182 protein-coding genes, 9 tRNA genes, 4 rRNA genes and 1 other annotated feature (2 of these 196 only partly in view) are annotated in these 209,999 nt (G+C 47.9%); of the genes, 25 read left to right on the top strand and 170 right to left on the bottom strand.

All coding sequences use genetic code 11. From position 1 onward, the window contains the following. Positions 1–1,507: ribosomal RNA gene (locus DHAF_RS01265) — 16S ribosomal RNA — on the bottom strand; it reaches 59 nt to the left of the window's first position. 545 nt (positions 1,508–2,052) lie between these two features. After that, a complete protein-coding gene (gene tyrS / locus DHAF_RS01260; protein WP_015942640.1) occupies positions 2,053–3,315 on the bottom strand; it encodes a tyrosine--tRNA ligase in 1,263 nt (420 codons plus the stop codon). A gap of 321 nt (positions 3,316–3,636) precedes the next feature. Between tyrS and DHAF_RS01255 the strand changes: the two genes are divergently transcribed. Next, on the top strand, positions 3,637–5,427 hold the full coding sequence (locus tag DHAF_RS01255) for an IS1634 family transposase (protein ID WP_015942639.1): 1,791 nt from the start codon (positions 3,637–3,639) through the stop codon (positions 5,425–5,427). Between the two features lie 310 nt (positions 5,428–5,737). Beyond that, positions 5,738–8,380 carry a transglycosylase domain-containing protein gene (locus tag DHAF_RS01250; RefSeq protein WP_005808242.1) on the top strand — a complete coding sequence of 881 codons (2,643 nt, stop codon included), beginning with the start codon at positions 5,738–5,740 and terminating at the stop codon, positions 8,378–8,380. A 129-nt stretch (positions 8,381–8,509) separates the two neighbouring features. On the opposite strand, the gene DHAF_RS01245 is transcribed toward DHAF_RS01250, so the two are convergent. The 10 genes from DHAF_RS01245 to DHAF_RS01200 all read right to left on the bottom strand — a co-directional run bounded on the left by DHAF_RS01245 (position 8,510) and on the right by DHAF_RS01200 (position 22,955). After that, entirely contained in the window at positions 8,510–8,896 is a 387-nt protein-coding gene (locus DHAF_RS01245) for a hypothetical protein (RefSeq protein ID WP_005808240.1), read from the bottom strand. Between the two features lie 108 nt (positions 8,897–9,004). Further along, a complete protein-coding gene (locus DHAF_RS01240) occupies positions 9,005–10,996 on the bottom strand; it encodes a sigma-54 interaction domain-containing protein (RefSeq protein ID WP_015942638.1) in 1,992 nt (663 codons plus the stop codon). Between the two features lie 236 nt (positions 10,997–11,232). Further along, positions 11,233–12,804: an FAD-dependent oxidoreductase gene (locus DHAF_RS01235; RefSeq protein ID WP_011458992.1), complete on the bottom strand. Its 1,572-nt coding sequence runs from the start codon at positions 12,802–12,804 to the stop codon at positions 11,233–11,235. Positions 12,805–13,255: 451 nt separating this feature from the next. After that, a complete protein-coding gene (gene tatA / locus DHAF_RS01230) occupies positions 13,256–13,501 on the bottom strand; it encodes a twin-arginine translocase TatA/TatE family subunit (protein WP_005808234.1) in 246 nt (81 codons plus the stop codon). A 76-nt stretch (positions 13,502–13,577) separates the two neighbouring features. Continuing rightward, positions 13,578–15,947 (bottom strand): endonuclease MutS2, encoded by a 2,370-nt coding sequence (locus DHAF_RS01225; protein ID WP_011458990.1) that lies wholly within the window; start codon positions 15,945–15,947, stop codon positions 13,578–13,580. Positions 15,948–15,984: 37 nt separating this feature from the next. Beyond that, positions 15,985–18,603, bottom strand: a complete 2,619-nt coding sequence (locus DHAF_RS01220) for a U32 family peptidase (protein ID WP_011458989.1) — start codon at positions 18,601–18,603, stop codon at positions 15,985–15,987. A gap of 1 nt (position 18,604) precedes the next feature. Next, the gene (locus DHAF_RS01215) at positions 18,605–19,519 is read right to left on the bottom strand and encodes an alkaline phosphatase family protein (RefSeq protein ID WP_015942637.1); all 915 of its coding nucleotides are present in this window, start codon (positions 19,517–19,519) and stop codon (positions 18,605–18,607) included. A 241-nt stretch (positions 19,520–19,760) separates the two neighbouring features. After that, entirely contained in the window at positions 19,761–20,933 is a 1,173-nt protein-coding gene (norA, locus tag DHAF_RS01210; RefSeq protein ID WP_011458987.1) for a multidrug efflux MFS transporter NorA, read from the bottom strand. Positions 20,934–21,051: 118 nt separating this feature from the next. Further along, positions 21,052–21,882, bottom strand: a complete 831-nt coding sequence (locus DHAF_RS01205) for a MerR family transcriptional regulator (protein WP_011458986.1) — start codon at positions 21,880–21,882, stop codon at positions 21,052–21,054. A gap of 131 nt (positions 21,883–22,013) precedes the next feature. Continuing rightward, positions 22,014–22,955 (bottom strand): LysR family transcriptional regulator, encoded by a 942-nt coding sequence (locus tag DHAF_RS01200; protein ID WP_011458985.1) that lies wholly within the window; start codon positions 22,953–22,955, stop codon positions 22,014–22,016. 154 nt (positions 22,956–23,109) lie between these two features. Between DHAF_RS01200 and DHAF_RS01195 the strand changes: the two genes are divergently transcribed. Together DHAF_RS01195 and DHAF_RS01190 are read left to right on the top strand one after the other, a co-directional pair. Then, a complete protein-coding gene (locus DHAF_RS01195; RefSeq protein WP_011458983.1) occupies positions 23,110–24,729 on the top strand; it encodes an FAD-dependent oxidoreductase in 1,620 nt (539 codons plus the stop codon). Between the two features lie 35 nt (positions 24,730–24,764). Then, a complete protein-coding gene (locus DHAF_RS01190; protein ID WP_011458982.1) occupies positions 24,765–25,145 on the top strand; it encodes a hypothetical protein in 381 nt (126 codons plus the stop codon). Between the two features lie 143 nt (positions 25,146–25,288). On the opposite strand, the gene DHAF_RS01185 is transcribed toward DHAF_RS01190, so the two are convergent. The 23 genes from DHAF_RS01185 to DHAF_RS01075 form a co-directional block, all read right to left on the bottom strand. Beyond that, positions 25,289–25,651, bottom strand: coding sequence for a NifB/NifX family molybdenum-iron cluster-binding protein (locus DHAF_RS01185; protein WP_011458981.1), 363 nt, complete (start codon positions 25,649–25,651; stop codon positions 25,289–25,291). A gap of 171 nt (positions 25,652–25,822) precedes the next feature. Further along, positions 25,823–26,080 (bottom strand): cell division protein ZapA, encoded by a 258-nt coding sequence (locus DHAF_RS01180; RefSeq protein ID WP_005808223.1) that lies wholly within the window; start codon positions 26,078–26,080, stop codon positions 25,823–25,825. A 22-nt stretch (positions 26,081–26,102) separates the two neighbouring features. Further along, the gene (gene pheT / locus DHAF_RS01175; protein WP_015942636.1) at positions 26,103–28,508 is read right to left on the bottom strand and encodes a phenylalanine--tRNA ligase subunit beta; all 2,406 of its coding nucleotides are present in this window, start codon (positions 28,506–28,508) and stop codon (positions 26,103–26,105) included. Positions 28,509–28,520: 12 nt separating this feature from the next. Further along, positions 28,521–29,543 (bottom strand): phenylalanine--tRNA ligase subunit alpha, encoded by a 1,023-nt coding sequence (pheS, locus tag DHAF_RS01170; RefSeq protein ID WP_015942635.1) that lies wholly within the window; start codon positions 29,541–29,543, stop codon positions 28,521–28,523. Positions 29,544–30,073: 530 nt separating this feature from the next. Beyond that, positions 30,074–30,889, bottom strand: a complete 816-nt coding sequence (locus tag DHAF_RS01165) for a TrmH family RNA methyltransferase (RefSeq protein WP_015942634.1) — start codon at positions 30,887–30,889, stop codon at positions 30,074–30,076. Positions 30,890–30,946: 57 nt separating this feature from the next. Then, positions 30,947–31,309 carry a 50S ribosomal protein L20 gene (gene rplT, locus DHAF_RS01160; protein WP_005808209.1) on the bottom strand — a complete coding sequence of 121 codons (363 nt, stop codon included), beginning with the start codon at positions 31,307–31,309 and terminating at the stop codon, positions 30,947–30,949. Positions 31,310–31,415: 106 nt separating this feature from the next. Continuing rightward, on the bottom strand, positions 31,416–31,613 hold the full coding sequence (gene rpmI / locus DHAF_RS01155) for a 50S ribosomal protein L35 (RefSeq protein WP_005808207.1): 198 nt from the start codon (positions 31,611–31,613) through the stop codon (positions 31,416–31,418). A 20-nt stretch (positions 31,614–31,633) separates the two neighbouring features. Beyond that, positions 31,634–32,149, bottom strand: coding sequence for a translation initiation factor IF-3 (gene infC / locus DHAF_RS01150; protein WP_026198832.1), 516 nt, complete (start codon positions 32,147–32,149; stop codon positions 31,634–31,636). A gap of 195 nt (positions 32,150–32,344) precedes the next feature. Continuing rightward, positions 32,345–33,256 (bottom strand): ABC transporter ATP-binding protein, encoded by a 912-nt coding sequence (locus DHAF_RS01145; RefSeq protein ID WP_015942632.1) that lies wholly within the window; start codon positions 33,254–33,256, stop codon positions 32,345–32,347. Between the two features lie 11 nt (positions 33,257–33,267). Further along, positions 33,268–34,104: an ABC transporter permease gene (locus DHAF_RS01140; protein WP_005808202.1), complete on the bottom strand. Its 837-nt coding sequence runs from the start codon at positions 34,102–34,104 to the stop codon at positions 33,268–33,270. Continuing rightward, on the bottom strand, positions 34,105–34,647 hold the full coding sequence (locus DHAF_RS01135; RefSeq protein WP_015942631.1) for a nitrous oxide reductase accessory protein NosL: 543 nt from the start codon (positions 34,645–34,647) through the stop codon (positions 34,105–34,107). Next, on the bottom strand, positions 34,644–36,149 hold the full coding sequence (locus DHAF_RS01130; RefSeq protein ID WP_015942630.1) for a NosD domain-containing protein: 1,506 nt from the start codon (positions 36,147–36,149) through the stop codon (positions 34,644–34,646). Before DHAF_RS01130 ends, DHAF_RS01135 begins: the two co-directional genes overlap by 4 nt. Further along, positions 36,130–36,729 carry a hypothetical protein gene (locus tag DHAF_RS01125; RefSeq protein ID WP_015942629.1) on the bottom strand — a complete coding sequence of 200 codons (600 nt, stop codon included), beginning with the start codon at positions 36,727–36,729 and terminating at the stop codon, positions 36,130–36,132. Before DHAF_RS01125 ends, DHAF_RS01130 begins: the two co-directional genes overlap by 20 nt. Positions 36,730–36,815: 86 nt before the next feature. After that, complete coding sequence (gene nosZ / locus DHAF_RS01120; RefSeq protein WP_011458974.1) at positions 36,816–38,714, bottom strand: Sec-dependent nitrous-oxide reductase; 1,899 nt, start codon at positions 38,712–38,714, stop codon at positions 36,816–36,818. A 52-nt stretch (positions 38,715–38,766) separates the two neighbouring features. Next, a complete protein-coding gene (locus DHAF_RS01115) occupies positions 38,767–39,306 on the bottom strand; it encodes a hypothetical protein (RefSeq protein ID WP_015942628.1) in 540 nt (179 codons plus the stop codon). A 57-nt stretch (positions 39,307–39,363) separates the two neighbouring features. Beyond that, entirely contained in the window at positions 39,364–39,759 is a 396-nt protein-coding gene (locus DHAF_RS01110; protein ID WP_015942627.1) for a cytochrome b family protein, read from the bottom strand. 12 nt (positions 39,760–39,771) lie between these two features. After that, complete coding sequence (locus DHAF_RS01105; protein ID WP_172625442.1) at positions 39,772–40,440, bottom strand: cytochrome b N-terminal domain-containing protein; 669 nt, start codon at positions 40,438–40,440, stop codon at positions 39,772–39,774. After that, a complete protein-coding gene (locus DHAF_RS01100; RefSeq protein WP_005808186.1) occupies positions 40,412–40,858 on the bottom strand; it encodes a QcrA and Rieske domain-containing protein in 447 nt (148 codons plus the stop codon). The genes DHAF_RS01105 and DHAF_RS01100 overlap by 29 nt, the downstream gene beginning before the upstream one ends. After that, positions 40,842–41,075, bottom strand: a complete 234-nt coding sequence (locus DHAF_RS01095) for a hypothetical protein (RefSeq protein WP_005808185.1) — start codon at positions 41,073–41,075, stop codon at positions 40,842–40,844. Before DHAF_RS01095 ends, DHAF_RS01100 begins: the two co-directional genes overlap by 17 nt. A 34-nt stretch (positions 41,076–41,109) precedes the next feature. Continuing rightward, positions 41,110–41,427 carry a c-type cytochrome gene (locus DHAF_RS01090; protein ID WP_015942625.1) on the bottom strand — a complete coding sequence of 106 codons (318 nt, stop codon included), beginning with the start codon at positions 41,425–41,427 and terminating at the stop codon, positions 41,110–41,112. Positions 41,428–41,476: 49 nt separating this feature from the next. Next, positions 41,477–41,932, bottom strand: a complete 456-nt coding sequence (locus DHAF_RS01085) for a DUF4418 family protein (protein WP_015942624.1) — start codon at positions 41,930–41,932, stop codon at positions 41,477–41,479. A 31-nt stretch (positions 41,933–41,963) separates the two neighbouring features. Beyond that, positions 41,964–42,677 (bottom strand): ABC transporter ATP-binding protein, encoded by a 714-nt coding sequence (locus tag DHAF_RS01080; RefSeq protein WP_011458970.1) that lies wholly within the window; start codon positions 42,675–42,677, stop codon positions 41,964–41,966. Positions 42,678–42,685: 8 nt separating this feature from the next. Next, positions 42,686–43,888, bottom strand: coding sequence for an ABC transporter permease (locus tag DHAF_RS01075; protein WP_015942623.1), 1,203 nt, complete (start codon positions 43,886–43,888; stop codon positions 42,686–42,688). A 388-nt stretch (positions 43,889–44,276) separates the two neighbouring features. Here DHAF_RS01075 and DHAF_RS01070 point away from each other — a divergent pair, with 388 nt between their 5' ends. After that, a complete protein-coding gene (locus tag DHAF_RS01070; protein ID WP_005808176.1) occupies positions 44,277–44,828 on the top strand; it encodes a hypothetical protein in 552 nt (183 codons plus the stop codon). Here the strand turns inward: DHAF_RS01070 and DHAF_RS01065 are convergent, their stop codons facing one another. The 10 genes from DHAF_RS01065 to xsc form a co-directional block, all read right to left on the bottom strand. Continuing rightward, positions 44,829–46,214 carry a sigma-54-dependent transcriptional regulator gene (locus DHAF_RS01065; protein ID WP_005808174.1) on the bottom strand — a complete coding sequence of 462 codons (1,386 nt, stop codon included), beginning with the start codon at positions 46,212–46,214 and terminating at the stop codon, positions 44,829–44,831. It abuts the gene before it with no gap. After that, on the bottom strand, positions 46,207–47,517 hold the full coding sequence (locus DHAF_RS01060) for a sensor histidine kinase (protein WP_005808172.1): 1,311 nt from the start codon (positions 47,515–47,517) through the stop codon (positions 46,207–46,209). Before DHAF_RS01060 ends, DHAF_RS01065 begins: the two co-directional genes overlap by 8 nt. After that, complete coding sequence (locus tag DHAF_RS01055; protein ID WP_015942622.1) at positions 47,510–48,517, bottom strand: uroporphyrinogen decarboxylase family protein; 1,008 nt, start codon at positions 48,515–48,517, stop codon at positions 47,510–47,512. The genes DHAF_RS01060 and DHAF_RS01055 overlap by 8 nt, the downstream gene beginning before the upstream one ends. Next, positions 48,514–49,170, bottom strand: coding sequence for a cobalamin B12-binding domain-containing protein (locus DHAF_RS01050; protein ID WP_005808169.1), 657 nt, complete (start codon positions 49,168–49,170; stop codon positions 48,514–48,516). The genes DHAF_RS01055 and DHAF_RS01050 overlap by 4 nt, the downstream gene beginning before the upstream one ends. 166 nt (positions 49,171–49,336) lie before the next feature. Beyond that, positions 49,337–50,053 carry a GntR family transcriptional regulator gene (locus tag DHAF_RS01045; RefSeq protein WP_005808165.1) on the bottom strand — a complete coding sequence of 239 codons (717 nt, stop codon included), beginning with the start codon at positions 50,051–50,053 and terminating at the stop codon, positions 49,337–49,339. A gap of 200 nt (positions 50,054–50,253) precedes the next feature. Then, positions 50,254–51,750 carry an SLC13 family permease gene (locus tag DHAF_RS01040; protein ID WP_005808163.1) on the bottom strand — a complete coding sequence of 499 codons (1,497 nt, stop codon included), beginning with the start codon at positions 51,748–51,750 and terminating at the stop codon, positions 50,254–50,256. A gap of 152 nt (positions 51,751–51,902) precedes the next feature. Further along, positions 51,903–52,781 carry a succinate--CoA ligase subunit alpha gene (locus DHAF_RS01035; RefSeq protein WP_005808161.1) on the bottom strand — a complete coding sequence of 293 codons (879 nt, stop codon included), beginning with the start codon at positions 52,779–52,781 and terminating at the stop codon, positions 51,903–51,905. Beyond that, on the bottom strand, positions 52,778–53,896 hold the full coding sequence (locus DHAF_RS01030; RefSeq protein WP_015942621.1) for a succinate--CoA ligase subunit beta: 1,119 nt from the start codon (positions 53,894–53,896) through the stop codon (positions 52,778–52,780). The genes DHAF_RS01035 and DHAF_RS01030 overlap by 4 nt, the downstream gene beginning before the upstream one ends. A gap of 14 nt (positions 53,897–53,910) precedes the next feature. After that, on the bottom strand, positions 53,911–55,362 hold the full coding sequence (gene sauS / locus DHAF_RS01025) for an acylating sulfoacetaldehyde dehydrogenase (RefSeq protein WP_041271908.1): 1,452 nt from the start codon (positions 55,360–55,362) through the stop codon (positions 53,911–53,913). 181 nt (positions 55,363–55,543) lie between these two features. Then, entirely contained in the window at positions 55,544–57,280 is a 1,737-nt protein-coding gene (gene xsc, locus DHAF_RS01020) for a sulfoacetaldehyde acetyltransferase (protein WP_005808155.1), read from the bottom strand. 371 nt (positions 57,281–57,651) lie between these two features. Between xsc and DHAF_RS01015 the strand changes: the two genes are divergently transcribed. Further along, positions 57,652–59,010: an IS1182-like element ISDha11 family transposase gene (locus DHAF_RS01015; RefSeq protein WP_015942619.1), complete on the top strand. Its 1,359-nt coding sequence runs from the start codon at positions 57,652–57,654 to the stop codon at positions 59,008–59,010. A 142-nt stretch (positions 59,011–59,152) separates the two neighbouring features. After that, positions 59,153–60,142, top strand: a complete 990-nt coding sequence (locus DHAF_RS01010; RefSeq protein ID WP_005808153.1) for a diaminopimelate dehydrogenase — start codon at positions 59,153–59,155, stop codon at positions 60,140–60,142. Positions 60,143–60,189: 47 nt separating this feature from the next. Here the strand turns inward: DHAF_RS01010 and DHAF_RS01005 are convergent, their stop codons facing one another. The 19 genes from DHAF_RS01005 to DHAF_RS00915 all read right to left on the bottom strand — a co-directional run bounded on the left by DHAF_RS01005 (position 60,190) and on the right by DHAF_RS00915 (position 74,918). After that, positions 60,190–61,053 carry an EamA family transporter gene (locus DHAF_RS01005; protein ID WP_015942618.1) on the bottom strand — a complete coding sequence of 288 codons (864 nt, stop codon included), beginning with the start codon at positions 61,051–61,053 and terminating at the stop codon, positions 60,190–60,192. 426 nt (positions 61,054–61,479) lie between these two features. Beyond that, positions 61,480–63,396: a threonine--tRNA ligase gene (thrS, locus tag DHAF_RS01000; protein ID WP_035213295.1), complete on the bottom strand. Its 1,917-nt coding sequence runs from the start codon at positions 63,394–63,396 to the stop codon at positions 61,480–61,482. Between the two features lie 69 nt (positions 63,397–63,465). Continuing rightward, positions 63,466–63,689, bottom strand: a binding site (T-box leader). A 46-nt stretch (positions 63,690–63,735) separates the two neighbouring features. Continuing rightward, positions 63,736–64,611, bottom strand: coding sequence for a putative sporulation protein YtxC (ytxC, locus tag DHAF_RS00995; RefSeq protein ID WP_005808149.1), 876 nt, complete (start codon positions 64,609–64,611; stop codon positions 63,736–63,738). A gap of 254 nt (positions 64,612–64,865) precedes the next feature. Then, positions 64,866–65,273 carry a bacteriohemerythrin gene (locus tag DHAF_RS00990; protein ID WP_005808146.1) on the bottom strand — a complete coding sequence of 136 codons (408 nt, stop codon included), beginning with the start codon at positions 65,271–65,273 and terminating at the stop codon, positions 64,866–64,868. Positions 65,274–65,511: 238 nt separating this feature from the next. Next, entirely contained in the window at positions 65,512–66,366 is an 855-nt protein-coding gene (speE, locus tag DHAF_RS00985; RefSeq protein WP_005808145.1) for a polyamine aminopropyltransferase, read from the bottom strand. Between the two features lie 2 nt (positions 66,367–66,368). Continuing rightward, entirely contained in the window at positions 66,369–67,820 is a 1,452-nt protein-coding gene (locus DHAF_RS00980) for an aminotransferase class I/II-fold pyridoxal phosphate-dependent enzyme (RefSeq protein WP_015942617.1), read from the bottom strand. Between the two features lie 200 nt (positions 67,821–68,020). Further along, a complete protein-coding gene (locus tag DHAF_RS00975) occupies positions 68,021–69,322 on the bottom strand; it encodes a type II restriction enzyme (protein WP_420794928.1) in 1,302 nt (433 codons plus the stop codon). Continuing rightward, complete coding sequence (locus tag DHAF_RS00970; RefSeq protein WP_015942615.1) at positions 69,315–70,151, bottom strand: DNA adenine methylase; 837 nt, start codon at positions 70,149–70,151, stop codon at positions 69,315–69,317. Before DHAF_RS00970 ends, DHAF_RS00975 begins: the two co-directional genes overlap by 8 nt. A 161-nt stretch (positions 70,152–70,312) precedes the next feature. Further along, positions 70,313–70,389, bottom strand: a tRNA-Val gene (locus DHAF_RS00965). Between the two features lie 5 nt (positions 70,390–70,394). Next, positions 70,395–70,483 (bottom strand) — tRNA-Leu (locus tag DHAF_RS00960). A 17-nt stretch (positions 70,484–70,500) separates the two neighbouring features. After that, a tRNA-Cys gene (locus DHAF_RS00955) sits at positions 70,501–70,574 on the bottom strand. A 7-nt stretch (positions 70,575–70,581) separates the two neighbouring features. Then, positions 70,582–70,656, bottom strand: a tRNA-Gly gene (locus DHAF_RS00950). A 1-nt stretch (position 70,657) separates the two neighbouring features. Then, a tRNA-Phe gene (locus DHAF_RS00945) sits at positions 70,658–70,733 on the bottom strand. Between the two features lie 7 nt (positions 70,734–70,740). Next, positions 70,741–70,816 (bottom strand) — tRNA-Asp (locus tag DHAF_RS00940). Between the two features lie 6 nt (positions 70,817–70,822). Next, positions 70,823–70,898 (bottom strand) — tRNA-Val (locus DHAF_RS00935). 80 nt (positions 70,899–70,978) lie between these two features. Further along, positions 70,979–71,854, bottom strand: coding sequence for an agmatinase (gene speB, locus DHAF_RS00930; RefSeq protein WP_005808139.1), 876 nt, complete (start codon positions 71,852–71,854; stop codon positions 70,979–70,981). A 193-nt stretch (positions 71,855–72,047) separates the two neighbouring features. Further along, a complete protein-coding gene (locus DHAF_RS00925; RefSeq protein WP_005808136.1) occupies positions 72,048–73,325 on the bottom strand; it encodes a glycosyltransferase family 2 protein in 1,278 nt (425 codons plus the stop codon). Between the two features lie 146 nt (positions 73,326–73,471). After that, the gene (locus tag DHAF_RS00920; protein WP_005808134.1) at positions 73,472–73,789 is read right to left on the bottom strand and encodes a hypothetical protein; all 318 of its coding nucleotides are present in this window, start codon (positions 73,787–73,789) and stop codon (positions 73,472–73,474) included. A gap of 313 nt (positions 73,790–74,102) precedes the next feature. Then, positions 74,103–74,918, bottom strand: coding sequence for an HD-GYP domain-containing protein (locus DHAF_RS00915; protein WP_015942613.1), 816 nt, complete (start codon positions 74,916–74,918; stop codon positions 74,103–74,105). Between the two features lie 254 nt (positions 74,919–75,172). Between DHAF_RS00915 and DHAF_RS00910 the strand changes: the two genes are divergently transcribed. Next, positions 75,173–75,733, top strand: a complete 561-nt coding sequence (locus DHAF_RS00910) for a tyrosine-type recombinase/integrase (RefSeq protein WP_015942612.1) — start codon at positions 75,173–75,175, stop codon at positions 75,731–75,733. 279 nt (positions 75,734–76,012) lie between these two features. Here DHAF_RS00910 and DHAF_RS00905 read toward each other — a convergent pair whose 3' ends face one another. From DHAF_RS00905 to DHAF_RS00895, 3 genes are all read right to left on the bottom strand, one after another. Further along, the gene (locus tag DHAF_RS00905; protein ID WP_005808981.1) at positions 76,013–77,692 is read right to left on the bottom strand and encodes a Na/Pi cotransporter family protein; all 1,680 of its coding nucleotides are present in this window, start codon (positions 77,690–77,692) and stop codon (positions 76,013–76,015) included. Between the two features lie 98 nt (positions 77,693–77,790). Continuing rightward, complete coding sequence (locus tag DHAF_RS00900) at positions 77,791–79,332, bottom strand: FAD-dependent oxidoreductase (protein WP_015942611.1); 1,542 nt, start codon at positions 79,330–79,332, stop codon at positions 77,791–77,793. Positions 79,333–79,528: 196 nt separating this feature from the next. Continuing rightward, positions 79,529–81,409, bottom strand: coding sequence for an aryl-sulfate sulfotransferase (locus DHAF_RS00895; protein ID WP_015942610.1), 1,881 nt, complete (start codon positions 81,407–81,409; stop codon positions 79,529–79,531). Positions 81,410–81,806: 397 nt separating this feature from the next. Between DHAF_RS00895 and DHAF_RS00890 the strand changes: the two genes are divergently transcribed. Next, on the top strand, positions 81,807–83,330 hold the full coding sequence (locus tag DHAF_RS00890) for an SLC13 family permease (protein ID WP_015942609.1): 1,524 nt from the start codon (positions 81,807–81,809) through the stop codon (positions 83,328–83,330). A 109-nt stretch (positions 83,331–83,439) separates the two neighbouring features. Here DHAF_RS00890 and DHAF_RS26525 read toward each other — a convergent pair whose 3' ends face one another. The 5 genes from DHAF_RS26525 to dltA are packed head-to-tail and all read right to left on the bottom strand — an operon-like array spanning position 83,440 to position 87,660. Then, positions 83,440–83,562 carry a hypothetical protein gene (locus DHAF_RS26525; protein WP_005808970.1) on the bottom strand — a complete coding sequence of 41 codons (123 nt, stop codon included), beginning with the start codon at positions 83,560–83,562 and terminating at the stop codon, positions 83,440–83,442. Beyond that, positions 83,534–84,733, bottom strand: a complete 1,200-nt coding sequence (gene dltD, locus DHAF_RS00885; RefSeq protein ID WP_015942608.1) for a D-alanyl-lipoteichoic acid biosynthesis protein DltD — start codon at positions 84,731–84,733, stop codon at positions 83,534–83,536. The genes DHAF_RS26525 and dltD overlap by 29 nt, the downstream gene beginning before the upstream one ends. After that, entirely contained in the window at positions 84,730–84,963 is a 234-nt protein-coding gene (gene dltC, locus DHAF_RS00880) for a D-alanine--poly(phosphoribitol) ligase subunit DltC (protein ID WP_005808968.1), read from the bottom strand. Before dltC ends, dltD begins: the two co-directional genes overlap by 4 nt. A gap of 31 nt (positions 84,964–84,994) precedes the next feature. Beyond that, positions 84,995–86,143 carry a D-alanyl-lipoteichoic acid biosynthesis protein DltB gene (gene dltB / locus DHAF_RS00875; RefSeq protein ID WP_015942607.1) on the bottom strand — a complete coding sequence of 383 codons (1,149 nt, stop codon included), beginning with the start codon at positions 86,141–86,143 and terminating at the stop codon, positions 84,995–84,997. Continuing rightward, positions 86,140–87,660, bottom strand: coding sequence for a D-alanine--poly(phosphoribitol) ligase subunit DltA (gene dltA, locus DHAF_RS00870; RefSeq protein WP_015942606.1), 1,521 nt, complete (start codon positions 87,658–87,660; stop codon positions 86,140–86,142). The genes dltB and dltA overlap by 4 nt, the downstream gene beginning before the upstream one ends. Positions 87,661–88,227: 567 nt before the next feature. On the opposite strand from dltA, the gene DHAF_RS00865 reads away from it, so the two are divergent. Beyond that, positions 88,228–89,853: a methyl-accepting chemotaxis protein gene (locus DHAF_RS00865; RefSeq protein ID WP_015942605.1), complete on the top strand. Its 1,626-nt coding sequence runs from the start codon at positions 88,228–88,230 to the stop codon at positions 89,851–89,853. Between the two features lie 399 nt (positions 89,854–90,252). Here the strand turns inward: DHAF_RS00865 and rrf are convergent. From rrf to yabP, 31 genes are all read right to left on the bottom strand, one after another. Further along, positions 90,253–90,369: ribosomal RNA gene (gene rrf, locus DHAF_RS00860) — 5S ribosomal RNA — on the bottom strand. A gap of 138 nt (positions 90,370–90,507) precedes the next feature. Further along, positions 90,508–93,421: ribosomal RNA gene (locus tag DHAF_RS00855) — 23S ribosomal RNA — on the bottom strand. Positions 93,422–93,522: 101 nt separating this feature from the next. Next, positions 93,523–93,598 (bottom strand) — tRNA-Ala (locus DHAF_RS00850). Between the two features lie 106 nt (positions 93,599–93,704). Further along, a tRNA-Ile gene (locus DHAF_RS00845) sits at positions 93,705–93,781 on the bottom strand. A 234-nt stretch (positions 93,782–94,015) separates the two neighbouring features. After that, positions 94,016–95,581, bottom strand: a 16S ribosomal RNA gene (locus DHAF_RS00840). The 16S, 23S and 5S rRNA genes sit together here with 2 tRNA genes alongside, the layout of an rRNA operon. 486 nt (positions 95,582–96,067) lie before the next feature. Then, a complete protein-coding gene (lysS, locus tag DHAF_RS00835; RefSeq protein WP_005809769.1) occupies positions 96,068–97,534 on the bottom strand; it encodes a lysine--tRNA ligase in 1,467 nt (488 codons plus the stop codon). 192 nt (positions 97,535–97,726) lie between these two features. Then, on the bottom strand, positions 97,727–98,197 hold the full coding sequence (gene greA / locus DHAF_RS00830) for a transcription elongation factor GreA (protein ID WP_005809765.1): 471 nt from the start codon (positions 98,195–98,197) through the stop codon (positions 97,727–97,729). Positions 98,198–98,395: 198 nt separating this feature from the next. Then, positions 98,396–99,361, bottom strand: a complete 966-nt coding sequence (dusB, locus tag DHAF_RS00825) for a tRNA dihydrouridine synthase DusB (protein ID WP_015942604.1) — start codon at positions 99,359–99,361, stop codon at positions 98,396–98,398. A gap of 18 nt (positions 99,362–99,379) precedes the next feature. After that, the gene (locus DHAF_RS00820; protein ID WP_005809761.1) at positions 99,380–100,156 is read right to left on the bottom strand and encodes a type III pantothenate kinase; all 777 of its coding nucleotides are present in this window, start codon (positions 100,154–100,156) and stop codon (positions 99,380–99,382) included. Between the two features lie 55 nt (positions 100,157–100,211). Further along, entirely contained in the window at positions 100,212–101,192 is a 981-nt protein-coding gene (locus DHAF_RS00815; RefSeq protein WP_011458952.1) for a biotin--[acetyl-CoA-carboxylase] ligase, read from the bottom strand. Next, positions 101,182–102,066: a carboxylating nicotinate-nucleotide diphosphorylase gene (gene nadC, locus DHAF_RS00810; RefSeq protein ID WP_015942603.1), complete on the bottom strand. Its 885-nt coding sequence runs from the start codon at positions 102,064–102,066 to the stop codon at positions 101,182–101,184. The genes DHAF_RS00815 and nadC overlap by 11 nt, the downstream gene beginning before the upstream one ends. Then, a complete protein-coding gene (gene nadB / locus DHAF_RS00805; protein ID WP_015942602.1) occupies positions 102,032–103,657 on the bottom strand; it encodes an L-aspartate oxidase in 1,626 nt (541 codons plus the stop codon). The genes nadC and nadB overlap by 35 nt, the downstream gene beginning before the upstream one ends. A gap of 158 nt (positions 103,658–103,815) precedes the next feature. Beyond that, on the bottom strand, positions 103,816–104,199 hold the full coding sequence (gene panD, locus DHAF_RS00800) for an aspartate 1-decarboxylase (protein ID WP_011458949.1): 384 nt from the start codon (positions 104,197–104,199) through the stop codon (positions 103,816–103,818). Further along, positions 104,200–105,048 (bottom strand): pantoate--beta-alanine ligase, encoded by an 849-nt coding sequence (gene panC, locus DHAF_RS00795; RefSeq protein ID WP_011458948.1) that lies wholly within the window; start codon positions 105,046–105,048, stop codon positions 104,200–104,202. It lies immediately after the preceding gene. Next, positions 105,045–106,043, bottom strand: a complete 999-nt coding sequence (locus tag DHAF_RS00790; protein WP_005809751.1) for a Rossmann-like and DUF2520 domain-containing protein — start codon at positions 106,041–106,043, stop codon at positions 105,045–105,047. The genes panC and DHAF_RS00790 overlap by 4 nt, the downstream gene beginning before the upstream one ends. Before the next feature lie 110 nt (positions 106,044–106,153). Further along, entirely contained in the window at positions 106,154–106,627 is a 474-nt protein-coding gene (gene folK / locus DHAF_RS00785; protein WP_005809749.1) for a 2-amino-4-hydroxy-6-hydroxymethyldihydropteridine diphosphokinase, read from the bottom strand. After that, on the bottom strand, positions 106,624–106,992 hold the full coding sequence (gene folB, locus DHAF_RS00780; RefSeq protein WP_005809748.1) for a dihydroneopterin aldolase: 369 nt from the start codon (positions 106,990–106,992) through the stop codon (positions 106,624–106,626). Before folB ends, folK begins: the two co-directional genes overlap by 4 nt. Continuing rightward, positions 106,982–108,205 carry a dihydropteroate synthase gene (folP, locus tag DHAF_RS00775; protein WP_005809746.1) on the bottom strand — a complete coding sequence of 408 codons (1,224 nt, stop codon included), beginning with the start codon at positions 108,203–108,205 and terminating at the stop codon, positions 106,982–106,984. Before folP ends, folB begins: the two co-directional genes overlap by 11 nt. A gap of 31 nt (positions 108,206–108,236) precedes the next feature. Next, positions 108,237–108,791, bottom strand: a complete 555-nt coding sequence (locus tag DHAF_RS00770) for an HD domain-containing protein (protein WP_005809745.1) — start codon at positions 108,789–108,791, stop codon at positions 108,237–108,239. A 156-nt stretch (positions 108,792–108,947) separates the two neighbouring features. Continuing rightward, positions 108,948–110,618: a formate--tetrahydrofolate ligase gene (locus DHAF_RS00765; protein ID WP_005809743.1), complete on the bottom strand. Its 1,671-nt coding sequence runs from the start codon at positions 110,616–110,618 to the stop codon at positions 108,948–108,950. A 182-nt stretch (positions 110,619–110,800) separates the two neighbouring features. Then, positions 110,801–111,493: a DUF881 domain-containing protein gene (locus DHAF_RS00760; RefSeq protein ID WP_005809742.1), complete on the bottom strand. Its 693-nt coding sequence runs from the start codon at positions 111,491–111,493 to the stop codon at positions 110,801–110,803. After that, positions 111,493–112,203, bottom strand: coding sequence for a DUF881 domain-containing protein (locus tag DHAF_RS00755; protein ID WP_015942600.1), 711 nt, complete (start codon positions 112,201–112,203; stop codon positions 111,493–111,495). The genes DHAF_RS00760 and DHAF_RS00755 overlap by 1 nt, the downstream gene beginning before the upstream one ends. Before the next feature lie 86 nt (positions 112,204–112,289). Further along, complete coding sequence (ndk, locus tag DHAF_RS00750) at positions 112,290–112,739, bottom strand: nucleoside-diphosphate kinase (protein WP_015942599.1); 450 nt, start codon at positions 112,737–112,739, stop codon at positions 112,290–112,292. Positions 112,740–112,750: 11 nt separating this feature from the next. After that, positions 112,751–114,724 carry an ATP-dependent zinc metalloprotease FtsH gene (gene ftsH, locus DHAF_RS00745; protein ID WP_015942598.1) on the bottom strand — a complete coding sequence of 658 codons (1,974 nt, stop codon included), beginning with the start codon at positions 114,722–114,724 and terminating at the stop codon, positions 112,751–112,753. A gap of 142 nt (positions 114,725–114,866) precedes the next feature. Continuing rightward, a complete protein-coding gene (gene tilS, locus DHAF_RS00740) occupies positions 114,867–116,285 on the bottom strand; it encodes a tRNA lysidine(34) synthetase TilS (protein ID WP_015942597.1) in 1,419 nt (472 codons plus the stop codon). A 22-nt stretch (positions 116,286–116,307) separates the two neighbouring features. Beyond that, the gene (locus DHAF_RS00735) at positions 116,308–118,419 is read right to left on the bottom strand and encodes a SpoIIE family protein phosphatase (RefSeq protein ID WP_172625443.1); all 2,112 of its coding nucleotides are present in this window, start codon (positions 118,417–118,419) and stop codon (positions 116,308–116,310) included. A 252-nt stretch (positions 118,420–118,671) separates the two neighbouring features. Then, positions 118,672–119,058: a S1 RNA-binding domain-containing protein gene (locus tag DHAF_RS00730; RefSeq protein WP_005809726.1), complete on the bottom strand. Its 387-nt coding sequence runs from the start codon at positions 119,056–119,058 to the stop codon at positions 118,672–118,674. Between the two features lie 122 nt (positions 119,059–119,180). Continuing rightward, positions 119,181–119,507, bottom strand: coding sequence for an FtsB family cell division protein (locus tag DHAF_RS00725; protein WP_011458941.1), 327 nt, complete (start codon positions 119,505–119,507; stop codon positions 119,181–119,183). Further along, entirely contained in the window at positions 119,476–119,715 is a 240-nt protein-coding gene (locus DHAF_RS00720) for a sigma factor-like helix-turn-helix DNA-binding protein (RefSeq protein ID WP_015942594.1), read from the bottom strand. The genes DHAF_RS00725 and DHAF_RS00720 overlap by 32 nt, the downstream gene beginning before the upstream one ends. 208 nt (positions 119,716–119,923) lie before the next feature. Further along, on the bottom strand, positions 119,924–120,412 hold the full coding sequence (gene yabQ / locus DHAF_RS00715; RefSeq protein WP_041271907.1) for a spore cortex biosynthesis protein YabQ: 489 nt from the start codon (positions 120,410–120,412) through the stop codon (positions 119,924–119,926). 76 nt (positions 120,413–120,488) lie between these two features. Beyond that, positions 120,489–120,758 (bottom strand): sporulation protein YabP, encoded by a 270-nt coding sequence (gene yabP, locus DHAF_RS00710; RefSeq protein WP_015942592.1) that lies wholly within the window; start codon positions 120,756–120,758, stop codon positions 120,489–120,491. A 1,029-nt stretch (positions 120,759–121,787) separates the two neighbouring features. Between yabP and DHAF_RS00705 the strand changes: the two genes are divergently transcribed. Both DHAF_RS00705 and DHAF_RS26290 read left to right on the top strand, forming a co-directional pair. Next, positions 121,788–122,738: an IS110 family RNA-guided transposase gene (locus DHAF_RS00705; RefSeq protein ID WP_041271906.1), complete on the top strand. Its 951-nt coding sequence runs from the start codon at positions 121,788–121,790 to the stop codon at positions 122,736–122,738. An 86-nt stretch (positions 122,739–122,824) separates the two neighbouring features. Continuing rightward, entirely contained in the window at positions 122,825–123,013 is a 189-nt protein-coding gene (locus tag DHAF_RS26290; RefSeq protein ID WP_242659917.1) for a hypothetical protein, read from the top strand. 199 nt (positions 123,014–123,212) lie between these two features. On the opposite strand, the gene DHAF_RS00695 is transcribed toward DHAF_RS26290, so the two are convergent. The 10 genes from DHAF_RS00695 to DHAF_RS00655 all read right to left on the bottom strand — a co-directional run bounded on the left by DHAF_RS00695 (position 123,213) and on the right by DHAF_RS00655 (position 135,159). Further along, positions 123,213–123,485, bottom strand: coding sequence for an RNA-binding S4 domain-containing protein (locus tag DHAF_RS00695; RefSeq protein WP_011458940.1), 273 nt, complete (start codon positions 123,483–123,485; stop codon positions 123,213–123,215). A gap of 87 nt (positions 123,486–123,572) precedes the next feature. Continuing rightward, the gene (locus DHAF_RS00690; protein WP_005814866.1) at positions 123,573–123,848 is read right to left on the bottom strand and encodes an HU family DNA-binding protein; all 276 of its coding nucleotides are present in this window, start codon (positions 123,846–123,848) and stop codon (positions 123,573–123,575) included. Between the two features lie 57 nt (positions 123,849–123,905). Beyond that, the gene (yabN, locus tag DHAF_RS00685) at positions 123,906–125,387 is read right to left on the bottom strand and encodes a bifunctional methyltransferase/pyrophosphohydrolase YabN (RefSeq protein WP_011458939.1); all 1,482 of its coding nucleotides are present in this window, start codon (positions 125,385–125,387) and stop codon (positions 123,906–123,908) included. Between the two features lie 126 nt (positions 125,388–125,513). Further along, a complete protein-coding gene (gene spoVT / locus DHAF_RS00680; RefSeq protein WP_011458938.1) occupies positions 125,514–126,056 on the bottom strand; it encodes a stage V sporulation protein T in 543 nt (180 codons plus the stop codon). A gap of 324 nt (positions 126,057–126,380) precedes the next feature. Continuing rightward, positions 126,381–127,328, bottom strand: coding sequence for a peptidylprolyl isomerase (locus tag DHAF_RS00675; RefSeq protein ID WP_005814873.1), 948 nt, complete (start codon positions 127,326–127,328; stop codon positions 126,381–126,383). 38 nt (positions 127,329–127,366) lie between these two features. Continuing rightward, entirely contained in the window at positions 127,367–130,960 is a 3,594-nt protein-coding gene (gene mfd / locus DHAF_RS00670; protein ID WP_015942591.1) for a transcription-repair coupling factor, read from the bottom strand. A gap of 134 nt (positions 130,961–131,094) precedes the next feature. Continuing rightward, positions 131,095–131,271: a hypothetical protein gene (locus DHAF_RS25980; RefSeq protein WP_015942590.1), complete on the bottom strand. Its 177-nt coding sequence runs from the start codon at positions 131,269–131,271 to the stop codon at positions 131,095–131,097. A 69-nt stretch (positions 131,272–131,340) separates the two neighbouring features. After that, positions 131,341–132,159: a dimethyl sulfoxide reductase anchor subunit family protein gene (locus DHAF_RS00665; protein WP_015942589.1), complete on the bottom strand. Its 819-nt coding sequence runs from the start codon at positions 132,157–132,159 to the stop codon at positions 131,341–131,343. A 14-nt stretch (positions 132,160–132,173) separates the two neighbouring features. Continuing rightward, a complete protein-coding gene (locus DHAF_RS00660; RefSeq protein WP_015942588.1) occupies positions 132,174–132,746 on the bottom strand; it encodes a DMSO/selenate family reductase complex B subunit in 573 nt (190 codons plus the stop codon). Positions 132,747–132,759: 13 nt separating this feature from the next. Next, entirely contained in the window at positions 132,760–135,159 is a 2,400-nt protein-coding gene (locus tag DHAF_RS00655) for a dimethyl sulfoxide reductase subunit A (protein WP_015942587.1), read from the bottom strand. 225 nt (positions 135,160–135,384) lie between these two features. On the opposite strand from DHAF_RS00655, the gene DHAF_RS00650 reads away from it, so the two are divergent. Beyond that, complete coding sequence (locus tag DHAF_RS00650; protein WP_005814882.1) at positions 135,385–136,062, top strand: TorD/DmsD family molecular chaperone; 678 nt, start codon at positions 135,385–135,387, stop codon at positions 136,060–136,062. Between the two features lie 89 nt (positions 136,063–136,151). Here DHAF_RS00650 and DHAF_RS00645 read toward each other — a convergent pair whose 3' ends face one another. After that, complete coding sequence (locus DHAF_RS00645) at positions 136,152–137,453, bottom strand: ATP-binding protein (protein ID WP_005814884.1); 1,302 nt, start codon at positions 137,451–137,453, stop codon at positions 136,152–136,154. Positions 137,454–137,823: 370 nt separating this feature from the next. Between DHAF_RS00645 and DHAF_RS00640 the strand changes: the two genes are divergently transcribed. After that, a complete protein-coding gene (locus DHAF_RS00640) occupies positions 137,824–139,050 on the top strand; it encodes an ATP-binding protein (protein WP_005814885.1) in 1,227 nt (408 codons plus the stop codon). A gap of 98 nt (positions 139,051–139,148) precedes the next feature. Here DHAF_RS00640 and DHAF_RS00635 read toward each other — a convergent pair whose 3' ends face one another. The 5 genes from DHAF_RS00635 to pth form a co-directional block, all read right to left on the bottom strand. Beyond that, complete coding sequence (locus DHAF_RS00635) at positions 139,149–139,574, bottom strand: type II toxin-antitoxin system VapC family toxin (RefSeq protein WP_015942586.1); 426 nt, start codon at positions 139,572–139,574, stop codon at positions 139,149–139,151. After that, positions 139,558–139,785: a type II toxin-antitoxin system Phd/YefM family antitoxin gene (locus tag DHAF_RS00630; RefSeq protein ID WP_005814889.1), complete on the bottom strand. Its 228-nt coding sequence runs from the start codon at positions 139,783–139,785 to the stop codon at positions 139,558–139,560. The genes DHAF_RS00635 and DHAF_RS00630 overlap by 17 nt, the downstream gene beginning before the upstream one ends. Before the next feature lie 66 nt (positions 139,786–139,851). After that, positions 139,852–140,862 carry a substrate-binding domain-containing protein gene (locus DHAF_RS00625; RefSeq protein ID WP_015942585.1) on the bottom strand — a complete coding sequence of 337 codons (1,011 nt, stop codon included), beginning with the start codon at positions 140,860–140,862 and terminating at the stop codon, positions 139,852–139,854. Positions 140,863–141,092: 230 nt separating this feature from the next. After that, the gene (locus DHAF_RS00620) at positions 141,093–141,668 is read right to left on the bottom strand and encodes a Uma2 family endonuclease (protein WP_005814895.1); all 576 of its coding nucleotides are present in this window, start codon (positions 141,666–141,668) and stop codon (positions 141,093–141,095) included. 62 nt (positions 141,669–141,730) lie between these two features. Beyond that, positions 141,731–142,288, bottom strand: coding sequence for an aminoacyl-tRNA hydrolase (gene pth, locus DHAF_RS00615; RefSeq protein WP_005814896.1), 558 nt, complete (start codon positions 142,286–142,288; stop codon positions 141,731–141,733). Positions 142,289–142,386: 98 nt separating this feature from the next. Here pth and DHAF_RS00610 point away from each other — a divergent pair, with 98 nt between their 5' ends. The 3 genes from DHAF_RS00610 to DHAF_RS00600 all read left to right on the top strand — a co-directional run bounded on the left by DHAF_RS00610 (position 142,387) and on the right by DHAF_RS00600 (position 144,650). Further along, positions 142,387–143,292 carry a PRC-barrel domain-containing protein gene (locus tag DHAF_RS00610; protein ID WP_005814898.1) on the top strand — a complete coding sequence of 302 codons (906 nt, stop codon included), beginning with the start codon at positions 142,387–142,389 and terminating at the stop codon, positions 143,290–143,292. Between the two features lie 208 nt (positions 143,293–143,500). Then, positions 143,501–144,340: a DUF3102 domain-containing protein gene (locus DHAF_RS00605; RefSeq protein ID WP_015942584.1), complete on the top strand. Its 840-nt coding sequence runs from the start codon at positions 143,501–143,503 to the stop codon at positions 144,338–144,340. 82 nt (positions 144,341–144,422) lie between these two features. Next, positions 144,423–144,650 carry a DUF1659 domain-containing protein gene (locus DHAF_RS00600; protein WP_015942583.1) on the top strand — a complete coding sequence of 76 codons (228 nt, stop codon included), beginning with the start codon at positions 144,423–144,425 and terminating at the stop codon, positions 144,648–144,650. Between the two features lie 73 nt (positions 144,651–144,723). Here the strand turns inward: DHAF_RS00600 and DHAF_RS00595 are convergent, their stop codons facing one another. The 6 genes from DHAF_RS00595 to DHAF_RS00570 form a co-directional block, all read right to left on the bottom strand. Beyond that, positions 144,724–145,548, bottom strand: coding sequence for a nitroreductase family protein (locus DHAF_RS00595; protein WP_015942582.1), 825 nt, complete (start codon positions 145,546–145,548; stop codon positions 144,724–144,726). 10 nt (positions 145,549–145,558) lie between these two features. Beyond that, positions 145,559–146,548: an effector binding domain-containing protein gene (locus DHAF_RS00590; RefSeq protein WP_015942581.1), complete on the bottom strand. Its 990-nt coding sequence runs from the start codon at positions 146,546–146,548 to the stop codon at positions 145,559–145,561. 165 nt (positions 146,549–146,713) lie between these two features. Next, on the bottom strand, positions 146,714–149,473 hold the full coding sequence (locus DHAF_RS00585) for an NHLP bacteriocin export ABC transporter permease/ATPase subunit (protein WP_015942580.1): 2,760 nt from the start codon (positions 149,471–149,473) through the stop codon (positions 146,714–146,716). A 37-nt stretch (positions 149,474–149,510) separates the two neighbouring features. Then, positions 149,511–151,694, bottom strand: coding sequence for an NHLP family bacteriocin export ABC transporter peptidase/permease/ATPase subunit (locus DHAF_RS00580; RefSeq protein WP_015942579.1), 2,184 nt, complete (start codon positions 151,692–151,694; stop codon positions 149,511–149,513). Positions 151,695–151,719: 25 nt separating this feature from the next. Then, entirely contained in the window at positions 151,720–152,658 is a 939-nt protein-coding gene (locus DHAF_RS00575; protein WP_015942578.1) for an NHLP bacteriocin system secretion protein, read from the bottom strand. 15 nt (positions 152,659–152,673) lie between these two features. Next, positions 152,674–153,816, bottom strand: coding sequence for an ABC transporter substrate-binding protein (locus DHAF_RS00570; protein ID WP_015942577.1), 1,143 nt, complete (start codon positions 153,814–153,816; stop codon positions 152,674–152,676). Positions 153,817–154,022: 206 nt separating this feature from the next. Between DHAF_RS00570 and nlpM the strand changes: the two genes are divergently transcribed. Then, the gene (nlpM, locus tag DHAF_RS00565) at positions 154,023–155,420 is read left to right on the top strand and encodes a nif11-like peptide radical SAM maturase (protein ID WP_015942576.1); all 1,398 of its coding nucleotides are present in this window, start codon (positions 154,023–154,025) and stop codon (positions 155,418–155,420) included. A gap of 68 nt (positions 155,421–155,488) precedes the next feature. Here nlpM and DHAF_RS00560 read toward each other — a convergent pair whose 3' ends face one another. The 7 genes from DHAF_RS00560 to DHAF_RS00530 form a co-directional block, all read right to left on the bottom strand. Beyond that, a complete protein-coding gene (locus DHAF_RS00560; RefSeq protein ID WP_015942575.1) occupies positions 155,489–155,731 on the bottom strand; it encodes a Nif11-like leader peptide family natural product precursor in 243 nt (80 codons plus the stop codon). 119 nt (positions 155,732–155,850) lie between these two features. Then, on the bottom strand, positions 155,851–156,225 hold the full coding sequence (locus DHAF_RS00555) for a hypothetical protein (protein ID WP_015942574.1): 375 nt from the start codon (positions 156,223–156,225) through the stop codon (positions 155,851–155,853). Further along, positions 156,218–156,820 carry a sigma-70 family RNA polymerase sigma factor gene (locus DHAF_RS00550; protein WP_015942573.1) on the bottom strand — a complete coding sequence of 201 codons (603 nt, stop codon included), beginning with the start codon at positions 156,818–156,820 and terminating at the stop codon, positions 156,218–156,220. Before DHAF_RS00550 ends, DHAF_RS00555 begins: the two co-directional genes overlap by 8 nt. A gap of 138 nt (positions 156,821–156,958) precedes the next feature. Next, positions 156,959–159,874 carry an AfsR/SARP family transcriptional regulator gene (locus DHAF_RS00545; RefSeq protein WP_041271905.1) on the bottom strand — a complete coding sequence of 972 codons (2,916 nt, stop codon included), beginning with the start codon at positions 159,872–159,874 and terminating at the stop codon, positions 156,959–156,961. Positions 159,875–160,063: 189 nt separating this feature from the next. Beyond that, a complete protein-coding gene (locus DHAF_RS00540; RefSeq protein ID WP_015942571.1) occupies positions 160,064–160,693 on the bottom strand; it encodes a DUF4276 family protein in 630 nt (209 codons plus the stop codon). Beyond that, positions 160,687–161,877: an AAA family ATPase gene (locus DHAF_RS00535; protein ID WP_005814928.1), complete on the bottom strand. Its 1,191-nt coding sequence runs from the start codon at positions 161,875–161,877 to the stop codon at positions 160,687–160,689. Before DHAF_RS00535 ends, DHAF_RS00540 begins: the two co-directional genes overlap by 7 nt. 158 nt (positions 161,878–162,035) lie before the next feature. Next, positions 162,036–163,046, bottom strand: a complete 1,011-nt coding sequence (locus DHAF_RS00530) for a DUF7309 domain-containing protein (protein WP_005814930.1) — start codon at positions 163,044–163,046, stop codon at positions 162,036–162,038. Between the two features lie 288 nt (positions 163,047–163,334). Between DHAF_RS00530 and DHAF_RS00525 the strand changes: the two genes are divergently transcribed. After that, on the top strand, positions 163,335–163,610 hold the full coding sequence (locus tag DHAF_RS00525; protein ID WP_011458924.1) for a metal-sensing transcriptional repressor: 276 nt from the start codon (positions 163,335–163,337) through the stop codon (positions 163,608–163,610). A gap of 123 nt (positions 163,611–163,733) precedes the next feature. Here DHAF_RS00525 and DHAF_RS00520 read toward each other — a convergent pair whose 3' ends face one another. From DHAF_RS00520 to DHAF_RS00490, 7 genes are all read right to left on the bottom strand, one after another. Then, on the bottom strand, positions 163,734–164,420 hold the full coding sequence (locus tag DHAF_RS00520; RefSeq protein WP_015942569.1) for a response regulator: 687 nt from the start codon (positions 164,418–164,420) through the stop codon (positions 163,734–163,736). 53 nt (positions 164,421–164,473) lie between these two features. Next, a complete protein-coding gene (locus DHAF_RS00515) occupies positions 164,474–166,831 on the bottom strand; it encodes a sensor histidine kinase (RefSeq protein WP_015942568.1) in 2,358 nt (785 codons plus the stop codon). Then, positions 166,812–167,768 carry a polyprenyl synthetase family protein gene (locus tag DHAF_RS00510; protein ID WP_005814937.1) on the bottom strand — a complete coding sequence of 319 codons (957 nt, stop codon included), beginning with the start codon at positions 167,766–167,768 and terminating at the stop codon, positions 166,812–166,814. The genes DHAF_RS00515 and DHAF_RS00510 overlap by 20 nt, the downstream gene beginning before the upstream one ends. Before the next feature lie 6 nt (positions 167,769–167,774). Beyond that, entirely contained in the window at positions 167,775–167,972 is a 198-nt protein-coding gene (locus DHAF_RS00505; protein WP_015942567.1) for a hypothetical protein, read from the bottom strand. A gap of 381 nt (positions 167,973–168,353) precedes the next feature. Continuing rightward, positions 168,354–168,971, bottom strand: coding sequence for a lactate utilization protein (locus DHAF_RS00500; protein ID WP_005814942.1), 618 nt, complete (start codon positions 168,969–168,971; stop codon positions 168,354–168,356). Positions 168,972–168,974: 3 nt separating this feature from the next. Beyond that, positions 168,975–169,412, bottom strand: coding sequence for a hypothetical protein (locus DHAF_RS00495; RefSeq protein ID WP_005814944.1), 438 nt, complete (start codon positions 169,410–169,412; stop codon positions 168,975–168,977). Continuing rightward, on the bottom strand, positions 169,402–169,614 hold the full coding sequence (locus DHAF_RS00490; RefSeq protein WP_005814946.1) for a helix-turn-helix transcriptional regulator: 213 nt from the start codon (positions 169,612–169,614) through the stop codon (positions 169,402–169,404). Before DHAF_RS00490 ends, DHAF_RS00495 begins: the two co-directional genes overlap by 11 nt. 205 nt (positions 169,615–169,819) lie before the next feature. Here DHAF_RS00490 and DHAF_RS00485 point away from each other — a divergent pair, with 205 nt between their 5' ends. Continuing rightward, positions 169,820–171,679 carry a heavy metal translocating P-type ATPase gene (locus tag DHAF_RS00485; RefSeq protein ID WP_015942566.1) on the top strand — a complete coding sequence of 620 codons (1,860 nt, stop codon included), beginning with the start codon at positions 169,820–169,822 and terminating at the stop codon, positions 171,677–171,679. Positions 171,680–171,841: 162 nt separating this feature from the next. On the opposite strand, the gene DHAF_RS00480 is transcribed toward DHAF_RS00485, so the two are convergent. From DHAF_RS00480 to DHAF_RS00440, 9 genes are all read right to left on the bottom strand, one after another. Next, a complete protein-coding gene (locus tag DHAF_RS00480; protein ID WP_005814952.1) occupies positions 171,842–172,783 on the bottom strand; it encodes a ribose-phosphate diphosphokinase in 942 nt (313 codons plus the stop codon). A 14-nt stretch (positions 172,784–172,797) separates the two neighbouring features. Next, complete coding sequence (gene glmU, locus DHAF_RS00475) at positions 172,798–174,159, bottom strand: bifunctional UDP-N-acetylglucosamine diphosphorylase/glucosamine-1-phosphate N-acetyltransferase GlmU (RefSeq protein WP_015942565.1); 1,362 nt, start codon at positions 174,157–174,159, stop codon at positions 172,798–172,800. A gap of 187 nt (positions 174,160–174,346) precedes the next feature. After that, a complete protein-coding gene (gene spoVG, locus DHAF_RS00470) occupies positions 174,347–174,601 on the bottom strand; it encodes a septation regulator SpoVG (protein WP_005814955.1) in 255 nt (84 codons plus the stop codon). Positions 174,602–174,848: 247 nt separating this feature from the next. Continuing rightward, positions 174,849–175,685: a pur operon repressor gene (gene purR / locus DHAF_RS00465; RefSeq protein WP_011458918.1), complete on the bottom strand. Its 837-nt coding sequence runs from the start codon at positions 175,683–175,685 to the stop codon at positions 174,849–174,851. An 11-nt stretch (positions 175,686–175,696) separates the two neighbouring features. Further along, a complete protein-coding gene (locus DHAF_RS00460) occupies positions 175,697–176,416 on the bottom strand; it encodes a GntR family transcriptional regulator (RefSeq protein ID WP_005814961.1) in 720 nt (239 codons plus the stop codon). Then, on the bottom strand, positions 176,409–177,281 hold the full coding sequence (ispE, locus tag DHAF_RS00455; protein WP_015942564.1) for a 4-(cytidine 5'-diphospho)-2-C-methyl-D-erythritol kinase: 873 nt from the start codon (positions 177,279–177,281) through the stop codon (positions 176,409–176,411). Before ispE ends, DHAF_RS00460 begins: the two co-directional genes overlap by 8 nt. 200 nt (positions 177,282–177,481) lie before the next feature. Next, the gene (locus DHAF_RS00450) at positions 177,482–178,396 is read right to left on the bottom strand and encodes a Fic family protein (RefSeq protein WP_015942563.1); all 915 of its coding nucleotides are present in this window, start codon (positions 178,394–178,396) and stop codon (positions 177,482–177,484) included. A 228-nt stretch (positions 178,397–178,624) separates the two neighbouring features. Continuing rightward, positions 178,625–181,282, bottom strand: coding sequence for a cyanophycin synthetase (gene cphA / locus DHAF_RS00445; protein ID WP_015942562.1), 2,658 nt, complete (start codon positions 181,280–181,282; stop codon positions 178,625–178,627). A gap of 119 nt (positions 181,283–181,401) precedes the next feature. Beyond that, positions 181,402–182,223: a cyanophycinase gene (locus tag DHAF_RS00440; RefSeq protein WP_015942561.1), complete on the bottom strand. Its 822-nt coding sequence runs from the start codon at positions 182,221–182,223 to the stop codon at positions 181,402–181,404. 140 nt (positions 182,224–182,363) lie between these two features. On the opposite strand from DHAF_RS00440, the gene DHAF_RS00435 reads away from it, so the two are divergent. After that, on the top strand, positions 182,364–182,711 hold the full coding sequence (locus DHAF_RS00435; protein WP_011458915.1) for a L,D-transpeptidase: 348 nt from the start codon (positions 182,364–182,366) through the stop codon (positions 182,709–182,711). Positions 182,712–182,764: 53 nt separating this feature from the next. Here DHAF_RS00435 and yabG read toward each other — a convergent pair whose 3' ends face one another. Beyond that, on the bottom strand, positions 182,765–183,598 hold the full coding sequence (gene yabG, locus DHAF_RS00430; protein ID WP_011458914.1) for a sporulation peptidase YabG: 834 nt from the start codon (positions 183,596–183,598) through the stop codon (positions 182,765–182,767). Positions 183,599–183,744: 146 nt separating this feature from the next. On the opposite strand from yabG, the gene DHAF_RS00425 reads away from it, so the two are divergent. Together DHAF_RS00425 and DHAF_RS00420 are read left to right on the top strand one after the other, a co-directional pair. Next, complete coding sequence (locus tag DHAF_RS00425; protein WP_011458913.1) at positions 183,745–184,602, top strand: glycosyltransferase family 2 protein; 858 nt, start codon at positions 183,745–183,747, stop codon at positions 184,600–184,602. An 85-nt stretch (positions 184,603–184,687) separates the two neighbouring features. Then, positions 184,688–185,401, top strand: coding sequence for a heparan-alpha-glucosaminide N-acetyltransferase (locus DHAF_RS00420; RefSeq protein WP_011458912.1), 714 nt, complete (start codon positions 184,688–184,690; stop codon positions 185,399–185,401). Here the strand turns inward: DHAF_RS00420 and DHAF_RS00415 are convergent. After that, positions 185,391–187,157 carry a methyl-accepting chemotaxis protein gene (locus tag DHAF_RS00415; protein ID WP_011458911.1) on the bottom strand — a complete coding sequence of 589 codons (1,767 nt, stop codon included), beginning with the start codon at positions 187,155–187,157 and terminating at the stop codon, positions 185,391–185,393. The genes DHAF_RS00420 and DHAF_RS00415 overlap by 11 nt on opposite strands. A gap of 232 nt (positions 187,158–187,389) precedes the next feature. After that, on the bottom strand, positions 187,390–189,156 hold the full coding sequence (locus DHAF_RS00410) for a methyl-accepting chemotaxis protein (protein WP_015942560.1): 1,767 nt from the start codon (positions 189,154–189,156) through the stop codon (positions 187,390–187,392). Positions 189,157–189,596: 440 nt separating this feature from the next. Between DHAF_RS00410 and DHAF_RS00405 the strand changes: the two genes are divergently transcribed. After that, on the top strand, positions 189,597–191,168 hold the full coding sequence (locus DHAF_RS00405; protein WP_015942559.1) for a methylenetetrahydrofolate reductase C-terminal domain-containing protein: 1,572 nt from the start codon (positions 189,597–189,599) through the stop codon (positions 191,166–191,168). Between the two features lie 81 nt (positions 191,169–191,249). Here the strand turns inward: DHAF_RS00405 and DHAF_RS00400 are convergent, their stop codons facing one another. The 11 genes from DHAF_RS00400 to DHAF_RS26650 form a co-directional block, all read right to left on the bottom strand. After that, positions 191,250–191,651, bottom strand: a complete 402-nt coding sequence (locus DHAF_RS00400) for a hypothetical protein (RefSeq protein ID WP_005814985.1) — start codon at positions 191,649–191,651, stop codon at positions 191,250–191,252. A 74-nt stretch (positions 191,652–191,725) separates the two neighbouring features. Further along, positions 191,726–192,073: a hypothetical protein gene (locus DHAF_RS00395; RefSeq protein ID WP_005814987.1), complete on the bottom strand. Its 348-nt coding sequence runs from the start codon at positions 192,071–192,073 to the stop codon at positions 191,726–191,728. Between the two features lie 115 nt (positions 192,074–192,188). Beyond that, positions 192,189–193,025: a 16S rRNA (adenine(1518)-N(6)/adenine(1519)-N(6))-dimethyltransferase RsmA gene (gene rsmA, locus DHAF_RS00390; protein ID WP_005814989.1), complete on the bottom strand. Its 837-nt coding sequence runs from the start codon at positions 193,023–193,025 to the stop codon at positions 192,189–192,191. Next, complete coding sequence (rnmV, locus tag DHAF_RS00385; protein ID WP_005814991.1) at positions 192,988–193,596, bottom strand: ribonuclease M5; 609 nt, start codon at positions 193,594–193,596, stop codon at positions 192,988–192,990. Before rnmV ends, rsmA begins: the two co-directional genes overlap by 38 nt. Before the next feature lie 144 nt (positions 193,597–193,740). Then, a complete protein-coding gene (locus DHAF_RS00380; protein WP_005814992.1) occupies positions 193,741–194,895 on the bottom strand; it encodes a glycosyl hydrolase family 18 protein in 1,155 nt (384 codons plus the stop codon). A gap of 221 nt (positions 194,896–195,116) precedes the next feature. Further along, the gene (locus DHAF_RS00375) at positions 195,117–195,833 is read right to left on the bottom strand and encodes an N-acetylmuramoyl-L-alanine amidase family protein (protein WP_011458906.1); all 717 of its coding nucleotides are present in this window, start codon (positions 195,831–195,833) and stop codon (positions 195,117–195,119) included. A gap of 211 nt (positions 195,834–196,044) precedes the next feature. Then, complete coding sequence (locus DHAF_RS00370; protein ID WP_005814996.1) at positions 196,045–197,214, bottom strand: 3D domain-containing protein; 1,170 nt, start codon at positions 197,212–197,214, stop codon at positions 196,045–196,047. Positions 197,215–197,307: 93 nt separating this feature from the next. Continuing rightward, on the bottom strand, positions 197,308–198,156 hold the full coding sequence (locus DHAF_RS00365) for a G5 and 3D domain-containing protein (RefSeq protein ID WP_015942557.1): 849 nt from the start codon (positions 198,154–198,156) through the stop codon (positions 197,308–197,310). Positions 198,157–198,373: 217 nt separating this feature from the next. Continuing rightward, the gene (locus DHAF_RS00360; protein ID WP_005815002.1) at positions 198,374–199,135 is read right to left on the bottom strand and encodes a TatD family hydrolase; all 762 of its coding nucleotides are present in this window, start codon (positions 199,133–199,135) and stop codon (positions 198,374–198,376) included. Then, on the bottom strand, positions 199,132–201,075 hold the full coding sequence (gene metG / locus DHAF_RS00355; protein ID WP_015942556.1) for a methionine--tRNA ligase: 1,944 nt from the start codon (positions 201,073–201,075) through the stop codon (positions 199,132–199,134). The genes DHAF_RS00360 and metG overlap by 4 nt, the downstream gene beginning before the upstream one ends. A gap of 131 nt (positions 201,076–201,206) precedes the next feature. Beyond that, a complete protein-coding gene (locus DHAF_RS26650) occupies positions 201,207–201,425 on the bottom strand; it encodes a hypothetical protein (RefSeq protein ID WP_015942555.1) in 219 nt (72 codons plus the stop codon). A 584-nt stretch (positions 201,426–202,009) separates the two neighbouring features. Here DHAF_RS26650 and DHAF_RS00345 point away from each other — a divergent pair. Continuing rightward, a complete protein-coding gene (locus DHAF_RS00345) occupies positions 202,010–202,279 on the top strand; it encodes an AbrB/MazE/SpoVT family DNA-binding domain-containing protein (protein ID WP_005815009.1) in 270 nt (89 codons plus the stop codon). A gap of 132 nt (positions 202,280–202,411) precedes the next feature. Here the strand turns inward: DHAF_RS00345 and rsmI are convergent, their stop codons facing one another. The 8 genes from rsmI to DHAF_RS00305 all read right to left on the bottom strand — a co-directional run. Then, positions 202,412–203,272, bottom strand: a complete 861-nt coding sequence (gene rsmI, locus DHAF_RS00340) for a 16S rRNA (cytidine(1402)-2'-O)-methyltransferase (protein WP_005815011.1) — start codon at positions 203,270–203,272, stop codon at positions 202,412–202,414. Positions 203,273–203,277: 5 nt separating this feature from the next. Then, positions 203,278–203,589, bottom strand: coding sequence for an initiation-control protein YabA (locus DHAF_RS00335; RefSeq protein WP_015942554.1), 312 nt, complete (start codon positions 203,587–203,589; stop codon positions 203,278–203,280). Continuing rightward, complete coding sequence (locus DHAF_RS00330; RefSeq protein WP_005815014.1) at positions 203,586–204,434, bottom strand: PSP1 domain-containing protein; 849 nt, start codon at positions 204,432–204,434, stop codon at positions 203,586–203,588. Before DHAF_RS00330 ends, DHAF_RS00335 begins: the two co-directional genes overlap by 4 nt. A gap of 13 nt (positions 204,435–204,447) precedes the next feature. Then, entirely contained in the window at positions 204,448–205,296 is an 849-nt protein-coding gene (locus DHAF_RS00325; RefSeq protein WP_015942553.1) for a DNA polymerase III subunit, read from the bottom strand. 1 nt (position 205,297) lies between these two features. Beyond that, positions 205,298–206,716 (bottom strand): aminotransferase class I/II-fold pyridoxal phosphate-dependent enzyme, encoded by a 1,419-nt coding sequence (locus tag DHAF_RS00320; RefSeq protein ID WP_015942552.1) that lies wholly within the window; start codon positions 206,714–206,716, stop codon positions 205,298–205,300. Positions 206,717–206,783: 67 nt separating this feature from the next. Beyond that, complete coding sequence (locus tag DHAF_RS00315) at positions 206,784–208,025, bottom strand: Ger(x)C family spore germination protein (protein ID WP_041271903.1); 1,242 nt, start codon at positions 208,023–208,025, stop codon at positions 206,784–206,786. Next, positions 207,992–209,104, bottom strand: coding sequence for a GerAB/ArcD/ProY family transporter (locus DHAF_RS00310; RefSeq protein WP_015942550.1), 1,113 nt, complete (start codon positions 209,102–209,104; stop codon positions 207,992–207,994). Before DHAF_RS00310 ends, DHAF_RS00315 begins: the two co-directional genes overlap by 34 nt. Beyond that, positions 209,105–209,999: the 3' portion of a spore germination protein gene (locus DHAF_RS00305; protein WP_193345593.1), read on the bottom strand. Its footprint extends 656 nt past the window's final position; 895 of the gene's 1,551 nt are visible here — the last part of the coding sequence; the start codon falls outside the window, past its right edge — the gene reads right to left on this strand; the stop codon is at positions 209,105–209,107.

The following is a 209,999-nucleotide window of genomic DNA, read 5'->3' as shown; positions in this document are numbered from 1 at the left end:
TCATCGGCCCCACCTTCGACGGCTAGCTCCCTTTCGGGTTACCTCACCGGCTTCGGGTGTTGCAGACTTTCGTGGTGTGACGGGCGGTGTGTACAAGGCCCGGGAACGTATTCACCGCAGTATGCTGACCTGCGATTACTAGCGATTCCGACTTCATGTTCTCGAGTTGCAGAGAACAATCCGAACTGAGACCAGCTTTCTCGGATTGGCTTCACCTCACGGCTTCGCTTCCGTCTGTACTGGCCATTGTAGCACGTGTGTAGCCCAAGACATAAGGGGCATGATGATTTGACGTCATCCCCACCTTCCTCCGGTTTGTCACCGGCAGTCTGTCTAGAGTGCTCACCATTACGCGTTAGCAACTAAACATAGGGGTTGCGCTCGTTGCGGGACTTAACCCAACATCTCACGACACGAGCTGACGACAACCATGCACCACCTGTCTCATAGCTCCCCGAAGGGCACTCTCTGGTTTCCCAAAGATTCTATGGATGTCAAGCCTTGGTAAGGTTCTTCGCGTTGCGTCGAATTAAACCACATGCTCCACCGCTTGTGCGGGCCCCCGTCAATTCCTTTGAGTTTCAACCTTGCGGCCGTACTCCCCAGGCGGAGTGCTTAGTGTGTTAACTGCGGCACAGAAGGGGTCGATACCCTCTACACCTAGCACTCATCGTTTACGGCGTGGACTACCAGGGTATCTAATCCTGTTTGCTCCCCACGCTTTCGCGCCTCAGCGTCAGTTACAGTCCAGAAAGTCGCCTTCGCCACTGGTGTTCCTCCACATATCTACGCATTTCACCGCTACACGTGGAATTCCACTTTCCTCTCCTGTCCTCAAGATACCCAGTTTCCGATGCAGTCCCAGGGTTGAGCCCTAGGTTTTCACACCAGACTTAAGTATCCGCCTACGCGCCCTTTACGCCCAATGATTCCGGACAACGCTTGCCCCCTACGTATTACCGCGGCTGCTGGCACGTAGTTAGCCGGGGCTTCCTCCTCAGGTACCGTCATGTAAGTACATTCTTTACATACTTACCGTTCGTCCCTGAAGACAGTACTTTACAACCCGAAGGCCTTCGTCGTACACGCGGCGTTGCTCCGTCAGACTTTCGTCCATTGCGGAAGATTCCCCACTGCTGCCTCCCGTAGGAGTCTGGGCCGTGTCTCAGTCCCAGTGTGGCCGTTCACCCTCTCAGGCCGGCTACTGATCGTCGCCTTGGTAGGCCTTTACCCCACCAACTAGCTAATCAGACGCGGATCCATCTACTAACGATAGCATCTTCAGAGGCCATCTTTCCTTAATCAGTGATGCCACCGATTAAGCTTATCCGGTATTAGCCCTCGTTTCCAAGGGTTGTCCCGGTCTACTAGGTAGGTTATCCACGCGTTACTCACCCGTCCGCCACTAAGAACTCTCTAAGCAAGCTTATTGAGCTCTCCGTTCGACTTGCATGTGTTAGGCACGCCGCCAGCGTTCGTCCTGAGCCAGGATCAAACTCTCCATAAAATTTATGAAGAACATTTGATTGCTCAAATTTCTCACTCTCATTTGACGAGTCATTGGCTGTTCCTTGTTGTTTAGTTTTCAAAGACCATTTTTGTTTTGTCACTCATTTGTGACGGAATTACATCTTACCATCTCAGCTTCTCAAAGTCAACAGTTAATTTTTAATCACTTAAGCTCTGAGGGCTTTAGAGACGGTTTTTGCAATTCAGCCCCAGTGGCGACATTTATAGATTCTAGCAAAGTCACTTGGAAAAGTCAACATCTTTTTTTAGAATCTATTTTTTGAGAATTTGGCGTCGCGACTTGTCTCACGGCGCTTAGTCATAATACCATCGCGTCACTCATAATGTCAACACTATTTTTCTAATTTTTATAAGGGCCCTTTCGCTGCCAATAAATACGCCCATGGGCACTTGTTAATGTCTCCATAAATACTATCTTTTATTCAAGATAGATATCTTTAATCTATGCTCAATGCCACCTTAAGTCGAAAACGGCAGCATTATAAATCTATGCTGCCGTTAATTATCTAAAATGTCTTTGACCTAAACCAGCTTCACTAAGTAGTAATTCTTTTTCCCCCGCCGAATGACGATAAACCGACTTTCGATCTTGTCCAGCTGCGCTACCGTAAGTGTTGTATCAGTCTGCCGAATGCCATTTACATATACCGCGCCGCTCTCCATAGACTCCCGGGCTTGTCTTCTGGAGGATACGGCACCTACCTTGATCAGGGCATCCACGAGCAGCATTTCCTGATCCTCCACATCTGCTGAAGGTACGTCACTGAAGCCTTCTTCCACTTCTTTAGCAGTCAGATTGGCTATCCCGCCGGTGAACAAAGCCTGGGAAATCTTCTCCGCCCGCTCACGGGCTTCAACTCCATGAACCAGCTCGGTGACTTCCTTGGCCAGCATCCTCTGGGCATTCCGTTTTTCTGGTTGACTCTCCACTTCCTGAGCTAACCCCTGAATTTCTTCAATGGAAAGGAAGGTGAAGAAGTTAAGGTACTTCACCACATCCCGATCATCGGTATTAATCCAGAATTGATAGAACTTATAGGGTGAGGTCTTGTCCGGATCCAACCAGACCGCTCCGCCTTCTGTCTTGCCGAACTTGGTTCCATCGCTTTTAGTGACCAAGGGTACCGTCAAGCCGTGAACCTGACGATCTTCTCCCACAGACATGCGGCGAATCAAATCCGTCCCGGAGGTGATATTCCCCCACTGGTCACTGCCACCAATTTGCATCTCACAGCCATAAAGTTCATTGAGCTTGAGAAAATCATAGGACTGCAGAATCTGATAGCTAAATTCCGTAAAAGAGATCCCCCGGCTCATTCTTGACTCCACGGATTCTTTAGCAAGCATGCTTCCCAAAGAAAAGTTCTTCCCAATATCCCTCAGAAACTCAATTACATTAATAGTTCCCAGCCATTCATAATTATTGGCCATAATAGCCGGATTCCCAACTCCCTCAAAATCAAGGAAGCAACTCAGTTGCTCTTTAATACGATTAGCCCATTCCTGAACCACTTCCGTAGGATTAAGCGTCCGTTCGCTGGTTTTGCCGCTGGGATCGCCAATTAAGCCGGTACCCCCGCCCACCAGTGCAATGGGGCAATGTCCCGCAAGTTGAAAGCGTCTGAGCATTAAGACGGGCAGCAGGTGTCCAATATGTAAACTGTCCGCAGTCGGATCAAAACCACAATATAAGGTCATCGGTGATTCAAGACGCTTATACAATGCTTCTTCGTCCGTTGTTTGATAGACTAAACCTCTGGCTTTTAAATCATCGAGAATATTCATGACTTTTATTCCCCCCTAATTCTTATTATTATACTGTTTTATGACCTTCATATCAACTTGTAAAGACTGTGTCTCACATCATTTCGTTCCGCCTTTTGTTCATAATTTAAGGCCTTGGAATTGGCCTCTGCATTTGCCCCATAATATAGAGATTTTGTTAATAGCGAAAATATGTTATAACCTGACTTTTACAGATAACATAACATAAGATTCAGAACGAGTGGAATATTATCTTAGAAAAATGCGGATTTCCGCATTTTTTATACATTTATATTGATGTTGTACGATAGATATGCGACAATATACATGAGGTGATGCTTTGTGATAAGAAAAGATTCTAAAATGCGAAGCGGCGTTTTGAAGACGCATGTACGTGTTGTGGAAGGGTATCGCCCTGGGCCGGGGATGCCCACCAAACAACGTACCATCCGAAGTTTTGGTTATCTCGAAGACCAAGACGATCCCGAGGCCTTCATGGCGATGGTAGAGGAGTTCAATGCGAACTTCAAGCAAGAGGTTCCCTTACGCATTGAAGTTGCATCCAATGCGCTGATGTATAGCGAGGAAAACCGGCGACAGAACTACGGATATAAATTCCTTGAAGCTGTCTATAACCTGCTCGAAATCGATTCGTTCATCAAGAGCTATGAAACATCGCATAGGTTCCGGGGGGAGTATTCACTCAACGACATTTTCAAATTTCTGGTGCTCGCAAGAATCCTCCGCCCGGATTCGAAGCGCGCCTCCTGTCAGATGAAGGACAGCTTTTATGGGATGCGTATGAACTTCACATTGCCGGATGTTTACAGGTCACTTGACCACTTTGCCGATTTTGAGATAGAGCTGCAGCGGCATTTAAATGAGCAAGTCAAGGGGAAGATCGGTCGCGATCTTTCCTACGCATTCTATGATGTGACCAACTATTTCTTCGAGATCGACTTCCCCGATGGTGGGGATGACCTGCGCAAGAAGGGTGTGTCGAAGGAGCACCGCACCGACCCGATCGCCGCGATGGGCCTTTTCATGGATTTGAACGGACTTCCGGTCAATATGTCGATTTTCCCTGGCAATACCAGCGATTCCCTCACACTTCAGCCGACGATGAAGGAGGTCAAGGCATCCTATGAGCTGGGCAGGCTGGTGGTGGTCGCCGACAAGGGACTCAATTCTTCGAAGAATATCGACGCGATTGTGAACAATAGTGATGGCTTCGTCTTCTCTCAGATAGTCAAAGGGAAAAAAGGGCAGCGCTATCATGAAAAGCTGTTTGATGAAAGTGGGTGGATATCGAACGAGGGTGGTACATACCGATACAAGCTGTTTAACGAAGACTACGAGGGAAAGGACAAAGACGGGAAAAAAGAACTACGGACAAGGAAAGTGCTTCTCTATTGGAGCAAGCCAGAAGCCGACAGGGCTAGACGCAAGCGGGAGGAAAAGCTTGAAAAGGCGGCGTGCTCCGTCAAGAACAATGCTTATAGCATCAAAAAAGGAGTCGATGAATACACAAAAGAAACTCTCGTTGACTTGGAGAGTGGCGAGATTCTGGAAAACACGAAAAAGTTACGTAGCGTGGATTTGGAAAAGGCAGAGAAGGATGCGATGTATGACGGCTATTTTTGTATCATCACCAGTGAACTTGACTATGATGAGCGGAAAATGCGCCAGGTGTACGGTGGCCTTTGGCGGATAGAGCAGTCGTTTAGGATCATGAAAACGGATCTTTATGCCAGACCCGTCTTCGTGAGCAAGAATGAGCATATCCGTGCCCATTTCCTGATCTGCTTCGTTGCACTACTCATCATCCGAATCCTTCAGCATCGTATGGGAAGAAAGGCACTGTCAGCTGAACGGATTGCAAGAGCGTTGGGTGCCGCGACATGTCAGGTTTTGAAGGGCGGCATCATCCACCTCGATGATGTCGGCGGTGCGATCGCATTTGAAAAGGTGCGAAATAAAAAAGGCGAGCTAGTGGACACGTTGGCATTTTCGGATAAAGATGAGGTTGCTCTAGACTACAAGGTAATACAGGATGTGTTCGGTACGGATTTCTACACTATTTATTCAAGGCAAGAGGTGTTCAACAAGTTCCTGAAGAAGATATCCCTGTAGCATAACAAAATTCATATGCGCTCTGAACGTGAAAAAGCCCATAGTTTCAGTGACTACGGGCTTATCATCTTTTTTAACTGTGAAAGTCAGGACTGTGTCTCACATCATTTCGTTCCGCCTTTTGTTCATAATTTAAGGCCTTGGAATTGGCCTCTGCATTTGCCCCATAATATAGAGATTTTGTTAATAGCGAAAATATGTTATAATTCTGCTGTGACAAAGTACACTTTAAACAGTGTACTTTCATCATGTTCGTTACCCAAGTAACACGAAAGAATAACCAAATTATTTAATTCAGGAGGGACAAGATATGGCATCTCCCCCAAAAAGAACCCCATCGAAAAGGCCTCGAAAGAAGAAACGTGTTTCGAAGTTGCGGGTCTTTTTAGTGAGTTTTGGCTCCGTATTCACATTGGCTTGTATAGCCTTATTGATTTATGTTCTGTACGTTGTCGCTGGAACTCCGGATTGGCATCCCGATACCTTGACCAACCAAAAACAAACATCCTTTGTTTATGATATGGACGGGAATCAAATTGCTGAGCTCCATGCCGCGGAGAATCGCCAGATGGTGGATTCATCAGAGATTCCTCAGCTTGTGAAGGATACCTTTGTAGCTGTGGAAGACAAACGGTTTAACGATCATTTTGGTGTGGATCCCATCCGTATTGTGGGTTCCTTTATTGCTGACTTAAAAAGTCAGTCCTGGAAAGAAGGTGCCAGCACCATCACCATGCAGCTGGCCAACAATGCTTTCATTGAGAACCCCCGGGAAAAAACCCTGGTTCGCAAGCTCCAACAAGCAGCTCTGGCGATCCAATTAGAACGGGAGTACACCAAAGATGAAATCCTCACCTTCTATCTTAACCGTATCTTTTTTGGTGAATCCTCTTTCGGTATTCAAGCTGCCGCCAAGACCTATTTCGGCAAAGATCTTAAGGCCCTAAATCCTGACGAAATCGCCCTTCTTGCCGGATTACCCCAGGCTCCCAGCGGCTATAACCCTTATTATCATCCTGAAGAAGCTAAAAAACGCCGGACCATCGTCCTGGGTGTAATGAAAGACTCAGGCCTCATCACAGCCGATGAGTATGACCAATATAAAGATGCACCTTTTGAGCATGTGGAAAATGTCAAAGCCAACCGAGCCGAATCTGAAAAGCCGGTAGTCGCCGGCACCAATTATCAATATCCTTATTTCGTTGATCATGTGATCGAAGAGCTCATCAATGAGCACGGCCTTACAGAAGACCAAATCTTCAACGGCGGCTTGAGAATCTATACCACGGTGGATACAAAGATTCAGGCAGCAGCAGAGAAGGAATTTGCCAATGCCGCCAACTTCCCACAAAGTGTGGATGAAACCCTTGTTCAAGGTGCTATGACCGTTCTCGATCCCAAGACAGGTGCTATTCGAGCTTTAGTAGGCGGCCGGGATCACAACACAGCCCGGGGATTCAATCGAGCCACTCGAGCCAGCCGCCAACCCGGTTCAACCGTTAAGCCTCTGGTTGTTTATGCCCCAGCTCTTGAAAAAGGCGGCTTTTTCCCAGGCACAGTCCTGGATGATATGCCCGTTAAATATAATGCCGGCAATGGTCAAGTATGGGCTCCCGTCAACTACGATACCGAATATGCGGGCTGGCGCGGTCTCATCACCATGCGTTTTGCTGTGCAGAACTCTGTCAACGTCTACGCGGTCAAACTCATGAACCTGGTAGGTATTGAATACAGTTGGAACTTTGCCAAAAACAGTCTCGGACTTCCCCTAGAAGAAGGCGATAAAGTACTGAGCTTAGCTCTAGGAACCAATCAGATGTCCACCTTAGATATGGCTTCCGCCTATGGCGTGTTTGCCAATAACGGAGTTCGAGTAGCCCCTCATGCGATAGAAAAAGTTCAGGATGCCAACGGCAAAGAAGTCCTCGTTCCGCAAGTTACCAAGGAACGGACCATGAAGGAAACCACCGCTTACCTTATGAACAGCATGCTGCGCAGCGTCGTCACCGGCGGAACAGGAACTCGGGCTCAGATTGGCAATTGGGCTGTTGCCGGTAAGACAGGCACTACCTCTCTGGATCCGGATATTTACGGTTACCGCACCGGGAATCCGGATGCCTGGTTCGCAGGCTATACGCCCGAATATGTAGGTGTGGTCTGGATGGGCTATGACAAAGATGATGAAACCTTAACTCACTATCTTCACAAAGTTTACGGCGGCCAGTACCCTGCCCAAATCTGGAAGAATGTTATGACCGCAGCTCATGAAGGCTTGACCGTACAGACAGAATTCCAGCAGCCTTCCGGCATTGTCGGCGGTGACTTCGATACTAAATCCGGATTAATACCCAGCAGTCTGACTCCCAAGGATTTTATCCGCAGAGAAATTGCCGCTCAAGGTGATTTCCCCACCCGTGTCAGTGATGTTTGGGTAGAAAAAGAAATTGATAAAGATCACCCAGAATATCTCGCAGGCACAGGTACCGTTAATAAAGAGAAAAAAGTATTCCTGAACATCACCGGTCGTGATTCCGAGACTCCTTGGCCAAGCGACGAACAGCCTTACAAAATGCCCGAAAAAGAGTATAACGAAACGCCACCTCCCAATGAGACGACTTCCCCGCCGGCAGGGGATCCCAGTATCCCGATCCCGACCCTGGGAGCTGTGGCTTATGATGCAGCCCAGAGCTCGGTGACCATCCCTGTCGCCTACCCCGAAGGAAGCGAAGGGCTCCACCTTATCGTTTATGTAAAATTCCCTGACCATGATTTTGTTCAGCCTTTCTCCCCCGATGCCCAGCCTGGAGGATCGAATCAGATTCATATTCCATTAAGCATAGAGGGAGAACCTATCTCACCGGGTAACTATAGTTTCTGGGCATGCTTACAAAGCCCTGAAACCGGAGCAACCGGTAACCCTTCCCCAGTGGCTGTCTTAACCATTACAGACTAAAGCCCATAAAAAAGTCCGTGTGAAATTTGGTTTTCACACGGACTTTTTTATGGGCTTTTCTCATTGTTATTTGTTTGGAACTCAAAGCAACTTATGTTTAATAACGCCCATCCCTGGCTTCTGACAAAATTACTTCTTCTTAATCGCCAAGAAGTAGATTACCGCCAGAATAACGATGACTCCACCAACAACAATCCATGGGCTCATAGGCTCATGGGTTTCTGCTGGTTGTTCGGCAGGAGTCTCTGCAGGTTTCTCCGCAGGTGTTTCTGCTGGTTGTTCAGCAGGTGTTTCACCCGGGGTTTCTGCAGGTGTTTCTCCCGGAGTCTCTCCTGGGGTCTCAGCCGGTGTCTCTTCACCACCGTGAGTACCTTCTTCGTGGCATGGAGTACAGGTTTTCCCATCCGGACTCAAGTCAGGATAAGCGTTCGTGTTCGCTGCCGAACTTAAGAACAGTCCAACGGAAAGGCTTAAAAACAGCGCAAACATCAATAGGAACCGACCTTTTTTACTCATTTCTACTCACCCCCCCTAGGTAGTATAATATCATTAACAACTTGCACGAACAAGTACGTTCTTCGAATAATCCAAAAACTTTTTCCAGGCGGGTGGCGATGCCCACAATTATTTAACCACTCTTAAATCAGGATGCTCCTGCAGCTTATTATAAATTGTCTTTCGGGTTACTCCTAATTTTTCTGCTGCTGCAGTGACATTACCACCGACGGATTTGAGCACATGATCGATAATCATAGCCTCAGCCGTGTATAAGAGCCCTTGTTCTTGTTTCTTCAGACCTTTAGCCAAAACATCCTCTACCAAGCCTTTGACTTGATAGTTTTGATAAGATTCTTGGATTCTCTTAGACAAATAATCAACCTTCAGAGTCAAACCGGCTCCCATCAAAATAATAGCTCGCTCAATTGAGTGCTCCAACTCACGAACATTTCCCCGCCAGGAGTAATTCTCCAGAGCTTCCACAAACTCTTGAGCCATCTCAACCGTTTGCTCCAGACCATATTTACGAGAGAATTTGCTGATGAATTCTTTCGTTAAGAGCAAAATATCTTCCCTGCGTTGTCTCAAAGCCGGTAATTCAATGATAAAGGTACTAATGCGGAAATAGAGATCTTCCCTAAATAACCCCTTATCCGACTCTTCCAGAAGGTCCTTCTTCGTAGCCGAGATTAAGCGGATATCCACAGGAATCTCTTTGGTACTCCCCACCTTTTGAACTTTTCCTGTGGAGATAACCCGCAGAAGTTTAATTTGATCCTGGACAGGCATACTTTCTATTTCATCCAGGAACAGGGTTCCTCCAGAGGCGGCTTCGATCTTGCCTATCTTCCCCCCTTTCAAAGCTCCCGTAAAGGAACCTTCCTCATAGCCAAAAAGCTCGCTTTCCACCAGCTCCGCAGGAATAGCCCCGCAATTAATGGCAATAAAAGGCTTCTCCCGACGTGGACTGGCTGCATGAATGGCCTGGGCGAACATTTCTTTCCCTGTTCCATTTTCCCCGAAGATCAAGACCGGAACGGAGGTGCCTGCCACATTCAACCCGATGGACTTTGCTTCATTTAATTCAGCATTATTGCCTACGATATCATCAAAGCTATATAAGCCAACCGTGGTCTTAGAACCCTGAGAATTCTCCTGAAGCCGTTGGGTCAATGACTGTTTTTCTTCTACGATAAATATCTTGCTTGTTTCGAAGTCCTCATAATCTAAGCTGTTGCTGTTTATAATCAAGGTCTTGCCATCTGCTTTAATCTCCTGGCAAGCAAATATAGAAGTCCAGTCCTCCTGAGAAAAAAACTCACTAACCTTTTTTAAAGAATTCTTCCCTTTGCTTAGATTCACCAAAGTTTGAAATTTTTCATTATAGTGTATGGATTTCTTATTATTAATATAAGCTACGCCTTGAGGAAGCAAATCAATAATATCCTTGATCTTCTTTTCATGCTTCTGGGTCATCGGCAAGTAAAGGCGGTCAAAGACTTGGGCAAGATAAGTGACTAACCAAAACGCATCCTGAGTCCTTTTTATATCCTTTAAACCAATATGGATCCCTCCCATAACTTCACCTTGGTGATTGTGTATGGGAGCAGCTGTATTCACCCCGTTTTCAGCAGGCCAGTATTGATAGCTTAAGGAACTAACTAAGGCAACAGGAACATTCTCAGCTAAAGCTATGGCAGTAGCATTTGTCCCCACAGTTCTCTCCGAGCATTCTCCGATAAGATTAGCAAAGGGACTTCCTAGATCATCATAGATATGTTTGGTTAAGCTCTCTTTTGCTGAAAAGGTAAAGGTAAACCCCTGATAATCGATCAGTTCGAGAGCCTGTTTAATAAAAAAGTTGTAGCGCTCCAAACACTCTATAAAACGGCTAAGCTCTTTGCTTTTGGACTTATCTATTGGGTGATGGCAAGGTTTTTCAAAGGGATCCACTCCGTACCGCTGACTCCGTACCCATGAATTATAAACCACTTTGGGAACAATGCCTGGATCCACGGGTTTGCCCTCCATAAAAAGCTCCCGCTGATCTCTGCATTTCTCCAGATAGGCTTTTTCTGTTCCTTGGCTTATCCTTTGCAAAAGTTCATGAACATGCATGGGACTCCCTCCATTCAACATGTACGGTGAAGCAAGCGCATATATTCTTGAGCCAACTTTCACAACTATTAAGGCGGCTCGGATCCCTTTTAAAAATGCTATTCTTTTTTGATTATACTATCTGGGCATTAAGAAAACCATAGAAATATCGTTTGCCGCAAGGGTAGACCCCATGTCTTCAAGCCACACAACATGGGGTATCCCCCTGTCTTCTCTATTGAATCTATAATTAAGTCTTATTTCCCAGCGATATGTTTTCCGGCAATATAACCAAAAGTACCGGCTGAGGCAATTCCGCCTGTATAAACTTCTCTGAAAATACCTGCGCAGGGCGGGCAGGCATAGAGATTGGGAATCGGGGTTCTCTGGACATCAAGAACCTGAGCATTTTCGTTGATGGCAACCCCACCGAAGGTATGGTAGATATTCGCGGTTACAGGTACAGCATAGAAAGGACCTTGGGCGATCTTATTATGATTGAGCACCCTGGGAACTTCAAGACTGTCCGTAGTACCGCTATCAATGGCCTTATTGTATTCGTTGACTGTTTTCAAAAAGGCCCCCTTATGCATACCATGGATTTCCTGGCACTTTGCAGCCAACTCCTCAAGAGTTGCAGCTTCTACAACCTTACCCCCCTGATCCATATACATCTTAAGAATCGCTTCCGACCCCGCCGCCTTGTCATAGATGGCCTTGTCCCCAATCATAAAGGCCATCGCTCTTTTTTGCTTTAACACTTCTTGAGGGAGTCTGGCGTATTTGGCTTCGATGGGAGATGTCTCATCTGCAAAACGTTTACCTTGAAGATTGACCAGAATACCTGTGGTCTCATCAGGGAAAAGAAAGTTGACCCACATGGGAACGGCAGGACGCCCGCCGCCGATGCCCGGCAGGCTTTGTGGATCACCGGCGCGCTTTTCCTCATAGAGCTCCGGCTCATCTTCCACCGCCGGTCCTGGAACAATACCGGAAAAAGTCCCGGAGAAGGTCGAAAAGCTTCCCTGAGTCATAGCTCCAACCCCTTGGGCCATCAGCATTCCGCTGCCCGTATTATAAGGAGTCCCCATGTTTCGGGCCACATCCCCATTAGGTCCAATATACTTAGCCATCAATCCTTTATTGGATTGGAACCCACCCGTAGCTAAAATAACGGAACCAGCCTTAATGAAGATGGCCTTGGATTCACCCTTCTTAATGGCTTGAACACCGCAAACCATACCGGCTTCATCAATGACAAGGCGCAAAACCCGTGTCTGGGTCATGATTGTACCGCCCTTACCTGTGACAAAGTTCGCTAAAGCATCAAAATAGGCTTTATGCCTAAGATATCCCGCTTCACCGGAGCCTAAGCCGTAGTCATTATTGAACCCCTTGCCGCCCGGATGCTTTTTAAGAGGGATACCATTCTTCTCCAGCCAAGGAAGGTATACTTGTCTAAAGGTTTCTACATACTTTTTCGCAAGTACAGGATCATGCAGATCTTCAGTATGCTCTTTGTATTTTTCCCATGTATCTAGACCCCAGGAATGGATGGTACCGCCCGAATATGCGGAGCCACCGCCGAGAAAGGCACTGATTTCGCAGAGGATGACCTTTTTGCCTTCTTCTACGGCAGCCGCGGCTGCACTTAACCCACCATTACCGCCACCGACGACGACGACATCCGTTTCCTGATCCCATGCTTCGGGAGCTGACGCTGGGGCAACCGCCTCGGTATTATTGCAGCCCACTAAAAAACTGGATCCAGCCACAACAGCGGCACCTGCAGCGGCTCGTTTAATAAAATCTCTTCTGTTAATGGTCATTCCGATTCCCTCCTAAAATTTAATAGGATTACTTAATCGTGGTCATTAACTTGTTTTCCTTTTGCGCTCCTTTGGTATCATTGCCATTGTCTTTTCAGGCCTTATCGGTTTATTCCCGATTTCCCTCCCCTCTTGATGTTTTGTCGAAATTTCTAAACTCGGAAGAGCAAGACTGAGCAACTTTTTATAATGCAAAAACCATGCCAACTCTCTTTTTAATACAACTTGTTCAAAATAGTACTTAAACAAAGCTTTGGGGAGCTTTATGTGAATGTCTGACTCATGATCAGCTTGTGAAAAAATTACACAAGCCGATCTATGAGTATTTTGGGAACAGTTACTTGTTGTATTAAGAATTAATGCTTGTCATTTGTCATTCAAATGGTGCACCGGTGCAACATTTGGGTAAAAAAGAAGAACCGGTCTTCCCGGTTCTTCTTCTCTTCTTGCTCTATTCCTTGCTTTCAACTGGCTCTTCTTTCTTGCTCTCAGCCGGCTCTTCTTTTTTACTTTCGGCAATTTCCTTTTTCTTTTTCTTGCCATCATCGTCAGAGAGATCTGTGGCATCTTTAAACTCTTTGATACCTTTGCCTAAGCCCTTGCCCAGTTCAGGGAGCTTCCCAGGTCCAAAAAGAATCAGAGCAATAACCAAGGCAATAACTGCAACAGTAGGAGTAATCATAGCAAATGTTACCATATCGTCACCTCAAGTCAAATTTTCATATACATGCATTATATACATATCCGGCATGAAAAATCCAGAAAAAGTTCTATTATTTTAATTCCACGACAGTTACGCCAAGATCCCCTTCCCCATGCTGTCCTAAGCGGAAAGATTTGACATGGTGATGACCGCGCAGGAATTCATGAATCCCCTGTCTTAAAGCCCCTGTCCCTTTGCCATGAATGACATAGACCTGGCCGACTCCCGTCAGTACGGCGTCATCCAGATATTTATCCAATTCATAGCCGGCCTCTTCCACCATCATCCCCCGTAGATCGATTTCCGTACGGATGGTTTCGGCTTTTTTCATCCCGACTTTCCCCTGTCCGCCTACGGATCGAGTGGGTTTGGCCGCTTTCTCTTCCTGGATCAGCCGAATTTCACTCAGAGGAACATTCAACTTAATCACTCCTGCCTGGACAAAAACCTCTCCAGAATCATTGGGCAGCTTAAGGACCTGCCCTTTTTGCCGGAGCTTAGTCATATATACCATCTGCCCCAGTTTAATCTCTTGAGGCTCCACTCCATGAGGAGTTCTCAGCGGGGTATCCTGATCTCCCACTTTATTGGACAATTTACGAATCCCCTGGCGGGTTTTTTCAATAGCTTGTTGATCTTTTCGCTCCTCTTTAAGAGCAAGCTTCAACTCATCAATAAGCCTCTCCGCTTCTCTCCTTGCCTCCCGGACAATCTCTGTGGCCTGATCCCTAGCCTTGGCCATAAGTTCCTGATAGTCATCCTCCAGCTTTTGAGATTTCTCCTTCAGTCCGAGACTTTCCTTCTCAATGGCCTGCCGTTCCTCACGGGCCCGGCGTTTTTCCAAATCAATCTCCCGTTGAGTATCCTCAAGGTTTTCGATTAAATCGGCCACCTGCATTTCCCGCTCCGTAACAAAGGTTCGCGCCCGATCCAAGACCCCTTCCGGCAGTCCCAGCCGTCCGGCGATATAAAAGGCATTGCTTTTGCCGGGAATACCGATCAGCAGGCGATAGGTAGGTCTTAAGGTCTCCGAATCAAATTCTACAGAAGCATTTTCTACCCGGGTCGTATTGTAGGCAAAATTCTTTAACGCTCCATAATGGGTGGTAGCCACAATTCTCGCTCCCCGTTCATGAAGCTCAGCAATGATCGCCATAGCCAGAGCTGAACCTTCCGTAGGGTCAGTGCCCGCTCCCACTTCATCAAGGAGGATCAGGGAACGCCAATCGGCTTTTTCCACAATCTCCACAATGTTTTTCATATGACCGCTAAAGGTACTTAAGGACTGTTCCACACTCTGCTCATCCCCGATATCAGCAAAGATCTGAGTAAAGACCCCTACCCGGGAGTCCGACTCGGCAGGGATATGCAAACCGCACTGAGCCATAGCCGCCAAAAGTCCAATGGTTTTCAAAGCCACCGTTTTCCCGCCGGTATTGGGGCCAGTGACCACCACCGTATCGAAGCGAGTCCCCAATTGGATGGTTAAGGGCACCACCTTTCCTGTAAGAAGAGGGTGCCGCGCCTGGACAAGGCTTATCTCCTGCTTTTCGGTAAGAATCGGCGCTCCTGCATTCATCTCTTCACTGAGCCGTGCTTTAGCCAGGATGAAATCCACCCGAGCCAGGGCCTCGTGAGCATCGGCTATGGCCTCTGCCTCCCCTTCCACACGGGCTGAGAGGAGTAAAAGGATTCGCTGAACCTCCCTTTGTTCCTTAAGGACCACTTCCCGCAGCTCATTTCCCAAGTTGACCACAGCCATGGGCTCAATATAAAGGGTCGCTCCACTGGCCGATTGATCATGGACGATACCTTGAAATGATTGGCGGTATTCCTGTTTGACCGGGACCACATAGCGTTCCGAGCGCTGAGTAACAATAGGATCCTGAAGAATCTTTTGGTAGGCGGGGTTGCGAATGATGCCATCTAAGGTTTCCCTGATTCTGGTCTGCAGGCGGGAGATGCTCCGACGCAAATCCGCTAAAACAGAGGACGCTTGATCCGCTACCTGACCATCCTCCGTAATACAGCGGGTAATCTCCTCCTCAATACCCTTGGGCAGAATAACCTGTTCCATGATCCCCTTAAGATGAGGAACCTCCGCCTTGCCTTCTTGCAGGCCTTGCTTTACGATGCGGGCTGCTTTTAAAGTGTCCCGAATCTGCAGCAGCTCATCGGTCGTTAAGGTCCCTCCCTTTAAGCACCGCTCCACTAAAGGCCGGATTTCCCGGGCTCCCCGCACCGAAAAAAGCGGATTAATCCTTAGTATATCCTTGCCCTCACCGGTTTCCTCCAAAGCCTCCCGCACCAAATCCAAATGTGAGTGGGGTTCCAATTGCTCTGCCAATTCCCGGGCCCGCGGCATAATGCACTGATTGGCAAGACGTTCTAAGATTTTATCAAAATCGAGTTTCCTGATCACCCGTTCATTGAGTACCATATTCTACGGTATTCCTCCTTCTTTAACAATGCCTGACTTAAAGCACTCCTCTAAAATAATGTCCTTTGGTAAACCCTTCCGGGAAACGCTCTGCCAAGTATCCATTGACCTTTTCGGCCTGCTCCTCTGAGATGCGCTCCCCTGCAAGTGCCCTCTCCCAACCTTCAAGAAAGACTCGTACCGTATCGCGAATCTGGACAGGATTGGCCCGATCCAGCTGCAAACGAATCCGTTGAACACCCATTTTGGCAATGCTCCCCAATTCCTTGTAAAGATTCAAGCGCTTCACATTATAAAGATGCATCCGACAATCCAAATCTGTTTCGATGGGGAAGTCATAGTTGAGCCGATCTCTCAAATAATGGGGTTCCTTCACACAGGGCGCCGTACATTTTGTTCCTTTTTTGCCTCCCAATGTGGCACCTACAGGGCAATACTCACTGACCATCATCTCCAGCTCCCCAAAGGCAAAGACTTCTGTCTTGGGCCAACGGGCCAGAGGCTCAATCTGGCTATGTTCAAGCTCTGTAGACAGGGTCACCCCTTGGGCCCCTAAACGGAATAGATGGGCCACCGCGGCCTCATTAAAGATGTTGACAGGGTAATCCACCTCAAAAGGCCAGTCCGGATCGATATCCTTCACCATTTCCAGCTCTCCCAAGTTCGCGACCATGATCCAGGGACGATCCTCCCAGGCCTTTACCTTAAGCAAAGCCTCATACCACCAAGCACTTTGCTCTTCGTTTAAAATCCGCGGCAGGCGCAAAAGGCAGTTTGCTCCCTGTTCTTTGCAAAGCCTTACACCGGCCCGGATGTCCTCCCAACTCATCCCCTTGCGGGAACGCCAACGCTCCCCACCCAGAGCAATTCGCCTTGCCCCAGCCTTTAAAGCCGCCTTTACTCCCTCCAGATCGCTGACGGCAACAGTCAAGCGCCTTGCTGCTAAAGAAGCAGCTTTGCTATGACTTCCGGGCAGCGGCTCTTTATGTTGCTGAGCTTGCTGAACCTGCTCCTCTTGCTCAAGCTTAAGGCGATTTTGCCATTCCTTCAGGCGCTGCTTATATTCCCCTCTGGTAACTTTTTCTTGCTGGAAAGACTTATGGAGCAAGCCTTCAACTACAAGCCTTCTCATCTCATTGAGTTCACTGACCGGAAGCATAAGTCCTTCCTCCACCTCCAGGTCCAACTCTTCCAACCAAAAAGGTGTTGTACCCAGACGATTTAGCTGTTGGAAGGCGTACTCCTGAGTTAAGGGGCGCTTCATAGCCTGCTGAGCCGGGGTAGCTGAATCTACCCGGACATGTTTGTCCTGATCCCAAGCCTCTAAGGCCATAAGCTCTCCGATGGAGCCGGATAGGCGCATTTTCAAAGGGCGCTTGCGCCGCTCCTTACCCTCCTGGAAACTCTGGCGGGCTTTTTCCATCAATTGCTCATCATGAGTTTTAAATACCCGATCTCCGGGGTGGGATTTGCCCGCAAACTCGATCTGAACGATATCTCCCGGCTTCCCTTCCTCGCTCTCCCTCTTGCCTTGCCAAACCTTCTGGACCGTGATCCCTTCCCGGCCCCGGCTTGTCCAGACCTCAATTCCATCACCGGGTCTGAGATACGCCTCCAGTTTAATCTCCAGCTGATTGCCCCTATTCTGAACAATCCTGCCCAGACGAATCCCTCTATTGTTGGGGCGGGCATAGCTCATCAACTCCGCTCCAGGGTGACTATGGAAATAAGCCCGAGAAAAATCCCGGTTAAAAATCTGTAAAAGTTCGGTCTTTTCTTCCCCTGTCACCGCTGACCCAGCGTTTACGCCATTTTCTTGGGAAAGCACGTGATCCAGAGCACGACGATAAATACGAGTGACCGTAGCCACATACTCCGGCCTTTTCATCCGTCCTTCCACTTTCAAGGAGTAGACCCCACACTCTTTTAAAGTATGAATCTCCTCCACAAAGTTCAAATCCCGCGGACTTAGGAGGTGATTGCCTAGGTTAGCCTCAGCCAGCAGATCTTTTCTCTCTTCATTCATCAGTTGGTAGGTCAGCCGGCAAGGTTGAGCGCATCTTCCCCGGTTGCCGCTTCGGCCCCCGATATAACTGGACATCAAGCATTGCCCCGAGTAGCAAATACACAAGGCCCCATGGACAAACACCTCTATCTCCAGAGCTGTTTTGGCAGAAATGGTTTTCATCTGCTCAACCGACACTTCCCGGGCCAGGACCACTCGTTGAAAGCCCAGTCTTTCTACATGACGAACACCCCAGGTTGTATTGATGGTCATCTGGGTACTGGCATGGCGCTCCATCTCCGGCAAAACGCTCCGGATCATTGACCCTACGCCAATATCCTGAAGGATCAGGGCATCCACCCCAATCTCGTATAAGCTGTAAATATAATCGTAAAGCTCAGGAAACTCCTGATCGGCAATCAAAATATTCACCGTCACATAAACCTTCGTCTCCCGCTCATGGGCATACTGCACCACCTGCCGCAACTCATCCAGGCCAAAATTAGCGGCACTGGCCCGGGCATTAAAGCTCTTTCCCCCCAGATACACCGCATCGGCCCCATTCTCTACAGCAGCTTTAAAAGACTCATAACTCCCCGCCGGAGCTAAGAGCTCCATAGAAGATAACTCCGCATCCTTAATGTGTGACATTCTACAATTCCCTCGTTCCTAATATCATCCTCACGATCCCCGGCGTCACATCCTCCAGCCGCTCCCACTGTGGCCATTCCAACGGCTTGCTGGACCAGCCCAGAGCAGGAACCGGATTCTGAGTATGGCCTTTAACGCGAAAATCCTCAATATTCCCATGATCGCTGGTTAAAAGCCAGGTCACATCCTCATGACGAACTACAGACATAAAACCCCCGATAAACCCATCAATCTGCTCAATTAAAGCCACCGCTTTTTCCCAATCCTGTTTATGGCCGCGCACATCCGTCTGGAAGAATTCATACAGAGTAAAATCATAGTCCAAAGCCAGGCGGCCCAGGTTTTTCCCTGCTTCATAAGAAGTTATTAGCGGTATATCTGCTTCTTGTTCCAGCTCCCTGAGGATCTCATTGGTCATATCCTGATAGACCCCTTTTCCCTGCAATAGATCCTCGATCCGGCGTAAAGGCACCCCACCAGCCAGGGCGGATAAGGTAGAAGCAGTATGCCTCCTCTTCCCGGAAGCTATCATCTCATCATAATGACTGGTAAAAGTATTGGCAAAAGTCACCTTCTTACCTTGATCTGCTAACTGTTTAAAGATAGACTTTTCTTTTATAATCTCCGCCAGTTTTTCATTGGGATAGGCATTCAGATGAAAGCCCAGTGCCTTGGCACCGTTAACCCCCGTCCACAAAGTCGTCTGACCTGTAGCACTTTGAGGAATTCCGGTCACATCCAAGGAGGCATCCAAGGGTATAAGGATTAGCTGCTCAGATTCTATCCGACGCTCCTGTCCCCACAGATAATGTCCTCCCAACAATTCATCTATGTAAGGGGTATGGGCAGCCATAATAGGATTATCCCGGTCTCCGCCTAACCCAAATCCATCAAGAAATATCATCACAAAATGCATCAAGCCACCCTCTCTCTATATCCCTACTTTAACAAGCCTTTTCCAGGTCATATCTCTACTTCATGGCAGTTTTCTCTTGGCTTTAGCTAACAGCCCTTCAGCAAGCTATACCAAGCAAAAATACATCTATAAATTCCTAAAAAATAAACACTATATAAGCATTATACACTCTTTTTAGTGTATCCAAAAATCACTGAAAAAGCCAGATTCCCCTCTGTATTATTGAAGCTAAGCCGCCCCTTCACTGCTGAAGAATGCGGCTGGGTTCTTTCCAGAACAAAGTAATGATCACCCCAAGAATCATAACTGCTACAGAAAAATAAAAGGGATAATCAATGTCTACATCGAACAGCATTCCCCCGATGATCGGACCAAAAATATTCCCCAGGCTGGTGAACATAGAGTTCATGCCCCCAACAAAGCCCTGCTCATTCCCGGCAATTTTTGAGAGGTAAGATGTTACCGCAGGCCGGAACAGATCAAAGCCAATAAAGGCCAGAGTCGTTACCACCAGGATCCATACATAGGAATGAACAGCGGTCAATAAGAAAATAAGGATCCCAGATAGAATCAGGCTATAGCGAATCAACTTGATTTCACCCCAGCGCCGGGCAAGCCGCTCAAAAAGCAGGACCTGGATCAAAGCTCCCAGCAAAGCACCTGCGGTAATAACAAAAGCAATTTCCTTGGGAGTAAAGAAAAACTTGCCATCGACGAAAAGGGCGAAGAAGGACTCAAAAGCCGATAAACCGAAGGAGGCAATCAGGATCAAGGCGAAGGCAATAAAGTACATAGGAGCCAGCATGCGCTTAATGCTCGTCTTAAGCTTTGGAACCTCTTCTTCAGCGGCTTCATTGGAGCGATCCGGCTCCTTCAGGAAAATGATGGACAGTATTGCAGCGACAGCACCGAGGGCTCCGGCAAAGAAAAAAGGGGTACGTGTACCAAAATCCGCCAAAAAACCACCGATACCCGGCCCGATAATAAACCCTGTGTTGATGGCAGCCGACATATATCCCAGTGCCTTAGGCCGTGTTTCCAATGTTGTGATATCCGCAATAAAAGCTGTCACAGCCGGCATGATTAAAGCCGAGCTCACACCCCCCAAGATCCGGGCCAGGAACAGAACTTCGATTTCTTGTCCTAAACCAAAAAGCACTTCAGAGAATCCAAAAAGAAACAACCCTGTCACCAGAACCTTTTTCCGGCCTATTTTATCCGCCGCTTTACCGGCAAAAGGTGAACAGATAAGCTGGGCTATGGCAAAAGCAGCAGTCAAATAGCCCACTACCGTGCCGTTCACCCCTAATTCTCTCATCAGCGTCGGCAGGACAGGGATAACAAGGCCGATCCCTAAAAAGGCAATAAAGATATTCATAAGCAATAATGCTAAAACGGTCTTCTGCTCATTCATGCTGTATCTTTCTCCTCAATAATTACATGCAGAAAATCTCTGCCCATGCTCAATAATATAAACCCTCCAGCAACTAGAGGGTCAATAAGAACTTTTACTATTTTTCAATTGTCTTTCCTTAAAGCAATTGTACCTTTAATTCAACCATGAATTCTTCTTCCTTGTGCTGAGAGTACCTTGTTGGCGTGAACAGATCATAAACATGATCGGCTACAGGAAGTTCCTTACTGCGAATATAATGGTATAGCCGCTGATAATGCTCTATATACCGATCAGGATGATACTGAAAAGCAATGCCTATAAAGCGGCTTTCCGAAATCAGGCGGATATTCCTCCTATAGGCAGGATGACTGTTCAACCGATCGGTCATTAATGGGGTGAATATATGAGTACATCGAACTTCATCCATCGAATTATAGTCGAGAAGAGGGTATATGCAGCCGTAATGGCTGCTTATTCTACTGCCTTCCGCTTCCACCAACTTAATCAGTTCACCGTAACAATCATTAGGAATAGATTGGGGAGCATAATTTTCGACAGGCAATGTGAATATCTGCAGATCTTCGGTTTTCTCAAAAACATCCGTAGCCAAGGCCGTCTTCATTTGCTGTTGGAGCTGCTTCTTCGTTTGCTGCAGATTCTTATGGATTTCCTGCAGCCCTTGTATTTTGCCCTCGATAACATCCTCCTGATGCTCAAGGAAGCAAAAGAGCTCAGCCGGAGTATAATTCAAAACGGTTTTTATGTCTGTCAGTGGGGTGCCGATGTATTTAAGGGATTTAATCATATCCAATATATACAATTGAGATTCCTTGTAATAACGGTAACTAGTCAATGTGTCCACATGAGCCGGTTTGTATAAATCAATCTGATCATAATAGCGCAAGGTTGGGATCGAAATATTCGAGAGTTTGGCTACTTGACCAATGGAATAATACTGCTCTTTCATTGCTCCTCCGCTGTTGGATCGTACCTTATCAGGTGAGATCTAGGCTCTTTCTAATCAATGCATCCTTTTTAGTGTATCCAAAAACCATCCAAAACGCCAGCTCTCCGTGAATATTAAAAGCCGGGATGCCCTCACTGGCTAACTTTTTTAGCAAGCTGAGAGTTCAGTACATCTTTGGCAATCGCCATAAATTCCTCATCCATGACGGAAAACGGCCTGCCTTTCCGGCGAATAAAACCAACATGGAATTGAATCGGCTCTTTGAGCGGAATTCCTGTCAGACTGGACTTATGGAAAAACGACTCCAGATAATCCGTGGTTAAACCGATGGCGATATTTTTATTTACCATATCCCGATACATGTCAACATTGGTTGTCTGAAGAATGACGCTCAGATTTTTGACGGTACGACCAAAGAATAAGTCCTTACCGACTTCCTCACTATTATAATCGGAGGCAAAAAGGCAGATGGGGTATTGGGCTATTTCCTCAAAACTGAGGGCAGGAAGCTTGGCCAGGGGAGAAGTTTCCGAGACGAGGACCTGCAGATGACAACTATGAATCGGTTCAAAATCAAATTTTTGCTTGAACTGCTCCGTAGTATAATGTTCTGTCAAGCCCACCAGCCCAATTCCATCCACTTCCGAAGGATCGGAAAGGGTTTGCAAAAGAAGGGTCAGGTTCTGTTCTTTGGTAGCCAGTTTGATTTTGGATTGCTTGTGCAGTTTTTTCAATATCCTGGGCAGGAACGTGTTGGCCATAAAGGGATCGATATAGAGAAATAATCTTGCTTTATAAGAAGGAGTTTTGTCTTTCTGAAAAGACTGCAATTCTTCCTGCAACTCCTGGTATTGCTTCACGAAATCTCTGGCCCTGACCAGAACGCACTCTCCTGCCGCAGTGAAGGTAACCCGGTTCCTGTGATTGTGGAGTATTTTCACATCCAGTTCCTTTTCCAGCTGCTGAATTGAATAACTGATTCCCTGCTGAGACATAAAGAAATATTTCGCTGTCTGGGTGATGGAACCGGTCTCAGCCAGGCTGATGAGGTATTCCATTTGTTCAAGACGCATTGTACAACGCCCCTATACTTGTAATTTCTATCACAAAATTTTCTTAAAGGCGGCCTAAGGATTCTTTGTTGGAATTTCCGGATTCCCTCCGAGATAATACAAGCATACTCGATTCTTATAATGGCATCAACAAATCAAATGAGGAGGAGAAAACATGGAAAACATGAACCGAAGAAATTTCTTGAAAAAGGCAACCGTTGGTGCGGCTGCTCTAGCCGGAGCAAGTATGCTGACGGCCTGCGGCACCCCTGAAACCGTTAAACCCAACTCCGATGCTTCCCCTGCCGGCAGAAGCTGGGATTATGAAGTGGATGCTGTGGTGGTCGGCGGCGGACACGGCGGCCTCTGCGCAGCAGCTACAGCAGCGGAAAGAGGGAAAAAGGTACTGCTGGTGGAGATCAGCGGCATTGTCGGCGGCGGCTCGGCTTGGTCCGGCGGGATTCTCCATACCTTCGGCACCCAAACCTATGAAGAATATATGGAGTACAGCGAAGGGCTTCATGATCCTGTCCTGGGCAAGCTCTTCTTTGAAACCTTTAAGGGAGAATTCATGCCCTGGGTTCAAAATACGGTAGGCGCGCCTGTCTATATCATGGGCCCCCAGGCCGGGCCCAACGGACGCCCTCAGGATAAGGTACCCAACTCCATTGGTGACAAAGAGTGGAAGATGGGAACAAAGGAAGACAAAGGCTATGCCGGTCTGCGGAATTATTTTAAGGCCATTGAGGACTATGTAAAAGCCAAAGGCGGTACCGTCCTGCTGAAAACAAGAGGTCTTAACCTGATCACGGACGGCGAAAAAGTCGTAGGCTTAAAGATCGTCACCCAAGGGGAAGAACCGAAATATGTCAAAGCAGGCGCAGTTATTCTGGCCACCGGAAACTTCTTCGCCAACAAAGGTTTGCTGACCCAGTTTGTAGGGCCTTATGCCTACAGAACCAAAGTCATGGGCGTCCCTTACGCAACAGGAGACGGTCTAAGGATGGGCCAGGGAGTCGGAGCCATGCTTAGTGAAGGCCTAAGCACCTGGTCGGGAACCCTGGTCTGTGTCACCCATAATAACGCAGTTACGGATGATCCGGCAGCTTATGAAAAAATAATCGAAACCGATCCCAACAGCATGGCCGGTATCAATAAAGGACGGCCTAATCCTCCCTGGTTCGGAACCGGCACAGTCCTGCCGGAATTGGTTCCCGCTATCGTCGTTAATCTCAACGGCAAGCGCTTTAAGGATGAAGCCCATCCTATCGACTCCAAATATCCCCGCCTCACCGATGCGGTTCTCGTTCAGCCTGAAGGGATGGCCTTTGTCATCGGCGACCAGGCCATGTATGACGCCAACCCCAGCACAAGCGCTATGATGAAAATTATTAAGGACGAAGGCGTAAAAGTAATCGAAGGGGCCACTTTGGAGGAATTTGCCGCGAATATGGAAAAGGCCGGTGTCTATAAGGCCAACTTGTTGAAAACCATCCGAGAGTACAATGCAGCTATTGATAAGGGGACGACCATGGAACTGGAAGTACCCAGAGAATATAACCTGAATAAAATCAGCACCCCGCCCTTCTATGGCGTACCGGTCACAGGACAAATCTATTGCAACTTCGGCGGATTGGCTATCAATGAAAACGTACAGGTCCTTGATCACCAGAAGCAGCCTATCCCAGGCCTCTATGCCGTTCCTCCGGCAGCCGGCGGCGTTATGAGAAGCATCTATACCGGAAGTATCGCTCTGGCCGGCACCTTTGGCTGGCTGGCGGGAAAACAAATATAAATTTGGCGCTTAGAGCAATCAGAGGGGTAAGATAAATGAACAAAAAAACAAGCAGATTTCTCTTGCTTATGACCTTATTCTTAGGACTTTCCTTGGGGATTTTCTTCAATGCCGCCACCACCAACGCCTATCCGGATATGAGTGAAGACGGTGTAACCTGTACTCCCTGCCATGAGGAAGGGGAACATGGCGGCTCCGGCGAACCGGCCACTGAGCCGGAGCCAGCGCCACCAGCTCCGGCACCTGTGCAGCCGACTCCGTCACCCCAAGAACCTGCACAGGAATCCCCGCAGGTTGCCAAGGAGCAGCCGGATTCTGCGGATACAACAGGTGCGGTGAGTCCGGCGTTAATCGTCGGTGTTGTTGTTCTTCTATTGCTTGCGGTATATCTCTTCGCCTTTAAGAAACACAAATAAGCGACAGTGATTTGACATGAAGAAGAATCAGCAGGTCTGGTTCTTCTTCTTTTTTGTTCTTCAGGCTCCCTTTTCAGGGCAAAAAAAGCGTAACTCTTTAAAATTACGCTTTCATGAGGTACCAGACCCTTTGCCAGGTCCTTTTAATGCTGACAGCTGTGCTCGTGTTCATGGCAAGAGTCTCCAGAGTCTTCCAATGTCCCTTCAAGCCATTGCTGTGCTACCGATTTAACTTCTCCTGAACATCCCCGTATTACGGAAATGCCCGAGTTGCTCAGTACCCTAACGGCACCCTCACCCATATTGCCGGCTAACATGAGTGTTACACCCATTTCAGCAAGTGTTTGGGCAATGTTGGATTTACAGCCACATCCCACGGGAGAAGAGACTGTTTCTTGATCCACCAGTTCTTTCTTTCCTTCATCGACAGAGAACACTGTGAAATACTCACAATGGCCAAAGTGGTCATCAATCCTGTTCTGGCGAGAGGGCAAGGCTATTTTCATACATTCCTACCTCCATGTACTTCAACTGAGAGCAAGATAAGTCATTATTGACATATGCCCTTTATAGGAAATAATATCTTAGTTTCAGGCATATGTCAATAACCCTTGCCCAGGGTATCTACCCAGCCAAAAAGGGGACTGTCGCGCCAGTCCCCTTTCTCTCTGATCTCCTTATTCTTCTTGCGCTTCAATGAGCTGCATGAGAGTTTCTTGTTCTTCCTTGATTTTTTCCAACTCGTCGGCTAGATTCAGCGCGGCCAGAATGGCGATTTGATGAATGGCTAAGCGCGGTGTCCGTTGGGCAATGAGACGCATCTTTTTATCTACTTCACGGGCAACCTTCAGGATATGCTCCGGGCTTTCCTGTCCGCGAATCACATGTTTTTCCCCAAATATCTCAACAATGACCTTTTCATTTTCTTCAGCCATATGACACCCCCCAGATACTATACTATTTTCTCCAGGCAGCTCCAAATTCCTTTTCAATCCCTTCAAGAACTTGCTGATTTAAGGCATTGACCTCTTCGTCCTTCAGAGTTCGATCCAAGGCTTGATACTTCAGCGCAAAAGCCAGGCTCTTACGATCTTCGGGAATAGGTTTGCCGGTATAGACATCGAAGATATTCACCTGAACCAAAAGCGTTCCTCCCAGCTCCTTAATCCGTTTCATAACATCCTGGGCGGAGACCTCCAGCGGTACCACTACAGCCAAATCCCGCTGCATCGCCGGAAACTTCGGTATGGAGAAAGCTCGAATGGTCCGGTTGCCGGCCTCCAGCATGGGAGCCACAGCCAGTTCAAAAATCAAGGCCCTTTCCAGTTCCCACTCTTTGCCTAAAGCAGGATGAATTTCGCCCATCAGACCGATCTTTACCCCGTTGAGGTAGATATCTGCGGAACGCCCCGGATGGGTGAGCTCCTGATTATTGGGCAGCCGATAGTCGAACTCCAGACCAAACTCACGAGCCACTTCCTCCAGAATCCCTTTCACTGTATAGAAATCATACTCCGTTACCGGGGTCAGCCAATGGCGGGAGGATTTGCCCCAGATCACCCCGGCCAAATGCAGCTCCTCTTGAGGAAGCCTGACCAAGGGGCGCTCCTTGCTCTTATAAATACTGCCCATCTCGAAGAGCCGAATATCCAGGTTCCTGCGGGAGATATTCCGGGCGGCAATCTCCATAATGCTAGGAAGCAAAGCAGTCCGCATCACACTTAACTCTTCCCGCAGCGGATTCAGCAACGGAATAGCCTGATCCATATCCCCAAACTGGCGATCGGCATCGGGGCGGGTGAAGGAATAGGTCATGACCTCATTCAGACCCAAACCAACCAGAAGATGGCGGAGCGTACGCTTAAATTCCTGCTCAGGAGTTCTCCGTCCCTGAGTCTGATCTCCTTGGGGCAAGGTCGTGGGAATCCGATCATAGCCTGTCAAACGGGCCACTTCTTCAATTAAATCTTCTTCAATAGTAATATCGGAACGATAGGTAGGAATCTGAACTTCATATCCCCTATCCTTTTCTTGATAAGGAAAACGCAAGCGTTTGAGAACCCCGGTAATCTCTTCCTCAGTAAGAGCCGTTCCCAGAAGGGAATTGGTCTTTTCCACAGTAAGGGAAACCGCCGCAGGCTCTGGGAGCTGCCCCGCTTGTTCGACAAACCCTACCGGTTTTCCGGCTCCCAGCTGGATAACCAACTCAGCTACACGGCCCAGGGTCGCCGCTACACCATGTGGATTAACCCCTTTTTCAAAACGATTGGATGCCTCTGAGCGCAGTCCCAAACGACGGCTGGTGCGGCGAATGCTGACACTGGAAAAATGAGCCGATTCCACGAAGATCCTTTTGGTGGAGTCGGTGATTTCACTGTTTAAGCCACCCATGACCCCTGCCAAACCAAGGGCTTTCTCGTCATCAGCAATGAGCAGCATTTCCGGATCAAGCTCCCGCTCTATATCATCAAGGGTCACCAGCTTCTCTCCAGCACGGGCCCGGCGAACGTGGACAGCGCCGGCGATGGCATCCCGATCAAACGCATGCAAAGGCTGTCCCATCTCCAGCATAATGTAGTTGGTAATATCCACAATATTGCTGATCGGGCGCACTCCTGCTGCTTTAAGACGTTTCTGCATCCACTCCGGAGAAGGCTCAATGTTGACATCTTCTACGACTAAGCCGGCATAGCGCTGGCACAGACCCGGATCATCCAGAACAATCCTGGCCTTAGGATCCCCTGGGTAATCCGGGCCTTGGGACCCCTCCGCCCATGCAGGCAGATGCAGTGCTTCCCCGGTCAAAGAAGCAACCTCCCGCGCCACATTCACCATACCCAAACAATCGGGACGGTTGGGATAGAGTTCCAGATCCAGGACGCAATCCCCTTCGCCAAGAACGGTATCCATGGTTGCCCCTAAGGGAGTCTCCTTCTCTAAGATAAGAATGCCGCCTTCACTGCGCGGGTCCCCTAAGCCGGAGTCCAAATGAAGCTCCTCAGTGGAACAGAGCATCCCTGAAGATTCCACTCCCCGCAGCTTCGAGACTTCGATATGAACTCCGTTGGGCAGCGTGGTTCCCGGCAAAGCCACCGGAATCCGATCCCCGACCAGCAGATTCTGAGCTCCTGTAACGATGGTCGTGGACCTGTCTCCCAGGTTCACTTCGCAGATCCACAGCTTATCCGCATTAGGATGATGTTCCATGCGGGTGATTTCGCCGACCACGACTGCCTCCAGCCCTTGATTCAGATACTCAACGCCACCGACCTCAATCCCGCCCCGGGTTAAGCTTTCCGCTAAATCCTCAGCAGTCTGAGCGATATCTACATATTCCCGTAACCATTCCAAACTGACCTTCATACCCCTGCCTCCTTAAAACTGCTGCAAAAAGCGCAAGTCGTTATCGAATAAAAGCCGCATATCTTCAATGCCGTACTTCAGCATGGCGATCCGTTCTACACCCATACCAAAAGCAAAGCCTGTTAATTCTTTGGAGTCATAGCCGCCCATTTCCAGAACCCTGGGATGAACCATACCGGAGCCCAGAATCTCAATCCAGCCGGTGCCTTTACAGATCCGGCAGCCGGCTCCGCCGCAAAGCATGCAGGATACATCCACCTCGGCACTGGGTTCAGTGAAGGGGAAGAAACTGGGACGCAAGCGAATCTCCCGGGACTCCCCAAACATCATTCTTGAGAAGCTTAAGAGGATTCCTTTAAGATCCGACATACGAATCCCCCGATCCACCATCAATCCTTCCACTTGATGGAACATCGGCGAGTGGGTGGCATCATCATCATTCCGATAGACTTTACCCGGACAGATGATCTTCACCGGAAGTTGAGGCCGCTGCTTCTCCATCGTTCGTATCTGAACCGGTGAAGTCTGAGTCCGTAAAAGGATCTCTTCCGTTATATAGAAAGAGTCCTGCATTTCCCGGGCAGGATGATCCTTAGGCAGGTTCAATGCCTCAAAATTATAATAATCACTCTCAATCTCCGGACCTTCAGCAATCTGGAAGCCCATCCCTAAAAAAATCTCTTCGATTTCTTCGATGACCTTGGTCAAAGGATGCTGATGTCCCCGGGGCAGACTTACTCCAGGCAGACTAATATCCAGCTTTTCCTCTTCCAGCTGTTTCAGCATAGCCGCTTGGGACAGCTCTTCCTCACGACGAACCCAGGCCGCTTCCAAGATATCCCGCGTTTCATTGACCACCTGACCAAAAATCGGCCGCTCTTCCGGGCTTAAGCCGCCCATCTTCCGCAATTGAGCGGTGAGGGAGCCTTTTTTGCCGAGAACCTTAACCTTCAGCTCCTGCAGTGCTTCCAAAGTCGAGACCTGCTGAAGCTCTGCCAGTGTTTCTTCTTGAATACGATGAACTTCCTGTTTCAACGAAAACCCTCCTAAGTTAAGATTTAACCTTTGACTTAATCCATCCTATATAAAAACAAAAATTCTCATCCCTATAAAAGGGACGAGAAATAACTCCCGCGGTACCACCCTGGTTCAGCTCAATGATGAGCCGCAGCTTCCTTCTCCGCTAACGGTGGAGACCGGGTTTACCTAATTCTTAGTTCAGCAAACCACTCACAGGGGAAATTTAACACCTCCGGCATCAGCCGGAACTGAGGACTCCTCTTGGTTAAGCTTTCAGTCTTAGGCTTAACCTCCCTGAAAAAGAAAAGCTCCTTTTAACCTGATCATTGCATTTTCTTATTCATTGCCAGATTGTTGTTCAGAGTGTACTGCCTATACAGCAAGTAGGCATTTGGGGAACCGGTTGCCTCAAAAATCTTCCATAACCACTCTGCGGGTGACATGGTTAAGCCCACCTTTCGGCCTGGATTCTTAAACCTGTTCATTGAAATTATAGCACCACCCGCGGCCGTTTACAAGAAAACCTGGTCCAAAAGCCGCTATTTTCAAGTTGTTGAGGTCATTCTGCGCCTTACTTCATAAAGAATAATTCCTGTTGCCATCGCCACATTGAGAGATTCCACCTGATGGCTCATCGGGATAGTAATCCGCTTCACCCCAGGGCCCTGAAAGGCGGCGGAAGGTCCGTTTCCCTCATTGCCCACAACCAAAGCCATCGGCTGCGCAAAATGAGTCTCATAAAGATCCGTTCCCTCAACATCGCCGACAAAAACAGGAATCTTATGGCTCCGGCACACCTTAAGAATCTCCTCCGGCTGGCAATGGGTGACTATGTTCAGAGAAAAGATCGCTCCCATGGTGCTCCTCAGCACCTTAAGATTATAGAGATCCACGGTTCCTTCCGTCAGACAGACTTGAGTTACCCCTGCAGCCAAGGCCGTCCTCAGTATCGTTCCGCAGTTGCCGGGATCCTGAACTCCATCCAGGATCAACAGCATGGGTATGGCACTCCTGCCCGCCGGATTAACTATTTCTATAAAATCATCCCAGGTCCACCTGGACTGCTTAACAACGGCCAGAATTCCCTGAGGATTTTCCGTATCGCTCATTTTGCGAAGCACCCGTTCATCCACTTCGATAACCGGTACCCCTTTAACTTTCAGGGCCTCCGCCAGCTGCGGCCATGATTCATTTTTGCATTCAGAGCAAAAGAACACCTTTGTCAAATGAGCACCCCGGGCAAGGCCCTCTTCCACAAAGCGCCAGCCTTCGATCAGAAACTCACCGTTCTCCTCACGGAACTTCCGCTTATGGAGATTGACCACATATTTGACTTGCTCATTCTGCAAGGAGGTCAGCATATCATCACCCCAAACCCCTATGTAAAAAGGGTGCCTCAGCACCCTTTGATGTATTCTTTACTTCGCACTCACTTGAGCTTTCGCTACATTGACTAATTCGGTGAAAGCTGCTGCATCATTGATAGCCAGATCAGCCAACATTTTACGGTTGACGGATACTCCGGCTATTTTCAGGCCGTTCATCATCCGGCTGTAGCTTAATCCGTTCAGACGGGCAGCTGCATTGATACGAGCGATCCATAATTTACGGAAATCACCTTTTTTATCTCTGCGGTGAGCATAGGCATAAGCCAAGGACTTCATGACTTGCTCATTAGCCGGACGGTAGAGCTTGCTCTTTGCTCCACGGAACCCTTTAGCAAGCTTTAATACTTTTTTATGACGTTGATGCTTCGTTACCCCTCTTTTTACACGGGCCATAGCGAAGACCTCCTTACATGTTAATCTCTGTCATCTTCTCATCTCTTATCTGCCCGGCTCATGCCGAACAAAGCTTGTCTCACAATGCGCCCCGACCCTGCCAATCTTATAGATAAGCAACTAAGCGGGCAATGCGTTTAGCATCGGTTTTGTGCATAACAGTACCTTTGCGCAGATTACGCTTACGCTTTGGAGATTTCTTCTCCAGGATATGGCTTGTAAAAGCATGATGACGAACAATTTTACCCGTACCTGTTTTCTTAAAACGTTTCGCAGCTCCGCGGTGAGTTTTCATTTTTGGCATTGGGATATCCCCCTCTCGTGTTAGTCGTGTTTCACAGGCGCTAAAATCATAATCATATTGCGTCCTTCAAGCTTGGGATCACGCTCTATATTAGCCTCAGCTTTACAAAACTCAGCTAGACGCAGGCATAAAGTTCTTCCCAGTTCCGGATGGGTAACCTCCCGACCACGGAACATAATCGTGACCTTAACCTTATCCCCATCATTTAAAAAGCGTTGGGCATTGCGTGCTTTGGTTTCGAAGTCATGGTCCTCAATATTAGGGCGAAGCTTAACTTCTTTGATTTCCATGGTCTTCTGTTTTTTACGGGCCTCTTTATCCCGTTTGGCCTGCTCATACTTGTACTTACCATAATCCATGATCTTACAAACAGGCGGCTTAGCAGTTGGCGCAATTTCCACTAAATCCAGAGATTTCTCAGCAGCAATCCGTTGAGCATCTCTAAGCTGGACAATCCCCAATTGCTCTCCCTCTTCCCCGACAAGACGAACTTCCCGGGCCCGGATTTCGTCGTTAATCCGTAAATCCTTGCTAATAACGAACCACCTCCAAAAAAAATCACACAAAAAAGACGGGCAGAGTTCCACCCGTCTTCCATACAAATCATGAGCAAGCACAGCGGCTCAGGACCCGAAGATACCTCATCGACTCAAGCCATGAGGTGAGAAGCGGATGGCTTCTACTTGAACATTAACATTATATTGGGTTCTGAGGTGATTGTCAAATATAATTTATTCTGCCATGATATTCTGATAAATACTGTTCAGTCCCGGTTCTTCCAAACGCAGATCAAGTACTTTCAGCATCCCATCCATTACAGCTGTTATGACTTGGGTCTTCTTGTCTTTTGGACAATCAATGCTTACAGTTTTTTCTTCAAGCTGAAATGTTTTAATTCGCTTTCCCACGAGTATTTCCTCTAAATCAACCGGAATCACAGCAAGATCTATTTTTATTTTCGTGGGCAGACCCAACCTATCCTGTAATTCTGCCAAGCTGCCTTGAGCAATCATTTCCCCGCGATTCATAATACCAATCCGCTGGGCCAGTTCTTCCACATCATTAAGATTATGTGAGGAAAATAAGATGGTTGTCCCTTCCTTGTTCCAGTTCCGAATCATTGCCTTTAATTCCAGGATGCCGATAGGATCCAACCCGGTTGTGGGTTCATCCAATACAAGCAAATCGGGCTTGTGGATAATAGCCTGGGCCAAGCCTAATCTCTGCTGCATTCCTTTGGAGAAAGTCCCCACTCTCCGGTGTTCTGCTTCCCTTAACCCAACTTGTTCCAACACCTCTTCACATCGTTTCCTGGTGATCCCTTTTAATTTGGCGTAAAACGATATCGTCTCCCATGCCGTTAAATTATCATAAAAATTCATTCTCTCCGGCAAATAACCTACCCTTTTCTTAATCTCCTTATTCTTGGCATCATAATTTAACCCCTCAATTTCGATCATCCCGGCGGAGGCTTTTACTAACCCTAGAATCATTTTTATTAATGTTGATTTTCCGGCCCCATTGTGCCCCAACAAGGCATAGATTTCCCCTTTTTCCACTGTTAAGTTAATATCCTTAACGGCTTGAAACGGACCATAAAACTTCTGGGCATATTTCACTTCTAAAGTATTGATAACTTCCATAGGATCCCCTCCTAATAATCCTGTTTGCGGCCGAACAAAATTGCCGCAATCAGGAGAGGTATGATCATCCAAATCAGAAGGGCTCCATATAATAAAAGTTCCCCCGATCCCTGAGTGAGCATCCTCGTCAAAGCGACCAGCGTAGGTCCAAAGGTTTCTTCACCGCCAAGCTGCAAAATGACCAGTACACGTACCATATCGGCCGGATTAGCCAGCAGAAGCAGCAGCAATAAGGGGATAATAACAGATACATTGGATAAGCCCGCCACCCCTATAGCTAAAAAATCATAAACTAAAATCATTAAAAACCAAATAAAAATCCCCAAACCGATCCCCTGAGCTCTTCGCGAGACGATGACAGAAATGAGTATAGCGATACTGAGGAATACCATGGCTAAAATCATAGATAAGCTTACAAACATCAGATAATCCGTAATATTGATGGACCCTGTTTTCCAGGCGATCACGACTCCCGCCCCACCAAAGCCAACCAGAATAGAAGCAATTAAAGCCAGGGCTAAACCGCCGAACTTGCCGATAATGACTTCAGCTTTATCAATGGGCTGGGTGAGGAGAACGTGAAGGGAGCCGGCTTCCTTTTCACCGGCTACCGTCGCCGAGCCCATCACAAGCGCAATCAAGGGCAGCAAATACAGCACCAGATTCAAAAGGCTGGCCGTGACCCGGTTAAATCCCTGCTGCCCACCAACCCCAAGACTGGACAAACCAAAAAAAGAAACCAGAAGGGCGATTAAAGCAAAAACCACGGTAAATGTACCCAACCATTTACTGCGTATGGATTCCAATAGTTCCTTTTCTGCTATGGTCACTACATTGATCAGCTGCATCTAATTTCCCCTCTCTTCCCGCATTTCTCCTGTATCCAGGTCCTGGACATTAAAATCTTCCTGATTAAATTCTATATCCAAGCCGATGGTTAAGGGCTCTGTCAGAACCTGTTCCCAGGTCAGCTGTTTCCCTCCCACCTCTTGGGCAAATTTCCGGGCCGTCTCCTCGGCTGCAAAGGCTACGATTCCAAAACTCATAGGAGTATCGATCCGGCCTTGTACATAAAAGGCCTCCTGGGCCTGGATCCATTCCATGTTCTGGAAATCTTTGACATAAGTGGCTAAAATACTATCCTGTGCCCCCGCTTCCAATCTTCGCATAAAGATCGACATACATCCTATATCATCAAAAATCTCAACTTGCCCCTGACTGTCAATAATCTGGGCCGCAAAATGCTCATCAATGACACTCATCCTGCAGACGGGGCAAATATCAATAGTAGGGTCAATTTCCCGGGGAGTCCCGGCAGCGTCTCCTGACGAACATCCTGTAAGGAATAAACACCAGAGAGAAAGCAAAACCACCATTATCTTGCGACTCATTTTTGGCCTCCTCTCAAATAATTCTCCACCCGTTTAATGCCCTGGGAACTCACCCCAAAGGCCCGGGCGGTTATCATCCCTGCTATGAGGAGCATAAGCAGGGAATAAGCACCAAAGACCTTATTGGAAACCTGATTCTTCTCGATGTGAAACTGCCCATTAATCTCTATCGCCACCGGCTTGATTAAAGGATATGCATCTTCAGCTTTAGGGATTTCTATAACCGGAAACATGTTTTCGGCAAACTCCAAAGCTTTAGCAGCGGGACTGTTTAAGAAAAGACGCACAGCAGGCGCTTTATTCATTAAATAAGTAAAAATATCTCCTGTCAGATAGGGCGTATCACCTATCCCGTTCTGATCCAGATCGAATCCCCGATAGTCATTCCAATAGTTGCCCGTCCCCTCCTCATAGAACACATTCCCCTCCCCAATCCTCCCTGCCCGGAAAGCGATCTGCTCCATATTGTCCATAAAATTATTTTCTGTAAATGTATTGAATCCCGAACTGGAAATCAGATCGATGCCGATATCGTTGGCGGCTACCAAATTATTGCGGAAGATATTGTGGTAGGACACATCGAAGAGCGCCCCCCTGGTATTGCCGAAAAAAACATTCCCCTCGGCCAGACAGTCGTTGCAATTGGAAAACAGCACTCCGAAAGAGCGGTGACCACGGTTATAGGCGAAAACATTCTCACGGAAGGTTATTCTTTTGGAGTACATGGGGGCCGCTCCGGCCACATTATTGGTCGCAATATTTCCCTCAAAGTAATTATCATCAGAATACATATAGTGAATGGCGTAGCGCACCCCATCAATATGGTTATACAAAAGCCGATTATCGTGAGCATAGTTGAAGTAGATGCCATCCCTGGTATCCGTAATCTCATTATTCTCGATCAAATTATGGGATGCTGCAAAAAGATGAATTCCGTCACCGCTCTCCCCTTCAAAACTAGGCAAAATGTCATAGGTGCCGGCCTCCCCAGCCTCGTCTTTTTTTGATGCTTGCAGCTTATTTTTGGCAGGTCTGCCGATAATCGTATTATTGCGGAGCGTATTATGAGGAGATTTCAGCAGATACATCCCAAAGAGATTATTGGTCAGCTTGTTATCTTCAATGACATTGCCGGCGGAATAGAGCTTGATCCCCGCATCGGAGTCCTGCAATCTTTTGCCGCTGCCCATGACTTGAAACCCTTTAAAGGTCACTCCATCCCCTTTAATGCTGACCACATCTCCTTCACCTCCCCCATCAAGAATCGGCATACCAATTCCGATGAGGGATACCGCCTTATCGATCACAATCTTTCCCACGTAGGTCCCGCTATAAACATGAATAGTATCCCCGGGAGCAGCCCTTGCCAGGGCAGATTGAATACTCTCCGCCGAGCCGCCTCCTTGAACTTCCAGGGTAGCGGCATGAGCTGATAACGGAATGATCCACAGGAAAAGAAACAGACTCAGCCAAAAGCAGCGCCTATTCTTTTTGCTTTTCATGTTCCTTAAACCTCCAAGCAGCCAGCAGCATCAGGATAATGCTCAGTCCCAGCAAATATCCGCCTGAATTAAATCCTGTGTAGGTAATAAAATTGGCAAGCTTATTGGTGCCGATAATCGGCGGGGTGAAGGGATCGATCTTAATTGCCGCCATGGGATCCAGCTGGGTTCCATAATCCCGCAGCCAGCGCCATAGGTCATACACCCCGATCATGCCTCCCACAGCACCCAGACCGGCGGTCAGCCAGGCAAGCCACCTTTTTTTCACCAGGGCGGTAATAAGAGCCAGGCCAATGATCACATAGGCAACTTTAGTAATAACCTGAAATTCCGGGAAATCTTCTTCGCTGATCCACTTCATGCCGATATAGTGATTAATATTATTGATAATATCGATGCGGCCATCCAGTTTGTCCGGATAGACAATCACGGACAAACCCTCCGGATATTGGGGTGCCACCAAGTCTAAATGCCACCAAGGCAAAAAGAGAGAGGCTAAGAGAATTAAGCCGGCAGCACCAAACATGATTCTCCCGATGAGATTAAGGTTTCCCTTGAAAAGCTTTCTTACAAAATCCATGGTTAACCGCCTTTCCTATCGATTAGGGGGGGAGGGATCCCTGAGCAAGGATCCCTCTCGATTCTTCTATAAAGCCCTGGAGAGCTTTATAGGCCTTTTGGTTTGACAATAAACCAGCCCTGCATTTCCTGATGGAGGGCCGAGCAGAAGTTGGTGCAATAGAAAGGATAGACTCCCGCTTTATCGGCGACAAATTCAAATTTTATCGTCTCACCCGGTTGTGCTTCCGCATTAAGGTCATACAGACAAATACCAAAGCCATGGGTGATATCCTCATCGAAATCCGTATTGGTTAAATACCAGGTCACATGATCCCCTTCATTGACCTCCACATGATCCGGGTAATAGCGGCTGCGGAAGCCCATTTGATAGACTGTGACATTGTTGCCATCCCGTTCAATGCGGGCATTTTCTTTCTCATAGACAGCACCCGGCTGACTGGGATCCTTCTCAAAAACTTCCCAGGTCGTAATCTTATCGGCTTTAATCATCTGAGCGAAGTGAGGCTCAGGATCTGTGGGAACATCCATTAAGATTTTCATCTTATCCGTGGTTAAATCAATCAGCTGGGCGCTTTCGGGATGGGATGGCCCAACGGACAAGAACTTATCCTTGGCCAGCTTATTTAAGGAGACCAGATACTTGCCGTCCGGAGAGACAGTGTCTCCCTCAGCAGCACACAGATGACCCGGGCAATAATGTACCGGAGTAACGTCGACAACCTCAAAGGTGTCCAGACTCCATTTGGCAATAGTACTGTCGATGAATAAGGTGGTATAGGCATAACCGTTGCCGTCAAATTGAGTATGCAATGGTCCTAAGCCCACCGGCACTTCCGCCACTCTTACTTTCTCGTAATTGACAACCGGGAAACCTCGTTCCTCGCCCTGGAAGTCTTTGTTGTCAATGCATTCCTTGAATTTCTCAAAGCTGAATACGGTAGCTACCGGAGCCACTTTTCCGTTAGCAATAAAATACTTTCCATCCGGTGTGACATCCACACCATGGGGGCTCTTCATAGCCGGGACCAAGTAGACGGAGCCCGGTACATCCAGGGGATCAATCATTTTGACGCCATCAACTATTTTGTATTTTCCTTCATTGGCCGCCTGTTCAAGCATTTTCCAATTTAAAGCGACCACATAATCCATTTCCCGCTGGGAGGCATTGACCTCCAGCAGCTCATAGGCCTCCTCAGTATTATAGGTCGTCAGAAAGGCCCAGCCCTCACTGTCCAGCTTACCGGCATCCGATAAATCGAAGGACCAGGGGGGCATCAGCACTTCCCACCCCACGCTCATCTCACCATTATTGGGGTCGATAGCTACTGCTGCTAAAACACAATTATAATCTTTTGATAAATTCTCAATGGGAGAATAGGTCCCATAGGGTATCGGTCCGGCAAAGCGGGACCCCAGCATAAAGTATTCGGAGTTAGGTGTCATAAATACAGCGCTGTGGGGTCCATAAATATTAGGAATATCCAAAATTTGACTAGTCCTGAAGGAATCCAGATCGATCCGGGCGGCCCTGCTGTTGGCATTATCATTGACAAAAAGCCAGCGCCCGTCATAATCTCCCTTGGTCTCGCTCAAAGCAGGATGATGGACATCCCCCCAGCTCCATTCGCCAAGCATTTCCTTGGATTCCGTCGTCCAGCCATACCCCACGGCGGACTCGGGGGTAAATACCGGAATTGTTCTAATCCGCCGCATGGATGGCACACCATAGACGAAGACATTACCGGAATGGCCCCCTGAGGCAAACATATAATACTCATCCAGCTGACCGGGTGGCACATAGGTTTTCAGAGCCGCCTGCACCACATCGTCAGGCACTCCGTCCACAGATATATTTTTCCCGCCGAAGGCAGCAGCCGCCTCCGCCTCGGGATTAAGCTGGGCGGATAAGTAAACAGCTATGACCAGGCCAACCAGCAGCCCTGCCAGGGACAATACAATCTTCTTAAACAGTCCTTTTTCCACTTGCTAAAAACCTCCCTATACATTTGCATTATTATATTGCCGATATCGCTCTTTACTCCGGGTTATTGGTATTTTCCGTACTTTCATTCTCCTCACCGGCTGGTTGCTGGGCCGTCTCTCCGCCGGCTGCCGTTAATAATTCGAGAACCTGATTTTTTTCATCATCTGTAATATCCATTCTGACAAACATCTCAGCCATTGTCCCTTCCGGTTCTTGTAAAAACTCAGCGAGGGTCTTTCCAAAACGATCCGGCACATCCCCATACGCCTTGGTAAGATCGGGACCGGTCACACCGCCGGCTATTCCGTAATAACTGACTTCATGACACTGGGTGCAGCCTTTTTTTAGAAAGAGCTCTCCTTCTCTGGCTGTTCCTGAGGCACCGCTGGGCTCGCTGCTTTGAGTCCCTGCAGACTGCTGAGGCTGCAAACCTGATGCATAAACCAGCTTAGCCTCACGATCATCCGGCAGCACATAATGGGGTGCTGCAATTACACTCCCTGTGATCCCTACCAAGAAACCCATCCCCAGCCAGATGCAAAAAATTGAAAGCAAGTGAAACGATGGATTATTCCGCCCGTTTCCCGTCATTGATTCACCCCCAAACGCGTCCAACTCCTAATCCACAATAAAGAAAATCTGACAGTGTCAAAAATGCAAGGCAATATACGTTAAAACCACCATTAGGATCAGTACGATCTCCGCTCCGATAATAACCCATGGCCTTTCTTCAGGCCGGCGGGATGTACTTTTATCCAGCCATGGCAATAAGATGACGCCTACAACCAGAAGGGCCGGAATCAGCAAGCCCAAAAGCTGAGGGACAATCTTTAACAGACCAAAAAGCCACATAAAATACCAATCCGGTTCAATATGGGCAGGGGTCATGACAGGATTGGCCGGCGGCCCCAAGTCCTTGGGGATTACTCCAGCCAGAAAGAAAACAACGCCAAGAATACCAAGGGCTACACTCACTTCAGTGGTTAAATGGTTTGGAAAAAAGGGTACCGTATCCTTATCCAATTCCTTTTTATTGATGTCCATTATCATCACCTCCTACAGTGGACCGGAAATCCCCTGTTTACGAATCATTAAAAAGTGCGCAATCAGCAACACTATGACAACCACCGGCAGTACTACGATATGGATAATAAAGAACCTCATCAGGGTATGGTCCGTAATCTTGGTTCCGGCCTGGCCCAGCAACAAGAGCTGATCACCGACGATAGGAATTGACCCCAATATCTTGGTGCCGATAATTGCCGCCCAGTAACCCACCTGATCCAGCGGCAAAAGATAGCCTGTGAAACAGAATAAAATGACTAAAAGCAGCAGGAGCACACCCACTACCCAATTGAACTGACGAGGCGGCTTGTAGGCGCCGGTAAACACAACCCGCAAGAAATGCAGAACCACCATAATCAGCATCAGGTTAGCCGCAATGTTATGAACCGAACGCAAAGCTTTGCCCATGAAAACTTCATCATTGATAAACATCACGCTCTGATAGGCGCCTTCCATGGTCGGGTTATAGTAAACCGCCAGCACGATACCTGTAACAACCTGAACCAAGAACAACAGAAAGGAGATCCCGCCAAAACAGAATATGAAATTACGGGCATGCCTGGGGACAGGATGTTCAGCGATTTCCTTAAACATGTCTTTTACTCCGACCTCTTTAGGTTCAATCGCCACGCTAAACAACCTCCCTTTGCACCATGACATAACCATCTTCCACCCAGGCCCTTAAACGGGTTAAAGGTTTGGGCGGCGGTCCCTCCAGAACATTCCCGTCTTCATCGAATATGCCGCCATGACAAGGGCATTCAAAGCGTTTCTCCGCCTCATTCCACATTACCGTGCAGCCGAGATGGGTGCAGACCCTGGAAAAGGCCCGATATTCATTGCCTTTTTTGAAGATCATAGCGGGAAGGCCATCATAGATGATTTCTTTGGGCTTCTCCAAAAGTTCATCTTCCTTGAGAATTGCCATTCGCGGAGGAAGGGGCCTTAAGGCCTCGGGGGGACTGATCATCTTTCCTACTGCAACTGCGGGGGTTCCCACACTCAAAACCAAGGGTACCCCGGTCATGATGCCGAGGAATTTGCGTCTTGATATTTCCCCTTTATTGTTGTTCTCCATTTTCCATACCCCCTTTACGGTCCAGAATCAAAACTCTCCATGTATAAACTGAAAAAGCGGCTGCAAAGCAAATTAACCCCATAAAAATGGCTACCCAATAGGCGTTTCCTGCTGCCCAGCTCCTGGCGATCATGAAGACCAGAGTTATGGCCGCCCATATTCCCAGTGCCAAAACCACAAAACCTTCCTTATCCCCTTCTTCATTAAAAAAACTCATACTTTAATCCCCCATTCCTCCTTAGAACCCTACTTTATCTGGGGTAAGCTTCCTCCAAATACTGAAGAATCTCTGCTTCCTCTTCCTCTTGCATGAAAGCCCCATAGCCCTTCATCAAGCCAATAATTTCCGGCCAAGTGGAAGAACCTTGATAATTCTGCACAGTATCCACGGTATGGCAGGCTGTGCAGGTCGACTGAAAGGTAAGATATCCTGCTTGCCCTGCGGCCTCTGCTTTTTCCGGAAGAGGAACAGCATAGGATGCAAAAAGAGCAAATCCCATTACCAAACCAACGACAACCATATTGAGCCCTAAAGCCTTGCTTAATTTTCCGGTGACCAACCCCCGCAAATGATTCAACCTCCTTTGTCCATCCTCTAAGAGGAGCAAATTTCCTTGATCAAGCCTTAATGTCTTTAGAAGGCGAAACAGGGAGCTTTTCCTGGAAGACCGCAACCAACCCATCAATTATTGTCAAACTTCCCAGGACATAGAGAACTCTGGCGGTGGTATGGCACTCCATCGGGTTCATGCAGACGCCAATTCCCAGATTTGTAGGCAGGATAATTACAGCACACCCCAAAATCATCAGCACACCACCCAAGGCTTTTTGAGCGGGAATGGATGTGTTGAACAGATAGATCAAGGAGACCAAAACAACGACTATGCCTAAAAACACCTCCCCTTGGCCTGTATAATGGCAGCGCATATGGGTCATCTTGCCTGAGGTTAGTTCCAACAATCGTTGACAAACCGGGGCAAGCTGGAACGGAGTCAAGGCGGTCAATAGACCCAGCGCCGCCCCCAAACCGCCAATAACCTTAGTTACTTTTCCGTTCAAAAGTTTAACCTCCATTCATTTAACCTCACCATCACTTGGATAGCGCCTATCCTGAGCTATAAACGGCTCCCTTTCCCAAAATCTTTTCCTGTAACTGCCCCTGACTTAAGCTATAAACCCGTCCGGCATAAACCGCTAATTGCGGATCGTGAGTAGCAACCACAACAATCTTCTTTTTTCCGGCCTGCTCCCCCAGCCACTTTCCCACAAAGTCCTTTTTCTCCTCATCAAGTTCCGCCGTGGGTTCATCAGCCAGAATCACCTCCGGGTCATTAGCCAAAGCCCTGGCCATAGCCACCCGGCGCCTCTGGCCGCCGCTTAACTGATAAGGTAAAAAATCAGCCCGTTCCGTCAACTCCAGCTGTTCCAGCAAAAGCTCAACCGTTTTCTTTTCCGTCCTGCCATCCCTTGCTTTCCCTCCCTGAATCCAGAAAGGAAGCATGATATTTTCCTTGACGGTCAAGGTGGGAAGCAGATAGCACGCCTGGAACATGAAGCCCATCTTCCGATTTCTCAATTCGGCTAACTCTTTTTCCCCATAGTGGAGGAGGGAACGCCCGTCTATATCCACCTGTCCTTCCGAGGGTCTTAACAGGCAACCCAGGATAAACAACAGCGTACTCTTGCCACAACCTGACGGCCCATAGAGCACGAGAGAATCCCCGCTCCTCATAGTTAAGTCAATGTTTCTTAGGGGGGTAACCTGATCTCCCGTCCCATCCCGGTAGTAGTGTGTAATGTTTTTTAACGATATTTCCATAGTACCCCCTACCTCAGCTCTCCTTCAGTTAGAGCGGTTACGGGATCCAAGCGTGACGAACTTCTGGCCGGCCAGAAGGCGGCTAAACAGCAGATGAGAAGAACAAAAGCGATAATCCCCAAGCCAGCGGCACAAAGCTGAGCCGCCCCAGGCAGCATGAAGGGGAAGGAGCTGTGCTTGCTCAGGGACTTTGCCAGATAAAGAACCAAGCCATATCCAGCCAGGCATCCCATGACTGCAGCCGCCAGTCCGCTGCAAAGGGTTTCCAGCATGACCAGCTTAAATAGGTTCCCTCTTTCCGTTCCCAGTGCCCGCAACAGAGCCAATTCCTGCTGTCTCTCCAGTACCAGGGAGGAATAGCGTGACGCCAGGGAGGCCATGGTAATGCCGCAAATAATGACCACCAGCAAACGCAGAATTTCTTTAATCACGAGCAATTCTTCTTTAAGTTCGGAAAATAATTTCCCTGCTGCCACGCTTTTAATTCCACTGATCCTATCGATAGCTTTGGCAACTTGATTCGGATCAGCCCCATCTTTTGTTTTAATCAATACCGACGAAACCAACTGTTCCGGGCTCCCGGCCTCCTGCCAATATTCCTGTAAATAGGGACTTTTTCCGGCCAGTCTCCGGGCCGTTGCAATGGGCACAAAGATCGTGTCGTCAATACTTCCTCCCATGGGTTCCAGGTAACCGGCAACATCAAAGGGTTCAGCTAAAACCACCACCCGGTCCCCTAGAAAAGCAGGCACATTCCCGCCCACAATAACCTCCGTGTTCTTTAAATCCCTGCCCACTCCCTTCGCCAATAAGTCCCTGATCAGAAAGTCCGTCTGTGGATCATAGCCAACCAGCCGGTATTCTTCCGGAAGGCTGCAACAGCCCTGATTAAGCGTCTGGCTGAAGAATTGTGCCGATATGGCTTCCACACCGGGCACCTTCTCAATCTCCTTCAATACTTCTGAATTCATATAGATATTGGCAGGAGCCCCGGTAAACAGCACCTGACCTGGTTCAAGGTGGGCATCCGCCGGTATAGCCATAACATCCGCTCCCAGATTATCGACGGCACTTTGGCCCCCTTTCTCAATGCCCCAGACCAACAGTATCCCGGCTGTCAGGGCGGCAGCGCAGGCTACGACGACAAACAGGGTGAGCCCCTGCTGCCAGAGCCGTCTTTTGGCATTCCGCCAAATTAGTTTTGCAAACATCATTTCACCTCCATGCCCAATGTTGCCTAGTGCTAAGACTATACCTTTGTCATCGAGAAGCTTGAGAAGATTGTTACTAAATTCGTTTTTGCAATTATTGTGCCAACAAAACTAAAACTGCTTATCAGCAGCTATGTGAACGTTCTGTGAATGTTTTGGGATATCTTTGTGAAGCGAAGCTATGTCCTGTTGGGGCATCAATGTCCCTCGATTGTCCCAGAAATGTCTCACTATGCTCTCTTATCCTCGGACATAGCGGCAGATTATCTAAAATTAAGTTGGTACGCTATTTGCATTAAAATCTAAGGAGGTCTCTGAGCAATAAAAAAACTCCTGCTCAAAAGCAAGAGTTTTCTTATTTAGGCCTAATCATAAGGAGGTTTTATTTATGGGAAAAGCAACAATTAAAATCATCTTCAGTCTTGCCGCAAGCCTGGTTCTCTTTGTCAGCGGCTGCTCCTCAGGCCAAGAGCCCGGCTCTGCCCCTATCACACCCCAAGAGAAGCCTGAAATTGAGGTTTTCAGCAAAACCATGGAGCTCAATAAGATCGTTGATTTAGATACTATGAAATTGAGAATTATCAATGTCAGTTTGGTAAGAAACACCGATCCCGACCCAGATGCCCCCCTGGGTAAAATCGCTTTAGGTATAGAGATCGGAAACACTTCCGATAAAGATGTCCTATTTTATCCCGAGGATTTCGAAATGACCATCGACGGCAAGGAAATTGCTTCGCCGGATCTCACCTTGACCTCATCTTTAGGCGGGACCTACCCTCCTCAGCGGGTGCAGCAGGGCTTTATCACTTTTCCTATCAAGGAAAAGGAAGTCACCTCTGTGAAAGAATTGCACTTAACTATTCCTCCCACCACAGATCAAGATGGCATAGCTACGGAAGCCAAAGAGTACACCATTCTTATCGACGATCTAGAGGCTTAACTACCTCTGCAAATCATACTTATTGATCAGCCTATGGATTGTTTTGCGATCCATCCCGGCTGATTTGGCCGCTTGAGTAATATTGCCATGATGTTTGTCCAAAAGTTCCTTAAGGTATTCCATCTCAAATCTCTTCAAGCAAATATCCTTAGCCTCGTGAAAAGAAAAGGCTCCCAGATTCTCCTGCTCAGGGAGAATCTTTTTTTGTCCGCCAATGACTTTTTCCGGCAGATCGGAAATTTCAACCATCTCTGATCCCGATAGGGAGATGGCCCTTTCCACAACATTACGCAGTTCGCGGATGTTCCCCGGCCAGGCATAGCTTTTCATGGCCTGCATGGCCTCGGGAGTGAAGCCGCTTACCTTCTTATTCATATCCTGGGAAAACTTCTTACAGAAATGATTGACCAGCAAGGGAATGTCCTGCTGCCGTTCATGCAAGACAGGGAGCTTGAGGGTAATGACGTTGATTCGATAATAGAGATCTTCTCTGAATTCTTTGGCCCGGATTGCTTTTTCCAAATCACGATTGGTAGCGGCCAAAACCCGAATATCGATATTGATCAAGCGATTGCCTCCAACTCTTCGGATCGCCCGTTCTTCCAATGTTCTTAAAAGCTTGGCCTGCATGGCCGGGGTCAGTTCTCCCAATTCATCCAGAAAGAGAGTTCCCCCATGGGCCATTTCCAACAAACCCTGCTTGGTCGTGTTCGCCCCTGTAAAGGCTCCTCTTTCATAACCAAATAATTCACTCTCTAATAAATTTTCCGGTAAGGACGCACAATCCACGGGAATAAAGGGCCCTGTAGAACGCCGGCTGTTTTTGTGAATAGCCCGGGCGATAACTTCTTTCCCTGTACCGCTTTCTCCCAGGATAAGGATGGACGCATCGCTATTGGAAATCTTGCCAATCGTCTCAAAGACATCCTGCAGTCCTCCCCGTGCGCCAATAATATTATCAGTGTTCAAACCTTCCTGTAGCTGAGCCCGCAGCAGTTGATTTTCCTCTGTTAAGGCGATATGTTGAAGGGCCTTATTGATGGTCAGCTGCAGCTGTTCGATGGGGAAGGGCTTGGAGAGATAATCGTAGGCCCCTTCTTTCATGGCCTGTACAGCTGAGTCCACCGAAGCATACCCTGTGATCACAATGACTCTGGCCTTGGGAGTACATACTTTAGCTTTTTCCAGGACTTCAAAGCCATCGCATTGAGGCATTTTGATATCGGTTATGATCAGGTCAGGCTGCAGCCTGTAAATCTCCTCCAAAGCCTCGCAGCTATCTTCATAGGTCGTACATTTATAGCCCATCCGATGGATAACCCTGGCACAGGTTTCCAGCATATCCGGTTCATCGTCGATGATAACGATATGTCGATCCTCACTCATTCAAATCACCCTCCTGGTTCTCCGGTACACAGGGTAAAATCATACTAAAGCAACTGCCCTCATGGGGAGTGCTCTCCATGCGCAGAAAGCCGCCATGCTCTTTCATAATGGTCAAGCTGATCGGCAATCCCAACCCTGTGCCCAGCTCTTTTTCTTTTGTACTAAAAAAGGGGTCAAAAATACTATTCATCATGTCTTCCGGTATTCCCGTGCCATTATCCTCAATATCTATTTGAACATTATTTTTCTCGGTATCATATTTCGTGGTAATCTTGATCTTGCCTCCTTCCGGCAGGGCATCTTTGGCATTGGTCAAGATATTGACAAGTACTTGCTCCAGTTGGTCTTTGTTGCCGATAACGGTTGGCAGGCGGCTAAGGTTGAGGACAATGATGATATCCTTGCGGGAAAACTGTCTTTCCAGCCAAACCACCGTTTCCTTGATCAAATTCTCAAGATCAACTAAAGTTGTTTCATTTTTCGTTCGCCTGGAAAAAGAGAGCAATCCTCGGGTGGTCTGAGCGATCCGTTCTGTATGCTTTTTGATAACCAGCAAATCTTTGACGACCTCTTCAGGCAATTCTGTTTCCGGAGCCTCTAAAAGGAGCCATTCCAACCTGGACAAAATGATTCCAGTGGGATTGTTGATCTCGTGGGTAAGGTTAGCTGCTAATCTACCTGCAGCGGCTAACCGCTCAGAATAAATCAGTTGACGCTGAGTCTTTTCCAGCTCCTTAATGGTGTCGAACAATGACCTATTGAGCTGAGTGATTTCTTGATTAGCCTCTTCAAGATTGTTCTTCTCTTGGGCCAGGCGATTCAATAATTGAGAGCGCTGAAGGGTCGCCGCCACTTGGTTGGCAATGGCTAAGAGCATTTCTAGCGAATCCCGGCTTAATCTTACCTTAAGGAGGCTTTTAAGGGTCATCACTCCAAATACTTCCTTACCTGAAACCAAGGGCACACAAACATGGGAATGAAAAATGCCCCGGCAAGCTTCTCCGGTACAACAGGGACAAGTCTGATCCTGATCAGAAATCATCGGCAACTGATCCCGTATCGCCTTACAGTCCCCTAGCTCCAACCTGTTGCAACCATGTCTTTTGGGAAATATATTGAAATTGCATTGGTAATCAGCAAAAATATCTTCCATCACTTCTTTGATGGCCGGCAGCAGCTCTTCTATTTTTATGGGCAAAAAACCCGTCATATTGTTTATTTTGTGAAGGGCAGCAATCTGTTTTTTTAGTTCTTCTTCAGAAGATAAGGCCGTATTTTGCTTTACATCCATCCTATCACACATCCCTAACCGCCTTAATCAATGCAGCAAGATTCTCCGGCTTGGTATCTAAAGGCACTTCACAGCCTGAGCTTAAAATAAACCTCCTGCCGGCTGCCAGACTTATTAACTCTTTGCCTTCACGGATGATTTCCTGAGGTGTTTGATTGACAAAGCGATATGGTTTAATATTTCCGGATATCAAAAAGTCTCCTTCCCACTTCAGTGCTTCTGCCAACGGCACTTCATAATCTATACCCGCAATATCCACTCCGCATTGGCGATAGTAGGGCAAAAGCCCTTGGCTGTTTCCCGTGATCACCAACCAGGAAGCCATCGCCCCCGCCCCTTTGAATTGGGAGAAGATATCACGGATAGTGGGTAATAAATAGCGGCCAAACATCTCGCTGGGCAGAATGCTTTGGGAAGCGCTGGGATCGATTACTGCCGAGATATGGGCGCCTTGAGCAAGGAGGGCCAAACCGGCTTTTAAGGTGATTCCGGAAGCAAATCTTATTATGTCTGCAAATTCACAAGGCGAATCAAGTAAGAGGTATAAAAGTCTTTCCAGTCCCATCAACTGGCTGGCAATGCTCATCGGTCCCAAGACCACCCCGGCAATAGGCAGGCTATCTCCCAGTTCGGTCTTGAGAAGCGCGACAGCCCTCAGCAACTCCGGCATTCTGCCATCTGTCGAAGGGTTGAAATCCGGTAAGTCTTTTAATTGCCTGGGATCCTCCAGTCGATATTTTTCAATATAGGGATAAGCATTTTCCGGAAAATATACTCTTGATCCCAAAGCCTCTGCTTCAATACAATTATCGCCATAGACAAAAACCGCATCATAGTCGAACTTCTGCTGTGAATCTAATTGACATTGTGCCAAAATTTCTCCGTTTTGCAGATATCTTTTTAATTTTACATCCGTTAAAAAAGCTGCCCCGCCAAATACCAACGGAATACAAAGTGCCTCATCAAAAGCATGGCCTGCCAGAGCAGCCTCTAGCCTTTGTAAACTATTCACTCCGCAACATTCCCTTCATGAGCCTGGAGAAATCTGATCAGTTCAAAGGCATCTTTTGCTATCATGTCCACATCGAGATCCTCTTTTCCTAATTGTTTAACAGCAGCTCCCCCAGCTATCACCATAATATCCGACATCTTCTCTTCCCTTAGCAACCTCTTTATCTCCCTAATAACCGCCGCTGAAGAAAAGATTAGGCTGCTCACTCCGATAAAGTCTGCCTTTTCTGCTTTAGCAGCCATGACGAATTGAGCAGGAGAAACGTCTTTACCTAAGTCGATCACTTTATAGCCTACCGTTCTTAAGAGGGTCGTGACAATGTTTTTCCCTAAGTCATGGATATCTCCTTGAATTGTCCCCATGACGAATACTCCTTTTAACTGGAGAGGGCCAAACTCGGCCGGCAATTTTTCCATCTCCGGGCACACTACCTCATCGACGACTTCTTTCATTGCTCTGGCCGCCAACAAGATTTCCAGCAGATTAAATTGATTCATATTGCATTTGGCGTCAAGGGAGTCCAAAGCCGTTGTCAGTCCTTCGACTAATTGATTTATCCGATAACCCTTGGCTAATAAATCCCTGGCGATCGAAACAGATTCCTTAGCATTCCCTTGTATGACATTTTCGACCAGGTCAGCGACATTGTGCAAGTCTTTACCTCCTTTCTATGGGGTTATCCCTTTCCTTTCTAATCCTTTTATTTCTCCCGGCAACAGCAATATACCTCTATTTTAGCAAATACTGAACAACCTTAGGTGCAAAAAAGACTGTTGACAAAATTCTATCAACAGCCGGGGGCGGATACCTTGCCCTCTCTTAATTCCGAGACATTTTAATGCGAAAAGAATATTTATCTGCCCTAAACATAGTTTGTACAAATTCAATAAGTTTATGGTCGGAATCAAAGCTGGAACGTTCCGTTACTAAAACACTGGATCGCTTGGGAACCTCCAATAGAAGTGCGTCCTCCTTGCTTGGTATCGCACTGGTAACAATTTCATCAGCCTCCCAAAGAACTATGCCCAGGGAGCTTTCCATAATCTTATATATATTGGCGTTAAGATCATAATCCAATAATCTCCGACCTGTTTCCAGATCGAAACATTTGCGCTCAATAGCTATCACTTGATCGTTGGCATACCTGAGGCGTTTGATCATATAGAATTCTTCTCCGCCAAACATCTCGGCAATATATGCAGGCTCTCTCTTAATATTACACGAAAGCAGCTTTGCTCCAGACCTCATACCCGCTCTTTCGATCGTCTCAGTATAGGAGCTGAAGGTACCTATCCACTCTTCTTTAATCGGCCGAACTGCTACAAAGGTGCCCTTGCCATGCTTTTTCTCAAGAATGCCGTCCCGAACCAAGGCCTCAATGGCTTCCCGAACAGTCGACCTGCTCACTGCAAAGTAATCCATCAATTCCCTTTCACTGGGAATCTTTCCCGTTAGATTCTCTTCGAAGATTCTTTTTCGTAAAATATTCGTAATCTGAGCATGTAAGGGCAGCGGATTATGAGGATCTAAAACCATGTGTTTCCCCTCCAAATTAAAAGAAAACTCCCTCAGGATAACTTATTATATACTATCATTCTAACATATTGGAGTCTTTTGTATATTGAATTTTTAAGCTATTTCTATTGATTGCAGATGGACCGATCGGATTCTCCAATCGGCCCATCTGCAATACTACTTTTTGAATACTTAGGTTTATATCGAATACCTATCATCTGCTAGAGCCAAATATTCATGCCTGCAAATCGTCCAAATATAGCTACAGACAGTGTTACCGCAACGATTCCGATGACGGTCATCAGCACACCGCATTTGGCAAAGTCTTTGATACTGAAATATCCTGAAGAATAGGGAATGACGTTGGTTGGACTTGAAGTTACCATGATGAAGGCCATGGAAGTGGCAATTCCTGCCGGACCGGCCACAATCCAAGGGTTCATTCCTAAATCCAAGGCTAAAGCGATAACTAAGGGAATGACCACCGCCCCTGTAACACTGTTACTGGAGAAGAAGATCTTCAATGCCTCCACCAACACCAGCACAGCTGCCACTCTCAGCATGGGATGAAGGGCCCCGATTCCATTAAGTGCTCCCCAGGCAATATAGCGCGCCGTCCCTGTCTCAGCCAGCAACATGCCTGCAGCGATACCACCGGCAATCAGCATGAGTCCGCTCCAGTCGATATGTTCATTAGCTTCTTTCCATGATCCGAATACCTGCAGGCCAGGCAGGAAAAGAAGAAGGAAAGCAAAGAGGGCTGTGAAATCTTCAGGAATACTGATACCTGTCAAGGATTTGATCAAAGGCGCTCCTAACCACATGGTTACAGCTGTGAAAAAAACAATCGTTGTATTGCGTTCCTGGCGGGTTAAAGGCCCTAACTCTTTATTCTGACGTCGGACATCATCAAGTTCGATAGGAACATTCCTGATTTCGGGCGGAAAGACTTTCATAAGCAGGAACCAGCCGGCCGGAAGCATCATCAATGCTCCAGGCACACCCACGATCATCCATTGCAGAAAGGATGCATCCGCTTCGGTAAGCTCCCGCAAGTAACTGATTGCCAAAATATTAGCCCCACACCCTGCCGGAGTGGATGTTCCACCGATAAGAGCACCATAAACGATACCAATCATCAGACAACGTCCAAAGTTACTCTGCAGAGGCTTACATCCGGACTGCCTGAGAATGTTCACGCCCAGAGGAAGCAGCATGGCCGCAACCGCCATATCCGTCACCCACATGGAAAGAAAGGTGCCCAGGGCCATAAAGGTAAAGACAATCCGGTCGGTTCGCGTTCCTACTTTACTGAGAACTCCCAGCATGATTCGATTCGCCAATCCTGAGACGGTGATGGCTGCCGATAAACCCATAGCACCCATCAGGAAAAAGAGCACGCTGCTGCCTAATCCTGTTTTAACTAAAGCTGTAAACGTCGATACACCCATCAGATGGAGAATAATGATCATACTTAAAGCCGTAATAGGAAAGGGAATAGCTTCTGTTAGCCAAAGGATAACCGCATAGACCAATACTGCAAAGACCGCTTTTCCTTCAAAGGTAAGAGGAATTTCCTCGGTTCCCTTATAAAAGGATGGGGGAGAAGGCAGCAGATAGATTATAAGCATTACCGCTATTGCTGCAAAGAAAATCAAAGCATTGCGCTTATTGAAAACATAAGGTCTAGAGGGCACAACTGGCGAATTAATACTCATCTTTATACAACCTCCATCATGCTAATAATTAGCATCTTTTAAAATTGAGTAAAATTACTGTGCAGTTTGATTGCCCCAATCTATAAATGACCCTCAATGTATCGTTCTCCCGAACGGATGCGAGTCTCTTTTCGCTCCGCTCTTCTTTCTAATTACAAAACCTTCTGCAGCAACTGTCCAATCATACTCGGCCGATCTGCCACCAGAGCGCCTGCCTTGGCTAAAGCTTCAACCTTATCTTCTACTGTGCCTTTTCCTGCTGTAATGATGGCTCCCGCGTGACCCATTTTTTGACCTTTAGGCGCTGTCCGGCCTCCCATAAAGCCAATCAAGGGTTTAGTGAAAATCCTTTGTTCAATTGCTTCAGCCACATCTTCTTCCATAGTTCCTCCGATCTCACCGATCATGACCACAGCATCCGTATCCGGATCTTTTTCGAACAACGGCAAGATCTCGGCAAAGCGGGTTAAGGGCACGGGATCTCCGCCAACGCCTACGATTGAGCTCGGCCCAAAGCCCGCTTTGACAATCTCCGCCGTCACCTCATTGGTTAAGGAACCACTGCGGGTCATGACCCCTACTCGTCCAGGTTTATATACTCTATCCAACCAATAAGGGAAAAAACCCATCATAGCCTTTCCTGTAGAAATGATTCCTGTGGTATTGCCGCCAATAACCATGGCTTGCTTCTCTAAAGCAATTTTTCTCAGCTGCATCATCTCATGAAGAGGAATTCCTTCAGCCGTAACCACAATTACTTTTATTCCACTGTCAAGAGCCTCTAAAACAGCTCCTTTGGCAGCTTTAGGGGGTACAACCAATAAAGATGCTTCTATGGGATGCTCTTGCACAGCCCGACGGACGGTATGATAAACTGGAATACCGTCAACATCCTGACCTTCCTTACCCGGTGTGACTCCGGCTACAATGTGGGTGCCATAATTCTTGGCGTGCTTCGCCCAGAAACTTCCTTCCTTTCCGGTTATGCCTTGAATCAAAACAGGGGTAGTATGATCAATGATTATGCTCAATTTTCTGCACCTCCCACTATCTCGACTGCTTTCCTGACCGCTTCTTCTGTATCGCTTAAGGAGGGCAACCCTGCACTGCGCAGCAACTTTTGAGCATCCTCTTCCCCTGTACCGCGAATTACTGCTACAATCGGAATTTCCGGCTTCAACTCCTTGACTGCCTCAACAATTCCCTGAGCCATAACATCAGCACGGGCAATTGTACCGAAAGTCGCGATAAGGATGCATTTGGGCTTTGCTTTCAGCATCATTTTCATACATTGCTGAGCTTTGTGGTAGTTTGGTCCGCCAAATTCCAAGTAGTTGGCCACGGTACCCCCATAATAATGGATTAAATCAAGGACGACATTAGCCAGCCCTGCTCCTGCGACCATCATTCCGATATCCCCTTCGAAGGCAATATAGGGAATTCCATCCAGTGCCGCCTCATACTCGAAATCGCTTTTATAATGATCACGAGTCAGGGAGAAACGATTTTGCTTATATAGAGCATTATCATCCAAATTAAATTTGCCATCAGCAGCTGCCATTGTTCCATCCCTAAGGATCATAAGGGGATTGATCTCCACTAATTCAGCGTTATATTTTACAAAAAGCTGATAAAGCTTGAGCAGAATCTTGCTTCCTTCTTTAGCTGCACTCTGTTCTAATCCTAGACCGTACATGATATTATCCGCTTGATAAGCCATCAGGCCCAGAGACATATCCACTTTTTCCTTGATAATCTTTTCCGGCGTAGTACGGGCGATTTGTTCAATATCCACGCCCCCCTCCAGGCACGCCATAACCATGGCTAAGCCTGAAGCGGCATCTACGGTAATGGAGACATACATTTCTCTTTCATAAGGCACAGCCTCTTCGACCAACAGCTTCTTGCCGGTGGCTTCCAGAATCCGCTCAGCTTCCTTTTGGGCTTCTTCTTTTGTACGCACAAATTTGACTAATCCTGCTTTGCCTCGCCCGCCCTGCAGGACTTGGGCCTTCAAGACACAGGGTAACCCGATCTTTTCCAAGGCACTGTTCAGTTCACTTATATCACCGATTAAGGCATTTTGGGGAATAGGGATACCGCTTTCTGCAAACAGTTCTTTAGCCTGGTATTCAAATAGTTTCATTAAGCTAGGCCTCCTTAACTACGGCCATACTTGGCCCAATATGACCCGAATAATTCCTCTTCCTCAGGAATAACCTCCGGAATCAAGCGGGACACCTTAGTCGTCTGGATAAAGTGTTGATAGGAGAGATTATCTTTAATATTATTGCCGGCCCAAGTTCCTCCCCCCATGGAAAGTGTGAAATTCAGACCGTTGTTGAAGCTGCCTCCATTACCGAAGCACTGTATTTGATTGATTAATAAACGGCATACTTCCATTTCCAAGCCGATGCGTTGAATATGTTCCTCATTGGTTGTATGAAGCCCACAGGAGTGCCCGCGGCCTGCATGATTCAAGATTCGTTTTGTCAACTCCAGTGCTTCATCAAAATCTCCTGCTTTATACAATGTGAGAACCAGAGCAATCTTTTCTCCTGAGAAAGGATACCCCTTCCCCACTCCTGTCTCTTCCACCATGAAAAAGGAGGCTTTCTGAGCTGCCGGGTTTGTCAATCCCGCTTCCTGGGCCATAACGCTGGCATCTTTAGCTGTGGTTTTCCCTCTGCGCTTGCCATTTTCATCCCACATCGCTTTTTGCATTTGTTCCTTTTCGGCAACAGTACACTTATAGCCGCCTTCCTTCTTTAAGGCTTCGATCATTTGCTCATATATTGCAGCTTCAATGACAAGAGCGTTATCACTGGAGCAGCTCGTGGCATTATCAAAGGTTTTGCTTAGCATAATCTTATGGGCCGCATCCTGCAGGTTCGCAGAAGCATCAACTATAGTGACGACATTGCCTGCGCTGACACAGGCGTTTGGTGTACCGCAAGTCTGACCTGCGCGAACATTATTGGCCGATCCTGTCACAGTTACCATATCCGCCTGCTTCATCAGTTCAGTGGTCAGCTCTTTGGATACAGGCATCGGCAAGGATTGAACCAAATCGAGGGGAGCCCCCACCTTTGCCAGCTCGGCATGGATGTATTCCAACAACTTAACTGTGGTGGACGCACCTTTCGGGGAGGGTGCAATAATTACCGCATTGCGTCCTTTTAATCCCATCATCGTCACGTTGGCAGGCGTAGCACCGGGATTGGTTGAGGGTACAGCCGCCGCAATCACCCCTACCGGTTTAGCTATTTCTGTAATACCTATGGCTTCATCCACCTTGATAATTCCGACAGATTTGGCCTCCGGAGCCAATAAGTCCCGCAACGTACCAAAGGTTTTGCGTTTGTTTTTGGTAATTTTATCTTTCACATTGCCAAGCCCTGTATCCTGAACGGAAATCCTTGCCAGCTCTTCAGCGTGATCCTGGCGGTAAATAGCCCACGCCACAGCTTGCACCAAGGTATTGGCCTGATCCTGAGAATAATTCTGAATCTCCGCCATAGCCTTACGTGCTTTTAAAATCAACTCTTCCACAATAATTTTGGCATCGGTTTCGCCGGAAGTATTTTTATTCGCACTCGTACTCGCGCCCATATTCACTTTCCCCTTTCTCTGAATTCGTCGCAACCATTGCGTACATAGTATGCGCTCATTCATCGACACTGGACTATACACACGCTTATCCTGCAGTTGACCTTATATGAAATCTATGGGAAAGGGCGGGCATGACTCCTATGTCCCCTATCACGCCCTTGCCCTTTGCTCCGTTCGACTTCTACCAGTTTCTGACGTCCAGTGACTTATACTTGGGAAGTAGCCGGGTGGGCAGCTTCAGCGCGTCTTTTCTAAAGGGCGGTGCCAGCTGGGTCCCGTCGCAAACGATCTCCAGCACAGTGGGCTTACGGGAGTCAAGGGCTCTTTTGAGTGCCGGTCCGACCTCTTCTGCTTTAGATACTCGGATACCTTCCGCCCCCATGGCAATGGCAACCGGGGCGAAACTTTCAGGAGTCGGAATGTCCACTCCGACAAAGCGGTTATTATAAAAATCAATTTGGTTTTTCTTCTCTGCGCACCAGGCTCCATTGCGGAAGACGATAGCGACAACAGGAAGGTTATGTTCAACAGCTGTACTTACTTCGTGCAAACTCATCCCCCAGGCTCCATCACCGATGATTGCCACCACCGGGCTGTCCGGTTCAGCCAATTGTGCCCCCAAAGCGGCGGGATATGCAAATCCTGTATTGCCAAAGGTAAGGGCTGCAATATGTTTTCCTGCTCCTTTAAATTTCAGGTAACTGTTGGCTGTGGAGGAGACATTGCCAATATCGGTGGCCACAATGGCATTTTCCGGAAGCGCCTTTTGGATTTCATAGAGGGCACGCCGGGGATTGATGGGATAACCATCAACCATTGCTGATTGTACAATTTCCTCTTCCCAGGCATTTTGTTGAGCTTTAATTTGTGTTAAGCGGCTTTGAGAGACTTTCGGTTCGGCAATTCTTTCCTCTAAGCGTTTAAGAATCTCCCTGGCAGCTTCCCTGGCATCTGCGATCAGTCCCACTTCAACAGGATGAGTGCGGGCAATATTACGAGGATTAATGTCTACCTGAATAATTTTGGCACTTTCCGGGAAGTAATCAATATCGTATTGAGGGGTGGTCCCAAAAACGGAAAGTCGCGTTCCTATGGCCAGAATCACATCGGCTTCCGCCACCAGATTCATGGCCGCCTTTGAACCCATATAACCAATCGGTCCTACCCACAAAGGATGATCGTATGGGAAAGCATCATTATGCAGATAGGTGCAGGCTACTGGTGCGGTTAATATTTCTGCAATCTTGGCCACAATATCCTTGGACTGAGTGTCTACAACTCCACGACCGGAAATAATCACAGGTCTTTGAGCGGAAATCAAAAGCTCTGCTGCTTTATCAAGAGAAGCTAAATCCCCGCATCCCCGTTGATCCACCCGATATTGATGGGGTTCAAGAATTTGTTCACTAATTTCTCCATAGAAATAATCACGGGGAATATCATAAAGAACAGGTCCCCGCTCTGCATAGGCAATGCGGAATGCCGTGCGCAAGCAATCGGCTGCACGTGACGGGTGTGGAACCCGAATGGTTTCTTTGGTTATTGCTTCAAAAATCTTTACCGTATCTGCTTCCTGAAAACCGTCCCAGCCCACTGTAGGCGTACCGGCCGACGGACAAATGACGACCATAGGGGTATGTGCTGAATTGGCTGCCGCTACAGAGGTTACCATATTGGTAATACCAGGTCCGTTTTGCCCGATAATTACGCCGGCTCTGCCTGTCACACGGCAAAAGGCATCTTCCATATGTCCTGCTGATTGCTCATGGCGAACAGGGATGAAGCGAATTCCGGCAGTTGGAAATAAATCAAGTAAATCCATGAACGCTGATCCGACGATACCAGTAACGTGATCTATGCCTTCTGCTACAAGGGTTTCACAAATCGCTTCACTGGGTGTCATTGTGATTTTCGGCATCTAATTTTCCCTCCTATAAGTTTAGTAGTAAATCAGTGTTTCTTCCTCTGGTTCGGACATCCGTACCAGTTGAGCTTATCTATAGTATAAAGAATTATTTTCCACCCGTCAATATGTGAAAGATATACTTTTCACAAATAGTTTGTCGATTATTCTGCCAATGCCATAAGAAGAATCCTGCCCTTATGTGGACAGGATTTTAAATGCTATCGAGATAATTTAATCTTTTGGCAAATGAATTAGTTTCATAACTTGAACCCATTGATATTTCTACTTTTTTTGACAACTAAAAAAGGAGTACCTCCCCAACATCTCGAAATTGTAGTCGTCCAAAACACAAACACCGAGAGGTGGGAAAGGAGTACTCCCTGATGTTTAATATTCGCCAAGAACGTCTATTTTCCTTGGAGGAAATTTTAGAAACTTCTCCAAGAGATTCATATTCTCTAATTCTTGGGTCTTTGGACATTATTCCTTTACTCAATGCAGTTTCTAAAAAGGCTATCTTTGGAGCCCCAACTCAACTAAACTATTCTGCTATGATCTACTCATTAATCATTCGAGTAATTGAAAGAATCCCTACAATTAAGGATTTGCGTAAGCGGTTAAAGAACAGCTTAGAGTTTCGATTCGACTGTGGATTCACTCTTGCTGACTCTGTTCCTAGTGAAGCATCCTATTGCCGGATGATTAAGAAAATCCAAGATTCCTCTGCCTTGGCAAATTCTCAGGATGATTTGGTGCTTCAGGCATTCAAAGAAGGGTTTATCGGTCCGAAATGTGCTGTTGCAATCGATGCTACCCATATCGAAGCCAGAGATCGCAAGCCTGAAAAAAAGAAGGAAAAAACAGTGGTTGAGCAAGCTCCCAAAAAGCGTGGTCGAAAGCCCAAAGCAGAACGCGAGGCTTGGCTCAAAGAACAGGAGGAGCTAGAAAAGAATCGCCCCATATTTGAAAAGAAGATTGAAGATCAACTTCCCTACAGCTTTACAGAATTAGTACAACACATCCCACTTGATCCTCAATGGGGTATTAAGAAGAATTCAGAAGGTAAAAACGTGTTCTGGTATGGCTTCAAAGGGCACCTCCTTGTCGATTGTAAGGGCCAATACGTTTTAAGCTCCTTACTCTCTTCGGGGAATATAAATGACGGAAAAATGGCCATTCCTCTAATTAAAGCTCTGAGTGAAAAGCACCCTTATTTGAACCCCTCCCATATCCTTGCGGATGCAGGATATGACTATGCTCCAATTTACGAGCAAGCTAGAAGTATAGGAGCACAAGCGCTGATTGATTACAATCGACGAAATGAGCAACTTCCAGAGGGCAAAGATAAATATTTTCGTCCAATATGCCAGAAGGGTTATTCATACCGCTACGACAGCTATGATCCATGCTATGACACTGTAAAATATACTCAACCCAAGGAATGCAAGGAGTGTTCACTTAGGGAAAGCAATACCTGTCAAAGGGTGTTTAAGATGAAGGTTTCATCAGATCCTAGAAAATACACTGTACCAGCTAGGGGAAGTGACCGTTACTTTGAACTTTACAAACAACGAACTGCTGTAGAGCGAGTCAATGCGTATCTCAAGGAGTATTTCCAGCTCAACAATATCCGTCATCGTGGAAAACGTGCCCAAGTAGATTTTCAGTTTTCAATCTTGGCCTATACCCTATGCAAATTAGCTGTCGATCGCCTAAATAAGTCAACGAGTATGGCCGCTTAGTTTTTTAAAAAACGGAAATTCCGAAATTCTGTTAGTCTGTTTTATTTTCGGACTAACATTATGAAATTAACTCAAATACATATAAAATTATTTGTACGTCTGGAATACTACGGGTTAGAATAGATGCAAGGGGGAATCGTATATGAATAAGATCAGAATTGGCATCGTTGGTTACGGAAATCTTGGCAAAAGCGTGGAGCTGGGAATTCGGCAAAATGAGGATATGGAACTTGTGGGAGTATTTACGAGACGGGATCCTTCATCCATCAAAACCGTTACCCCAGGGGTTAACGTCTTCACCATGGATGAGTCCAAGCAGATGACAGAGCAGATTGATGTGATGGTGCTTTGCGGCGGAAGCATGTCGGACATGCCGGTCCAGGGTCCTGAATTTGCAAGTCTGTTCAATACCGTTGACGGCTATGACACCCATGCCAGGATTCCGGAATATTTTGCCGCCATGGATAAAAATGCTTTAGAGTCCCAAAAAGTCTGCATTATTGCCAGCGGCTGGGATCCGGGAATGTTCTCCATCAATCGTCTCTATGCGGAAGCCATCTTGCCGGCCGGAGATACATACACCTTCTGGGGCAAAGGAATCAGCCAGGGGCATTCCGATGCGCTCAGAAGAATTAAAGGGGTAAAGGATGCTAAACAGTATACCATTCCCAAAGATCAGGCTATTAACGCTGTAAGAAGAGGAGAAATGCCGGAACTTTCAACAAGGGAAAAACATTGGCGGGAGTGCTTTGTCGTCCTTGAAGAAGGAGCCGATAAAGAACGGATTAAGCAAGAGATCAAGACCATGCCCAATTATTTTGCGGATTATGACACAGAGGTACACTTCATTACAGAAGAAGAACTGATCAAGGATCACCCTGGTCTTCCTCACGGCGGCTTAGTGATTCATCATGGCCGGACAGGTCTTGATGAAAAGCATCATCATGTCATTGAATATCGCCTGGCTTTGGATTCCAACCCTGATTTCACCGCCAATGTTCTCGTTGCCTTTGCCAGAGCAGCCTACCGCTTAAATCGCGAAGGGGTATCCGGTGCCAAAACAGTAGTGGATATTGCTCCAGCCTATCTTTCCAGCAAATCGGCTGAAGAGCTCAGAAGGTCCCTGATCTGATAGTTCAATAGGGCTTCCGGATGACTTCTCTTTCTTAATCAACAGCTTTAGATCAACATCGCCAAGGTTCCACTAACAATCAACACCAGCCCAAGGGCGGCTTTCTTTGCTAATTTCTCATGGAACACAACATAGGAAAAGGCAATGGTTACGAGAATACTGAGTTTGTCGATTGGCACAACTACGCTGGCCGGCCCATCCTGAAGGGCCTTATAATAACACAGCCACGAGCCGCCGGTGGCCAGACCTGATAATATAATAAATCCGAGTTCTTTCAGTGGTATCTCCCGGGAGATACCTTTTTTTCTTGTCACAAAAACCACGAGCCAAGCCATAACCAGCACGACTCCCGTGCGAATGGCGGTCCCGAGGTTTGCCTCCACTCCCTCGATGCCGATTTTTCCGAGAATAGCTGTGAGACTGGCAAAGACTGCCGATAAGAGAGCATAAATAAGCCAGGCCTGATTGGCTTTGGGCTGAGCCGCTTCTGTTGCTTTTTTCTGGATCATTAAGTATGTGCCTATCCCAATGCCGACAACCCCTACCCCTTTGCCGATGCTTATCCCTTCATTCAGTAAGATGAAGGCCAGAATGATGGTCAGAACCGTGCTGGATTTGTCGATGGGAACAACCTTGTTGATATCTCCCATCTGCAGAGCCTTGAAGTAACACAGCCATGAGGCGCCGGTAGCCAGGCCGGACAAAATCAAAAATAACAGCGTTTTCCCTGAGATATCGCCGATCGTGGTATGTGACTCAACCATCAATACCATCAGCCAGGAGAATGCCAGCACAACGATTGTCCGGATGGCTGTGGCCATATTCGAATCGGTCTTTTTAATTCCGCATTTTGCCAGGATGGCAGTAATCCCTGCGAAGAATGCAGAGCCAAAGGCGTACACAATCCACATTATCTTTACCTCAGTTTGTATTCGTTTGAGCACGGGCCAAAAGCAGATTCTCCAGGATTTTGATTTACAGCGGTCGCTCCATAAGCTGCGCGGACAAAACTAACGCTCAAGCCCTCCGCTGCGTGCTTTTCCCGAAGTTTTGTTTCCGCTCGCTTAAATTCGCTCTCTTTTGTAAAACAAAATCCTTGGGCAGCTTTCGGGTCTAAAGGACGTGGATGTAAGATAGCTACCCAATCTGAGTATGCCTTTTCATTCTTTGCTGATGCCGCTCCGCAGCATGGCCGTCACTCTATTAATCTAACACCTCATGGATTCTTTTCCAATACCTATCCAATAAAACTAAAAGACAGGCTATCAATTATGGCCATTGACAAAACAAAAGGATTCAAACCACATAAGTCTGAATCCTTTTGCCTGAGTCTTATCTTATACTAATTGCTTCTTGCTGCAGATTTCTTCCTGGATGAGAGCAATGAATTCTGCTACAGAAAGTTTTTCACCGGCGTTAGCCTGACCATAGCGCCGTACAGCGACAGTATCTGTTTCCGCTTCCTGGTCACCGACCACGAGAGCGAAGGGAATTTTGTGAGTCTGGGCTTCCCGGATCTTATAGCTGATCTTCTCGCGGCGTTCATCCACTTCAGCCCGGATGTCCAAGTCGTTTAAGCGGCGGACGATGTCCTGAGCATAGTCCTCGTGGCGTTCGCTGATGGGCAGCACCCGGACCTGAACAGGAGCCAGCCAGGTGGGGAAGGCACCGGCATAATGCTCTGTGAGCAGAGCAATGAAGCGCTCAATGCTGCCGTACACCACCCGGTGAATCATAACCGGGCGATGCTTTTGACCATCTTCACCGATATAGGTGAGGTCAAACTTCTCAGGCATTTGAAAATCCAGTTGTATGGTACCGCACTGCCAGGTTCTGCCTAAGCAGTCCCGGAGATGGAAGTCGATTTTCGGTCCGTAGAAAGCACCGTCTCCTGGGTTGATCTTATAGTTGACTCCCTTGGCTTCCAGGGCTTCCTGCAGGGCATTGGTAGCCATCTCCCACGTCTCATCGGCCCCCATGGAGTTTTCAGGACGAGTGGAAAGCTCCACATGATACTCAAAGCCAAAGACCTTATAGAAACGGTCCACCAGGTCGATGACGCCGCTGATTTCAGCTTTGATTTGGGAGGGAAGCATAAAGATATGGGCGTCATCCTGAGTGAAGTTGCGCACCCGCAAGAGTCCGTTTAAAGCACCGGATAACTCATGGCGATGAACCAAGCCCAGTTCTCCCATTCTCAAAGGAAGATCCCGATAGCTTCTCAGCTTCTGCTTATACATAATCATGCCCCCTGGGCAGTTCATGGGCTTGACGGCGAAGTCCTCATCATCAATCTTGGTAGTGTACATATTGTCTTTATAATGATCCCAGTGACCGGAGTTTTCCCACAGGTTGCGGCTGAGGATGATGGGGGTCTTGATTTCGTGATAGCCTCTCTTGCGATGCTCCTGGCGCCAGAAGTCTTCCAGTTGGTTGCGCAGCACCATGCCTTTGGGATGGAAGAAGGGAAAGCCAGGCCCTTCATCGTGGAGGCTGAACAGATCCAGCTCCACACCCAGTTTACGGTGATCACGGCGCTTGGCTTCTTCCAGCTTAAAGAGGTAGTCATCCAGATCTTCTTTTTTGGCCCAAACAGTTCCGTAGATCCGTTGGAGCATCTTATTCTTTTCACTGCCCCGCCAGTAAGCCCCGGCCAGGTTCATGAGTTTAAACGCTTTAACTACCCCTGTGGAAGGAATATGGGGACCGGCACAGAGATCGGTGAAGCCACCTTGAGTGTACATGGAAATCACTTCATCTTCAGGCAAGTCCTCGATCAGCTCTACCTTATACTTTTCTCCCTCTGCAGAGAAATACTGCAAAGCGTCGCTGCGGGAGATCTCTTTTCGTTCGTAGCGTTTATTTTCTTTGACCAATCGACGCATCTCAGCTTCGATCTTCTCCAGATCCTCCGGTGTAAAGACATGCTCGGAATCAAAATCATAATAGAAGCCATTGTCAATGGCGGGGCCAATCCCTAAGATGGTCCCCGGGAAGAGGTTCCGCACCGCTTCCGCCATCAGGTGAGAAGTGGAATGCCTTAAAATCTTCAGGCCTTCCTCAGAATCCGCCGTGATAATCTCCACCTCAGCATCCTGAGTTAAAGCATAGGACAGGTCCTTAACCTCTCCATTCACTTTCCCGGCCAGAGCAGCTTTAGCCAGACCCCTGGAGATAGAGGCCGCTAATTCCATGAGACTCTTACCCGATTCGATCTCCCGAATGGAGCCGTCTTTTAAAGTAATCTTTACCATCATAGTCAACTCCTTATTCTTTGGTTTTAATCTTTAAACTTTGAAAAAACTAAAAAAGCCCTCATCCCAATATGGGACGAGAACTTTATTCCCGTGGTTCCACCCAAGTTAAAGCACCCTCGGATGCTTTCACTTTGCTCCCTTAACGCGGGCCGACGTCTGAGCTTACTTCTCTTCAACTCAGCACTCCGGGGTGGTCTTCCTCTGCTTCTCTGTGAGAGATGCTTGCAGCCGGTGGCATCTCCTCTCTAACACAAACCAAAACAAATTACTTTCCCCATCATCGTTTTCATTTTATTATATCCACCCTTTTAGCCTTTGTCAATTCTTCTCACTTTGTCAAATCTTCTCACAGATGGGACAGCTTTCAGTACAATAGCTGACACGGCCTTCAAAAACCTTGCAAATGGTCTGCAGAGTATCCTGGTAGCCTTCATAACGAATATGCAGCACAATTTTTCGTGGAGCTACGGCAATCAGGGCGCTGACGAGAAGATCCTCATAGGTGAGTTCCTGAGAGGTATCCATGAAGGATAACTCATCCATATATTTTTTGGTGATTTTTTTGCCTTCTTCATTATAGAGGTTGAACTTGCCGTGTTTGGTTATTCCGACATGCAAGGTATGAATGCGGGGTTTTTGCGAATCCACAAAGCGCTTGAGCAGATTGATAAACTCCTCATATTCTGCTTCAATCACATGTTCATTCACCACATAATTGACGGCTCTATAGATCTCCTCTTTATAGTCTTTGGCACGGAATCGCAAGAAGCCTTCCATATCAAAGAACGGCTGAGCTTCTATACACTTGACGATTTGGTTGACCAAGGACGCTTTACGATGAATACGGTAATTTTTCCATTGCCGGGATTCTTGATTAAGGTATTGGAGAGACTTCTCAAAAACTTGAACGACTTCCTCCCGTTTCAGTTTATACTTGCTTTTGAGCAGCCAGCGGATATGATCCTTCTCCCAATGCTGCAAAATCGTTTCCGCAATAGCATTCGCCAAATAATAGCTGTGAATCTTTTTTGTGGTCTCCCGATCCTCTTCGATCGCTTCAAGCTGGAACTCACAATCTATCAACCAGTGCTTGCCTTGTTGATATTCGTGAAGCACCACAGGAAGCTTTTCTTGCTCTTGGAGCTGCCTAAGGCGCTCATAAATGCTCTCTCGATAATATTGAGTTCCAACCTGAACGGAGTGTTGTTCCACCCTGGCATCCCCTCCATAGTAGAGTATATGAGCAAGGTTTGCTCATATTGCGGTTTACCTCGAAATTACTCAAGCTATTTCGCAAAATCATATATTCCCTACTATTGCCAGGTTGACTCTCCCTTATTCCCCAAACCAGGATAGTGCCGCCTATTTCTGCACAGCAGCAAACTATAGACGGACATACAAAGGGAGTGCCGCCGACTCAGCTCTTTCAAAAAGCCGTTTGGCGACACTCCCTATTTTTCCTTTGACTAGCGTGTTATCTGCATAAAACTCTTAATGCCAAGATCGCTCTTGAGAATATGGTCCAAGACCCACCCAAAGATGAACTCCAAAAGCTTGCGGGTATGTCCATCCTGATCCTGATCAATAGCAGAGAAGTCAACGGACTCCACTTCTTTGATGAAATCGTCATGGGCTACTTTTTGTTTGAAGTAGCCTGGGTACTTGATTTTAAGCATCAGCTCTTCTTCTGTTTGGAAGTGGTGAACAGTATATTCCTTAAGCTCGGCGATGATTTGAATGATCTTATCGTACTTATCCGGCAGCAAGTAGTTTTCCAACAAATCATAGATCTCATTGCCGATTTCGAACAGATGCTTATGCTGTTCATCGATTTCTTCTACTCCGATGGAGTATTCGTCTTTCCACTTTAACATAACAATCACCTCTTTTGAATCTCCGTTTTCAAGTGCCGGGTTTAATATCCCCAGTCCTATTTTACAACACTAACTCCGCCCCGGCCAGTACCCTAAGCTAAACATCGGCATCATCTGCCCTTACACAAACTCATTTCCACCTTTAACAATGAGGCAGAGCTTTATGGAAGTCAGATAATATAAAAAGACAAGGGTCAGCAATCAGCTCACACCCTTGTCTTAAGTCCTCACCGGAGATTTATTCCACCGCATCGGCCAGCTGTTCTTTGACATAATTGGGGAGAGCAAAGCAGCCTTTATGGATCTCCGTGTTATAGTATTGAGTTTTAATCCCTAAGTCGTTCCAGGCCTGCTCGTCTATATCGATCAAGGGGTCATACTTTTTCGAAGCAAAGCCGAAAAGCCAGTGTCCGGAAGGATAGGTGGGAATATGAGCTTGATAGACCCGGCAGACGGGGAAAAATTCTTTGATCCTTTGGTGAGCCCGGCCCATGTTCTGGGCATAGGTTTCATAATAAGGGCTCTCATGCTGATTCACCAGGATGCCATCATCCTTGAGGGCTTTATAGCAGTTGCCATAAAACTCTTTTGTAAACAGACCTTCCCCCGGACCAAAGGGATCCGTCGAGTCTACAATAATCAGATCATAGCTGTTTTCTTTAGTCCGGATAAATCTCAAGCCATCCTCAAAGAACAAACGAACCCGCGGATCCTCCAGCTTGCAAGCCGTCTGGGGCAGATACTCTTTACAGACATCCACCACCAGTTTATCAATTTCCACCATGTCAATGTTGACGATAGAGTCATAGCGGGTCAGTTCGCGGACGGTTCCCCCATCCCCGGCCCCGATGACCAAAACATCTTTAATTTGGGGGTTGGTCGCCATGGGAACATGAACAATCATATCGTGATAAATAAATTCATCCTTTTGGGTCACCATCATCAAGCCATCCAGGGTAAAAAAGGTGCCAAACTCTTTGGATTCAAAGACATCGATCCTTTGAAACTCACTCTGTCCTGAATAAAGCTGCCGATCCACCTTAATCGAAAAGCGAACGTTTTCCGTATGCTCTTCTGTATACCATAATTCCATAGCTATTCCTCCACGACTTTGATATTTTCAATGTCCATATCCTCTGTTCCGGTCAGGAAACAGCCTTTAGCCTTAGAATAAGCGATATAGTCAATAATATCCTCCGTGATTTTTTCCCCTGGAGCCAAGATCGGTATACCCGGAGGATAAGCCATGACGAATTCCCCGCTGACCTTACCTTTGCTTTCCTGGATGGGCAGGGAGCGCTGCTGGGCATAAAAAGCCTGCTGGGGTCCCATGACCACCACAGGGTTAATATACTCATGATCAAACATGCCCGTTTTATCCCGCTGATAGCGCCGTTTAATCTCCGCCAAAGCCGAGACCAGACGCTCCAAAGCAAGAGCCCGATCCCCCACGGATATAATAGCCAGAATGTTGCCGATATCGCCGAATTCGATCTGAATCCCATAGTCATCCCGCAGGATGTCATAGACCTCGATGCCGGCCAGCCCGATATCCCGGGTGTGAATGGAGAGCTTGGTGCAGTCAAAATCGTAGACCGAATCCCCATTGTTCAGCTCTTTGCCAAACGCATAATAGCCCCCCAGCTTATTGACTTCATCACGGCCATAATTAGCCAGATAGAGTGCCTTGTCAAAGATACGCTGGCCGTTTAAGGCTAAGTTGCGCCGCGAAATGTCCAGGGAGGATAACAGCAGATAGGAAGCGCTGGTGGTCTGGGTTAGATTAATCATATGCCGAACCCGTCCCACATTCAAGCGTTTGCCGATCAACAGGAAAGAGCTTTGGGTAAGACTGCCCCCCGTTTTATGCATGCTGACCGCCGCCATATCCGCTCCCGCTGCCATAGCACTGATGGGCATATTTTCGCCAAAATAAAAATGGGTGCCATGGGCCTCATCCACTAAGACCAGCATACTGTGTTCATGGGCCAGCTCAGTGATGGTCTTCAAATCGGAACAAATCCCATAATAGGTTGGATTATTAACCAGAATAGCTTTAGCGTCCGGATTTTCCTTGATGGCTTTTCTGACATCAGCCACAGACATTCCTAAGGGGATACCCAGTTCCTTATTGACACCAGGATTGACATACACCGGAATAGCCCCGCTGATGATGAGAGCGTTAATGGCACTGCGATGAACGTTGCGGGGCATGATGATTTTCTCACCCAGCTTGCAAGCGCTCATGACCATAGCTTGTACCGCTGAGGTGGTTCCATTCACCATAAAAAAAGCATGATGAGCTCCAAAAGCTTCGGCAGCCAATTCTTCCCCTTCCTTGATCACCGAAACGGGGTGGCCAAGGTTATCCAATGGTTTCATGGAGTTGACATCTACGGACAGACATTTCTCACCCAGAAACTCCGTCAATTCAGGGTTTCCTCTCCCCTGTTTATGCCCGGGCACATCAAAAGGCACCACACGCATGGATTTATATTTGAGCAGCGCCTCATAGACAGGAGCCTTGCTTTGTCGTAGTGAAGGCATGATACCACCCCCTTTAGGTTATACAAGATATAATAATACAAAATTTAACTTAAAAAGTCGATAAAAAAGAAAAATAGTTTCATGCCATGCTAAGATACTTCATAAGGTTACAGCCTATAGAATGTGCAGGTTTCTCATTAGACATTCCCAGCGGTAAACCAAAACCGGATGCTTACTTGTCAAGTATCACCCGGCTTGAGTTAATGCTCTTCCCCGATCAACCCCAGTATCCAGTTAAGCCAGCCGCTGACAGTCGTTGACCTTCTTACAAACGTGCTCATACTCCCGATCTGATAAAGGTCGGATTGCTGCATGATGCTCACTATCGTGTTTTGGTCCGGCAGAGAACCATTTTCCATATAAAGCTTAAAGGTTTCCCTGAAGACGCGATGCTGCAGTATAGCCTCGCAAAAGGCCAGCTGCCTTTGCTGATAACTCAGCTGCATGATGCGCTTGCCCCGGGAGCTTAATGAATAAACCGGCTTGCGCCCCTCTTCATAGCGTTTTTCAACTAAGCCCAAATATCTGGCTGCATCAGTATAGTAATTGGTTTGGCGGATATCAAAGGCATATTCTTCGGTCACCTGCTCACGGCTAAGCTCCTGAGTGCTCAGCAGTTCACAGATATTGATAACCCGCTCAAAACTGTTGGCCTGAGGGAAAGGAATCTCCGGTTCCTGCAAAAGTTGTGTCCCCTCAGCGACATCATGTAAATCATCTGCCCCTATGGCTGTATCTTCGATGGAATAATTTTTATGTTTCACCAATACCAAGGAATTATAAGCATTAGGATCCTGAAACTCATATTCATATAAACTGAAAACACCATTTGAGTAGACTAGAAATATGGGTCTGACTTGTTTCGTAACCCGGCTGCTCCAGACTCTGAAGGGATAATAGAGTTGACGGACCAGAAAATCTTCCGCCAGATCTCTTTTGGCCTCCAGCAAAGAGAGACTGTGAACACCCTCAAGAGCCGCATCGATTTCAATTTGAGAATTGCTTACGGCAACCTCTGTCGGGCACTGCGTCCTTAAGTTCCGAATCGTAAAGTCAAACTGTCCCGATCCCATACGTCCTGACACAGTGGCATAAAGCGTCTCTTCCTCTAAAAAATCCGCCAGCATTCCCGAGGCCAGAGCGCAATTAACAGCGATAGCCTCACTGGGGATATGGCTGGCGCTGAGACTTTGCAGATTCGGCGGCAAGGACACGCGGGTCACTGTGGTATCCACGATTTGAAAAGTCTGATAAGCCTCAAAATGAGAGATGATATAGTCGCCGCGGGATATAGGCAGTATCGCTAATTTATTCCTGGCAAATATCCGGGGCAAATTGATATTATGATCAAACTTGGCCATTAACCGTGGTTCACGGTATTCCTTGATCTGTGACGCAGAAATAGTAAATTTCCCTTCGGCTTCGATCCGGGATAATATATCATATTTTTTGAACAAGGATTCCCAGGCCTGATCGTTTTGGCTTTTAGGGTGTTCACTTATAATTCCTCACCACCACTTCGTCTATTTGCCCTCTCTTGGCTGCATTGGAATTGATAGCGCGTTTTGCTTTCACGATGGTTATCTGATAGGCCCCATATTGCTCCTTGATAAATTCCGTCGCCGAATTGGAAAGCATAAACTTGATTCCCCGCCGATCAAGTTCATCACAGCATTCCCGCAGCCTGATCTGCTCAGCCCGGTCAAATCCGCCTTTAGCATAGCCGGTAAAATTGGCTGTGCTGGAAACAGGATCATAGGGTGGGTCCAGATAAACGAAGGTCCCTTTGGCAACACCGGCCAGGACTTCCGCATAATCCGTGCTGCTGAAGGTGATCTGCGCTCTCTGAAAATAGGCGCTGACCGCTCTTAAGGTGTGCTCATTCACAATATTGGGGTTTTTGTAATGACCAAAAGGCGTATTGAATTCCCCGGCATTGTTCACTCTGAACAAGCCATTGTAACAGGTCTTATTCAAATAGATAACCCGGGCCGCTTTCTGCACTTTGCTCAAATTCCCGTATTTTTCTTTATCCCGGTCCCAGTCCCTGACACGATAAAAATGCTCTTCTTCATTGGGATGCTCGCCTAGTGCCCTAATCAGCTCTTCCACATCATCCCGGATCACTTCATACATCCGGATAAGTTCACTATTGATATCATTTACCCAGGCGGTATCCGGCTGTAATTTAAACAGAACCGCTCCACCACCGCAAAAAGGCTCACAATATGACATGACTCTTTTAGGAAATAAAGGAGTCAGATCCTCTAAAAGTTGGCGTTTACCCCCAACCCATTTTACAACAGGCGCAACCAGCCGATCCTTATGCATCATTGTCCTCACTCTCTGAGTATAACTTCACACACATTCTATCACATTGCAGGGTACTATTGCTGAAAAAACCAGCGCCGGAACAGACTTTTTTGGACAGGCATAAAAAAGCCTTGAATCCGCTTTGGCAGCGATTTCAAGGCCTTCCTTCTTTAAGTATATGGTGGGTTTGAGAGGACTCGAACCTCCGACCCCCGCGATGTCAACGCGGTACTCTAACCAGCTGAGCTACAAACCCTTAAATGGTGCCGATGACCGGAATCGAACCGGTACGGGCTTTAAGGCCCGCGGGATTTTAAGTCCCGTGCGTCTGCCAGTTCCGCCACATCGGCAATTATAAACGTATTATTGGAGGCGGCACCCAGATTTGAACTGGGGATAAAGGTTTTGCAGACCTCTGCCTTACCACTTGGCTATGCCGCCGAAGAAATGGAGCGGGTGACGAGATTCGAACTCGCGACTTTCACCTTGGCAAGGTGACACTCTACCACTGAGTTACACCCGCGTGGTGCCTTAGGACGGAATCGAACCGCCGACACGAGGATTTTCAGTCCTCTGCTCTACCGACTGAGCTACCAAGGCATAAAGATGGCGACCCCGATCGGACTTGAACCGACGATCTCCTGCGTGACAGGCAGGCATGTTAACCACTACACCACGGGGCCTTATTTTGGTGGGCGATGACAGGATCGAACTGCCGACATCCTGCTTGTAAGGCAGGCGCTCTCCCAGCTGAGCTAATCGCCCGCGTCAACTGACGAATTTTAGTATACACAAAAAACGGTTTTATGTCAAAGGTTTTTGGATTATTTGTTGTTGGATTATTTTTATTTTACAAAACTCAAAATTGCTTCCCTTACGATCTTCGCTGCTAAAAGAGCCGTACGCTCACTGGTGTCCATAAGAGGGGATACTTCCACCAGATCAAAGCCCACCACATCCAGCTCACTGAGGGCATGAACGGCTTTGATGATTTCCCGGGAAGTACATCCACCGGCTTCCTGAGTCCCAGTGCCTGGGGCAAAGGCCGGATCCACCACATCAATATCTAGCGTCACATAGACCGGCTTCCCTTTAAGCTCCGGCAGGACAGCCTTGAGGGGCTCCAAAACCTCTTCTACCACCAAATGATTGTGTTCCTTAGCAAAAAGGAATTCCTCCCGGGTTCCGGAGCGTATGCCAAACTGGTAGACCCGGTGGGGCCCCAGAGCTTCCGAGATTTTGCGCATCACCGTAGCATGGGAATTAGGCTCACCGGAGTAATCTGTACGCAAATCGGCATGGGCGTCAAAATGCACCACCCGGAGCTCAGGATACTTCTCAATGAAGGGTTTAAGCAAAGGATAGGTAACCAGGTGTTCTCCCCCTAAGAAAATGGGAAATTTCCCGTCTTCTACCACCTGCCGGGCAGCGGCTTCGATCACTTGCAAAGATTTTTCAACATTGCCAAAGGGCAGGCTTAAATCTCCACAATCGCAATAAGCATAATCAGAGAGATCCTTATCCAGATACACACTATATTCCTCAATCCCGATGGAGACATTGCGGATACTCAGGGGGCCCAAACGGGTACCCGGGCGAAAACTCACCGTATAATCCATAGGAATCCCCAAAATTACCGCGTCAGCCTCTTCATAAGGGGTTTCTCCTCCCATAAACACACCGGGGCTTTCTGTCATCTTCATGAGCGTCTCCTTGGACATCGTACTTCACCGCTTTCTTTATTTTTGCCTATTCTCTGAGCCAGCATCTAACCATTTAAATATAAACATTCGCATATCTCCACTCGAATGTAACGGCAAAAGGAGATCTCTCTGCTCAGAGATCCCCTTATCTTGATTGCCGATTCTAGATTAAGTATCGTTCAGCAAGGTAAACATTATACTCATTCAGGTTCTAGCTGGATGAAACCTTCTTCTCTTTCACCACATCATCATATTTGATGGAGCGAGTGTGCTTGGTATGGGACCATGATTTATCCTTGCGGTTGACAAAGCCCAGAAAGACGATAGGAATCCAGCTGTAGATAAATACGGGGTATAGGATCAACCCTGCATAAGCACGCCAAGGCAGGCGTTCCAGAGCCAAGGCAGCCACAGGGAAGACCAGGGAAAATGCGGAAAGAATCTGCCAGCCCGACCAAGGCATAACCACGTTAAAGACTTGAGTATAGGAGGATTGAAGGCCGGAAATCAGATTAACAAACATAAAGAATGTGGCGATCATAACCAAAGCCGGTTGGAACAAATGAACCGCCGCATCAAAGTACATGAGCTTCCGTTCCTTGAACGCCTTATAAATCAGGGGGAAGAAATACCGGCCTGCCACATCCACTTGACCCTGAGCCCAGCGTTTTCGTTGATTCCAGGCTTGGATAAAGGTCAGGGGCTTCTCATCATAGACAATGGCGTCATGTGCCCAAGTCGTCTTGATGCCGCTGATCAGCGCTTTCATAGTAAACTCTAAGTCTTCAGTAAGGGAGGTCGCTCCCCAGCCAAGATCCTTCAACACCTTGGTGGAGATACACATACCGGTTCCGCCCAACACATTATTGAGAAAGCCGGTATTATAGCGGGCCAGCTGCAAAAGCCTGTTGGAAAGCCAGAAGGTAATCGAGAAGGTGTTGGTGACCCAGGTATCATAGGGATTCTTTGAATCCAGATAACACTGAACAATTTGGTGACCCTGACAAAGTTTGCTGTTCATTTCGACTAAAAAGGTCTCATTGACCAGATTATCCGCGTCAAAAATAATGACGGCGTCATAGTGTCGTTCCAGCTTAAACAAACGATGGAACATCCACTCCAGAGCATAGCCCTTTCCCCGTTTTTCATTATTAAAACGTTGATGGACCAAGGCCCCGGCGTTTTTGGCGATTAAGGCCGTTTTGTCGGTGCAGTTATCTGCGACGACAAAAACATCGTAAAGTTCTTTCGGATAGTCCAGATTCAACAAATTATCCACTAAAGGCCCGATGACCGCCTCTTCATTATGAGCAGCCACTACCAGAGCAAAGCTCTTCTCCGGTTCCAAAACCTTTTTGTCCGGTCTGCGAAACAAACCAAACATGGACAACACAAAATAGTAAAATGTCATAAAAATGATGATCAACTGTACTGGAATCATGATCATATTGAACAAGTGAGAACCGGTAACACCAGACATAAAATCCATGTTCCCAACCTCCTTTTAACCTTAACCATAATATCACAGCGCCATTTTCCCCGCAAGGCGAAAGATGTCTAAAAAAAGGACAACTTATGCTTGTCCTAAGCATTTATATGCAAATGTACTCTGGATTATACCTTAAAAAAATTATCTTACCGCCGATTATGAGACTTTAACCAGAATAAAAGCAGCAAGGAAGTGGCAAAAACAAGAAATACAAAACTCACTTTAAGGGCCAAACCAATCGAGGACCAATATACTGTGCTCACCGAATTCCCTGTCACCCAGGGTATGGCCGCCCTGAATATCTTGGCAATGCCTTGACCTATAAGCAAAAAAAGTCCCAACCCGGAAAGAAGAACGATAACGCCAACGATTCCTATCGGGGTATCCAAATGCCAACGGCGGGTTAATTCCTTTTTGACCCAATAGAACTCAATTCGTAACTCCCTAAACAAGCGGTTCAGCATGATAATTCACCTCTTGCTAACAGATTATGTTAGCAAGGTTCCGCAAAGAATTTGACCCCTCAGGTATAAAACTGCTAATTTATGGATAAAATCTCTTCCAAGGAGGTGGCTCATTTGCCTAAGTTCTCAGATGACGGTAAATATGTCCATTGCGCTTTTTGTAACCAAAAATTCCGTTTCGAGTTTGATGCACTTCATCATGAAAAAGAGAAGCACGCCGACAAAATGTGATTGACTTAAAAGAAAGCCGCTCATAATCGCTTGGGATTATGGAGCGGCTTTCTTTGAATCTCCAGGATTGTGAACTTTATGTTTAGGGTCTGACTAAGATGTTCTTTAAAGTCTCCAGATACATCCTCGAAAATGCCCCCTCCTGATCTTCCAAATAGGCTAATGCTTCCTCCACCTCCACTGTCTTTCTATATGGTCTTCCTGCCGTTATCGTATCGAATGCATCAGCAATCATAACGATTTTTACATATTCATTAATTTGGCCCTCTTGCAGCTGATTCGGATATCCGCTTCCATCTAATCTTTCATGATGCTGTGCTATTATGTCCTGACTTAATATCGGAAATGCACAATCCGTGGTGCATTCTACACCTAATTCACAGTGTTGCCGGAGAATGTCCTTTTCTATATCACTTAGTTCTGTCCGCTTTTGTATAATTTTTTTAGGAATAAGCAATTTTCCAACGTCGTGAAGAATCCCCCCCACCCCAAGATCCCAAAGGGATCTTTGAGAAACTCCCGACTCTATAGCCATCATTAGGGAAAGAAGAGCCACATCGATAGAGTGTGTATAGAGCCAATTAATATGGTTGCCTAATGCTGTGAGATACATATACCATGGTTTTCTTTTTGACTCAAATACGATATTGACAAGCAAGGCACTGGCCTGGTCAAGCAATTGGTCGTCGGCTCGTTTATATCGCTCATCTTTTCTACATATTTTTTGTTTAATTTTTTCGTATGATGCCAATGTTCTTTCATTCGCCTCTGTCTCAGATAAAAAATCGTATTTTCTCTGCAGCCTCAAAAATTGACTTAAGGTAATTTTTGTTCCCTTAGCTGATAAAAGAAGTCCTTGCTCATTGTAATAATCCTTTGGGCAAACAATTCTTTTCATATCTGCTGACTCACCTCCATTTGATTTCATTCTTAATTAATATAAAAATCAAAAATTTATGCAACAAAATCACAATTTTGTTGCATAAATAGCGTATTACGAAATAAATAGCTTTCTAAGTTTATCTTTACTCTATTAAACCAAAATACTCTGCGAAAATTTTTAAAGCATGGTGTATTTTATTGATCAAATAGCCTTAATTACTAACATTAAGATTATAATGGATAAGGAAAATGTATGCAGGAGGAAAAGTAATGACGGTTGAACCAATTCGAGATAAAGCACAAATACGAACATTGTATAACCATCTTAATCAATCTCATCCTAAATATGCTATGATCTTTAAATTTGGAATTAATACAGGATTGCGGATCAGCGACATCATCACACTTAAGGTTTCCGATATTTACGGTAGCAAGAAGCAGTTTAAAGATTACTTGGTTTTAACAGAACAAAAAACTGGGAAATTAAAAAAAATTAAATTGAATGATACTTTGCGAAAAGCATTGAATATTTATATCCATAAGCAAAACTTGGAACTAATGGACTATTTATTTCCGAGTCAAAAAGGGGGCTATATAGGCAGAATTCAGACATACCGGGTATTAAAACATTCCGCCCTTGCATTAGGCATAGAGAATTTCGGAACACATAGTCTTAGAAAAACATGGGGTTATTGGACATATAAACTATCTCAGTATAATATAGGTCTAGTCATGGATATTTTTAATCATAGTTCACAGAGTGTTACTTTGCGTTATATTGGTATTAATCAAGACCAGAGAGATCAATTGTACGATATAGTTCAACTTTAAAAATCACTTGCTTTGTTTCAATATCTGGAGCTTTGGGCTCAGCCCATTATAATTGACATGCATAACCCCAGTAAGGTATATTAAAATAAAAAATGCAACAAAATTGTGATTTTGTTGCATTTTTATTTTTACCTATCATTCCGGACTTTATACAACACTTTGGGTCTATCCTAGATTTTCCAATGGCTTTAAGATTGGCCCTTCAATGGGAGAAAACCGCCACCCATATTATGAGGTGACGGTCATCATAATTCTTTAATATTCCTCAGAGCCCCTTTCTCAAGTCAATTTATGCTTAGGCTCTGCCATAGCATATTTTGCGATATTCACGGAATGATCGCCGATACGCTCTAAATTGCTGATGATATTTAAAAAGACTGCCCCATAGCTGCCGTTACATGTTCCTTCATTGAGGCGATGAATATGACCATCCCGCAATTTGGCTTCCATTTCATCAATGACATCATCATATTCCAGAACCTTTTTCGCCAGTTCCACATCATTTTTTTGAAGAGCATCTAAAGAAGCCTGATAAATATCCTGGACATTTGCAAACATCTCCATGAGATCCTTTTGAGCCTCTTCCGAAAATTTAACTTTATTCTCCAAGGCATAGTCTGTAAGTTCGATGAGGTTTACTGAGTGGTCTCCTACCCGTTCCATATCCCCGATAACCTGCAGCACCCGATATCGCTGATCCGACTGTTCCTTGGTCAGGTTCGTTCCGGAGGTGGCTTTCAGAACATACTCGGTGATCTGGTTCTCTAAACGGTCTGTGGCACTTTCCATTTGAATCACATATTGCCGGTTTGCACTCTGCCGCTTAAAGAAATAGTTCATAGCGTTGTCCACAGCTTGTCCGGCCACCTTGCCCATGTGCATGACCTCCCGGCTGGCATTGGCCAAAGCTACAGAAGGATTGCCGAAGAAGCGCCGGTCCAGATATTGAGCATTGGCATCCACAACCACTTCATCCTTCTCCGGGATAAGCTTAGTCACGATAGCCGCTAATACTCCTACAAAGGGCAGTTGCATCAGGGTATTGGTCATATTGAATAAACCATGGGTCTGAGCTATTTTCATTTTGATCGCCAAGGTTTCCCACCCTCCCCCACCGGGAATCAGGAAGGCGATGAAATTCGTAAACTGTTCAACCATTAAGGGAAAAATACCCAAAATCGTGAGGGGCAGGAAGATAAACGTCCCTATAAAATTAAACAAAAAATGAGTGGCAGCCGCCCGACGAGCGGATACGGAAGCACCGATTCCTGCCAGAAGAGCTGTGATGGTGGTTCCGATATTATCCCCAAAGAGGATGGGAACCGCTTGTTGATAAGTCACTACCCCTTGATTGGCCAATTCCTGCAGCACTCCGATGGTAGCGGAGCTGCTTTGGACGATGCAGGTGAATACGGTGCCGATGAGCACACCTAAAAGGGGATTATTATCCACATTGCTCATCAAACCAATAAAGTACGCAGACTCTTTGAGCGGGCCCAGTCCGTCTCCCATAATACTCATACCATAAAAGAGTAAACCAAAGCCTAATAAGACTTGCCCAAAATAGGTAAGTCTTTTGTTCTTAATAAAGAAAAGGATAAGTACACCTACAGCAATAATAGGAAGGGCATAGTCTTCCAACTTGATACCGATGAGATAGGCCGTCACAGTGGTACCAATATTGGCCCCCATAATGATGCCAATGGCTTGCCGCAGGTTTAATAAGCCCGCATTAACAAGGCCTACGGTGAGAACCGTCGTACCGCTGCTGCTTTGAATAAGCCCGGTGACAATAAGTCCGGTAAGCACTCCTCGAAGCGGTGTTTTTGTTCCTTTTTCCAATATGACACGGAGTCTGTCGCCAGCCACTGCCTGCAGCCCATCGGACATAGACTTGATACCGTACAAAAAAAGACCTAAGCCACCAAGGAAGTGAAATAGCATGGTTTGTACATCCATAAACTCAACCTTTCTTAGACAAGCTGTCACGGGTATTATACATGAGTAATTTGGACAAAACCATTAAGGGAATGTTAAATTGTATCCACAGAGAGATCTCAATATTTCGCCAACGGCTTTAAGGTTGGTCCTTCGATGGGATTGCCATCCACATCGTAGCGGGAGCCGTGGCAAGGGCAATCCCAGGACAGCTCTGCATCATTCCACTGGACCTCACAACCCAAATGGGGACAGGTGGTATCCACCCGATGCAGATTCGCCTCAGAATCCATATAAAGCCCCACACGACGGCCATCCATATTGGCAATCACTGCCTCACCGGGTCTTAAGCTATAGATTTCTTTCCCTCTCATGAGCTTTCCCGCAACGAGATCAAAGGCCAGCAAAGAACTATTGGCCATAAAACTTGCTGCGAAATTCAAAGATATTGACCGGGAGGGAGCATAAACCTCTTGCCAGGGGGAAGCTCCTCTTACGATCCGATCCCGGATAATTAAAGCGGCTACCGTACCATGGGTCATTCCCCATTTCCGAAATCCCGTGGCAATCAATAGATTCGGCTTGCTCCTGCTGATTGGCCCAATGTAAGGCAGGTCATCCAAGGTGGTGCAGTCCTGTGTGGACCAATAATAGGGAAATTCCTCTACAGTAAAAAGCCCTTGGGCAAACTCCATGAGATTTTTATAGTGTTCAGTCAGATTTTTCCCATGTCCTGTTCTATGCTTTTCACCAACGATAAGAATTCTCTCTCCATCAGGAGTCGGCAATCCCCTCAAGGAACGGGCCGGCTCTTCCGCATTAATGTACATTCCGCCGGGAAATGCCTCCTTTGCTTTAACGACTACAGCATATTCCCTTTCCTGATAAATTCTGGACACGTAAAGGCCAGGTAAAATATTAAATGGATAATGACAAGCCATCACCACATAATCGGCCTTTACCCTGCTGCCTTGCTGGGTTAGCACTATAAAGGGACCATCTCCGCGGATATCCACAGCTTTAGTCTGTTCAAAAATATGCCCCCCCTTTTCCGCGATCTTGCCGGCGAGGGCGAGAAGATATTTGCGAGGATGGAACTGGGCCTGCTGATCAAAGCGCAAAGCTCCCTTGACGGCAAGAGGCAGGTCCAGCTCAGTGACATAATGAGCATCAATCCCGCATTGTTGAGCTGCTTTCATTTCCTTTTCCAGCTTCTCTTTGCTTTTATTCTGTTGAGTGTAGATATAAGCCGGCTGCCGGGTAAAGTCACAGTCAATAGCCTCCCGTTCCACCAGCTTTGCCACGAACTCTATGGCGGATTCATTAGCTTCGGCATATTGTTTTGCTTTTTCCGCTCCCATCTGCCCCAGGAGCTTATCGTAGATAAGCCCGTGCTGGGAGGTGAGCTTGGCAGTGGTATAGGCTGTCGTACCCTGGAGGATGCGGTCTGTTTCCAGTACGGCCACCTTAAGCCCTTCCTGGGTGAGAAGATAAGCTGAGCTGATTCCGGCCATCCCCCCACCGATTACCACAGCATCAACGGAGATATCACCTGTTAAAGAAGGGTAGTTGGTCTTGGGTGTGGAATCCAGCCAAAAAGAGGGTGGCGTGCCCTGGCTTTTATCCAGATAATACTTGCCCTTTGTATGATCAATCTTCATGAATTTAACACTCCCTAAAACCAGAAATTTTAGTATTGACTGCCTTATTTAGGTTACCCCCTTTTTCCGTTATCACTCCTTATTTATTGCCGGTTCTTTGCTCAACCTTCCTCCTCCGGACCTCCGGCATCCACAAGGAAACCCTCAACATCCGTTCCTATGAACAGTTGCTGAGGGTTTTAACTTTGCCTGATTTTTAGAGTTTCACTGATAAATGGGTATCGTATCTCTTGCTATCGATATTCAGATAGATTCCGAACTCACCGGACAATCCTTCTCTGCTGACATAGAACTGGAAATCGTTGTCGTTCTGCTCTTCGAAGGAGACACAAGCCGCTGTGACATCATGAACTTCCGTAGGAATGTTATAGAATTTGGATTGCTCCGCACCCTTTAGTTCAAGGAATACCTGGGAGCCTTCTCTAAAGCTTGCACGAATTGCCAGCCGGTCTTCTTCAAGGATGACATTAAGATTATGCTTCTCCGAAAGCTCTGTTTCGGCATCTTTAAAGTTAACTTTCATGAATTCAGGAGTTACGCCAAAACCACCGAGGAGCTCACCTTTGCCAAGGACGAGGTTGGTCTTTTCATCGTATGGGCTGACCCTTCTCGCTCTGTAATAATTGCCGCCTTGAACTTTCAGCTCGTATTTTAACTGATCATTTTGTACTTCCACGGTGATGGATTCCAAGGTTAAATGGATATGCTCATCTTTGTATTTGTTCAGAAGCATTGCTCCTAAGCCATCGGTGTGCTTGCCTCTGTAAGTAGCGATACCGCCGGAGTGAACCATATAGTGACCTTCGCCGTAATAGTCTACATTGCAGATATAAGGAGAGTAGAATTCGGCCCCTCTTTCCTTACCATACTGCCATACTTGTTCGATCTCCATTTTATCGGTATCGATTCTATAAATTACACCGCGCGAGAAGTTCTGCTCAGGGTCCACACGGGTGGCCTCATTTTTAGAACGGTAGGTTCCGTTATCGAAGAGGAAGACATCGCCGTTGGGCAGGATTCTGGCGGCATGCTGCTCATATTGCCAGTCAAAATCTCCCTTGGTTACATTTTTGAAGAAGTATTTTTGCCATTCTTCCGACCAACCTTCCGGGTCGCCGAGGATCCAGTTCAGTGCTCCGCTATCATAGTCAAAGTTGATGACGGCATCCATATGACGGCCTGACATGGTGATGGAGTTGGTGGGTTTATCATACCACACCGCATTATTGTGGAACCAGTCATGATGATTCCAGTCTCCTGCTTTCCCTTGACCCCTGGGGAGGATTTTCTGCAGATCCCAGGACTTAATAACTGCTCCTGTAGCACGCTCGATTTCGACCACAAAGTCTTCCACGGAATCGTTGAAGTCGTTGTCAGAGGCAGCCAGGATATTGCCGTTTTCCAATTCTACCGCATCATGGTGGTAGCCGCCGGGGAGACGATATTCTTTATAAATCTTTCCACAGAAATCCATTTCCATAACGCCGACGTTATAGTAAGGTTTTTGAACCGTTCTATGAGAGGTATAGAGCAATCTTCCGTTTTCTAATTTCTTAATATCCCAGCTCTGCAAATTGGTAATGCACCATCTCAGATCTCCGGCATAGTCAAAACCAGCTGTTCGTGCTGATTCAATAAGAGGCGTTGTGGTAGAAATGAGCATGAAGTCTTTGCCGAAATACTCTGGTGTGGTCCGGCAATACAAAGCTTTGTTGACATTGAGCTCTTCCACTTCAATTTTAACTTCAGAGGTTTTACCGTTGCTAAGTTTGATCACCACCGTGTTTACATAATCGTCATACAACCCGTAGACCGGTAAAACATGCTCTTTAGCCGCCGCAAAGGTATGGCTGAGATCTCCTTCTATGGCTTTCCCTTTAACTGTGATTTCCGCGGTTGTTTCCTCATCTGTGTTAAAGCAGATGACCGCTGCAAGAGGGTTGATGATATAGGGATTTTTTACTACCAAGGGACTCTCTGCAGTATAGTTCCCCGCTCTGAGTTCTGCTAAAAATCTTTCCTCAGACTCAGCCTGCAAGGTAATAAGGTGTTTTTCGGTATTCAAGTATGTTCTCAAAACTTCCACTCCTTACTAATGAAAAATTCAAACAAATTAAACTTAAATTTAAACTTCCTTAGGAATTGAATAGTTAGGCTTATGGCACTTGCACTCTCTGGCACAATTATATAATAATTATTTTCTTTTTCTATCAATACTTTTTTGTTCTCTTCAACAACAATTAATTGTACTTGTATTTTCCTTATAAAACCTATAACGGCTTTTTATGATGACTATAACCAATATAAAATTTACAGCGGTATGTTATTCTGTTATTCTCAAAGAGAAAGTTAGGATTTTCACTTGCTCTCTTAAGTTCTCTTACTATTTATATGGGATACGCTTGCCTAAGCAATTTCAGAGATTTTATGGGCTCTTGCTTATGCGGCGATTTACTGAGAGGAGTTTATTCTTTATGGCAAATGCAGAAACCCAAACAATGAATTTGGATCCCAGAACACCTCTGTTTACAAAAGCCGATAGGATGATGTATATACACAGCGCCATCGGTTTTGCTATTATGGCAATCTTTTGGCTGGCACCGGCCGCTGCTCCCCTCACTCCTATAGGAATGAAATTAGTCGGTATCTTTCTGGGCATGGTCTATCTATGGTCAACCGTCAGCTGTTTATGGCCCAGTGTTCTCGGTCTCTTCCTTATTGGCTTAAGCGGCTTTGCCGGTCAAGGATTTGCCGGTATGAAAGCCGTTGTGTTAACCGGCTTTGGTAATGACACCGTTGTCATGATGCTTTTCATTATGGTTCTGTTTGGAGCTATGGATGAAGTAGGGTGCACTCAATACATTGCTCGCTGGTTTTTGACTCGAAAGATCATCACCGGCCGGCCTTTTGCCTTTTTAGCTGTATTCTACCTTGGATGTTATGTACTTTCCACCTTGGTTTCACCTATTACATCCTTGTTGCTGCTCTGGCCGGTTTCACTGAAAATCATGAAAACCTTAGGTGTCGAGCGCACAGATAAGATCTGGCCTATATTCTTTGTGGGAATGTTCTTCATTTCTGCTATAGGTATGCCTTTCTTCCCCTTCCTAAGCGCTCAGCTCGTAGTTTTAAGCGCTTTCGATGCCATGACCAAAGGAACCATGCCTGTTCCTTATCTCCCCTATATGGCCTTAAACTTTATCATGTCCATGCTCCTGATCGTCACCTTTCTTGGGGCGGTAAAGTTCATCTTCAGACCTGATATAAGTAAGCTGAAGGCTATTGACGCGGAAAGAATCGCCGAACAGGAAAAGCTCCCTCCCATGAATATCCAGCAAAAAATTATGATGGCTGTTTTACCTACCTTCATTCTCATGCTGCTGGCTCCCAGCTTTTTGCCCAAATCTCTGGCAATTGTGAAATTCCTGGGCAGCTTGGGTACTATTGGTGTGGCAATGTTCTGGATTGCTATCCTCTGCTTTATCAGGATCGGCGGCAAGCCGATTATTAACTTTAAAGAAGTGGCTTACAGACAATTGTCATGGGACGTCTTCTTCCTCGTTGCCGCAGCGGTCTATGCTGCTAATGCCATTTCCCATGAGTCTACAGGCGTTAACGCTTTTGTCATCCAGCTCCTTAACCCCATTCTAGGGGATGCTTCCGAAATGGTTTTTGTGGCTATTTTATTCACTGCTGCCATCGTATTGACGAATTTCGCCAACAATGCCGCTATGGCTATCATCTTAATGCCGATTATTCTCGCCTTCTGCGGCCAGTTAGGCCTGCCTCCTATCCCCATCGCTATGGGCGTTACACAATTGGTTTTCCTCGCCATGCTTACTCCTGCTGCTTGCCCTCATGCCAGTATGATGTTTGGGCGTAAAGACATTTATGAGGTCAAAGATATTATGAAATATGGATTCCCCATGGTCACTATCGGTTTATTATATTTCATTTTTATCGGTTATCCTTTAGCTAAATTCCTCTTCGGTGCTTAAACCTAACAGAGATCTAAAAAGCCCTAAGCAAAGCATTTTAATATGCTGCCTTAGGGCTTTTTCTTTTCAAATAGAATTTTGGAGATAATTTCTTTTATATTTTGAGGTTTTAAAATTGATTATAGATGAAATTTACCTCATTGGCTTCCGCCAAGACATACACCACTATGATACCCAGGATGATCGCAGTATAAAGCAGGCTTTCACCGAGCATAGGCAAGAATCGCTTCATTGACTTCCACCCACCCTTTCCACCCCAGATGCATGGTATCCCGCAGAAAATAGGGATCATATTCGTGATCGGAAAAATCCGCAAACTCATATCCGGCCTTGGTAACGAGCTGCTTCACTTTTTCATAGTATTGAGCTCTGTCCTGCCGAGGGAATCCGCAATAATCATACCAGAGTCCGTTGACCGGAATACTGACGAATAAGGGTTCAATCTCCAATTCCTGACACAGTGAAAGCAACAACTCTAAATCCCCATACTCAGGGGACTCCAGATAAGACTGGTCGTGCATAGAGTCTTTATAGTTGGGAAGCTTTTCCTTCAAATAGTCATTAAAATAGCCGTTGTCGATTCCAAATTGATTGTTATCTGAACGGGCTTTCCCCACCTCCTGGGCACGTTTCTTTTCCGCTTCCCAATCGATCTTTACGGTGGACCGCTCTATGGCCGGTTTCATATTACTTTTATCCTTCCCCTTAAGAGGAGGCTCTTCCACAAGGGTTCGGTAGCCCTGGACATGGTCCTTGGTTGATAACAGAGCCTCTTTTAATCTATAGTAGGGTTGCAGCGCGCCAAGGGAGATCTGAGCTTGCTCAGCATCATTGGCTGAGAGATAAGATAGAATCCGCATATCCATGCTTTCATCCTGGGCTAATAAGGAATCCACCCGTTGAGCAGTTAAACGTTTTAACTGGGGACTGATCTCTTCATTGTTTAAAAAAGTCAGATACTGCTGTTGGGAAAAATTCTTCTGGAAATCGTCAGAAGTTATCCCTGTTTTGCTGAACCACTGAGGAGAGAGAAAGAACACAATCTTCTCTCCTTTTAGAGAATCACCTAAAGCACCGAAATTAATCAGATGAATCAAGCTTTGGCAATATCCTCTGCCAATTAGGTTATAGTAGACTCCTTCGTATTGTCCCGCAAAGAAGTTTACCGGCTGAAAGGGATCGGTTGACCCGCTCAATTCTGAAGACCCATAAACCGGGATGCTGCCGCCCTTTTCCAGCCCGACCCTTTGCAGAATCAGACCTTGGTTCTTCTGAATGTTTAATTTGTAACCAAAAGACGGATCGTAATTATCAGCAATTTTGGAGACCAGAATTTCGTTGCCGCCCCAAACAACAAGACATGAAATAACTAAAGCTAAAACTATGGGGAGAAACCTTTTCATCCAGCAACCCTCTTGCTGAAGGCGGCGATGATTTTAGCCGGTGTGTCAATATCTGTTCTTTCGATCTCTGTAGGTTCAATTTTGATCCCCAGCTCTTCTGCACCCACTAAAAGTTCAATCACTCCTAAAGAGTCTAAGATTCCAGCTTCAAAAAGATTCATATCCCGTTCATTTCGCACCTCGTCGGTGCCGCATACCCGTTCCAACAGACTTAAAATCTTTTCTTCCATCGTTAAGCTACTCCTTTAAAATTTTATTAAATTATTTAAATAAATACCCCGAGAAGATCAAGAAGCCAAAGCAAACCAGATGAAATGTAACCAAAGTAGATGCCCCAATCCACAGGGGAGTGTTCTTATATTTCTTATAGAGAGCACTATGCCTCTGAAAGTAGTCCGTACCCACAATCAAGCCCCCGTGGTAAAGTCCATAGAGAAGGTAATGTATTTCTGTACCATGCCAAATTCCCATAGTTCCCATGGTTAATAGATAGCCAAGATAGGAAGCAGTGTATCGGTTCTTAAAGCGTTTTTTCTTCATGGAGGCCATGACAAAGCGTGTGTAAAGGTAGTCTCTGAACCAAAAAGACAGGGTCATATGCCAGCGGTTCCAAAAATCTTTAATATCCTTGCTTATAAAGGGCTTGTCGAAATTCTCCGGGGTTTTGACTCCCAGGATATAGCTTATCCCGATGGCCATCAGGCTATATCCCGCAAAATCAAAGAACAAATAGAAGCTGTACCCATACATATAATTTACGGTTTCCGCCAGTCCATGGGCTTCTGTGGGGATTTTACTCAACCAGTAGGTGTAGATACTATTCCCCAGAATAAACTTATAACCCGCGCCAAGGAGCAGCTTACGCAGTCCCTGATAGACCCTATGGAGATATTCATGGCGAGGAATGATCTGATTGACTTCAGACAGGAATCTTCTCGAGCGATCAATCGGCCCGGAACTCAGGGTTGGAAAAAACAAGAGAAAATACGTGAAGTCCACTAGTTTTACTTCCTTAATAAGGCCATCGCTTATTTCCAGAAGCATCTGAATGACTTTAAAGGTAAGATAAGAGATTCCCAAAAAACCCAGAAGCCGATCTGTAAAGAGGTGACCCCATTTGGATAAAGCCAGCGGAACTAAGGCTAAGAGGATGGTCAGCCATAAAACCCATCTCTGAGGGTACTTTTGCTTCAGAAGACTATATCCTTTAACAAGAAAGAGTTCCCCCAGGTAAAATAATACCAGCAAAAAAAGCTGAAGCTTAGAATCTGAGAAAAGCAGGCCGATGATGAGCAAAGAGGCTGCCAGCCCATAAAGTTTAAGAGGTTTTTCCATAACCCCTAAGCAGGTGCCGGGAAGCAAAATCAGCCCGATGATATAAAAGAAAAAAAGATTACTATACGGAATCACTGAAATTCCTCCATAAGTGCAGCCCGGTTCACTTTGCCATTGACCGTCATCGGCAAAGAATCCCTAAACATGATTTTCCTTGGAATCATATAGTCCGGCAGATAGTTTTTTAATTCAGCTTTGATCATCTGCCCTATCTCAAACTCCCTTTTATCGAGCTTTTTGTTCGGAACGACTACTCCTGCCAGATAGTGAACCCGCCCGTCTTTTTTAATGGGCAGGACGATGGCATTGGCAACCCCTTCCACCTTGCGCAGGTTATTTTCAATATCCTCTAGCTCAATGCGATAGCCATTCAGCTTGATCTGAAAGTCGATTCTCCCTCCATAATGAAGAAGACCTTCTTTCAGATAGCCCTCATCCCCCGTCCGGTAGCACCGTTTCACATCCCCGTCCCAGGATCGGGCGAAAAATGCCTTATCTGTCATTTCTTCATTGCGATAGTAGCCCGGGCTTACACTAGCCCCCAGGATGACGATTTCACCCTGGCTCCCTTCCTCCTGAGGAACCCCTTCCGAATCCACGATGAGAAGGCGACAATCCTCCTTAACCCTTCCTACCGGCAGAGGCTCCTTCCTGGCGCACATCTCCAAATCCACTATAAGAGCTGTCACCGCTACGGTCGCTTCCGTGGGGCCGTATGAATTGATAACCTTCCCTTGAGGAAATCGCCGGTATAATTTTTCCGCACATTGATTGCTCAAGGTCTCTCCACAAAACATAAACACTTTCAGGTCAGGAAGAAGTTCGTCATTGAAGCTGGAGTCTCCCAGGCACATCTCGGCAAAGGATGGCGTAGAGACCCATACCGTTAGCCCAGATTGCTTGAAATAGGCGAAGAGCTCCTTAGGTTCAGCGATCATGGCCTTATCAATACTATAGAGGGTAGAACCGGAAGTGAGGGCCAGATAGAGATCCATCACCGACAGATCAAAGGAAAAGGGAGCCTGGTTCAGGAACACCTCAGCCTCAGGAAACCGCCCTACTCCCACACCCCAATGTACAAAACTCTCCAGATTTGCCAGGGTTATCTGAACCCCTTTGGGTTTTCCTGTGCTTCCTGAAGTGTAGATAATATAATAGGTTTCATGATCTTTTACTTGATAATCTTTAGATGGAGACTTGCCTAAATAGGACCGGATCAACCGGCTAATCGCATCTGATCGGATCGTCCTGATCCCTTCCCGCTCCGGGCTCTCGCCAGGGGAGAGAATCAATCGGGTCCGGGAGCTCTGAATAATGTCTTCTATTCGTTGGCTGGGCAGAGAAAAATCCACAGGAATATAGGCATGTCCGGATTTTACACAAGCCAAAAAACAAATGAGCATTTCATGCTGCTTATGACCGTAAACAACAATGGGCGTTCTGTCGTCTTTCAATGTTTCAATCAAGTAACAGGCCAAAGCATCGGACGCTTCTTTTAATTGTCTATAGGTAAGCCTGCTCTCCCTATAATGATGCGCCACTCGATCAGGACAGCTTTCAGCATAGCTGTCTATTCTGGATATGAGATTCACTTCTAATCCTCCACTCAATGCAAAGGTGTACCTTCCTATCCTACCACGAATTTGCTCATTTGCAACTACCGGTTTTAAGTCACCTTATCCCTTAGCCCAGGCGGTTTTAGGAATACTTCAACTGCTCATCAGGAATGGCTTTCAGCCCTTCTGTTTGCTATACTTATCTTATTGTTTACTACTTTATCCAGTTGCGCCGACCTTTAAAAGATTAAAGGCACCCAAATGTAATTTTCCTGAGTGTTCTATATCCGCAGAAAGGAATGACCGGCAAATGAATTAAGCCAAATTCGACACTGGTGTCGAATTTGAACCAATTAGTATGACGGGATGCGCCAAGCATAGTTCATTTTGCGAACAAGGTCAGGAGTGTAATGCTCTTGACCTTTCTCTTTTGCTCGTTGGGTTACCTTTGCTTTCTTTTCTTTAGCTTTTCGGGTTGTGTATTGGAATGGAGACATTGACAACAGCAATTGCTGTGGATTAGCAAATAAGGATAATGAAACCAGGCTATCTTCCTTATATCATATATATTAGACAAGCTGTATCATTAAAGGAGGTTTAGTTATGCAGAGAAACAAGGACGTTTATGTAAGCAATTCGAAAAGAAATCAGGCGCTCCGGTTAATTTCTCATATTGCCAGGGAGATGGAAAATGTTCTGAATCAGTCGCCCCATGGAGATTGGGCACAAGTGATTGGCCCTTTACGTCAAGTCATCGATGCTAATATAGGGGATAACGAGTTTCTCGTCATCAATAGCTTAGAGGGGCAAGCTTTAGTCCATTCCAACCGCTTTCGCGAAGGTAACTTTGTTACAAAAGGAGAATTGGGGATCTTAGGCACAACGAAACCTGTATCACAAATTTATCATCGTGACACTGGTGAAATCCTGCTTGATGTTATCTGTCCAATCTACATAAAAGGCGAACATCGTTACGTGGCTCGCATGGGCATCCCCCTTCAAAAAAACAAACTCTCCTATAACTTTGCACTTAGCTCAATTCCTCTATTCGTTCTAGGGTTAGGTTGGTCATGGAGTTCCCCCTCCCTAATATCCATCGGAGTTACCCTGGGTGCCTTCACCTTATGGGCTGCTTATTCCTATATCTTTCACCATAAAATTATCTCAACCCTCAATGAGATCTTCAGAGTTACCAAGTCCATTACCCGAGGTAATCTAACAAATTCTGCAGCAATAAAAACAACCAATGAACTCTCTACCCTGTCCTACGAAGTAAACAAGGTGAATAATGGCATCAAGTCGATTATTGCAAACATCACTACTATCTCCCAAAAATCCCATGAAATCAGTAACTCCCAAGCTGCTCACACCAAAACTCTTGCCGAGAGTTATGAACAATTAGCCGCTCTTTTCCAAGAATTCAGTGCCGGGTCAGTTGAACAAATCGATGGAATGAAAAGAGCCTCTGAACAAGTTCTAGAGATCCAGGCTGCTTCGGAACGAATTCGCTATAGCACCCAAGAGGTTCAAATATCCTCCAATTCCGCACGACAAGTAAGTCAAGATGGACTACGTGCTGTTGAAGATATTATCCAGGAGATGGAAGTCATTTCGTCATCAACTTATAAAGCCAATACCTCTATTCAAAGCCTTGAGGAGCAAGCCCTGAAGATTGGCGAAATTGTTTCCATCATCAACAGTATTTCTGGTCAGACAAACCTTTTGGCTCTTAATGCGGCTATTGAAGCTGCCCGTGCAGGTGAGCACGGGCGTGGTTTCTCTGTGGTAGCTGATGAGATCAGAAAATTAGCTAGTGATTCCGCAGAATCCGCTCATCAAATTATGGAGCTTATACATAGTGTTCAGGACATGATTGGCTCTGCTTCTAACGATATGAGCAGAGGGTTGGTAGAAGTCGAAAATGGCAAAATCATTATCAGACAAGCCGGAGATGCTATCCATTCACTGGATCAAGTTATTCAAGGTACCGGGGAAAAAATTCAAGCTAATACTAATAACGTCGATCAACTCCTGCTTCAAAGCAAAAACTTAGCCGAAGTCCAAAGCAACGCTGTTTCCATAGCTTCCCAATTTTCCCTGGCTGCTCAACAAGCGGCCACCACGATGGATGGGCAAATGCAGTCCACTCAACAAGTTGCTTCTATGGCAAAAGATTTAGCCGAGACGTCAGAACAATTAGACAACTTTATCAAGCGTTTTACTTTATAGTATGGCCTTACATGGGGACTGTTCTCTTGTCCAATGTAACAGTGCATTTTCTTGTTCACCAAATCCATATGAGGATGTGTTCCCAGAACCACTGACCAATTCAGGCGAAATTCCTACTTGCATAGCTCCCAGCCCCCGATCACCGGGGAGATCATCAAAATCCGGTTCCAAACAAGCTTCCTAAAGTGCGGCAACTTCTGACACCATTCCCGCAGCTGACATGACCTGGGTAATATAATAAAGCAGTAGTCGAAACTGCAAACAGATGCTACCCCTCTGGTATGTTTTTTCCACAAGGAAAAAAGCTAACACCCCTACCTATGAGGATCCAAATTACGCACTGGTGCGTAATTTGCCCCAAAGCAAAGAGACCATCGTAATCGATGGTCTCTTTGCACTACCTGGCAACGACTTACTTTCCCAGGACCCTGCGGTCCAAGTATCATCAGCCCTGGAGGTCTTAACTTCCGTGTTCGGGATGGGAACGGGTGGGACCCCTCCGGTATAGTCACCAGATCCTTTGAAGTTTCAGTGTTCCTCTCGGAACTCTGTTCCCTCAAAACTGCACAGATCCTCTTCCACTGTAATTTAGTCTTTCATCGTCCTCACTGCAGATTTGAGCCCTTCAGTGAGTTCCTTTTCGTTGCGGCTCGTTAGGTCAAGCCCTCGACCGATTAGTACCCGTCAGCTCCATACCTCACGGCACTTCCACTCCGGGCCTATCTACCTGATCATCTTTCAGGGGTCTTACCAGATTACTCTGTGGGAAATCTCATCTTGAGGCCGGTTTCGCGCTTAGATGCTTTCAGCGCTTATCCGCTCCGGATATAGCTACCCAGCACTGCCTCTGGCGAGACAACTGGTACACCAGTGATCCGTCCAACCCGGTCCTCTCGTACTAGGGTCAGTTCCTCTCAAATTTCCTGCGCCTGCGACGGATAGGGACCGAACTGTCTCACGACGTTCTGAACCCAGCTCACGTACCGCTTTAATGGGCGAACAGCCCAACCCTTGGGACCTACTACAGCCCCAGGATGCGATGAGCCGACATCGAGGTGCCAAACCTCCCCGTCGATATGGACTCTTGGGGGAGATAAGCCTGTTATCCCCAGGGTAGCTTTTATCCGTTGAGCGATGGCCCTTCCACTCGGTACCACCGGATCACTAAGCCCGACTTTCGTCCCTGCTCGACTTGTTGGTCTCGCAGTCAAGCTCCCTTCTGCCTTTACACTCTTCGCGCGATTTCCATCCGCGCTGAGGGAACCTTTGGGCGCCTCCGTTACTCTTTAGGAGGCGACCGCCCCAGTCAAACTGCCCACCTGACACGGTCCTCAACCCCGATTCAGGGGCCTAAGTTAGAACTTCAGTACAAAAAGAGTGGTATCCCACCATTGACTCCACCAAGGCTGGCGCCCTAGCTTCTCAGTCTCCCACCTATCCTGTACATTTTATACCAAAGTCCAATGTCAAGCTACAGTAAAGCTCCATGGGGTCTTTCTGTCCTGTCGCAGGTAACCCGCATCTTCACGGGTATTACAATTTCGCCGAGTCCCTCGTTGAGACAGTGTCCAGATCGTTACGCCTTTCGTGCGGGTCAGAACTTACCTGACAAGGAATTTCGCTACCTTAGGACCGTTATAGTTACGGCCGCCGTTTACTGGGGCTTCAATTCAAAGCTTCGCCTTACGGCTAACCTCTCCTCTTAACCTTCCAGCACCGGGCAGGCGTCAGCTCCTATACTTCTCTTTTCAGATTGGCAGGAACCTGTGTTTTTGATAAACAGTCGCCTGGACCTCTTCTCTGCGGCTCTACTTGCATAGAGCACCCCTTCTCCCGAAGTTACGGGGTCATTTTGCCGAGTTCCTTAACGAGGGTTTTCTCGCGCGCCTTAGGATTCTCTCCTTACCTACCTGTGTCGGTTTGCGGTACGGGCACTCATTGGCTCACTAGAGGCTTTTCTTGACAGCTTGGAGTCAGTTACTTCGCTACTCATTTCGCTCCCCATCACCCTTCAGAAACCCGCGAGACGGATTTGCCTGTCTCACTTCCTATGGGCTTGGGCGTGCTCGACCAACGGCACGCTTAACCTATCCTTCTGTGTCACCCCATCGCTCAAACGCTCCTGAGTGGTACTGGAATTTCAACCAGTTGTCCATCGCCTACGCTTTTCGCCTCGGCTTAGGTCCCGACTTACCCTGGGCGGACGAGCCTTCCCCAGGAATCCTTAGGTTTTCGGCGGGTGAGATTCTCACTCACCTTTTCGCATACTCATACCGGCATTCTCACTTCTATTCACTCCACCCAACCTCACAGTTGAACTTCTCAGTAAATAGAACGCTCCCCTACCCCTGCACACATCGTGTGCAAGCCATAGCTTCGGTGATACGCTTGAGCCCCGTTACATTTTCGGCGCAGAACCACTCGACCAGTGAGCTATTACGCACTCTTTAAATGGTGGCTGCTTCTAAGCCAACATCCTGGTTGTCTATGCAATTCCACATCCTTTTCCACTTAGCGTATACTTGGGGACCTTAGCTGATGGTCTGGGCTGTTTCCCTTTTGACTATGAAGCTTATCCCCCACAGTCTGACTCCCAATCTAAAATTCTTGGCATTCTGAGTTTGATAAGGTTCGGTAACCCGGTAAGGCCCCTAGCCTATTCAGTGCTTTACCGCCAAGAATCATCCATTGAGGCTAGCCCTAAAGCTATTTCGGGGAGAACCAGCTATCTCCGTGTTCGATTGGAATTTCTCCCCTACCCACAGCTCATCCCCTGCCTTTTCAACGACAGTGAGTTCGGGCCTCCAGTGGGTTTTACCCCACCTTCACCCTGTCCATGGGTAGATCACACGGTTTCGGGTCTACAGCATGTAACTTATTCGCCCTTTTCAGACTCGCTTTCGCTCCGGCTCCGACTTCTCGTCTTAACCTCGCTACATACCGTAACTCGCCGGTTCATTCTACAAAAGGCACGCCATCACACCTCATGGGTGCTTTGACTGCTTGTAAGCGTACGGTTTCAGGTTCTCTTTCACTCCCCTCCCGGGGTGCTTTTCACCTTTCCCTCACGGTACTGGTTCGCTATCGGTCGCTAAGGAGTATTTAGCCTTGGGAGGTGGTCCTCCCTGCTTCCCACGGGGTTTCACGTGTCCCGCGGTACTCAGGATCCCTTCACAGTCTGTCTCTCTTTCGCCTACAGGGGTGTTACCTGCTTTGCCCGGCCTTTCCAGACCTCTTCGACTAGAGATTCAGACCTAACAGAAGGTCCTACAACCCCAACCCCCGAAGGGATTGGTTTGGGCTGTTCCCGTTTCGCTCGCCGCTACTCAGGGAATCGATGATTCTTTCTCTTCCTCCGGGTACTTAGATGTTTCAGTTCCCCGGGTTGTCTTCGTTAACCTATGAATTCAGTTAACGATATCCAGATATGACTCTGGATGGGTTGCCCCATTCGGATATCCACGGATCAAGGCATGCTTACTGCTCCCCGTGGCGTTTCGCCGCTCGCCGCGTCCTTCTTCGACTCTTAGCGCCTAGGCATCCACCGTACGCCCTTAGTAGCTTGACCAAACGTCTCCGCCACATTCAGGTTTTTCAGATGTTATCCTAAATTACAGTTTTTTCTTCTCTGTGCAGTTTTCAAAGAACATTAGAGAAACCAGTATATGATGGTGGAGGTAAGCGGGATCGAACCGCTGACCCCCTGCTTGCAAGGCAGGTGCTCTCCCAGCTGAGCTATACCCCCATGTCGTTGAGAGGGGAGCCGCTCCCCTCTCAATACTCACCCCTGTTAGGTATGTTCTGGCGTGAAGTATTGTTTGGAGGTTCGGGTCTCTATCCTCTTTGAATAATGGTGGGCCTAGGTGGACTCGAACCACCGACCTCACGCTTATCAGGCGTGCGCTCTAACCAGCTGAGCTATAAGCCCATAGAAGACTTTATGGTCTCTCAAAACTAAACAACAAGTAAGCTTGCGCTTGAACAGGTTTGACTCGACTTCAGGGTCATCTTATGCAGATTTCCCCTGCTTTGCCTCTTCGGCACTTCGAAGTCTCTATAGACTTCTCCAGCTTTGAACCGTTTCACTTCATCTCTTCCGTGACGTCCTTCAAAGCATCGACCTTAGGATATGCTCACTTCCAGAGTGAACATGGCTCCTTAGAAAGGAGGTGATCCAGCCGCACCTTCCGATACGGCTACCTTGTTACGACTTCACCCCAATCATCGGCCCCACCTTCGACGGCTAGCTCCCTTTCGGGTTACCTCACCGGCTTCGGGTGTTGCAGACTTTCGTGGTGTGACGGGCGGTGTGTACAAGGCCCGGGAACGTATTCACCGCAGTATGCTGACCTGCGATTACTAGCGATTCCGACTTCATGTTCTCGAGTTGCAGAGAACAATCCGAACTGAGACCAGCTTTCTCGGATTGGCTTCACCTCACGGCTTCGCTTCCGTCTGTACTGGCCATTGTAGCACGTGTGTAGCCCAAGACATAAGGGGCATGATGATTTGACGTCATCCCCACCTTCCTCCGGTTTGTCACCGGCAGTCTGTCTAGAGTGCTCACCATTACGCGTTAGCAACTAAACATAGGGGTTGCGCTCGTTGCGGGACTTAACCCAACATCTCACGACACGAGCTGACGACAACCATGCACCACCTGTCTCATAGCTCCCCGAAGGGCACTCCCATGTTTCCACAGGATTCTATGGATGTCAAGCCTTGGTAAGGTTCTTCGCGTTGCGTCGAATTAAACCACATGCTCCACCGCTTGTGCGGGCCCCCGTCAATTCCTTTGAGTTTCAACCTTGCGGCCGTACTCCCCAGGCGGAGTGCTTAGTGTGTTAACTGCGGCACAGAAGGGGTCGATACCCTCTACACCTAGCACTCATCGTTTACGGCGTGGACTACCAGGGTATCTAATCCTGTTTGCTCCCCACGCTTTCGCGCCTCAGCGTCAGTTACAGTCCAGAAAGTCGCCTTCGCCACTGGTGTTCCTCCACATATCTACGCATTTCACCGCTACACGTGGAATTCCACTTTCCTCTCCTGTCCTCAAGATACCCAGTTTCCGATGCAGTCCCAGGGTTGAGCCCTAGGTTTTCACACCAGACTTAAGTATCCGCCTACGCGCCCTTTACGCCCAATGATTCCGGACAACGCTTGCCCCCTACGTATTACCGCGGCTGCTGGCACGTAGTTAGCCGGGGCTTCCTCCTCAGGTACCGTCATGTAAGTACATTCTTTACATACTTACCGTTCGTCCCTGAAGACAGTACTTTACAACCCGAAGGCCTTCGTCGTACACGCGGCGTTGCTCCGTCAGACTTTCGTCCATTGCGGAAGATTCCCCACTGCTGCCTCCCGTAGGAGTCTGGGCCGTGTCTCAGTCCCAGTGTGGCCGTTCACCCTCTCAGGCCGGCTACTGATCGTCGCCTTGGTAGGCCTTTACCCCACCAACTAGCTAATCAGACGCGGATCCATCTACTAACGATAGCATCTTCAGAGGCCATCTTTCCTTAATCAGTGATGCCACTAATTAAGCTTATCCGGTATTAGCCCTCGTTTCCAAGGGTTGTCCCGGTCTACTAGGTAGGTTATCCACGCGTTACTCACCCGTCCGCCACTAAGAACTCTCTAAGCAAGCTTATTGAGCTCTCCGTTCGACTTGCATGTGTTAGGCACGCCGCCAGCGTTCGTCCTGAGCCAGGATCAAACTCTCCATAAAATTTATGAAGAACTTTGATTGCTCAAATTTCTTTACTCATTTGACGAGTCATTGGCTGTTCCTTGTTGTTTAGTTTTCAAAGACCAGGGACCTTTTTTTGCTTTTGTGGCTGAGCCACATTTATAAATGATACCAGCAAACTCTCGATTTGTCAACTATCATTTATTCATTTTGTTCCTTGCAAAGCGTTGTTGTCTTGCGGAACATTTGATACTATATCACAGTCAACTTGCTCTTCTCAATCATTAAAATCGACCTTATTCTTACGTATTCTCTGTTCACACCATCTTTATCTCGCAATACCTCCCTATATTGCCTGATTTCGTAAAGTTCAATTGTCTTTATTCATTATTTAGTCAAGGTCTTATCTTGGCAAGCTTTCATTAATTCATAGGGCGCAGAATAGCAGAATAAAGGAAAGGGAGACGATGCTCGTTATACATTCGTCTCCCTAGTGTAGACCAAGCAAATTCATATCCTTATTTATTAATCGTCTTCTCTGGGCCGCATCGTGGGGAAAAGGATGACGTCCCGGATGGACGCTGAATCGGTCAAAAGCATCACCAAGCGGTCGATACCGATTCCTAATCCCCCTGTAGGCGGAAGACCGTACTCCAAAGCCTGGACGAAGTCTTCATCCATCATATGGGCTTCATCGTCACCTTTATCCCGCTCAGCCACTTGAGCTTCGAAACGCTGTCTTTGATCGATAGGATCATTTAATTCCGAAAAAGCATTCCCTAATTCTCTACCATAAGCAAAAGCTTCAAAACGATCCGTATATTCAGGATGTTCAGCATTTCTCTTAGCTAGAGGAGAAATCTCTACCGGATGACCGATAACAAACGTCGGTTGGATGAGATTGGGCTCGACAAACTCTTCAAAAAATTCGTTAATGATCTTGCCACGAGAGCTTCCCGGTTCGACCTTAAGGCCCTTTTCCTTAGCGGCCTGTTGTGCTTCTTCATCTGTATGAATCTGACTGAAATCCACTCCACCATATTCTAAGATGCCTTCGAGCATGGGCAGGCGGCGCCAAGGTGTTTTAAAATCAATCATTTGACCTTGATAGGTTACTTCGGTGGTTCCATGAACTTCTTTGGCGATGGCGGAGATCATGTTCTCGGTGAGTTCCATGATATCCTCAAAGTTTGCGTAGGCCTGATAGAGCTCCATCATCGTGAACTCCGGATTATGCTTAATGGAAATCCCTTCATTGCGGAAGTTTCTTCCTATCTCAAATACTTTATCAAAGCCTCCGACAATTAATCGCTTTAAAGGAAGCTCCAGGGCAATGCGCAAATAAAGATCCATATCTAAAGTGTTGTGATGGGTGATAAAGGGGCGGGCAGCAGCCCCACCCGGAATCGTATGGAGAGTAGGCGTCTCCACTTCCAGGAAGCCTTGACCTTCCAGGAAGTTCCTCATGGAGCGGATAATCTTACTTCTCATAACAAAGACATTGCGGACTTCCGGGTTCATAATCAGATCCACGTACCGTTGACGATAGCGGAGTTCAACATTAGTTAAGCCATGAAATTTCTCCGGCAAAGGGCGCATTGATTTGGATAAAATCTGAACCTCATTGGCATGCACGGAGATTTCTCCCCGCCGTGTCCGGAACACGGTACCTTTAATGCCAACGATGTCACCAATATCAAACTTAGAAATCAGTTCAAACCAGTCTTCGCCCACATCATCCTTACGGATATAAGCTTGGATCTGGCCGCTGAAATCCTGTATATGGGTAAATACCACTTTACCCTGGTCCCTTTTGGACATCATACGACCGGCAATCTTGACCTCTTGACCCTCAAGGGTATCAAATCCATCCAGAATCTCTTGGGCCATATGAGTTCTCTGATAGCGATCCGCATAAGGCTCTACCCCATTTTCTCTTAACTGAGCCAGCTTGTCCAGGCGAACCCGCCAGAGATCATTCATTTCATCCATTAATCATACCTCCAACCGTAATTCCTTTAACAATTTTACCAAAACTCTATGACATTAAACAACAGCCTTAGTCAAAAAGTTCTAGATAATAGAGATCTAAAGGTACTTTATTACACTTTCATCGTTAAACAAAGTGTCGGCAAGAATTTCTTGCCGACCTTTTGTCAGGATACCTGAGTCATTTTAATTTAATTATCGAATATCCACAATCTCATAGTACAGAATACCCGCGGGAACATTGATTTCTACCACGGTGCCTTTAGGCTGTCCCAGGACCGCTTTTCCTACAGGAGATTCATTGGAAATCTTGTTGGAGCCTGGATCCGCTTCGGCAGAGCCGACGATTGTATATTCCTCTTCCTCACCAAACTCTTTGTCTTTCAGAATAACTGTGGTCCCGAGAGCGACGACTTCGCTGCCCTCTAAATCATCAATAACCCGGGCATTCCTTAACATCTTTTCCAACGTAATAATACGGCCTTCAATAAAAGCTTGCTCATTTTTGGCGTCATCATACTCTGAGTTTTCGCTGATATCTCCAAACTCAATGGCCTGTTTGATGCGTTCAGCCACTTCCCGACGCTTTACCGTCTTCAGAGTTTCTAATTCATCTTCTAATCTCTTCAATCCTTCGATGGTCAGAATTACTTCCTTTTCGGCCATTCAATATCGCTCCCTTTTCTCATCCTACGCATGGCGCTTTTTCCGCGCTTCATTTAAATTAGGGCTTTACTGCCATAATATGTAAACCCCGCTATTTGCATTACTCGTATTATATGTTCACTTCAAAATAATGTCAAGGATTCCGTGATGTACCTATCATACGAATACGCTCTAATATTCTTCCTGAAACATTTAAGGTTATGCATTTTCCTGCAAAATCCTTCGGAATAGATTCTTCATTTCCAGGGGGGTTTTTGTCTGCATAATATAATCCCGCATCTGCGCAGCATTGCGAATCCCTTTAATATACCAGACGGCATGCTTACGCATTTCGTTAAGGCCGATGCGTTCTCCTTTATAATTCAGCACTCGCTCAAAATGTTCTGTGGCCACTTTGAGCTTCTGCTCTAAAGAGGGTTCCTCAAGCAGCACGCCCTTATTCAAAAAAACATTAATTTGTGGAATCAGCCAGGGGTTGCCAAGGCTTCCCCGGCCTACCATAACTCCATCGCAGCCTGTTGCTTCGAGAACTGTTTTGGCTTCTTGAGGGGAAAAAATATCCCCATTGGCTATTACCGGGATGCTTACCCCCCCTTTAACCTTTTTTATCCCATCCCGATTGGCAGTACCTGCGTAAAATTGCTCCCGGGTCCGCCCATGGACACTGACCATCTGGACGCCTACAGCTTCCACCCGCTTGGCCAGCTCAGGAGCAACGATCCTTTCTGCAGTCCAGCCAAGGCGCATTTTGACCGTCACCGGAACCTCCACTGCCTTCACAACAGCTTCAGCAATGCGCTGCGCTAAGGGAAGGTCCTGCAGCAATGCCGAACCTTCCCCGTTTTTGACAATTTTAGGTGTTGGACACCCCATATTGATATCAATGATCTCGGCATCCCGCTCCACAGCCAAAGCTGCTGCCTTGGCCATGACTTCAGGCTCTGAGCCAAAGAGCTGAACAATGCGCGGGGAAGCTTCCCCGGAAAGATCCAACATCTCCAAAGTTCTTGAGTTCATATAGGTCAATGCCTTATCGCTGATCATCTCGGTCCAGACATGGAGCCCCCCTACGGAACGGACCGTCTCCCGAAAGGCCTTGTCCGTAACACCGGCCATAGGGGCGAGAAAAGCAGGGATGCCCAGCTCAAATTTTCCTAAACGCATAGCTCTCCTATCCACCCATCAGGGCTGCTGGTTGGAATTTCTTTCATAAATCAATAATAAACCTTCTAAGGTCAAAAAGGGATCGACTGTTTCAATCTCCTGAGAATCCTCTTGGATCAATTCCGCCAAACCACCTGTGGCAATGACGCGAGTGTCCCGCCCTAACTCCTGCTTCATCAAGGTCACAATCCGATCCACCTGTCCGGTATAGCCATAGTATATCCCGGATTGCATCCCCGCTACCGTATTTTTGGCGATGATGCTTTTCGGTTTAACGATTTCAATGCGGGGCAGCTTAGAGGCTCGTTGGAACAAAGCTTCCGTAGAAATCCCGACTCCCGGAGCAATGGCTCCGCCCAGATACTCCCCCCGCTTGGATATAGCGCAGAAGGTGGTGGCCGTGCCGAAATCGACAATGACTAAGGGGCCGCCATATTTATGATAAGCTGCCACCGCATTGACAATGCGATCCGCTCCCACCTCACGGGGATTATCATAGACGATGGGCATCCCGGTCTTTACCCCCGGTCCGATGACTAAAGGCTCCACATCAAAATACTTGCGAGCCAGTGATTCAAGGGTAGGCATGACCGGAGGAACTACGGAGGACATTACTACGGCTTTAATCCGGGACATATCGAGGCCATTAAGATCAAAAAGGTTTTTAATAATCACTGCATACTCATCCACTGTACGGGATTTATCCGTAGAAATCCGCCAATGGTAAATCAAATCTTTTTGCTCATATACACCAAGGACAATGTTGGTGTTTCCCACATCAAATACAAGAATCATGGTTATTTCTCCTTAGTTAAACAATTCCGTCTTGCGGCGATTGTTGCTGGATATATTACTCCGGACTATACTGATCCCCCGCTCTGAGGCTTACTTCTCCTGAAGAAAAGGTCATCTCCTGCCCCTCCAGATCAAGGATAAGTTCCCCGTCTTCCCGGATTCCCTTAAAAATTCCTGCATAGACCGTCCCTGCTCTTTCTATCCGCACAGGCTGGTTGATCCCTACCGCAAAAGAGGTCCAGCGTTGGATAAGGCCCTGGACATCACCTTGCTCTAAAGACTGGACTTCCTTTTCCAGATTAAAAAGCAATTGGGCTGCCAGGTGATTCAAATTGACCTCATAACCCAGGATGTCCTGCAAGGTTGTCGCCGGCAGCTTAGAGCTAAAGGTCTGGCCGGAGAAGTTAGCATTGACCCCAATGCCCAGGATAAGCGTTTGCACCGTAGTCCACTCCCCGGCTACTTCGCCAAGGATTCCGGCAATCTTTCTTCCTTGAACCACTACATCATTAGGCCATTTAATCCCGGCTGCCAGTCCATAAAGATCCTGCAGGGTTTGAGCTAAAGCCACCCCTGTGCTCAGAGTGAGCTTCGCCGCATCCCCCAGGCTCAGCCTGGGTTTAAGCAACAGACTCAGCCAAAGCCCTCCCTCCGGAGACTCCCAAGCCCTCTGCATCCGCCCATGGCCTGTCGTCTGACGCCTGGCGATAACTACCGTCCCATGCTCTCGCCCTTGACGCACCATATCCTTGAGGAGATCGTTGGTGGAGGACAATTCTGCAAAGAAAAAAAGCTGCCTGCCCAGGGCCTGGGTCCTGAGCTCCTGCTGCAGAGCCCATAGGTCTAAGGCACAAGGTGTCCCGACCAGGCGATACCCTTTCCTGGTCTGGCCCTCTATCTCATAGCCCGCTTCCTTCAGCCCCTGAATCTGCTTCCAGACCGCCGCCCGGGTAATGCTAAGGGCTTGGCTGAGGCTCTCACCTGAGACAAATTCTCCTTGTTGGTTCTTTAACACATCCAGAATCTTATTTCGCACAGTTCTCTCCCTTTTCCCAGCGCTCTTTGGTTAAAGCTTTAATATCTCCGATATCCAGGGAAAAGTCCATAGCCTGCACAGAATGGGTAATGGCTCCCATGGAGATAACATCCACCCCGGTTTCGGCCACGGCACGCAGGTCGCCTTTCCTGATACCGCCGGAGGCTTCCACCACAGCCCTGCCCTGAACAATCTCCACGGCTTTGCCCATGGTTTCTAAATTCATATTATCCAACATAATAACTTCAGCACCGGCTGCGACTGCTTCCTGCACCTGCTCAAGGTTCTCACATTCCACTTCGATCTTAACCATATGCCCGATCCTGCTGCGGGCAGCTGCCACTGCAGGGCGGATGCCTCCGGCAGCCGCAATATGATTATCCTTTAACATGACGGCATCATACAAGCCAAAGCGATGGTTCTGCCCGCCACCCATAGCTACGGCATATTTTTGCAGCATTCTTAAGCCCGGTATGGTTTTGCGGGTATCTGTAATGCGTGTGGGCAGTCCATAGCATTCCGTTACCGCCTCAAAGGTCGCCGTAGCCACCCCGGAAAGGTGCTGCAAAAAGTTCAAAGCAGTACGCTCCGCACTCAAAATGGAGCAAATTGCACCGGTGATCTCCATAACCACAGTTCCCCGCTCAACCAGCTCGCCGTCTGCTTTGCTGATGGAAACTTCAAGTTCAGGATCCACTGTCTTAAAGACCTGCTTCGTTATCTCCAAGCCGCAAGCGATGCCCTTTTGCTTGGCATAGATTTTAGCATGAGTCTTGGCTGTTTTGGGGAAAATAGCAGAACTTAAATCCCCTGTTCCCAAATCTTCCTGTAAAGCTCGTTCAATCAACTCTTGATACTGGAATGGTGCAAACATCACCGGTCCCCCTTGCTTGAATGGAATGTTTCAAATCCCTGGTATTGATTTCAGGATAGTCCGAACGGTAATGCCCTCCGCGGCTCTCTTCACGGGCCAAGGCCGCCCGGGCTACGCAATAGCCGGCGGTCAGAAGGTTTTTCAATTCTAACTGTGGGATTTCCTTTTCGGGTATAAAAGCACTATCCCAGCTCCTTATAAGCTTAATGGCCTTCTTCAGGCCTTCTTCTTCCCGGATGATTCCCACATACTCCCACATTAATTCCTGCAGCTCCTCACGTTTAAGGGGGATCTGCTCCTGACCGGCCTCCGGAAGCTTTTCATCCTTTTCGGCATAAATATCACGGGGCTGAGGATTAGAAGAGCCTTTAGCGCGGGCCGTGTTCACAATATCTTCCACGATACGCCCCCCAAAGACGAGCCCATCCAGCAGAGAGTTGCTGGCCAATCGGTTCGCTCCATGAACACCATTGCAGGCGCATTCCCCATTGGCGTAAAGATTGGGGAGGCTTGTCCTTCCCCTTTCATCCGTGCGGACTCCGCCCATCATATAATGAGCAGCGGGAGCTACAGGAAGCCGCTCCTCCAGGACATTGATCCCATAGTCCAGGCAGGTCTGATAAATCATCGGGAAACGCCGGGGCACTTTTGCTACACCGATGGGCCGGAAATCCAAGGTTACCTCACCCTTAGCCTGCTCCCGCCAAATCCCCCGTGCTACCACATCCCGGGGTGCCAGCTCTTTGCCGGGAACATCCTGCATAAACCGTTCTCCCTGAGCATTGAGAAGCTGAGCTCCCTCCCCCCGGACAGCTTCTGAGATTAAAAACCGCGGTGCTCCCGGAATAAACAGAGCGGTGGGGTGAAATTGGACAAACTCCATATCCATCAATTGGGCTCCTGCCCGATATGCCGCCGCTATACCATCCCCTGTGGCCACTTCAGGGTTAGTCGTATAACAGTAGAGCTGACCTAATCCTCCTGTAGCCAAAACGACGGCTTGGGCCAGATAAATCTCCAGCTCATGAGTCAGCTCATTGAGGCTGAGCGCCCCGATGACCTCTCCCTTTGAGTTTTTTAAGAGATCCAGCAGGAATTGCTCTTCTTTGACAAGGATTCGCTCTTCCCCAAGGGCTTGAGCGATCAGGGTCCGTTCTATTTCCTCCCCTGTGGCATCTCCATTGGCGTGGAGAACTCTTCTGCGGCTGTGGGCGGCCTCCTGAGTAAAAGCCAGTTTCCCGTTCTTCCGATCAAAATGGGCTCCCATCCGAATCAGCTCCTCGACCCGCAGGGGACCATCTTCAACTAAAGCCCGGACAGAATCGGATTCACATAAACCTGCACCTGCATAGAGAGTATCCTCGTAATGCAAAGAGGGAGAATCCTCTTGATCCAAGGCTACAGCGATACCCCCTTGAGCATGTTTCGTGTTGCTCTCCGGAATTCCTTTCTTGGTCAGTACAGTGACCTCAAAATACTCGCTGGCCTTAAGAGCCGTGTACAAACCTGCTATTCCGCTCCCCAGAACCAACACGCCTGTCGAATAAATACGACATTCCTCAAAGCGCCAAGGCACCAAATATCTTCTCACTGTTATCCTCCTACCCCTATCCTACCCGTACTATTTTTTTCTTTATTCTATTGCTCCCTGAGCCCTCTGTCCATTCTTTTAATTCAATCATCCCATACTACCGTTGTTCGCTCTTCTGCGTCCCAGCCGTTAAGCTTTTTAACCAAGTCTTAGGGATGCTAAGACTGCTGCCCGTGTATCTCCTCATGGGCTATCTTCACCGGGTTATTCCCTTCATCAACAAAGATGACCTTTGGTTCATAGGTTCGGGCTGCCTCATCGGTGAAAATTCCATAGGCAATAATAATCACTTCATCCCCCACTTGAACTAAGCGGGCCGCAGCTCCATTGAGACATACAGTACGCTCCCCCCGCTTTCCAGGAATAACGTAAGTCTCCAAACGGGCTCCGTTATTGTTATTAACGACCTGTACTTTTTCATTAGGAAGGATATCCGCCACCTCTAAGAGTTCTTCATCAATGGTAATGCTTCCTACATATTTAAGGTTGGCTTCAGTAACTGTGGCCCGGTGAATCTTGGACTTCATCATCGTTCGGAACATTTACATCCCCTCCAAAACTTTATTGTCAATCAGACGGGTGGAACCAAAGCGCACAGCTAAGGCGATGAAAATCTTGCCTTCAATCTGTTCCACCCTGTGCAGGTTCTCCGCCGAACGGATCTCAACATAATCAATTTCTCCGGAGCTTTCGTTTCTAATCAATTCCTTGATTCGTTCTTCGATACTCAGAGCAGAACGTTCTCCCTGGCGAAACCAATTCTCCGCCTCCCCAAGGCTCCTTTGCAGCACCAGCGCCTCTGCCCGTTGCTCAGGGCTTAAGTAAATGTTTCGCGAACTCAAGGCCAGTCCATCTTCCTCTCTGACAATCGGCACCCCGATGACTTCAATAGGGAAGTTCAGATCCTTCACCATTTGGCAGATGATTAAATACTGCTGATAATCTTTTTGACCGAAATAGGCACGATCCGGCTGTACAATATGGAAAAGCTTGCTGACCACCGTCGTCACACCCCGGAAATGCCCCGGCCGGGAAGCCCCGCACAGACTGTCACCCAGCTCATCCACCTCCACATGAGTGAGGTTCTTGGCTGGATACATTTCCTCCACTTCAGGATTAAAAATCAAGTCTACCCCGGCCCCTTCGGCTTTCTTAGCATCCCGCTCCAAATCCCGGGGATAACGGGCAAAATCTTCATTAGGGCCAAATTGCAGCGGATTAACAAAAATGCTCATCACCACAAAGGCACCGCTCTTCCGGGCCTCTTCCACCAAAGTCAAATGCCCTTCATGGAGATACCCCATGGTGGGTACTAAGGCTATGCTTCTTCCCTGACCTCGTTGTTCTTTGACGATGTCCCGAACTGCAGAGATTTTTTTACAGATAATCATAATTCATTCGTCCCTTTCACCATCAGACTATTCATTTCTTCCCACACTTCTTTTGCATAAGCTCCCCCGTTTAACTCCATCTTTTTTTGCCCGATGTCCAGGGTATATAGGCCTAAAGCCCGGTATACGGGATCGATCTTTGCCGGCATGTGCTCCAGGTGCCCCCGAATCACATCCACATCCCCGCGGGCTATGGGGCCGGTAAGTGCCTGAGGAAGCCCCACATTTTCCAGATTCTGCAGAGCGCCTTTCATGAGTGGCAGCAAGCTTTCCAGCGCTTCCTGATTAGTAATGCCCGCTTCTTCAAATAATTGAACGGCCAAACCCACCAGGGTCACCAGGTAATTGGAAGCCACCACGGCCCCGGCATGGTAAAGGGGCTTTTGCTGAGGATCCAGCTGGTGCGGGATGCCTCCTAACTGAGTGACAATTGCTAAACCAATGTCTTCCCTATCCCCTTCAATACCGAAGTGAGTTCCCGGAATAAGCTCCACGGCCTGGTCAATCCCTGCAAAAGCTTGTAAAGGGTGAAGGGATAGATAATTTATCGGTAAATCCTTATCCACTTGCATAACCCGGGAGCTTACCGAACCTGAGCAATGAATCCAGGTTTGCCCTTCTTTATAGAGACCTCTCCGGGTCAATTCTTCAGCAGCTGCACGAATCATGCAGTCCTGTGTCGTAATAAACAAAAGATCTGCTTCAGGGAGCCACTCCTCCAGCGGGCGTCTCTCCCCATGATGAAGATAGGTACAAAACCGCTCATAAGATCGCCGGCTGCGTGAATGTACCCCCACCAAATGGTGTCCCGCCTGTCTCAGCCGAATAGCGATAGCCGTCCCAACGATTCCTGCTCCGATGATTCCGAAATTCATGTTAACCTCTCCTAACCCGCAAAGCTCCTGCCCCCTGATCATGTAAAAAAGCACCCCACAAACGTGAAGGTGCTCTGCTATGCTCTGCTTTCCTTCTCCGTCTCGGTCATAATGATCCAAGCGGTACTCTCAAAAGCCAATTCAATTTTGTTTTTCTATAATTTTAAACCAAGGTTCCTTATGGCCTGAACGATCTTTCTCCAGTACAACTCCTTTAGATATTGTCTGGTTTATTTAGATTCCAGTCGCCATACCTCTCCATCTCCACAAACTTCTGTAACCTTTTTTCCTGAAGGAAGGATATAGTGTGGAGCTATTTCCCGTAAGGGTGCCAGAACAAACTCCCGCTCTTCCATGCGGGGATGAGGGAGAATAAGCCGTTCGTCCTCCCATACCTTATTATCATAATTTAGGAGGTCAATGTCAATGGTTCTTGGCCCCCAACGAATAAGTCTTTCTCTCCCGAGGGATTTTTCAACCTCTTGACACAGATTCAACAGGTCCAGAGGCGCTAATGAGGTCTCAATCTCCAGCACTTGATTCCAGAAATCCGGTTGATCCACATTGCCCCAGGGCTTTGTTTCATACGTGCCGGACTTTTTGATGATCTTAACATCCGGGTGTTCCGCCAGCCTTTGACAGCTCTGCTGCAAATAATGCCCCCGGTCCCCCAGATTGCTGCCAATACTCAAATACGCTTTCACCGTTTTTTCTCCCGATAGATCTCGACAAAGGCTTCATCAAAAATCCCCGGAATGGGGGCTTGAGGCTTATGAATGACAACACGCACTCCTTCACAGGGAAATTCACCAAGAACATCTTCGGCAATCCGCTCCGCCAATCGTTCAATAAGCTGGTATTTTTCCCTCTTGACAATGGTTTTGATCCGAGCATACACCTCAGCATAATTGATAGTATCCTCCACCTGATCGGATTTCCCAGCTTTGCTTAAATCGGCATAGAGATCAATATCGACGATAAAGGTTTGTCCGAGGATTTTTTCCTCACGGAGCATTCCATGATAAGCAAAAAATTTTAACCCCCGTAAGGCGATTCGATCACGATCCACTAAAGTTCTCCCCTCTCTTGCGGCGATAGATGGCATCAGCCATCTGAACCGCTCTCTTATTGGCTTGGACATCATGAACCCGAAGAATATCCACCCCGGCGGCCACGCCTACCACGCTGGTAGCCAGGGTTCCTTCCAACCGTTCCTCCGTGGGGAGGTTCAGGGTTTGACCGATCATGGATTTCCGTGAGGTCCCCAAAAGGATAGGACGGCCTAAAGAGCGGAATTCTTCCAGACGGCTCATGATTTCCAGATCGATATCCAGACTTTTGCCGAAGGCTGTTCCGCCAATGCCCGGATCGATGATGATCTGATCACCTGCTAATCCCTGTTCCTCGGCAAGATGAATGCTCTTTTTCAGGTAAGCCATTATATCCCCCATGAGGTGATGGTAGTTGCTTCCCTCTTGATTATGCATGACAATCACCGGTGCCTGAGCTCTCCCCACGACCTCTGCCATTCTGGGGTCTTTTTGCAATCCCCAGACATCATTAATCATATGTACCCCGGCAGCCAATGCCCTCTCTGCCACATCTGCTTTATAAGTATCCACCGAAATGGGAACAGCAATCCGTGGCAACAAAGCCTTAAGGACAGCCTCCAGACGCTCCCATTCCTCTTCGGCACTGACCGGCTCGTGATTGATGCGGGTGGACTCTGCTCCGATGTCCAAAATATCCGCCCCTTGTTCAACCAAGGCCTCCGCTTGCTTTAGGGCACGCTCCAAAGTATTGAATTTTCCGCCATCGGAAAAGGAATCCGGAGTAAGGTTGAGTATCCCCATGATCAGGGTGCGTTCACCCAACACAATATCCTTCCCACGACAGGGGAGAACTCTTTGCTTAGGAGGTTCCAGAGCGTCCAGAAGACCCTTTAAGCTTTTACCCAAATCCTTTAAACCAAAGGGTTGAGCCGCCAGCTTTTGACTGAGCCGGCGAAAATGTTTTGCTGTTCCCACCAGCAAAATATCCGAGGCTTCAATCTTATTGACAATAACATTGCGATGAACCGCCGCGTCCCCTCCCAGAGATAGCATTTCCTGCTTAATGATATGAGCGGCAGGCAAAGGCACATTCTCCAGCTTGAGAGCTCTGCCGATGGGTTTGCCAACCATATGAGCAATTCCTCCCGGGTCGGAGCCAATTTGCTGCATCGCTTTTTTTGCTTCTGTTTCGTTATTGAGGCTGATCCAGCGCGGGGAATAATCTTTCATACTTATCTGACCTCCTTGTGGAACCTTAACTTTAGATTAGAATGTCCTCCATTGCTTTTGTATATTTATAACAGGTAGCCTTACTGGAGCAGCTTTGGCAATCCCTCGCCCAATCATCAGCTAAAGCTAAGGCTTGCCCAAGGATACTGCTTGTCTGGTCCGGAGGGAGACGATGTTCTGAAATCCCGAGGACGATCTTCTCCATCTCCGCCTCTGTGAATCCGCAATCCTTGAGAATCGGTCTTGCCAACCGGGCTCCTGCCAGGGCATGATCCTCTTGGTTCTCATACTCTACCCACCGGCCAATATCGTGCAAAATTCCCGCCGCATAGATGCTTTCTTTCCCTAGGCCATAGCTCTCTTCCAACCTGACGCTTGCCTTATTTGTCCCGGTACCAGGAAGGCTGTCTCTGTCTTCTATGTATTTCTCCAAAAGATAGAGATAAGCAATTCTCGCTACTGCGAGGCCATGATCAGAGCCATGGCGGCAGTATATCCGTTTTTGTTCAGCTTGCTTATTTTTCTCAGTAAATTCTTCATAATTGCGATGTTGAAGAATCCGATTCACCCGAGGCATAGGTATCATCCCGGCTGCTCCTCCTGTCCCAGACTATTTTCTCTGACCTTAGCTCATTTTCTAATCTGATTATACCTTTCCCGCTTCCACTGTAAAACATTAAAAGGTCCTAACGAAAATAAGCCCCAGAAAATTTCTTTCTGGGGCAAAGCCAGACGACCTGTTTTAGAAGAGGCCGGTAATGCGCCCTGCAGCGTCAATATCCATTCTTAAAGCAGCCGGGCGTTTGGGAAGTCCGGGCATGGTCATAATAGCACCGGTGATGGCTACCAGGAATCCGGCGCCGGCAGATAAGCGGAGTTCACGGACCGTAATGGTAAAGCCCGATGGGCGGCCCAGAACATTCTGATCATCGGTTAAGGAGTACTGAGTTTTAGCCATACAAATGGGCAATTGGCCATAGCCTAATTCTTCATATTTCTTCATCGAGGTTAGGGCTTCTTTGGTAAAGTTCACACCATCGGCACCATAAACCTCTTTACAAATGGTCTCGATCTTCTTGGCAATAGGCAGATCCAATTCATAAAGAACATGGAAATTGGATTCTTTATTATCAACAATATTGAGAACAGCCTTGGCCAGCTCAATACCGCCTTCGCCACCTTTAGTGAAGACTTCCGATAAGGCGAACTCGGCTCCCAGCTGACGGCAGCGTTCTGCCACAAACTCTAATTCAGCATCGGTATCGGTGGGGAAACGATTGATAGCCACCACCGCAGGAACACCAAACTTGCCGATGTTCTCGATATGCTTTTCCAGGTTAACGATACCTTTAGCCAAAGCTTCCAGGTTCTCCGGTCCCAGATCTTCCTTAGCGACTCCGCCATTCATCTTCAGAGCGCGGACAGTCGCTACAATGACCGTAGCCGCCGGCTTCAGCTCTGCGAAGCGGCATTTCAGATCGTAGAATTTCTCAGCGCCGAGATCAGCGCCGAATCCGGCTTCGGTAATGACATAGTCAGCAAGCTTCATGGCCATTCTGGTAGCCACGACGCTGTTACAACCGTGAGCAATATTAGCAAAAGGACCGCCATGAATAAATACAGGAGTGTTCTCCAGGGTTTGAACTAAATTGGGCTTAATGGCATCCTTCATGAGCAGAGCCATGGCACCTTCAGCTTCCAGATCATGAGCGGTAATCGCCTTACCGTCATAAGTGTAAGCCACCACAATCCGACCGAAGCGTTCTTTCAGATCCATAAGATCCTTGGCTAAGCAGAGAATCGCCATAATTTCGGAAGCCACTGTGATATCAAAACCGTTTTCCCGGGGAATTCCTTCTGTGCGGCCGCCTAAACCAATCACAATTTTGCGTAAAGCCCGGTCATTCATATCCATGACCCGACGGAATACGATTTGGCGAGGGTCGATATTCAAAAGATTGCCTTGTTGTATATGATTATCTAAAAGTGCTGCCAATAAATTATGAGTCGAAGTAATAGCGTGGAAATCACCGGTAAAGTGGAGATTGATATCCTCCATCGGCACAACTTGAGCATATCCGCCCCCGGCTGCTCCACCCTTAACACCAAAGCAAGGACCCAGGGAAGGTTCACGCAAGGCAATCATGGCGTTTTTGCCAATCTTGGACATAGCTTGTCCTAAGCCAACGGTCGTCGTGGTTTTTCCTTCACCGGCAGGGGTAGGATTAATTGCAGTCACCAGGATGAGTTTAGCATCGGGTTTATCCTTGAGGCGTTCCCAAGCACTGAAGTTGACCTTGGCTTTGTATTTGCCATAAAGCTCAATCTCATCCTCCAGCAGATCTAACCCCTGAGCAATCTCCGTAATTGGTTTCATCGTTGCCTCTTGTGCAATTTCGATATCGGTTTTCAATTAAAATTCACTCCTTTTTCCACTCTTTCGTCTCGGACTATGAAAGTCCCTTTTCCAGATCCTTGAAAACTCCAGTCCAATTATACTAATTCGGCGAGAAGAGAAGATTCCCTGCTTGGATTAACAATAAATTTTTTGAAAATTATAAAATCTCGTTTAGAGAAAAAAATGCCAGGATAGACCTAAGATTCAGGGCTTTTTACAGGTGATACTCCTTTATAGGATGGAATTTGCACGGTTTTTCTGGACACGCTGACACTCATCCCTAATTGCTTTAACCGCTGGGCTTTCAATTGCGTAAAATAGTCCAGGAGCTGGTCCTGATTACCGATGGCGAGAATTTCATAAGGAACTCCTTCCGTACGGGTAATGGGGACCTGATTAATCAGCTTCGTGGAAGTCCCGCTCAGAACAATAGCTGAGGAGGCCACAACCCGCTGTCCGTTGACGCTAATTGCTTCCGCTCCGGCAAATTTTAAGGTATTGATTATTTCGAGCAAGTCCTCATTGCTCATCGGAAGCACGACTTTATGCTCCTGTTGCCGGTCATCAATGGTAATCACGATTCCCGGGCCTTGGACATTCACCGTACCTTCCATCATCCGATAGCGGTCCAACTCGGCGAGAAGAGCCGGGCTGGTTCCCCCTTGTGTTCGCGCTTCTTCCAACTGGGCTGTTAAAGCTGTGTGCTGCTCTTTGAGAAGCTTGTTTTCCTCTTGAGCTTCGGCCAGAAAATCTCTGGCGGAAGCGGCCCTTTGGGCCTGAATTTTCTCCAGTTCCAACACGCTTTTTTGAGTCTGCATCTGCAGCGTGAGTAAAAATCCTAAGACTAGGGCCACCAAAGTCAAGGGTATGGCCAGGGTACGCTTCTTCATTATTTCGCCTCCTTCATAGGTTCAGAGTAGCGAAATTGCTGAGCCTTGCCTGCCGGTATGACCAGGGGCTCCGTGGGCACCTCAAGTTTTCTTGTGATTCCATATTGTTCCTGATACTCACCTAAGCGATCCCAAAAATAAAAATTCAAAGAAGACTGCAAATAGTTGACATCCCCTACGGCTTCAATCACATAAGGAGGCATTTGGCGGGTCTGGCCAATCTGAATAAAGGCTCCGCTGCAGAAAATTTCTGTGTTGCCCGTAATCCGCTGCCCATTGACCGCGACGGCTTCAGCCCCTCCATGCCAGAGCAAATTGACAATTGTACGGATATATTCTTCGTGAATCACATAGTATTGGATATCCTCGTTGTTAATATCCCGATCCTGTGCATCGTCAAGCGTAATTCGAAGACCGGGTCCGGTGACCTTGGTCAGTCCGGCATTGCGTTTCGCTGTGTCCAGTTGTTCGAGTACGACTTTCGAGGCATTCTGGCCCGCTTGAAATTTAGACAAGTCTTCTTTAAGTTTGCTAATATCATTTTTCAATTGCTCGTTTTCCTGGCCGATTTGAATAAGTGAAGCTAGGGTTGTATCTGTTCTCGCAGTGGATCCTGCCGCCCCTGTAGTTTTCAATAAGGATATGAAGAGAATGCCTAAAATCAGGCTGGCCACCGTAAGCATCATTTTGCCGTTTTTCGGCAAGTTCATGGCTAATACACCTCTAACTCTTATCAAGAATTATTTTTTGAAAAAGGACACCGAAGTCGGTGCCCTTTTTCAATTTACTCTCTATTTTACTCGCTAAGCCACTCTTCTCCAGCTTTGCGATAATCACAAAGCTCTTCGGGTCTAAAATAGAGGGCAATCTCCCGTTCTGCACTGGCTACAGAATCTGAGCCATGAATCACATTGCGGCTGATATCCATGCCAAAGCTGCCGCGGATCGAGCCGGGATTGGCATTGGCAGGGTTGGTGGCTCCCATCAGTTCCCGAGCCAGAGCCACGACATTTTTGCCTTCCCAAACCATAGCCACCACCGGAGAAGACATAATATATTGAACCGTGGGCTCAAAAAAGCTTTTCCCTTTGTGCTCGGCATAATGTTGCTCGGCCAAAGCCTGATCAACACTCATAAGCTTCATTCCTACCAGTTTGCACCCTTTTGCTTCAAAGCGTGCGATAATTTGCCCAACCAACCCCCGCTGTACAGCATCAGGCTTGAGCATGATGAAGGTCTTTTCCATAACATCCTCCCCTAGTCAATCTTATTTTTTTCTTCTTCTAAGGTTGACCCGCTCAATCCCTCGGCTTCCGTCCTGTCTTCTCCCTCCACGGAGGTCTCCCCTGTGGCGGGAAGAAGATCATCATGTTCCGTTGTATTATTTTCAGTCTCCGACGGCTCCGAGACTTGTGCGGTTTCCACTGGTTGATCAAAGCGGGCCATCAGCTCGGCAAATTCCTTGGCTTCGATGGTTTCTTTCTCCATCAAAGTCTGGGCAATCGCGTTAAGCTTATGCATGTTCTCCTGAATAATGGTCTGCGCCTTCAAATAGCATTCATCGATCATCCGGCGCGCTTCTTTATCGATGGAGTAAGCCACCGCTTCACTATAATTGCGATCCCGGGCAATATCCCGGCCCAGGAACACCTGACCTTCCTTCTGTCCAAAGGTAAGGGGTCCCAGCTCCTCGGACATTCCCAGTTCAGTAATCATCTTGCGGACAAGACCGGTAGCCCGCTCCAAGTCATTGGAGGCTCCGGTGCTGATCTCATGGAGAACCAGGGCTTCTGCCACCCGCCCCCCTAAGAGCATGGTGACCTGATCCAACAAATGAGACTTTGTCATATAGTTGCGATCTTCCTTAGGCAGGAGCAGGGTATACCCGCCGGCCCGTCCCCGGGGAATAATGGACACCTTGTGCAAGGGATCCGTATGGGTCAGCATTTCTCCCACTAAAGCATGACCTGCTTCGTGATAAGAAACCAATTTCTTTTCATAGTCACTGATGACCCGGGCCTTTTTCTCCGGTCCGGCGATAACCCGTTCCACAGAATCCTCCAGAGCATTCATTTTAATCTCTTTTTCATTGCGGCGAGCAGACAGCAGGGCCGCTTCATTGACAAGGTTGGCCAGATCCGCTCCGGTAAATCCCGGCGTGCGGCGGGCTAAGACATCCAGCTCCACATCGTTGTGCATGGGTTTGCCTTTAACATGGACTTTTAAGATTTCCTCGCGGCCTTTGACATCGGGAACATCCACCACTACTTGGCGGTCGAAACGCCCCGGCCGCAACAAGGCGGGGTCGAGAATATCAGGGCGGTTGGTGGCCGCGATAATGATGATGCCTTCATTCCCATTAAAACCATCCATCTCAACGAGCAGCTGGTTCAGGGTTTGCTCCCGCTCATCATGACCGCCCCCCAGACCGGCGCCTCTTTGCCGGCCTACCGCGTCGATCTCGTCGATAAACACGATGCAAGGGGCATTCTTTTTGGCTTGTTCAAATAAATCACGCACCCGGGATGCTCCCACCCCGACGAACATCTCTACAAAGTCCGAGCCGCTGATACTGAAGAAGGGAACCCCCGCTTCTCCTGCCACAGCCCGGGCCAAAAGAGTCTTACCGGTTCCGGGAGGGCCAAAGAGCAGCACTCCTTTGGGAATTTTAGCTCCCAACTCATTAAATTTCTTAGGGAACTTGAGGAATTCCACAACTTCTTCAAGCTCTTCCTTCACCTCGTCGGCTCCCGCCACATCGGCAAAGGTCACCTTTTTCTTTTCATCCGTCACCAGTTTAGCCCGGCTTTTCCCGAACTGCATGACCCGGTTGCCGCCCCCTTGGCTCTGCTGCATCATAAAGAAGATAAAGCCGCCGATTAACAGGAAAGGCAGTACCGTGGTGATCAAACCGGCCCACCAAGGAGTGGTGACCGGCGGATTGACCCGCACGTTAACTTTATGCTCGTTCATTTGCGCAGACAGATCAACATCCTTTGCTTCACCGAGCACTACATATTGCTGACCGTCTTTGGTTTTAACTTCATAGGTATTGACATTATCATCGGTACTGATTACAACTTCTTCAACCTGACCCGTAACCACCGCCTCATAAAATTTGGTGTAATCCATATCCAAGGGCTGAGTCGCCGGTGGGTTGGCAAATCTTATGAGCATAATCGCAATGAGAATAATCAGTAAATAAACAGCAGCGTTTTTGAAAAATTTCAAACGTCTGGTCCTCCCCTCTTCTGGAAAAAAATGTCCCATCATACAAAGACAATATTACATATTATACCACGAAAAAGCCCCTTTTACAACGAACCCAGCCTTTCTTCTTCCTTCCCTTTTCGTGATTCATCCATTGCCGGCTTCAGCATTTGATAAGAACGCCGACAGCTCCCTTTCCCTGTTCAATGGGATAGCGATCTCCCCTCTTCACTCCGGGTATCCAGAGAATTTCATTGCCCATGGCCAGGAGAGGAATCACCGGTCGGTGCTTAGCCGGAACTTTGGCATCCTGGAAGACTTTTTTCAGGGATTTATGCCCTAATCCTGCAATCCACAGGCAGTCTCCCTCCTGCCGATACCGCCATTGCAGCTTTTCACTGTTTCGTATCAAGCCTGGCCCGTCGAAAAAGACTTTATCCACACATTGGCCCGGGTAATCATTGTCTTCTGCTTCTTTCTCCAGGCAGAAAAGACCAACCAGCCAATTCACCCCCGCCTCATCCCGCCAGGGGAGCCACTCACCCCAATGGGCGCCGACAGGCAAAGAGGGCAATAAGATATCCGGGGATTCATTAATAGACTGCCCCCAGTCCGCCCTTTGAAACCATACCCCTTGATAATCTATCCCAATGTTCAGCCCCGGCAGATCCTGGCTCCAGCCTACCTGGCCCTGGGAAGCCATCACCTGCTCCACATACTGAAAAGCTATTCCCCGGGGTTCTCCGGAAACCAGGGTGGCAGCTCTGCGAATCAATCGGGATAAAATAGCTTTGGGAAGTTCAAAGATTGTTCTGCGCAAACCCACCCTTTGCTCTGTGTCTAGGATGGCCCATCTCTTCCAGGCTGACTGGACTTCTTCTTCCAGGTATTCCTCATCCCAACGCAAAACTTCAGCCGTACGCCCTAAAGCCTCGATAATCTTAGGGTTATACTCCCGCTGAAGTTCCGGTAACAGCTGTAAGCGAATTTTATTCCTGACATAGATAGGTTCCTCATTAGAATGATCCAGGGCATAGGGTAACTTCTCATTTCGACAATATTCAAGGATATCCTCCTTGGTGACTGTAAGAAGTGGACGAATCAGCTTACCTTTTTGCGGATAAATTCCTGCCAATCCCGCTGTACCGCTGCCCCGCAGGAGGCGGTACAGTACAGTTTCCGCTTGATCCCCGAGATGGTGGGCTGTGGCCAGCAGGGTGCAATTTTCTTTCCTCATATCTTCCTGCCAACAGGCATAGCGCCATTCCCGGGCAGCCGTCTGAAAGGATTTTCCCACCGACTTAGCATAATTTTTGGAATCGAAACGATGAATAAGACAAGGGATTTCCCAATCCCTTGCCATATTTTGTACCATCTTCTCTTCATCATCCGATTCCTCACGCACCCCATGATGAACATGGGTTATAACGAGAGTAATCTTCTGCTCCTGCTTGTCCTGAATATAGCGCCACAATATATGGGCAAGAGCCACAGAATCCGGCCCTCCCGATACAGCAGCCAGAATCCGGGAGCCAGGCGCAATGAGCTGCGGCAATACCTGCTGCTTTAGTTTTTCATACAATGCCCCTTACCCTCCTTGCGGCTCAATGAAAAATGTTCTTTTTCACCACCAGGACAATTCCGTCGTCCGCCAGGTCGTTGCCGCTCATAGCCCGCGCTTCCTGCACGATAGCCTCGGCCAATTCCTGGGCGGTCTGGGGATGCTGGCGATCCAAGAATTTTTTCAACCAATCCTTCCCATCTTTTAGTATATCCTGAATTCCATCCGTAACAAGCACTAAATACTCATCCGGGCGTAATTTTTCTTCGATAACAGGAATCTCCACATGATTTAAGATCCCTACCGGCAGGCTGGAGGATTGAAACATATGGACTTTATCCTCGCGGACAATATAGGAGGGGCAGGCCCCCACTTTGATCAGCTTGAGATCATCGGACTCACAATCAAGGATACCAATATCCAAAGTAACAAAGCTTTCTTCCGGAGAGCGCAGAACCAAAATGGAATTCAACGCCTGAATGGCACTTTCCGGTTCAAAGCCTGTGGTCAGGAGCTGCTCCAACAGATTCAGGGCTGTGGAGCTCATCTTGGCCGCCCCTTCTCCCACTCCCATGCCATCACTGACGATGAAGGCATGCTGGGTCGGCGCAAAGGCCAAGGAGGCATAATTGTCTCCGGATATACTGTTCCCCTTCTTCGTAAAAGAGGCCACTCCCACATCCAAAAATTGCTTGCGCCGCCGGGCCAGGCTGGCCGGTTTGACCTGCTCCACATTGTGGCGGGCATTAAGTTCCTTGGCCAGATGCCCGATAACTTGGGAAACACTTTGAAATTGACGGGCCAAGGCTTCCTGATTGGCCGTCAGCCGGGAGCGCCAGGATTCTATGCTTTTTTCATGCTCCATAATAAACTGGACCCCCAGCAGCATTTCTTTAAGCTTCCCGCAATGCCGCTTCCATTCCACAGGGAGATTTTGAACATTAACTTTTTCTTCTTCCCGTTCTACCCATTCGAAGAGATTGAACAGCAAATGGTAGGTCCGATAAAACTCCCGGGTCCAGCAGGTGTCCAGGGTGGGGCAATTTTTGCAGACTCTTTCCACTAAAACATTCATCAGCTCCGGAATCTCCGGTTTGGATTTTCCTACTTCAGCCTCAGCCGCCTGAGCACTGTAGGCGATCTGATCAAAAATCTCCGCGACGGTCTTGACCTTGGTCACCGTGGACTCTACTTCCGGCATCGGCTTGTCCTTTAAAAAATCATGTTGGGAAGTGGTGCTGGGGAAAAGTGAAAAAAGCAACAGGCCAATACCTGACGATAATAACTGGGAATAAAGCACCTCCGGCTGGAGGTAGACAGTGAACATCAGGGTAATGCTCATAAAGGCCACACCAAGACCCAGTTTTCCCAGCTTCTGAAAAGCTCCGGTGCCAAAACCGGCCAGACCGTAAATTCCGGCAGCCATCAAATTCTGGGGATTAAACTCCAACTGAGGAAGAAAGCCCAACATAGCCCCCACCCCAGCTGCCGCCCCCGCACCAAAACGCTGGGCAATAAAAAGAATAAAAAAGCTCAGAACCACTACGGAGAAGTTAATCTCTTTAAACATGACGCCATGGAGCCCGCTCAATACCCCGATGAGAATGAGCAACCAGGCCATTCCCTGCTCACGGGTAAAGTTTCCCCGCCAGACCGCATCCTGATAGCGCAAAGCAAACCGGAAAACAACCGCCAGACCGCCATTAAGAATGCCGAGCACTGCGGCTTTCATTCCCAGCGAGACTTCAAATTGTCCAAAACTCAACACCGCCAGGGCAACACACCCCGTCACAAGGGCTGTGGAAATCCCCAGATAAAGGCTCTCCCGTTTGTTGCCGCGCAGCCGGGGCACGAAAAGGCTCAGAATGAGCAGAGTCAGTAGAATCTGCAGCCCGGAGGCCAGGTCCTTCAGGAACAGGGAGCTCACTCCCGCCGTCACCCCCAGCAATCCCATCATGGTCCCTTTGCGTCCATGAAGCATTAGGGCTGCGCCAAAGGCTATCCCAAAGGGGTATAACCCCAGAATACTTCCGCGGGCTATCAGCAAACCTAATAAAAAAGGCCAAAAATGTCCCTCTAAAGTCAATTTTTCCTTGCGCAATCCCTGCTTAGTTTTCAACGTCGCCCATTCCGCCATGACCTCACCTCTTACCATATAATACCAACATTATACCTGATGGCTATGGCAAAGCTTGTCTAGGGAAGGCGGAGATTTGGATTACTTTTCGACTCATTTCCTGAATATTGCCTTAATCGTCCTCTTTTCACCCTCAACCTTCAGGATACTACAACAAAAAACCCTTCCTTCAAGATATAAAGAAAGCCCGGCTTCGCCGAGCTTTATACTTTCTGAGAGTGCTAAAAAGACCGCTTTGCAGCGGTCATTTATCTTAGAGAACGTTAGCTTCTAGTATCGGCTTGATCCTCTTCCCCCGCGCTTGGATTCTGTGGCACGACGGAATTCCAGTTGCCGTTCATCGCTATCCTTAATAAACTTGGCTAATTTATCCTCAAAGGATACGGTTGGCTGGCGACGTTCCCGCGTCGTATTTTTCGGGCTCGGATTAGCCTGTTTAATCGATAGACCAATTTTCCCTTTTTCATCGACATGGATCACTTTGACCTTAACACGGTCTTGTTCCTTCAAGTAGTCCCTAACATCTTTAACATATGCATCTGCAACTTCTGAGATATGCACGAGACCTGTGACTTTCTCGGGTAATTCCACAAAAGCACCGAAATTGGTAATTCCCGTTACTACACCCTCAACTATAGTGCCAACCGCAATGGCCATACGAAGCAAACTCCTCCTTGTGATGATTTAAGTCATTATTTTTATTATATCTGTCTGCTGAGAGGACTGTCAAGATAACAAGTCTTGAGAATCCTGACATTTTGTACTAAATCATAAGTATTTTATTCTGTTTTGGGCGCAATGCGAATTTCACCCTTACGGACTAACCCTAATTGCTCCCTGGCCAGTTGTTCAATATAACTGGGAGTATTCAACTGCAGAATCTCTTCCTCAAGAAGTTTTTGCTGCTGAAGCAAATCCTCCTTCTCTTGGTTGAGCTGAGCAATACTCTGATTTACTTCTTTACGAAGTTCATAAAGCTGATAAGCAGAACTTACTAATGCACAAAAGGCAAACAAGACGACAAGCGTGGATAAAGGCCGAAAAGGTTGCTTTCTGGTCTTGGGGCGGGACTCTTTAGTTGTCGGACTCTTCTTCGTCAAGATCAAACCCTCCTAGACCTAATTCAGCTTCCGGAATAATGCACACAATCTCATAGCCCTTCCCCTTAGCCCGATTAAGCAGGGTTGCCACGGAGCTGGGGCTGAGGTGCAATTTCTTGGCAATCTGTTCCTGTGACTTTCCACTTTCCTTTAAGATAACGGCTTGCCGTTCCCTAAAGCTCAGCTTCTCCAACCCCCGAATTTCTAAATGCACAGCATACACCTGTCTTATGCGGATTTTATGTCATTTGCATCCTCACAGAGGATAAGAAAGGGTCCATTATCCCTCCCCACAAGTTATCCACAACCTGTGCTTAACTTGTGGACAAAATATGGACAACCTGAGGACAGAGACACTACAAATTGTGGACATCTTCTATTATACAGATGCCCACCCCTTTAATCAACCTCTTCTGTTAATTTTACCCATTAGTCCTAGGCGGAAAGAGGCGTTCCCAAAAACTTATCATTGTTTTGCGGGTTTTTGTTAAAGGTTTGCCAAGGAAAGCCTCTGCTATACGAAAAACCAGGAGACTAAACCAACGTAAAACAGCGTAGGGGGGCCTCATGAGAACAGCCAGTACTTTAAAGGGGAACTTCAACACCAGCAGAATAAGTCCCAGGCACGCTTCAATGAAGCGGTAGCATTTAAAGAACAGCCAAAGGGTTATCCTGCTGAGAATTCGCGTATAAAGAAACAGCCCCAACACACTTCCCCACACAATATAAAACCGAAGATCCAAATGATTGGCCTTTAAAAAGAATTTAAAAAGCAGGAACAAGGCCACAGCAGAGAAGATCAAATCTCCGACCACGGTCATTACTTTTCCCCAGCCCAGCCATTTGCGAAGGGAGCGATAAAAATCAAAAACAAAGCCCACTGCCGCACCGGCTGCAACGACCCAAATCAAGGCTTCAAAGTCAGAAATCTTTCTCCCCCCTTTCCTCCCCCGCCCAACCGCTCATGGGGTATTTCTACTTGAGCATCTAACGGAAGATTTTAGCCCAAACATTTTGCCTCGATCCCGAATTGCGGGGATATACTAAAGCATCGATCAGCCCCTCCACCTCTACTTGCCCGGCCTTGAGATCCAGATGCTTGATGCCTAATTTCTCCCCTTTGATGCTCAGTACCCCTTGAATGGTTTCCAACAAAATTTCCTTGGGATCAAAGGACTGCACTTTGGATACCCCTGTCAACGAAAGGAATTGCCGATTATCCATGGCCAGCCGGTGATTGGATGGATTTTTTTCCATTCCTACCAGCCCTCCTTTTTCCATTTTTCTTCTTAAACTTTATTCTTGGCGGGGCTGATTTATGCCAGATCCGGGACAATATAAAGAAACAAGGCTCTGCTTCCGCCTCGTTTGCGAGGGGGAGAGGAGCCTTGTCTGTGGCCGGCTATTTCGCTTATTGGGGCTGTGTTTGGGGGACCTCGTCGAGCGCGCGGGGGCCCTGGGGAGATCTCCAGGATTTTGATTTACACCGGTCGCTCCATAAGCTGCGCGGACAAAACTAACGCGAAAAGCCCTCCGCTCCGAAAGGTGCCCCGCCAAATCGCTCCTGCTCAATGGCGGGTTGGAAACGTCCTGTTTCCAACCTTCTCCGCTGCGTGCTTTTCGCGAAGTTTTGTTTCCGCTCGCTTAAATTCGCTTCCCTTGTGTTAAGCAAAATCCTTGGGCTGCATTCCGGGTCTGCGTGAGCAGGGCTTTATAGGAAATGCTGAGCAAGTTGCCCTACCCAAGCCGCTTTTTCCGTCTTTACCGACGCCGCTTGAGCGGCAGGGTCGGCGACCCTAGGCAAGGCTCTGCAGAAGGCCTGAGTGATCCCAAAAATCCTTCGCAAGAGCCTCACAAAGAGCCCAGCCTTCGGGTCTCGGACTTCCCCAACCTAATCCCCCCAGGGCTCCAAGGAAAAACTGAAAGGAAACCCGCAAGCAGTAGCTTTACGTGCAAAAGCGTACGGATTTAGCGGAGGGGCGGTCAGGTCAACGAGGCTTTCTTAACGTAGCGGAGCCACGGTTCACATGCAGAAACACTTATGAAATTTCATTTCACAGAGGGGAATGAAAATAGGCGAAGGCTTTTCCTAACAGCATTAAACTGAGATAATCATAGTAAGGTGGGTGCTGTTAGCCGTTTGCTTTATGGTGGATGATACCCCGATGCAGAAACTGGTTCCAACAACATTTAAGCACAGAAGATTGTGCCACGAGCACGGGTAAGAAATTTCAAGTAGGCTTGTTGTTGGACGCACTCACCTACGTTATTAGGAGGTGATCTTCAATGGATGCTATTCTGGAATGCTGCGCGGGACTGGATGTTCATCAAGAAACGGTGGTAGCCTGTATCCTCTTTGGTTCCTTGGAATCTAAGCCTAAAAAGACGATCCGGACGTTTAGTACGACCACATCTGACCTTCTGGCGCTTACCGATTGGTTGGAAGAAGAGAAATGCTCGCATGTCGCCATGGAAAGTACCGGAGTGTATTGGAAACCGGTTTGGAATATTCTTGAGGCAGGGTCGTTTCAACTGAGTTTGGCCAATGCTCAACGCATTAAGAACCTACCCGGGCGGAAAACGGACGTCAAAGATGCGGAATGGATTGCCCAACTTCTTCGAAGCGGATTAATTCAAGGAAGCTTTGTACCACCGGCGGAAATCCGTGATTTGAGAGACTTAACCCGATATCGGAAAAAACTCCTTCAGGATGCAACCCAAGAGAAAAACCGCATTCATAAAATTTTGCAGGATGCCAATATCAAGATTACCACCTATATTTCCGATATTTTCGGGGTTTCAGGACGCAATATTATGGAGTCCCTGATGGATGGAGAAGTGATTACCGTAGAAAAGCTTAACCAGATGGTGAAAGGTAAGGTTAAAAGCAAGATACCGGGTTTAGCGGATGCTTTAAATCATCGACTGCGGAGCCATCACCGGGACATGATTCGATATTCATGGAGTCACTTGAAGTTTTTAGAACAGAGCCTGATTAACGTGGAGCAGAAAATAAGTGAATGTATGGCTCCATACCAGCAAGAGGTCGAGCTATTAACCTCAATACCCGGTATAAATCAGACGTCTTCAGCGATCATGATCGCTGAGTTGGGGGCAGATATGTCTGTCTTTCCTACAGATAGTCAGCTGTCTTCCTGGGCTGGAGTATCACCCGGCAATAATGAAAGCGCAGGTAAAAAAAAAGAGGGAGTGTTTCCGCAGGAAACAAAGCGTTAAAAGCGGTATTATGTGAATGCGCATGGGCTGCTTCTAAAGTAAAAAACTCTCGTTTATCCGCAACCTATTGGCGATGGGTTAAACGGATGGGTAAAAAGAAGGCTTTACTGGCTCTGGGACATCTGATTCTTCGGATTGCCTATCGGATTTTAGTGACGAGAGAAACCTATAGGGAACTCGGAACAGAATACATGATGGAGCGTGAGAGACAGAAGGAACAGCGTCTCATCAGACAACTTCAAGCAAAGGGCTATCAGGTTTTACAAGCCAACTGAAGAATAACCCAATGCAAAGTAGGAATCTATTTTCGTAAGAAAGCAGCGGGGTTTGGCGGGAGCTGTTAAGAAAGCGAGTGGACCAGCCCCGGAGCTATGGAGTACGCGTTGTGCGTAAAGCTACGCGACCCGAGCAAAAGCTTTCATCCTTACCCGCATCCCCTGGGCAACATGAGCGACATGAGAAGCACGAGCGGCCTTAGATCTCCTCTTGCCCCCCGCGCTTCTCATCCTTCAGCACCTCATAAAGCAGATGAGCCTCATTAGCCTTGGCACTGTTGGGTGTGGAAAGAACCCGCACTTCCAGAAGGTGGCGGGCCATCTCCAGGGTCACGATATCCCCTGGCTTAACTTCCGCCGACGGCTTGGCAATCCGGCCATTAAGCCGGATCTTCTCTCCTTCACAGATATCTTTAGCCACCGTTCGGCGTTTAATCAAGCGGGAAACTTTCAAATACTTATCAATTCGCATGGTCATCACCTCAAATATGGTGTTATCTCCAAATCGTCTATAGAGAAAAATCAGGCCCTGACGGACCTGATTTATTTCTCAAAAGCTCTATTGTTGAACAGCGTCTTTTAAAGCCTTTCCTGCTTTGAATCCAGGAACCTTGGAAGCCGGAATAACAATAGCTTCTTTGGTTTGAGGATTTCTGCCGGTACGTTCAGCACGATCTTTCACTTCAAAAGTACCGAAACCAACTAATTGAACCTTCTCGTTTTTTGCCAATGCTTCTTCGATTGAAGCAAAAACAGCGTTGACTGCTTTTTCAGCATCCTTCTTAGATACTTCAGCTTTTTCTGCAACAGCAGCCACTAAATCAGCCTTATTCAAAACGATTCCCTCCCAAATATGTATTGAGTTTCAGCGTTATATTTTCGCGATAAATACTCAAACTCCTGCTTTTATTTCTGGATTGTTGCCAATCTCTTTGTTTTTTTCTTTGCTTTTAGCTATTTCCCAATAATAATCCATCTTTTCGAGGTTCAAATCCCCCAGTCCTTCTCCGGCCTGACCCGCTAATTTTGCCATTTCTAAGAAACGCAGCTGAAATTTTCGGATCGTCTGACGCAGGGAATCTTCCGGGTCGCACTTTATGAATCGGGACAAATTAACAAGAGCAAAGAGTATATCTCCGAATTCCTCCTGGATTCCTTTTTGTTCCGCCATGGCCTCTTCTAATTCCTTTAATTCTTCATAGACCTTGGCTAAGGGGCCTTTAAGATCCGGCCAATCAAAGCCGAATTTGGCCACTTTCTTCTGGGTCTTCACCGCCAGCATTAAGGCAGGCAGACCTTTAGGAAAACTGAATAATTCTTCTTCTGCTTTTTCCCCCTTTTCCTCTTTTTTAATCTGGTCCCAATTGCTGAGCACCTCGGCAGAGTTCTGCACCCGGACATCGCCGAAGACATGGGGATGGCGGCGAATCATCTTGTCGATGATTCCCTTGAGAACATCCTGAAACTGGAATTCTCCCGCCTCCTGAGCCACTTGAGCGTGGAATACTACTTGTAATAATAAGTCTCCCAACTCTTCAGCCAAATTATACATATCCTGGGCCTCAATCGCCTCAAGAACCTCGTAGCTTTCCTCAATAAGGTAGGGTTTGAGAGAATCATGAGTCTGTTCCGCGTCCCAGGGGCATCCCCCCCGACCCCGCAAGGTACTCATAACCTCCAAAAGCTTCGTCATGGAAATGCCCTCGCCACAGGGAGGAACAACTACCGTGGTTAAATGATCAAAGGTTTGATGATCCAACTGATACAAGGGACATTGCCAAACCTTCTGCATTTTTGTTCCCAAAGCCTGAACCACATAGAGTTCAACCTCATCCGGATAGATATCCATTAAATCCAGCTTCACCTCGGAAGCAATAAAACCATCATAAACCTGAGGTATAATCAGCCATTCCTTACCGGTAATCCCGCTCCCTTTGAGGGCATCGTAATTGCGCAGCAAAAAACCTTCCACAGGATCCAGGGGTATCGCCGCGAAAAGGGGATCGAGAAAGCTCACGGCCGGATGCACCTTAACCTGAAAGCGCTCCGACAGCTTGTCCACCAGGAGCACCACACTGCGTTCAGCCACCGTGGGATGACCGGGAACCCCATACACCACTTCAGGGTAGAGCTCGCACTCCTTCTCCAAGCGACTGACAATCTCCTCATAGATCCTCTCAAAGGAATTCTCCCGCTCATACAAATAGTCAAAGGATTCCGCTTGGAGCCCCTCAGCAAGCAAATCCTGAGCACAAGGGTGATTGACCGTCCGCAAAAAAACCCGCCCGGCCTCCTTAATCATCCGGTAATCCCCAAGGGTCATCGACTCCAGCCCTGCCGGTCCCAAGCCCACCACATGCAATATATTACTCATCAACATCCCTCCTAGGCTTCCTCTAGTGTATCACACCTTGGTCCCCGATAAAAATTCATTAAAAACGGAGATGATGCTCATAAAAAATTGAAGCGGCTGCCGCCGCTCCAATCTCATTTAAAGGATTTATTGTTCCATTTGTTTGGCTAGAAAACCAGCAGCCGTCTCCACTAATTTTAATTCCAAATCACCCATCTTCACATTCGGATCCTTAGACATAAGAATCACTGCCCCAATCGGATCCCCTTCGGCAATGATTGGAGCTGCCACTTGGCTCGTTAACTTAACATGTTCCTCATCTTCATCCGGCTTACCTTCACCGGCTTTAAGCTGCACGGTCTTCCGTTCAGCCATCGCCTGCTCAATGCTGGACCAGATAGGCTTATTTAAGTATTCCTTCTTGGAAGCCCCCGATACGGCGATAATCACATCCCGATCGGCAATACATGCGATATGACCGGTCGCCTCATAAAGAGAATCCGCATATTCCTTGGCGAAGTCACCCAATTCACCAATGGGGGAGTACTTCTTAAGGATCACTTCCCCTTCTCGATCCACGAAGATCTCTAAGGGATCTCCCTCTCGAATGCGAAGTGTCCGACGTATTTCCTTTGGAATAACAACACGACCAAGATCATCAATTCTTCTCACGATGCCTGTTGCTTTCATGTACGCTCTTCCCTCCTTATAGTCATTACGTGCCGCCTGGTTTGGGGCCGTTACAGACACAGCAAGACCACCTTAAAGCTTAAGTTAATCTGACAACTGTCCTGCCTGTGGAAAATTTTGCGTTGTCTTTAACTTCATAGATAGTATATATCTGGTGATTCTCTATTATTCATTTTTTTCCATGAAGTTACTAAACTGGATAAGGAAAGTTTAGGGATCGAAAAAGATATACTTAAAAAGAATCTCTTTCTAAGTATATCTTCATTGATTTTCAAGCATTCACCTTGGATAAATCCTTGTTCTTTAATTGTTCGTTAAGGTTCGTTAAGCGGCTGGTTTATATTTTTCCGAGTACTCAATATTGGCTTTGGCTTTCTCCCGCAGTTCGTCGAAATAACCTCCGAACTTTTGAGCCTTGGCATCAGCTAAAGCATCTTCCGCCACTTGGCTTTTGACTGCTTCATAATCCGCTTTGGTAGCCGCCTTATGATCTTCGACTAAGATAATATGATAACCGAATTCGGATTTAACCGGTGTTTTCGTATAGGTGCCTACCTCTTGGGCAAAAGCCGCCTCCTCAAACTCCGGAACCATTTTTCCCTTGCCAAAAGACCCTAAATAGCCGCCGGAGCTTTGGGAGCCTGTATCGGTGGACTTTTCCTTAGCCAGCTCGGAAAAATCCGCTCCGCCGTCCAGTTGAGCGATAATGGCTTTCGCTTCATCCTCTGTCTCCACCAGGATGTGGCGGGCTTGAACTTCCTCTCCTTTACCGCCGTAGAGCTCTTGGTTATTCTCGAAGAAGGTCTTCTCCTGTTCCGGGGTTACCGTCACATCTTTGGTTATTTCAGCGGATAGAGCAAAGTAATTTTTCACTTCATCTTCCGTCATGGCCTGCTGTTTAAGCCATTCCTGATATTGACTTTCATCCCCAACCATTTGAATAATGTTCTTTTCCTGCTCCAGAATCGATGGATCATTGACATCCAGCTTCAGTCTTTGCGCTTCCTGTATGACAAGCCGGGAAGCAATCATCGCTTCAAGAACCTGGCTCTTCACTTGATTTAATGCCTCTTTGCCCTGATCGGTGCTGAAGTCCATGCCCATGCCTTCATAGGCCTTTTGTACATTGGAGACCCGAGCGGCAAAATCCTGCTCTGTGATGGTCTCGCCATTCACTTTGGCAGCCCACTGATCCCCGCCGGCGGAAGAACATCCAGTCAAGGCCAAGGTCAAAACTAATGCCGCAATTATTCCTTTACGGAAACTCCTCATTATTACACACCCTTTCGCATCCGTTAAAAGCAATTATATCAGGATGCTGTTTTGGACGCAATACCATTAAATACCATTAACACTTTATGGATCGCTTCTAAAAGCTCCTCTTGGACAACGGAGCGCAAACGGACCTTGATCTCAAGATTGCCGTTGCCGGTGGTTCCAAAGGAAACCGGATAGGGGGATTGGGTCGCCATGGTCATCAGCATTTCCCCGGATATGCCGGGGTCAGCCGCAAAGCGGAACACCATCTGCTGCTTGAGCTGCTGGATCTGTTCAATCTTCATCCCTGAGGCCATCCATTTAATTCGGACAATCTTCAAAAGATTCTCCACTTCCCGGGGCGGAGTGCCGAAACGGTCAATCAATTCATCGATCATCATGCTGAGGTCCTCTTCATTATCGATGGCTACCATCCGCTGATAGAGAGCCGCTTTAAGCTGGCGCTCCCCAATATAGATATCCGGCAGATAGGCATCCACCTGAACCTCGATACTGGTCTCGATCTTTTCCTCCACCTGCTCACCCTTGAGCTCCTGTACCGCTTCCTTAAGCATCTGGCTATAAAGCTCAAATCCCAAGGCAGCTAAATGACCATGCTGTTGGGCTCCAATCAGATTCCCGGCCCCGCGAATCTCCAAGTCCCGCATGGCAATTTTAAGGCCGGAGCCAAACTCGGTAAATTCCCGTATGGCTGCCAGGCGCTTTTCTGCCACTTCTGTAAGCACTTTTTGGGGTTTATATAAAAAGTAAGAATAAGCCCGCCGGTTGGAACGCCCTACCCGGCCCCGCAGCTGATAAAGCTGCCCCAGACCAAGGCGATCCGCCTCATCAATGATCAGGGTGTTGACATTAGGCATATCCAAGCCTGTCTCAATGATGGTGGTGCAGACCAGGACATCGCTTTCATGCTCCAGAAAAGCCAGCATCTCCTGCTCCAATTCTTTTTCGCTCATCTGCCCGTGGGCAATGCCGTAGCGGGCCTCAGGGACCAGCTGGCTGAGGAAATGAACCACCTGCTCCATATCTTCCACACGGTTATGGACAAAGAAGACCTGGCCCCCCCGCTGGATCTCCCGGCGAATGGCTTCTCTCACCACATCCGGCCGGAATTCCGCCACATAGGTCTGGACGGGAAAACGATCCTCCGGCGGGGTCTCAATGATACTGAGGTCCCGCACCCCTACCAGAGACATATGCAAGGTACGGGGAATAGGTGTGGCCGACAGGGTGAGGACATCCACATTGGCTTTAAGGGTTTTCAGCTTCTCTTTATGGGCCACCCCAAACCGCTGCTCTTCATCAACGATTAAAAGTCCCAAATCCTTAAACTTAATCGAATCTGAGACCAGCTTATGGGTCCCCACCACAATATCAATGGAGCCTTCCTTTAATCCCTGCAGAATCAGTTTCTGCTCCTTGGCGGAGCGAAAACGGCTCAGCATCTGGATGCTCACAGGATAGCCCATAAAACGCTCCTGAAAGGTATTAAAATGCTGCTGAGCAAGGATGGTGGTGGGAACCAGGACCGCCACTTGTTTGCTGTCCATAACCGCCTTAAAGGCCGCCCGCAGGGCCACCTCCGTCTTGCCATAGCCCACATCCCCGCAGAGCAGGCGATCCATGGGCCGCTGGCGCATCATATCCTGTTTGACTTCGACGATGCATTGCATTTGATCCGGGGTCTCCTGGTAGGGGAACTTCTCCTCAAATTCCTGCTGCCAGACATTATCGGGAGAAAAGGCATAGCCCTTGGTCGCCTCCCGCTGGGCATAAAGTTTAACCAAATCAAAGGCCATTTCCTTAATGGCGCTTTTCGCCTTGGCCTTGACCTTTTTCCATTCGGAACCCCCCAGCTTATAAAGCTTGGGCAGGGTCTCCGCATCACTTCCTAAATATTTCTGCAAAAAGTTAAGCTGATCCAGGGGAACATAGAGCTTATCCTGGCCGGCATATTTGACCGAAAAATAGTCCTTTTCCACTCCCCCCACGGCAATCCGCTCAATGCCCATAAATTGACCAATGCCATGATGAACATGGACCACAAAGTCTCCCGGCTTAAGATCCGCAAATTGCAGCCTCTGCCCTGTTTTCTCAGGGGCCTTTTTGCGCTTGACGGCCGCTTTGCGCTCCCGTTTATAAATCTCCGCCTCACTCAGGACAATCAGCTTGCTTAAGGGAAGCTCAAACCCCTGATCAAGGGAGGATGAATAGACATAGACTCCGCCCTCCTGAACCGGCTCATGGAGCTCATGCTTTTTGGCCAGAGCTCCCCGATCCCTTAAACCTTGCAGCATCCGCTCTGCGTGCTCTTCATCACCAACGAAAAGATTTACAATATGGCCGGATTTTTGCCAATGCTCAATCTCATCCACCAAAATCCCGGTTTTCCCCATAAAGCCCGTCAAAGGCCGGGCATTTAAATTGAAAATCCGTTTCGGAGCCACCCCGGGAATTTCTCTGGGTAAGGTGGAGATCAAAACAAACGGATGCTTTTCCCCATATCTCAGGAATTGTTCATAGCTTACAAATTGATCCTCAGGGCTATAAAATTCCTCACCCTTGGCCAAAGCCTGGGTATATTCCTCAAGCCTTTCCTTCTGTTGGAACTCCAGCTGTTCTTTCAGCCGCAGTGGCTCATCCAAAATGACATAATGATCTTGAGAAAGCAGTGAGAAAAAAGGCTCCAGGGGCTCCTCAAGAAGGCTCAGATAGGGATAGATGCTTTCATCCACCCGGCCTGTTTTCAACCGTTCTTCAATCCTCTGGGCTTGTTTCATAACCTGCTCGGCCACATCCGAACGACCGCTGCGGTTTAAGCGTCCAGCTTGCTTCCTGGCCTGAGCCCGAACCTCCCAGCCCAGCTTCTCCAATTCCTCAGGGCGAATCACAACCTCCAAGGCCGGAGGGATTTTAACGCTTTTCAGGGTCTCAGTGGATTTTTGGGTCTCCAGATCGAAGACCCGGATGGAGTCCACTTCATCATCAAAAAACTCGACCCGTAAAGGCTCCCCATCCAGTGGAGCAATATCCATGATCCCGCCCCGAATCGCAAATTGACCCTTCCCATCCACCACGTCCAGCCGCTCGTAACCTGCCGTGCTCAGCTTCTGGGCAAGATCTTTCAGATCATAGGATGTCCCTTCCTTTAATTCCAGGATGTACTCCTGCCAACGGCGGCGGGAAAAGCTCCGCTGATTCACTGCCAAAGCCGGCACGACCACCGTACATTGGTTATCCTGTGCCAAACGGTTGAGAACCCGGATTCTCTCGATGGTGGTCTCACGGCTTTTGCCCAGGACCTCAAAGGGCAGCCATTCCGAGGAGGGAAAATAGAGCACATCTTCCCCGGGAAGCCAGGAACGCAAGTCATTGACCCATTTTTGCGCAAGCTCCTCCGAATAAGTAATAATCAGCCCCGGCTTACCCTTTTGGATCAGCTGGGCAGCAAAGGCAGGCTTCTGACTTCCTGTTAAATTATAGATCATTTGCGGCCATTCCTTATAGGATATCGCCTTGTCCACTGCCTCAATATCGAAGCCTAAACGCAAATAATGGCTGAGGGTTTTCAAAAAATCCTTCCTTTCAGGCAACACAAAACCATGGACATCCGCCAAGAGGACCCCCATTGTCGCCTAAGTTTTAAGCATCATTCCATAGGTTATCCAACCACAGGTTATTAAAACAGAAAAAGTGCAAGAATGAACAAGAGGAGGAACAGGCAGATTTCACCCCACGCAGAGCCGTAAGGCTTGTGTACTGCCTAATTTAAACGACGGTACTCCCCGACTTCCAATTCATTCATACAGTCCGGGCAAAGGGCATACGCCACATTCCCAATGATATTTATTATAGAGTCGGGACGCTCAGAGGTCAAGTCATCCAACTCCATCTCTCCTAAGACTTGATCACAAACCTGGCACACCCTCATTACCAGCATGAAAAAGCACCTCCCAGGATAGGTTTGCCTGAGAGGTGCCGGCTTATTCATGGCTGCTGGGAAATCACTTTATAAACCGAGGCCAATCGGGATACCGGAAACATAAAAGAGATAACGGCCGGCGATTTCCCCCACAACGATAACAGCCATGGCTAAATATAAGAAACTCGTTTGCTTAGCCAGTTTGCCCGTCCGGGAAAGAGACAGCAGGAAAACACCTCCCAGGGTGAACAGCCAACTTAAAATCAAGGTCGCCTGGCTTCCTGCCAGCAAGGCCGCAGTTTCTTTGCCTGCTCCGGTGAGCGCTCCCAGACTTGCCACATAGCCAAGGGCGAAAGCCGCCTGAACAAGTACGACAGCCCATAGCATTAAATCAATGCGCGGCAGCTTTTCCCGCTGCTCCCCTGCCGTAACATAAAATACGATACCGCCCAGAACAATGGCTGTGGCATAGAAGCTGATCAGGGTGTTGGCATTTTGCCAGGCGGGCATGATGCTCTCCATATACAGCCGGGCCATGGCATAGATGTCGATCAGACCTACGCCTGCTGTGATAACACCTAAAGCGGTGCGGGCGCCGGGTGCTTTTTCCCTTCTCTCCACCCACCAGAAGATGAGCAGCAAGCCAAAGAAAGCACCACTGAAGAAAATCTCACGGCTTAACCAGGACGTAGCCAGGTTGAACATACTGGTCAAGGCCAACATAGGTTTCCCTAAATGGAGTAAGGAAGCGACGATGCCCACAGCAGCGAGGATCAGTGCAGCAAGAGTATTCCGTTTAAAGAGAGGCGCATCCTGTGCTTTGATCCGAAAGACAACAGCCCATAGAACCGCTCCGACAGCAGCTTGTAAACATAGGGTAAATGTTAATAATGGCAATTCATGCATGCTACCCCTCCTTCCTACTCAATTGCTTTTTTATGAGGGCTGATGACGATACATGGTTTGGTAATTTGGGCTGAAGGCAACCCTTTGACTTCGTCCACATTGCCATATTTGGCGCGCAATTCATCGATTGGCCCAAACTCAATGACCCGCATGATGCAGGCATCGACACAGGCGGGATTCTTGCCTTGTTCCAATAGATCGATACAGAAATTGCATTTGGAAACGGTTTTCCCTGCCAATTTAGGAGCGCCGTAGGGGCAGGACCAGGTGCAGTAGCCACAGCCCAGGCATTTATTTTGGTCCACCAGAACGATTCCGTCTTCTTCCCGTTTATACATGGCTCCAGCCGGGCAGTTTTGCACACATTTAGGTTCCTGGCAGTGGTTGCAGCTCATAGACAGCCAGTAGGCGAAGACATTGCTGCGATACACCCCGCCTTCCAGGATGGTATCGCCCCCTTGGAATTCGTGGACTTCGCGCCAGCATTGTCCCACTTCCAAATCATTTTTATCTTTACAAGCAATCTGACAGGTAAAGCATCCTATACAATTGGATTGATCCATATAAAATCCATACTGTTTTGCCATCCTTCGTCACCTCCTACGCTTTTTCAATTTGAACTAAGTTCGTATGCTGGGGATTGCCTTTGGAAAGGGGATTAGGCGTCCATTTCGTCAGAGTATTGATACATCCTCTTACATCAACACCGCTTTGGTCAGGAGTGTACCATGCTCCCTGAGGAAGTGAGCAAACTCCGGGAATCAGACGGGGAGTCACTTTTACTTTAACCTTCACAGTACCCCGGTCATTGTAAACTTTAATCAGATCATGGTCTTTGATCCCCCGAGCCGCAGCGTCCTGGGGATTCAGCCACAGCATTTGAGCTTCCGCTTCTTCCAGCCAGGGCATATTATCGAAAGTGGAGTGTACGCGGCGTTTGGTATGGTGACCAATGCATTGCAGGGGATACTTTTCCTTCAGGGGATCTTCCGGACCTTCTTCCGCAGGCATATATTTAGGAATGGCCGGAATCTGCGGGTTTTGGATGTCATAGAGATCCTTGGAGAAAATCTCAAATTTCCCGGAAGGAGTGGTCAGAGGATTGGCCTCCGGATCTTTAATGAACTTTTCGTAGGCTACTACTTTCGTTGCTTTGGTCTTATAAATTCCTTTTTCCCTGAATTCTTCATAGGAGGGGAAGTCAGGATGGCTGGCTTGGGATACCCCGACAAATTCCCGCAGATAATCTTCTTCCGACTTGCCGTCGTCGAACTGAGCCAATACACCCAGTCTTTCCGCCAAAGCGCGGCCCACTTCATTGATGGTCTTGCACTCAAACATGGGTTCGACCAGTTTTTGCCCGTAATAAGCCACCCCATGGCCCATGGAACGGGTGATCATGTCATTGACTTCAAACTGGGTAACACCCGGCAGGACAATATCGCAATACCGCATACTGGGAGTCATAAAATTATCCATACCCAGGATAAACTCGCATTTGCTGTCATCTTTAAGCAGCGCAGCGGTCCGTCCAGAATCGGAATGCTGATTGATCAGGGTATTGCCGCCGTAATTGATGATCATTTTGATGGTCGATTTTGTTTTGTCCGCACCTTCAATGCGGTCCTGCTCTTTAGTCAAAATTCTTTCAATGGCGTCGGTCCACATGAAGATGGAGATCTTTGTCTTGATCGGATTCGTTCCAATGGGATAGTTGCCCGTTTTTACGGAAGGGCCGCCTTCATACAAGCCAGGATTGCTGCCCAAAATTCCCACATTGCCGGTCATGAATGACAGTACAGGAACCGCCAAAGACTGAAATTCTCCGTTGCCATGGCGCTGAATTCCCCGTCCTTGCAGGATAAAACCGGGCTTGGTCCCGGCAATGTCCCGGGCAAGCTGTTTGATGGTTTCCACGGGAATCCCGGTGATCTCTGAAGCCCATTCGGGTGTCTTCGGCTTGCCATCACTTTCACCAAGGATGTAGCTCTTGTAGGAGTTACCGGCGGGAATCCCTTCCGGCATGTGTTCTTCGTCAAAGCCAAGGCAATATTTGTCCAGGAAGGCTTGATCATGCAGGCCTTCGCTGATCATAACATAAGCCATACCGGCAACCAGGGCACTGTCCGTAGTGGGCCGGATGGGAATCCACTGATCGGCAAAGGTGCTCACTGTGTCACTATGACGGGGGTCAATAACGATAATGCGTGCTCCGTTTTGTTTGGCTAATTTCAGGTAATAAGTGGAGTTAAAGCCGCCTACCCGGGTACAGGCAGGATTATCCCCGAACATAACAATCAGTTTGGCATCAGGGAAAGTGGTGGGGGAACTGCCGCTATAAGGATTACCGAACATATAGGGAACTGCATACATATAGTTGGCCTGGCTGTAGTTGCCATAGCTTTGCAGATAGCCCCCCATGATATTAAGAAGCCGGCGCAGAGAGTTATTGGAGTTGGTTTGATTCAGTAAGCCGTAAGCTCCGCAGGCATAGTTAAAATAGACCGATTCATTGCCATATTGATCAATAATCCTGCGCAGCTCCTTGGCGGTGGTGTCAAAAGCTTCTTCCCAGCTGATGCGGGCCCATTCGCCGCTGCCCCGCTCTCCTACCCTTTTCATGGGGTATTTAAGCCGGTCGGGATGATAAAGTCGCTGCCGCTGGGTTCTGCCTTTCAAACAGGCCCGGGCCTGCAAGTCCTCCGGGGTATCAGGTCCCACATTATCCGTGCCAAACCTCACGACCACCCCATCCTTGACATAGGCTTTAAGCTGACAACGGCCGCCGCAGTTATGCCAGCAGATCGAAGGTTTCTCCTCGGCACCGGCAAGACGCTGTCCGGCTTGCACTACTGCGGGCTCGCCACTGGCCTGAGTCTGTGTGCTGCAACCCACGAGAGAGGGGGCTATCGCTGCAGTAGCTGTTGCGGCTGCGCTCCATTTCACAAAGGCACGCCGACTGATTTTGGTTTTGTTCTGCAACTCTGGTTGTTTTGACATTCCTTTCCCTCCTTGTTCTATAGTAAAATTAAAGATAAGACCTTTCTTTAATCAAGTTATCACATTCACGTTTGTTCAGGCTTCCAAAATCCCAGCGGTTTTTTTGTATCACTATACTATGAGGCACAAGTTATAGTTATAATAATTGAGAACAGTAAAGAACCCCGCTGGGAGCAATAATCGACCATACAGATTTGACCATACAGATACCGAGGAGGTTGGTAAATGGACACTACTGAGCAAAAGGATCTGCTGGAGATCCGCCAATTTATGTACTCCTTTTTAAGCGCAGTCTTTCTCTATCCACCCCAGGCAGAACAAGTCACCATGATTTTACAGCGCCAGCTATTTAAGGAGTTTCCCCTGGATATCGCCGATGAGCAGTATCAAGAGGCCTTAGCTAACTTAGTTCGTTGGACGAATGAAAACTGTGCCTCCGATCTCGTGAATGTGACCTCAAGCCTGAATAAGGATTATACTGCCTTGTTTATTGGTCCCGGCCATCTTGCGGCCCCACCCTGGGAATCCGTGTACCGCACAGAAGAAAGGCTTACCTTTGGCGAACCTACTTTGGAAGTCAGAGAGTGGTATCAACGCTGCGGTCTGGAGTTCGTTCACAAGAACTCTGAGCCGGATGATCATTTCGGCCTGGAGCTGGAGTTTATGAGCAAGCTTATCGCCAGTGAGCTTGAGGCTTGGGAGGAAGACGATGTCATTAAGGCTGAAGGATTAGCCCGTGAGCAGCCGGCTTTCCTTGACGAACATTTGCTGCGCTGGGCAAAAGAGTTTACTCAGGATGTTCAAGCCAGCGCTCAGACTCTTTATTACCAAGGATTGGCCCAATTAGCTTATAGCTATTTGATTTGGGATGGCAAACAATTAAGAGACGGTAAGAACACTTAATTTTCGTCAGGGAAAGACCCCCCCTAAAAAAGTGCCCTTATCTCACCATACACGGGAGATAAGGGCGCTTTTCTTCACTTCAGACCATTTCAGACACAAAAGGCTCCATAGAGGGGAACCGACCATAGGTTATCCGTCTTGCCAAAATTCTTCTCTGAAAAGCGAATGCAGTAGGCGGAATGATATCTTTGGCTAAAAACATTGATGCTTTTCGACTTTACTTTGGTTCCTTTCTTAACCTCGATACCGATGATATCCCTACCTTTTTGCAAGACAAAATCCAGCTCGGCAGTATGCTCACTGGTCCAGTAATATAAACTGTGTCCATTTGCTGCCAACGCTTGGGCAACATAGTTCTCCGCAACCGAGCCCATAAAAAGATTGGCCTCGCCGGTCAACACAGACTGCTGCGGGAGACCGGACTTCATCACCAACAGACCTACATCACTCATGTAGAGTTTAAAAGAAGATAGATCAACATACACCGCAATCGGATTCATCGCTTGTTCCAGCTTCTGGCACTTCAATACAATACCTGCTTGAGTCAGCCAGTCAATGGACACACCGAACAGGGAAGCACTGCCACCCTTTTGGACTACCTTGTATTGAAACTTTTTATTTTCCTTTGCCAACTGGGCAGGAATGGAATTGAAACAAGCCCGAATCTTAACTGTATCCGCCGCACCGGCATACTTTGCCATATCCGCTACATAGTTGTTGAGAATTTCATTTTGACTGGTTGGTATCAAGACCAGTTTTCCAGTTCTTTTAAAAAGCTCCACACAGGCAGGCATCCCGCCAACAATCAGGTAGTAACGATAAAGCTCAATAGCCTTTTGATGCAAAACTTCAGCCATAGGCTCCAACAGCGAAAAACAACGACGAATCTCCTGGGCCAGACGTTCTTCCCCCATTGCCCACAAAAACTCTTCAAAATCCAAGGGAAAAAGGGTCATGCTCTCTACTTTACCCACCGGAAAAGAATAATGTTCACGGTTTATTGCTACCCCCAACAAGCTTCCCGCTGCTGCCACATGATACTCCGGTGCCGATTCGCAAAAGTATTTGAGAGAAGTCAACGCTCTCTCGCAGGATTGAATCTCGTCAAAAATAATCAAAGTTTTGCCGGGTATGATTTCCTGATTGACTGTGGTCTCCAGAAAACGGATCAGGCGCTCAGGTGTTATATCATCAGCGAAATAACCGGCTACGGCTGGATTGGTCTCCAGGTTAATATAAACTGTATTAGCGAAGTGCTTTTCACCTAATTCAGCCAGCAGATAGGTTTTGCCAACCTGTCTGGCACCATAGAGCAGTAAAGGCATCCGGCCTTCGCTCCTGTCCTTCCACTGCACAAGCTTCTCCTCAAGTTTTCTCCGCAAGCAAATCACCTCTAAAACTATTATACCATTTTTATACAGATATAATAGTTATCTGAGGAAAAATAGTTATACTTATGATTTTTTCTTAGATATCGATAGAAGATGAAAAAAATATTAACTAACTCGGCTCTTCTTTTTGGAGAAGAATCAGGACTTCCGTTTTATTATCGGAAACTCCCCTGCAATATCTCGGATGTGAAGACCGTCAAATAATTAATGCATGAATTCGACATCATAGGTACTTTACCGAAGCAAGGACGTTGTCGGAAGAAAATACAAGGAGATAAGGGCGTTTTACAATTTTATGGAAATAATTGTTGATATTAACTTATATTATTGGCTATAATAATATTGAATATTAAATTTAACGGAGGTTATTATGGCTTATATCAAGCGAACTATCGAAACTACGATCGAAAACGCGGCAAAGATGTTCTCTACCGTCTTAATTACAGGAGCCAGACAGGTAGGTAAAACAACTGTGCTAAAACATATAACCGAAGATATCTCCTATCTGACACTGGATGACCCTATTCTGCTTCTAAATGCTTTTGAAGAAGCAGGGAGCTTTTTCAAATCAACACCACCACCTGTGATCATCGATGAAATACAATACGCACCCAATTTATTTCCTTATATTAAAATGATTGCAGATGAAAACGGTAAAAGAGGACAATTTTATTTGACCGGTTCACAGCAATTCAAGATGATGAAAAATGTTAGCGAAAGCCTTGCCGGGAGAATAGGGATCATTAATTTATTAGGTTTATCCCTTCGCGAAATTAAAGGGGATGCTGATTTTAATAAAGCTTTTATACCTACTGAAAGCTATCTTGAGACGAGAAGACTTTCTGCTAAAGAATTAAACTATAAAGAAATCTGGAAAATTATCTATAAGGGCTCCATGCCGGCTATGTATGCGGATGAACTTGATTGGCAGCTGTTTTATGGTTCTTACACCAAGACATACCTTGAGCGTGATGTCAGAGAGCTTACCCAGGTTGGTGATGAATTAAAATTTATTAAATTCATGACAGCTATGGCAAGTAGAACTTCGCAAATGCTTAATTTAACTTCTATTGCTAATGAAGTAGGCATCAGTGTACCCACAGCGGATCGATGGCTTTCTATTTTAGTTTCTTCCAACATCGTGTATTTACTTAAACCCTATTATAATAACATCATGAAAAGAGCTGTTAAAACTCCTAAACTGTATTTTCTGGATACAGGGCTTGCGGCCTATCTTACCAAATGGAATTCACCCGATGTCATTGAAGCCGGGGCCATGTCCGGCGCATTTTTCGAAACTTTTGTTCTAGCGGAAATACTTAAGGGTTACTACAATGCCGGAATATTAGAACCCGCACTATACTATTACAGGGATAAAGATGCTAAAGAAATCGACATTATTTTAGAGGAAAATGGCACTTTATATCCTATCGAAATTAAGAAGACCGCTAATCCAAGTAAAGAACATATTGCAAACTTTTCAGTGTTGGACCGGCTCAAAGATATGAAGATTGGCACCGGTTGCGTTATTTGCATGTATGACAAAGTCATTCATATCAATGATAACAATGTAAGTATTCCTGTAACCTGGTTGTAAATGACAGCTTCGCTTAATCAAAAGCCTCGCCGAGTATTCAAAAACAGTCGGCGAGGCCCTCTTTTTTACAGGCTATTCGGTTAATCTCTGCAGCTCACTTACCCTTCTTCATCAAAATAATGAGCAATGAATTCATCTGGTGCAATTGCCTTTACCGGTGAATCCTTAAAATAAGGTAAATTGCGAGTAACGATCATGTCAAGTTTTTTCCTTTTTGCACAAGTGGCCAAAAGCGCATCTTCATAATCATTCATAGCCAAGGATAGTGCCCTTTCGCAATCACTTTGAGTAACTTCCAGAACTTCAAATAATACAAATAGCTTAGCCAGCACCTGCTTGGCCTCGCCAGCATCACGGAAGTGTCTATGAAGTAAGTAGTAGATATCTGTTACAGAGCTTGCCGTGATATATGCCTTTAGCCTGTCCTCGGCAATAAGCAGGAAAAGTCTTTCTGCCGGATTATTATAAGGAACGCGCCTGATTACCGCATCAAGAATAACATTCGTATCAATCAGTACTCTCATGCTTCTTTAACCTTTCCTCCCGAGCTAGTTCTAAAGAAGCCTCTTTAGGAAGAATACCGAATAAGGACTTGGCAACTTCGATCTTATTATCCTCCACCTTAGATAGCTTGGCAACCGCTTTTCCATTCCTCATAATGATGATTTCTTCCTTAGAAGCCAGGGTTAGATATTTCCCCATATTCTCTTTTAATTCAGTCGCGGTAATAAACATAGATATCACCCTTCGCAATAACCCATCATTTTCTTCACGATACTATTATAGCAAATTCGTACGAAATTACCAACTCAGCTTCGTCCGGTCTTGTTTTGGAATAAAACCCCGGGCTTTGATGGCGGCGGCTGCTTCGTCCGATTGCAGCCATTTCAGGATACCTCTGGCACTATGCGCTGCAGGCAAATCCTTTCTCACCACTGCATAATACCCATCAGCCAAGGAATAAGAACCTTTGGCAATGTTCTCTTCCGTAGGCTCTACTCCTTCAAAGGAAAGAATTTTAAGGCGGGAGCCGATTTCCGTCACCTCATTCATATTCTGGAGATAGGTATACAAGGTATAGCCTAAAGCATAGCTGTCGGTGGGCTTGCCATCCAGGCCCCCATGATGATAAAAAGCGACCAGCTCCAGCATTCCCTCCATGGTCAGCTCCACATAGTTCTTTTGGATGCCCGGGTGCATAGGCTGATCATGCAGCACTAAGTTATCCAGCTGGGACTGGCTGCCGCTGTCGGCATTCCGGCAAATGGGGATCAGCTCCTTATCCGACCCTCCCAGCTCGGACCAGCTTCTGATGCCATAGTCAAGATAAATGGTTCGCACCTGGTCCCCTGTAATGTTATCCGCAGGGTTTTCCGCCGGTGTGATAAAGATAAGGGCTTCCGCAGCCACAGGGTGGAATTCCAGCTCCACTCCGGATTCTTGAGCTAAAGCAAGAACCGCCGCGGAGGGGTAAGGCACAAGAATCAGCTCCACTTCTCCGGCGATTAAGCGTTTATAGGAAGGTACTGTTTTGGAGACCTCCATGGGTAGATTTTCATTTTCTAAGTAACGATACATGGCCTGATTAATGGCCATGGCGATTCCTTGAGTGGAAGTTGAGCCATCGATGCGGGGGTAATTCTCATGGGTGATGCCATAGTGAGCAGCCGTTTCACTCATGGTGTTATAGACATTGTCGGGTTTCACTTCCTGTGTCGGTGCGGGCGGAGCGGATACGGCTTTTTCCTGATGGGTGCAACCGCTCAGGAGCATAGCCGTTATAACGATAAGGATCAAAAACCGTCTTTTCATACGAACCTCCAATTTCTCACTCCGGCAGGCATCGGCAAAGCTTCGCCCGAAGTCTTGCCCGGTGGTCATACATACCAAATAATTGAGCGCGGAACTCAGCTTTTTCAGTTGAATTCTTCAGCAATGACCTGTTTTCCTCCTCTTTGGAAGATTCCTAATATTAAAAGCTCGTGTCAAAGAACTGCAAGTTCCCTGACACGAGCTTTTACTTGTAAAAATACAGAGCAAACCTAAATCCCCTCGAACACCGGTTTTAAATCAATAAGCAAATCGGGGAAGATAGCTACTTTAATCTTATCATTCTCTGCATAGATTTCCGGACGGCCGTACTTTTGTTCACGCAGTACAAAGACACTAACAAACCTTCCCTCCGGTTCAACGATCCAATATTCTCTAACCCCTGCTTTTTCATACTTATTAAACTTCACAAGCTTATCCATCTCAGTGGATGTAGGCGATATAATTTCAACGATTAAATCCGGAACACCACAACAGCCCTTTTCATCTACTTTAGATTTGTCGCAGACTACTGTAATGTCTGGTTCCACGACCTTTATGATCTCTTCATCGTTTTTCTCATCATTCTCTATTAATCTTACACAGAACGGTGCCGGATAGACTTTGCCGGCTTTCCCTGCAAGATACTGATGAAACTGAACCAATAGACCAGTTAATATCTCTTGATGAACAGAAGATGGTGCCGCCTGCATATATGCTACACCATCAATGATTTCCCAGCGCTCATGTTGAGGCCAGGAAAGATAATCAGCGTAGGTAAAGTTTCCTCTCTCTTGTGGCAGTGGCATTTAATCAGTCCTCTCCTTATTATAATCGCCTACCCATATTATACCAAGTTCTCTTCTGAATTTCACCTGTTATACAAATTCATGGCTTTATCCCCGCCCTCTTTGGCCCACAAGGTTACCGCCTTTATCCCCTTATCCAGAATCTCCTCCAGAACGGGGAGCTCCTCCTTGGTAAAGGAGGCCAGAACATAGCGGGCAGAATCCCAGCCGGCGGTCGGTCTGCCGATACCCACCTTAAGCCTCCAGAAATCCTCCGTTCCCAATTCGGCAATGGTGGATTTAATCCCATTGTGTCCGCCGGCGCTTCCCGAGCTTCTCAGGCGCAGGCGGCCGATGGGCAGATCCATGTCGTCGTAGACTACCATAATATCCTTCGGGGCAATCTTATAGAATTGGGCCAACTCCCGAATAGAACGGCCACTTAAATTCATAAAGGTCTGAGGCTTAAGCAGATAGACCTTCTCTCCCCCCATCATTGTCTCAGCCACCAAGCCTTGGAACTTGGGGCGAAAATCCAGTTTTAATTCTTCAGCTAAGCAATCCAGCAGGAGAAATCCGGCATTATGCCGGGTCTCCGCATATTGTCCGCCTGGATTGCCCAAACCGGCGATAAGCTTCATGAAACTCCACTCCTCTAAGCATATTGAAGACATCCCGTGAATACATTGATGATAGCAGATTTATGTGTTCTTGCACAAGAAATAAGGGGGTATTACGATTGAAACCAAGTAAAGAATTTTTATCCTTACCGATCGTCTCCCTAAGCGAAGGACAGCATATCGGATATGTGAAAAGCCTGGTCATAGACGCTCAGGCCAAAGCTCTGGCCGCCCTGGTCATCGATCCCAAGGGCTTCTTCAGAGACCAGCGTATCATTCCTTATGCTAAGGTCGTCAGCGTCGGTGCTGATGCCATTACCATCGACAAAGGAGCCTATGTAGAAAAGTCCGCCAGCCTGCCCGAAATCTTAAGCCTGATCAAGGAAAAACTGACCATCATCGGCACCCGGGTTATTACTCAGAGCGGCAAAACCCTTGGCGTAGTGGAAGAATATTATGTGGACCCGGATACGGGCAAAATCACCCAGATGGAGATTTCCGGCGGAAAGATCGAGGGGTTCTTCAGCGGCAAGGCCATTCTCGAAGCTGACTATGTGGTCACCATCGGCCAGGATGTTATCGTGGCTCAAAAAGGCTGCGAGACCAGTCTTATGATAGCCGATAAGGGAATCAATGATACCTTTAAATCCGTCCTCCGCTCCACCTCCAACCTGGCTTCGGGAACAGGCCAGGCCTTTGGTAAGATCTTCAGTAAAAAGGATAAGGACAAAACCAAGCATGCCGCTAAGGGAAAAGTCAAGGGCAAGGGAAAAGGCACAGCTGAGGACAGCGCCTCTCCTATCCCGATCATCGAAGGAGAAAATATGGCTCCTCTGCAAGATCCTCCGGCCGCCGAGGATGAGAACATCCTTTCCTCAGCCAACAATCAGCCTATCGAAGCAGTCATCATTAAGGATTCCTCTCCGGAAGTCCCCGAAATTTCTCCTGCCGAGCAGCCGGCCGAAACCGGCCCGGAGCTCAGCCAAGTGGCTGAAGCCCCCTCAACGAAGGAACCCCTGGGGTAAGAAGTGAGTCCATAAAAAGCCAATATAAAAAGCCGAGCATAAGTGAGACAGAACGCCGACAAACGGCTAATGTATTTAAATTTAACCACTCCCCTGCCCTATTAGTGTACTCAAAACACGCTAACAGGCAGGGGAGTGTTGTCTTCACCATCTCCGGCACGTCTACATACCCTATAAGTAGGTCACAAGGAAAGGACGTGCCGATAAAATGCATGATTCAACCGATAAACGCACTCCCCTGGTCATTGCGGCAGAAATCAACGCCATTAACCAGGAGTCCAGACGAATGCTGCTGAAAAATGCCATCGAGGTGGGCCGCCGTCTGAAAGAAGCCAAGGAATTGCTTAACCATGGGGAATGGATGAAATGGCTTAAGGAATCGGTCAGTTATTCCAAAAGCACGGCGGCAAACCTGATGAACCTATATGAAGAGTACGGACACCTGCTCCTCAACCCCTCCGATAACGATTCAAATTTCCAAGCGCTTGGAAATTTGACCTATACCCAGGCTATCCTGCTCCTTGGCCTCCCCGAAGAAGAGCGGGGAGAATTCGTCACCCGGAACGATCTTGACACTATGACTACCCGGCAATTAAATCAAGCCGTCAAAGAGCTGAAGACACCCGTCCCAGCCAAAGAGCAGCCCCAATCTGAACATGAAACTGAGACCGGGGCTGAGGCTGGGGCTGGAGCTATGGCTGAATCTCAGACCCAGGGAGATATCCAAATCAAATATGTCAGCAGAACCGTCAGGCCCCGGCAGCAGAGCATCACCAAAACCGAGCCTGCACCTGCTGCTTCCTCTCTCGTCACGAGCTATGAAGAAAAATGCACCGCCTGCTGCCAAACCATTGCCAACACCTTCCAGGAACTGCTGACCGCCCTGGGCCATCTGGCCAGACTCGACCCCCGGACCAAGGAAAAATGCAGCCAGGATGCCGATCAACTGGCCTCATATATGGTGGATCGGCTCAAAGACTGGCCCCCCGTGGCCGGCACCAATATGAAAGGGGTCCAAACCTACTCCACCTGCGAATGGGGAGGGTGAACTTGTCACCCCTGTCTTCTTGGAAGCATAGACTATAGAGACGGAAAAAACCGTCCCATTATACTGGAGGGAGATGTTAACTATGGCAGTAACACCATTGCCTTTAAAGGCAGCCCTGGTGGTTTTCTTTCAAGCGGGGATCTCTCCGTCCGGAGCCCCCATCATCAAAAAAAAGACCTTGGGTAATATACGCTTTGACGCGGCTGAACAGGACCTCTATGATGTTGCCCATGCACTGTTCAGCTTGACCGATTATCCGGTACTGGATGTGGTCCTGCGCAAAGAGTATGACCTGGTTGATGAAGGGTAGCTTCGGCTGCGGGTACTCTTACAGGCTTGAACAGCGAAGCTGCCGGCAGATTTTGCCGGCAGCTTCGTAAAGCCTACCAACGTTCATAATGAATATGGGACTTCATATCCCACGGGACAGGTGCTTTCTCCTGTTCCGTGGGATAGCCCAACGCAATGACGGCGAGTGGTTCTACCTTTACAGGCAGATACAGGTCGGCCGCAACCTGCCTGCTCCATTCCTTCCCGCGAAGCACACCGCACCACACGCCGCCAAGCCCAAGAGCGTGAATGGCAATCAGCATGTTCTGCGTGGCCGCGGCGCAGCCTCCCACCAAGAAATCACGAGTTCCTTCAACATTGCCGTCACCACATACAACAATGCAACAAGGAGCATGGCTGAGCATCTTTGCGTTCGAATTGCCTGCTGCCCATGCACCAAGGACAGCTTTGTCCTCGACCACAACGAAGTGGAATGGACGCTTATTCTTTGCCGAAGGTGCACTTAGCCCGGCACGGAGAATCACCTCCAGCTTTTGCGGTTCTACTGTTTTATCCATATATTTTCTGACACTTGCTCGTCCCGCTATGGCAGTGATCGCTTCCATATCGGAGTGAAGCCGGGGAATCGCTTCCTTTTCTTCATCAACCATCTCTGCCTGATTCTCACAGGCCATGGCAACGTTAACAGGAAAATCCTGACCGGCATAGCCCAACCCCTTTTGCAAGGTCTTGTCTATGGTCAGTACCTGCTTGCCATTTCCCCTTGACAGCAGTTTTCCCCGATAGGGTATTCCATTGATGGTTCCGCATACAAAAATCGTACCCTTTGGCATTTGAAAAGTTTCTCTTGCGTCAAACGGTATTTCCATTACTGTCAGACGGCCATCTTTGCCTATCCGTGACTGAAATTCCACCATTTTTACTCTCCTAACCCTGCTTGGGTTTGATAGGCACCAACAGATCAAGCTGTGTGCCGAAAGGCGATGCATCTTCAAGATGATGGATGGCATTGAGCTGTTCTTCCAGAGAGGGATCGGCCCTCGGATCAGCGGGGTCTGTCCGGGGCGAAAAGTCCACATCATACTCCCCATTATCCATCACCCATTGCCACAGCCGTCCCCACTCCTGAAACTCTCCGAAAGCAATCATGTGGGCAGCGTACAGCCCACCCAAAAACTGCTTTTTGACAAGGGGCGCGGGCACCTCCATATCGCCAGGGATAGACACCCATGCTTCATATCCCAGGGAACCACCCGACTGTTCGCTGGCCGGATTATTAAACCCGATGCGGCGAAAATCCGGTTTAGACTCCCCAAGTCCGCTCTCTTTGATAAATGTGCTGATGGCCGCACCTACCACTTCTTCCTGATTGTCACCGGTGCTCTGACAAGATGCTACCGTCATCGGGGGCAGGTACAGGATGCGAATGTCTTTGAGGTGTTCCAGTAGTTCACTGGCTCGGTTCAGTTCTTCCATGCTCGTTTCCTCCTTTTGGGAAAGGGTTTTAACAGAAAGAGCCTGTACCAATTCCATGACATGTTCCTGCTCAAAAACATGGGGAGATAGTGGCTCAGGCAGCAGCTTTTCAAGCTCTCTGACAAAGCTGCGCAAAATACCTTCAATGGTTTCCAGCGCCTGCTTTTCGCTTTGCAGGCCGGTGATACTTTGCTCGAATACCTCTATGGCAAGCCTGGCGTCCCGCGTCTCCAAAATCACACCAATCTGCTTCAGCGGAATCCGCAGTTTGCGCAGCACAAGAATCTGCCGCAGGCGGGAAAGGGCTTCCTCGTCATAGGCCCGGTAAGCATAACCCGGCAGCTTGCTGCTCTGCAAAAGTCCCAATTGTTCATAATAGCGAAGGGTTCGAGTGGATACACCATACGCTTTGGAAACTTTGGATATGGGCTGTAGTGTCATGGTTTTCGCTCCTTCTTATTCTAAGCATACAGTACGACACGACGTCAAAGTCAAGCTGTTTCATGAGTGCGGCCTCACCTTTATCATAGAACAAAAGAAGTCGATTGCAAGAGCAACCAACTTCTTTTGATAATAATTGCAGTTGAGATGATGAGATCTGCCAGCTCAGGTCAATTGCCGGTGAACGAGGTTAGCGAAAATACCGCCCTTGCTCATCAGTTCATCATAGGTACCGCTCTCGACGATTCTTCCCTGATCCATAACGATGATCTTGCTGCAGTTAATGATCGTACTCAAACGGTGAGCGATAACGATCCGGGTGACTTTCAGCCGGTCGAGGCTTTGACTGACCATGGCTTGTGTTCGATTATCCAGGGCACTGGTAGCTTCATCAAAGAATAGTATTTTCGGCTGATTGACTATGGCCCGGGCAATCATCAAACGTTGTCTTTGTCCACCTGAGAGGGTCGAGGCGCCTTCGCTGATCATGGTATGCATTCCCATGGGCATGGCCTGGATATCCTCTTCCATCCCGACCATTTTGACCGCTGCCCAGGCGTCATCGATCGTGAGATAAGGATTGGCACCCACAATATTCGTGAAAATATTCCCTGACATGAGCTGACCATTTTGCAGTACAACCCCCAGTTGCTTCCGGATCGCCCGTATATCCACTTTCTCAAGATCCTGACCATCGTAATATATTTTTCCGGTCTCCGGCTTTTCAAAGCCCAGCAAAATCCTTAACAATGTCGATTTTCCACAACCGGAAGTGCCCACTAAAGCGACATAATCCCCCTCCTCAATCCGGCAGGATACATCTTTCAAAACCAAAGGCCCATCCACTTTATAGCGAAAAGAAATATGATCCATTGCGATGGAGCCTCTGAGGGGGGCAGGTGCGATTTTCGTCTCATCATACTCCGGTAGAGTGTCCAGAATCGGTTTCGCCCGTTGATAGAGGGGAATCACACTATATGCACCAATAAGCGCCTCCGTCAAAGAAGTCATGGACATCATAAACGAGATAAACGCTACATTAAAGCCAATGAACTCCCCTGGTGATAATAAGCTATGGCCGGCAATCAAAGTATAAAAAATGATCATGCCGGCAAGGATGGGGAACACATCATGAAAAGTCGTCAGCCAGTTCCCGAGGATCCTCTTTTTAAAGACGAACTGACGTTGTTCACTGAACCTCTCAGCCCACCTGTAAAAAACTCTAACCTCGGCACCGGCTACCCGAAACTTTGTAATACTGCCGATCAGCTGCAGCATCATCCCTGCGATTTGGTTCGAAACTTCTAAGATCTTTCGTTCATAATGCACTTGCAGATAACCCAAAAATCCTATGATCAGCAGTTCGACAGCCACTAACATCGTGGCTGCAGCGGCGAGCCGGCGATCATAATAGAACATTAAGACCAGTGTAAAAACCGAAAAAATGCTGGAGAGAACCGTATTTAACGTCACACCTGAGAGAATTTTGCGAATCTGACTGATCCCCATCGCCCGCATCGCCAATTCACCGGCTGGAAACTGCTTAAAAAATGGTACAGGCAGGCTCAACAAGCGGTCCCAAATAGCTGCTTGTATAGCGCCCTCCATTTTTCCCTCGATCCGCAAGGCAGCCAAGCTGCGCACGAACTGGAAGATCATCGCGGCTAAGGCGCTGGCTCCCAGAAAAAAGGCTATTTGGACTAAGTGTCCCCTCTCCCCTTCGGGAATAATAGTATTAAAGATAATTCCAGTGGCCAGAGGTGTGGCTGTCCCTAAGATACCACCCAAAACACCCATGAGGAGAATCATCAGGAAATCCCTGCGCCAGCTGTTTCCCCAGCCTAAGGCCAGCAAATCCCGGGCAGTGATTTTTCTCTCGGCTAAAGGGCGGTAGAAGACAAAACCAAAGGCATCAATCTCCTGGGCTGTTTCACTGTCAACAGACCTGGTGATCCCCAGGGTATAATCATGGATACAATAGCTTGCCGGCGTAGCAGGGATTAGGGCAATCGGGCGATGATCTTCTTTCATATAGCCCAGGAGAGGGCCGCTATCCTGGGTGTACCAATTGCCGTGCAGGGACACTTCCCTCACCCTTATACGTGAAGCCCGGGCGATCTCATCCAGCAGCATCACTTTTGAACTTCCCAAGACTTCAGGGGGCGCGACGATCCCGATCTGCATAGTCCGACCCACAAGGCGGCAAGCATCCAGCAGGGGATCCCCCGTCTGATCTGCCAAGACCTTGGTTTCCACTTCTTCCGTGATGGCAGCCAGCCTTGCCATGGCGTTGGCCATCAACCGTTGATCGGAGCGGCCCTTCTCTTCCAGTCTTTTCTGCTCTGCCGCTATTTTTTTGTCCCAAAGATCACTCACCCCTTGCAACACTTGGGAATGGTACCTTGCGCGAAGCGAATCGTTGGTCAAATACTCATATTCAGATAGCACCACCTCGGCTGTGGCAGCAACTTCATCTTGGGAGATGTCCCCGTGCCGGCTGATTCTGGCCAAAGTATGAAGCCATTGGCCTACAGCCCCGTAGATCTTCTCTCCATGGGCCGGCACTTGGGGCCCCCTCTGTGCCCCGCCATCGGTTTCTCTTCTATCCCTAAGCAGCTCTGTCAGTTGTCTGATATCAAGCCGCAGAAGACGGGAACCCGGTAGTCCTGAGACCAGCAGACCTTTCTTGTGGGGAGATCCCCCGGGGGTTATCCCGAAAAGCCAATCGCCGGTTCGGCCTTCAAATAAGAAGATTTTGGCCCCCGCCTGCAGCTGATTCTCCATAGTTGCTAAAAAGACGGCCACCTTCCCCTGCTCCACCAACCAAACAGAGCCATCTTCCTGAAGAAACAATGGTTCCTGGCCATCCAGGGGAATACTCACTCCCGCTTGCTTAACAAACTCCCCATAATCTATTTCACTCACCTGCCGATCACGATTGTTTATTTTGCCTGATCCACACTCAACCTGTGGCAATCAGTTTGGCATAAGTTCCCGCACGCTCATACAGGGACCCATGGGTTCCCCGCTCAATAATCTTCCCCTTTTCCAGTACAATGATCTCGTCACAATCCCGTATGGTACTGAGGCGATGGGCAACAATGATGCAGGTACACCCCCGATAACGAATATATTCATCCACATTCTTCTCTGTTATAGGATCAAGTGCACTGGTGGCTTCATCCATAATCAGAATGACCGGGTTTTGGGCTAAAGCTCTGGCGATCTCCAGCCTTTGCCTCTGACCGCCGCTATAATTTTTACCGCCTTCCTCCACCATTTGTTCATAGCCCCCCGGTCGGGCGGTAATCTCATCATGGATACAGGCATCCCTGGCAGCCCGGATCATCCCGAACTCCGAAATGGTTCCGTCCCAGAGGGTAATATTCTCTTTGACCGTCCCTTGAAGCATACATATTTCCTGATCCACCATAGCTAGGGAATTGCTGAGCACTTCCTTGGTGAAAGAGGCGCGGGGTTGCCCATCAAAGAGAATTTCACCTGACCAGGGATGGTGGATGCCGGCGATGATTTTGGCGATGGTAGATTTTCCGCTGCCGGAGCCGCCTACGAGCGCCACCCGTGACCCCGGCCTCAGGCTTAGGCTGAAATCCTCGATCAATGGCGGTTCCAAGATGCTATAGCCAAAGGTAATGTTCCTGAGTTCCACGTAGCCGGATAGCTTCTGCCCTGCCGGGGGTTCGGCTGTCCCCCCTAAACCCTCCTGCTCCCCCCGACCCCCCTGGTCCCCTTGGTCCCGACCGAGTGGATAGTTTAATACATCATCTAAACGATTCATCTCACCTGTCATTTCCTGAAGCTCAGCGCCGAGACCCACCAGTCCGGTGACCGGCGTCATGAAGCTGCTCATCAGGCTTTGGAAAGCTACCAGCATGCCGATGGTCATTTGACCATCGAGAATCAAAAAACCGCCGATCACCAGGACAAGGGCGTTATTGATGCCGGTTAGAAAACTGGGGAATACGGATAAAAACTGTGAAGAAACTCCCAGCTCCTGTTCAGCATTGAGCAATTTCGCCTGATATCCCGACCATTGGGCAAAGAAGTTGGCTTCCGAGCCTGTGGCTTTGAGAGTCTCGATAATTTGGAGACCCGCCATACTCGAGCCAATCAGCTTCCCCTCATCTTGAAGTAATCTGCGATTCAAATCGACTCTCCGGGCCGAAACCGCAATCAAGTAACCTACATTGATGAAAGCGATTGCCAACCCTACCAAGGCTAAAATCCAGCTATAGGTGAGCATTAAAGTAAAGTAAAACATAATCATGAGGACATTCAGTGCCGTAGTGGCCAGTTTACCTGACAAGAGCTTCGCCACCTTATCGTTGCTTTGTATCCTGGACGTAAGCTCACCGGCCGCCCGCTGGGAAAAGAATTCACTGGGCAGCCGAAAAATATGCCACAGAAACTGACCGGAGGTGGCTAAGGCGATTTTCGTCTCCAATCTAAGCAAATAATATTGCTGCATCCAGGTTAAAACTCCCCTGAGCATTGCCGTAATGCCCATCCCCAGCAGCAAGGGCCACACCCAGGAATGGAGACCGCCCAACAGGATATCATCGACAAATACTCTGGAAAACACAGGGATTATCAAGCCGGGAATGACTAAGGCCAGACCCAATAGAATGATATAGATCAGGGCCTGCTCCGAGCCTTTAAGCCTTCTTCTTAAGGCCAGGCTCAAACCAGGCTTTCTGCTGTCCTTTTGAAATTCAGTTGTCGGTGTAAAGGAAAGAACAATACCCGTAAAAGCCAGATTGAATTCTTCCTCCGAAACGGTTCTCCTACCTGCCGCCGGGTCGTTCAGGACTGCTTTTCCTTTATGGAAGCCCTCGAGAACGAGGAAGTGGCTGAAATTCCAGTGAATGACCAGAGGCAGGGGCATCCTGCGCAGGGCTTCCGGTTCTTTTCGGTAACCCTTCGCTTCCAGGCCATAATTCCTGGCGGCTTTCAGAAGATTGCTGGCTTTACTCCCATCCCGGGATACCCCGCAGGCAATTCTTAATTCCTCCAGAGTGATATACTTTCCGTAATAAGCCAGAATCATAGCCAGAGATGCCGCTCCGCACTCTACCGCCTCCATCTGCAGCACGGTGGGAACCTTGACGATTTTCTTTTTTACCACCTAATCCCTCCCGCCCCCTTACCTCTTAAAAGGGGATAACTTTGTGAATGGGTTTCTCCCGCTGGGTGATAATTTCCGTGGTGATAATGGTCCCACTCTGAAAGGACATCGGCGGTCCCAGAGGTGATGACCAGCGATAGCCGCTCTCGGTAGCGCTGTCCGGAACCAGATCGATCTTCACCAGTAAAGGGGCACCCTGTCCGGCTAAAAAGGTGACCAGGCTCTCATTGCCCAGGGTCTGCATCATACTTTGGGCAGTTGCCGGATACTCCGCTACCGTATTCACCCGCCCTAACAAGTAGCCGTACTCCTCTTTATTGACCGTGGTCGGAGAAATCTGACATTCCATGCCGGGACGGAGCAGTCCACCCTGCTCGGCCGGAACATAAACTATAGCCTCCAGCTTGACTGTATCACCATACTGTTCAAGGGTTGCCAAGGTATCCCCTGGTTTGACGATACTTCCCTTGCTAATATTTAACTCCAGGATACGTCCATCAACTTCTGACACAACCTGAGTCTGGTAGACTAATTCACTGCGCAGCTGCCGTATCTGTTCTTCGATACCAGCCAAGGCCGGCTCCCCGCCTTGACCATCCTTATCCATGGCGGCCTGGCTGCCTAAGAGTCCCTTGATTTGAGCGACCAGCTCCGGTTGCTCAATCCTGGCAATGACATCCCCTTGCCTGACCTCCTGCCCAACCTTTACCCGGATATCACTGATCTGACCGGAAGCGTGATGCTGGAGGGAAAACACGCCCCCATTATTCAGGAGTATGCCCTGTCCCTGAATCTTCGTGGGAATGCTCCCTAATAGTCCCCAGACGACCCCGCTCATAAGAATCAGGCCTATAGCCAGCAAGGCCAGCCAAGCCTTAGGTGAAGTTACCTGAATCCGCTGATCGAGCTGCTCAGGAGAGGACAGCCTTGTCAAAGAAACGTCACGAAATAACCCTTGCCTCACCCATCTGCACCTCCCCTAATGCCCAAGATACTCAAACCGTCCGTCCTTCATCTTCTTCAGCACTACCAAATCGCCAATGTCATCCCCCCGTCCGTCGAACCGGTGCATTCCCATCACACCTTCCCATGGTCCCAGGTCCCTTAACCCTTGGGCAAGTGTAGCAGGGTGGGTCAGATCGGACTTTTCCAAAGCCTCTGCCAACAGGATGACCGCATCATAGCCTGCTGCCGCATAGGAGGTGGGTGGTTGCCCATATTCCCTCCGGAAGGCTTCCACAAAATCCTGGGTCCTGGAATCCGGACGCTGGGGGTTAAAAAAAGAACCCACCAGTAATCCCTCCGCCGTCATCCCGATATTCTCAATGTCTTCGGTCAGGGAAAGGGCGTCCCATGAATTACCGGCAATTAAAGGAACCTCAATGCCCACACTTTTAGCATCCACCAAAAATTCAGTTCCTCCTCCAGTCGCGGTCTTAGCAATAAATATCCCATCCATACCAAAGGCTTGCCATTTATCATACAAGCGTTCCAGATCCTTTAGATTGCCATAGTAGTTAAAGCGATCGACGATCGTTATTCCTTGGGCACGGGCATAATCTTCAAAGGCATTGGCCAAACCATTGCCGTATGAATCATCAGTGTAATAAATGACCATCCGCTCATGACCCTGCTCTGCAAGATAAATCGCCAGTTGCCGGGCAATCTCCTGATCAGAGGGAATATTGCGAAAGACATGAATATACCCGTGATCAGTCAGGTCAGGTGAAGTCGAAGCCGGGGATAACATGACCAATCCTGCTTGATCATAAATCGAAGCCGCTGGAATCGAGATAAAAGAATTGCGATGACCAATCACAGCCTGAATCCCTGCATTGTCCGCGAAAGCTTGAGCGATGGCCAGCCCCTTTTCCAGCTCTGCTTCGTCATCAGCCTTGACCAGGCTCAGCTTGCGTCCCTGTACACCACCCTGCTCGTTAATCTCCTGAACGGCCAGCTCAAGACCCTCGGCAAATAAATCATCAAGAGAGGCAAAGGGCCAGGCAACACCGATGAAGATTTCCTCACTTGGGTTGACTTGGGTACATCCCAGAGGCCATAGGCTGAGCCCTAAAATGAAGATCATCGCCAGAGACTTCTTGATCACCCTGCTTTTCAACATATCTACACCTTGCTCTCCAAATTATCTCTTTTGTATCAGCCTAAAAAGTCCGGAAGGATTTAACTTATCTTCATCTACTTAATACGTCAGATCTGATCATCCATTACAGTGTTCTTTGCTATGAAAGCAGTTCGATCCTTGTGTTCTGTAATGCTCCTGCCCTTTTTGCGTATAAACTAATAAATGGACTTTAGGGAGAGAACTGCATGAGCAAAAAAGAAGTTAGTCCCTTTCACCTGTTTGAATATCGGGGCCATCCTTATCTGCTGAATATCGAGAAGATGGCGGCCCATTCAGTGAGCACGGAGCTTTTGCCAATCCTGCATAATATCCGGGAGCCACAAACAAAGCTTCCGGCAGATCAGGAAAAAATCCTCAGGTCGTGGGACCTGATTAGCGAATGCCAGGACAATGATGCACCTGCTGTGCAGATGGAACCTGTGCCCATCACTTATCTGTACCTTTTCCTCACCCAATCCTGTAATCTGCGCTGTATTTACTGCTATGGCGATGGGGGTGAATATGGAGCCGGCGGCAGTATGGACTCCGCCACCGCCAAACAAGCTGTGGATTGGCTGATCGCCTGGTCGGGAAACATGAAAAAAATCCACTTGGGTTTCTTTGGCGGCGAACCTTTTATTAATTTCCCGCTGATGAAAGCCACAGTGGACTATGCCCAAAGCAAAGCCCAGGAAGCCCACAAGGAAGTGGCCTTCTATGTGACGACCAACGCTACCTTATTGGATGACGAAAAAATTGCCTTTATCAAAGAGCATCAATTTTCCGTACAGATCAGCTTTGATGGACCCAAGGAAATCCAGGATGCCCAACGTCCCTATGCCAACGGTCAGGGTTCCTATGACTCGGTTGTGCCGAAGATCAAAAAATTACTGGCCTGCGTTCCTGAAGCTTCCGGACATGGGGTTCTTTGGGGTGATACAAATCCTCAACTTGTCAAAGCGACCCTGCAGGACTTAGGCTTTACCTCCATAACCCTGGCCCCAGCCTCCTCTTCTCTCTTCGCTGATGAGTCTGAAAGAAACCCAAGCAGCCGCAAAACTCAAGCACAGCTTCAGGCTTTAGAGCAGGAAACAGCAGCCTGGCTGCACCATCTGCGGAGCAGGGACAAGGACATCCTCCGCGGTTTAAGAGCAAGCAGCGGGGGATATGGGATTTATCCCGGTATGATCGCCCTGCTGCACAATCGCCGTAAATACCATTTTTGTGGTATCGGCCGCAAGATGGTCGGTGTATCTGTAACCGGAGATATCTATCCCTGTCACCGCTTTGTAGGTAACGATGATTATAAACTGGGACATGTGGGCGATGAGAACTTCAACCGGGATGATTATCTCCAAAGTCCTCCAGCCCTTCGGGCAAACTGTGCCTCCTGCTTTGCCCGCTATTATTGTGCAGGCGGCTGCCTGCATGATAACCTCAGCTCCAGCGGCTCCTCACATGTTCCCTCCGAAGCGATCTGCCGTCTCAGACGCCGTGAATTGGAACTGGCAGCCGTCATCGTGTCAAACCTCAGCTCTGATGACCAGGCTTTTTTGGTCAATGAACGGATTATTGCTCCCAAGCCCTGTCCGCTGGATTTTTAAACATCATACATGAAAGGAAAGTCGTCCAGAGAACGACTTTCCTTTTTAAATTGGGTATTTTCAGAAGGTTACCAGATCAGTTCCTTCATGCCGCAAGTGTCCACAAGGCAAGATCCCCCGGCAACAGCATCCAACTCACTGTCACTCATTTCCTCGCCAAGCTCCTTTAATTCGGCAGCGCTAAAATCGAAGCCTTCCTCTTTGACCAGTGCCCGGCGCTCTTCCGCGTCCTTGGCTGCCATAACTTTCTTGGCAAAGTCCTGATCGGTTTTCATTTTCTCCATGAAAGCTTTTGCGGATTCGATACTCATTTTTCATTCCCTCCTATTAGTTGTGCACCCTGTACACAGATTAGCTTCTTCAACGGTTAATACGTTTTGCTCCGGATAGTATTACAACTGATCATGACATAACTTTTCGTCTTCAGCGATTACAATTTACAGTTCGGACATTCCCGATCCCCGGTACTATTTCCTAACCTTGAACCACATCTGGGACATTTCTGCCACCCCAGCTGCTGAGAAAAACCTGCTGCAACATACTCCAAATCCTCTTCAGCTAATTCTTCATCTCTACTGAATTCCCTTAAGCCAACCGGATTGACCTGGCCTAATTGAGCTAAGATCTTCTCTTTTAAGCTATCGCGCAGCTTGCTGTTTGAGCTTAAATCATGGGTCAGTATAGTTTCGGCTAAGAATAAAAGCTTTCTGATCTCAGGCTCCTCCACCACACCCAGGTCTTTTTCTCCGGCAATCAGCCGCTCCAGATAAGTCAAATAAATCTCTGCCTGTTGTTTTTCATTCATAGATACACATCCCTTGGCTTGCCAGGATTAGGCGCAGCTGCCGCATGGCCCGGAAGAGGATGACACCTGTATTGCTTTCGCTGATGCCAACAAGCTTGGCGATCTCACGATTGCTTAAATCACTCCAGAACTTTAACGCAATGATCTCCTGCTCACGTTGGCTTAAAGAAGCAATGGCCTTGAGGAGATGGTGCTGGAGCTCATTTAATTCCACAATTTCTACCGGTTCCGGCTCACGGGCCACGATATCTCTTGTATAGCCATCAAGGGAAATATTATGTACTCCCTTGCGGCTGCGATAGTAATCGGTAATGGTGTTACGAGCAATGCGAAAAAGCCAGACAGAAAAAGGAGCTTTGTTCTCTTGGTAAGAGTGACTTTTGGTAAACACTTTCTCAAGGATTTGGCTGACCAGATCTTCGGCATCATGATAATCTGCCACCCGATAATGCACATAATTATTAATCCGGGGAAAGTAAACATTGTATAGTTCCGTAAAGGATGTCTCATCCTTTTGAGCAAGTCCAATCAACTCTCTTTTTTCCACTTGAGTGACTATGGTCGCTCCCCCCTTTGCCAGGATACTTTTGTTCATAGCCCGATTATAAAAACCTGACTACCACCAAAAGTGCCACCATATCTTTTGCTTTTCTTTAGTGGAAAAAGCGTTGTCAGGCTGGGACATAAAAAGGAGGAAAACCAAATCTTTGGTCTTCCTCTTCGGGTCACACTTCTAATGTCCCATCTGCGCACACCGCCGTGTCAATTCCCTGGCCTTTGACTTATCTCCTGATTCGGCATAGCCCTCCTGAAGGACCACCGCTGCACTAAGAAAGAGTTCCTCAAGACGGAGCCTCGTGCTTTCCGCCCATAGTGCCTCTAAGTCACCCAGATAGCGGCCGGTGTAGTGTTCCACAACCTTTTGGGCGTTGATAAAGCTTGGCTGCCGCGCAAAGCCAGCCGCCGCCTGCCGGAGGGCATCGAGATCACAACTAATCTCAGCCATCTCCAAACGGTACACACCCCGCTCATACAAGATCGGGTTACCGGCCCCTGCACTCTCAAAAGCCCGCTTGATCTCACCCCGGCGGGTATGAAATAAACTGGTGACATTCGCCTCGCTGTCCCACCACAAGTCATCGAAAATGCGTTCTTTACTCACTCCTTCACGATGCTCCAATAGATAAGCCAAAAGCTCACGGGCTTTCTGGGTGCGTATCTTAATCGGGCTCTTCCGCTCATGGGCAGGGGCTATGTAAAAGGTCCCCAGGGTGTTGATATAAACCCTGACACTGGCATATCCTCCATAGTCGAGCAGCTCACGGGTATAGTCAGGCATAATGCCTGCCTCGGCCGCTTGCTTCAAGACATCTGCAAAAAGCGGCTTAAAACGAATATAGTAGCGGTGGTCATATTGGCAGGAAAGTTCCAGAAAGCGCTGGGTATAGCTCCGGGCCTGCTCTTCGTCACCTTCTTCCAAATAGATGGATGCCAGCTTGCCATACGCAAGGGTCGCGTAAGCATAGCAGCCGATTTCCTCCCCAATGGCGATGGATTTCCGGTAGTATTCTATAGATTGCTCCCTATTCTTTTGATGCACCTGCAGGGCATTCGCCATCCGTCCATAGGCCACAGTCTGAAAAAAGGGTGTGGTATCTTGAATAAGCGTCAGTATCCCTGCCGTAATTTCCTCAGCTTTCTCCGGCTGTTTAAAGATTTCCGCACAATCCTTCCATATCTTCACAAATAGCCAGTGCTCCCGGGTGCTGCGGTTCAATAGAGCATAGTCCTCTGCCATATTCAGATAGCGGTCGGCGGCTGAAAAATCAGCGGCTTTTCCCAGGTAATATTTTAATTGCTCTGCAGTATTAAGGGTTTCGGCATACAACAGATAATTGATGCTGAATTCCTCATGAAGCCCCAATTGGCGCATCCGGTAAAGCTCCGCATCCAGCAAGGGGCGAGCCTTGTCTTCCTGCCCGGCAATCTGATAAGCCTTAGCCGCATAAACCCCCACACCGTGGCGCATCAGCTGATCCTGCTCTTCCTGTGGAATAGCCAGGGATTTTTCATAAGCCTGCAAGCAGTTTTTATAATCTCCTTTGTAAAAATAAACCACCGTGAGATAGCGCTCAAACCAGCCCTTAATTCTTAAATCGCCATTCACTAAGCATTTATTCATCATAGCTATCGTTAAAGCCAAGGCTTCGGTCAGTTGGGAGGTGAGGGTCAGGTTGTGAATCTTTTCAATGACCACACCATACCAAGCTGCCATGGGTGCGCCTTCCAGCAGAGGGAGCAGGCTATCCAAACAGGCAGTGCTTTCAGGGAAGGAAGCCCGGTTGCGCTTCACTCTTGCCAAATGGGTCATGGCCAGTATATAGAGATCCTGCTCATCACTTTTTAACTGGGGCATAACAACCTTCAAATATTTTTCTGCTTGGTAAAAATCACCGCCATCAGAAAGGTAAATTCCTTTGACCAGTTGAACCCTTGGCGTCAGTTCAACGTGGCGAGCCTCGAGAAAATCGAAATATCTTTTCAGGTTTCTGCTGCTCCCCTTAGTGAAGAATTCCCCGGCCATAGCACTGAGGCAGGCGTGAACTATTTTCTCATCTTCTACCAGAAGGGCGTATTCAGCAGCCCGCCCATAATCTCCGCTCCCATAGCAGCTGTCCTTAGCTTTATGCAGGATCTCCCATCCTCTGCCCTCATCATTTTGTTGTAAAAAATTGCGGAATAAGGTGTGGTAGCGATAGGAGGTCGTTGAAGTTCGCAAAATGAAGAGATTCCGATGCATCAGTTCTTCGAGGATCTTTTGTGAATGTTTGATATTCAGCAAATAGTTGCACCCTTGAACTTCCAGCTCCGGAAGCCGGGAAGTAGCTTTCAGGAAATCCCGGGTTTCCTCTGTGATTCCCATGAATATCTCATTAAATAGATAACGGCTGACATCACGATCGGCATCAAGCCTGGCCAGAGAGAACTCTTTGTTCCCCTCTGCAGCCAAACGGTAGGATTGGATGGCTAAGGTCCATCCCTCAGTGGCGGAATAGGCCGCCTCATCAAAAAAACCCCATAGCCTTTCCGCTTCCTCCTGGTTGAAGCACAGATCCTTTTTAGTCAGCTCCACAACCTCACCGGCTATCTTTAAGCGAAAAAGGCTGCTCCACAATTCATGGCGGCTGGCCATAATCAAGGTAAGATTAGGGGGACTGCTCTTTACCCATTCTGTGAGCAGATCTGTCAACTGATGATGGGTAATAACATGAACATCATCGAAAATAATGGTCAGCACGCTGCTGCCAATCGCCTTCAGCAACGCAGAAAGAACAACCGCAGCAAAAGTATCGCTCCCCGCGAAAGGAATATAGTCTGTGGCATGAAATTCAAACTGTATCAGCTTCTCTTTTAGGGAGGATTCCAAATGCTGCAAAAAGAAGATCGGCTCCCGATCCTTACCATCAAGGGCCATCCAGACGACATCGTCACGCCCTTTGGCATATTGCAGCAAAAGGGTCGTCTTACCATAGCCCGCATCGGCATGTATGTAAGTAAGCTGAGTGCCGGGGAGGGCAATCTTATCCAGCAAACGGGGGCGTTGAAGAAGTGCCTCAGTAGCTTTTGGCCTTATGTTCCTCAACCTCATTCCCCCTTCCGATTGTCATACTATTATTAAAACTCTAACCATTAATTAGCGCTCACTTGCTGAAATCCTTCTCACTTATGCTTCACCATACCAAAAATGATAAAGTGCGTTTCCTGAGCTACGGAAACGCACTTTTATTATCTCTATCTTCATTTCAAGCAACACTATCGTTCCGTATTTCAAAAAGATTTACAATACTTTATCTAATTCTTCATGTAACCTATTAACAGAGGGAAAAGCGATCTTAACTTTTTGGGGATCGACTTTCTCCAATAGTTTAAATGAATGAGCAGCTTTTCCGTACTTACCCTTATAACTGCTTCCGCTGGCATTCTTTAGGCCATCTAATATATCAGTTTTACTGATATCCTCGATGTTAGATCCCCTTGGTAAGCTTCCTTCTCTAAATCCATTACCAAAAAATTCTCGGAGAGCATCAATATCGGCTAAAAACCAACTTTCCATGCATTGAATCATTAGATGGATCTGCTCATCCTGAGCATTTCGGGGCATATTCCAACTCTCATGGGTCCTTAAGTATTGTCCAGGCCTATTGCAAAAAGCTGCGTCAACAGGTCCCTCGCTATCAACAAGCAAAAAGGCTAGTTCTCCCGTGCTCTGAGAAGTTTTTAAAGAAAAACAATAATCACGAAAAGCCTCATTTCGTGAACCGCACGCAACAACCCTCGGCATCCGCCCTCGGAATCCTATTTTGTCGAAAAAGCTACTAAAAGCTTTACGGCATTCTCTTTTGAGATGTTCTTGCTCCCCTCCGCCTTCTATATATATCTTGACCGTATTCCTTATACTTCTTACCATCGGGTTCCTCCAATTTCACCTTTGCGCCAAAGTTCACCGAGTGAATACCGCTCAAGCCAGTCTTTAAGTAAATCTTTCTCTAAACGACGAAATCGCGTCATACCTTCATGCTTTTCACAAACCAAAACGGCCTCAGGCATATCAGTCAGCTCATCAACAAGAATTTCAGAATGAGTCGTTACAATCAACTGAGTCATTTTGGAGGCGTCCTTTAATAACTGTCCAATTACCGGAATGATATCTGAATGTATTCCTAATTCCGGCTCCTCTATGCATATCAGAGGCGGTGGGTCAGGATTGCATAAGATTGCTAAAAGGCAAAGAAACCGAAGCGTTCCATCAGAAAGACGAGTGGCTGGAATCATAAATTCCCCTTCCTGTAAGAAGAGCTGAACCGTCCCGCCTTCAACAATAACATCAAAATCATCAATGCCTTCATAAAACTGAGATAATAGATCTAAAACTTTCTTCTTAACCTTATAGTTAGTCCGCAGTTTATTAAGGACGAGGCCTAGATTTGAACAATCTTCCGCTAAGTAATCATTAGGAGCGTCTGCACCTTGGGGTTGCCTCAGTAATGCTTTGCGGCCAAAATTCCATTCCCGATAGATTCTGATAGCTGCAAATTGCTTACCAAGCCAGGTTATTTCCGGATATTGATCAGGATCTTTGCGCTGAGAAAGAATAGATTGTTCAGGATCAATGTCTTCGCGCTTCAGCATTCTTTTTTGATCCTTAATATTATTGATAACTGGATTACCATTTTGATAACGATAATAGAAATAAGGTTCCGAGTGATTTGTATATGGCTCTTTTGTCTCCAGACATTCATCGATAAGTTCAAAACGTTGCTTTAAAGCCGTAAAAGCTAAGTAATACCGTAAATCTTTATTACCATGAGGGGCAGACGGTGTTATCACTTCCATAGAGGCCGTCGGAAGTTCCATGCCTCGCCAAAGCCAGTCGCGAATACCTCCTCCCTTGCGAATCGGAACAGCCAAATCTGATGGTGAAGCCTGAAGAAGACTAATGGCATCAATCAAATTAGATTTGCCTGACCCATTTGGTCCAACCACCACATTTAAACTGTTTAATTGAATATCAGTCGTTTCACTGCCAAAGGATAACAGATTGGCGAGTTTCAATTCTTTAATTAATGGCGAATTAGACTTATCTTTCATCATAGCCCTCCCACTTAAATTCACCTTCAAGCTAACGGGTTATTTCACATCTCGAATGTATGTTTGATTATATTTTATATTATATGGATATCTTTGGCAACGCAAACAAGGGGATCATTAAACTTTTATCCACTCAATGGGCAACGCCTCTGCTTGATGGCTTAAAACGAGAGCAGTTCAAAACTTTCGGCAAAGTCGTCGATGACCTGGAGGCTGCCCTCGATGGCGATAGGAATATCTACTTTCCGGCACAGGTCTGAGAGAAGATGTGCCATTTCCTCATCCCGTACGAATATTTTTTGTGGCCGGCCGGAGTCTTCAATATAATCGATGACCTGACCCAAAACTGCGGCAACCTCATCATCGCCGGGGTCCAAGAATTCCTGGTCAAGGATCATTCCACTGCTGCGGCTGGCCAGTATAAGCAGGATAGGGATTGTGGGCCTGCCGGATTTTGACTCATCGATAAAGGTGTCCAGGAATAGAGTGTCGATCTCCAGTTTCTCCTTCACCTTCTTTTGCCGCTTCAGCCTGGCGGCCATAACTTCATCTTCCAGCACAGGCACCAAATATTGGGGAGAAGGCATAAAGCGCGGCATCGCTGAGGTAAGCCATAACTTCTGCTCCGGATCGAAACAACGGTAAAGGGTCTGCCCTTTTTCGAAGTCTACGGCAATTCCGTGTTCCAAAAAAGCCCTCAGAGCCATAAAAAGCTCCTGGAATACCCGTGTCAATTTCAGAACCTGATCCTCACCTAAGGTATGGGGCGCGTATCCCCGCTCAAAGGCCCGAAAGAAAATCCATTGATTTCTGCCTCGAAATTTTAAGCCCAAGGCTTTGATACGCTCCCGTTCAGCTTTGCTTAATTCGTCCCTGTCGCCGAAGTAGCAGGTCAGATTGTTCTGGTAACGAATCAGTTGTCCGGGCGGGATTTCCCGGTTTTCCGCCAGCCGGTAAAATCCCCTGAGAGCTTCCGGCCCTTCCATTACAGTGATGGCATAACACTCACCGTTACGGCCCATCACGCTGACAAAGAAGGGCTGCTCGTATTCGGGGAGCTCCAGCGTGATCATGTCCATATCCCAAAGATAGTCCCACGGCTGCAAGGAGCCTATCAACCGGGTCACCTCATGTAATTTACGCCACAGTTCCAGGCCGGCTTCTTTTCTCATCGTCGATACCGCTCCTTTTCTATTCTCTATTTTATTCTTTAGCTCTATCCTTTTCTCCTAAAACAACGCTTTCTATCATCATATCATAGGAAATGCCCTTTTTCACTCCGACTTACCTTATCCTGCTGAGCCACTGGCAGGATAAAGTTGAAGCTGATGGTCCCGGAAATTCAATCCATTGCTACGAACTTCCGGGTATCGTGGTACGAGTCACAACCTTGTTGACTATGGCTCCAATGCAGGGTAAAATTATAATTATACCCCTACGGGTATAAAGGAGGCGCTATTATGCGACAGTGTATGGATTTTGATAATCTGCATAGACGATTGAACAAGGTTATAGGACAGATCAAAGCCATTGATAAAATGCTGGAAGAGGATATCCCTTGTGAGGATATTCTAATTCAGATTAATGCAGCTAAAAAGGCTTTGCATAAAGTTGGCCAAGTCGTTTTAGAAGGACATTTAAATCACTGCGTTCGGGAAGGCATCGAGCATGGAGATGCGGATAAAACAATTAATGATTTTGCTAAAGCAGTAGAACATTTTTCAAGATTGACTTAAGATAAATACCACAAGCGTATTGCTGACCGATGACATCCATCATGCCGTAGTACCATCTAAAAAAATCCCCCTGCTTTCACTTTTACCGCAGAGGGATTTTCCTATTATTTTAAATTTAAAAAATTACTCGTCAACATATGCCCAGGATAAGACAGCTTCCAGACGTGTTTTAATCCCAAATTTGAGAAGGATAATCTTCACCTGAAGATGAGCCGCCCGGGCGGTGATTCCTAAGGCTGCGGCAATCTCTCTGTTATGGAGAGGCTTGGTCAGAAGGCTCATAATTTCCTTTTCTCTGGGTGTCAACAGCCTTTTAAGGACTTCGGCAGGCTTCGCGGGGAAATGCAAATCATGGAAATCTATTTCAACCTGGGAAAACGCCAGCGGGCTTGGAGAATAATATACGCCCCCTTTAGACACGCTTAAGACAGCTTGTATCATTTCCTCGACGGCACAGGTTTTCAACAACAGCCCTTCGGCCCCTTTGCGGCTTGCCGCCAGAACATAACCCTCCTGACTTTGTTCCACCATCAGAATAACCTTTAGGGCGGGGTGGGCCGCTTTTATCTTATCCATCAAGTCCAGCCCGCTGATATCCCGAAGATAAAAATCCAATAAAACAACATCCGGCACAGAATGGCGGAGAAAATTCAGACACGAGTCTTCATCCCCGGCAATTCCGATGGTCACTATGCGCGGTTCAGAAGACAGCAACGCCCTGGTCCCTTCTGCAAAGGGCCGGTGGCTGTCCACGATGAGCACATGTATCTGCTCTTCAGTTTCTTGTGATTTTTCCCAATGAACGGACATCCTGCCTCACGCGCCTTTAACCATATTTGGGAGCCCCGATGAGGGTTTCACCATTATGAGAAAACCGGGATAAGCGCTTTGAGCGTTGTTCCGCGGTTTATTCCCGAAATGATCTGAAGTTCCCCGCCCAGGCCCTCAATACGCTCCTTCATTTCAACCAGGCCGAAGTGGGTCCCTGTCAATAGCCAGTTTTCTATCTGGCCGGTGTCAAAGCCCCGGCCGGAATCACTTACGGTCAATTCAAGCCAGGTTTCGTTCAGGGTCATGCGAACCGTTTGCATATTGGAGCGGGAGTGCCGCACTGAGTTCATGATGCCTTCCTGTAAGAAACGATAGGCGGTGACTTCCACATCCTCCTTAAACCGGCTTTGCTGGCCCAGTCTGCTGATTTCCAAGGAAATCAGGGATAATTCTTCAGTCATGATTTCCTGGCACAGCCATTGGACGGCGGGTACCAACCCCAGGTGGGTTAGAATCGGGGGGCCCCAATCATTGGCAATGCAATTGAGCTCATAATTCAGGTCCTCCGCCCGTTCCTGCAGATAAGCAATTACCTTCAGCGTCTTATTGTCGGCGGGGCATTCCTTTTTCAGGTATTTCAGCCACCGGCTCAGGTCCATGCTCCACTGCAAGGGACCGGCGCAGATTTCGTCGGTGAGGCGCTTCCTTTCCCGCTCAACCTTGCGGAACAAAGCGTTGGTGATTCCCTGCAGCTCCATCTTTCTCCGGTACGAACGCCCGGAACTTTTGGTCAGGGCATTTATTTCTTTGGTCAGTTTGCCGATCACCAGCGACATAATGATCTGATACTCCAATTGACCCGCCAACAAGGTAAAAAAAGGCAATTCCGATTGCTCGAATTTGATGCGGGAAGAGCGCCTGCCAAAGAAAATTCCGCAGGTAGAGTCTTGGGCAATAAATGGGACATAAATCCCGGCCGGACAATCATCGGGCAGCATTTTGGCTTCCAGATCAAGCCTTTGATTGTGATAAAAGTAATTCTCCAGCGTCTCCAATTCCCTGGGATGCTCCTTAAAACGTCCTGCTGTTTTTTTCAGACAGCCGATCTGCTCATTCTCCATAATCATAAAAATCCCGTCAATGCCCAGAGTATTAACGATTTCATCCAATATCCGCTCCTCAGCCACAAGCGAGGTCAGATTTTCATTCAGGACGGCCACTTTTTGCTTTAACGTATGCTTGTCTTGAAAAAAGCTGCTTCTTTCCCAAAGCCTAGTGATGCCAATCTGGATTAAATGAAAGCAAAGAATGGACAGCAATGTGAAAAGCAACAAAGCCGTATAGTATTCAAGACGGATGGCGGGTAGGACTTGCAGAAAGAAAAGCGCCAGGAAGACAATAAAGCTCAGGATAGCTGCCGCGCCAATATAAGAGAGGGCAGTTGCATAAAGCCGACGGCTATCCGGCAAATACTTATTAATAATTACATAGTATAGGGAGATCGGGATAGCGGAAATAGATAAAGAACTTACCTGAGAATAAATAAGTTGTTCTAAATTAAAAATTATTGGAAGTGCTGACAATAATACAAAGGGTAAAAAGCCAATCCCCATCCCTAACAAGATAATATAAGCTTCATTTTTTCCCGGTTGATTTTTGGGCAGCTTTATAAGTATCCCTAGATTCCAGAGGGTAAAAAGAATACCAATGACCATATTGGATAATGATAATTTTTTAATCAAGCTTATAAGCTGAACAAAACCCAAGGATTGCAGAATAGTTAAAACCAAAATCAGAATGAATAGAATAGTTGCGATTTTACGACCAAATTTATTTAATTTATTTTGATTGGATACAGGGAAAACTGAAATAAAAATAATAAGAAAAACAGGTGCTAACGAGAACGTGATATGTTCCATTTCTTTAGACAGCAATAAACAACGGCTGGAAGCATGGGCTAAAACGATTGCCAAACCGAACGCCCAGTTCATCCAAAATAAGATGCGTGCCTGTTCCAGAAAAGGACGCTTGTACCAGGTCATAAACCCTAAACACCAAAAAACTAACCCCAGAATAAGCAAAGGAATTTCACTGAGTACTGTCAATAGGACCGGTTGTGGGGTTATTGTCACGGTTTGATCCGTTAACTCACCCGGACTCCGAAATTCAATTGTTGAAGCCCCTTCCGCTGTTTCCCATTTTTGGGCAAAGCGATACTTACCGGCATCTTCTCCGTTTATTTTCAGGATTTCGTCCCCCACCCGGATGCCGGACCGATACCCCTCACCATTAGGATCACTGGTTGCCACCAACCATTGTCCATTGCTGTTCTTGAGGTCAAGGCCGATAAAGGGTTGGGTCAAACAAGCTGCAAAATAGCCCAACCCCAGCACAACAAAAACAAGGCTGGCAATATAATAAATTTGCCGTTTAAACACTTTCTCCAACAAGTTCTTTCATGTTCTCCTTATTTTTTTCGGGAACAGGAATTCCCTCCAAAATTTCCCTCGCTTTTTGGCAATAAATTTCAAACATTACGGTGCAGTAGGGCGCAACTCCTTCTTCAGCTGCCAGTTGTCTGACATATTCCCTTTCTCTATCTCCGAACCCATAGGCTCCTTCGCCATGCCCCTGGGTCAGTTCCTTAAACCGCTCGGCGGCTTCCGCTTTCAGGGTATTTAACAGGTAAACATAAGGCAGGGTCTTTTTGTTGTTCACAAAATCACTTTTTCTGAAAAAATCCAGGAAATCATTTAAATCGTTTCTGATTTGATTCAGGATCCCCAGATTGATCCCAAACTGTTCCAAGCCATGTATTACGGGTTCTTCTGCCCCGCCTAAGATGGCTCCAATTTTACAGGCGCAGGCGGTCAAGCTTCCGGCCTTTTGCCCCGCCATCTCAAAGTATTGCTCAAACGATACCTGCTGTCGGTCGTCATATATAAACTCCCGGAATTGCCCATTGCTGGCGCATATTCCCGTACGGTGCAAAGTAGCCGCAACCTCTCGAAACAGCCTGTTGTCCGGAATAGCAGAAATGGCCTCATCACTGAGCATGAGCAAGCAGATGGCCAGATTGATGGCCTGAGCATCCGGAAGCTGGCGCCAGGGCATATTTTCATTGTCCTGATCCTGCACGTCATCGAAAATATCCAGGGCCAGGGCAAAAAACTCCATTCCAATGGCACCCGGCAACGCGTCTTCCGGATCTCCGCCCGCACATTCACAGCTCATACGCGTTAAGTGGGCCCAGCGGAATAATTCCCCGGTGGGGCTGTCTGCGTTGAGGGAGAGCCGGATCAGCCGTTCCATTTCCGCATCCAGTCGGGCCTTAGCCAATACACTGTCAATTTCTCTGAAGAAAATCTGATCAAGCTGAAGATTCATCAACTTTTATGACCAAAAGCCCATGGGAAGCACACCGATGGCCGCACCATTCCCAGACACTTCATGCCGGGAAAAGACATTTTGAATAACGGAAAACTCATCGGGCTTTATTTTGCTTTCGCCCGACTTTTCCTTTTGTGTCACCAAACACGTAGGATTTTTGACACATTCATGGACCAAATTCGCAATAGCTGCATAATTCATCTTAAAACCCCTTTCTAAATTAAAAAGTAACCTGAAACTTTCCATAGTGCCGCTGAATTACCAAAATATCTTTCAGCTTGATCCTATACTCACTGTATTTCTCTATTTTACTTATTTTTCCTCTATCGAAATTTAGTTTATTATGTCGTAATTTGCTTAGCCACAATTGCCGATTCCCGGAAGCTTTGCTACACCTGAGCTAACAGTATTTTTTTATTGGAAATATTTATCCAAATAATAAAATTTTTTCTTGTACAAATTTTCGCCTATATCCTGCCAATTCCTTCAACTCATACCACGGTCCCAATGGGAGTATTGACTGGCGGGTTGACCATCACCATTTCAGCTTCAGCGAACAAGACATCCGCTAATTCCAAACGGCTAATACCCTATTTCCATATCTATAATAATAACCTTGATTCTGTCTTTGACGAACTGGCCCGTAATCAGGACAAAATCATTGCAAATCCGCTGGGGATGCCGGCAATCCACACACCTGTTCAGTTTGGTACAGGGTGTTTCTTTTTTCAGCCGTTTAGCATCCATTGGAGCGGCAATTTGCCGAACACGCTGAATGGCACTCTCTACATCCTCCGTGATTTTATTGGTCCCTACCACAACAATGACCTGTCGGGGGCCATAAATCATGGGGGCGACCCGGCTACCATTCCCATCGATATTGAATAGCTTTCCATCGGTGGTGACGGCATTGGTTCCTGTGATAAAGGTATCTGCGGCAAAGTTTTGAATATACAACCTTCGCTTATCTTCAGAGGTCAGGCCCGGCACGTATTTATCATAAAAAATATAATCCCCCTTGCGCAGGAAATCAAAGACCCCCAGCTCTTCTAATGTCACCGAATCGCCGCAGCCAACCGTCTGTCCCTTTTCCATCAGACCGGACAAAAGCGCCATTAATTCCTGCCGATTATGGACAAAATACCCTGCCATGTTGTTGCGCTGCAAGCCGGCAATCGTCCGTTCGAGCATTCCAACCATACCTCACATCTCCTTCTGATATTTAGCAAGATAATACACCATGGTAAATACAACTAAGAGATAGGCCCCTACTAAAGCCAATATCACCTGAAGAGCCACCTGCATGAGTGCGAATCCTAAAAGCAGTGCGCTGTATAGCACCAACATCAGGTCGTAAGCTTTGGCCTTGGCTTGGTTGCTGATCGCTATGTTACGCTCGTCCTTTTCTTCGATTTCCACCTGCCTGGCGGTTTCCGGATGTTTTTTGAATTGACGGAGCTTTATCGCCGTCCCCAGATTGCTGCCGAATACACCTGCGCCGACCCCAACACAGATATAGGGCAAGGTGCGCAGCATCCCTTCGGCATCCCCCTGCCATTTTATAAGTCCTAATCCGACAGCCAACAAAACAAGCCCCAGCACCGTCAACCCCATATATTTTTTGACGCTGTCATTTTTCATCGTACTCCTCCTCTTCATAGATAAAAATCTCTTCGATGCTCATCCCGAAAAACCGGGCGATCTTGAAAGCCAGTATAATGGATGGATTGTAGCGCCCATTTTCCAGCGAGCCGATGGTTTGCCTGGATACCGCCAGGGCGGCGGCCAACTCTTCCTGCCGAATCCCGCGCTGCTTGCGTATTTCTTCCAACCGATTCTTCACTGTCGGCCTCTCCCCTTTCTATGGAAAGCACACTTTCCATAAAAAGAATAACATTGCCAAACAAAAATGTCAAGCAAGCTTTCCATTGATTGTGGGGTTTCACCTGCAAAGGTATTTTTATTGACAAACCCATACCCGTAGGGGTACAATACTTTCGTTATATACATATACCCCTATAGGTATATAGGAGAAAGGAGTAAGTGATGTGCTAACATTTTTCAAGAATGAGGAGAAGAGAACGATTCTTTTTCTCGTTCTTTCTCTTCCCGCTTTGATCATGAGCTTTTTTGAAATCGGTTCATTTCCTGTCGACCCTGCCTGGATCGCTATTCTGCTTTGCGGTATTCCCATTATCAAAGGCGCCATTGTCGGACTCGTCACAGAATTCGATATCAAGGCGGATGTTCTTGTCTCCCTTGCCTTGATTGCCGCCATCTTTATCGGCGAGATCTTTGCTGCCGGTGAAGTGGCATTTATTATGGCCATAGGTGCCTATTTGGAGGAACGTACCGTCGCGAAAGCCCGGGCGGGTATAGAAAAGCTGGTACACCTTACCCCGACAACAGCGAGACTCGTCAATAATGGTGAGGAAAGGATTGTTCCCGCCGAGCAGGTTAAGGTCGGTGATGTCCTGCGCGTGCTGGCCGGTGAAACGATTGCCGTTGACGGAATCATCATCAGCGGTCAAACCTCTGTCAATCAGGCGGTCATGACTGGTGAATCCTTACCGGTTGATAAGAGCACCGGAGATGAGGTTTCCAGCGGAACCGTTAATCAGTTCGGTACTTTCGATATGCAGGCCACCAAAGTCGGTGAGGACAGCTCCCTGCAACGGATGATCCGGCTGGTTCAGTCAGCCGATGCGGGAAAGGCAAAGATTGTCGGCATCGCGGACCGATGGGCCACCTGGATTGTGGTCATTGCCTTGTTTTCTGCCGGAGCCACCTGGTTCATCACCGATGAGATCATCCGCGCCGTGACCATTTTGGTCGTCTTCTGCCCCTGTGCTTTGGTGCTGGCCACCCCCACGGCCATTATGGCGGGCATTGGCAATGCTACAAAGTTTGGCATCCTTGTCCGGGAGGGCGATGCCTTGGAAAGACTCTCCATGGTAAAACGAATGGCCTTTGACAAAACAGGGACCCTCACCTTTGGCAAACCTGATGTAGCCGCCGTGGAGAGCTTTGATCCCAGCCTGTCTGCCGACGAGCTCCTGGCCTTGGCTGCTTCTGCAGAACTGCGTTCCGAGCATCCGCTGGGAAAAGCGGTTGTCGCCCATTACAGGACCGCCGCCAAGGCTTCTCTGCCGGAGCCCCATGATTTTCGGATGCTGGCGGGGCGGGGTGTTTACGCAGTCGTGAATAACCGCACGATCTATGCCGGCAATGGAGAGCTGCTGCAGGACAACGGCATTCCTCTTGCCCAAGCCATCATAGAAAAGGCAGCGTCCTACAGAAATGACGGCTGCACCATCATCTTTGTTGCCATAGACGGCCATGCTTCAGGTTTTATCGCTTTATCCGACACTTTACGGCCTGATGCCGTGGATATGGTCAGGAATCTTGAGAAATTAAACGTCACAAGCGTATTGCTGACCGGCGACAACCATCATGCCGCTTCCCATATGGCAAAGATTGCTGGAATTCATGATATCCATACCGATTGCCTGCCCGAAAATAAACTGGCTGTAATCGAGCAATACCAAAGCAAAGGAGATTTGGTCTGCATGGTTGGCGACGGGGTCAACGATGCTCCTGCACTGAAGAAGGCCCATGTCGGCATCGCTATGGGAGGAATCGGCAGTGATATTGCCGTGGATGCTGCCGATATCGCCCTGGTCAGGGATGATATAAAAAATATCCCCCATCTGTTTGCCCTGTCCAAGCGGACGATGAACACTATTAAAATCAATATGGCCCTTTCTATGGTTCTTAACTTTGGCGCTATTCTTCTGGCTATGTTTGGGCATCTCGGGCCTGTCGTAGGTGCCTTAGTACACAATGTGGGATCGGTGGTTGTTATTATCAACTCATCACTGTTATTAAACTGGAGGAAATCAAAATGAGCGAATGGTTGTTCTTTAAATTCGTATTTTGATAGCTATAATCCACGCAAAAAATCAGAAGGAAGGGACCTCATCCCTCACTTCTGATTTTTTTGTCTAAAATATCCACTCTCCCTGACCATCACTATCTTGCGTAGCAAGCAAGCTTCCTGTGTCCGGGAATTAACTGAACAGCTTACTGACAGAAAGGTCCTCATGAATACGCACGATGGCCGCTCCTAATAGGGGAGCAACAGAGAGGACTTTAATCTTGGAGATCATTTTTTCCGGATGAACGGGAATGGTATTGGTGATAACCACTTCCTTGATGACGGAATTCTCCAGGCGCTCAAAGGCTGGGCCGGATAATACGGGATGAGTACAGCAGGCATAGACATCCTGAGCTCCGCGATCCTTCAAGGCTTGAGCTCCTTGAGTAATCGTCCCGGCAGTGTCGATGATATCATCGATCATAATCACCTGTTTGCCTTGAATATCACCGATAACATTCATAATCTCTGATACATTGGGCTCCGGACGGCGCTTGTCGATAATGGCCAAAGGCGCTCCGATCCGCTCCGCCAGGTTGCGGGCCCGTTGTACTCCGCCATGGTCCGGGGAAACAACCACCACGTTCTCTAATTCTTTGCTCTTAAAATACTCCGCCAGGATGGGCACACCGGGGAGATGGTCCACCGGAATATCAAAGAAACCCTGGATGGCCGGAGCATGGAGATCCATGGTTACCACCCGGTCGGCACCGGCAGTGGTGATCAGATTGGCCATGAGCTTGGCTGTGATCGGATCCCGGGCTTTGGATTTGCGTTCTTGACGAGCATATCCGTAATAAGGGATAACTGGAGTGATGCGGCGAGCCGACGCTCTTTTCAGGGCATCAATCATAATCAAGAGTTCCATGATATTATCATTGGTCGGATTACAGGTGGGCTGAACCACAAAGACATCCGCCCCCCGGACGCTTTCATCAATGGCGATGGTAATTTCTCCGTCCTTGAAGCGTTTTACTTTAGCCTCTCCCAGAGGAACCCCCAGATAATCAACAATTTCTTCCGCTAATGCCCGGTTGGCATTGCCGCAAAAGATTTTCAACTCCTTGACAGACATTCCAAAATATCCCCCTACTTTTTCTTATTTCGAACCCAATTTTCGATATGTTTTTGGGTGCTGCGCTCTATAGCCAAGGTATTGGCCGGTACATTCTTGGAGATCGTGGATCCTGCTCCTGTCACTGAGCCTTCACCAATTTCCACCGGGGCGACAAGATTAGTATTGCTTCCCAGAAAAGCCTTATCCCTGATAATTGTTTTATATTTATTGACCCCATCATAATTGCAGGTAATGGTACCTGCACCTATATTCACAGATTTCCCTACTTGGGAATCGCCTACATAGCTAAGATGGGGAATTTTTGACCCTTCGCCAATCTGGCTGTTTTTAATCTCGACGAAGTCCCCCACCTTTACCTTATCCTGGAGAACCGTACCCGGCCGCAGGTAAGCATAGGGGCCGATGGTGCAATGGCCGCCGATCACGGCTTGATTGCCCACCGTATGAGACACTTCTGAGCCTGCTCCCACAGTACAATCCGTTAAGGTTGTATGGGGACCGATGACCGCATCCTCGGCCACCTGGGTTCTGCCTTTCAGAATGGTAAAGGGCTGCAGGACCACATCCGGCTGAAGCACTACCCCGGCTTCGATAAAGGTGGAGCGGGGATCGATGATAGTCACCCCTTCCTCCATCCAATAGGACAGAATCCGTTGGCGAGCCACATCTTCGGCCGCCGCCAGCTGAGCCCGGCTGTTGATTCCCAGCGCTTCATGGACATCCTCAGTACAGTAGGTGCGGATGACTTCGCCCTGAGCATGGAAAACAGCGAAGACATCGGTTAAATAGTATTCCCCTTGAGCGTTCTTGGGGGTTATGTTCTTCAGGGCCTCCCTAAGCTTGGCAACATTGAAGCAATAGGTTCCTGTATTGATCTCTTGAATCAGCCGTTCCTCGGGAGTAGCATCTTTCTCCTCCACCACCCGCAAAAACTGATCTCCCTCTTTGAGAATTCGGCCTAATCCGTGAGGATTTTCAAAACAGGCCGTTAAAAGAGTGGCTGCCGCATTATGTTCGATATGAATTCTGACCAAATTCCGGAGAGTCTCCGGCCGGATCAGGGGCTGGTCTCCACTTAAAACAATAATATGATCAACCTCATGGCAATGAGGAATTGCTTGCATGATCGCATGCCCTGTTCCACATTGTTCTTCTTGAACCACCACTTCCGTCCGGTCGTCCAAAGTGGCCTCGATCTGTTCTCTGCCATGGCCCAGAACAACCATGGAACGGGGGATTTCCACGGAGCGGACACAATCCAAAACATGTTGAAGCATGGGTTTTCCAGCCAGTGTATGCATGACTTTAGGCAACTTGGACTTCATTCGGGTACCTTTGCCCGCCGCCATAATCACCGCAGCCCAATGTGGCATAAACTTCGCCTCCATCAATAGTTTACCCTGATTCGTATTCAATACCCAAAAAACTTTAATTCGTCAAAAAACAGCAAATTCCTCTTTCATAATACATTTTCTCTGTCTGTTTTTAATCTTTCAACCAGATTCTCTATCTATCTCATGAGCAAAAGAGACCCTGGAACAGGGTCTCTTAATGCTTGTCTTACATTGCTTCCTGGTAAGCCTTTAATACTGCGTTTTGAATCACTTCGCGGGCTGCAGAAGAGATAGGGTGTGCTATATCACGGAATTCACCTTCCGGAGTCTTCCGACTGGGCATAGCAACGAAAAGCCCGTTTGTCCCTTCCACTACTTTCACGTCGTGAACGACAAACGAATTGTCAAAAGTGACGGAAACAACGGCCTTCATCTTGCCCTCGACATTCACCTTACGTACCCGTACATCAGTAATGTTCATTATGAATCACCACCCTTCTCATCCCGGTGACCAGCAATATTCTTACCAAATATATTCTCTATATGGTAAAAAACTCCTTCTTTTAAGCGAAAAAATTCTTTTTTTCGCTTATATGCTCCGTTCTTTCCTCTTTAGGGACTTTTCAGAGCGATAAAGGAAACCCGGCTTCGCCGAACCTTAAATCCATACTCACAAATGAGGTGAAGTCGCTGGTTGCACTTATGCTTAGAAAGTATACAGCGCAAGCTTATAATTTCTGATAGTGCAAGAAGCTGTTCTGCGGAATCACCTGGACGACTCCCTTAACGGGATCCAGCTCCCTGAGCTGAAGAAGGGATAAATAATGATCGACAAGTTTAGGTTCTTCTTCCCGGGGTGTCTCCATCAGAACCCCCAGACCGACCACATCGGCATCAAACTCTTTCAAGAGATTAATCATGCCTAAAGCGGTTCCGCCGGCCTTCATAAAATCGTCAATGATCAAGACCTTCCGCCCTGGCTCCAAGGCTCTTCGCCCCAGGGTCATGGACTGAATCCGTTTGGAAGAACCGGAAACATAATTAATACTGACAGCGGTTCCTTCCGTGACCTTATTGCCATGACGAATGATGACCATCGGTACCCCTAAAGCCTCTGCTGTAACCAGGGCCAAGGGTATGCCCTTTGTCTCGATGGTAACCACCACATCGGGCTTTTTCTCCCGAAAAACACCGGCAAAGATCAAGGCTAAAGGACGTAAAACAGCGGGGTCGTAAAGAAGATCCGTCATATAGAGGAAGCCACCGGCCAAAACCCTGTCCTGGCTGCTCAAGCGCTCTGCTAAACTTATGAGAAATCCGCCGGCATCCTCTGCTGAAATCTCCGGAATATAGCGAACTCCCCCGGCAGCACCGGACACAGTCTCCAAACGTCCCTGACCTGTGCAGCGCATGCTTTCTTTAACGGCCAGCAAATCTTCACTGATGGTGGATTTGGCAGCGCCAAACCGCTCAGCCAGCGTGGTCAGAGGGATCAACATATTGGGTTTTGACATAAGTACTTGCATCACAGCAACCATTCGCTCAGCGCGTTTCATCTTTTCCACGGACTAACCCTCTATTCTTTCTCAGAATTGGCTTCACTGTCCTCCTTAGAGTCTCCCTGTTCCTTAGAAAGGCGCAGGGCTTCAAACATCACATTCTCGGCCGTCACAATATGAGCCATAGCTAAAGTTTGCGCCTCTTCCACGTCATGACGGGCCAGGGCCTCCACAATGCTGCGGTGTTCATCAATGGCATTCTTAAGCCGCCCCGGAACGGACAGGGAGGTAGCACGGAACCGTTGGATCTGCTCCCGCAAATTGGCCAGAATCTGAATCAAGCGTTCATTGCGGCTGGCCTTGTAGACCAAAGCATGGAAACCCGTATCTGAGTCCACCATCTGATCCAAGCTCATTTCCTGGCCTTCATAATAAAGGAGAAATCTTTCCATCTCTTCGATTTCCTGATCCGTAGCCCGTTCTGCCGCCAGTCCGGCAGCTAAGCCTTCCAAAGCGGAACGGATTTCAAAAACGTCCGCCACATCCTTATGGGACACTCCCGCCACATAAGCCCCTTTGCGAGGAATCATGACGACGAAGTTTTCCAGCTCCAGCTTACGGATGGCTTCTCTGACCGGGGTGCGGCTTACGCCCATTTCTTCAGCCAATTGGATCTCCATTAAGCGTTCACCGGGTTCAAGGACGCCATTGATAATGGCTTCACGCAAGGACTCAAACACAATCTCTCTTAAGGGTTTATAACTATCGAGTTTAACCGGTACCAGTTTTCTACCCATAAATATTTCCCCTTTCCATAGTATGCGTTACCCAGACATGATAGTTTCTTTCCCGCCATATCGCTGCAATTTTTTCCGCTTGTTCTTCAGTTTGAACGATTCCAAACACTGCGGAGCCGCTGCCGGACATCAAAGCTCCCAGACAGCCGTTCTGCTTCATTAATTCTTCTTTAACCCAGGCTATTTCCGGGAGAAGCTTCATAGAAGCCGGCTCTAAATCATTATAAAGAAGAGGGATAAGGCTTTCTGCTCTCCCGGATGCCAAAGCCTCTTGCCACCCGGCATAATCCAGATGAGAGAATTTTCCTTCCTGATCAAAAGCCCGATAGGCTTCAGCAGTATTTACCCCTTGGTCGGGTTTAATGAGAACAAGGTTGATTTTCGGAGCATGAGGCAGGCCTTTTAATTCTTCACCCACACCGGTTGCCCATTGGGTCCCGCCTTTCAGGCAAAAGGCCACATCCGCACCCAGCTGAGCGGCAAAGCTCTTCAGTTCCTCTTCAGTATAGGGCTCTTTAAAAAGCTTATTCAGAGCCTGCAAGGCCGCAGCGGCATCGGCGCTTCCCCCGCCCAATCCCGCTTGGACAGGGATATTCTTCTCGATGTCAATGTGAATACCCTGGCTGCTTCCCAGTCCGCTTAAAAAAGCTTCCGCCGCCCGGTAAGCCAAATTCTCCGGGCCGCTCCACTCTCCGCAGGAGCACTGAATTCCCCCCTCTGCCAAAGTCACCCGTATCCGATCATAGATTCCTATGGACTGCATAACGCTTTCCAATTCATGATACCCATCGGGACGACGGCCTGTTATGGCCAGAGCAAGATTTATTTTGGCGTAGGCGAACATTTCAACCTGATTCTTAATCATTACCCTATCCCTTCCGAACGTTCGAATCGTATTTCTATACATTATACCCTAAAACAGCTCTGTTCTTCTAGTATCTGCATTATTTTATTATTTCATAATTACAGGGGATTGCCTGCAGTTGCCGCATACACCCATAACATAAATAAGACAGCCACTGAGGGAGATGCCCCTAGTGGCCGTTTGGAATGTCATCGTATCAATCATAAAAGAATATCCAGGTATCGTTTCAATCGTTCCTCTAAATACCCGGCCACCATTTCCACCATCGGTGCGGCAGTCTTGTCCTTATAATAGCTATCGAAGCAGGCATAGTACCGCTTCCTATCTGCAAACTTTACGTCAATAGGCGGATAGCCCTGCTGCATCAGCATAAGATTAAGCAGCAACCGTCCAGTGCGTCCATTACCATCAATAAAAGGGTGAATACCCTCAAACTTTAAATGAAATACAGCGGCATTCTCTAGGGGATGGCGCTTTTCTTCTTTTTGCGCAGCGATAAGCTGTTCCATCTGTACTGGAATCCGATAGGGTTGGGATGGCTCATGGTAGGCGCCCGTGATCGTGACAGGGATTCTGCGGTACACGCCTTTGTCGTCAGGTCTGTCCATCAGCACCAGTGAGTGGATGTCCTTAATAATCTTTTCAGAAACCGGCGCCTTTTCTGTAACGAGCCGTTGGATATATAAAAACGCATCCCGGTGACCCACAGCCTCCAGATGATCTTTGAGCGGCTTTTGGTCTATCGTAACGCCTTCCAACACCAGGGCGGTTTCCCGGAGTGTAAGGGTATTGCCTTCAATAGCGTTGGAGTTGTATGTGAACTCTACAAGGAATTCCTCCTGCAAACGCTTTAATTCTCCTTGGGTGAAAGGACGACGCTTGCTAATCTGTGATTTGAGTGCATCAACCCGTGCGAATAGAGTGGTGTATTCTTGCGGAATAATTTTGCCGCGCAAAATGCGGCCATCAAGCGGCTTGACAGAATCAGCAGGTATTCTGTATGAACGGCCTTCCCGAATAACACCTTCAATTTTTCCCTGTTCGCAGAGCAACCGCACACGTCGATCTGAAAGCCCCCATTGTTCAGCTGCTTGCTGCACACTGATATATTCCACGATAACACCTCGCTTCTATATCCGTATTATACACCATTTTCGGAATAATATAAACAAACACGGTTTATCCTAAGATATTGTTCCGATTTTTCATTGTGGAGCCGGCGTAATGAAACCCGGGCTCATGCTGGACACGATAAAAAAGCTATCGTTGCCAGGCACGCTCTCCCTCTGCTGCACACTTGGTTTAGCAGTAAGGAGAGCAATTTCATGGCGATAGCTTTGAAACTAGATGGCCCCCAGATTTGCCACTTCAAGAAACCCTTCTTCTTCTTTAGCCAATGGACCGCTTTCAAGGCGGAGGGCGATTTCTTCCTCAATGGGCTCCAGATGTTCATAGAACATCACAAAAATCTCTCCCGGTTTGCAGGTGTCCAAGCCGTGGCAGAAGGCTTCCCGTTCCGGCAGAACCACGGAAATTCGCCGGGGATCCATACCCGAGGCAATCGCCTCCTCCATGATCATCCCCGCAATTTCGCCGGGCCGCCTTCCTCTCAGATCTCCATCCTCGCGAATAATCAGGCGATGAAAGCCCCGGGCTGCTACCCGGGCTACTTCCCGGATGGTTTCATCCGGCCGGTCCCCCGGCACGGTCACACACCCCACCACTGCGGGAGCTTTAAACTTCCTCAGGGTCTGGGCAATGGCTTTAATCCCCGCCGCATTATGGCCATAGTCGATGAAGACCTGAACCCCCCCAATCGTATAGGGGTTCAGACGTCCGCGATTGCACTCCGGATCCGAAGTAAATTCCGATAAAGAGGTGCGGATTCCCTCGGCCTTAAGTCCCAGGGACCAGCCTACGGCGATGGCCGCCAAAGCATTCTGCAGATTATGGAGGGCTTTACCGTTCCAGGTCACCGGCAGATCTTTGACTCCGCAGATTTTATGGGATTGATCCCCCTGACAAAGGAGAATATTCCCCCGGCGCACAAAGACGGCGATACCTCCCACAGCCAAATGTTTGCGTATGGTCAGGTTATCCTTTTCGGTACTGAAGAAAATGACTTTGCCTTTGGTTTTCCGGGCAAAGGAAGCAACTAAGGGATCATCAGCGTTGAGAACTACATAGCTGTGAGGACGAACGACCTCGGCGATAAGACTTTTGACATGGGCAATATCTTCCAGGCTTTCCATGCCATACTGACCGAGATGATCGTTGGCCACATTGGTCACCACAGCCACATCGGCATAATCATAGGCCAGACCGGCCCTCAATATCCCACCCCGCGCCGTTTCCAGCACAGCCACCTGAACATCGGGGTGGCGCAGCACGATCTGAGCACTTTCCGGACCGGTGGTGTCTCCTTTAAGCAGCAGCTTACCCCCCACATAGATACCATCTGTAGTGGTCATGCCCACCGCCAGCTCCCGATCCGTCAGCATTTTGCCGATCATCCGCGTGGTTGTGGTCTTGCCATTGGTTCCGGTCACCGAAATGACGGGAATTCTTCCGTTTCCTTTAGGCATAACATGGTCAACGATGATTTTCCCCACATCCAAAGGCCGGCCCACGGTCGGGTATTGGTGCATTCTCAAGCCTGGTGCCGCGTTGACCTCAATGATCGCTCCCCGCTGCTCCTGGTGAGGGCGCTCAATATCCTCCAGGACCATATCGACTCCCGCGATATCCAAGCCCACGATACGTGCCGCATACTCAGCTAATGCAGCATTATCAGGGTGAACCCGCTCTGTCACATCCACGGAAATTCCCCCGGTGCTTAAGTTGGCGCTGTCCCGCAGATAAACGACCTCCCCGTCGGCGGGTACCGTCTCCAGGGCGATCTTTTTTTGGGTCAGGGTCATCAGCACAACAGGATCGATTTTTATCTTGGTTAAGGCCTTCTCATGGTCCTCCCCCCGCTGGGGATCGCTGTTGGCCAGCTGAACAAGCTCTCCCACCGTGGAAACGCCATCCCCGATGACATGAGCTGGAATGCGCTCGGCGGCCGCCGCCATTTTTCCGTCAACCACAAGCAGCCGGTAGTTCTTTCCCTCAATATACTCTTCAACTACGACCTGCTCCTCGTAGGTCTGAGCCACTCGAAAGGCCGCCCTGACTTCAGCCTCGGTCCCGAGCTTGAGGGTTACTCCCTTGCCTTGGTTACCGTTATAGGGCTTGACCACAACAAGTCGATCCAGCTGCCGGAACACCTCCACCGCCTCGTCTTCATTCCGGGTAACCACCCCGTCGGGAACGGGGATGCCCCCCTCATAAAGCAGCTTTTTGGTCAGCCCTTTATCACAGGCGATATCTACACCGATACAGCTGGTCTGATCGCTCATGGCGGCCTGCACCCTCTTCTGGTTGCGTCCATAGCCTAACTGGAGGAGACTGCTGTCATTTAAGCGTATGACGGGAATACCCCGACCCTCGGCAGCTTCGATAATGGCCCGGGTGGAGGCGCCCAGTTCAAACCTTTGGATGACTTCCCTGATGCGCTCAATCCTGTTTGTGACATTAGGTTTTTGTCCCGCCAGCAGCTCCTGCACCAGCGCATAGCCCTGCTTGAAGCCCTCGAGTCCTCCTTCAAGGGAGTCGTAGTTGAAAATGATCTCATAATGGCCTGGATGCTCAGGCAGACATAGGGTTTTCCCATAAGGTATGTTCTGTCCTGCACGAGTCAGCAGTTCGATGGTTACGTGCTCAATAATATGTCCGACCAAGGTTCCTTCCTTCAACCGTTCTACAAATCCTCCCGGTTTGCCCCGGGAGCAAAAATGCTCGTAAAGACTGGGCAAACATTGAACCAGGCGAGTATTAAAGTCTCCAAAGGTATCGCTAGTTCGTTCTGTCCATTCCTGGAGATCCACGACGGCCCGGATGACTGGTCGGTAACTGTAGACATTAGCTCCCGGGATCGCCTGGATTTTCAGTATCTCCATTGTGATATTTGTCCTCCTTCAACCCATGGGAAAAGTACACCTCTAGTATTTTTACCTTTTTCCGGTACAATATTCGCTTTTCGGTTTTTCCAGGTGTCTAAGGGAAATACCCAGGCCAATCACCCACCGGAGGGAGTCTCGTTCAAGCTTGCCGCCCTCCTCTTCAGATCAAAACGATAGCCGTCGGATAAGATATGCATGAGCACAGGGGTGAGAACCAGGGCTTGGCCCGGCGAAATTTCCGAAACATTGCTGGCCATGGTGGGGGAAGCGTCCACCACCGTAACGGTCTGGCTGCCTACCACTGTAAAATGGCCGTCTGAGTAAACAAGGATGGAGGTATCTTCGTCAATTCCTACTCCCAGCACATAAGGATTCTGAGCGATAGCCGTGAGCAGGCGGCCGATGCGGCCCCTTTGGGCAAAATGCTGGTCCACGACAACAGAATGAAGCAGACCCAGACCGGGGGCCATGGTCAGGGTGTCTTTTTTGGGCGTGCCTGCCTCCCCGCCCACGATCATGGTATCGGACATGACTGAAGCCCCGGCACTGGTTCCGGCAATGATCACTCCTCTTTGATAGAGGTTATGCAGGGTTCTTCCTAAGCGGGTTCCTCCCAAAATTCCCGTGATACGCAGCTGGTCTCCTCCTGTGAAAAAAATTCCGGTAGCCTTCTGCAACTCCTGGGATATGGATTCCCGATTGGCTGAAACCCTTTCCGCTATATCCAGAACCTGTACCTCTGCGGCCCCTAAGTTTTCAAAAAGCTCCTTATATTCCGAACCGACCTGCTCCGGCATTTCCGTGGCGGCGGTCAGAACCACTACCCGGCTTTCCCTTCCTCCCGCTTCCTGGATAAACCGCTTCAGTATTTTGCACTCTCCCTTTTTGTCTTCAGCTCCGCCAATAATGAGGAGCTTGCCTTCCACATAATGATTCATGTCATTCCTCCCTTTAATCACTGAAAGAAGTCTCGTTCAATGCCTCTCTTATTTTCCGCTTTAACCCCCCCGGATTATTCAGAATCTAAAAGGATCAAGAAAGCATACACTGATTAAGAAATAGGGAAGGAGGTAACCTGATGAATCCGCTACCCCAACGCAGAATTATCATTCGCCGTTCTTCACGGCAAATAGAACTTTATGATGGCAATCAACTTTTGGCCTGTTATCCCTGTGCCGTAGGCAAAAGTTCAACCCCTACTCCTTTAGGGAACTATGCGGTAGCCACTAAGGTCATGAATCCCGGCGGGGCCTTTGGTACCCGTTGGCTCGGCCTGTCCCTCCCCGACTATGGGATTCATGGGACAAATAAGCCCGCCAGCATCGGTACTCAGGCATCCTTAGGCTGTATTCGTATGCATAATCATCATGTGGAGGCCCTCTACGATCAGGTTGGTGCAGGGACGCCGGTAATTATCACGGAGTAGGCTGCTAAAAATGCATGAGCGCCTGCGTTCATCTGCGCAGGCGCTCATCATCATCAATAAGGACTTCTCGGATATCCCTTGCGGAGCTGACCCCGGGTTTCGATTCCTCCCAGGCCGTCAGTCCCGGTGACTGTATGCTGAATGATTTCCTTCAGGGATACCATCTGATCGATGGGGGTAAAGGCGATTCGCTCGACGATAAAGACCGGATCAAAAGCATGGATCAACGTCCTTTTGGGCGAGGAGGCAAAATTGGCCCCCGCTCTGATAATGGCTTCATAATTGGATTGGCAGGCCCCGGCAAAGATCACCAGGGCATCCCGATTGGGTTGGAAACGGCGGGCCTCCAAGACGGATTGCACGAAAAAGCGTGAACTCCGATAGCTGTCAAGGCTCTTAAAATCCTTTTTTCCCTTGAGAAACCCGTCATGCCCCGTGAGAACCACGATGTCTGTGGGGTTTTCCTGAAGAACCTGCCGTATCTTCTTGGGCTGCTCCGCTTCAGATATACAGATCCCTTTAGCATCCAGTCCCAGCTGCTGATATGTCTTGATGCATTGACTCAGATATTCCTCATCCCCGTCCAGATGCAGCACCCGCCCCGGGATTTCATAGAATTCATCCTGAACCTCCGGAACATACTTACGCTGATTGACCACGATTTTCAGCTTGTTATAAATATCCTGGTAATCCTCCCGTTGGTAATGGGCAACCTCTGACGGCTCTTTTTCCACCAGATCCTGAAGAGGTGCATCGGCTATAAGCCTGAGATTTATGCCCTTTAAGATTGCAATCCGCTCTCCCTTAATCGACATAATCTGCTCGATACGAAAAAATAAATCTTGTTTATGGGATTTTCTAGCCACAATATCGCCAACTTTTAACATGTGTGCCCTCCTTCCGACCTCTCTCTATATCCTATGACCGATGAGAAAAAACGGCATATAAATATAGAGAAAACTCTGCCCGGAAAGCAAGAGCTCTTATTCCTGATCACTGAAATTGAAAATAAGCTTCCCTGAGGAGAGATAGCATGTATGATGTGGTCATTCCTGCCCAAAATGAAGAAAAAAGCATTCTGGCCGTCTTAGCCACGGTCTTGAAATTGCCCATAAAAAGAGTCATTCTGGTCCTCAACGGCTGTACTGATCGGACCCTTGATTTGACCCGCACTATCCTGGATCAGCGCATCCATACCATTTACTTTGCCGAACCCCTGGGCATTGATGTTCCCCGGGCTATTGGGGCCCTTTATGCCCGTTCTCTCCATACTCAGGGCGTGCTCTTTGTGGATGGCGACACCTCGGGGGATATTTATGATGGCTTAGCCAAACTCCTGGCTGCCTTAGCCGATGGTACGGATATAGCCCTGACCAACTGCTATCCCTACATTACTCACCGGGCTAAGCTGGCTAATCTCGTCCTCCGCTTCCGGGGAAGTTTGAATAAAGAATTAGGCTATTTTCAGCTATTAGGCAATGCCACTCCCACCCACGGTCCCCATGCCCTGTCTGCCAAAGCGCTGGAAGTTCTTATGCCTGAAGCCATTGCCATTCCCCCCCTGACCCTGGTCCTGGCCAAGCGCTTCGACCTTAAGGTCAAAGTGGCCACCTCCATACGCCATCAGGACCTTAAATCCCCCCGCAAACACCGCCGCCATGCCCGTCTCATCGCTGAAACCATCATCGGTGACTGTGTGATGGGGCTGACTTTGGCCCGCAACGAGGAGGTCACACGTTCGCTGGGAAAACACAAAATGCTGGGTTATCATCCCGAACGACGCTTCGATATTCTCCAGCTTTGGACGGAATCTTTAATCACCACCCACTCCTATTGCGAAAACCATTTAATCATTCCCAGGGATACACCCTGGTTGGGCGGATATTCTTGAGGCAAGTCCCTTGGTGTTGGGTTTTCAACCTGATATACTATAGGGAGGTCCGTGGCTTTGATTAATTCTGAGAGGATGAAGCCTTTTGACTTCCACCCGCTTTCCCATTATTGATAGTTTGCGCACTCTGGCTCTCGCTTTAATGATTACGTATCACCTCATCTATGATTTAGATCAATGGACCGGTTTGGCTGTTGATGTAGACGCTCTTTTCTGGTTTAGCATCGGTAAAACGGCTGCTCTGCTTTTTATCTTTCTTTCCGGCTTAAGCAGCGGCTTCAGCAAGCATCCCCTTAAAAACGGATTGCGGGTCTTATTTTTTGGGATGATCATTACCCTGGTGACTTATGTGACCTTTCCTGAGCAATATGTCCGCTTTGGGATTCTCCACTTCTTAGGGGTTATGATGGTTCTCTATCCCTTGATTCAAAAACTTCCCAACGGTGCGCTCATTCTGGGCTCCGTTTTGATCATCGCCGGCGGCTTGATCATCAAAGACCAAGCGGTGAACACCCCTCTGCTTCTCCCTCTGGGATTTATGTATCCCGGCTTTGCCACCATGGACTTTTACCCTCTGTTTCCTTATAGCGGCGTCACTTTGCTGGGAGTCCCCTGTTATCGTTATTTCTTTGCTGAGCACAGCAGGACCAATGCCTCTGTCCCTCCGGCGGAAAAGAGCAAAGCGGCCTACCCCATGGTTACATGGGTCAGCCGCCATTCCTTATGGATTTACTTAATACATCAACCCATTTTACTTGGGCTTATTTTTGCCTTAAAGGCCATTGCCATTATATCTTGAATTTGTGAAGTGCCTGCTCCATATCTTCGGTCATTTTGGCCAGCAATTGGCTGGAAGAGGCGATCTCTTCCACAGAAGCCGATTGCTCCTCCGTTGAAGCCGACACATTGAGAGTCTGTTCGGCAATGGATTTGCTGATCTGGTTGACTTCATGGATGGAGGCAACAATCCGTTCATTGCCCTGAGAAATTTCTTCAATCTCATGAGAGATTCCCCGAACCTGCCCGGTAACCTCTTGAATAAGGCCGGCAATCTCTTCGAAAGCGCTGCCTGCTTCATGGACCACCTTGGACCCAATCTCAACCTCTTGTGTCCCGTTCTTCATCGAGTCTACGGCCTTATGGGTATCCTCCTGAATTTCCCCAATAAGATCGGCGATTTGTTTGGCGGCAATCTGAGATTGTTCAGCCAATTTGCGGACCTCTTCGGCCACCACCGCAAATCCTCTTCCCTGTTCACCGGCCCGGGCTGCTTCGATGGCGGCATTGAGAGCCAAAAGATTGGTTTGATCGGCGATCCCGGAGATGGCTTCAACGATCTGTCCGATCTCCTGGGAACGGACTCCCAGGTGCTCCACTAAGGAAGCACTATGGTTGACCGCCTTTTGGATACTCTCCATTTGCTTGACGGTGGTATGGATGGATTGCTGGCCCTTGTCAGTGGCTTTGGCTGTTCCTTCGGCTGAACGAACCACATATTCCGTATTGTTCAGCACTTGACCCATTCCTGCCGCCATTTCTTCCACCACAGCCGCCACGTCATTCACTGCGGTCATCTGCTTTTCCGTCCCCTGAGCCACTTCGGTGATCGCAGAGGCTACTTCATTAGCCGCCTGGGCTGATTGTTCGGCTCCTGCGGACAATTGTTGAGAAGAGGAGGCGATATGTTCCGAAGCCAGGGAAACCTGTTTGACCAATTGGGTAAGGTTCTCTGCCATGTGGTTAAAATCCTGAGCCAGCTGACCCAGCTCATCCCTTGAATCCACTTGGATTTTCTCAATCCTCAGATTGCCTTGGGCCACTTCATTGGCACCCTGGGCAACCTGTTTGACCTGCCTGGTAATACCCTGGCTGATTTTAAAGCCGACGGCGCTTACGATGATTAAACCAAGAATCATGGCGACAGAGATGCTTATAATATCCTTGGACATTTGTTTTTGATAGATCAGCTCTTGGGCAATGACCTCTGTCTCAATATCGTCCACCCAGTTCCCGGTTCCTATAACCCAGCCATAGGGCTCAAAGAGCTGGGTATATCCTCTCTTGGGGGTGGGCTCCGTTTCATTGGGTTTAGCAAATTCATAGTCTGAGTAGCCTCCGCCACTAAGCGCATTTTTTATAAAGCCATCCCGTACATAGGCATAGCCATTAGGGTCCACTGCATCAAGCCGGCTCTTCCCTTCGGTATCCCGCCCCAGGAGAACCACATTAATTCCTTCAGTGGTATCAACCCAGAAATAGTTCTCCCCGTCAAAGCGAAGCTCCCGAACCAGGTCGGCAGCCTTGGTCTTAGCCTCCTCCTCTGAGAGCAGGCCTGCCTGCTGCTCTTTATATACCTTGTCAATGACGCTGATGGCAATCTCTACATCTGTCTTAATCCCCCGATCATATTCGGCAAAGAGGGTTTCCCGGTAGCTCTGGACATTGTTTTTCAAAATGTCGATTTGCCGGTAGATATTATACCCTCCCACAATAATGCTCATCAGCATGGATGTAAAAATAAATGCTAAAATTAGACGCGCTCTGATACTTTTCAATCTTCTTGCTCCTCCCTTGTCTTTATGATTTTTTTCTAAAAAATATATTTAGTTATGTAAAATCAGGCAGCGGTCAGACCCCTAAGCCATTATTAATTAATTCACCATATAATGCAATATAATTTTATTGATTTTGTCTATTTCGAAAACTTTTTATTTTCTAAATAGTATAAAGGTCACAGCTTAGCTGTGACCTTTATACTATTTCCTAGGACTTTAGAACTATTTTCTTTTATACTTTGAATTTTGCCAGAATCTTCTCCAATTCCATGGCCATATTCTCCAATACCTGACAGGAAGAAGCGATTTCTTCGACAGAAGCGGACTGCTCTTCAGTGGAGGCTGAGACACCATAGGTCTGATCCGTAATCTCCCGGCTGATCTGATCCACTTCTTCCACCGCCCGAATGATCCGCTCATTTCCCTGGGATATTTGCTCAATCTCAGCGGATATATCCCGAACTTGCCCGGTCACCTCTTGAATAAGCTCGGCTATCTCTGCAAAAGCGCTTCCGGCTTCGACGACCACTTTTGCCCCTTTTCCTACTTCATGGGTTCCCTCCTGCATAGCCTCCACAGCTTTCACCGTATCCCCCTGGATTTCCAAGATGAGGGCGGAGATCTGCTTGGCCGCCCCTTGGGATTGCTCCGCTAACTTCCTTACCTCTTCAGCAACCACGGCAAACCCTCGTCCTTGTTCACCTGCCCGGGCTGCCTCAATGGCTGCGTTCAGGGCCAGAAGATTGGTCTGGGCTGCGATGCCGGAGATGGTCTCGATGATTTGACCGATCTCCTGGGAGCGAAGACCCAGCCGTTCTACCAATTCTGCGCTATGGTTAACCACCTTTTGGATATGATTCATCTGTTCAATGGTGGTCTCTACAGAACCCTGGCCTTTGGCAGCGGCTTGAGATGTCTCTTCAGCCGAGCGAACCACATAGCCTGTATTGGTCAAAACCTGTTCCATCCCTGCCGCCATTTCCTTCACGACTTCGGAAACTTCACTGACAGATCTTATTTGTCTTTCCGTACCCTGGGCAACGTCGGTGACTGCCGCAGCAACCTCCATAGCCGCTTGGGCAGATTCTTCCGCTCCGGAGGAGAGCTCCTGAGCAGTCAGAGATACTTGCTCGGAGGCGTAGGCCACCTTTTTGACCACTTCCGCCAGGTTATCGGTCATTTGATTAAAATCACCGGCCAATTGACCCAGCTCGTCCTGGGTATCCACCACAATCTTGTCAATGGTCAGATTACCCTGTGCGACTTCCCTGGCTCCTTGGGCGATGCGCTGAACCCTTTGGGCAATGCGCCCGCTGATGACAAAAGCCAGAACAGCCACCACCCCAAGGCCGATCACCATGGCGGCGACTACTTTAATAATATCGTTTAACATGTGTTGGTTATAATACATTTCTTTTTCACTGACTTTGCTCTCGATATCATCAACCCAGTTCCCTGTGCCCACGATCCAGGCATAAGGCTCAAAAAGCTGTGTATAGCTCCGCTTGGGCTTAGGTTCTGATTCATTGGGTTTGGCGAATTCATAATCTGTATACCCGCCGCCCTCCTGCATACCGTTTTTAATCAGTTCTCTTATGTAAAGAAAGCCACTGGGATCTACCGCATCAATCCGGCTTTTTCCCTCTGAGTCTTTACCCAGATAAACCACATTGATTCCTTCAACGGTATCCACCCAGATATAATTGCCCTGATCGAAGAGAATAGTGCGCACCAGAGCCGCCGCTTTTTCCCTGGCTTCCGCTTCAGTCAATAATCCTTCCTGCTGCTCTCGATAGACTCCCTGAATAATGCTTATTGCGATCTCTACATTCATTTTAAGGCCCCGATCATATTCCTCATACAAAGTCTTGCGATATTCATCCACATTGTTTTGCGTCAGCACTGTTTGGTTATAGATATTAAACCCACCGACAATGCCCGCCATCATGATGGATGTGAGAAGGAATACCAAAATCAACCGAGTTCTAATACTTTTCAACCGCCGTTCCTCCCTCTTCCCGTTTACATAATTGACAAAATTTCCATTTTCGAGTAATCTCTTCACTTTTGATGCATTGAAAAGATGTTGCGGGTAGTGTAATATTTGGAGTAGATTGTTAATTCCAAATTTTGTCCCTTGGGAGGATATACCACTCAACAAAATAGGACAAACAATTTAAAATTAAAATAGCTCTATTTTACTTTGTATTATTACTAAAAAGTACACTTTTGGCAAGAATATTCTGAACTTATTTGCACAGAAAATTTCTTTAAAAAAATTTATTTTTCAATTGAAAGAATTGTCCAAATTGTTATACAATTATATTGACATGCTTAGACTGGATTTATCTCTGTGAGGAAGGAGGCAATACGGAATCCCGGAGACTAAATCCAATAGATAAGGTGGAAAAAACATTTAGAGAAGGGAAAGGGATAGAAATGGAGAACCGTTTTAAACAGTCTTTGTTGGACCCTAATACCCTCTCCGTCACTTGGGAGCTGGTCCCAGGGAGAGGAGCACGTGAAAAAGCTCAAGAAAGTGCATTGCTTGCTGCAGAGCAGGCAGCTAAAGGCGGCAAGGTTCATGCCCTGACCATTACCGATAACCCCGGCGGCAACCCTGCTATTCTCGCCGATTATCTTGGTCAGGAGATTCTTAAGCTGGGGATAGAACCCCTTGTCCATTTCACCTGTAAGGATAAAAACCGCAATCAAATGGAAAGCCAGCTTTATGCCCTTGATCGGGCCGAAGTCCGCAGCCTTTTGGTCATGACCGGGGATTATACGGTCTCCGGCTTTAAAGGCCGGCCCAAACCGGTTTTTGACCTTGATCCCACCCATACCTTAGAACTTATCGCCCAGATGAATGAGGGACTTGGCATCCCAGGCCCTAAAGGCATGTCTTATCATCAGCCCAGTGATTTCTTTGCCGGTGCCGCCGTTTCTCCTTTTAAAGGCACCGAAGCCGAGCAAATGGTCCAGTATTATAAACTGAAGAAAAAGGTGACCAGCGGAGCTCAGTTTATTGTCACTCAGCTTGGCTATGATGCACGAAAAATCCATGAAGTTCTCCAGTTCATGAAGCTTAATGACCTTAATGTTCCTCTTGTGGGCAATATCTATATTCTCCCCTTCGGTGCAGCCAAGATTATGAACCAGAATCAACTGCCGGGCTGTGTGGTCACGGATAAGCTCCTGGCTGAAATCGATAAGGAGAGAACCGCTGAAGATAAAGGAGTAAGCGCCCGCTTGTTGAGAGCCGCCAAGATGTATGCTCTCATGAAAGGGATGGGCTTTGCCGGTGTTCATATCGGCGGTCATAATATCAAGTATGAGCAAGTGGAGTATGTGATCGAAAAGGGCGAGGAGCTCAGCAAAGACTGGCTGGCCCTGGTACCTGAGTTTGATTATCCTATGCCCAATGGATTCTATTATTATGAAAAAGATCCCAAAACCGGCCTGAATACCACCACACCCGTCAATCGGAAGAACCTGCCCCTGGATGCCCCTGTAGGAGTGGCTTACAGCGGGATGCGCCTGATGCACAGCATGCTCTTCACCCCCGGCAAAAACTTCTTCCCTGTCATGCGCAAGATTTATAAAGGGCGCAAGGATAACCGCAAGCACGGCTTGGAGCATCTGGCTAAAGTCATCACCAACGACTGTAAAGACTGCGGAGACTGCGCCATGTTTGAACTGGCTTATCTCTGTCCCATGTCCCAATGTCCCAAGAATCAAAGAAACGGGGCCTGCGGCGGCAGCTATCAGGGCTGGTGTGAGGTTTATCCCAACCAGAAGCAATGTATTTATGTCAGAGCCTATGCCCGCCTGAAAAAATACGATGAAGAAGGGGATCTGGATTCCCATCATATCCCTCCCGCCAATTGGGATTTGTACCAAACTTCCTCATGGTCTAATTTCTTCTTAGGGCGGGATCACTCCGGAAAGATTTTAGGCATCCCTACACCTGAAGAAGAGGCTAAAGCCAAAGGTGCCGATCCGGCTAAGTAAGCAGGAGGCATCTAAACACAAAACAGAACTTAGTAATAAAGCAGCAAATCCTTAGCGGTTTGCTGCTTTTTGTATAACATATTATTTTATAAGTTTATCAACTTTTTCTTTCTGAGCTGCCAGACGATTATCAAAGTGCTTGATATCGGTCCAGACATGGCCAAGATCACGCTTAATATCTTTTACGTCTCTCTTGAGATTGCCCACATCATACTGCAGAATACTCAGATCACTTTCCATTCTTTCCTGGCTATCCTTGATTGCCTGCACTTCAGACTTTAAGCCCTGTACATCAGACTTTAAACCCTGTACATCAGACTTTAAACCCTGTACTTCACCTTTTAAACCTTGCATTTCACCTGTTAGGCCCTGCACTTCACCCTTCAAACCCTGCAAATCCTGTATTTCATCTTTTACGCCCTGCACTTCAGAAGTTAAGCCTTGCAACTGGGTCAGAATTTGTCTTAATAATTCTTCTTCCATAGCCGCACCCTCCTTCGTCTCTATTCTATCATAGCGAGTACAGAGATGAATAGACGGAATTCTTGCTCCCCTGGCTATTCTTTGCTGCCTCCAAAACAAGTAAGGCCAACACTGATGAATAACAAGGTCATTAATAAAGCCAGGATATTTCCCACTCCCTCAATGAAGGTAAATACCGTGCCAATGCCGGAGATAACTCCCAGCATTAAACAAAGAGCCGCAAAGTACTTTCCGGCCTTGGTCCCTGAGGCATATTTTAATTGAGGATGTATGTTGCCGCCGAGATAATGTCCCGGATCGTATTGATACCGTTGCCATTCTTCCAAGTCATTCAGATATTCGGATGGATGCCGGTGTTGTACTTTCTTTATTGTTCTGCTCTTTTTCTCCCTACCAGGACGGTAATTATATTTTTTAACCATCTTTTCCTCCCTACAGGGTCGCAATGAAAACAGCCACGACTGTTAAGCTATCCACTCTGATAGACTCCCCATGTCATGGCTGTTCTTCTTTTGCCACTTATTGAGTTCTGGTACTTCAGTCTAAATTTTTCATAACAGCTTCCGTCACCGCTTGAAACTCATCTATGCTTAAAGTTTCCGCTCTTCTCTGTTCATCCACACCGGCTGCGGCCAGAATCTCCCCGATCTGCTGCTTAGGGAGACCAAGTCCTCCGGCCAAGGAATTCCCTAAGGTTTTGCGCCTTTGACTAAAGGCGGCTTTAACCACCCGGAAGAAGTCCTTTTCCTTTACCCTGAATCCCGGATAAGAGCGCAGCTCAAAGCGCACCACGGCTGAAGTGACTTTAGGCGCCGGCCAAAAGGCCTGAGGCGGTACTTCAAAGAGTTTCTCCCCTTGGGCTGAGACCTGGGCCGCTATGGAAAGAATCCCATAATCCTTGCCGCCGGGTTTGGCGACCAAACGATCCGCCACTTCTTTTTGGACCATGACCACCATACTGGCGAGGGAGTCCTTCTGCTCCAAAAAATGCATCAACAGGGGGCTGGTAATGTAATAAGGGAGATTTCCCACCAGCACACCTTTTCCTGTGCCCCAGATATCCTTCAAATCCAGCTTTAGGGCATCCATATTGAGAATATCTACGGGCAGCCCCTGGAGCTCTCTCTGCAATAGATTCACTTTCCCCCGGTCCAGCTCTACCGCCCACACTTTTTGCGCTTTTTGGGCCAAGACCCGGGTCAGGACTCCCAATCCCGGTCCAATCTCGACGACGGGGATTTCCGGGTCTTTAATACTGGCGGCTGCGATAGCCTCGATGACCCGGTCATCCATCAAAAAATTCTGTCCTAAGGATTTGTGGGCTTTGGCACCGCCCTTAAGGATGCGCCGGGTATAATTCGCTGCGTTCTCCATGAATAGCCTCCCTAACCGCCTTATTGAACTCCTCGTGGGTGATGCCAAACCGATTTAAGCGCCGCAAAAATTGCTTGGCGTTAGCATCCCCGATACCTAAGATCTTTCCCACTGCCAGGCGTCGTTCTGCCGAATGACTCAATCCCGCCAGCCCTGCTTCCAGCAAATCCTTCATTGTGAATGAGGTTCCTGCAGTTGGGTATTCATTGTTCTTTGGTTCGGAATAAAGTGTATCCGTCCTGATCTTTTGGAACGCCTTTTGAATGTCTTCAGGACTGGCATTTTCTACACCAATATCATCATCCTTGGGAGAGCGGGCATCCTTTTTGGACAAATAAACATGCTTGGCTTCCGGCACCTGCCGCCGGATCCGTTCCCGGATTTGTTCCCCTACGGAATCCGGATCTGTCAATACGATCACACCGCAGCGCTTGGCTGCCTCAGCAATGTAAGCTAATTTTTCCTGGGTTAACCCATAACCCTCTGTCCACAGTATATCCACATTTCCTAAAGCTCTGCGCACCGCATGAGCATCATTTTTACCTTCCACCACGATTAACTCTTCAATCATCTTTGCCAACAATTCCTCCCTTATCTTTTCTATCTTAACCTACCTGCACTGATTTCACAAATAAGCACACTGCAAAAAAGTAAGGAGCAGAAGAGATTTCTCCTGCTCCTTACCGTGTGTCTTCTTTCAGATCAGCCTGATTGGTTATTTCTTATTTTTATTGGTTCCGTAAGTCTTGACCAAGCTGTCCCAGATGGAGGGATCTTCCATCCCCAATCTCCAGATAGCTACGCCATGAAGCTTATGCTCCCGGGCATATTCCATCTTGGGCTGCAGGCTTTGCTTGTTTTCAAAGTATACTTCATGACGGACACCATTGGCTGTGTAGGTATACCAGGGAACTTTATGCTCTTCATCATAGCCAACTTCCACCCCATGTTTTTTGGCACGGGCCATGCTTTGCTCATAAGAGAGATAGTCGGGCATGGTGGGCTTGTTGGAACCCCAGTCAAAGGAGTAGACAGGAAGTCCTAAGACGATTTTTTCCCTGGGGATTTTGGTCACTGCATAGGAGATGACTTTATTGACCCAGGCGTGGGAGGATATGGGTCCATGGGTGGTTCCCAGTCCATGCTCGTCATAGGTCATCAGCACGATTTGGTCGGCATTTTTACCGATGGAAGCATAATCATAAGCCCCGGACCAAAGGTCGGATGGGTAATCGATAAACTTAGCCGGAATGGAGACGTTGAGCACCTTGTCTTTAGCCTTTAAGGCACCGTGAAGCTCACCTAAGAAGGCTGTGAAGTTGTTGCGGTCAGCGGGTGGTGTCTTTTCAATATCAATGGCCACACCATCCCATTTCTCATTGATAACCAGTTGCACAATATTGTTGATAAACTTAGAGCGGGTCTGAGGATTGGCGAACACACTGTGGGCCAGGTTGGCATCGAAGAGGCCGCCGCGCATATTATGAATTAAAGCGTAGGCTTTAGCTCCATTCTTTTGCGCTGCTTCTTTAATGCTGAGATCTTTTTTCCCTGTGGTGAGAATTTTTCCATTGGCATCAAAACTATACCAGAAGAAGGAAACCTCATCCATCAATTTGATGTTCTTCATCATTGATTCCTTGGAGCCGGGGATCTCTCCTTCAGGGTCCGTATAGAAACCCATGACCACCCGTTTCTCTTCCCCTAGAACATCCTGACGAGTCTCTGCCTCAGCTTTTGGAGGTTCGCCGCTTTCCGTGGCGATCTGATTCGGTGCTTGGGTGTTTTGCTGCTGCGCTGTATTACACCCAACCAAGCTAAAACTCAATACCAAAACAGCTATTAAATTTAAAGTCAGAAACCGCTTCATTCTGAGATCAACTCCTTCATCTTGATTCGGTCACTGACTTTATTGTCCCCTCTTCAATTGTCCTTATGTATAAGTATTGCCGGAATCCCAATCCACTATTTTACATTAGGAAGGGATCCCTTTAGAAATCAACAAAAATCGCTGAAGATTTCTTTTCTTTTATTTTTCCCGGCAAGGAGCCGACTATCCAAGCGTATCAATATCCGAGAAAATTTGTAAACTTAAGGCAAACCGAAATAATTGGCTACACCTTTAGCCACAGCCTGAGCCAACTGATCCTGATACCAGGACTGCCGCAGCCTGGCAAATTCTTTGGGATTGCTGATATAGCCCAGCTCGACAATGACCGCAGGCATAGGAGCATTTTTGATAAGATAAAAATCCCCCGGCTTGGCAATCCTGCGATTCATTCCCGGAACTTTGATAAGCTCCTGCTGAATCGTTTCTGCTAATCGTTTCCCCTCTTCGGAATCAAAATAATAGAAGGTTTCGGCACCGGTATTTCGTCCCGAGGGTGTTGCATTCAGATGCAAGCTGATCAGAGTATCGGCCTCCGCTTCGGCAGCTAAGGAGATTCGATGGTTAAGATCGGCCTGCTTCTTGGACTGCCTGCCCCGAACCCCTTCCGGGACATAATCAATATCCTCTTCCCGGGTCAGAATAACCTCGATACCGGCAGGCTCCAGCAGCTCCTTCACCCGCTTGGCCATTTCCAGATTGATTTCTTTTTCATAAACGCCCTGCTTCGTGATCGCCCCCGGATCATAACCGCCATGACCTGCATCGACCACAACCTTATACTTTGTTTCGAGAGGTCCCAGAACTGCCGCCGAACCTTGATAGAATACGGAAAGAACTAATCCAAACATCACGGTCAGGACGATTATGATCGCCATTCCCTGAGTCTGTCTGCCAGGAATTACTATGGGTCTTCGCAATCCGCTCCCCCCTTGATTTTCTTTGCCACTGCCAGCCGGTTTCCTTTAGATAATATGATGCTGGATATAGAAAAATGAGGCCCTTCGACTTTATTTCGAAGAACCTCATGGTTTGATTGCTTATATCTTAATCTCGAAAGTTGTGTAGGTCACTTTCATATTTGTTTTCCTTAATTATTGAATGGTTTATGAACTGCCTGTCAAGCTTCCCTTATTTCACATAAACCACTACGGAACGAACCCCCCAAGACCAGCAGGACTCTTCCGTATTCATATATAAATCAACCCGGTTTCCTTTAATCGCACCCCCGGTGTCCAGTGCGACTGCCTCACCATATCCATCCACATAAACTTCTGTTCCTAAAGGAATCACTCGCGGATCTACGGCAATAACTCCGTAGCGAACGTTATGTCCTGTTGCTGTCCTTCCGCCGCCCGAATAGGCGGAAGCCCTCATCAAATAAGCGCGTTTAAATTCAATGGTTTTGCCACCACGGGAAATGGTGGTCTGCGATCCTCGTGAAACCACTTGATTCACAGGAGCCCGTAAAACCTCCTGCTGCAAAACCTCTCGTGCGACTTCGATCCCATCTTCCATGGTGATCTTCACCGTCTGCTCATGCTGGCCGTTTACCCCTTTTGTCACAACCTTATCCGGCAATCCTATTGGAAAATCTGCCGGCTGAGCAACCGTCTGATAGGGAATCTCGTTGGTCATGGTCTCGATTTTTTCCTCTACCCGAACCACTTGAATCTCGTCTTCAGCTTCTATCATGTGCTTCATTGGTAGAGATACCTTATCCTTCTCGTTTAAAACAATGTCAAGCTTCTCCAAAGCTTCTTCTACTGTGCGCGGGGCTAAATAAGTATCAATTTCTTTCCCATCGACTTTGACCTTAACAGGAACTGCCCGCCGAACCTCAAGTTTAGCATCGGCTACCAGGACAGCCTCTCGATGGAGATTAACCTCATCCGTTACCTTGAGATCCAATCCCAAACGATTTGATAAATCAACCAGGGCCTCACCCACAGTGGGCGCAGGGGTCCGAGCCGGATACGTTTCCCCGTCCACTGTCAACTCCACAGGGAGGCTACGCGTAATCTTAATCTCTAATCCTTTCGCGATATCCGTCTCGCGATTCGGTTCTACGATATCCTCGGGGTAAATACCAAGCCTTGAGTGTTCAAGAGCTGCACCGACGGTTGAGTAGAGGGTTGTGAGGCTCTGTTTTCCTCCATCAATCTCAACGGTGACCGTCTTGGCTTTTAACAAAAATACTGATGCTACGATGAATGCCACAGTCAGTAATGTAACGGAGATTTGGGCTTTACGGGAGCTACGAACTAGGGAAAAGACCGAAGTTCGTGTCTTCTCTAACATCTCATCCCTCCATAATTTAACTCTGACCTACCCCATTATTTTAACCAAATCTCCCTCATCTGTCAAAGCTTTTTGGTTATATTTTCCATTTTCTTATTTATTATCCAGAATATGGATGACTACCGGCCTTCTTCCCCATTGAATGCAGCGCTGTAAACTGGGAAAAAAGACATCGATAATATTCCCTTTAATCGCCCCCCCTGTATCGGCAGCTATGGCATGCCCATAGCCTTCCACATAAACCTCAGTTCCTAAAGGGATCACCCGCGGATCCACCGCAATCAACCCTTCCCGGGGCCAGACTCCCGTCGCCGTCGGGTTGCCTGTATAGGTATAGGCCGTAGCCTCCACTTCGAAGGTCTTAAGGACAGTGTATTGGCTGAGATCCACATCACTCCGCTCCACAGGCCTGGTATTCTGGATCACCACCCTCTTCTTGGGGGCATTGAGGAAAAATTGATTGACGATCTGTTCATCGCTGAGCTCTCCCCCTATGGTGGTCCTGCGGATGACCTGGCGCTCTATCCCTACCTGGCCCTCCTCCTGAACCTGGCTCGTGCCGGGAAGCACACGGTCCGACTCTATATACTCCGTATTGATGGGAACTTCCACATCTTCGATGCGATAGGTCATGGCTATCTGGCCAATTTCCACCCCACCCCCCTCGGCAGTCCCTATCCCCTCCGTCAAAGGAAGCTCTGTTCCCTCCGGATTCAGGAGAGTTTCCTCCCTCCCCAAAGCTTGGCTGCCGGGAGCAGAAGCTGGGCTTTGGCTGTTCCTTTCAAATACAGGCAGGGTTAGTTCCATTCTTTTGGGAAAGGCATCCGCCGGAGCATAAAGCAATGTGCTTCCTGCCAATACCAAGGTTCCACCCATGGTCAGACTACGGTTTTTCGCTAAGCGCCAATAATCCGTATAGGTAGCTATAGGTAATGAATACATACTATTCCCCCCTGCTAAACGTTATGTAAGCAAGGGAAAAAAAAGAACTTCTCTTGTCCTTCCCGGCTGAAGTCATGGAGCTTTTCACCCATTCATACAAGGCAAAGCCGGTGGGTTTCAACTTAAAAAACATAAAGAAAGCACAAATCCCGGAGACATTCCCCCAGGATTTGTGCCATGATATCCGGCCTATGCCGGCTTATGCTTTGCTTTGATCTTACAGCCCAAATAACCTATTCCCATTCTCAAAAGCCAGCCTCGCCGCTTCCTCAACCTCCAGACCCCGGATGGTCGCGAACCGCTCCACCACCTGCCGCACATAAGCCGGCTCATTGCGCTTGCCGCGGTAAGGCTCCGGAGTAAGATAGGGAGAATCCGTCTCCACCAGGAAACGGTCCAGAGGAACTTTCTCAGCCACCTCCACCGTATGCCGGGCATTTTTAAAGGTAAGGGGTCCGGCAAAGGAGATATAAAACCCTAAGTTAAGGATGAGCTTAGCCATTTCCCAGGATCCCGAATAGCAGTGGAACACCCCGCCTTTTTTCGGAGTATGGGCCTTCACGATCTCTAAAAGATCCTGATGGGCATCCCGATTGTGGATAATGATGGGGAGTCCTGCTTGATCCGCCAACTCAATCTGGCGGATAAACACCTCCTGCTGAATTTTGCGGGGAGAGAGATCCCGATAATAATCCAGCCCGATTTCTCCCCAGGCGATCACCTTATCTTCCCGGGCCAGTTGGGTCAAACTCTCCCAGGTTTCCTCGGCTGCTCCTTGGGCATCATGGGGATGAACCCCTACGGCGGCATAAACGGCGTCATACTGGTGGGCCAAACGAACCGAGCGTTCTGAGGAAGGCAGGTCATAGCCTACATTGGTGACCCTGGTAATGTGAGCCCGGGCCATATTGTCCAGAACCCCCTGGAAATCCCCTTGATAGCGGGGATCATCCAGATGGGCGTGTGTATCCCAGATCATTTGACTCGTGCTCCTGCCGGAAGTTCCTTATCCAGGACCAGGACTTCCAGAACTCCTTCATGAGAAGCCGCCAGGATCATCCCTTCCGAAGTGATTCCCCGCAATTTTGCCGGCTTTAGGTTGGCGACGATGACCACATGCTTGCCCACTAAATCCTCCGGTGCATAATGCTGGGCAATTCCCGAGACGATGGTGCGGGGTTTGCCGGCCACCTCAATTTCCAGTTTTAAAAGTTTATCGGTTTTCTCCACTTTTTCCGCGTGGAGAACCTTGGCCACCCGCAGATCGATTTTGGCGAAATCATCGATGCTGATTTCTTCCTTAATCGGCTCAAATTCCACTTTATTTTCTTCAACTGTTGGAGTTTCCTTGATTTCGTTCACAGATGCTTTCTCCTCTTCAACACTGAATTGTGCCAGATCAATACGGGGGAACAGCGCTTCTCCCCGCTGCACTTGGATTCCTTCTCCCAGAACAGCCCACTCTTTGGCAGCTTCCCAGGCGAGCAGCTCATCACTGATGCCGCATTGCCGGAACATCTTCCCGGTAAGCTTAGGCATAAAGGGGGCGCAAAGGATACCCAGAATGCGGATAGCCTCAGCAAAGGTATGGAGTACCGTGTCCAGACGAGCCTGCTGCCCCTCTTGCTTGGCCAGGGTCCAGGGAGCAGTCTCATCCACATATTTATTCATGCGGGAGACCAGACGCCAAAGGTTTTCCAGAGCCCCTGCCGGATCATGAGCTTCCAGCCGCTCTTCCACTTTGGCAACGACCTCCTGCCCTAAGGCCCTGAGCTCTGCTTCAAGTTCTGTGGGTTCGGCGGCCTTGGGTATCACACCGCCCCGATATTTGACGATCATCGCCAGACTGCGGGACACGAAGTTCCCCAAGTCATTGGCCAAGTCACTGTTTAACCGTTCCACCAAGGAGTCTTCCGAATAAGCCCCGTCGGTTCCCACCTGCATTTCCCTGAGCAGGAAGTAACGAATGGCATCGGAGCCATAACGGCGGATCAACTCAAAGGAATCCTGAACATTGCCCCGGGACTTGGAAATCTTGCCCCCTTCTTTGCTGAGGTACCAGCCATGGCCGTAGACCACTTTAGGCAGGGGAACATCCAAAGCCATTAAAATAATCGGCCAAATCACGGCATGGAAGCGGACAATGTCCTTGCCCATCAGATGAACTTCCGCCGGCCAATAGCGTTGATACAACTCCCCGTCGGGATAGCCCAAAGCAGAAATATAGTTAATCAGGGCATCCAGCCAGACATAGACCACATGCTTGGGATTAAAAGGAACCTGGATTCCCCATTGGAAGGTGGTGCGGGAAACACAGAGATCCTCCAAGCCCCCCTCGATAAACTTAATCATTTCATTGCGGCGGGAAGCAGGCTGAATAAAGTCCGGATGATCCTTGATATGGCGTAAAAGTGCATCCTGATATTTAGAAAGCTTGAAAAAGTAGCTTTCTTCCTTCAGCAATTCCACATCCCGTCCACAATCCGGATTGGGACATTTGCCATCCATGAGCTTATTTTCCGTCCAGAAGGTTTCACAGGGCGTGCAATACCAGCCTTCATACTCTGATTTATAAATATCCCCTTGCTCATAGAGCTTGGTAAAAATCTTTTTGACCACCTCATGGTGACGTTCTTCTGTGGTGCGGATAAAGTCATCATAGGAGATATCCAGTTCCTCCCACAAGGCTTTGAACCGTTCCACCACCCCGTCCACATAAGCTAAAGGCTCCATGCCCTGGCTTTCAGCCGTGCGCACAATCTTCTGGGCGTTCTCATCGGTACCGGTCAGAAAGTACACATCATGGCCTTTCAGCCGGTGATAGCGGGCAAAGGCATCGGCAGCTACCGTAGTGTAAGCCGTCCCAATGTGGGGGCTGGCATTGGGGTAAAAAATCGGTGTCGTAATATAGTATTTCAATGTTAACCTTCCTCTCTTTCAGGAGGGGGCCGCTGCGGTCAGCATTGCTTGCGGCTTGTCCTGGTTATTAATAGTATCATCCGGGAGGGGGTCCTGCAAACGGGGCTGGGTAAAAAGTTTCTGTGCAGGGTCTATTCTGGGCCGAAAGTTAGCTCTCCAGGATTTTGATTTACACCGGTCGCTCCATAAGCTACGCGGACAAAACTACCGCTCAAGCCCTCCGCTCCGTCGGGTCCACCTGCGCCGCCAAGTATTTCTCTGTAGCGCGGCGGCTTGGGCGAAACCCTCGTCCGGGTTTCGTGGCCAAATCGCTCCTGCTCAATGGCCGGTTGGAAACGTCCTGTTTCCAACCCGACTCCGCTGCAGGCTTTTCGCGAAGTTTTGTTCCCGCTCGCTTAAATTCGCTTCCCTGCTGTAAATCAAAATCCTTGGGCTGCTTTTCGGGTTTGAGAAGGCAGGCGTTGTGGGAAATATCGGGAAGCAGCTTGATCCGAGCCGCTTTTCCGGCCTTACCGACGCCGCTTAAGCGGCATGGTCGGCTCCCCTCATGAAAGTCTCTGTAGATGAGCCCCAAAGAAAAACTGAAAGAGAAGCCCGCAAGACGTGGCTTTGCGCACAAAAGCGTACGGATTTAGCGGAGGGGCGGTCGGGTGAACAAAGCTTTCTTAACCTAGCGTAGCCACTGGTTCACATCAGGTATTACCCAGAGGTTTGGCGGAGCTGTTAAGAAAGCGGGTGAACCAGCCCCGGAGCTATGGAGTACGCGTTGTGCGTAAAGCCACGCGACCCGGACGACACTTTTTCATTAGCATGAGAAATATTCCTGAAAAAAATTCCATTTTTCTTACAAAAAACCGTTGACTTTAAATGGTACCATTGGTATCATAAGGGTGTTACATTGTGTCGAAAGATGTAGTTTAGAGGAGGACTCGTGATGAAATCAACTGGTATAGTGAGAAAAGTCGACGAACTGGGTCGGGTGGTATTACCTATCGAATTGCGCAGAACCCTGGGAATCGATGAAAAAGACGCTCTGGAAATTTATGTAGACCAAGAAAAGATCATTCTCAAAAAATATGAACCTGCTTGTGTATTTTGTAATAACGCTACAGATGTTCAAATTTTCCGTGGAAAAAACGTCTGCCGTGAATGCGCCACTGCCATGGGCGAAGCTGCATCAGGCAATCAGCCCGAAGCTGTTTAATTTCACCCTAAGGCCAAAAGAAGCAACCTCATTAGAAATTATAATTCTACATAATAGAAGGCGTAAAGCCTTCTTTCTCTTTTTAGGCAGATTTTTTTATATTTCTTGGAAGCATCTTGCCATTGTCTCTCTTTAATTCTTTTTTTGAGAGAGAACCGCTTGATAAACCTCACGCTTGCTCACTCCGTATTTTTGAGCAACTACTTTCATAGCATCATTGGGTTTCATCCCTTGCTCAGTAAGCTCCTGCACTTCCTGACGCCATTCCTTTTCCCCTCCTGTCGGCGGGACGGGGATATAAGGGGAAGTCAGGACACAGATTTCCCCGCGGGGGGCAGTGTCTTTAAATTCATGGATAAGGGTGCTCAACGTCCCCTTATGGACGCTTTGATGAAGCTTGGTAATCTCCCGGACCACCGCCGTCTCCCGCTCTCCGAAAACTTCCCACAAGTCCTCTAAGGTGGCCACTAAGCGGTGGGGCGCCTCATAGAAAATCTGGGTAAAAGGCAGCTGGGCATAATTCTGCAATTCTTTCTTACGGGCACCGGATTGGGATGGCAAAAAGCCATGAAATAAAAAATGATCATTGGGCATCCCGGAAAGCAGCAAAGCCGTCAGTCCGGCATTGGCTCCCGGCAAGACATCCAAGGGTATGCCTTTTTCCAGGCATAGCTGAATCACTTCCTGACCCGGATCCGATATCCCCGGCATTCCCGCATCGGAGATTAAAGCGATGGCTTCCCCCTGCTCCAATCTTCTGACCAGTTCCAGGGCTTTCCCTTTTTCGTTATGTTCATGATAACTGGTCAGGGGCGTGGCAATGCCAAAGTGATCCAGGAGCTTGCGGGAATGACGGGTATCCTCCGCCGCGATGAGATCCACACCCTTAAGCACTTCCAAGGCCCTCAAGGTGATATCCCCCAGATTGCCGATGGGTGTCCCGCAGATATAGAGGGTACCCCTCTGAACCGTAGCCAAAAGAACCGCTCCCATCTTACTTAATCTTTACGCAAAAAGCCCATACAGAAGAGGCAATCCCCCTCCTCTAAAGGCTGTCCAAAATGAAGATGACAAACATGGAACCCTTCCCGATAGAGTCGTTCCAAATTATCATGGGCAACGCCCTGAAGATGCTCAGCATTGGCAATGACCCTCGACCTTTCCTTCTCAGGCAGGGCACATAGCTCACGCTTCAGCCTGGCATTCTCATCTTCCAGGCTTTTAACATAGGGCAGCAAACGCTGCACTTCTTCGATCAAAGAGTTAAGCTTCTCCTCCACTTCCGTTAAGGCTTGGCTTAATTGACTCATACCTTCTCACTCTTCCCTCTGTTCTTTTCTCCTTTCTTATGGCGTCCCTCTTGACGCCCCTTCCCGGCGGTCGGTACGGCAGAACCCCGTTCTCCCTTAAGCTCTTGCTCTTCCAAAGCCTTGAGTACCGATTCCTCGCTGAGAACCAGGATATCTTCTTCCCGCTGATGGCATTGTTTTCCGCACTGACCTTTGCAGTGAGACTCATCATAAGCCCCATTCTCATATTTCAGGCAGCACATAAGGCGACCGCAAATCCCTGATATTTTCGTTGGATTAAGAGAGAGCTTCTGATCCTTGGCCATGCGAATGGATACAGGTTCAAAATCTCCTAAAAAGCTGGAGCAGCACAGCACTCTGCCACAGGAACCGATCCCGCCCAGCATTTTGGCTTCATCCCGAACCCCAATCTGGCGAAGTTCAATGCGGGTCCGAAAGATCGAGGCCAGATCTTTAACCAGCTCCCGGAAATCCACCCGACCTTCTGCCGTAAAGGAAAAAATAATTTTGTTCCCATCAAAAGTATATTCCACATCCACCAGCTTCATCGGCAGCTGATGATCTCCTATTTTCTTCAGGCAGATGTCAAAAGCTTCCTTCTCCTTGGTGCGATTGACCTCAACAATCCGCTCATCCTCAGGAGTAGCCTTGCGGATCACCGGTTTTAAAGGCATGACCACATCTGCTTCAGGTACCTGACGGGGTGCCAGAACGCACTCTCCATACTCGACTCCCCGGGCGGTTTCCACGATCACTTTATCATTGGCATTCAGGGCAAGATCCCCTGTAGAAAAATAATATATTTTACCGGCCCGCTTAAAACGAACCCCCACGACCTCAACCATTCTGATTCCCTCCTTACTGAAATAATTTTAAAGCTAATCCTTCGATCACCAATCTGGGGTTAGCCTGCATTTGAATCTGCTCGATAGCTTTGCCCACAGCCAGCATAGCCTGGGGATTGACTTGATGTTTTTGAGCTATCCCTAAGGCCAGGATGTGCAAATATAGCTCAGCTTCTTTTTTCTCTACGGGAAAAAGAGGGAAAAGTTTAAGAAAATCCCCCTCCTCCACCGCTTGTTCAAACCCTCGAATCCACTCCTTGACCTTCTCCACTCCCAGAGTCAGAATCTCATAAGCCAGTTCAGGGTTATGGCTGCTCAGGCGAAAAGCCTCCCGGGCTTCCCAGGGATCGAGGGACTCTTCAAGGGATTTCAGCCATTCCTCCTCCCCTCTGAAGGGGAAGTAAACCGCCTGGGCCCTGCTCTGAATAGTGGGCAAAAGAACTTCGGCATTTTGAGCGCTCAGCACGATCAGAGTTCTTTCCGGCGGCTCCTCAATGACCTTGAGCAAGGCATTGGCTGCAGGAATCGTTAACTTATCCGCTTCTTCAAGGATAAAGACTTTATAGTTTCCCTCATAATGCTTGCGATAAACCCGCTCCTGCCAATCCAGAATCTGCTCGATCCCTATGGATGCCTTGGCAGGCTTGACTACCTCCACATCCGGATGGTTCCCGGAAAGAATCTTCTTGCAGGAGGGACAATGCCCACAAGGCGCGTCCTGACCCGAAGTGCAATTGATCCTCCGGGCAATCTCCAGTCCCGCCTTGCGTCTCTCCGGGCCACTCCCGCCGTGAAAGAGCAGCAAATGAGCAAGCCGTCCCTCCTGAGCTGCTTTTTCAATCAGGTGAAGTGCAATATTCACATTAAACCTCCTCGATGATCCAGACTCCTTGGCCTGCATCCTCCCAGCCTTGCCAGCGCCCCTTATGCCGGGTCAGAAGCTCTAAGATCTCAGGAGTCATCTCTTCTCCCATCACAATCCAAGGAATGCCTGGGGGATAGGGGGAAATGCTCTCACCCACGATGTGCCCCACACTCTCCGCAAGGGGGATCTTGCGCTTCCGGGCAAAATAGGCTTGGCGGGGAGTGAGTCTGACCGGCGGCAGAGGAATCTCGAAAACCATCTCCTCGGGAGATGCCACGACATCTTTGTTCAGGCTTGCTAAGCTTAATAAACCCTTGGTAAGGATCTCTACCTCTTCGGGAGTATTGCCAATCCCTAACAGAAATAAAATATTTTTGTCATCCCATAATTCAGGGTCAATTCCATAACTCTTACGCAAATGCTCTACACAACGGGGAGCCGCAACCCCCAGTCTTTGGGTATTGATCATGATCTTCGTCCAATCCAGTCCAGCAATCCCGTAAGTCCCTACATCCTGAGGGTTTAAGATCCGCAAGGATCCGCCCACACGGTGATGCAGTTCCTGCACCGCTTCATGAAGCAGCTCCCAGCGCCTGCTTTCCAAAGCATGTTCGACAGCCCTTTCCAAAGAAGCCATCAGGAGATAACTGGGGCTGGAAGATTGCAGCAGCTCAAGAGCCTCCTTAAGAGCGGACAAGGGAATCCGCGAGCCCTGTACATGAAGCATCGCCGCCTGAGTCAAGGCGCTTAAGGTCTTATGGGTGCTGCACAGCACCAGATCCGCCCCATAAGCCAGGGCTCCTTTGGGGAAGAGCGGGCTCAAATAATGGGAACCATGAGCCTGATCCACCAAAATGCTCACTTGAACTGCCTGGCGATCCCTTTGGGCCGCGATCATTGCCAAATCCGGCAAGGTCCCATAATAGCCGGGATAGGTCAGATGAACCCCCAGAAATTCACCCAAATCCACTTCAGCAATGGATTTCAGTCCCAAGGGCAGCCCGAACTCCGGATGAACCACACTGGGGATATATTCCGGTTCACATCCCGATAACACCAAAGCCGAAAACACAGAACGGTGGGACTGCCTCTCCACCAGAACCTTAGGCAGCTGCAGGTCCTTTCCCCGCTTCCCGGTACCGGCCAAAGCCATGAACATCCCTTGGTTGCCCACCGTTGCCCCATTGATCAGATAAAAGCTGGCATCACTTTGATACACAGCGGCAGCCCGGGCCTGAGCCTGAGCAATCACCCCCGCGGGGGAGTGCAGCATATCCAAGCCCGGCAGTTCTGTAAGATCCTGATCGGGAAAATGCAAATCCGTAAAAAATTCCGCTTTTCCTTTATGTCCTGGAGTATGAAAGGAAATCAGCTTCTGAGCTTCATACTGAAGCAATTTATGACCTAAATTCAACACATTTTCTTCCTCCAGGATTGACAAAGGTAATACACATCATTATATCATAATATTTCCATTGAAGCACCTATTGAAGAGTATGGGAGCCCCCCTTCGCCCCATTTTCCTGAGGACTTACCGGTGAATTGCGGGCCAGCCCTGAATGTTCAATTTTAACGTTGATATCATAGGCCACCGGAATATCTTTTATCCCCTGGGGCCAGTTCTCTTGTATTTCCCGCCAATACTTGGGGTTTTTAATTTCGATTTTCCGCCCAATCCCGATAAAATCCAGCCCCTGCTCCTTGCTTTTGGCCACGGCCGCTTCGCACTCTTCCTGAATTGCCTGTGCCATCAGAGGCTGTAATTCTTTAATAAATTGCTGCCAGCGGTAGATATCCGCCTGTTCACCCTTGCCAAGGATTTCATTGATGGAAACCGCTGTCTTGATGTTGAATTTGATCCCCATCTTGCCGTCGATGTTCTCCACCTTATATTTTGTTTTCGATTTCAGGACCCAGGCGGTTACTGTTACCCCATCTCCGTCTTCCCCCTCAAGAACCCGGCTCTCAATCTCGTTATCCAGCCAGAGATAGCCCTTTGTTTCCTGGTCGTTAAGCTTCGCTACACATTTCCCGCCTTCGAATACCGCCGATTCATGAATCAGAATTTCCTGCCCTTCTTTATCAGAGTAGAATAAGCCATGTTCCCCTGGTTGGACCTTCTCCACCCTGGGGATGATGGGATTCTGGCTTTCTCTCCCTAAAACCGTCAGATAGTGCCCTAAACGTGTGATCGGGAAAACCGACTGCCTTCTTTGACCTTCGATGGTATCGAATAAATTTAAGCTGGGAATCTGCTTTGTGCGCAGTTCAGCCTCCATGATATCCTTGGCTTGCCCTTTAGCCACAAGAAGATAAATCGTCCGTCGAAATTCATAAAAGCGCTGGAAATAATCCAAAGCCTCATTAATCCCCGCGCCGGCAAGATCTTCGCCAAGTACAATAACCCGCACCGTTCCGGCAAAAGGCTGTTTGCTGAACGCTTCCGCCGCCTGTTCCATAATGGTGGAGAGGCTCTTTGTTTCCATACTGATAGTCCAATTCTCAAGCTCTGCGGCACCGCCTCCGCTCGTCTTGGGTTCAGCTATCTGCATCGTCACGAGATAGGTCCCTTCTTCTTTCCCTTGATCAATTCCTATCCCCAGCATATAGGCCAGTTCATCAATTTCACGCTTGCCGCCGCATCCTCCCAGGAGCAACACACCCATAATCAGCAGCAGCACAAGGGTCAGCCTTAATGGGAAAAACTTTTTTTGCGGCGTTTCCATCGCTCCACCCCCCATACCAAGACTACCCACACCATTGTGAAGGGGAGAATCAAATACTGATCCACCAGCTGTATCTCCACAACCACTGTAATGCCTGTTAAAGTATATAAAGGAATCAGCACATATATAATTCCGACAACAACACCCGTTCTAACACCGGCTTTGCGGCTTTTTATGCCGAACACAGTGCGCAGACCCCATATCCCCGCAAACATCAGGGCTGTGACCTTTAAAGCCAAGGCCCCCGTCCAGATCAGAGTAAAAATAACCTCAACCCCGGATATGGTCCGGGAAATCTCAATCATATTCCCCAGTACCAAAAGGGCATAGGTAAGACGGGAGGTTTCAAAAGGGCCAAAGGTCATGATCTGAATGACCACCATCAGGGTGCTTAAGGCAATAACCATAAAAAAAGCTTTCCAGACCCCTTTTTTCAAAACCTTTAAGTCCTTGGCTTTGCGTGGCAAAAAAGGCAGCAGTCCTCCTAAAAAGAGTATATACTCCATTGGCCAAGGCGCCACATTCCTTATACCACTAAGAAGGGGTTTGATTCCATTATCCAACATGGGAAAAAGCTCTCCCCGCTCAAAACGGGGAATGCTGAATAACGCTATAAAAACCAGCGATAAAAAGATAATGGGAAAAACCACTTCTGAAAAGCGGCTTAACACTTCGATCCCACTGAAGTACAGATAGACGACAATCACGAAGAGCCCTAAAACCAGGATATATTGAGGCATCAGGGGGAGAACACTCCGATTATACATATCCACCCCCTGGCCCAATAAGATGGCCCCGAAATAGAGCGTAATCGCACTATATAAAAGCCCCATTCCCTTGCCGAGCCACTTTCCCAGCACTTTTTCCGATATTTCGATCAGATTCATACCGGGGTAGCGAGGCATTAGAGAAAATATCATCAAGGCCAAAGGGATTCCCAAGGCAAACCCAGGCGGAATAGCCATCCAGCCATCCCTTCCAGCCGCTCCTGCCAGCCCTGATCCGGCGACCATATACGTTGTCCCCAATAAGACCGCCGTGCTTAATATTGTGAACTGATGGGTGGATATACGTTCCACTTATTTTTTCCTCCCCGACTTCGTATCATGAACATCCACTAAATCCGGTATTTTTCTGGAAGCCCACCAAGGCGCCCTGACGAAAGTATCCTGAAGAAAGGCACGGATTCTTAACGGGGCAATGGGGCTAAGGTAGGGAGTGCCAAAGGATCGCAAACCCAGCAAATGTATTATGCAAAGGTAGAGTCCAATGGCCAGCCCGAAAAAGCCCATGGTTCCCGCCAGAACCATCAGAGGCAGACGAATCAAACGGATGGCGATGGCCAAATCATAGTAGGGTATCGTATAACTGGAAACCGCCGTAAACCCGATGACAATCACCATAATCGGGCTGATCAAACCGGCGCCGACCGCCGCCTCTCCTATGATCAAAGCTCCCACGATCCCGATGGTCTGTCCGATGGGTTTAGGGAGCCTCAGCCCCCCCTCCTGGAGGATCTCGAGAGCCAGCAGCATTAATAATGCCTCCCCGAGGGCAGAGAAGGGCACCGCCTCCCGACTGGCAGCAAGACTTAAGAGCATAGAGGTGGGCAGCAATTCCTGATGAAACGTGGTTACAGCAATATACAGACTGGGGGCCAAAAGGGCTATAAAGGCTCCCCAATAGCGTATCGTACGTACAATAATGACAATCATCGCTCTTTGATAATAATCGTCATTGACTTGCATAAACATAGGCAGGGTAACCGGCACGATCAGGGCCGAAGGAGTGCCGTCCACCATGATGGCCACCCGCCCCTCCAAAAGCTCTGCGGTTACAATGTCGGGCCGTTCTGTATTGGAGATTTGGGGAAAAGGAGAATAGGGATGATCCTCGATCAACTCCTCCAGCATGTCTCCGGAAATCACCGCATCGGTTCGGATACGGCTCAGTCGTTTAAGCACCTCTCCAACC

It is taken from the genome of Desulfitobacterium hafniense DCB-2 (assembly GCF_000021925.1).
Taxonomy (GTDB): Bacteria; Bacillota; Desulfitobacteriia; order Desulfitobacteriales; family Desulfitobacteriaceae; genus Desulfitobacterium; species Desulfitobacterium hafniense.
This window is presented reverse-complemented; position numbering and strand designations above follow the sequence as displayed.

Coding starts and splice junctions, on each gene's coding strand:
- tyrS (WP_015942640.1), bottom strand. CDS start 3,315: ATGAATATTCTCGATGATTTAAAAGCCAGAGGTTTAGTCTATCAAACA.
- DHAF_RS01250 (WP_005808242.1), top strand. CDS start 5,738: ATGGCATCTCCCCCAAAAAGAACCCCATCGAAAAGGCCTCGAAAGAAG.
- DHAF_RS01245 (WP_005808240.1), bottom strand. CDS start 8,896: ATGAGTAAAAAAGGTCGGTTCCTATTGATGTTTGCGCTGTTTTTAAGC.
- DHAF_RS01240 (WP_015942638.1), bottom strand. CDS start 10,996: ATGCATGTTCATGAACTTTTGCAAAGGATAAGCCAAGGAACAGAAAAA.
- DHAF_RS01235 (WP_011458992.1), bottom strand. CDS start 12,804: ATGACCATTAACAGAAGAGATTTTATTAAACGAGCCGCTGCAGGTGCC.
- tatA (WP_005808234.1), bottom strand. CDS start 13,501: ATGGTAACATTTGCTATGATTACTCCTACTGTTGCAGTTATTGCCTTG.
- DHAF_RS01225 (WP_011458990.1), bottom strand. CDS start 15,947: ATGGTACTCAATGAACGGGTGATCAGGAAACTCGATTTTGATAAAATC.
- DHAF_RS01220 (WP_011458989.1), bottom strand. CDS start 18,603: ATGTCACACATTAAGGATGCGGAGTTATCTTCTATGGAGCTCTTAGCT.
- DHAF_RS01215 (WP_015942637.1), bottom strand. CDS start 19,519: ATGCATTTTGTGATGATATTTCTTGATGGATTTGGGTTAGGCGGAGAC.
- norA (WP_011458987.1), bottom strand. CDS start 20,933: ATGAATGAGCAGAAGACCGTTTTAGCATTATTGCTTATGAATATCTTT.
- DHAF_RS01205 (WP_011458986.1), bottom strand. CDS start 21,882: ATGAAAGAGCAGTATTATTCCATTGGTCAAGTAGCCAAACTCTCGAAT.
- DHAF_RS01200 (WP_011458985.1), bottom strand. CDS start 22,955: ATGCGTCTTGAACAAATGGAATACCTCATCAGCCTGGCTGAGACCGGT.
- DHAF_RS01195 (WP_011458983.1), top strand. CDS start 23,110: ATGGAAAACATGAACCGAAGAAATTTCTTGAAAAAGGCAACCGTTGGT.
- DHAF_RS01190 (WP_011458982.1), top strand. CDS start 24,765: ATGAACAAAAAAACAAGCAGATTTCTCTTGCTTATGACCTTATTCTTA.
- DHAF_RS01185 (WP_011458981.1), bottom strand. CDS start 25,651: ATGAAAATAGCCTTGCCCTCTCGCCAGAACAGGATTGATGACCACTTT.
- DHAF_RS01180 (WP_005808223.1), bottom strand. CDS start 26,080: ATGGCTGAAGAAAATGAAAAGGTCATTGTTGAGATATTTGGGGAAAAA.
- pheT (WP_015942636.1), bottom strand. CDS start 28,508: ATGAAGGTCAGTTTGGAATGGTTACGGGAATATGTAGATATCGCTCAG.
- DHAF_RS01165 (WP_015942634.1), bottom strand. CDS start 30,889: ATGCTGACCTCCTTGCAGAATGAGCAAGTCAAATATGTGGTCAATCTC.
- rplT (WP_005808209.1), bottom strand. CDS start 31,309: ATGGCCCGTGTAAAAAGAGGGGTAACGAAGCATCAACGTCATAAAAAA.
- rpmI (WP_005808207.1), bottom strand. CDS start 31,613: ATGCCAAAAATGAAAACTCACCGCGGAGCTGCGAAACGTTTTAAGAAA.
- DHAF_RS01145 (WP_015942632.1), bottom strand. CDS start 33,256: ATGGAAGTTATCAATACTTTAGAAGTGAAATATGCCCAGAAGTTTTAT.
- DHAF_RS01140 (WP_005808202.1), bottom strand. CDS start 34,104: ATGCAGCTGATCAATGTAGTGACCATAGCAGAAAAGGAACTATTGGAA.
- DHAF_RS01135 (WP_015942631.1), bottom strand. CDS start 34,647: ATGAGTCGCAAGATAATGGTGGTTTTGCTTTCTCTCTGGTGTTTATTC.
- DHAF_RS01130 (WP_015942630.1), bottom strand. CDS start 36,149: ATGAAAAGCAAAAAGAATAGGCGCTGCTTTTGGCTGAGTCTGTTTCTT.
- DHAF_RS01125 (WP_015942629.1), bottom strand. CDS start 36,729: ATGGATTTTGTAAGAAAGCTTTTCAAGGGAAACCTTAATCTCATCGGG.
- DHAF_RS01115 (WP_015942628.1), bottom strand. CDS start 39,306: ATGACGGGAAACGGGCGGAATAATCCATCGTTTCACTTGCTTTCAATT.
- DHAF_RS01110 (WP_015942627.1), bottom strand. CDS start 39,759: ATGGACATCAATAAAAAGGAATTGGATAAGGATACGGTACCCTTTTTT.
- DHAF_RS01105 (WP_172625442.1), bottom strand. CDS start 40,440: ATGTCATGGTGCAAAGGGAGGTTGTTTAGCGTGGCGATTGAACCTAAA.
- DHAF_RS01100 (WP_005808186.1), bottom strand. CDS start 40,858: ATGGAGAACAACAATAAAGGGGAAATATCAAGACGCAAATTCCTCGGC.
- DHAF_RS01095 (WP_005808185.1), bottom strand. CDS start 41,075: ATGAGTTTTTTTAATGAAGAAGGGGATAAGGAAGGTTTTGTGGTTTTG.
- DHAF_RS01085 (WP_015942624.1), bottom strand. CDS start 41,932: ATGGAGGTTAAACTTTTGAACGGAAAAGTAACTAAGGTTATTGGCGGT.
- DHAF_RS01080 (WP_011458970.1), bottom strand. CDS start 42,677: ATGGAAATATCGTTAAAAAACATTACACACTACTACCGGGATGGGACG.
- DHAF_RS01075 (WP_015942623.1), bottom strand. CDS start 43,888: ATGTTTGCAAAACTAATTTGGCGGAATGCCAAAAGACGGCTCTGGCAG.
- DHAF_RS01070 (WP_005808176.1), top strand. CDS start 44,277: ATGGGAAAAGCAACAATTAAAATCATCTTCAGTCTTGCCGCAAGCCTG.
- DHAF_RS01065 (WP_005808174.1), bottom strand. CDS start 46,214: ATGAGTGAGGATCGACATATCGTTATCATCGACGATGAACCGGATATG.
- DHAF_RS01060 (WP_005808172.1), bottom strand. CDS start 47,517: ATGTGTGATAGGATGGATGTAAAGCAAAATACGGCCTTATCTTCTGAA.
- DHAF_RS01045 (WP_005808165.1), bottom strand. CDS start 50,053: ATGGTTTTAGATCCTCATAATCCGCTGCCCTTACATGCTCAGATTACG.
- DHAF_RS01040 (WP_005808163.1), bottom strand. CDS start 51,750: ATGAGTATTAATTCGCCAGTTGTGCCCTCTAGACCTTATGTTTTCAAT.
- DHAF_RS01030 (WP_015942621.1), bottom strand. CDS start 53,896: ATGAAACTATTTGAATACCAGGCTAAAGAACTGTTTGCAGAAAGCGGT.
- sauS (WP_041271908.1), bottom strand. CDS start 55,362: ATGGGCGCGAGTACGAGTGCGAATAAAAATACTTCCGGCGAAACCGAT.
- xsc (WP_005808155.1), bottom strand. CDS start 57,280: ATGCCGAAAATCACAATGACACCCAGTGAAGCGATTTGTGAAACCCTT.
- DHAF_RS01015 (WP_015942619.1), top strand. CDS start 57,652: ATGTTTAATATTCGCCAAGAACGTCTATTTTCCTTGGAGGAAATTTTA.
- DHAF_RS01010 (WP_005808153.1), top strand. CDS start 59,153: ATGAATAAGATCAGAATTGGCATCGTTGGTTACGGAAATCTTGGCAAA.
- DHAF_RS01005 (WP_015942618.1), bottom strand. CDS start 61,053: ATGTGGATTGTGTACGCCTTTGGCTCTGCATTCTTCGCAGGGATTACT.
- thrS (WP_035213295.1), bottom strand. CDS start 63,396: ATGGTAAAGATTACTTTAAAAGACGGCTCCATTCGGGAGATCGAATCG.
- DHAF_RS00990 (WP_005808146.1), bottom strand. CDS start 65,273: ATGTTAAAGTGGAAAGACGAATACTCCATCGGAGTAGAAGAAATCGAT.
- speE (WP_005808145.1), bottom strand. CDS start 66,366: ATGGAATTATGGTATACAGAAGAGCATACGGAAAACGTTCGCTTTTCG.
- DHAF_RS00980 (WP_015942617.1), bottom strand. CDS start 67,820: ATGCCTTCACTACGACAAAGCAAGGCTCCTGTCTATGAGGCGCTGCTC.
- DHAF_RS00970 (WP_015942615.1), bottom strand. CDS start 70,151: ATGCATAAGGATCGGCTGGTTGCGCCTGTTGTAAAATGGGTTGGGGGT.
- speB (WP_005808139.1), bottom strand. CDS start 71,854: ATGTCCAAGGAGACGCTCATGAAGATGACAGAAAGCCCCGGTGTGTTT.
- DHAF_RS00925 (WP_005808136.1), bottom strand. CDS start 73,325: ATGGATTTTATGTCTGGTGTTACCGGTTCTCACTTGTTCAATATGATC.
- DHAF_RS00920 (WP_005808134.1), bottom strand. CDS start 73,789: ATGCTGAACCGCTTGTTTAGGGAGTTACGAATTGAGTTCTATTGGGTC.
- DHAF_RS00915 (WP_015942613.1), bottom strand. CDS start 74,918: ATGAAAAGAATTGTTTGCCCAAAGGATTATTACAATGAGCAAGGACTT.
- DHAF_RS00910 (WP_015942612.1), top strand. CDS start 75,173: ATGACGGTTGAACCAATTCGAGATAAAGCACAAATACGAACATTGTAT.
- DHAF_RS00905 (WP_005808981.1), bottom strand. CDS start 77,692: ATGGATGTACAAACCATGCTATTTCACTTCCTTGGTGGCTTAGGTCTT.
- DHAF_RS00900 (WP_015942611.1), bottom strand. CDS start 79,332: ATGAAGATTGATCATACAAAGGGCAAGTATTATCTGGATAAAAGCCAG.
- DHAF_RS00890 (WP_015942609.1), top strand. CDS start 81,807: ATGGCAAATGCAGAAACCCAAACAATGAATTTGGATCCCAGAACACCT.
- DHAF_RS26525 (WP_005808970.1), bottom strand. CDS start 83,562: ATGAAGCGATTCTTGCCTATGCTCGGTGAAAGCCTGCTTTATACTGCG.
- dltD (WP_015942608.1), bottom strand. CDS start 84,733: ATGAAAAGGTTTCTCCCCATAGTTTTAGCTTTAGTTATTTCATGTCTT.
- dltC (WP_005808968.1), bottom strand. CDS start 84,963: ATGGAAGAAAAGATTTTAAGTCTGTTGGAACGGGTATGCGGCACCGAC.
- DHAF_RS00865 (WP_015942605.1), top strand. CDS start 88,228: ATGCAGAGAAACAAGGACGTTTATGTAAGCAATTCGAAAAGAAATCAG.
- lysS (WP_005809769.1), bottom strand. CDS start 97,534: ATGGATGAAATGAATGATCTCTGGCGGGTTCGCCTGGACAAGCTGGCT.
- greA (WP_005809765.1), bottom strand. CDS start 98,197: ATGGCCGAAAAGGAAGTAATTCTGACCATCGAAGGATTGAAGAGATTA.
- dusB (WP_015942604.1), bottom strand. CDS start 99,361: ATGCGTTTAGGAAAATTTGAGCTGGGCATCCCTGCTTTTCTCGCCCCT.
- DHAF_RS00820 (WP_005809761.1), bottom strand. CDS start 100,156: ATGATTCTTGTATTTGATGTGGGAAACACCAACATTGTCCTTGGTGTA.
- nadC (WP_015942603.1), bottom strand. CDS start 102,066: ATGTTTGCACCATTCCAGTATCAAGAGTTGATTGAACGAGCTTTACAG.
- panD (WP_011458949.1), bottom strand. CDS start 104,199: ATGTTCCGAACGATGATGAAGTCCAAGATTCACCGGGCCACAGTTACT.
- panC (WP_011458948.1), bottom strand. CDS start 105,048: ATGATTATCTGTAAAAAAATCTCTGCAGTTCGGGACATCGTCAAAGAA.
- folP (WP_005809746.1), bottom strand. CDS start 108,205: ATGAAAGATTATTCCCCGCGCTGGATCAGCCTCAATAACGAAACAGAA.
- DHAF_RS00770 (WP_005809745.1), bottom strand. CDS start 108,791: ATGATACCTATGCCTCGGGTGAATCGGATTCTTCAACATCGCAATTAT.
- DHAF_RS00760 (WP_005809742.1), bottom strand. CDS start 111,493: ATGAAGAAGCGTACCCTGGCCATACCCTTGACTTTGGTGGCCCTAGTC.
- DHAF_RS00755 (WP_015942600.1), bottom strand. CDS start 112,203: ATGAACTTGCCGAAAAACGGCAAAATGATGCTTACGGTGGCCAGCCTG.
- ndk (WP_015942599.1), bottom strand. CDS start 112,739: ATGGAAAAGACCTTCATCATGCTCAAGCCTGATGCTGTACAGCGGGGG.
- DHAF_RS00735 (WP_172625443.1), bottom strand. CDS start 118,419: ATGGTAAGAGGTGAGGTCATGGCGGAATGGGCGACGTTGAAAACTAAG.
- DHAF_RS00730 (WP_005809726.1), bottom strand. CDS start 119,058: ATGGCCATTGCGGTTGGCACTATAGTTGAGGGTGTAGTAACGGGAATT.
- yabP (WP_015942592.1), bottom strand. CDS start 120,758: ATGGAAAAAAATCCATCCAATCACCGGCTGGCCATGGATAATCGGCAA.
- DHAF_RS00705 (WP_041271906.1), top strand. CDS start 121,788: ATGGATGCTATTCTGGAATGCTGCGCGGGACTGGATGTTCATCAAGAA.
- DHAF_RS26290 (WP_242659917.1), top strand. CDS start 122,825: ATGGGTAAAAAGAAGGCTTTACTGGCTCTGGGACATCTGATTCTTCGG.
- DHAF_RS00695 (WP_011458940.1), bottom strand. CDS start 123,485: ATGCGAATTGATAAGTATTTGAAAGTTTCCCGCTTGATTAAACGCCGA.
- yabN (WP_011458939.1), bottom strand. CDS start 125,387: ATGAGTAATATATTGCATGTGGTGGGCTTGGGACCGGCAGGGCTGGAG.
- spoVT (WP_011458938.1), bottom strand. CDS start 126,056: ATGAAAGCAACAGGCATCGTGAGAAGAATTGATGATCTTGGTCGTGTT.
- DHAF_RS00675 (WP_005814873.1), bottom strand. CDS start 127,328: ATGAGGAGTTTCCGTAAAGGAATAATTGCGGCATTAGTTTTGACCTTG.
- mfd (WP_015942591.1), bottom strand. CDS start 130,960: ATGGGGGTCCTCTTGGCGGATGTCCATGGTTTTGTGTTGCCTGAAAGG.
- DHAF_RS25980 (WP_015942590.1), bottom strand. CDS start 131,271: ATGCTGGTAATGAGGGTGTGCCAGGTTTGTGATCAAGTCTTAGGAGAG.
- DHAF_RS00665 (WP_015942589.1), bottom strand. CDS start 132,159: ATGCATGAATTGCCATTATTAACATTTACCCTATGTTTACAAGCTGCT.
- DHAF_RS00660 (WP_015942588.1), bottom strand. CDS start 132,746: ATGGCAAAACAGTATGGATTTTATATGGATCAATCCAATTGTATAGGA.
- DHAF_RS00655 (WP_015942587.1), bottom strand. CDS start 135,159: ATGTCAAAACAACCAGAGTTGCAGAACAAAACCAAAATCAGTCGGCGT.
- DHAF_RS00650 (WP_005814882.1), top strand. CDS start 135,385: ATGGACACTACTGAGCAAAAGGATCTGCTGGAGATCCGCCAATTTATG.
- DHAF_RS00640 (WP_005814885.1), top strand. CDS start 137,824: ATGGCTTATATCAAGCGAACTATCGAAACTACGATCGAAAACGCGGCA.
- DHAF_RS00635 (WP_015942586.1), bottom strand. CDS start 139,574: ATGAGAGTACTGATTGATACGAATGTTATTCTTGATGCGGTAATCAGG.
- DHAF_RS00630 (WP_005814889.1), bottom strand. CDS start 139,785: ATGTTTATTACCGCGACTGAATTAAAAGAGAATATGGGGAAATATCTA.
- DHAF_RS00625 (WP_015942585.1), bottom strand. CDS start 140,862: ATGAAAAGACGGTTTTTGATCCTTATCGTTATAACGGCTATGCTCCTG.
- DHAF_RS00620 (WP_005814895.1), bottom strand. CDS start 141,668: ATGCCACTGCCACAAGAGAGAGGAAACTTTACCTACGCTGATTATCTT.
- pth (WP_005814896.1), bottom strand. CDS start 142,288: ATGAAGCTTATCGCCGGTTTGGGCAATCCAGGCGGACAATATGCGGAG.
- DHAF_RS00605 (WP_015942584.1), top strand. CDS start 143,501: ATGCATGATTCAACCGATAAACGCACTCCCCTGGTCATTGCGGCAGAA.
- DHAF_RS00600 (WP_015942583.1), top strand. CDS start 144,423: ATGGCAGTAACACCATTGCCTTTAAAGGCAGCCCTGGTGGTTTTCTTT.
- DHAF_RS00595 (WP_015942582.1), bottom strand. CDS start 145,548: ATGGTGGAATTTCAGTCACGGATAGGCAAAGATGGCCGTCTGACAGTA.
- DHAF_RS00590 (WP_015942581.1), bottom strand. CDS start 146,548: ATGACACTACAGCCCATATCCAAAGTTTCCAAAGCGTATGGTGTATCC.
- DHAF_RS00570 (WP_015942577.1), bottom strand. CDS start 153,816: ATGTTGAAAAGCAGGGTGATCAAGAAGTCTCTGGCGATGATCTTCATT.
- nlpM (WP_015942576.1), top strand. CDS start 154,023: ATGAGCAAAAAAGAAGTTAGTCCCTTTCACCTGTTTGAATATCGGGGC.
- DHAF_RS00560 (WP_015942575.1), bottom strand. CDS start 155,731: ATGAGTATCGAATCCGCAAAAGCTTTCATGGAGAAAATGAAAACCGAT.
- DHAF_RS00555 (WP_015942574.1), bottom strand. CDS start 156,225: ATGAATGAAAAACAACAGGCAGAGATTTATTTGACTTATCTGGAGCGG.
- DHAF_RS00550 (WP_015942573.1), bottom strand. CDS start 156,820: ATGAACAAAAGTATCCTGGCAAAGGGGGGAGCGACCATAGTCACTCAA.
- DHAF_RS00545 (WP_041271905.1), bottom strand. CDS start 159,874: ATGAGGTTGAGGAACATAAGGCCAAAAGCTACTGAGGCACTTCTTCAA.
- DHAF_RS00540 (WP_015942571.1), bottom strand. CDS start 160,693: ATGGTAAGAAGTATAAGGAATACGGTCAAGATATATATAGAAGGCGGA.
- DHAF_RS00535 (WP_005814928.1), bottom strand. CDS start 161,877: ATGATGAAAGATAAGTCTAATTCGCCATTAATTAAAGAATTGAAACTC.
- DHAF_RS00530 (WP_005814930.1), bottom strand. CDS start 163,046: ATGAGAAAAGAAGCCGGCCTGGAACTGTGGCGTAAATTACATGAGGTG.
- DHAF_RS00525 (WP_011458924.1), top strand. CDS start 163,335: ATGCGACAGTGTATGGATTTTGATAATCTGCATAGACGATTGAACAAG.
- DHAF_RS00520 (WP_015942569.1), bottom strand. CDS start 164,420: ATGTCCGTTCATTGGGAAAAATCACAAGAAACTGAAGAGCAGATACAT.
- DHAF_RS00510 (WP_005814937.1), bottom strand. CDS start 167,768: ATGAATCTTCAGCTTGATCAGATTTTCTTCAGAGAAATTGACAGTGTA.
- DHAF_RS00505 (WP_015942567.1), bottom strand. CDS start 167,972: ATGAATTATGCAGCTATTGCGAATTTGGTCCATGAATGTGTCAAAAAT.
- DHAF_RS00500 (WP_005814942.1), bottom strand. CDS start 168,971: ATGGTTGGAATGCTCGAACGGACGATTGCCGGCTTGCAGCGCAACAAC.
- DHAF_RS00495 (WP_005814944.1), bottom strand. CDS start 169,412: ATGAAAAATGACAGCGTCAAAAAATATATGGGGTTGACGGTGCTGGGG.
- DHAF_RS00480 (WP_005814952.1), bottom strand. CDS start 172,783: ATGTCTGTCAAGGAGTTGAAAATCTTTTGCGGCAATGCCAACCGGGCA.
- glmU (WP_015942565.1), bottom strand. CDS start 174,159: ATGCCACATTGGGCTGCGGTGATTATGGCGGCGGGCAAAGGTACCCGA.
- spoVG (WP_005814955.1), bottom strand. CDS start 174,601: ATGAACATTACTGATGTACGGGTACGTAAGGTGAATGTCGAGGGCAAG.
- DHAF_RS00460 (WP_005814961.1), bottom strand. CDS start 176,416: ATGGGTAGAAAACTGGTACCGGTTAAACTCGATAGTTATAAACCCTTA.
- ispE (WP_015942564.1), bottom strand. CDS start 177,281: ATGATTAAGAATCAGGTTGAAATGTTCGCCTACGCCAAAATAAATCTT.
- cphA (WP_015942562.1), bottom strand. CDS start 181,282: ATGGAGATACTGAAAATCCAGGCGATCCCGGGAGCTAATGTCTACAGT.
- DHAF_RS00440 (WP_015942561.1), bottom strand. CDS start 182,223: ATGAATCATTATGTGGAAGGCAAGCTCCTCATTATTGGCGGAGCTGAA.
- DHAF_RS00435 (WP_011458915.1), top strand. CDS start 182,364: ATGAATCCGCTACCCCAACGCAGAATTATCATTCGCCGTTCTTCACGG.
- yabG (WP_011458914.1), bottom strand. CDS start 183,598: ATGTTAAAAGTTGGCGATATTGTGGCTAGAAAATCCCATAAACAAGAT.
- DHAF_RS00425 (WP_011458913.1), top strand. CDS start 183,745: ATGTATGATGTGGTCATTCCTGCCCAAAATGAAGAAAAAAGCATTCTG.
- DHAF_RS00405 (WP_015942559.1), top strand. CDS start 189,597: ATGGAGAACCGTTTTAAACAGTCTTTGTTGGACCCTAATACCCTCTCC.
- DHAF_RS00400 (WP_005814985.1), bottom strand. CDS start 191,651: ATGGAAGAAGAATTATTAAGACAAATTCTGACCCAGTTGCAAGGCTTA.
- DHAF_RS00395 (WP_005814987.1), bottom strand. CDS start 192,073: ATGGTTAAAAAATATAATTACCGTCCTGGTAGGGAGAAAAAGAGCAGA.
- rsmA (WP_005814989.1), bottom strand. CDS start 193,025: ATGGAGAACGCAGCGAATTATACCCGGCGCATCCTTAAGGGCGGTGCC.
- rnmV (WP_005814991.1), bottom strand. CDS start 193,596: ATGATTGAAGAGTTAATCGTGGTGGAAGGTAAAAATGATGCTCATGCG.
- DHAF_RS00380 (WP_005814992.1), bottom strand. CDS start 194,895: ATGAAGCGGTTTCTGACTTTAAATTTAATAGCTGTTTTGGTATTGAGT.
- DHAF_RS00370 (WP_005814996.1), bottom strand. CDS start 197,214: ATGTTAGAGAAGACACGAACTTCGGTCTTTTCCCTAGTTCGTAGCTCC.
- DHAF_RS00365 (WP_015942557.1), bottom strand. CDS start 198,156: ATGTATTCATTACCTATAGCTACCTATACGGATTATTGGCGCTTAGCG.
- DHAF_RS00360 (WP_005815002.1), bottom strand. CDS start 199,135: ATGATCTGGGATACACACGCCCATCTGGATGATCCCCGCTATCAAGGG.
- DHAF_RS00345 (WP_005815009.1), top strand. CDS start 202,010: ATGAAATCAACTGGTATAGTGAGAAAAGTCGACGAACTGGGTCGGGTG.
- rsmI (WP_005815011.1), bottom strand. CDS start 203,272: ATGGGAGCGGTTCTTTTGGCTACGGTTCAGAGGGGTACCCTCTATATC.
- DHAF_RS00335 (WP_015942554.1), bottom strand. CDS start 203,589: ATGAGTCAATTAAGCCAAGCCTTAACGGAAGTGGAGGAGAAGCTTAAC.
- DHAF_RS00330 (WP_005815014.1), bottom strand. CDS start 204,434: ATGGTTGAGGTCGTGGGGGTTCGTTTTAAGCGGGCCGGTAAAATATAT.
- DHAF_RS00315 (WP_041271903.1), bottom strand. CDS start 208,025: ATGGAAACGCCGCAAAAAAAGTTTTTCCCATTAAGGCTGACCCTTGTG.